Source organism: Ancylobacter polymorphus (assembly GCF_022836935.1).
In the GTDB taxonomy this organism is placed as follows: Bacteria; Pseudomonadota; Alphaproteobacteria; order Rhizobiales; family Xanthobacteraceae; genus Ancylobacter; species Ancylobacter polymorphus_A.
The window spans coordinates 953,836-1,175,175 of record NZ_CP083239.1 but is presented as its reverse complement, the minus strand read 5'-3'; the positions used below and the strand labels follow the sequence as shown (position 1 = coordinate 1,175,175).

At 69.4% G+C, this 221,340-nt stretch carries 212 protein-coding genes (1 of these 212 only partly in view); 107 read left to right on the top strand and 105 right to left on the bottom strand.

The window, feature by feature from the left end:
• Positions 1-180: 180 nt before the first annotated feature.
• Entirely contained in the window at positions 181-1,266 is a 1,086-nt protein-coding gene (hemH, locus tag K9D25_RS05510) for a ferrochelatase (protein WP_244380165.1), read from the bottom strand.
• Between the two features lie 159 nt (positions 1,267-1,425).
• Here hemH and K9D25_RS05505 point away from each other — a divergent pair, with 159 nt between their 5' ends.
• Genes K9D25_RS05505 through K9D25_RS05495 form a run of 3 tightly spaced genes read left to right on the top strand, consistent with a single transcriptional unit; the run spans position 1,426 to position 3,177 of the window.
• Positions 1,426-2,229: a pyrroline-5-carboxylate reductase family protein gene (locus tag K9D25_RS05505; RefSeq protein WP_244380164.1), complete on the top strand. Its 804-nt coding sequence runs from the start codon at positions 1,426-1,428 to the stop codon at positions 2,227-2,229.
• 47 nt (positions 2,230-2,276) lie between these two features.
• Positions 2,277-2,576 carry a hypothetical protein gene (locus K9D25_RS05500; RefSeq protein ID WP_244380162.1) on the top strand — a complete coding sequence of 100 codons (300 nt, stop codon included), beginning with the start codon at positions 2,277-2,279 and terminating at the stop codon, positions 2,574-2,576.
• Positions 2,577-2,586: 10 nt separating this feature from the next.
• On the top strand, positions 2,587-3,177 hold the full coding sequence (locus K9D25_RS05495) for a hypothetical protein (RefSeq protein ID WP_244380161.1): 591 nt from the start codon (positions 2,587-2,589) through the stop codon (positions 3,175-3,177).
• Positions 3,178-3,371: 194 nt separating this feature from the next.
• Here K9D25_RS05495 and K9D25_RS05490 read toward each other — a convergent pair whose 3' ends face one another.
• Together K9D25_RS05490 and truA are read right to left on the bottom strand one after the other, a co-directional pair.
• Positions 3,372-4,799, bottom strand: a complete 1,428-nt coding sequence (locus K9D25_RS05490) for a homospermidine synthase (RefSeq protein WP_244380159.1) — start codon at positions 4,797-4,799, stop codon at positions 3,372-3,374.
• Positions 4,800-4,984: 185 nt separating this feature from the next.
• Positions 4,985-5,737, bottom strand: a complete 753-nt coding sequence (truA, locus tag K9D25_RS05485) for a tRNA pseudouridine(38-40) synthase TruA (RefSeq protein ID WP_244380157.1) — start codon at positions 5,735-5,737, stop codon at positions 4,985-4,987.
• Positions 5,738-5,879: 142 nt separating this feature from the next.
• On the opposite strand from truA, the gene K9D25_RS05480 reads away from it, so the two are divergent.
• From K9D25_RS05480 to polA, 3 genes are all read left to right on the top strand, one after another.
• Positions 5,880-6,212 (top strand): ArsR/SmtB family transcription factor, encoded by a 333-nt coding sequence (locus K9D25_RS05480; RefSeq protein ID WP_244380155.1) that lies wholly within the window; start codon positions 5,880-5,882, stop codon positions 6,210-6,212.
• Positions 6,213-6,217: 5 nt separating this feature from the next.
• Positions 6,218-6,727, top strand: coding sequence for an SRPBCC family protein (locus K9D25_RS05475; protein WP_244380153.1), 510 nt, complete (start codon positions 6,218-6,220; stop codon positions 6,725-6,727).
• Positions 6,728-7,057: 330 nt separating this feature from the next.
• Positions 7,058-10,018, top strand: a complete 2,961-nt coding sequence (gene polA, locus K9D25_RS05470; RefSeq protein WP_244380147.1) for a DNA polymerase I — start codon at positions 7,058-7,060, stop codon at positions 10,016-10,018.
• Positions 10,019-10,154: 136 nt separating this feature from the next.
• On the opposite strand, the gene K9D25_RS05465 is transcribed toward polA, so the two are convergent.
• Positions 10,155-10,934, bottom strand: coding sequence for a glutathione S-transferase (locus K9D25_RS05465; RefSeq protein WP_244380125.1), 780 nt, complete (start codon positions 10,932-10,934; stop codon positions 10,155-10,157).
• Positions 10,935-11,272: 338 nt separating this feature from the next.
• Between K9D25_RS05465 and K9D25_RS05460 the strand changes: the two genes are divergently transcribed.
• Complete coding sequence (locus K9D25_RS05460; RefSeq protein ID WP_244380123.1) at positions 11,273-12,502, top strand: polyhydroxyalkanoate depolymerase; 1,230 nt, start codon at positions 11,273-11,275, stop codon at positions 12,500-12,502.
• Positions 12,503-12,538: 36 nt separating this feature from the next.
• On the opposite strand, the gene mutS is transcribed toward K9D25_RS05460, so the two are convergent.
• Genes mutS through K9D25_RS05445 form a run of 3 tightly spaced genes read right to left on the bottom strand, consistent with a single transcriptional unit; the run spans position 12,539 to position 17,307 of the window.
• Complete coding sequence (mutS, locus tag K9D25_RS05455; RefSeq protein ID WP_244380121.1) at positions 12,539-15,277, bottom strand: DNA mismatch repair protein MutS; 2,739 nt, start codon at positions 15,275-15,277, stop codon at positions 12,539-12,541.
• 59 nt (positions 15,278-15,336) lie between these two features.
• A complete protein-coding gene (locus tag K9D25_RS05450) occupies positions 15,337-15,825 on the bottom strand; it encodes an MmcB family DNA repair protein (protein WP_244380119.1) in 489 nt (162 codons plus the stop codon).
• A 9-nt stretch (positions 15,826-15,834) separates the two neighbouring features.
• Positions 15,835-17,307, bottom strand: a complete 1,473-nt coding sequence (locus K9D25_RS05445; RefSeq protein WP_244380117.1) for an MATE family efflux transporter — start codon at positions 17,305-17,307, stop codon at positions 15,835-15,837.
• 254 nt (positions 17,308-17,561) lie between these two features.
• On the opposite strand from K9D25_RS05445, the gene argB reads away from it, so the two are divergent.
• Positions 17,562-18,476, top strand: a complete 915-nt coding sequence (gene argB, locus K9D25_RS05440) for an acetylglutamate kinase (protein ID WP_244380115.1) — start codon at positions 17,562-17,564, stop codon at positions 18,474-18,476.
• Between the two features lie 48 nt (positions 18,477-18,524).
• Here argB and K9D25_RS05435 read toward each other — a convergent pair whose 3' ends face one another.
• From K9D25_RS05435 to K9D25_RS05425, 3 genes are all read right to left on the bottom strand, one after another.
• Entirely contained in the window at positions 18,525-18,935 is a 411-nt protein-coding gene (locus K9D25_RS05435; RefSeq protein ID WP_244380113.1) for a RidA family protein, read from the bottom strand.
• Between the two features lie 165 nt (positions 18,936-19,100).
• Positions 19,101-20,435 carry a dihydroorotase gene (locus K9D25_RS05430; RefSeq protein WP_244380111.1) on the bottom strand — a complete coding sequence of 445 codons (1,335 nt, stop codon included), beginning with the start codon at positions 20,433-20,435 and terminating at the stop codon, positions 19,101-19,103.
• 107 nt (positions 20,436-20,542) lie between these two features.
• On the bottom strand, positions 20,543-21,637 hold the full coding sequence (locus K9D25_RS05425) for a sensor histidine kinase (protein WP_244380099.1): 1,095 nt from the start codon (positions 21,635-21,637) through the stop codon (positions 20,543-20,545).
• A gap of 204 nt (positions 21,638-21,841) precedes the next feature.
• Between K9D25_RS05425 and K9D25_RS05420 the strand changes: the two genes are divergently transcribed.
• The 3 genes from K9D25_RS05420 (at position 21,842) to K9D25_RS05410 (ending at position 24,663) form a co-directional block, all read left to right on the top strand.
• A complete protein-coding gene (locus K9D25_RS05420) occupies positions 21,842-22,657 on the top strand; it encodes a Crp/Fnr family transcriptional regulator (protein WP_244380086.1) in 816 nt (271 codons plus the stop codon).
• Between the two features lie 71 nt (positions 22,658-22,728).
• Positions 22,729-23,619 (top strand): TIGR01459 family HAD-type hydrolase, encoded by an 891-nt coding sequence (locus K9D25_RS05415; RefSeq protein ID WP_244380084.1) that lies wholly within the window; start codon positions 22,729-22,731, stop codon positions 23,617-23,619.
• Positions 23,620-23,712: 93 nt separating this feature from the next.
• Positions 23,713-24,663 (top strand): bifunctional riboflavin kinase/FAD synthetase, encoded by a 951-nt coding sequence (locus tag K9D25_RS05410; protein WP_244380082.1) that lies wholly within the window; start codon positions 23,713-23,715, stop codon positions 24,661-24,663.
• Positions 24,664-24,666: 3 nt separating this feature from the next.
• Here K9D25_RS05410 and K9D25_RS05405 read toward each other — a convergent pair whose 3' ends face one another.
• Positions 24,667-25,572 carry a LysR family transcriptional regulator gene (locus K9D25_RS05405; protein ID WP_244380080.1) on the bottom strand — a complete coding sequence of 302 codons (906 nt, stop codon included), beginning with the start codon at positions 25,570-25,572 and terminating at the stop codon, positions 24,667-24,669.
• Between the two features lie 128 nt (positions 25,573-25,700).
• On the opposite strand from K9D25_RS05405, the gene K9D25_RS05400 reads away from it, so the two are divergent.
• The 7 genes from K9D25_RS05400 (at position 25,701) to K9D25_RS05370 (ending at position 35,448) form a co-directional block, all read left to right on the top strand.
• Positions 25,701-26,741 (top strand): zinc-dependent alcohol dehydrogenase family protein, encoded by a 1,041-nt coding sequence (locus K9D25_RS05400; RefSeq protein ID WP_244380078.1) that lies wholly within the window; start codon positions 25,701-25,703, stop codon positions 26,739-26,741.
• A gap of 78 nt (positions 26,742-26,819) precedes the next feature.
• A complete protein-coding gene (ileS, locus tag K9D25_RS05395; RefSeq protein ID WP_244380076.1) occupies positions 26,820-29,891 on the top strand; it encodes an isoleucine--tRNA ligase in 3,072 nt (1,023 codons plus the stop codon).
• A gap of 8 nt (positions 29,892-29,899) precedes the next feature.
• A complete protein-coding gene (lspA, locus tag K9D25_RS05390) occupies positions 29,900-30,397 on the top strand; it encodes a signal peptidase II (protein ID WP_244380074.1) in 498 nt (165 codons plus the stop codon).
• Between the two features lie 83 nt (positions 30,398-30,480).
• Positions 30,481-31,164, top strand: coding sequence for a hypothetical protein (locus K9D25_RS05385; RefSeq protein WP_244380050.1), 684 nt, complete (start codon positions 30,481-30,483; stop codon positions 31,162-31,164).
• A 233-nt stretch (positions 31,165-31,397) separates the two neighbouring features.
• Positions 31,398-32,789: a M16 family metallopeptidase gene (locus K9D25_RS05380; protein ID WP_244380037.1), complete on the top strand. Its 1,392-nt coding sequence runs from the start codon at positions 31,398-31,400 to the stop codon at positions 32,787-32,789.
• On the top strand, positions 32,786-34,174 hold the full coding sequence (locus K9D25_RS05375) for a M16 family metallopeptidase (RefSeq protein WP_432207913.1): 1,389 nt from the start codon (positions 32,786-32,788) through the stop codon (positions 34,172-34,174). Before K9D25_RS05380 ends, K9D25_RS05375 begins: the two co-directional genes overlap by 4 nt.
• Before the next feature lie 188 nt (positions 34,175-34,362).
• Positions 34,363-35,448 (top strand): hypothetical protein, encoded by a 1,086-nt coding sequence (locus tag K9D25_RS05370; RefSeq protein ID WP_244380033.1) that lies wholly within the window; start codon positions 34,363-34,365, stop codon positions 35,446-35,448.
• A 197-nt stretch (positions 35,449-35,645) separates the two neighbouring features.
• Here K9D25_RS05370 and K9D25_RS05365 read toward each other — a convergent pair whose 3' ends face one another.
• Positions 35,646-36,968, bottom strand: a complete 1,323-nt coding sequence (locus tag K9D25_RS05365) for a DUF3422 family protein (protein ID WP_244380031.1) — start codon at positions 36,966-36,968, stop codon at positions 35,646-35,648.
• 258 nt (positions 36,969-37,226) lie between these two features.
• Between K9D25_RS05365 and K9D25_RS05360 the strand changes: the two genes are divergently transcribed.
• Positions 37,227-38,081 (top strand): hypothetical protein, encoded by an 855-nt coding sequence (locus K9D25_RS05360; RefSeq protein ID WP_244380029.1) that lies wholly within the window; start codon positions 37,227-37,229, stop codon positions 38,079-38,081.
• Positions 38,082-38,151: 70 nt separating this feature from the next.
• Here K9D25_RS05360 and K9D25_RS05355 read toward each other — a convergent pair whose 3' ends face one another.
• Positions 38,152-38,571 carry a hypothetical protein gene (locus K9D25_RS05355; protein WP_244380027.1) on the bottom strand — a complete coding sequence of 140 codons (420 nt, stop codon included), beginning with the start codon at positions 38,569-38,571 and terminating at the stop codon, positions 38,152-38,154.
• A 267-nt stretch (positions 38,572-38,838) separates the two neighbouring features.
• Between K9D25_RS05355 and K9D25_RS05350 the strand changes: the two genes are divergently transcribed.
• From K9D25_RS05350 to glcF, 4 genes are read left to right on the top strand one after another with little or no spacing between them, the layout of a single operon-like run.
• Positions 38,839-40,335 carry an FAD-linked oxidase C-terminal domain-containing protein gene (locus K9D25_RS05350; RefSeq protein ID WP_244380025.1) on the top strand — a complete coding sequence of 499 codons (1,497 nt, stop codon included), beginning with the start codon at positions 38,839-38,841 and terminating at the stop codon, positions 40,333-40,335.
• Positions 40,335-41,756: an 8-oxoguanine deaminase gene (locus K9D25_RS05345; protein ID WP_244380024.1), complete on the top strand. Its 1,422-nt coding sequence runs from the start codon at positions 40,335-40,337 to the stop codon at positions 41,754-41,756. Before K9D25_RS05350 ends, K9D25_RS05345 begins: the two co-directional genes overlap by 1 nt.
• A 1-nt stretch (position 41,757) precedes the next feature.
• Complete coding sequence (locus K9D25_RS05340; protein WP_244380023.1) at positions 41,758-43,077, top strand: FAD-binding protein; 1,320 nt, start codon at positions 41,758-41,760, stop codon at positions 43,075-43,077.
• Positions 43,078-43,080: 3 nt separating this feature from the next.
• Entirely contained in the window at positions 43,081-44,400 is a 1,320-nt protein-coding gene (glcF, locus tag K9D25_RS05335; protein ID WP_244380022.1) for a glycolate oxidase subunit GlcF, read from the top strand.
• A gap of 52 nt (positions 44,401-44,452) precedes the next feature.
• On the opposite strand, the gene K9D25_RS24900 is transcribed toward glcF, so the two are convergent.
• A complete protein-coding gene (locus K9D25_RS24900) occupies positions 44,453-44,584 on the bottom strand; it encodes a hypothetical protein (RefSeq protein ID WP_279613793.1) in 132 nt (43 codons plus the stop codon).
• Here K9D25_RS24900 and K9D25_RS05330 point away from each other — a divergent pair.
• Both K9D25_RS05330 and K9D25_RS05325 read left to right on the top strand, forming a co-directional pair.
• Complete coding sequence (locus K9D25_RS05330; protein WP_244380010.1) at positions 44,583-45,581, top strand: asparaginase; 999 nt, start codon at positions 44,583-44,585, stop codon at positions 45,579-45,581. The genes K9D25_RS24900 and K9D25_RS05330 overlap by 2 nt on opposite strands.
• 117 nt (positions 45,582-45,698) lie before the next feature.
• Positions 45,699-47,714 (top strand): methyl-accepting chemotaxis protein, encoded by a 2,016-nt coding sequence (locus K9D25_RS05325; protein ID WP_244450802.1) that lies wholly within the window; start codon positions 45,699-45,701, stop codon positions 47,712-47,714.
• Between the two features lie 71 nt (positions 47,715-47,785).
• Here K9D25_RS05325 and mbfA read toward each other — a convergent pair whose 3' ends face one another.
• From mbfA to K9D25_RS05305, 4 genes are all read right to left on the bottom strand, one after another.
• Entirely contained in the window at positions 47,786-48,742 is a 957-nt protein-coding gene (gene mbfA, locus K9D25_RS05320; RefSeq protein WP_244379998.1) for an iron exporter MbfA, read from the bottom strand.
• 447 nt (positions 48,743-49,189) lie between these two features.
• Complete coding sequence (gene pnp, locus K9D25_RS05315; RefSeq protein ID WP_244379990.1) at positions 49,190-51,346, bottom strand: polyribonucleotide nucleotidyltransferase; 2,157 nt, start codon at positions 51,344-51,346, stop codon at positions 49,190-49,192.
• A 247-nt stretch (positions 51,347-51,593) separates the two neighbouring features.
• A complete protein-coding gene (gene rpsO / locus K9D25_RS05310) occupies positions 51,594-51,863 on the bottom strand; it encodes a 30S ribosomal protein S15 (protein WP_244379988.1) in 270 nt (89 codons plus the stop codon).
• Between the two features lie 215 nt (positions 51,864-52,078).
• Positions 52,079-52,405 carry a nuclear transport factor 2 family protein gene (locus K9D25_RS05305; protein ID WP_244379986.1) on the bottom strand — a complete coding sequence of 109 codons (327 nt, stop codon included), beginning with the start codon at positions 52,403-52,405 and terminating at the stop codon, positions 52,079-52,081.
• A 77-nt stretch (positions 52,406-52,482) separates the two neighbouring features.
• Here K9D25_RS05305 and K9D25_RS05300 point away from each other — a divergent pair, with 77 nt between their 5' ends.
• On the top strand, positions 52,483-52,854 hold the full coding sequence (locus tag K9D25_RS05300) for a winged helix-turn-helix transcriptional regulator (RefSeq protein ID WP_244379984.1): 372 nt from the start codon (positions 52,483-52,485) through the stop codon (positions 52,852-52,854).
• 36 nt (positions 52,855-52,890) lie between these two features.
• Here the strand turns inward: K9D25_RS05300 and truB are convergent, their stop codons facing one another.
• From truB to rimP, 6 genes are all read right to left on the bottom strand, one after another.
• The gene (gene truB, locus K9D25_RS05295) at positions 52,891-53,898 is read right to left on the bottom strand and encodes a tRNA pseudouridine(55) synthase TruB (protein ID WP_244379982.1); all 1,008 of its coding nucleotides are present in this window, start codon (positions 53,896-53,898) and stop codon (positions 52,891-52,893) included.
• The gene (gene rbfA / locus K9D25_RS05290; protein WP_244379980.1) at positions 53,895-54,326 is read right to left on the bottom strand and encodes a 30S ribosome-binding factor RbfA; all 432 of its coding nucleotides are present in this window, start codon (positions 54,324-54,326) and stop codon (positions 53,895-53,897) included. The genes truB and rbfA overlap by 4 nt, the downstream gene beginning before the upstream one ends.
• A gap of 170 nt (positions 54,327-54,496) precedes the next feature.
• Positions 54,497-57,463 (bottom strand): translation initiation factor IF-2, encoded by a 2,967-nt coding sequence (gene infB, locus K9D25_RS05285; RefSeq protein WP_244379973.1) that lies wholly within the window; start codon positions 57,461-57,463, stop codon positions 54,497-54,499.
• A gap of 65 nt (positions 57,464-57,528) precedes the next feature.
• Entirely contained in the window at positions 57,529-58,251 is a 723-nt protein-coding gene (locus K9D25_RS05280) for an RNA-binding protein (RefSeq protein WP_244379971.1), read from the bottom strand.
• A 41-nt stretch (positions 58,252-58,292) separates the two neighbouring features.
• Complete coding sequence (nusA, locus tag K9D25_RS05275) at positions 58,293-59,912, bottom strand: transcription termination factor NusA (protein ID WP_244379969.1); 1,620 nt, start codon at positions 59,910-59,912, stop codon at positions 58,293-58,295.
• The gene (gene rimP, locus K9D25_RS05270) at positions 59,912-60,754 is read right to left on the bottom strand and encodes a ribosome maturation factor RimP (RefSeq protein ID WP_244379968.1); all 843 of its coding nucleotides are present in this window, start codon (positions 60,752-60,754) and stop codon (positions 59,912-59,914) included. Before rimP ends, nusA begins: the two co-directional genes overlap by 1 nt.
• A 242-nt stretch (positions 60,755-60,996) precedes the next feature.
• Here rimP and K9D25_RS05265 point away from each other — a divergent pair, with 242 nt between their 5' ends.
• Together K9D25_RS05265 and K9D25_RS05260 are read left to right on the top strand one after the other, a co-directional pair.
• Positions 60,997-61,884 carry a 4-(cytidine 5'-diphospho)-2-C-methyl-D-erythritol kinase gene (locus tag K9D25_RS05265; protein WP_244379966.1) on the top strand — a complete coding sequence of 296 codons (888 nt, stop codon included), beginning with the start codon at positions 60,997-60,999 and terminating at the stop codon, positions 61,882-61,884.
• A 19-nt stretch (positions 61,885-61,903) separates the two neighbouring features.
• Positions 61,904-62,227: a YnfA family protein gene (locus tag K9D25_RS05260; RefSeq protein ID WP_244379964.1), complete on the top strand. Its 324-nt coding sequence runs from the start codon at positions 61,904-61,906 to the stop codon at positions 62,225-62,227.
• Positions 62,228-62,293: 66 nt separating this feature from the next.
• Here K9D25_RS05260 and K9D25_RS05255 read toward each other — a convergent pair whose 3' ends face one another.
• The gene (locus K9D25_RS05255; protein ID WP_244379962.1) at positions 62,294-63,313 is read right to left on the bottom strand and encodes a polyprenyl synthetase family protein; all 1,020 of its coding nucleotides are present in this window, start codon (positions 63,311-63,313) and stop codon (positions 62,294-62,296) included.
• Positions 63,314-63,553: 240 nt separating this feature from the next.
• Between K9D25_RS05255 and K9D25_RS05250 the strand changes: the two genes are divergently transcribed.
• The 9 genes from K9D25_RS05250 to K9D25_RS05210 all read left to right on the top strand — a co-directional run bounded on the left by K9D25_RS05250 (position 63,554) and on the right by K9D25_RS05210 (position 72,825).
• Complete coding sequence (locus tag K9D25_RS05250; protein ID WP_244379960.1) at positions 63,554-64,603, top strand: rhamnan synthesis F family protein; 1,050 nt, start codon at positions 63,554-63,556, stop codon at positions 64,601-64,603.
• A gap of 54 nt (positions 64,604-64,657) precedes the next feature.
• The gene (locus K9D25_RS05245) at positions 64,658-64,882 is read left to right on the top strand and encodes a DUF2007 domain-containing protein (RefSeq protein ID WP_244379958.1); all 225 of its coding nucleotides are present in this window, start codon (positions 64,658-64,660) and stop codon (positions 64,880-64,882) included.
• Entirely contained in the window at positions 64,879-65,664 is a 786-nt protein-coding gene (locus K9D25_RS05240; protein ID WP_244379954.1) for a tRNA1(Val) (adenine(37)-N6)-methyltransferase, read from the top strand. Before K9D25_RS05245 ends, K9D25_RS05240 begins: the two co-directional genes overlap by 4 nt.
• A gap of 63 nt (positions 65,665-65,727) precedes the next feature.
• Entirely contained in the window at positions 65,728-66,645 is a 918-nt protein-coding gene (locus K9D25_RS05235) for a S49 family peptidase (protein ID WP_244379950.1), read from the top strand.
• Positions 66,646-66,683: 38 nt separating this feature from the next.
• Complete coding sequence (locus tag K9D25_RS05230) at positions 66,684-66,878, top strand: hypothetical protein (RefSeq protein WP_244379948.1); 195 nt, start codon at positions 66,684-66,686, stop codon at positions 66,876-66,878.
• Positions 66,879-66,974: 96 nt separating this feature from the next.
• The gene (locus K9D25_RS05225; protein WP_244379946.1) at positions 66,975-68,177 is read left to right on the top strand and encodes an efflux RND transporter periplasmic adaptor subunit; all 1,203 of its coding nucleotides are present in this window, start codon (positions 66,975-66,977) and stop codon (positions 68,175-68,177) included.
• A gap of 4 nt (positions 68,178-68,181) precedes the next feature.
• Entirely contained in the window at positions 68,182-70,179 is a 1,998-nt protein-coding gene (locus K9D25_RS05220; protein WP_244379944.1) for a MacB family efflux pump subunit, read from the top strand.
• A 219-nt stretch (positions 70,180-70,398) separates the two neighbouring features.
• Complete coding sequence (gene purD, locus K9D25_RS05215) at positions 70,399-71,664, top strand: phosphoribosylamine--glycine ligase (protein WP_244379942.1); 1,266 nt, start codon at positions 70,399-70,401, stop codon at positions 71,662-71,664.
• A 138-nt stretch (positions 71,665-71,802) separates the two neighbouring features.
• Positions 71,803-72,825 carry a patatin-like phospholipase family protein gene (locus tag K9D25_RS05210; RefSeq protein WP_244379940.1) on the top strand — a complete coding sequence of 341 codons (1,023 nt, stop codon included), beginning with the start codon at positions 71,803-71,805 and terminating at the stop codon, positions 72,823-72,825.
• A 3-nt stretch (positions 72,826-72,828) separates the two neighbouring features.
• Here the strand turns inward: K9D25_RS05210 and K9D25_RS05205 are convergent, their stop codons facing one another.
• Complete coding sequence (locus K9D25_RS05205) at positions 72,829-73,260, bottom strand: nucleoside deaminase (RefSeq protein WP_244450801.1); 432 nt, start codon at positions 73,258-73,260, stop codon at positions 72,829-72,831.
• Positions 73,261-73,396: 136 nt separating this feature from the next.
• Here K9D25_RS05205 and K9D25_RS05200 point away from each other — a divergent pair, with 136 nt between their 5' ends.
• Positions 73,397-75,367 (top strand): pseudouridine synthase, encoded by a 1,971-nt coding sequence (locus K9D25_RS05200; protein ID WP_244379938.1) that lies wholly within the window; start codon positions 73,397-73,399, stop codon positions 75,365-75,367.
• A gap of 12 nt (positions 75,368-75,379) precedes the next feature.
• On the top strand, positions 75,380-75,937 hold the full coding sequence (gene rsmD / locus K9D25_RS05195; RefSeq protein WP_244379936.1) for a 16S rRNA (guanine(966)-N(2))-methyltransferase RsmD: 558 nt from the start codon (positions 75,380-75,382) through the stop codon (positions 75,935-75,937).
• 18 nt (positions 75,938-75,955) lie between these two features.
• Here rsmD and K9D25_RS05190 read toward each other — a convergent pair whose 3' ends face one another.
• Entirely contained in the window at positions 75,956-76,759 is an 804-nt protein-coding gene (locus K9D25_RS05190; RefSeq protein ID WP_244379934.1) for an alpha/beta hydrolase, read from the bottom strand.
• A 325-nt stretch (positions 76,760-77,084) separates the two neighbouring features.
• Between K9D25_RS05190 and infC the strand changes: the two genes are divergently transcribed.
• Entirely contained in the window at positions 77,085-77,609 is a 525-nt protein-coding gene (gene infC, locus K9D25_RS05185; RefSeq protein ID WP_244379932.1) for a translation initiation factor IF-3, read from the top strand.
• Between the two features lie 111 nt (positions 77,610-77,720).
• Here the strand turns inward: infC and K9D25_RS05180 are convergent, their stop codons facing one another.
• The 5 genes from K9D25_RS05180 to K9D25_RS05160 form a co-directional block, all read right to left on the bottom strand.
• Positions 77,721-79,070 carry a bifunctional folylpolyglutamate synthase/dihydrofolate synthase gene (locus K9D25_RS05180; protein WP_244379928.1) on the bottom strand — a complete coding sequence of 450 codons (1,350 nt, stop codon included), beginning with the start codon at positions 79,068-79,070 and terminating at the stop codon, positions 77,721-77,723.
• Positions 79,071-79,077: 7 nt separating this feature from the next.
• Positions 79,078-80,031: an acetyl-CoA carboxylase, carboxyltransferase subunit beta gene (gene accD, locus K9D25_RS05175; protein ID WP_244379910.1), complete on the bottom strand. Its 954-nt coding sequence runs from the start codon at positions 80,029-80,031 to the stop codon at positions 79,078-79,080.
• 145 nt (positions 80,032-80,176) lie between these two features.
• A complete protein-coding gene (trpA, locus tag K9D25_RS05170; RefSeq protein ID WP_244379908.1) occupies positions 80,177-81,016 on the bottom strand; it encodes a tryptophan synthase subunit alpha in 840 nt (279 codons plus the stop codon).
• A complete protein-coding gene (gene trpB / locus K9D25_RS05165; protein WP_244379907.1) occupies positions 81,013-82,245 on the bottom strand; it encodes a tryptophan synthase subunit beta in 1,233 nt (410 codons plus the stop codon). Before trpB ends, trpA begins: the two co-directional genes overlap by 4 nt.
• Complete coding sequence (locus K9D25_RS05160; RefSeq protein WP_244379906.1) at positions 82,242-82,973, bottom strand: phosphoribosylanthranilate isomerase; 732 nt, start codon at positions 82,971-82,973, stop codon at positions 82,242-82,244. The genes trpB and K9D25_RS05160 overlap by 4 nt, the downstream gene beginning before the upstream one ends.
• A 272-nt stretch (positions 82,974-83,245) precedes the next feature.
• Here K9D25_RS05160 and K9D25_RS05155 point away from each other — a divergent pair, with 272 nt between their 5' ends.
• The 4 genes from K9D25_RS05155 (at position 83,246) to cysW (ending at position 87,423) form a co-directional block, all read left to right on the top strand.
• A complete protein-coding gene (locus tag K9D25_RS05155; protein ID WP_244379905.1) occupies positions 83,246-84,361 on the top strand; it encodes a glycosyltransferase in 1,116 nt (371 codons plus the stop codon).
• Positions 84,362-84,522: 161 nt separating this feature from the next.
• On the top strand, positions 84,523-85,548 hold the full coding sequence (gene cysP / locus K9D25_RS05150) for a thiosulfate ABC transporter substrate-binding protein CysP (protein ID WP_244379904.1): 1,026 nt from the start codon (positions 84,523-84,525) through the stop codon (positions 85,546-85,548).
• 148 nt (positions 85,549-85,696) lie between these two features.
• Positions 85,697-86,518 carry a sulfate ABC transporter permease subunit CysT gene (gene cysT, locus K9D25_RS05145; protein WP_244379903.1) on the top strand — a complete coding sequence of 274 codons (822 nt, stop codon included), beginning with the start codon at positions 85,697-85,699 and terminating at the stop codon, positions 86,516-86,518.
• A gap of 2 nt (positions 86,519-86,520) precedes the next feature.
• On the top strand, positions 86,521-87,423 hold the full coding sequence (gene cysW / locus K9D25_RS05140) for a sulfate ABC transporter permease subunit CysW (protein ID WP_244379902.1): 903 nt from the start codon (positions 86,521-86,523) through the stop codon (positions 87,421-87,423).
• Between the two features lie 75 nt (positions 87,424-87,498).
• Here cysW and K9D25_RS05135 read toward each other — a convergent pair whose 3' ends face one another.
• The 8 genes from K9D25_RS05135 to K9D25_RS05100 all read right to left on the bottom strand — a co-directional run bounded on the left by K9D25_RS05135 (position 87,499) and on the right by K9D25_RS05100 (position 94,445).
• Positions 87,499-88,458, bottom strand: coding sequence for an ornithine cyclodeaminase family protein (locus K9D25_RS05135; protein WP_244379901.1), 960 nt, complete (start codon positions 88,456-88,458; stop codon positions 87,499-87,501).
• A gap of 12 nt (positions 88,459-88,470) precedes the next feature.
• Positions 88,471-88,818: a LapA family protein gene (locus K9D25_RS05130; protein ID WP_244379900.1), complete on the bottom strand. Its 348-nt coding sequence runs from the start codon at positions 88,816-88,818 to the stop codon at positions 88,471-88,473.
• A gap of 22 nt (positions 88,819-88,840) precedes the next feature.
• Entirely contained in the window at positions 88,841-89,134 is a 294-nt protein-coding gene (locus K9D25_RS05125; RefSeq protein WP_244379899.1) for an integration host factor subunit beta, read from the bottom strand.
• Positions 89,135-89,209: 75 nt separating this feature from the next.
• Complete coding sequence (sppA, locus tag K9D25_RS05120) at positions 89,210-90,190, bottom strand: signal peptide peptidase SppA (RefSeq protein WP_244379898.1); 981 nt, start codon at positions 90,188-90,190, stop codon at positions 89,210-89,212.
• Positions 90,191-90,261: 71 nt separating this feature from the next.
• Positions 90,262-90,879, bottom strand: coding sequence for a DapH/DapD/GlmU-related protein (locus tag K9D25_RS05115; RefSeq protein ID WP_244379897.1), 618 nt, complete (start codon positions 90,877-90,879; stop codon positions 90,262-90,264).
• 15 nt (positions 90,880-90,894) lie between these two features.
• The gene (locus K9D25_RS05110) at positions 90,895-91,638 is read right to left on the bottom strand and encodes a DUF1045 domain-containing protein (RefSeq protein ID WP_244379896.1); all 744 of its coding nucleotides are present in this window, start codon (positions 91,636-91,638) and stop codon (positions 90,895-90,897) included.
• Between the two features lie 14 nt (positions 91,639-91,652).
• Positions 91,653-92,792, bottom strand: a complete 1,140-nt coding sequence (locus K9D25_RS05105; protein WP_244379895.1) for an alpha-D-ribose 1-methylphosphonate 5-triphosphate diphosphatase — start codon at positions 92,790-92,792, stop codon at positions 91,653-91,655.
• Positions 92,793-92,855: 63 nt separating this feature from the next.
• The gene (locus K9D25_RS05100) at positions 92,856-94,445 is read right to left on the bottom strand and encodes a gamma-glutamyltransferase (RefSeq protein WP_244379894.1); all 1,590 of its coding nucleotides are present in this window, start codon (positions 94,443-94,445) and stop codon (positions 92,856-92,858) included.
• Positions 94,446-94,544: 99 nt separating this feature from the next.
• Here K9D25_RS05100 and K9D25_RS05095 point away from each other — a divergent pair, with 99 nt between their 5' ends.
• From K9D25_RS05095 to K9D25_RS05085, 3 genes are all read left to right on the top strand, one after another.
• Positions 94,545-94,784, top strand: coding sequence for a hypothetical protein (locus tag K9D25_RS05095; RefSeq protein WP_244379893.1), 240 nt, complete (start codon positions 94,545-94,547; stop codon positions 94,782-94,784).
• A gap of 601 nt (positions 94,785-95,385) precedes the next feature.
• Entirely contained in the window at positions 95,386-96,516 is a 1,131-nt protein-coding gene (locus K9D25_RS05090; protein ID WP_244379892.1) for a type III PLP-dependent enzyme, read from the top strand.
• Positions 96,517-96,695: 179 nt separating this feature from the next.
• Entirely contained in the window at positions 96,696-97,292 is a 597-nt protein-coding gene (locus tag K9D25_RS05085) for a GNAT family N-acetyltransferase (RefSeq protein WP_244379891.1), read from the top strand.
• 157 nt (positions 97,293-97,449) lie between these two features.
• Here the strand turns inward: K9D25_RS05085 and K9D25_RS05080 are convergent, their stop codons facing one another.
• Complete coding sequence (locus tag K9D25_RS05080; protein ID WP_244379890.1) at positions 97,450-97,866, bottom strand: Ohr family peroxiredoxin; 417 nt, start codon at positions 97,864-97,866, stop codon at positions 97,450-97,452.
• A 228-nt stretch (positions 97,867-98,094) separates the two neighbouring features.
• Here K9D25_RS05080 and K9D25_RS05075 point away from each other — a divergent pair, with 228 nt between their 5' ends.
• The 4 genes from K9D25_RS05075 to K9D25_RS05060 are packed head-to-tail and all read left to right on the top strand — an operon-like array spanning position 98,095 to position 100,709.
• Complete coding sequence (locus K9D25_RS05075; RefSeq protein ID WP_244379889.1) at positions 98,095-98,943, top strand: YgfZ/GcvT domain-containing protein; 849 nt, start codon at positions 98,095-98,097, stop codon at positions 98,941-98,943.
• An 8-nt stretch (positions 98,944-98,951) separates the two neighbouring features.
• Positions 98,952-99,539, top strand: a complete 588-nt coding sequence (locus tag K9D25_RS05070) for a DNA-3-methyladenine glycosylase I (RefSeq protein ID WP_244450800.1) — start codon at positions 98,952-98,954, stop codon at positions 99,537-99,539.
• Positions 99,540-99,567: 28 nt separating this feature from the next.
• Positions 99,568-100,206, top strand: coding sequence for a YfbR-like 5'-deoxynucleotidase (locus K9D25_RS05065; protein WP_244450799.1), 639 nt, complete (start codon positions 99,568-99,570; stop codon positions 100,204-100,206).
• Positions 100,203-100,709 carry a tyrosine phosphatase family protein gene (locus tag K9D25_RS05060; RefSeq protein ID WP_244379888.1) on the top strand — a complete coding sequence of 169 codons (507 nt, stop codon included), beginning with the start codon at positions 100,203-100,205 and terminating at the stop codon, positions 100,707-100,709. The genes K9D25_RS05065 and K9D25_RS05060 overlap by 4 nt, the downstream gene beginning before the upstream one ends.
• 9 nt (positions 100,710-100,718) lie before the next feature.
• Here K9D25_RS05060 and K9D25_RS05055 read toward each other — a convergent pair whose 3' ends face one another.
• Positions 100,719-101,396: a L,D-transpeptidase gene (locus tag K9D25_RS05055; protein ID WP_244379887.1), complete on the bottom strand. Its 678-nt coding sequence runs from the start codon at positions 101,394-101,396 to the stop codon at positions 100,719-100,721.
• Positions 101,397-101,703: 307 nt separating this feature from the next.
• Here K9D25_RS05055 and K9D25_RS05050 point away from each other — a divergent pair, with 307 nt between their 5' ends.
• From K9D25_RS05050 to K9D25_RS05040, 3 genes are all read left to right on the top strand, one after another.
• The gene (locus tag K9D25_RS05050; protein ID WP_244379886.1) at positions 101,704-102,939 is read left to right on the top strand and encodes an MFS transporter; all 1,236 of its coding nucleotides are present in this window, start codon (positions 101,704-101,706) and stop codon (positions 102,937-102,939) included.
• 191 nt (positions 102,940-103,130) lie between these two features.
• A complete protein-coding gene (locus K9D25_RS05045) occupies positions 103,131-103,646 on the top strand; it encodes a hypothetical protein (RefSeq protein WP_244379885.1) in 516 nt (171 codons plus the stop codon).
• A gap of 255 nt (positions 103,647-103,901) precedes the next feature.
• The gene (locus tag K9D25_RS05040; protein ID WP_244379884.1) at positions 103,902-104,327 is read left to right on the top strand and encodes a DoxX family protein; all 426 of its coding nucleotides are present in this window, start codon (positions 103,902-103,904) and stop codon (positions 104,325-104,327) included.
• Between the two features lie 83 nt (positions 104,328-104,410).
• Here the strand turns inward: K9D25_RS05040 and K9D25_RS05035 are convergent, their stop codons facing one another.
• The 19 genes from K9D25_RS05035 to K9D25_RS04945 all read right to left on the bottom strand — a co-directional run bounded on the left by K9D25_RS05035 (position 104,411) and on the right by K9D25_RS04945 (position 122,625).
• Complete coding sequence (locus tag K9D25_RS05035; protein WP_432207935.1) at positions 104,411-106,168, bottom strand: tetratricopeptide repeat protein; 1,758 nt, start codon at positions 106,166-106,168, stop codon at positions 104,411-104,413.
• A gap of 211 nt (positions 106,169-106,379) precedes the next feature.
• Positions 106,380-106,814 carry a phage holin family protein gene (locus K9D25_RS05030; protein WP_244379882.1) on the bottom strand — a complete coding sequence of 145 codons (435 nt, stop codon included), beginning with the start codon at positions 106,812-106,814 and terminating at the stop codon, positions 106,380-106,382.
• The gene (locus K9D25_RS05025) at positions 106,814-107,161 is read right to left on the bottom strand and encodes a hypothetical protein (protein WP_244379881.1); all 348 of its coding nucleotides are present in this window, start codon (positions 107,159-107,161) and stop codon (positions 106,814-106,816) included. Before K9D25_RS05025 ends, K9D25_RS05030 begins: the two co-directional genes overlap by 1 nt.
• Before the next feature lie 84 nt (positions 107,162-107,245).
• The gene (gene trmB / locus K9D25_RS05020) at positions 107,246-107,962 is read right to left on the bottom strand and encodes a tRNA (guanosine(46)-N7)-methyltransferase TrmB (RefSeq protein WP_244379880.1); all 717 of its coding nucleotides are present in this window, start codon (positions 107,960-107,962) and stop codon (positions 107,246-107,248) included.
• Between the two features lie 92 nt (positions 107,963-108,054).
• Positions 108,055-109,248, bottom strand: a complete 1,194-nt coding sequence (gene metK / locus K9D25_RS05015) for a methionine adenosyltransferase (RefSeq protein WP_244379879.1) — start codon at positions 109,246-109,248, stop codon at positions 108,055-108,057.
• A 130-nt stretch (positions 109,249-109,378) separates the two neighbouring features.
• On the bottom strand, positions 109,379-109,789 hold the full coding sequence (locus K9D25_RS05010) for a helix-turn-helix domain-containing protein (protein WP_244379878.1): 411 nt from the start codon (positions 109,787-109,789) through the stop codon (positions 109,379-109,381).
• A gap of 110 nt (positions 109,790-109,899) precedes the next feature.
• Positions 109,900-111,501 carry an apolipoprotein N-acyltransferase gene (gene lnt, locus K9D25_RS05005; protein ID WP_244379877.1) on the bottom strand — a complete coding sequence of 534 codons (1,602 nt, stop codon included), beginning with the start codon at positions 111,499-111,501 and terminating at the stop codon, positions 109,900-109,902.
• Positions 111,502-111,543: 42 nt separating this feature from the next.
• Positions 111,544-112,785, bottom strand: coding sequence for a hemolysin family protein (locus K9D25_RS05000; RefSeq protein ID WP_244379876.1), 1,242 nt, complete (start codon positions 112,783-112,785; stop codon positions 111,544-111,546).
• Between the two features lie 24 nt (positions 112,786-112,809).
• Entirely contained in the window at positions 112,810-113,337 is a 528-nt protein-coding gene (ybeY, locus tag K9D25_RS04995; RefSeq protein ID WP_244379875.1) for an rRNA maturation RNase YbeY, read from the bottom strand.
• A complete protein-coding gene (locus tag K9D25_RS04990) occupies positions 113,334-114,377 on the bottom strand; it encodes a PhoH family protein (protein ID WP_244450798.1) in 1,044 nt (347 codons plus the stop codon). The genes ybeY and K9D25_RS04990 overlap by 4 nt, the downstream gene beginning before the upstream one ends.
• A 77-nt stretch (positions 114,378-114,454) precedes the next feature.
• On the bottom strand, positions 114,455-115,879 hold the full coding sequence (gene miaB / locus K9D25_RS04985) for a tRNA (N6-isopentenyl adenosine(37)-C2)-methylthiotransferase MiaB (protein WP_244379874.1): 1,425 nt from the start codon (positions 115,877-115,879) through the stop codon (positions 114,455-114,457).
• 261 nt (positions 115,880-116,140) lie between these two features.
• The gene (locus K9D25_RS04980) at positions 116,141-116,914 is read right to left on the bottom strand and encodes a lysophospholipid acyltransferase family protein (RefSeq protein WP_244379873.1); all 774 of its coding nucleotides are present in this window, start codon (positions 116,912-116,914) and stop codon (positions 116,141-116,143) included.
• Positions 116,915-116,918: 4 nt separating this feature from the next.
• Positions 116,919-117,347 carry a Fur family transcriptional regulator gene (locus tag K9D25_RS04975; protein WP_244379872.1) on the bottom strand — a complete coding sequence of 143 codons (429 nt, stop codon included), beginning with the start codon at positions 117,345-117,347 and terminating at the stop codon, positions 116,919-116,921.
• A gap of 93 nt (positions 117,348-117,440) precedes the next feature.
• Entirely contained in the window at positions 117,441-117,947 is a 507-nt protein-coding gene (locus K9D25_RS04970) for a GNAT family N-acetyltransferase (protein ID WP_244379871.1), read from the bottom strand.
• On the bottom strand, positions 117,944-118,627 hold the full coding sequence (tsaB, locus tag K9D25_RS04965; RefSeq protein WP_244379870.1) for a tRNA (adenosine(37)-N6)-threonylcarbamoyltransferase complex dimerization subunit type 1 TsaB: 684 nt from the start codon (positions 118,625-118,627) through the stop codon (positions 117,944-117,946). The genes K9D25_RS04970 and tsaB overlap by 4 nt, the downstream gene beginning before the upstream one ends.
• Positions 118,628-118,715: 88 nt before the next feature.
• On the bottom strand, positions 118,716-119,270 hold the full coding sequence (locus K9D25_RS04960) for a NifU family protein (RefSeq protein WP_244379869.1): 555 nt from the start codon (positions 119,268-119,270) through the stop codon (positions 118,716-118,718).
• A 119-nt stretch (positions 119,271-119,389) separates the two neighbouring features.
• Positions 119,390-119,887 (bottom strand): universal stress protein, encoded by a 498-nt coding sequence (locus K9D25_RS04955; RefSeq protein WP_244379868.1) that lies wholly within the window; start codon positions 119,885-119,887, stop codon positions 119,390-119,392.
• A gap of 33 nt (positions 119,888-119,920) precedes the next feature.
• Positions 119,921-120,952 (bottom strand): tryptophan--tRNA ligase, encoded by a 1,032-nt coding sequence (gene trpS, locus K9D25_RS04950; protein WP_244379867.1) that lies wholly within the window; start codon positions 120,950-120,952, stop codon positions 119,921-119,923.
• 122 nt (positions 120,953-121,074) lie between these two features.
• A complete protein-coding gene (locus tag K9D25_RS04945) occupies positions 121,075-122,625 on the bottom strand; it encodes a lipid II flippase MurJ (RefSeq protein WP_244379866.1) in 1,551 nt (516 codons plus the stop codon).
• Between the two features lie 151 nt (positions 122,626-122,776).
• Between K9D25_RS04945 and K9D25_RS04940 the strand changes: the two genes are divergently transcribed.
• Entirely contained in the window at positions 122,777-123,775 is a 999-nt protein-coding gene (locus K9D25_RS04940) for an adenosine kinase (RefSeq protein ID WP_244379865.1), read from the top strand.
• Between the two features lie 158 nt (positions 123,776-123,933).
• Here K9D25_RS04940 and K9D25_RS04935 read toward each other — a convergent pair whose 3' ends face one another.
• Genes K9D25_RS04935 through K9D25_RS04920 form a run of 4 tightly spaced genes read right to left on the bottom strand, consistent with a single transcriptional unit; the run spans position 123,934 to position 126,811 of the window.
• Positions 123,934-124,659, bottom strand: a complete 726-nt coding sequence (locus tag K9D25_RS04935; RefSeq protein WP_244379864.1) for a DUF2076 domain-containing protein — start codon at positions 124,657-124,659, stop codon at positions 123,934-123,936.
• A gap of 28 nt (positions 124,660-124,687) precedes the next feature.
• The gene (locus K9D25_RS04930; protein WP_244379863.1) at positions 124,688-125,407 is read right to left on the bottom strand and encodes a Bax inhibitor-1/YccA family protein; all 720 of its coding nucleotides are present in this window, start codon (positions 125,405-125,407) and stop codon (positions 124,688-124,690) included.
• A 29-nt stretch (positions 125,408-125,436) separates the two neighbouring features.
• Complete coding sequence (locus K9D25_RS04925; RefSeq protein WP_244379862.1) at positions 125,437-126,237, bottom strand: anti-sigma factor family protein; 801 nt, start codon at positions 126,235-126,237, stop codon at positions 125,437-125,439.
• Complete coding sequence (locus tag K9D25_RS04920) at positions 126,221-126,811, bottom strand: sigma-70 family RNA polymerase sigma factor (protein WP_244379861.1); 591 nt, start codon at positions 126,809-126,811, stop codon at positions 126,221-126,223. Before K9D25_RS04920 ends, K9D25_RS04925 begins: the two co-directional genes overlap by 17 nt.
• A 251-nt stretch (positions 126,812-127,062) precedes the next feature.
• Here K9D25_RS04920 and K9D25_RS04915 point away from each other — a divergent pair, with 251 nt between their 5' ends.
• Both K9D25_RS04915 and K9D25_RS04910 read left to right on the top strand, forming a co-directional pair.
• Complete coding sequence (locus K9D25_RS04915; RefSeq protein ID WP_244379860.1) at positions 127,063-128,286, top strand: M20 aminoacylase family protein; 1,224 nt, start codon at positions 127,063-127,065, stop codon at positions 128,284-128,286.
• An 18-nt stretch (positions 128,287-128,304) separates the two neighbouring features.
• A complete protein-coding gene (locus K9D25_RS04910; protein WP_244379859.1) occupies positions 128,305-129,531 on the top strand; it encodes an MFS transporter in 1,227 nt (408 codons plus the stop codon).
• Here the strand turns inward: K9D25_RS04910 and K9D25_RS04905 are convergent.
• Both K9D25_RS04905 and tal read right to left on the bottom strand, forming a co-directional pair.
• Positions 129,528-130,286: a sulfite exporter TauE/SafE family protein gene (locus tag K9D25_RS04905; RefSeq protein WP_244379858.1), complete on the bottom strand. Its 759-nt coding sequence runs from the start codon at positions 130,284-130,286 to the stop codon at positions 129,528-129,530. The two genes, K9D25_RS04910 and K9D25_RS04905, sit on opposite strands and share 4 nt — an antisense overlap.
• 92 nt (positions 130,287-130,378) lie before the next feature.
• Positions 130,379-131,350 (bottom strand): transaldolase, encoded by a 972-nt coding sequence (tal, locus tag K9D25_RS04900; protein WP_244379857.1) that lies wholly within the window; start codon positions 131,348-131,350, stop codon positions 130,379-130,381.
• A gap of 215 nt (positions 131,351-131,565) precedes the next feature.
• Here tal and K9D25_RS04895 point away from each other — a divergent pair, with 215 nt between their 5' ends.
• From K9D25_RS04895 to K9D25_RS04885, 3 genes are read left to right on the top strand one after another with little or no spacing between them, the layout of a single operon-like run.
• Positions 131,566-132,408 (top strand): hypothetical protein, encoded by an 843-nt coding sequence (locus tag K9D25_RS04895; protein ID WP_244379856.1) that lies wholly within the window; start codon positions 131,566-131,568, stop codon positions 132,406-132,408.
• A 35-nt stretch (positions 132,409-132,443) separates the two neighbouring features.
• Positions 132,444-133,094, top strand: coding sequence for a chromate transporter (locus K9D25_RS04890; RefSeq protein WP_244379855.1), 651 nt, complete (start codon positions 132,444-132,446; stop codon positions 133,092-133,094).
• Positions 133,091-133,642, top strand: coding sequence for a chromate transporter (locus K9D25_RS04885; protein WP_244379854.1), 552 nt, complete (start codon positions 133,091-133,093; stop codon positions 133,640-133,642). Before K9D25_RS04890 ends, K9D25_RS04885 begins: the two co-directional genes overlap by 4 nt.
• A gap of 12 nt (positions 133,643-133,654) precedes the next feature.
• Here K9D25_RS04885 and K9D25_RS04880 read toward each other — a convergent pair whose 3' ends face one another.
• The gene (locus K9D25_RS04880) at positions 133,655-134,350 is read right to left on the bottom strand and encodes a TIGR00266 family protein (protein WP_244379853.1); all 696 of its coding nucleotides are present in this window, start codon (positions 134,348-134,350) and stop codon (positions 133,655-133,657) included.
• A gap of 196 nt (positions 134,351-134,546) precedes the next feature.
• On the opposite strand from K9D25_RS04880, the gene K9D25_RS04875 reads away from it, so the two are divergent.
• Both K9D25_RS04875 and K9D25_RS04870 read left to right on the top strand, forming a co-directional pair.
• Complete coding sequence (locus tag K9D25_RS04875; protein WP_244379852.1) at positions 134,547-134,897, top strand: hypothetical protein; 351 nt, start codon at positions 134,547-134,549, stop codon at positions 134,895-134,897.
• Positions 134,898-135,013: 116 nt separating this feature from the next.
• On the top strand, positions 135,014-135,688 hold the full coding sequence (locus K9D25_RS04870) for a YoaK family protein (RefSeq protein WP_244379851.1): 675 nt from the start codon (positions 135,014-135,016) through the stop codon (positions 135,686-135,688).
• A gap of 21 nt (positions 135,689-135,709) precedes the next feature.
• Here the strand turns inward: K9D25_RS04870 and K9D25_RS04865 are convergent, their stop codons facing one another.
• On the bottom strand, positions 135,710-136,306 hold the full coding sequence (locus K9D25_RS04865) for a DUF6101 family protein (protein ID WP_244379850.1): 597 nt from the start codon (positions 136,304-136,306) through the stop codon (positions 135,710-135,712).
• A gap of 217 nt (positions 136,307-136,523) precedes the next feature.
• Between K9D25_RS04865 and K9D25_RS04860 the strand changes: the two genes are divergently transcribed.
• From K9D25_RS04860 to lpxK, 5 genes are read left to right on the top strand one after another with little or no spacing between them, the layout of a single operon-like run.
• The gene (locus K9D25_RS04860) at positions 136,524-137,345 is read left to right on the top strand and encodes a 3'(2'),5'-bisphosphate nucleotidase CysQ (protein ID WP_244379848.1); all 822 of its coding nucleotides are present in this window, start codon (positions 136,524-136,526) and stop codon (positions 137,343-137,345) included.
• A gap of 28 nt (positions 137,346-137,373) precedes the next feature.
• A complete protein-coding gene (locus K9D25_RS04855) occupies positions 137,374-137,619 on the top strand; it encodes a DUF4170 domain-containing protein (RefSeq protein ID WP_244379846.1) in 246 nt (81 codons plus the stop codon).
• Between the two features lie 16 nt (positions 137,620-137,635).
• On the top strand, positions 137,636-138,415 hold the full coding sequence (locus K9D25_RS04850) for a lysophospholipid acyltransferase family protein (protein WP_432207912.1): 780 nt from the start codon (positions 137,636-137,638) through the stop codon (positions 138,413-138,415).
• Between the two features lie 6 nt (positions 138,416-138,421).
• Entirely contained in the window at positions 138,422-139,717 is a 1,296-nt protein-coding gene (locus tag K9D25_RS04845) for a 3-deoxy-D-manno-octulosonic acid transferase (protein WP_244379843.1), read from the top strand.
• Between the two features lie 4 nt (positions 139,718-139,721).
• Positions 139,722-140,741, top strand: coding sequence for a tetraacyldisaccharide 4'-kinase (gene lpxK, locus K9D25_RS04840; protein WP_244379841.1), 1,020 nt, complete (start codon positions 139,722-139,724; stop codon positions 140,739-140,741).
• A gap of 108 nt (positions 140,742-140,849) precedes the next feature.
• Here lpxK and K9D25_RS04835 read toward each other — a convergent pair whose 3' ends face one another.
• Both K9D25_RS04835 and xseA read right to left on the bottom strand, forming a co-directional pair.
• On the bottom strand, positions 140,850-141,074 hold the full coding sequence (locus K9D25_RS04835) for a DUF2093 domain-containing protein (protein WP_244379839.1): 225 nt from the start codon (positions 141,072-141,074) through the stop codon (positions 140,850-140,852).
• 97 nt (positions 141,075-141,171) lie between these two features.
• A complete protein-coding gene (gene xseA, locus K9D25_RS04830) occupies positions 141,172-142,785 on the bottom strand; it encodes an exodeoxyribonuclease VII large subunit (protein WP_244379837.1) in 1,614 nt (537 codons plus the stop codon).
• A gap of 228 nt (positions 142,786-143,013) precedes the next feature.
• Between xseA and K9D25_RS04825 the strand changes: the two genes are divergently transcribed.
• The 4 genes from K9D25_RS04825 (at position 143,014) to K9D25_RS04810 (ending at position 147,949) form a co-directional block, all read left to right on the top strand.
• Entirely contained in the window at positions 143,014-143,958 is a 945-nt protein-coding gene (locus tag K9D25_RS04825) for a glycine--tRNA ligase subunit alpha (RefSeq protein WP_244379831.1), read from the top strand.
• 33 nt (positions 143,959-143,991) lie between these two features.
• A complete protein-coding gene (locus tag K9D25_RS04820; RefSeq protein ID WP_244379827.1) occupies positions 143,992-145,296 on the top strand; it encodes an MFS transporter in 1,305 nt (434 codons plus the stop codon).
• 107 nt (positions 145,297-145,403) lie between these two features.
• The gene (glyS, locus tag K9D25_RS04815) at positions 145,404-147,509 is read left to right on the top strand and encodes a glycine--tRNA ligase subunit beta (protein WP_244379826.1); all 2,106 of its coding nucleotides are present in this window, start codon (positions 145,404-145,406) and stop codon (positions 147,507-147,509) included.
• Between the two features lie 263 nt (positions 147,510-147,772).
• Positions 147,773-147,949 (top strand): DUF3096 domain-containing protein, encoded by a 177-nt coding sequence (locus K9D25_RS04810; protein WP_244379825.1) that lies wholly within the window; start codon positions 147,773-147,775, stop codon positions 147,947-147,949.
• A gap of 73 nt (positions 147,950-148,022) precedes the next feature.
• Here K9D25_RS04810 and K9D25_RS04805 read toward each other — a convergent pair whose 3' ends face one another.
• Entirely contained in the window at positions 148,023-148,421 is a 399-nt protein-coding gene (locus K9D25_RS04805) for a DoxX family protein (protein WP_244379823.1), read from the bottom strand.
• A gap of 293 nt (positions 148,422-148,714) precedes the next feature.
• Here K9D25_RS04805 and ppdK point away from each other — a divergent pair, with 293 nt between their 5' ends.
• The 4 genes from ppdK (at position 148,715) to dapE (ending at position 154,499) form a co-directional block, all read left to right on the top strand.
• The gene (gene ppdK, locus K9D25_RS04800) at positions 148,715-151,393 is read left to right on the top strand and encodes a pyruvate, phosphate dikinase (RefSeq protein WP_244379822.1); all 2,679 of its coding nucleotides are present in this window, start codon (positions 148,715-148,717) and stop codon (positions 151,391-151,393) included.
• A gap of 108 nt (positions 151,394-151,501) precedes the next feature.
• The gene (locus K9D25_RS04795) at positions 151,502-152,233 is read left to right on the top strand and encodes a pyrimidine 5'-nucleotidase (RefSeq protein WP_244379820.1); all 732 of its coding nucleotides are present in this window, start codon (positions 151,502-151,504) and stop codon (positions 152,231-152,233) included.
• 65 nt (positions 152,234-152,298) lie between these two features.
• Positions 152,299-153,141, top strand: a complete 843-nt coding sequence (gene dapD / locus K9D25_RS04790) for a 2,3,4,5-tetrahydropyridine-2,6-dicarboxylate N-succinyltransferase (protein ID WP_244379819.1) — start codon at positions 152,299-152,301, stop codon at positions 153,139-153,141.
• Positions 153,142-153,290: 149 nt separating this feature from the next.
• Positions 153,291-154,499: a succinyl-diaminopimelate desuccinylase gene (dapE, locus tag K9D25_RS04785; RefSeq protein WP_244379817.1), complete on the top strand. Its 1,209-nt coding sequence runs from the start codon at positions 153,291-153,293 to the stop codon at positions 154,497-154,499.
• Positions 154,500-154,524: 25 nt separating this feature from the next.
• Here the strand turns inward: dapE and K9D25_RS04780 are convergent, their stop codons facing one another.
• Positions 154,525-154,833: a hypothetical protein gene (locus tag K9D25_RS04780; RefSeq protein ID WP_244379816.1), complete on the bottom strand. Its 309-nt coding sequence runs from the start codon at positions 154,831-154,833 to the stop codon at positions 154,525-154,527.
• Between the two features lie 137 nt (positions 154,834-154,970).
• Here K9D25_RS04780 and K9D25_RS04775 point away from each other — a divergent pair, with 137 nt between their 5' ends.
• The 3 genes from K9D25_RS04775 to K9D25_RS04765 all read left to right on the top strand — a co-directional run bounded on the left by K9D25_RS04775 (position 154,971) and on the right by K9D25_RS04765 (position 156,302).
• Positions 154,971-155,414 carry an NUDIX hydrolase gene (locus K9D25_RS04775; protein ID WP_432207911.1) on the top strand — a complete coding sequence of 148 codons (444 nt, stop codon included), beginning with the start codon at positions 154,971-154,973 and terminating at the stop codon, positions 155,412-155,414.
• A 49-nt stretch (positions 155,415-155,463) separates the two neighbouring features.
• Positions 155,464-155,865 (top strand): TIGR02301 family protein, encoded by a 402-nt coding sequence (locus K9D25_RS04770; protein WP_244379815.1) that lies wholly within the window; start codon positions 155,464-155,466, stop codon positions 155,863-155,865.
• A 164-nt stretch (positions 155,866-156,029) separates the two neighbouring features.
• On the top strand, positions 156,030-156,302 hold the full coding sequence (locus K9D25_RS04765) for a hypothetical protein (protein WP_244379814.1): 273 nt from the start codon (positions 156,030-156,032) through the stop codon (positions 156,300-156,302).
• A gap of 12 nt (positions 156,303-156,314) precedes the next feature.
• Here K9D25_RS04765 and K9D25_RS04760 read toward each other — a convergent pair whose 3' ends face one another.
• The 10 genes from K9D25_RS04760 to K9D25_RS04710 all read right to left on the bottom strand — a co-directional run bounded on the left by K9D25_RS04760 (position 156,315) and on the right by K9D25_RS04710 (position 165,095).
• A complete protein-coding gene (locus K9D25_RS04760) occupies positions 156,315-156,785 on the bottom strand; it encodes a GNAT family N-acetyltransferase (protein ID WP_244379813.1) in 471 nt (156 codons plus the stop codon).
• Positions 156,786-156,883: 98 nt separating this feature from the next.
• Entirely contained in the window at positions 156,884-157,126 is a 243-nt protein-coding gene (gene rpsU, locus K9D25_RS04755; RefSeq protein ID WP_018388665.1) for a 30S ribosomal protein S21, read from the bottom strand.
• A gap of 188 nt (positions 157,127-157,314) precedes the next feature.
• On the bottom strand, positions 157,315-157,935 hold the full coding sequence (locus K9D25_RS25045; protein ID WP_432207910.1) for a DUF1330 domain-containing protein: 621 nt from the start codon (positions 157,933-157,935) through the stop codon (positions 157,315-157,317).
• Between the two features lie 23 nt (positions 157,936-157,958).
• Positions 157,959-158,669, bottom strand: coding sequence for an orotidine-5'-phosphate decarboxylase (gene pyrF, locus K9D25_RS04740; protein ID WP_244379812.1), 711 nt, complete (start codon positions 158,667-158,669; stop codon positions 157,959-157,961).
• Between the two features lie 48 nt (positions 158,670-158,717).
• Complete coding sequence (locus K9D25_RS04735; protein ID WP_244379811.1) at positions 158,718-159,302, bottom strand: NADPH-dependent FMN reductase; 585 nt, start codon at positions 159,300-159,302, stop codon at positions 158,718-158,720.
• 33 nt (positions 159,303-159,335) lie between these two features.
• Positions 159,336-159,971, bottom strand: coding sequence for a class I SAM-dependent methyltransferase (locus tag K9D25_RS04730; RefSeq protein WP_244379810.1), 636 nt, complete (start codon positions 159,969-159,971; stop codon positions 159,336-159,338).
• A 141-nt stretch (positions 159,972-160,112) separates the two neighbouring features.
• Positions 160,113-161,258 carry a molecular chaperone DnaJ gene (dnaJ, locus tag K9D25_RS04725; protein WP_244379809.1) on the bottom strand — a complete coding sequence of 382 codons (1,146 nt, stop codon included), beginning with the start codon at positions 161,256-161,258 and terminating at the stop codon, positions 160,113-160,115.
• A 211-nt stretch (positions 161,259-161,469) separates the two neighbouring features.
• Positions 161,470-163,365 (bottom strand): molecular chaperone DnaK, encoded by a 1,896-nt coding sequence (dnaK, locus tag K9D25_RS04720; protein WP_244379808.1) that lies wholly within the window; start codon positions 163,363-163,365, stop codon positions 161,470-161,472.
• 231 nt (positions 163,366-163,596) lie between these two features.
• Positions 163,597-164,538, bottom strand: a complete 942-nt coding sequence (locus tag K9D25_RS04715) for a sugar phosphate isomerase/epimerase family protein (protein WP_244379807.1) — start codon at positions 164,536-164,538, stop codon at positions 163,597-163,599.
• A 158-nt stretch (positions 164,539-164,696) separates the two neighbouring features.
• Positions 164,697-165,095: a VOC family protein gene (locus K9D25_RS04710; protein ID WP_244379806.1), complete on the bottom strand. Its 399-nt coding sequence runs from the start codon at positions 165,093-165,095 to the stop codon at positions 164,697-164,699.
• A 182-nt stretch (positions 165,096-165,277) separates the two neighbouring features.
• On the opposite strand from K9D25_RS04710, the gene K9D25_RS04705 reads away from it, so the two are divergent.
• From K9D25_RS04705 to K9D25_RS04695, 3 genes are read left to right on the top strand one after another with little or no spacing between them, the layout of a single operon-like run.
• On the top strand, positions 165,278-165,967 hold the full coding sequence (locus K9D25_RS04705) for a glutathione S-transferase family protein (protein ID WP_244379805.1): 690 nt from the start codon (positions 165,278-165,280) through the stop codon (positions 165,965-165,967).
• Positions 165,943-167,118, top strand: coding sequence for a tRNA epoxyqueuosine(34) reductase QueG (queG, locus tag K9D25_RS04700; RefSeq protein ID WP_244379804.1), 1,176 nt, complete (start codon positions 165,943-165,945; stop codon positions 167,116-167,118). Before K9D25_RS04705 ends, queG begins: the two co-directional genes overlap by 25 nt.
• Complete coding sequence (locus tag K9D25_RS04695) at positions 167,115-167,975, top strand: NAD-dependent epimerase/dehydratase family protein (protein WP_244379803.1); 861 nt, start codon at positions 167,115-167,117, stop codon at positions 167,973-167,975. Before queG ends, K9D25_RS04695 begins: the two co-directional genes overlap by 4 nt.
• On the opposite strand, the gene K9D25_RS04690 is transcribed toward K9D25_RS04695, so the two are convergent.
• Positions 167,924-168,673, bottom strand: a complete 750-nt coding sequence (locus tag K9D25_RS04690) for a TetR/AcrR family transcriptional regulator (protein ID WP_244379802.1) — start codon at positions 168,671-168,673, stop codon at positions 167,924-167,926. The two genes, K9D25_RS04695 and K9D25_RS04690, sit on opposite strands and share 52 nt — an antisense overlap.
• A 573-nt stretch (positions 168,674-169,246) precedes the next feature.
• Here K9D25_RS04690 and K9D25_RS04685 point away from each other — a divergent pair.
• The gene (locus tag K9D25_RS04685) at positions 169,247-171,130 is read left to right on the top strand and encodes a potassium transporter Kup (protein WP_244379794.1); all 1,884 of its coding nucleotides are present in this window, start codon (positions 169,247-169,249) and stop codon (positions 171,128-171,130) included.
• A 177-nt stretch (positions 171,131-171,307) separates the two neighbouring features.
• The gene (locus tag K9D25_RS04680; protein WP_244379784.1) at positions 171,308-172,390 is read left to right on the top strand and encodes a UPF0104 family protein; all 1,083 of its coding nucleotides are present in this window, start codon (positions 171,308-171,310) and stop codon (positions 172,388-172,390) included.
• A 13-nt stretch (positions 172,391-172,403) separates the two neighbouring features.
• Here the strand turns inward: K9D25_RS04680 and K9D25_RS04675 are convergent, their stop codons facing one another.
• Positions 172,404-173,009 carry a hypothetical protein gene (locus tag K9D25_RS04675; protein WP_244379782.1) on the bottom strand — a complete coding sequence of 202 codons (606 nt, stop codon included), beginning with the start codon at positions 173,007-173,009 and terminating at the stop codon, positions 172,404-172,406.
• 28 nt (positions 173,010-173,037) lie between these two features.
• Positions 173,038-173,946 (bottom strand): polyphosphate kinase 2, encoded by a 909-nt coding sequence (gene ppk2 / locus K9D25_RS04670; protein WP_244379780.1) that lies wholly within the window; start codon positions 173,944-173,946, stop codon positions 173,038-173,040.
• Positions 173,947-174,136: 190 nt separating this feature from the next.
• Between ppk2 and K9D25_RS04665 the strand changes: the two genes are divergently transcribed.
• From K9D25_RS04665 to phoB, 7 genes are all read left to right on the top strand, one after another.
• Complete coding sequence (locus K9D25_RS04665; protein ID WP_244379778.1) at positions 174,137-175,429, top strand: ATP-binding protein; 1,293 nt, start codon at positions 174,137-174,139, stop codon at positions 175,427-175,429.
• A 173-nt stretch (positions 175,430-175,602) separates the two neighbouring features.
• Positions 175,603-176,643, top strand: coding sequence for a phosphate ABC transporter substrate-binding protein PstS (gene pstS, locus K9D25_RS04660; protein WP_244379776.1), 1,041 nt, complete (start codon positions 175,603-175,605; stop codon positions 176,641-176,643).
• Positions 176,644-176,803: 160 nt separating this feature from the next.
• Positions 176,804-177,781, top strand: a complete 978-nt coding sequence (pstC, locus tag K9D25_RS04655) for a phosphate ABC transporter permease subunit PstC (protein WP_244379774.1) — start codon at positions 176,804-176,806, stop codon at positions 177,779-177,781.
• A 13-nt stretch (positions 177,782-177,794) separates the two neighbouring features.
• The gene (gene pstA, locus K9D25_RS04650; RefSeq protein ID WP_244379772.1) at positions 177,795-178,628 is read left to right on the top strand and encodes a phosphate ABC transporter permease PstA; all 834 of its coding nucleotides are present in this window, start codon (positions 177,795-177,797) and stop codon (positions 178,626-178,628) included.
• 8 nt (positions 178,629-178,636) lie between these two features.
• Positions 178,637-179,458: a phosphate ABC transporter ATP-binding protein PstB gene (gene pstB / locus K9D25_RS04645; RefSeq protein WP_244379770.1), complete on the top strand. Its 822-nt coding sequence runs from the start codon at positions 178,637-178,639 to the stop codon at positions 179,456-179,458.
• 25 nt (positions 179,459-179,483) lie between these two features.
• Positions 179,484-180,197 (top strand): phosphate signaling complex protein PhoU, encoded by a 714-nt coding sequence (phoU, locus tag K9D25_RS04640; protein WP_244379768.1) that lies wholly within the window; start codon positions 179,484-179,486, stop codon positions 180,195-180,197.
• Between the two features lie 34 nt (positions 180,198-180,231).
• Positions 180,232-180,933 carry a phosphate regulon transcriptional regulator PhoB gene (gene phoB, locus K9D25_RS04635; RefSeq protein WP_018388729.1) on the top strand — a complete coding sequence of 234 codons (702 nt, stop codon included), beginning with the start codon at positions 180,232-180,234 and terminating at the stop codon, positions 180,931-180,933.
• 54 nt (positions 180,934-180,987) lie between these two features.
• Here phoB and K9D25_RS04630 read toward each other — a convergent pair whose 3' ends face one another.
• Positions 180,988-182,085 carry a bifunctional transcriptional activator/DNA repair enzyme AdaA gene (locus tag K9D25_RS04630; RefSeq protein ID WP_244379767.1) on the bottom strand — a complete coding sequence of 366 codons (1,098 nt, stop codon included), beginning with the start codon at positions 182,083-182,085 and terminating at the stop codon, positions 180,988-180,990.
• A 50-nt stretch (positions 182,086-182,135) separates the two neighbouring features.
• Complete coding sequence (locus K9D25_RS04625; protein ID WP_279613790.1) at positions 182,136-183,512, bottom strand: polyhydroxyalkanoate depolymerase; 1,377 nt, start codon at positions 183,510-183,512, stop codon at positions 182,136-182,138.
• A gap of 191 nt (positions 183,513-183,703) precedes the next feature.
• Here K9D25_RS04625 and K9D25_RS04620 point away from each other — a divergent pair, with 191 nt between their 5' ends.
• The 4 genes from K9D25_RS04620 (at position 183,704) to K9D25_RS04605 (ending at position 189,367) form a co-directional block, all read left to right on the top strand.
• Positions 183,704-185,080 carry an ActS/PrrB/RegB family redox-sensitive histidine kinase gene (locus K9D25_RS04620; protein WP_244379766.1) on the top strand — a complete coding sequence of 459 codons (1,377 nt, stop codon included), beginning with the start codon at positions 183,704-183,706 and terminating at the stop codon, positions 185,078-185,080.
• A gap of 117 nt (positions 185,081-185,197) precedes the next feature.
• A complete protein-coding gene (locus K9D25_RS04615; protein WP_371348508.1) occupies positions 185,198-185,761 on the top strand; it encodes an ActR/PrrA/RegA family redox response regulator transcription factor in 564 nt (187 codons plus the stop codon).
• A 34-nt stretch (positions 185,762-185,795) separates the two neighbouring features.
• Positions 185,796-186,569: an LEM-3-like GIY-YIG domain-containing protein gene (locus K9D25_RS04610; protein ID WP_244379764.1), complete on the top strand. Its 774-nt coding sequence runs from the start codon at positions 185,796-185,798 to the stop codon at positions 186,567-186,569.
• A gap of 86 nt (positions 186,570-186,655) precedes the next feature.
• Entirely contained in the window at positions 186,656-189,367 is a 2,712-nt protein-coding gene (locus tag K9D25_RS04605; RefSeq protein ID WP_244379763.1) for an HAD-IC family P-type ATPase, read from the top strand.
• 8 nt (positions 189,368-189,375) lie between these two features.
• On the opposite strand, the gene K9D25_RS04600 is transcribed toward K9D25_RS04605, so the two are convergent.
• On the bottom strand, positions 189,376-190,131 hold the full coding sequence (locus tag K9D25_RS04600; RefSeq protein WP_244379762.1) for an aspartate/glutamate racemase family protein: 756 nt from the start codon (positions 190,129-190,131) through the stop codon (positions 189,376-189,378).
• A gap of 11 nt (positions 190,132-190,142) precedes the next feature.
• A complete protein-coding gene (locus tag K9D25_RS04595; protein ID WP_279613789.1) occupies positions 190,143-190,871 on the bottom strand; it encodes a GntR family transcriptional regulator in 729 nt (242 codons plus the stop codon).
• A gap of 548 nt (positions 190,872-191,419) precedes the next feature.
• Between K9D25_RS04595 and K9D25_RS04590 the strand changes: the two genes are divergently transcribed.
• The 5 genes from K9D25_RS04590 (at position 191,420) to K9D25_RS04570 (ending at position 196,760) form a co-directional block, all read left to right on the top strand.
• Complete coding sequence (locus tag K9D25_RS04590; RefSeq protein WP_244379761.1) at positions 191,420-192,478, top strand: ABC transporter substrate-binding protein; 1,059 nt, start codon at positions 191,420-191,422, stop codon at positions 192,476-192,478.
• A 178-nt stretch (positions 192,479-192,656) separates the two neighbouring features.
• Positions 192,657-193,577 (top strand): ABC transporter permease, encoded by a 921-nt coding sequence (locus K9D25_RS04585; protein ID WP_244379753.1) that lies wholly within the window; start codon positions 192,657-192,659, stop codon positions 193,575-193,577.
• Entirely contained in the window at positions 193,574-194,362 is a 789-nt protein-coding gene (locus K9D25_RS04580) for an ABC transporter ATP-binding protein (RefSeq protein WP_244379745.1), read from the top strand. Before K9D25_RS04585 ends, K9D25_RS04580 begins: the two co-directional genes overlap by 4 nt.
• A 5-nt stretch (positions 194,363-194,367) precedes the next feature.
• Complete coding sequence (locus K9D25_RS04575; protein WP_244379743.1) at positions 194,368-195,231, top strand: carbon-nitrogen hydrolase family protein; 864 nt, start codon at positions 194,368-194,370, stop codon at positions 195,229-195,231.
• Positions 195,219-196,760: an amidohydrolase family protein gene (locus K9D25_RS04570; protein WP_244379741.1), complete on the top strand. Its 1,542-nt coding sequence runs from the start codon at positions 195,219-195,221 to the stop codon at positions 196,758-196,760. The genes K9D25_RS04575 and K9D25_RS04570 overlap by 13 nt, the downstream gene beginning before the upstream one ends.
• 118 nt (positions 196,761-196,878) lie before the next feature.
• On the opposite strand, the gene K9D25_RS04565 is transcribed toward K9D25_RS04570, so the two are convergent.
• The 5 genes from K9D25_RS04565 to K9D25_RS04545 form a co-directional block, all read right to left on the bottom strand.
• Positions 196,879-197,760, bottom strand: a complete 882-nt coding sequence (locus K9D25_RS04565) for a carbohydrate ABC transporter permease (protein WP_244379739.1) — start codon at positions 197,758-197,760, stop codon at positions 196,879-196,881.
• Positions 197,761-197,886: 126 nt separating this feature from the next.
• Entirely contained in the window at positions 197,887-199,164 is a 1,278-nt protein-coding gene (locus K9D25_RS04560) for an extracellular solute-binding protein (RefSeq protein WP_244379737.1), read from the bottom strand.
• Between the two features lie 78 nt (positions 199,165-199,242).
• Positions 199,243-200,040 (bottom strand): carbohydrate ABC transporter permease, encoded by a 798-nt coding sequence (locus K9D25_RS04555; protein ID WP_244379735.1) that lies wholly within the window; start codon positions 200,038-200,040, stop codon positions 199,243-199,245.
• 13 nt (positions 200,041-200,053) lie between these two features.
• The gene (locus K9D25_RS04550) at positions 200,054-201,205 is read right to left on the bottom strand and encodes an ABC transporter ATP-binding protein (RefSeq protein ID WP_244379733.1); all 1,152 of its coding nucleotides are present in this window, start codon (positions 201,203-201,205) and stop codon (positions 200,054-200,056) included.
• Between the two features lie 173 nt (positions 201,206-201,378).
• Positions 201,379-202,185 (bottom strand): SDR family NAD(P)-dependent oxidoreductase, encoded by an 807-nt coding sequence (locus K9D25_RS04545; RefSeq protein ID WP_244379731.1) that lies wholly within the window; start codon positions 202,183-202,185, stop codon positions 201,379-201,381.
• A 161-nt stretch (positions 202,186-202,346) separates the two neighbouring features.
• On the opposite strand from K9D25_RS04545, the gene K9D25_RS04540 reads away from it, so the two are divergent.
• The 4 genes from K9D25_RS04540 to K9D25_RS04525 all read left to right on the top strand — a co-directional run bounded on the left by K9D25_RS04540 (position 202,347) and on the right by K9D25_RS04525 (position 206,281).
• On the top strand, positions 202,347-203,210 hold the full coding sequence (locus K9D25_RS04540; protein ID WP_244379729.1) for a DeoR/GlpR family DNA-binding transcription regulator: 864 nt from the start codon (positions 202,347-202,349) through the stop codon (positions 203,208-203,210).
• A gap of 36 nt (positions 203,211-203,246) precedes the next feature.
• Positions 203,247-204,047, top strand: coding sequence for a BtpA/SgcQ family protein (locus tag K9D25_RS04535; RefSeq protein WP_244379727.1), 801 nt, complete (start codon positions 203,247-203,249; stop codon positions 204,045-204,047).
• A gap of 102 nt (positions 204,048-204,149) precedes the next feature.
• Positions 204,150-205,646 (top strand): FGGY-family carbohydrate kinase, encoded by a 1,497-nt coding sequence (locus tag K9D25_RS04530; RefSeq protein WP_244379720.1) that lies wholly within the window; start codon positions 204,150-204,152, stop codon positions 205,644-205,646.
• The gene (locus K9D25_RS04525) at positions 205,643-206,281 is read left to right on the top strand and encodes an HAD family hydrolase (RefSeq protein ID WP_244379708.1); all 639 of its coding nucleotides are present in this window, start codon (positions 205,643-205,645) and stop codon (positions 206,279-206,281) included. Before K9D25_RS04530 ends, K9D25_RS04525 begins: the two co-directional genes overlap by 4 nt.
• Positions 206,282-206,291: 10 nt before the next feature.
• On the opposite strand, the gene K9D25_RS04520 is transcribed toward K9D25_RS04525, so the two are convergent.
• The 7 genes from K9D25_RS04520 to K9D25_RS04490 all read right to left on the bottom strand — a co-directional run bounded on the left by K9D25_RS04520 (position 206,292) and on the right by K9D25_RS04490 (position 213,656).
• Positions 206,292-207,617, bottom strand: a complete 1,326-nt coding sequence (locus tag K9D25_RS04520; RefSeq protein WP_244379706.1) for an aspartate aminotransferase family protein — start codon at positions 207,615-207,617, stop codon at positions 206,292-206,294.
• Entirely contained in the window at positions 207,614-208,651 is a 1,038-nt protein-coding gene (locus tag K9D25_RS04515; protein WP_244379704.1) for a phosphotransferase enzyme family protein, read from the bottom strand. Before K9D25_RS04515 ends, K9D25_RS04520 begins: the two co-directional genes overlap by 4 nt.
• 4 nt (positions 208,652-208,655) lie before the next feature.
• The gene (locus K9D25_RS04510) at positions 208,656-209,483 is read right to left on the bottom strand and encodes a DeoR/GlpR family DNA-binding transcription regulator (RefSeq protein ID WP_244379702.1); all 828 of its coding nucleotides are present in this window, start codon (positions 209,481-209,483) and stop codon (positions 208,656-208,658) included.
• Entirely contained in the window at positions 209,480-210,274 is a 795-nt protein-coding gene (locus K9D25_RS04505) for an ABC transporter permease (protein ID WP_244379700.1), read from the bottom strand. The genes K9D25_RS04510 and K9D25_RS04505 overlap by 4 nt, the downstream gene beginning before the upstream one ends.
• A 3-nt stretch (positions 210,275-210,277) precedes the next feature.
• The gene (locus tag K9D25_RS04500; protein ID WP_244379698.1) at positions 210,278-211,195 is read right to left on the bottom strand and encodes an ABC transporter permease; all 918 of its coding nucleotides are present in this window, start codon (positions 211,193-211,195) and stop codon (positions 210,278-210,280) included.
• 2 nt (positions 211,196-211,197) lie between these two features.
• On the bottom strand, positions 211,198-212,304 hold the full coding sequence (locus tag K9D25_RS04495; protein ID WP_244379696.1) for an ABC transporter ATP-binding protein: 1,107 nt from the start codon (positions 212,302-212,304) through the stop codon (positions 211,198-211,200).
• A 197-nt stretch (positions 212,305-212,501) separates the two neighbouring features.
• The gene (locus tag K9D25_RS04490) at positions 212,502-213,656 is read right to left on the bottom strand and encodes an ABC transporter substrate-binding protein (RefSeq protein ID WP_244379695.1); all 1,155 of its coding nucleotides are present in this window, start codon (positions 213,654-213,656) and stop codon (positions 212,502-212,504) included.
• A gap of 264 nt (positions 213,657-213,920) precedes the next feature.
• Between K9D25_RS04490 and fabG the strand changes: the two genes are divergently transcribed.
• Positions 213,921-214,700: a 3-oxoacyl-ACP reductase FabG gene (gene fabG / locus K9D25_RS04485; RefSeq protein WP_244379693.1), complete on the top strand. Its 780-nt coding sequence runs from the start codon at positions 213,921-213,923 to the stop codon at positions 214,698-214,700.
• 11 nt (positions 214,701-214,711) lie between these two features.
• On the opposite strand, the gene K9D25_RS04480 is transcribed toward fabG, so the two are convergent.
• Entirely contained in the window at positions 214,712-215,944 is a 1,233-nt protein-coding gene (locus K9D25_RS04480) for a porin (RefSeq protein ID WP_244379691.1), read from the bottom strand.
• Positions 215,945-216,101: 157 nt separating this feature from the next.
• Between K9D25_RS04480 and K9D25_RS04475 the strand changes: the two genes are divergently transcribed.
• The gene (locus K9D25_RS04475; protein ID WP_244379689.1) at positions 216,102-218,141 is read left to right on the top strand and encodes an NAD(+) synthase; all 2,040 of its coding nucleotides are present in this window, start codon (positions 216,102-216,104) and stop codon (positions 218,139-218,141) included.
• A gap of 57 nt (positions 218,142-218,198) precedes the next feature.
• The gene (locus K9D25_RS04470) at positions 218,199-218,945 is read left to right on the top strand and encodes an LOG family protein (protein WP_244379686.1); all 747 of its coding nucleotides are present in this window, start codon (positions 218,199-218,201) and stop codon (positions 218,943-218,945) included.
• Between the two features lie 7 nt (positions 218,946-218,952).
• Here the strand turns inward: K9D25_RS04470 and K9D25_RS04465 are convergent, their stop codons facing one another.
• Complete coding sequence (locus K9D25_RS04465; RefSeq protein WP_244379682.1) at positions 218,953-220,026, bottom strand: alpha/beta fold hydrolase; 1,074 nt, start codon at positions 220,024-220,026, stop codon at positions 218,953-218,955.
• Positions 220,027-220,108: 82 nt separating this feature from the next.
• The gene (locus K9D25_RS04460; RefSeq protein WP_244379680.1) at positions 220,109-220,966 is read right to left on the bottom strand and encodes a carbohydrate kinase family protein; all 858 of its coding nucleotides are present in this window, start codon (positions 220,964-220,966) and stop codon (positions 220,109-220,111) included.
• Positions 220,967-221,145: 179 nt separating this feature from the next.
• On the opposite strand from K9D25_RS04460, the gene K9D25_RS04455 reads away from it, so the two are divergent.
• Positions 221,146-221,340: the start of a fumarylacetoacetate hydrolase family protein gene (locus K9D25_RS04455; RefSeq protein ID WP_244379678.1), read on the top strand. 651 nt of this gene lie beyond the right edge of the window; only the first 195 of its 846 coding nucleotides appear in the window; its start codon is at positions 221,146-221,148; its stop codon lies beyond the right edge, outside the window.

Here is a 221,340-nt window from a genome sequence, read left to right as displayed (position 1 = left end):
GATGACGAGGGGCACTGTTAAGAAGAGCCGTCAGGCTGAGGTGCCGGCCCGCCCTACACTCCCCTCATGGCCGGGCTTGACCCGGCCACCCAGAGACGGAAACCCCGAGTCGGGGCACACGAAGGCTGGGTCCCCGGGTCGAGCCCGGGGATGAGGGCGTTCTTGATGGGGACGCGCCCCCTAAATCTCCACCCAGCCCTTCAGCTCGCGCGCGACCACGGCTTCCAGAACCTTGATGCCGTCGGGGGAGTCGTTGAGGCACGGGATGAAGTGGAACTTCTCGCCGCCATTATGGTGGAAGATCTCGGCGTTCTCGCCGGCGATTTCCTCCAGCGTTTCCAGGCAGTCGGCGACGAAGCCGGGGGTGAGCACGGCGAGCCGCTTCACGCCGGATTTCGCCAGCGCCTCGATGGTCTTGTCGGTATAGGGCTGCAGCCATTCGGCGCTGCCGAAGCGCGACTGGAAGGTGAGGCGCAGCTTGCCCTCGGGCCAGCCGAGCTTCTCGCGCACCAGCCGCGTGGTCTTGTAGCAATAGCAGTGATAGGGGTCGCCCTTGTCGAAATACTCCTTCGGAATGCCGTGGAAGGAGGCGATGACCAGCTCCGGCTCCCAGTCGAGCGTCGCGAGTTCCGAGGTGATGGAGTTGGCCAGCGCCTCGATATAGGCCGGCTCGTCCGGCCAGTGCGGGGCGACGCGCAGCACCGGCTGCCAGCGCATCTTCTTCAGCGCGTCGAAGGCGGCGTCGCACACGGTGGCGGAGGTGGCGGCGGCGTATTGCGGATAGAGCGGCACGAGGAGCAGCCGCTCGCAGCCCTGTGCCTGCAGCGCCTCGATGCGCGAGGCGATGGAGGGGTTGCCGTAGCGCATCGCCCAGTCGAAGACGAGCCGGTCGCTGCGCACGCCGAGCGCGGCGGCGAGCTTTTCCGACTGCGACCGGGTGATGGTGCGCAGCGGGCCTTCATCGCGCTCCTTGTTCCAGATCGTCGCGTAGTCCTTGCCCTTGGCCTGCGGGCGGACGGACAGGATGATGACGTTGAGGATGAACCACCACAGCACGCGGTTGACCTCGATCACCCGGCGGTCGGAGAGGAACTCCTTGAGATAGCGGCGCATCGACCAGTAATCGGTGCCGTCGGGCGTGCCGAGATTGACGATGAGCACGCCGATCTTGCCGAAGGCCACCGGCGGGTGGCCGGCCGGCAGCCCGCCGCCGGGGGCGGGGGTGAGGGCCACGGAGGCGTCCTTGGCCGCAACAGGCTTGTTCATCGCTACTTCCTCGACGGATCGCTGCCGGCAGAATGTGCCGTGCTTATAGGGTGAGGGGCGCCGCATTCCAACCGGACGAATGTCGCGGGCGCGGTGGGCGAAGGCGCGCCGCGCTTTGGTGTACGCTTCCCGGCGGCGGGAGGATCAGGAGGCGGCAGGATGGTTCGCGGGCAGAATGTGGGGCTCATCGGCGCCGGCCAGCTCGGCGGGGCGATCGGCGCGGGGCTGCTGCGGGCGGGGGCGGTGGCGCCGGGGCATCTATGGGTCGCCACCCGCTCCGGCCCGGCGGGTGACCTCGCCGCCGTGCCGGGGGTGAACTGGACGACGGATGTGGCGAGGCTGGCGGCGCGCTGCGAATTGATCCTGCTCGCGCTGCCGCCCGCCGCCGGGCGCGCGCTGCGCTTTGCCGGCGCGGGGCGGCTGGTGGTCTCGGTCATGGCCGGGGTGAGGATCGACGAGCTCATCGCGATCAGCGGCGGGGCGCGGGTGGTGCGGGCGATGTCGAGCCCGGCCGCCGCGCTCGGCATGGCCTATTCGCCCTGGTGCGCCGGGGCGGGGGTGACGCAGGCCGACCGGGACGTGGTGCGGGCGCTGTTTGCCGCCTGCGGGACGACCGACGAGGTGCCGGCGGAGGACCAGATCGACGTGTTCACGGCGATCACCGGCCCGGTGCCGGGCTTCGTCGCCGCCTTTGCCGACGCGGTGCAAACCTATGCGCAGGCGCAGGGCGTGGCGCCTGACGTGGCGCGCCGGGCGGTGGGGCAGCTGTTCCACGCCGCCGGGGCGATGCTGGCGGGGAGCGAGCGGCCGGCGGCGGAGTTCGTGCAGGAGATGGTGGATTATGCCGGCACCACCGCGGCGGGGCTGGAGGCGCTGCGTGCGGCCGGCCTCACCGAGGTGGTGGCCGAAGGGCTGGAGGCGGCGCGCCGGCGCTGCCTCAGCATCGGCCGGCCGGAGGGGTGAGGGGCGGGGGCGGTGTGAATCAACGCCCTTCAATCGAGAGCTGCATCATGTTACTCTCGCGCGAGGCCACGTCAGAGAGTAACGGCAGGGGGCGCGGTATGCGCAAATTGTTGCTTGTCTGGGTTTTTCTCATCAGCCTTGCCCCGGCCGGCCTGGCAGAGGGCGCGGGCGGCATGACCACCAATTGTGACTGCGAGTCGCAGAAGCCGCCATCGGAAGTTGCGCTGTGCAAGATTCGTTGCCGCACGCCGGCGTCGCCGGTTTCCGATGCACTCAAGGGTGTAAGCCCCTCGATCCTGGTGCCGAACGCGATCGAACGGCCGGATTTGCGAGGCCAGATACAGTAGGGCGCCGGCCATGCAGCTTCTGACTTTCGCGCAGCTCAATGTCTTCGCCACGGCACTCGTGGTTTCCGCCGTTCTGGCTCTGCTCTGTTTCGCCATCGCCCGGGCGCTCGGCTATACGCGCAATGCGCTGGCCCTGCTCGTCTGCGCCGCGGCCTTCGCCCTGCTGGGATTCGTGACCGGCTCCATCATGGGCCACAGCCGGACGCCCGCGGTGAACGCCGTCCTGCCGGCGGCGCTCACCTTTCTCGGTGGTACGCTGGTCTATCTGATCGGGACCAAGGGGCTGCGCGAACAGGTCGGGACAGCCGGCTTCGTGCTGTGTTTCGCGTTGAGCCTATTCATAGGCACGCATTTCGGCGCCCGCATGCGCTTCGATTTCGACAGCGCCCTCGCCTCGCCAACGGTCTCGCGCGACCGCCAGCTTGAGATCGAGGCAGCGCAGCACATCGTCGACCTTCAGCGCATGCTCAATGCCGCCGAGCTGCTGGTGCTCCTGAACGGGATTGCCAGGGAAAAGGGCATCGATCCCGTCCAGCTCCGCGACCTGTCGCTGCGGGACAGGCTGGCGGCGAAGGGCGCGGCCGCGTCGCCCGCGCCCTGAAGTCTGTTCCGATCAGGTTGAATCGACCTGATCGGTAAATCAGTCTGTAAATGATGGATGGAGAACGTTTGCCGATCTGATTGCGATGCCATCAGATCGGAACGTGCTCTCGTGCCTTTCAGCCTGGTGGATACCGGAAAGCCGTTCCGGTGAAGGCGAATTCGCCGGAACCGTTCTCGCCGGGCCTGCCGCCTTCACCGCACCAGAATGTTGCGGAACAGCCAGGGGTCGGAGGGGTCGATATCCTCCGGGAACAGGCCGGGGCGGCCGTCCAGCGGGGTCCAGTCGGTGTAATAGCCCTTCACCGTGCCGAGATAGGGCTTCTGGATTTCCAGGCAGCGGCGGTAATCCATCTCGTCGGTCTCGACGATGCCGGCTTCCGGGTTTTCCAGCGCCCACACCATGCCGGCGAGCACGGCGGAGGTCACCTGCAGCCCGGTGGCGGTCTGGTAGGGGGCGAGGTTGCGCGCCTCCTCGATGGTGAGCTGCGACCCGTACCAATAGGCGTTCTTGGCGTGGCCATAGAGCAGCACGCCGAGCTCGTCGCGCCCGTCGACGATCTCGCCTTCGGTCAGGATGGTCCACTCGCCCGAGAAATGGCCTTCATTGCCGAACATCTCGTGCCAGGACAGCACCGCGTCGTTGCAGGGGTGATAGGCGTAATGGCAGGTCGGGCGGTAGGCGACCTGCGCGCCGTTGCGCAGGGTGAAATAGTCGGCGATCGAGATCGACTCGTTATGCGTCACCAGGAAGCCGTGCTGCGCGCCGAGGCTCGGGCACCAGGTGCGCACTTTGGTGGCGGCGCCCGGCTGCATCAGATAGATCGCCGCGCCGGAACCGAAATTATGCGTGTGGGCGTTGGCCGGCATCCAGGTTTCGTGCGTGCCCCAGCCGAGCTCGGCCGGCTGCAGCCCTTCGGAGACGAAGCCTTCCACCGACCAGGTGTTGACGAAGGTGCCGAAGGGGCGGGGATCGCGGGCGCGCTGGGTGTCGCGCTCGGCGATGTGGATGCCCTTGACGCCGACGCGGGCCATCAGCTCCGCCCAGCCCTCGCGGGTCGTCGGCTCCTCGAAGTCCAGCCCGGTATCGGTGGCGACATCAATGAGCGCCTGCTTGACGAACCACGACACCATGCCGGGATTGGCGCCGCAGCAGGACACCGCCGTCGGCCCGCCGGGATTGGCGCGCTTGGCCTTGAGCATGGATTCGCGCAGCGCGTAGTTGGAGCGGCTGGCGGGGGTGGCGTCCTTGTCGAAATAGAAGCCGAGCCACGGCTCGACCACGGTGTCGATGTAGAGCGCGCCGCAGTCGCGGGCGAGCGTCATGATATCGACCGAGCCGGTGTCGACCGAGAGGTTGATGAGGAAGCCGCGCCCGCCGGTGGTCAGCAGGGGCTTCAGCACCTCGATGTAGTTTTCCTTGGTGATGGCGAGCTGCAGGAAGCGGATGCCGCGCTCGTCGAGCAGCACGCGGTTGTCGTCCACCGGGTCGATGACGGTCAGCCGTTCCTTGTCGAAATCGAAATGCCGCTCCAGGAGGGGCAGGGTGCCGCGACCGATCGAGCCGAAGCCGATCATCACGATGGGACCGTCGATTTTTCCGTAGACCGGCCAGACTGACATTCTCGGGGACACTCCTTTGGTTCCGAAGGGAAGAGACGGGCGGCACCATGGGACGCCGCAGCCTGCCGCGTCAATGGTGACGCGCGCGTGACAAGGCCATGGCCGCACCGGGGCGGCCGGCGCGGGCCCGATTCGGGGGGGGCGTTGCGAAATTCAGCGGCGGTGGCGATGCCGGCCTTGGCGGCTCAATAGGTGACTTCCGCGAGATAGAGCCCGGCCGAGGGTGCCATCGGGCCGCAGCGCGTGCGGTCCTTCGCGTCCAGCGCGGCGGTCACGTCGTCCGGGGTCCACGCGCCCTCGCCCAGCTTCACCAGCGTGCCGACCATGGAGCGCACCTGATGGTGCAGGAAGGAACGCGCCTGCGCGTGCACGCGGATTTCCATGCCCGGCCCGGTGAGCGGCACGGTTTCCACCTCCAGCCGGTCGAGCGTCTTCACCGGCGAGGCCGCTTGGCAGCCAATGGCGCGGAAGGTGGTGAAGTCGTGCCGGCCGATCAGCCGGGCCGCGCCCAGCGCCATCGCGTCGGCATCGAGCGGGCGCAGCACCCGCCACGCGCGGTCGCGCTCCAGCACCAGGTCCGGCCGGCGGGCGATGATGCGGTAGAGATAGCGCCGCCCGGTGGCCGAGAACCGGGCGTGAAAATCCTCCGCCACCTCTTCCGCCGCCAGAACGGCGACGGGGTGCGGGCGCAGATGCGCGTTCATGGCGTCGCGCACTGTGTCCGCTTTCCACGCGCGGGTGAGTTCGACATGCGCGACCTGCCCGGTGGCGTGCACCCCGGCATCGGTGCGCCCGGCGCCGTGGACCGCCACCGCCTCGCCGGAAAAGCGCCGCACCGCTTCCGCCAGCACGCCCTGCACGCTCGTCCCCGCCGCCTGGACCTGCCAGCCGACGAAGGGGGTGCCGTCATATTCGATGGTGAGCTTGTAGCGGGGCATGGTGTTTTCCTGCGCGCTCTGTAGCGCCCCGCACGCGGCGCGTCACCTGTGGCGTGTCACCTGCCGGGCCGGCGGAGCCGGAATAGTTAGGCATTTGCCTTTTTATCGTTGACGCGCTCCTCGCGCCACATTACTAAGGCGTATGCCTCACTATTCCACGCCGCTCGATCTCGCCTTCCACGCCCTCAGCGACCCCACGCGGCGCGCGGTGGTCTCGCGCCTCGCCGAGGGCGAGGCCTCGGTCAGCACGCTCGCGGCCCCGTTCGCGATGGCGCTGCCCTCCTTCGCCCAGCATCTCAAGGTGCTGGAAGACTGCGGGCTGATCGCCAGCGAGAAGCGCGGGCGCAGCCGCTGGTGCCGGCTGGTGCCGGCGCGTTTCAACGAGGCGGCGGACTGGATGGAGGCGGAACGCCGGCGTGCCGCGGCGCGGCTGGATCGGCTGGAATCCTATCTGGCGCGAACGGAAGAAGGGTGAAGGACATGACCGACCCGTTGCAGAGCCGCCCGCTGCAGGCGAGCCCGCTGGAGATCTGGGCACTGGACCGCGAAATCGTCCTGACCCGGCTGCTGGATCACCCGCGCGAAAAGGTCTTCGCGGCCTGGATGGACCCCGCCGCGCTCGCCGCGTGGTACGGCCCGGCCGGTCTGCGCATCGAGACCCATGAGGCCGATATCCGCGAAGGCGGCGTCTGGCACTTCGACATGGTCGGCGTGTTCGAGGGCCGGGAGCAGCGCTTCCCCAACCTCATGCGTTTCCTTGAAATCGTGCCGAATGAACGCATCGTCGCCGACTATGGCACGCCCGACCCCGACGATCCCGACCGCTTCCGCATGACGGTGACCTTCGACGCGCAGGACGACGGCAAGACCGTGCTCACCCTGCGCCAGCTGCACCCGAGCCGCGCGCGGCGGCAGGCGGTCATCGGCTTCGGAGCCGTTGGCTACGGGATCGAGACGCTGGACGGCCTCGCCGCCTGGCTGGCGCGCTGAGGCGCCCGGCGACGCGCGCGTCACCTGTGCCAGACACGTCATCCCGGCCGAGCGAAGCGAGAGCCGGGATCGTCACCCCTCTCTGGCGCGCGATCCCGGATCGGTCCTGCGGACCGTCCGGGATGACGGGAGCTGACCGGCCGTCACGCCCTCATGCCCGGGCTTGACCCGGGCACCCAGTCTTTCCCGCGCCCGATAACAGCTGGGTCCCCGGGTCAAGCCCGGGGAGGAGGGAAGCAGGAGGCAGCCCCCGCCTCTCCCCGCCCCTCTCGCCGCCCCTTGCCCCGACGCGACGCCGGGGGCATCGTGCGGCGCGAAACGGAGCCCGCAATGCCCGCCAACGATGCCCATCACGAGACTGTCGACGCCAGTGACCATGTCGTCCTGATCGACGGCTCGGCCTATATTTTCCGCGCCTACCACGCCTTGCCCCCGCTCACCCGCTCCTCCGACAAGCTGCCCGTGGGCGCGGTGGCGGGGTTCTGCAACATGCTGTGGAAGCTGGTGCGCGCCGGGCAGAATGGCGGCGGATTCGCGCCGAAGCCGACCCATCTCGCCGTGGTGTTCGACAAGTCCGAGCAGACCTTCCGCAAGGACATTTACCCGCTCTACAAGGCCCAGCGCCCGGAGCTGCCGGAGGATCTGCGCCCGCAATTCCCGCTGATCCGCGAGGCGACGCGGGCTTTCGACCTCGCCTGTGTCGAGCAGTCCGGCTTCGAGGCCGACGACCTCATCGCCACCTATGCCGAGCAGGCCAAGGCGCGCGGCGCGCAGGTCACCGTCATTTCCTCCGACAAGGACCTGATGCAGCTCGTCGACGGGCTGGTGCGCATGTACGACCCGATGAAGGACAAGGCGATCGGCGTCGAGGAAGTGTTCGAGAAGTTCGGCGTCGCCCCGGACAAGGTGGTGGACGTGCAGTCGCTGGCCGGCGATTCCGTCGACAACGTGCCCGGCGTGCCCGGCATCGGCATCAAGACCGCCGCGCAGCTCTTGGCGGAATATGGCGACCTCGACACGCTGCTGGCCCGCGCGCCCGAGATCAAGCAGACCAAGCGGCGCGAGAACCTGATCGAATTCGCCGACCAGGCCCGCCTCTCGCGCCAGCTGGTGACGCTGAAGCGCGACGTGCCGCTCGACGTGCCGCTCGACGACATCGCCGTGGTGGAACCGTCGGCCACCCGCCTCGTCGCCTTCCTCAAGGCGATGGAGTTTACCACGCTGACCCGCCGGGTGGCCGAGGCCTATGAGGTCGATGTCGCCGCCATCGAGCCCGATCCCGGCCTCAAGGCGGGGGGCGGGGAGAGCGCGCTGCTGGCCGCCGGGCTGGACCCGGACACGCACGAGACCGCAGTGCCGGTGGAGGACGCGCCGAGCGCGGCGGAGGGCTTCACCCCGCAGGCGCTCGCCGCCGCCCGGCAGGCGGAGGCCACCGCCACCCCGGTCGACCGGTCCCGCTATGAGACGGTGACGACGCTCGCCCGGCTGGAAGAATGGATCGCCCGCGCCCGCGAGGTGGGCGTCGTCGCTGTCGATACCGAGACCACCGGGCTCGACCCGATGCAGGCGGAGCTGGTCGGCTTCTCGCTCGCCACCGGGCCGAACGAGGCCTGCTATGTCCCGCTCACCCATAAGGGCGGGGATGAGGGCCTGTTCAGCGAAGGGCTGCTGCCGGACCAGATCCCCGTCCGCGACGCGCTCGCCGCGCTGACGCCGCTGATGCAGGACCCTTCCGTCCTCAAGGTGGGGCAGAACCTGAAATATGACTGGCTGGTGCTGCGGCGCCTCGGCATCGAGGTCGCCCCTTACGACGACACGATGCTGATTTCCTATGTGCTCGATGCGGGCGCCTCGCCGCACGGCATGGACCCGCTCTCCATGCGCTGGCTCGGCCACACGCCGATCAAGTTCGAGGAGGTGTGCGGCAAGGGCAAGGGGCAGATCACCTTCGACCGCGCCCCGCTCGACAAGGCCAGCGAATATGCCGCCGAGGACGCCGATGTGACGCTGCGGCTGTGGCGGGTGCTCAAACCCCGCCTCGCCAGCGAGGGCAAGGCGACGGTCTATGAGACGCTGGAGCGCCCGCTGGTCGCCGTGCTCGCCCGCATGGAGGCGCGCGGCATCATGATCGACCGGCAGATGCTCTCGCGGCTCTCGGGCGAGTTCGCGCAGGGCATGGGCCGGCTGGAGGCGGATATTTCCGAGATGGCGGGGGAGAGCTTCAACCCCGGCTCGCCCAAGCAGCTTGGCGACATATTGTTCGGCAAGATGCAGATTCCCGGCGGGCGCAAGACGCCGACCGGGGCGTGGTCCACCGGGGCCGACGTGCTGGAGGAACTGGCGGAGCAGGGGCACGAGCTGCCCCGCCGCATTCTCGACTGGCGCCAGCTGCAGAAGTTGAAATCGACCTATGCCGACGCCCTGCCCTCCTATGTCCACCCCGAGACGGGGCGGGTGCATTCCTCCTTCGCGCTTGCCGCCACCACGACGGGCCGGCTCTCCTCCTCCGAGCCGAATCTGCAGAACATCCCGGTGCGCTCGGAGGAAGGGCGCAAGATCCGCAAGGCCTTCATCGCCGCGCCGGGCCACAAGCTGATCTCGGCGGATTATTCGCAGATCGAGCTGCGGCTCTTGGCCGAGATCGCCGACACGCCCTCGCTGCGCCAGGCGTTCCAGGACGGGCTCGACATTCACGCCATGACGGCGTCGGAAATGTTCGGCGTGCCGATCGAGGGCATGCCGGGCGAGGTGCGCCGGCGGGCCAAGGCGATCAATTTCGGCATCATCTACGGCATTTCGGCGTTCGGCCTCGCCAACCAGCTCTCCATCCCGCGCGAGGAGGCGGGGGCCTATATCAAGCGCTATTTCGAGCGCTTCCCCGGCATCCGCGCCTATATGGACGAGACCCGCGCCTTCGCCCGCGAGCATGGCTATGTCGAAACGCTGTTCGGCCGGCGCTGCCACTACCCCGACATCAATGCCAAGAACCCCTCGATCCGCGCCTTCAACGAGCGCGCGGCGATCAATGCGCGGCTGCAGGGCTCGGCCGCCGACATCATCCGCCGCGCCATGGTGCGGATGGACGGGGCGCTGGAGAAGGCGCGGCTATCCGCCCGCATGCTGCTGCAGGTGCATGACGAACTGATCTTCGAGGTGCCGGACGACGAGGTCGAGGCCACCATCCCCGTCGTGCGCGAGGTGATGGAGATCGCCCCCTTCCCGGCAGTGGCGCTGAAAGTGCCGCTGAAGGTCGACGCCCGCGCGGCGGAGAACTGGGACGAGGCGCATTGAGGGGGCGCACGCGCCCTCATCCCCGGGCTTGACCCCGGGGACCCAGCCTATCCTCACCGCGCCCGGTGCGAAGGCTGGGTGGCCGGGTCAAGCCCGGCCATGAGAGGTGGGGTGCGGGCGGGATGACGGCGGATCCTCAGAACTCCACGTCCAGCTCTTCCATCTCCTCCGGCTCTTCCCGCGCCGCTGCCATCCAGTCCTGCATCGCGGGGAGCGCCAGCATGGTGGCGCAATAGGCCCGGCTCTGCGGATCCAGCGGCACGTCATAGGTGGTAAAGCGCAAGCAGACGGGGGCGTACATCGCATCCGCCATGGTTGGGGCGGAGCCGAACAGATACGGCCCGCCATAGGTGCTCAGGCACTCGGTCCAGATGGCGACGATGCGGAGTATGTCGCCCTGCGCCCCCGCCCACACCTTGAAGCCGGGATGATGCGCCTTGATGTTCATCGGCAGCGCCGAGCGCAGATTGGCGAAGCCCGAATGCATCTCGCCGCTGATGGAACGGCAATGCGCCCGCGCTGCGCGATCCCTAGGCAGTAATCCGGCTTCTGGCTTCCATTCGTGCAGATATTCGGCGATCGCCAGCGTGTCCCAGATGCGCAGCCCCTCATGGTCGAGCCGTGGCACCAGGAAGGAGGAGGATTGCAGCAGCAGCTCGGCGCGGATGGCGGGATCGTCGGCGGAGACGCGGGCCTCGGTGAAGGCGAGCCCGGCGAGACGGCAGAGCAGATAGCCGCGCAGCGACCAGGACGAATAGTTCTTGCTGCTGAGGGTCAGCACCGCTTCGGGCGCCGGCGCGGCCGGCTCCGGCGAGGCCAAGCCTTTCGTTCCCGCCTTGATTGCCGCCTTTGCCGGCGCCTTCTTGCGGCCCGGAGCAGCGGTGGCGGTCTTTGGCGTCGCGGGCGCGGAGGGCATGGCAGGCGTCCTGTTTCGGCGGGGCGTTCAGTGTGCAGAACGGAACAGGCAATCACACTTCGTGCCATTCCTGACAGGGCTGTGACAGCGCGCCGGCCGCGGACCGCGACGCTTTCCGAGGTGGACCGGCGCGTTCCACCTGGTTGGCGACCTACTTGGAAGCCTACTCGGAAGCCTACTTGGCAACCTCCTTGGCAGCGTCATTGCATCCGCTCTAGGATGGCTCCGGCAGGGCTTCCGCTCCTTCAGCGCAGCGGGTCGCCTGCGCCGAGCGGCGGCCGCCCGCCTGTCGCCGATCGAGCCGTTGCCGCCCCTGCCGCCGGAAGATTGCCCCGCCCATGCTTTATGCCGCCTATCAGGCCCAGTCCGACCTGTTCGATCCGCTCCGCCTCGCGGCCAGGCTGTCGCGGCAGATGCTCGGCACGATGGGCGAGGCGATGGGCGGCCTCCACGACACGCCGCTGCTGCGCAACCTCTCGGCCGGCTTCGAGATGATCGAGCGCGCGGGGCTGAGCCATGAGCGCCCGCCCTTCGCCATCGGCACGGTGACGGTGGGCAACCGCGAGGTGGAGGTGCGCGAGGAGGTGGCGCTGGCGCTGCCCTTCGGCTCGCTGCTGCATTTCGCCAAGGATGTCGACCAGAAGCAGCCGCGCCTGCTCGTCGTCGCGCCGCTGTCCGGCCATTTCGCCACGCTGCTGCTGGACACGGTGAAGACGCTGCTGCCGGAAAACGATGTCTACATCACCGACTGGCACAATGCGCGCGACGTGCCGCTCACCGACGGCGGGTTCGGCTTCGACGATTACGTCGCCCATGTCATCCGCTTTCTGGAAGAGATCGGGCCGGGCGGGCATGTGCTCGCCGTGTGCCAGCCCTGCGTGCAGGTGCTCGCCGCCGGGGCGGTCATGGCGCAGGAAAACAACCCCGCCCAGCCGCTCTCCATGACGCTGATGGCCGGGCCGGTGGATACCCGCATCAACCCGACCAAGGTGAACGAGCTCGCCACCTCCAAGCCGATCGACTGGTTCGCGCAGAACCTCATCGCCACCGTGCCGCCGGGCTTCAAGGGGGCGGGGCGGCGGGTCTATCCCGGCTTCATCCAGGTCGGCGCCTTCATGGCGATGAACATGGAGCGCCATGTGAAGGCGCATGTCGGGCTGTATGAGAACCTCGCCATGGGCGAGCACGAGAAGGCGGCGACCACCAAGACCTTCTATGACGAATATTTCGCCGTGCTCGACCTCGCCGCCGAGTTCTATCTGGAGACCATCGCCAAGGTGTTCCAGCAGCACGAATTGCCGCGCGGCGTGCTGACCTATCGCGGCGAGCGCATCGATTTCCGCGCCATCCGCCGCACCGCCCTGCTCACCGTGGAGGGCGAGCGCGACGACATCTGCGCCGTCGGCCAGACGGTGGCGGCGCAGGACATCTGCGCCTCGCTGCGCCCGCATCTGCGCCGCCACCACATGCAGGCCGGCGTCGGCCATTACGGCGTGTTCTCCGGCCGCCGCTGGAAGGGCCAGGTCTATCCGCTGGTGCGCAACCACATCCTCGCCGCCGATGCGTGAGGGGTGCCGCCTCGGCGGCGTCGCCCCCTGTCGCCCTCACCCGCCCTTGGCCGCTGCCTTCAGCCGGTAGAGCGCTTCCAGCGCCTCGCGCGGGGTCATCTCGTCAGGGTCGATCCCGGCCAGCGCGTCCTTCACCGCCGCCGCCACCGGGTCGGCCTTCACCGCCGCTGCGGGGGGCGGGGCGCGGTTGAGCGCGGCGAAGAGCGGGAGATCGTCGAGAATGCGCTGCGTCGGCGCGGCGCGGTCGGCGGATTCCAGCTCCGTCAGCACGGCGCGGGCGCGCTCCACCACCGCATGCGGCAGGCCGGCGAGCTTGGCGACCTGGATGCCATAGGAACGGTCCGCCGCGCCGGGCACCACCTCGTGCAGGAAGATCACCTCGCCCTCCCATTCCTTCACCTTCACCGTCGCGTTGACGAGGCGGTTGAGGCGCTGGGACAGGGCGGTGAGCTCGTGGAAATGGGTGGCGAACAGGCCACGGCAGCGATTGGCCTCGTGCAGATGCTCCAGGCTCGCCCAGGCGATGGACAGGCCGTCGAAGGTGGCGGTGCCGCGCCCGATCTCGTCGAGGATCACCAGCGAGCGCTCGGTGGCCTGGTTGAGGATGGCGGCGGTTTCCACCATCTCGACCATGAAGGTGGAGCGCCCGCGCGCCAGATCGTCCGCCGCGCCGACGCGAGAGAACAGCCGGTCGACCACCCCGATGCGCGCCAGCCGCGCCGGCACGAAGGCGCCGGCCTGGGCGAGGATGGCGATGAGCGCGTTCTGGCGCAGGAAGGTCGACTTGCCCGCCATGTTGGGGCCGGTGACCAGCCAGATGCGCCCGGCGCGGGCGCCCTCGGGCGGGGAAAGCTCGCACTCATTGGCGACGAACGGCCCGCCATCGCGGCGCAGCGCCTGCTCCACGACCGGGTGGCGCCCGGCCTCGATGCGGAAATCGAGCCCGTTATCCACCTCCGGGCGCACATGGTTCTCGTCCACCGCCAGCTTGGCGAGGCCGGCGGTGACGTCGATCACCGCCAGCGCCTCGGCGCAGGCGCGGATCGCCTCGGTCTCGGCCGTCACCGCCGCGACCAGCTCGTCGAACAGCAGCTGTTCCAGCGCCAGTGCGCGGTCGCCGGCGCTGGCGATCCTGGCTTCCAGCTCGGCGAGTTCGGTGGAGGTGAAGCGCATCGCTCCCGCCATGGTCTGGCGGTGCATGAAGATGGCGTCGAAAGGCGGCTCGCGCAGCCGGTCGGCGTTCTGCTGGCTCACCTCGACGAAATAGCCGAGCACCGCATTGTGCCGGATCTTGAGCGCGCGGACCCCGGTTTCCTCGACATAGCGCCGCTCCAGCGCCGCCACCACGCGCCGGCTCTCGTCGCGCAGGGCGCGGGTGGCGTCGAGCTCGGCATGATAGCCGGGGCGGATGAAGCCGCCGTCGCGGCGGTTGAGCGGCAATTCATCGTCGAGCGCGGCGGTGAGCCTCGCCGCCAAGGCGGGATCGACCCCGCCCAGCGCCCGGGCGGCGGCCTGCAGTTCCGCCGGGGCCGGGGCGTCGGCGATCAGCCCGGCGATGGCGGCGCCCTCCTTCAGCCCGCGCCCGATGGCGGCGAGGTCGCGCGGCCCGGCGCGGCCGAGCGCGACGCGGGACAGCGCGCGGGCGAGGTCCGGCACACCGGCGAGCTGGTCGCGCAATTGCGCGCGCAGGCTGGTTTCCTCGACGAGGCATTCCACCGCGTCGAGCCGTTCAGCGATGCGGGCGGGGTCAGTCAGCGGCTCGGCGAGGCGGCGGGCGAGCAGCCGCGCCCCGGCGGAGGTAACGGTGCGGTCCACGGCGGCGCACAGGCTCCCCGTGCGCTCGCCGGTGGTGGTGCGCAGGATTTCGAGATTGGCCCGCGTCGCCGGGTCGATGATCATCGCCTCGGTGGAGGCCTCGCGCTGCGGCCGGCCGAGCGGCGGGCGGGCGCCGAGCTGGGTGCGCTCGATATAGGCGACGATGGCGGCGGCGGCGGCAAGTTCGGCGCGGGAGAAGCTGCCGAAGGAATCCAGCGTCGCCACCTGGAAGAAGCCGGCGATGCGCCGCCCGGCGGTGGCGCCGTCGAAGCTCTCCTTCGGCAGCGGCGTCACGGCGGGCAGGCTGCGCCAGAGCGGGCGCAGCTCGGCATCCTCATAGACCGCGTCGGCGACGAGGAGTTCGGCCGGCTCGATGCGGGCGAGGTCGGCGGAAAGCCGGGTGCTGTCGGTTTCGGCGACGCGGAAGGAGCCGGTGGAGATATCGGCGAAGGCGAGCGCATAGACATAGCCGTCGCCCTCCTCGCCGCTGCCCTTCACCCGGGCGAGGCTGGCCAGCACGTTCTCGCGCCGCGCGTCGAGCAGCGCGTCCTCGGTGAGCGTGCCGGGGGTGACGAGGCGGATCACGTCGCGCTTCACGACGCTTTTCGGACCGCGCTTCTTCGCCTCGGCGGGCGGCTCCATCTGCTCGCACACGGCGACGCGGTGGCCGGCGGCGATGAGCTTGTGGAGATATTCCTCCGCCCGGTCCACCGGCACCCCGCACATCGGGATGTCCTCGCCCTGGTGCTTGCCGCGCTTGGTGAGCACGATGCCGAGCGCGCGGGCGGCGATTTCGGCGTCGTCGAGGAAGAGCTCGTAGAAATCGCCCATGCGGTAGAACAGCAGGCTGCCGGGGTTGGCGGCCTTGATCTCGATGTACTGCGCCATCATCGGAGTGACGCGCTCGGTGTCGGCCGCCTTGGGCGATACGGGCGCGGGGCTGTTCTCGAGCTGATCCATGGCGGGGACGCTGGCAGAGGGGAGGGGCGGCTTTCAAGCGCCGGGTGCGGTTATCCCCTCTAAAGCACCACGCCGCGCAGCGCCTCGGGGTCCATCAGCCCCATCAGCCGTCCGGCGGCGGCGCGGGCGAAGCGCAGGGTCAGCGCCTTGCGCGTCGCCCCGGCCAGCGCGTGCAGCGGCGCCTCGCGCACCAGCCCGGCGCCGAAGGCGTCAGCGACGAGAATGCCGGTGTCCTCGGGCAGGATCTCCAGCGGGAAATCCGGCCCGACGGCGAAGAACAGCCGGTCGCAATGGGCGCGGTACTCCGTCCATTTGCGGTCGGTGCGGAAATCGGTGACCGAGGATTTGATCTCCACCACCCACACCTCGCCGCGCAGGTCCAGCGCGGCGATGTCCGCCCGCCGGCCGGAGGCGAGGCTGAATTCCGGCACGCCCACCAGCCCGCGCGCGGCGAGATAGCGCAGCGCCCCGCGCTGGATGGCGCGGGCGGTTTCGGACTGGCGCCCGTCCGGGGGCAGGACGAGGTCGGCAAAGGCGGTGTCGCTCATCCCCGTACTCTATCCGTTCTCCTCGGCGCGAGGAAAGACCCCGGCGGCGGTCTCGATCGCCGGGGCGTCCTCGCCGCGCGAGAAGGGCGGCAGTTCCGGCCCGGCGAGCGCGGTCGTCGGCGCCGGCGGCGGGGTGCCGGCCTGCAGCCGGCGCACCACGGCAAAGGCGCAGATCAGCGCCGCCACGCCGAAGAACACCGAGCCCAGCGCCTGGCCGGCGATGACGCCTTCGACGCCATACCAGCGGCTGCCGAGCCAGACGAAGGGAATGGTGCCGAGCGTCGCCCGCCCCCAGTTGAACAGGGTGGAGAGCAGCGGCGCGCCGAGATTGTTGAAGGCGGCATTGGCGACGAACAGCGCGCCGAAGAACACATAGGCCCCGGCGGCATAGAGGCAGAAGAATTCCACCAGCGCCACGCCTTCCGCCGACAGGCCGAACAGCCCGGCGAGCGGCTGGCGGGCCAGCGCCAGGATCAACCAGACGCCGAGCACATAGGCGATGATGAGCTTCAGGCTGTCGCGCACCGTCTGCCGCACCCGGTCATAACGCCGGGCGCCGACATTCTGGCCGATCACCGGGCCGATGGCGCCGGTGAGGGCGAAGAGCGGGCCGAAGGCGACCGGGATCAGCCGGCCGATCACGGCCCAGGCCGCCACCGCCGCATCGCCATGCGGGGCGAGGGCGAAGGTGATGTAGGCATTGCCCACCGGCGTCGCGACATTGGTGAGGATGGCCGGCACGGCGATGGCCGAGAGCGGGGCGACATCGGCGAGAAAATCCGGCAGGCGCGGGCGCGCGGCGAGCTTGTGCACCTTTATCACCGCGTTCAGCCCATAGGCGACCATGACGACGCGGGCGAGCACGGTGGCGATCGCCGCGCCCTCGACGCCGAGGCCGAGAGCGAGGATGAGCAGCGGGTCGAGCACGGCGGTGGTGAGCCCGCCCGACAGCGTGACCCACATGGAGCGCCGCGCATCGCCAATGCCGCGCAGCGTGCCCGACGCCGCCATGCCGAGGCCGAGCAGCGGGGTGGAGGGCAGCACGATGAGCAGGAAGTCGCGCGCCAGTTCCAGCGTGCGCCCGGTGGCGCCGAGCAGCGCCAGCAGGGGGCCCAGAAACGGCAGCAGGGCCAGCGTCATCGCCCCGGTGGCGAGCGCCATATAGACGAGGGAGGAGGTGGAGAGCCGCCGCCCGTCCTCGATCCGCCCGCTGCCGATCGCCCGCGACACCAGCGCCGAGCCGGCGATCATCACGCCGATGCCGACCGAGGTGGTGAAGAACATCACCGTGCCGGCATAGCCGATGGCCGCCGCCAGCTCCTCCTCGCCGAGCAGCGAGATGTAGAACAGGTTGAGCAGATCGACGACGAACACCGCCATCAGCCCGACCGAGCCGGCGGCGGTCATGGTGGCGACATGGCGCATCGTCGAGCCTTCGACGAAGCGGGCCTTCAGCGGCTTGCGGGGGGCGGTCGTGTCCATGGCGGGGCATATGGCATGCGCGCCGCCCGCCGCACAGGCCCGCGCGCGCAACCCGTTGCTTGCGCGCACGCCAGCCTTCGCCTGAGGCCCGGCCGCCACCGCCCTGCCACAAGGCGATGCCACGAGGGACACGCGCCCCGCCACCCTGATTGAGAAGCGTCATTGAAATCGGCTAGAAGGGCGTTCCCTGCCGCCGCGCCCTGCCGGGCCTGCGCCCGCCTCACCCGAAGCTCCCCCGTGCGAACGGACCCGTCATGACCGCCGAAACCCCCGCGCCTGCCGCCGAACCGATCGACGACCACACCAAGGCCCGCGTGCTGGTGCAGGCGCTGCCGCACATGCAGCGCTATGACGACGCCATCATCGTGGTGAAATATGGCGGCCACGCCATGGGCGACGAGCAGGTGGCGCGGGATTTCGCGCAGGACATCGTGCTGCTCGAACAGTCCGGCGTGAACCCTGTGGTGGTGCATGGCGGCGGGCCGCAGATCGGCGCCATGCTGGCCAAGCTCGGCATCAAGTCGGAATTCGCCGCCGGGCTGCGCATCACCGACAAGGCCACCGTCGAGATCGTCGAGATGGTGCTGGCCGGCTCGATCAATAAATCCCTCGTCGGCTTCATCAATGAGGCCGGCGGCAAGGCGCTGGGCCTGTCCGGCAAGGACGGCAACATGGTCGTCGCCTCCAAGGTGACGCGCTCGGTGCGCGACCCGGATTCCAATCTCGAACAGGTGGTCGATCTTGGCTTCGTCGGCGAGCCCGAGACGGTGGACACCACCGTGCTCGACCAGATTCTCGGCCGCGAGCTGATCCCGGTGCTGGCGCCCGTCGCCACCGGCAAGGATGGCGGCACGTTCAACGTCAATGCCGACACCTTCGCCGGCGCCATTGCCGGCGCGCTCGGCGCCAAGCGGCTGCTGCTGCTGACCGACGTGCCCGGCGTGCTCGACGCCGACAAGCAGCTGATCAAGGAACTGACCATCGCCCAGGCGCGGGCGCTGATCGCCGACGGCACCATTTCCGGCGGCATGATCCCCAAGGTCGAAACCTGCATCTATGCGCTGGAGCAGGGCGTCGAAGGGGTGGTGATCCTCGACGGCAAGGTGCCGCATGCGGTGCTGCTGGAACTGCTGACCGACCACGGTGCCGGCACGCTCATCACCCGCTGAGCGCCGGCAGGGCGCCCCCCGGCGCGGGGGCGCCTCAAGGCGAACGCTTTACGGCGTGGGGATCACCGCCACCGCGTCGACCTCGACGAGGTATTCCGGCTGGGCGAGGGCGTCGACGCCGATCCAGGTGGAGCTCGGCGGGTTTTCCGTGCCGAAGGTTTCCGCCAGCACCCGGCCGACGAGCTCCGCCTCCGGGCCGGACTGGAAGCCGGGCATATAGAGGCGCAGCATCTGGATGTCGTCGGCGCTGCCGCCGGCGGCTTCCACCGCCAGGATGACCTGGCGCAGCACCTGCCGCAGCTGCGCCTCGCGCCCCACCGCGCTGACTTTTCCTTCCGCATCCCACGCCACCTGCCCGGCCACATGCACCAGCGTGCCGGGCGGGGAGATGCTGACCTGCGAGAAGCCCCAGGGGCGGCTGTCGAAGAGCTGCGGCGGCTGCAGGGTGCGGCGGGGCATGGGGCGCCTGTGTGGGTGGGGAATCGGAGGGGAGGCTGGTGTTCGCGCGCCGCCGGCACCGTCATCCCGGCCGAAGCGCAGCGGAGAGCCGGGATCGCGATCCGGCCTGCGATCCCGGATCGGCCTTCGGCCGTCCGGGATGAGGGAGGAGCCTTACGCGCTCCGTCACCCCCGCGCCAGCGTTTCCAGGAAGCGGATGGCCTCGCCCTGCGCCGGGGTGACGAGTTCGCCCTCCCACATCACCCGCTTGCCGCGGATGAGCGTGCCGACCGGCCAGCCGGTGACTTCCACCCCGTCATAGGGCGTCCAGCCGGCCTTGGAGGCGATCCATTCATTGCGGATGGTCTGGCGCCGCTTGAGGTCGACAATGGTGAAGTCGGCGTCATAGCCCACCGCGATGCGGCCCTTGGTGGCGATGTTGAAGATGCGCGCCGGGCCGGCGCTGGAGAGATCGACGAGGCGCTCCAGCGTCAGGCGGCCGGCATTCACATGGTCGAGCATGGTGGGCACGAGGGTCTGCACCCCGGTCATACCCGAGGGGCTCGCCGGGTAGGGCTTGGCCTTTTCTTCCCGCGTGTGCGGGGCATGGTCGGAGCCGAGCACGTCGACCACGCCCTCGGACAGGCCGCGCCACAGCGCCGTCCTGTGGCGGGCTTCGCGCACCGGCGGGTTCATCTGCACCATTGTGCCATGGGTGGCGTACCAGGACGCGTCCATGGTGAGGTGATGCGGCGTCACCTCGACGGTGGCGACATCCTTCTGGCCGCGCAGATATTCGATCTCTTCCTGGGAAGTGATGTGCAGCACATGCACGCGCTTGCCCTCGGAGCGGGCGAGGTTGACCAGCCGCGTGGTGGCGGTCAGCGCCGCGATCTCGTCGCGCCACACCGGATGCGAGGCGGCGTCGCCCGGCACGCGCAGGCCCTTGCGCTCTTCAAGGCGCGGCTCGTCCTCGCAATGGAAGGCGGCGCGGCGGCGGATGACCTTTAGGATCGCCCGCACGCCGGGATCGTCGGCCACCAGCAGCGAGCCGGTGGAGGAGCCGATGAACACCTTCACGCCGGGCACGCCCGGCAGCATTTCCAGCTCCGGCAGGTCGTTTACATTGTCATGCGTGCCGCCGACGAAGAAGGCGAAGTCGCAATGCATGCGGTGATGGGCGCGCGACAGCTTGTCTTCCAGCGCCCCGGCCGAGGTGGTCAGCGGGTTGGTGTTGGGCATTTCGAACACGCCGGTGACCCCGCCCATGACGGCGGCGCGCGAGCCGGATTCGAGGTCTTCCTTGTGGTCGAGGCCGGGCTCGCGGAAATGCACCTGGGTGTCGATGACGCCGGGCAGCAGATGCAGGCCGGTGCAGTCGACCGTCTCGCCCGCCTGGGAAGCATCGAACGACCCGATGCCGGCGATGCGCCCGCCACGTAGGCCGACATCGCGGGCGGCGATGCCGTCCTGATTCACCACCGTGCCGCCCTTGAGGAGAAGATCGAAGGTTTCGGTCATGCTGTTCCCGCCTGTCATGAGAGAGAGGGTGCCGCCGCAACGCCGCGCCGGTCCGCTCTTACGCCAAAGCGCGGCGCAGGTGAACGCCTCCTATCCCTGTCGGTGGCTTACACCAGCGTGAACTGCACCCGCACCGCCGTGCCGCGGCTGGGCTCGACCCGCGTGGCGAGTTCCACCTTGCCGCCGAGCTGGGAGGCCAGGCTCTGGATGATGCGCCAGCCGAGCCCGTCGCTGCGCGAGAGGTCGGCGCCGGGCGGCAGGCCGCGCCCGTCATCGGCGATGGTCATCTCATAGCCTTTGCCGCCATTGGCCAGCACGGTGATGCTGATCATGCCGGACTCGGCGCCGACAAAGGCGTGCTTGAGCGAATTGGTGACGATCTCCGCCACCAGCATGGACAGGGTGGTGAGCTGGGCCACGTTGAGCGGCAGGTTCGGCGCGTCCACCGTGCAGCCGATGCCCGGCGTGCCGGAGGCGGTGACGAGATCGCAGCAGAGCTGGCTCAGATACTGGTCGGTGGGCAGGTCCAGCCGCTCGGGCGCGTAGAGCTGGCGGTGGATGCGGGCGATGGTGTCGAGCCGCGAGCGCGCCTCGTCCAGCGCGGTGATCGCCTGGCGCGCATCCTGCCCCACCTTGCGCTTCTGCAGCGACAGCAGCGCGGCGACGAACTGCATGTTGTTGGCGACGCGGTGCTGCAGCTCCTGAAACATGGTGCGCTGCGTCTCGTAGAGCCGGGCGGTGGTTTCCTTCTCGCGCCGCAGCCGGTCGGCGGCGTTGAAGGTGAAGTGGATCAGCGTGATGTCGATGGCGGCGATGACGACGAAGAAGCCGAGCGCCAGCAGGCTCTGGCCGTCGATCCGCATGCCGTTGGCCGGACCGATGAAGAAGAACCAGGCGGCGAAGGTGGAGAGGACCGCGCAGGTGATGCCCGGCCGCAGCCCGCAGAAGAAGGTGGTGAGAATCACCGCCGGGAAGAAGGTGAGGAAGGGAAAGCCCGGCGGCAGCACGCTGTCCACCGCGAAGCGCAGCGCCAGGGCGAAGCCGAACATCGCCACCCCCACCGCGTCCGGCAGCCAGGGGTGGCGGCGCAGGGGCTGGGCGGCACGCACCAGCGACCAGAAGAACGAACGGTCCACGCCCTCGCGCGCGACCGGGTCGCCCGAGGTTTCGGACACCCGCTGACGGGCCGCACCGTCGCTCATGGGTGGAATGTCGCCGACGGGCCGGAGAAGGTCGCCCGCCGGGGCGCCGTGGAAGTCACTTGCATCGATTAGAGACTCCCCTGTCGCGCTGCCTGTCGCTGGTGCGCGAGTGTGCCCGTTTGTACCCAACTCGTCACCCGGCTTCTGTCCGTTTGTGAACATTTCCCCGCGTGGTGCGTTGATAGGGAAACGAGGGTCGGAACCATGCGCCTCAACGAGGATGACGAGAGTGGCGGGAATGGCGGGGCGGTGGCCTCGTCGGGGGGCAACAACCTGCTCGGCGCGCTGCGCCCGGCCGATTTCGCGCTGCTGCGCGCCCATCTCAAGCGCATCGACCGGCCGGCCGGCGGTGTGCTCTACGAGCCGGGCGACGATGTGCGCCATGTCTATTTTCCCTGCGGGCAGACGCTCGTCTCCTTCATGGTGCTGCTGGAGGATGGCCGGCAGGTGGAGATCACCAGCATCGGCCGCGAGGGCGCGGTGGGCGGCATTGTCAGCCAGGGACGGCTGCCGGCCTTCGCCCGCGCCGTGGTGCAGATGGAGGGGCCGCTGCTGCGGCTCGACAGCGGCGAGCTGGAGCGGGCGAAGGAGATTTCCCCGCCGCTGCGCAACCTGTTCGCCCGCTATGCCGACTGCCTGCTGGCGCAGGTTTTTCAGTCGGTCGCCTGCAACGCCACCCACTCCATCGACCAGCGCACGGCGAAATGGCTGCTCGCCGCCTATGACCGCACCGGCGACGACACGCTGCGCCTCACCCAGGAACAGCTCGCCGCCATGCTGGCGGTGGGGCGGCCCTATATCAGCCGGGTGCTGGGGGAGATGAAGGCGGCCGGCGCCATCGAGCCGCGCCGCGGGCGCATCCGCATCACCGATGCGGAGCGGCTGCGCGGCCTGTGCTGCGGCTGCCATGCGGCGGTGAAGCGGCATTTCGACGACGTGCTGAGCGGCGTCTATCCCCGCGCCAATGAGGTGGCCGGCCACGGCATGGTCATCACCAACGGCCCGTCCTTCCGCCCGTGAGCAAGGAGCGGCAAGGTTCCCGCAGCCCTGCCCTGCCGGCGCGGGCCTTGTGCGCGGCGCGCGGAAATGGCATGCGCCCCGCCATGGAACACGACAACGCCCCGCTCCTCGTCCCCTCCTTCGCCACGCTGGCGCCCCGCTACGACCTCGTCCTGTGCGACGTGTGGGGCGTGCTGCACAATGGTGTCGCCGGTTCCCCGGCGGCGGCGGACGCGCTGCAACGGGCGCGCGCTGGCGGGACGACGGTGATCCTCGTCTCCAACGCCCCGCGCGAGCCGGAGGGCGTCGCCCGCATTCTCGACGGCTTCGGCATTCCGCGCGACGCCTATGACGCCATCGTCACCTCGGGCATGGTCACCAGCGCGCTGCTGGCCGGACGGCCGGGGGTGAAGATGTGGCATCTCGGCCCGGAGCGCGATCTCGGCATCTATAAGGGGCTCGACCTCACCCTCGTCCCCTTCGAGGAGGCGGAGCTGATCGTCTGCACCGGCCTGTTCGACGACACGGTGGAGACGCCGGACGACTATGCCGACACGCTGGCGGCGGCGAAGGCGCGGGGCCTGCCCTTCATCTGCGCCAATCCCGATATCGTGGTCGAGCGCGGCGGCGACCTGATCTGGTGCGCCGGCGCCATCGCCGAGGCCTATGCGGAACTGGGCGGCGAGGTGGTGTTCTGCGGCAAGCCGCACCGCCCGATTTACGAGACCGCCTTCGCCACGGCGGCGAGGCTGCGCGGGGCGCCGGTGGAGAAGACGCGCGCCATCGCCATTGGCGACGCGCTGCGCACCGATCTCGCCGGGGCGCTGGGCCATGGCATTGACTGCCTGTTCGTGGCGGCCGGCATCCATGCCGGCGAACTCGGGCTCGAACAGGGCGCCGAGGTGGATGAGCGGGCGCTGGCCCGCCTGCTCGCCGACGGGCCGGGCCGCCCGGCGGCGGTCACCACGCGCCTCGCCTGGTAGCGTCCGGATTGACGGCGGCGCGGGACGGGGCCACTTAAGCAGCCGCCTCTCCCGACGCCTTAAGGGGCGCCCCTCCCGTTGCGTTGCGCTGACATGACCCACGCCGCCGCTTCCCCGCACCCTTTCCTCGTCCTGCGCGAGGGTGACGCGCTGCCCCCCGCCCTCGCCCGGCCGGTGGTCGCCATCGGCAATTTCGACGGCGTGCATCGCGGCCACCGCGCGGTGATCGGCACCGCCATCGACCAGGCGCGCTCGCTCGGGCGGCCGGCGCTGGCGCTGACCTTCGAGCCGCATCCGCGCGCCTATTTCCGCCCGGCCGAGCCGATCTTCCGCCTGACGCCGGAGCCGATGAAGCTCAAGCGCCTGAGCGAGACCGGGCTTGATGGCGCGGTCGTGCTCGCCTTCGACGCTGCCATGGCCGGGCGCGACGCCGAGGATTTCGTCGCCGCCATTCTTGTCGGGCGTCTCGGCGTCGCCATGGTGGTGGCGGGCTATGATTTCCATTTCGGCAAGGGCCGGGGCGGCTCGCCGCTGTTCCTGCGCGAGGCCGGCAAGCGCCATGGCTTCGGGGTGGAGATCGTGCCGCCGCTGCTCGATGAGGGCGCGCAGATTTCCTCCAGCGTCATCCGCGCCGCGCTGGCGCAGGGCCGCGTCGAACAGGCCGCCCATATGCTGGGCGCGCCCTTCGCCATCGAGGCCGAGGTGGTGCATGGCGACAAGCGCGGGCGCGAACTCGGCTACCCCACCGCCAATATGCGGCTTGATCCGGCGGTGACGCTGGCGCACGGCATCTATGCGGTGACGGTGGAGATCGACGGAACGCGGCACAAGGGCGTGGCGAGCTTCGGCCGCCGCCCGACCTTCGACGACGGCGCGCCGCGGCTGGAGACCTTCATCTTCGACTTCGCCGGCGACCTCTATGGCCGCGTGCTCACCGTCGCCTTCCACGCCTGGCTGCGGCCGGAGCTGAAATTCGACGGCATCGACGCGCTGATCGCGCAGATGGACATCGACAGCGCCCGGGCCCGCGCGGCGCTGGGGTAGGGGTTACAGCTCGGCGCTGCCGGGCAGCTCGGCGGCGAGCGCGTCGAGGGCGAGGCGCAGCTTCATCGGCATATGTGGCGCCGCCGGCCACAGCGCATGGGTGGCGAAGACCTGGCGCGGCACCTCCGCCAGCAAGGGCACCAGCGCGCCGCTGTGAACCCGCGCGCGGATGAGCCAGCAGGGCAGCCAGGCAAGGCCGTGCCCCGCCTCGGCGGCATCGGCGATCGCTTCCAGATCATCGAAGCGCAGCCGGCTCGGTGGCGTCACCGCCACCGGCGCTCCCTTGCCCAGCGGAAATTCCCAGGCCTTCACCCGGCCGTCGCGGGCATAGGTCACCGCGTGGTGGCGGTGAAGATCGTCGAGCCCCTGCGGCGTGCCCTCCACTGCCAGATAGGCGGGGGACGCGCAGACGGTCATCCGCTGCAGCCCGACGGTGCGGGTCATCAATCCATGGCCTGACCCGATCTCGCCATTGCGGATGGCGAGATCGAACCCGTCCTCGACCAGATCGACCAGCCGGTCGGAGAGGGCGAGATCGAGTTCGAGCCGGGGATGGCGGGCGGCCAGCCGCGCCAGCAGGGGAGCGACGCAGCGCCGCCCGAACAGCAGCGGCGCGCTTACCCGCAGCCGCCCCGTGGCCTCGCGCCGGCCCGATTCCAGCGCGGAGCGGCCGGCCTGCAGTTCGGCCAGCGCCCGCACGCAATGCTCGTAATAGCGCTGCCCGTCCTCGGTGAGGCTCAAAGCGCGGGTGGTGCGGTGGAACAGGCGAACGGAAAGCCGGCCTTCCAGCCGCGCCACCGTCTTCGCCACCGCCGAGCGCGTCAGGCCGAGCCGGACGCCGGCCGCCGAAAAGCTGCCGGTGTCCACCGCGGCGACGAAGGCGTCCACGCCTGCCAGAACCTCGCTCATGCCGCCTTCCGCTCGCCCGCCGGCATTGGCGCCATAAGTTCGCCAATGTTGGGAACAACTAGCGCAACCGGCGAAACAAATTCAACCTTAGAACGCTCCGAGACGTTTCCGCGCACGGAGCAAGGACGATGAACGCAGATACGATTCCCGCCACGATGCGGCGCTGGGAGATGGACGGTTTCGGCCGCGCGGCTCTGAAGCTGCGGCAGGTGGCGGTGCCCCGGCCCGGCCCGGGCGAGGTGCTGGTGAAGGCGGCGGCGGTGGCGCTGAACTACCGTGACCTGCTCAACATCGCCGACGGCATGGGCGCGCCGCTGCCCTTTCCCTTCACGCCCGCGTCCGATCTCGCCGGCACCGTCGTCGCCACGGGCGCGAATGCCGCTCGCTTCGCGACGGGGGCGCGGGTGATCTCCACCTTCTTTCCCGGCTGGATCGACGGCCTGCCCGCCGGCGATTCCGCCCTTCTGCCCTATCAGGCGCTCGGCGGCGCCTATCCCGGCGTGCTCGCCGACTATGTCGCGCTGCCCGAGGCCTGGTTGGTGGCGGCGCCGGCAACGCTGCCGCTTGAGGACGCCAGCACCCTGCCCTGCGCCGGGCTCACCGCCTGGTTCGGGCTGGTCGAGCGCGGCGGGCTCCGGGCCGGCGACACCGTGCTGGTGGAGGGCACCGGCGGCGTCGCGCTGTTCGGGGCGCAGATCGCCAAGGCCATGGGCGCGCAGGTCATCGTGGTCTCCGGCAGCGCCGCCAAGCGGGAGCGCGCCCGGGCGCTCGGTGCCGACATCTTCATTGACCGCAGGCAAGGCGACTGGGTGGACGCGGTGCGGGCGGCGACCGGCGGACGCGGCGCCGATCATGTCCTCGCGCTGGCCGGCGGCGCGGCGCTCGGCCGGGCGGTGGAAGTGGCGGCGATCGGCGGGCGCATCGCCCAGATCGGCGTCATCGAGGGCTTCGACGCGGCGCTGCCGCTCGGCCCGCTGATGCTGAAGCAGCTCACCCTCAACGGCATCGGCGTCGGTCACCGCCGGGCGCTGGAGGATCTTGTGCGGGCGGTCGACGCGACGGGGCTGAGGCCGGTCATCGATGGGCGCTACCGGCTGGCGGAGCTGCCGGCGGCGCTCGATCATCTGGAGCGCGGCGCCTTCGGCAAGATTGTGGTGACGCCCGGCTGAGCGGGCGCATTCCCCGCCCTCCCTTGCACGCGCCCGGCGCTGCGCTTAAACCGGGCGCGAAGGCTTAAGGAGCGCGTCATGACGAGCCGCAACAGCGATGGTCGCAACGGGAACGAAACGTCGGTTGAGCCGGCCGGCGAGGGCACGGCGCACGACTATTCCGCGACCCTGTTCCTGCCGCAGACCGATTTCCCCATGCGCGCCGGCCTGCCGCAGCGCGAGCCGGAGCTGCTGGCGCGCTGGGAGCGGATCGACCTTTATGGCCAGCAGCGCAAGGCCGGCGCCGGCCGCCCGCGCTTCGTGCTGCATGACGGCCCGCCCTATGCCAATGGCAACATCCATATCGGCCACGCGCTCAACAAGATCCTGAAGGACGTGGTGGTGCGTTCCCAAGGCGCGCTCGGCCATGATTCCAACTATGTGCCGGGCTGGGACTGCCACGGCCTGCCGATCGAATGGAAGATCGAGGAACAGTACCGCGCCAAGGGCAAGAACAAGGACGAGGTGCCGGTCGTCGAGTTCCGCCAGGAATGCCGCGCCTTCGCCGAGGGCTGGATCGACGTGCAGCGCGCCGAGTTCAAGCGGCTCGGCGTCGAGGGCGACTGGTCGCACCCCTATGTGACGATGAGCTATGACGCGGAAGCGCAGATCGCCCGCGAGATCATGAAATTCGCCGGCAACGGCCTGCTTTATCGCGGCTCCAAGCCGGTCATGTGGTCGGTGGTGGAGCGGACTGCGCTCGCCGAGGCCGAGGTCGAGTATCACGACCACCAGTCGACCACGATCTTCGTCAAATTCCCGGTCACCGGCTATCGCAAGAGCGCCGCCACCGCCGGCGGCCTGCCCAAGGGGCTGGAGCCGCCGGAGGATGCCGCCGACATCCACCTGTTCCCCTCCTATGAGGGCGCCAGCGTGGTGATCTGGACCACCACGCCCTGGACCATCCCCGGCAACCGCGCCATCGCCTTCTCGCCGAACGTGACCTATGCGGTCTATGAGGTGACGGAGGCGCCGCACGACAATTGGGCCAAGGTGGGCGAGCATTTCATCCTCGCCGACAAGCTGGCGGAAGAGGTGTTCAAGGCCGCCCGCGTCACGGCTTACGAACGCCATAAGGAGGTCGACCCGACGCATCTCGTCTGCGCCCATCCGTTGAACGGCGTCGAGGGCGCGCAGGGCTATTTCGATTTCCGCGTGCCCGTGGTGCCCGGTGATTTCGTCACCGACGACACCGGCACCGGCTTCGTCCACATCGCCCCCGGCCACGGCGCCGACGACTTCAACCTCTATATGTCCGCCCATCTGGGCGAGGTGCCGCACACGGTCGGCCCGGACGGGCGCTATTACGACCATGTGCCCCTCTTCGCCGGCGCCCGCGTCATGGACGACAAGGGCAAGGATGGCGACGCCAATGATGCGGTGATTAAGGCGCTGATGGGCGCCGAGAAGCTGCTGGCGCGCGGAAGGTTGAAGCACCAGTACCCGCATAGCTGGCGCTCCAAGGCGCCGATCATCTTCCGCAACACGCCGCAATGGTTCATCGCGATGGACAAGGACATCGCGGCGGCGGACGGTTCCAGCGCCAGTGGCGACACGCTGCGCGCCCGCGCGCTCGGCGGCATCGCCGGGGTGCAATGGGTGCCGGCCTCCGGCCAGAACCGCATCACCGGCATGATCGAGAACCGGCCGGACTGGGTGGTCTCGCGCCAGCGCGCCTGGGGCGTGCCGATCGCCGTCTTCGTCAAGGACAGGGGCGACGGCACGGTCGAGATCCTGCGCGACGAGAAGGTGAATGCCCGCATCGCCGAGGCCTTCGCCACCGAGGGGGCGGACGCCTGGTACAAGGAAGGCGCCGCCCAGCGCTTCCTCGGCACCGATTACAGTTCCAATGAATGGACCAAGGTCGACGACATTCTCGACGTGTGGTTCGATTCAGGCTCCACCCACGCCTTCACGCTGGAAGTGCGCGAAGACCTCAAGGCTGACCGCGCCTTCAATGGCGGGCCGGACCGGGTGATGTATCTCGAAGGCTCGGACCAGCATCGCGGCTGGTTCCATTCCTCGCTGCTGGAGAGCTGCGGCACGCGCGGGCGCCCGCCTTACGACGTGGTGCTGACGCATGGCTTCGTGCTCGACGAGCAGGGCCGCAAAATGTCGAAATCGGTCGGCAATGTCGTCGCCCCGCAGGAGGTGATCAAGAACTCCGGCGCCGACATTCTGCGCCTGTGGGTGTGCGCCTCCGACTATTCCGACGATCTGCGCATCGGGCCGGAAATCCTCAAGACCACGGTCGAGACCTATCGCAAGCTGCGCAACACGCTGCGCTGGCTGCTCGGCTCGCTGCATCATTACCGCGAGGCCGAGCGCGTCGCCTTCGCCGACATGCCGGCGCTGGAAAAGATGGTGCTGCACCGCCTCGCCGAGCTCGACGGCGTGGTGCGCGAGGCCTATGCCGGCTTCGACTTCAAGCGGGTGAACGCGGCACTGACCGCCTTCATGACCAGCGAACTCTCGGCCTTCTATTTCGACGTGCGCAAGGACGCGCTCTATTGCGACCCGCTCTCCTCGGTGACGCGGCGGGCCTGCCTCACCGTGCTCGACGAGGTGTTCAACCGGCTCGTCGTCTGGCTGGCGCCGATTCTGCCCTTCACGGCGGAGGAGACCTGGCTGGCGCGCTTCCCCTCCGAGACCGGTTCGGTGCATCTTCAGACCTTCCCCGACACGCCGGCGAAATGGCGCGACCCGGTGCTGGCCGATGAGTGGCGCAAGATCCGCCTGGTGCGGCGCGTCGTGCTCGGCGCGCTGGAAGTGGAGCGCGCGGCCAAGCGCATCGGCTCCTCGCTGGAAGCGGCGCCGGTGATCCACGTCTCCGACCCGAACCTGTTCGCCGCGGTGAGCGCGGTCGATCTGGCGGAAGTGTGCATCACCTCCGACGCGCATCTGATGCCGGATGAGGGCCCGGCCGACGCCTTCCGCCTGCCGGACGTGCCGGGCGTCGCGGTCGTGCCGAACCGGGCGGTGGGGCATAAATGCGCCCGCTCCTGGAAGATCTCGCCGCTGGTGGGCACGGAGGCGGACTATCCCGACGTGACCCCGCGCGACGCGCAGGCGCTGCGCGAACTGGCCCATGCCCGCCGGGCGGCGGAGTGAGCGCGCGCGTGTCGCTCCGCCTCGCCGGCCCACATACGCTGACCGGCGCGCTGTTCGCGCTCGCCGCGCTGGCGATCGACCAGGGCTCCAAGCTCGCCGTGCTGCACGGGGTGGATTTCGGCCCGGACGGCATCGTGAAGGTGGCGCCTTTCCTCGACATCGTCTGGGCGTGGAACACCGGCATCAGCTACGGGCTGTTCTCGCTGGGCGCCGAGGGCTGGTGGGTGCTCGGCGGGGTGAAGCTGGCGGCGGCGGTGCTGTTCTGGTTCTGGCTGGCGCGCACCGACAACCGGCTGGAAGCGGCCGCGCTGGGGCTGCTGATCGGCGGCGCGCTCGGCAACGCCATCGACCGGGCGGCCTATGGCGCCGTGTTCGACTTCGTCTCGCTGCACGCTTTCGGCTTCTACTGGTATGTGTTCAACCTCTCTGACGTGGCCATTGTTGCCGGGGTCGGGCTGCTTTTGTATGCTTCCTTTTTCGGGAGCGCCGCAAAATCGCCGCCCTGAAGTGAGATCGGACCTTCCGCACGCTTGAGCGGTCGCGTGGGCGAGGCGTTCTCGCCCCCTACGGACCGGCAGGAGACGACCGGATGACGACACGAGTTCATGCCGCCCGCGCCGGGCTGTTCGCCGGCGTCCTGGCCTGCGCCGCCGCCGGGGCTTTCAGCACCGCGCCGGCTCTGGCCCAGGCGCAGGATGCGCCGGAGACCAACCTCACCGGGCAGATTCTCACCGGCCTCGGCCTGGTGGCGCCGCCCCCGCCCGATATCGACTACCGCGAGCGCCCGCCGCTGGTGGTGCCGCCGACCGGCGACATCCTGCCCCCGCCGCGCGACGCCTCGGCGATTTCGCAGAATCCGGCATGGCCAAAGGACCATGACCAGGTCGTCCGCGAGGCGGAAGCGAAGGCGAACTGGGTGGACACGCGGGCGACCTCAAGCCGCGTCGGCGAGGCCCGCTCGCTCACCCCGGCCGAACTGAACAAGGGCTATCGTTCCGGCAAGGCCACCGGCAGCGGCTTCGCCAATAATGGCCGCGCCAACCAGGACAACCGTCTCTCGGTGAACGAGATGGGCTTCCTCGGCTGGGACAGCAAGAAGGACGACACGATCCGCTTCGAGGGCGAGCCGGAGCGTGCATCCCTCACCGAGCCGCCGCCCGGCTACCAGACCCCCGCGCCCGGCGCCAAATATGGTGTCGTCGCTGACCGTCCGGAAGACAAGGCGTGGAAGCTGCCGAACTTGTTCGACCGTACCCAGAAGAACAGCGACTGACCGGGCACGCCGGCCGGCGTGGCGTTGCCCTTCCCGCGCCTGCCGGCGCGTTCGGGGCGTGCCGTGCGCCCCGCTTCCTCACTTCGCGGTGAAGCCCGCCGGCGGCGCATCGCGCCGCGCCTGCTTCATCGCTACATTGCCTGCGCCTCCGCCCTGCGCCGCCCGAGCCCGGGTGGCGCGCCCGTCTCTCCGGGCGGTCCGCCGAAACGGATGAAGCTGTGACTGGAAGACTCATGCCCGCTCTGATGCTGCTCGCCGGCGCCGCCGCCGGCCTTGCCACCGCTCCCGCGCGCGCGGACGCCGCCGAGGTGGCGGAGTTCACCCTCGGCAACGGCATGCAGGTGGTGGTGGTGCCTGACCATCGCGCCCCGGTCGTCACCCATATGGTGTGGTACCGGGTCGGCTCGGCCGACGAGCAGCCGGGCAAGTCGGGCATCGCCCATTTCCTCGAGCATCTGATGTTCAAGGGTACGGACAAACACCCGGCGGGCGAGTTCTCGCAGGTGGTCGCCAAGCTCGGCGGGCAGGAAAACGCCTTCACCTCGCAGGACTACACCGCCTATTTCCAGCGCGTCGCCAAGCAGAACCTCGCCACCGTGATGGGCTTCGAGGCCGACCGCATGACCGGCCTCGTCCTGACCGACGAGGTGGTGCTGCCCGAGCGCGACGTGGTGCTGGAAGAGCGCCGCATGCGCACCGACAACGACCCTGCCTCGCAGCTTTCCGAGGCCGCGCAGGCCGCCATGTTCGTCAACCACCCCTATGGCCACCCGATCATCGGCTGGGAAGACGAGATCAAGCAGCTGAACCGGCAGGACGCGCTGGATTTCTACCGCCGCTTCTACACGCCCAACAACGCCATCCTCGTGGTGGCGGGCGATGTCGAGCCGGAGGAGGTGAAGAAGCTGGCCGAGGAGACCTATGGCAAGGTCGCCCCGCGCGCCGAGACGGCGGAACGCATTCGCCCGCAGGAGCCCCCGCCGCGCGCCGAACGCCGGCTGGTGCTGGCCGATGGCCGCGTCGGCCAGCCGAGCCTCTCGCGCAGCTATCTCGTGCCCTCCTATCGCGGCGACCGCGACGAGAGTGTCACGCTCGACGTGCTCGCCCAGGTGCTGGGCGGCGGTTCCACCGGGCGGCTCTACCGCTCGCTCGTGGTCGACAAGGGCGTCGCCGCCAGTGCCGGCGCCTGGTACCAGTCGACCGCCCTCGACGATACGCGCTTCGGCCTCTCGGTGACGCCGCGCCCCGAGGTGACGATGGAGGCGGTGGAAACCGCGCTTGACGAGACCATCGCGGCGCTGGCCACGAACGGGCCGGACGCGGCCGAGCTGGAGCGGGCCAAGACCCGGTTGGTGGCCGAGGCGATCTATGCCCAGGACAACCAGGCGACGCTGGCGCGCATCTATGGCGCCGCGCTCGCCACCGGCTCCACCGCGCAGGATGTGAAGATCTGGCCAGAACTGGTGAAGTCCGTCACCGCCGAGCAGGTGCGCGACGCCGCGCGGCGCTGGCTGGTGCCCGCCCGCGCCGTGACCAGCCAGCTGCTGCAGGCCAAGCCCGCCCCCGCCGCCGCCCTGCCCGAGCCGGGCGCCGAACGGGCGAGCCCCGGGGAGGACCGTTCGTGACCGGCCGCGCCGCAGGCCGGCGCTCCCGCCCTCTCCGTTCCTTTTTCTCGCTCGCCGCGGCCACGCTCATGACCATCGCCCTCGTCCCCGCCTCGCCCGCCCAGTCCGAAACGACGCGCATCCAGCGGGTGATCAGCCCGGGCGGCATCGAGGCGTGGCTGGTTCACGACACCACCCTGCCGCTGGTGGCGATGGAAATCGCCTTTCTCGGCGGCGCGGCGCAGGACCCGGCTTCAACGCCCGGCGTCGCCAGCCTCACCTCCTCGCTGCTCGATGAGGGCGCGGGCGATCTCGATTCCCGCGCTTTCCAGGACCGGCTGGCGGAAAAGGCGATCGAACTGCGCTTCGATGCTTCGCGCGACAGCCTCGGCGGCTCGCTGCGCACGCTGTCGGAGAATGTCGACGACGCCTTCGCGCTGATGGCGCTGGCGGTCAACGCCCCGCGCTTCGACGACGAGGCGGTGGAGCGCATCCGCCAGGGCCAGCTGGCGCAGCTGCGCCGGCGGCTGAACGATCCCTCCTCGCTGGCGAGTCTCGGCTGGTCGGCGGCAGCTTTCCCGAACCATCCCTATGGCCGCCCGGTGGCCGGCACGCTGGCGAGCGTGCCCACCATCAGCCGTGACGACCTCAAGAGCTTCGTCGTCCGCAACCTCGCCCGCGACAATCTCAAGATCGCGGTGGTCGGTGACATCACGGCGGAAAAGCTCGGCCCGGCGCTCGATGCCATGTTCGGCGCGCTGCCGGCCAAGGCCCAGCTGACCCCGGTGCCGGATGTGGAACCGAAGGGCCTCGGCACCGATGTGGTGAAGACGCTGGCCGTGCCGCAGACCTCCATCGTCTTCGGCGGCATCGGTCTCAAGCGCGACGACCCGGATTTCATCCCCGCCTTCGTGCTCAACCACATTTTCGGCGGCTCGGCCTTTTCCTCCCGCCTGTTTAGGGAAGTGCGGGAAAAGCGCGGCCTCGCCTATTCCGTCTACAGCCACCTCGCCCCGCTCGATCATGCGGCGCTGATCCTCGGCGGCACCGCGACCAAGAACGACCGGGCGGCCGAGAGCGCGGCGCTGATCCGGGCGGAATATGAGCGCCTGCTCACCGTCGGGCCGAGCGAGGAGGAACTGGCGGATGCCAAGAGCTACCTCATCGGCTCCTTCGCGCTGCGCTTCGACAGCTCCGCCAAGGTCGCCTCGCAGCTGCTGCAGATCCAGATCGACAATCTCGGCATCGACTATATCGACATCCGCAACGAGCTGGTGGCGAAGGTGACGCTGGACGACGTGAAGCGCGTGGCCGCGCGGCTGAACGCCCATCCCGCGCTGCTGTTCAGCCTGGTGGGGGAGCCGACGGGGCTCACCGCCACGCCCGCCGCCGGCAATGGCGGCTGAACCCGCCACGCCCCACGGGCGAAGAGGCGGACGCGAAGGCTTGACGCCACCGCCACAGGACAGGTTTCCTGCGCGCGGTGGCCTGCTATAAGAGCGTCCAGTAAAGCGGATCCAGGATCACCGGCCGTCCGGCGCTTCGGGGGAAGGCGCCACGGCTCATCCAGCCCGGGACGGCGGGGAGTATGCGTATGGGTATCGGGGACGTGCGAAACCGGCCGTTCGGCCAGGCGGGACGCAGAGGGGTGCTGAGAGGGCGCGCGCCGGCATGGCTGGCCATTCCCGCGCTCGCCCTGCTGCTGGCCGGCTGTGCCGGCGCCGGCATTGGCGGCGGCAATGGCAATGAAGGGCCGATGGGCGCCGGAGATGCCGGCGACCAGGGTTTCCTCGGCTCCAGCATGCAGACCACCACCGTCTCGCCCACCGCCGCCGGCGGCGGCACCAGCGGCGCGGGCACGGCCGCGGTGACCCCCGGTGCGCCCGACGCGTCCGAGTTCACCTGCCCGCCGATCCAGGTGCGGACCGGCGCGGCGGCCTGGCAGGTGACGGAGCCTTCCGATGGCGGTGTGCGCTATCAGGCGACGCTCGGCCAGTTTTCCCGCGAATGCCGTTTCTCCGCCCCCGACATGACCATGCGCATCGGCATTCAGGGCCGCGTGCTGCTCGGGCCCAAGGGCGGGCCCGGCAAGCTCACCGTGCCGATCCGCCTCGCCGTGGTGCAGGAAGGTCCGGCGCCGAAATCGATATGGACCAAGTTCTATTCGGTGCCGGTGGAAGTGGGCCCGGGCGTGATGCAGGTCGATTTCGGCCTCGTCGCCGACGACGTGACCTTCCCCCGTCCGTCGCCCGGCGCGTCCGAGAGCTATGTCGTCTATGTCGGCTTCGACCCGCAGGGCAAGGAAGAGAAGCCGACGCGCACCCGCCCGGCAGCGCCGCGCACCCAGCCGCAGGCGCAGCAGGCGCCGCGCCAGACCCCGGCGGCGGCCCGGCCCGCCCCGGTGGCGACGCCCGCCCCCACCGCGACGCCGCGCCAGACCTCCCCGGCCGTGGTGCCGGCAGCCAGCGCCGCGCCGCGCACCGCCCCGGCGGCGCCGAGCACCACGGTGCAGAGCGCGCCCGCCACGCCGGCACCGGCCGCGACCGCACCGGCGGCGACCGCCCCCACCCGCACGATCACGCCGGCCCCGGCGGCCAGCGCCCCCGCGCCCGCCCCGGACAACAGCCAGACCCAGTGGATCGGCGCCCCCGCGCCCTCAACCGGCGGCTTCTCGCAATAGACGCCCGCGCCGGCCGACAGCAAAAAGCCCCGGGAGACCGGGGCTTTTCCGTGAGAAACGGCGGCTGAGCCGAGGGCAGGGCGCGTGCCGCAGCCCTAGATCATTTCACTGTTTCATGGAAACGGTGAAATGATCTGATTCTTTGTTTTGTCGCGTTTTCTTCACGCGAACCGGAATCCACTTCGCTCGAAAACGCTCTATTCGGCATGGCCGCGACGGATGCGGCGGACCACCGACCAGATCACCAGCACCACGATGGGCACGGCGATGGCGGTGGCGGTGCCGACATCGTAATGCAGCCCGGCTTCCTCGGCGCGGGCGTGCAGCCCTTCCAGCGCGTAATGCAGCAGGCTGATGACGTAATAGGAGATGGCGGCGACGGAGAGCCCTTCGACCGTCTGCTGCAGGCGCAGCTGCATGCGCGCGCGCTTGTTCATGCTCTGCAGCAGGTTGCGGTTCTGCTGTTCCAGCTCGACATCGACGCGGGTGCGCAGCAGGTTGGCAGCGCTGGTGAGCTTGACCGACATATTGGCCTGGCGCTGCTCGATCGCCTGGCAGGTGCGCATGGCCGGCTGCAGCCGGCGCAGCAGGAATTGCTGCCAGGTGGGATAGCCGGAAATCGGCCGCTCGCCGATGGTGCGCAGGCGCGAATTGACGATTTCCTCATAGGCGCGGGTGGCACCGAAGCGGAACAGCGAGGCGGCGGCGTCCGCTTCCAATTGGGCGGCGAGGCCGGTCAGCGCGTCGAGCAGCTTGTGATTGGCGGCGAGGCCCTCGCTCTGGCGCATCTGCTCGGTGAGGCTGGAAAGCTCCTGCTCGCTATGCGCCACGGTGGGGGCGAGGCGCTGCGCCTCCGGCAGGCCGAGCAGCGCCAGCGTGCGGTAGGTCTCGATTTCCAGCACGCGCTGCACCAGCGCGCCGGCGGCGTCGTCGGTCATGCCGCGATCGCGCACCAGAATGCGCACGAAGCCGGACGGGTCGGGCTGGAAATCGGTGGCGATCTCGGCGAAGCCGTCCTCGACATCGGAGCGGGCGAGGCTGGTGCGGTCGAACAGCCGGTCGAGGGGGAGCGCGTCCGCCGTATCGGTGACGAGTTGCAGGTCCACCGCCACCAGCAACGGACCCGGCTGCGGCAGCTGGGTGAGCACATCGGTGAGGCTGGCGGCGGAGGGCTGGAAGGGCAGGCCGCCCTCGACCACATCCTCGGCCGGCAACTCCCAGGTATAGGTGGTGAATTCGGCGTGGCGCTCCCAGCGCACGACGAAGCGGCCGAAGGCGACGCGGTGCTGCTTGGCCTCGCGGTCCGGCGCCGGCTGGCCGCGCGCCATGCACAGGCTGGCGAAGGCGGCGCGGTCCGCTACCGCCTGGGCGCGGTCGACGAGAAAGGCGACGTGCAGGATGCGCGCGGGCGTCGATACCGCGACGAAGGGACGGGCGTGCAGTTCCGCCATCACGGGGGCGCGCAGCGGATGGTCGTAAAAGGTCTTGCCGGCCGACCGGGCCGTCGCGTTCGTCGTCACCGAAGCTCGCTCCTTCACCTCCCCAGCGTCGTACCGTCGCGCCGGGGAACTCCGCGCGCCTCAGTGGGTTGCATGCTGGCGGCGCGCTGGCAAGGGGGCGGGGGCGGCCACGGCGCCGCGTTGCGCCCTTTGCCTTAACGGGAGGTACTGTTGCGCCCCTGCATCAGGCTTCCGGCAAAGCGGAGCGGTTCTAGAATCCATTTGCAAGGGTCAGGGCCCCAGAGCATGAAGACAGACGGTGTTTTCGGGATGTGTGACATGAAGTTCTCGCGGGTCTGGGCCGGCTGGCTCGCCATCGTCGCCGTGCTCGTCGTCGCCCTGGCCGTTCCGGCCCCGGCGCAGGCGCAGTCCAAGCCCAATCCGAACCAGCCCCGCGTCTATCTGCTGCGCGGGCTCGCCAACATCTTCTCGCTCGGCATGGACGACCTCGCCGCCAAGATGCGCGCGCGCGGCATCGACGCCAGCGTGCATTCCTATGTCGATCTCGACACGCTGACCCGCTCCGCCATCGAGCAGGCCACGGTGGGCAAGCGTCGGCCGACGCCGGTCATAATCATCGGCCATTCGCTCGGCGCCGATGCCGCCGTCACCATGGGCAACCGGGTGAGCGACGCCGGCGTGCCGGTGCCGCTGGTGGTGACCTTCGATCCGGTGACGCCGATGACCGCCTCGCCCAAAATCGGCAAGGTGGTGAATTATTACCAGGCCGGCGGCTCGGGCAAGCCGGTCGCCGGGCGGCAGGTCGAGAATATCGACCTCACCGGCGCGGGCGCGCTGAGCCATTTCAACATCGAAAAGGCGCCGGAGCTGCACAACAAGGTCATGGGCATGATCCAGCGCCCGGCCCGCCCGCGTGCCGTGGCCGCTACGCCGAAGCCGAAGCCGGTGGAAGCCCCGGCCGATGCCGCCGCCGCCCCGGCGACGCCGGCCGCTACTCCGGCCGCGAGCCCGTCCGCCACCCCGGCGGCCACCCCCGCCGTGGCGCCGGGCGCCACGCCGGCCGCCACGCCCGCGACCCAGAGCGGCGCGGCTGCCCCGCTGGCGGGCGCCGAGACCGCTTCCGCTCCCAGCGCCGTGCCGACCGCGCCGGCCGGGACCGGCACGTCGAACTGACAGCCTTCGAAAAGTCGACAACGGCGCGGGCCCGCGAGGGTGCCGCGCCGCTTTCATTTACGAGGCCATGTCAGGCCGGCTGAACGGAGAACACGACGAAGGTGTGCAGCTCGCCCTCCTCGTCGCGCAGCGAGACATATTCGCCCGGCACGAAGGCATGGTCGCCGAAGCGATAGCCGGTCTCGTCGTCGTCGCTGGCCTCCGCTTCATAGTCGAACACCCAGCTCGCTCCCCCCGCACCGCCGGCGCGGTGGACCAGCCGGCCATGCTCCGGCGCCTCGTTGGCCCAGAAGCGGGTGACGGTGCAGGCGGCGCGCTGGCCCTTCCAGGCCTCGGCGTTGATGCGGCCCGTGCCGTCCAGCGGCGCGACGAATTCATAGCCATGGCGGGCGCTGCCCTCGGGAAAGTCCTTCGAGCGGGCGAGATGCAGGCGGATGCGGCTGAGCGCTCCGGTGTCGGCGTCCTCCGTGCGGGCGGTGAGTTCGTTCATGCGCGTCTCCCTCTGTGCGGCGGCCGGCATGGGGCGCGGCCTTTGGTCATTGGCCTACCCAGTGGAGGTGCGCACCGCCTTGATCGCGCGCAAGGGGGCGTGCGCCGCCACCGAAGCCGAGGGTCGGACACGACATATTCATCCTTGGTCTAGTTTTTTTACCATAGGAACCGGCTGCGCTTTTCCCTAGAATGGCTCGAAAGCGAACAGGCTTTGCGCGGCCCTGCGGCCGCCCGGGCCGCACAAGACGCATCAGGGAGGAGTGCCATGTCCGGTCTCGTCATGCCGGCGCCGAAGGCGGATGTGCTGGCCCGCCGCGCCCGCATCGTCGCCGATCTGCGCGCCATCGTCCCCGGCGAGGGGGTGATCGACACCGAGGCGGAGATGCGCCCGTTCGAGAGCGACGGGGTGACGGCCTATCGCCAGCTCCCGCTCGTCGTGGTGCTGCCCTCCACCACCGAGCAGGTGTCGAAGGTGCTGGCCTATGCCCATGCCAACGGCATTCCCGTGGTGCCGCGCGGGGCGGGCACCTCGCTCTCCGGCGGGGCGCTGCCGCTGGAAGACGGCATCCTGCTCGGCATGGGCAAGTTCAACCGCATTCTCGACATCGACTTCGACAACCGCACTGTGGTCGCCCAGCCGGGCGTGACCAATCTCGGCATCACGACGGCGGTGGCGCATGAGGGCTTCTATTACGCACCCGACCCCTCCTCGCAGATCGCCTGCACCATTGGCGGCAATGTCGGCGAGAATTCCGGCGGGGTGCACTGCCTGAAATACGGGCTGACGACGAACAATGTGCTCGGCGTCGAGATGGTGCTGATCACGGGCGAGGTCATTCGCCTCGGCGGCAAGCATCTCGATTCCGGCGGGCTCGACCTGCTCGGCCTCATCGTCGGCTCGGAGGGGCTGCTCGGCGTGGTGACGGAAGTCACGGTGCGCATCCTCAAGAAGCCGGAGACGGCGCGTGCCGTGCTGGTCGGCTTCCCCTCGTCGGAAGCGGCGGGCGCCTGCGTCGCCGCCATCATCGCCGCCGGCATCATTCCCGGCGGGATGGAGATGATGGATAAGATGATGGTCCATGCCGCCGAGGCGTTTCTCGGCGCCGGCTACCCGCTCGATGTCGAGGCGCTGCTGATCGTCGAGCTGGACGGGCCGGAGGCGGAGGTGAACCACCTCATCGAGCGCGTGGCGGAGATTGCCGGCACGCTCGGCTGCCTGACGCTGCGCGCCTCCACCAGCGAGGAGGAGCGCGTCGCCTTCTGGGCCGGGCGCAAGGCCGCGTTCCCCGCCGTGGGGCGGATTTCGCCGGATTATCTCTGCATGGACGGCACCATTCCGCGCAAGGCGCTGCCGCTGGTGCTGAAGCGCATGGAGGAGATGTCGGAGAAATACGGGCTGCGCTGCGGCAATGTCTTCCATGCCGGCGACGGCAATCTCCACCCGCTGATCTGCTACGACGCCAACCAGCCCGGCCAGCTTGAGAAGGCCGAGGCCTTCGGCGCCGACATTCTGCTGCTCTGCGTCGAGGTGGGCGGCGTGCTCACCGGCGAGCACGGCGTGGGGGTGGAAAAGCGCGACCTCATGCCGTCCATGTTCGACGAGACCGACCTTGCCCATCAGCAGCGGCTGAAATGCGCCTTCGATCCCGAGGGGCTGCTCAACCCCGGCAAGGTGTTCCCGGTGCTGCACCGCTGCGCCGAACTGGGCCGCATGCATGTCTCGGGCGGCAAGCTGCCCTTCCCCGACCTGCCGCGCTTCTGATGGCAACCCTCCTCGTCCGCAACGCCACGGTGCTCGTCACCATGGACGGCGCCCGCCGCGAGATTTCCGGCGGCGGGCTGTTTGCGCGCGATGGCGTGATCGTTGAGGTGGGGCCGAGCGCGAGCCTGCCGGAAAGCGCCGACGAGGTGCTCGACCTCTCCGGCCATGTGCTGCTGCCCGGCCTGGTCAATTGCCACCACCATCTCGACCAGACGCTGACCCGCGCTCTGCCGGCGGCGCAGAACGTCAACCTGTTCCGCTGGCTTGGCGCGCATTATCGGCTGTGGGCGGCGCGCACGCCGGAGGCCTCGCGCACGGCGACGCTGGTGGGGCTGGCGGAACTCGCGCTGTCGGGCTGCACCACCTGCTTCGACCATGCCTATGTCTTCCGCAATGGCTGCGCGGTGGACGACCAGATCGCCGCGGCGCGCGAGATCGGGCTGCGCTTCATGGTCTCGCGCGGCTCCATGTCGCTCGGCCAGTCCCAGGGCGGGCTGCCGCCGGATGAGTGCGTGGAGGATGAGGACGCCATCCTCGCCGATTGCGAGCGCGTCATCGCCCGCTATCACGACGCCGCGCCCGGCGCGCGGCTGCAGATCGCCCTCGCCCCCTGTTCGCCCTTCTCGGTGACGCCGGAACTGATGCGGGCGAGCGCGGCGCTGGCGCGGGAAAAGGGCGTGCGGCTGCACACCCATCTCGCCGAGACCGTGGATGAGGAGCGCTACACGCTGGCGCGCTTCGGCAAGCGGCCGGTCGCCTATATGGAGGAACTGGGCTGGCTCGGCGATGACGTGTGGTTCGCCCATGCGGTGCATGTGAACGCGCATGAGATCGGCTGCTTCAGAGGCGCCGGGGTCGGTGTGTGCCATTGCCCCTCCTCGAACATGCGCCTCGCCTCCGGCATCGCCCCGGTGCGGGCCTATCGGGCGGCAGGGGTCAAGGTCGGGCTCGGGGTGGACGGTTCGGCCTCCAATGACGGCAACAACCTGCTCACCGAAGCCCGGCAGGCCATGCTTCTGGCGCGGCTGCAGATGAGCCTGCGCCCGCCCGAGGGGCCGGACACCACGCTCTCGACTTCGGACCCCTCGCGCGACCATGAGTGGATGAGCGCGCGCGAGGCGCTGGAACTCGCCACGCTGGGCGGGGCTTCGGTGCTCGGGCGCACGGATATCGGCGCGCTGGCGCCGGGCTATTGCGCGGATTTCTTCGCCCTGCGGCTCGACGATGTCTCCTTCGCCGGCGGCCTCGCCGACCCGGTCGCCGCCGCCCTGTTCTGCACGCCGGGGCGCGCCGCCTTCACTTATGTCCACGGTCGGCCGGTGGTGGCCCATGGCGAGGTGGTGACCATCGAGCTGCCCGCCGTGGTGGCGGAACACAACACGCATGCCGCGCGGCTCGCCGCGCTTTCGGGAGTGGCTTGAGATGAGCGAGAGGCTGTGTCCGCGCGACGAGGCGGAGGTGGTGGAGGCGGTGCGCTGGGCGGTGTCGAACGGGCGCACGCTCGATGTCGCCGGCTCCGGCTCCAAGGCCGGGCTTGGCCGCCACATCCAGACCGACGCCACGCTGGAGCTGAAGGGCCTCTCGGGCGTCACCCTCTATGAGCCGGAAGAGCTGGTGCTGAGCGCGAAGGCCGGCACCACGGTGGCCGAGATCGAGGCGCTGGTCGCCGCGTCCAAGCAGATGCTGGCCTTCGAGCCGATGGATTTCGGCCCCCTGCTCGGCGTGGCGCCGGGCGGCGGCACGCTGGGCGGGCTGATGGCCTGCAACCTCGCCGGCCCGCGCCGGCCGAGCGCCGGGGCGGCGCGCGACCATGCGCTCGGCATCCGCGCTGTCTCCGGCCGGGCGGAAGCGTTCAAGGCCGGCGGGCGGGTGGTGAAGAACGTCACCGGCTATGATCTGCCGCGCGGGCTGGCAGGCTCCCATGGCACGCTCGCCGCCTTCACCGAACTCACCATCAAGGTGCTGCCGCGCCCGGAGACGGTGGAGACGCTGCTGCTGCTCGGCCTCGACCCGGCCGCCGCCGCCGGCGCGATGAGTGCGGCGGTCGGCTCCTATTACGACGTGTCCGGCGCCGCGCATGTGCCGGAAGCGGTGGCGGCCGCGATTCCCGCCGTCGCCGGCGCGGGCGCCTCGGTGACCGCGCTGCGGCTGGAAGGGGTGGCGCCGTCCATCCGCCACCGGCGCGGCAAGCTGGAAGAGATGCTGCGCGAGCGCGGCACGCTGTCCTTTCTCGACGCGGAGGCCTCGCTCACCTTCTGGCAGGCGGTGCGTGACGTGACGCCCTTTGCGGCTTTTGTCACCTCTCCCCCACGGGGAGAGGTCGGCGCGGCTGCCGCGCCGGGTGAGGGGGCTGGGCGCGCGCCTTCCCCCTCACCCCGCCCTCTCCCCGTGGGGGAGAGGGAGACGCATGCCCTCTGGCGGGTCTCGGTGGCGCCGATGGCCGGGCCGTCCGTCGGCGCGGCGCTGGCAGGGCTCGGCGCGCGCTGCCTTTACGACTGGGCCGGCGGCCTCATCTGGGTGGAGATGCCCGGCGCGGAGCCGCAGACGGCGGCGGTGCGCGCGGCGGTGGCGGCGGCGGGCGGCGGCCATGCGACGCTGATCCGCGCCAGCGCGGCGGCGCGGGCGGGCGAAGAGGTGTTCCAGCCGCTCGACCCGATCACCGGCGCGCTGATCGCCCGGATGAAGAACGGCTTCGACCCCGGGCGCGTGCTGAGCCCCGGGCGGATGTATGCGGGAGTGTGAGTGATGCAGACGAACTTCTCCCTCGCCCAGCTGGCCGATCCGCAGACGGCACGGTCGGAGCAGGTGCTGCGCGCCTGCGTGCATTGCGGCTTCTGCACCGCCACCTGCCCGACCTATGTGCTGCTGGGGGATGAGCTGGATTCCCCGCGCGGGCGCATCTACCTGATCAAGGACATGCTGGAGAACGACCGGCCGGCGACGCAGGAGGTCGCCAAGCATGTCGACCGCTGCCTGTCCTGCCTGTCCTGCATGACCACCTGCCCCTCGGGCGTGCACTACATGCACCTCATCGACCATGCGCGCGACCATGTGGAGGCGACCTATGACCGGCCGCTGATGGACCGGCTGACGCGGGCGCTGCTGGCGCGGGTGCTGCCGAGCCGCACGCTGTTCCGCCTCGCCATTGGCGGGGCGATGGTGGCGAAGCCCTTCGCCGGCCTTTTCGCCTCCATCCCCGGCCTCGCGCCGGTGGCCGCCATGCTGCGGCTCGCCCCCGCCCGGCCGGCCACGCGCTCGGCGGATGAAGGCGTGCGCCGCTTTCCCGCGCAAGGCACCCGCCGCGCCCGCGTCGCCCTGCTCGATGGCTGCGCCCAGCCGGTGCTGCGGCCGGAGATCGACGCGGCGGCGATCCGCCTGCTCACCCGGTTGGGCGTGGAGATCGTCCGCCCCGTCGGCGGCGGCTGCTGCGGCTCGCTCACCCACCATATGGGCAAGGAGGAGCTGGCGCTTGCCAATGCCCGCGCCAATGTCGACGCCTGGATGCGCGAGATCGAGGGTGAGGGGCTCGACGCGATCCTCGTGACCACCTCGGGCTGTGGCACGACGATCAAGGATTACGGCCACATGCTGCGCACCGACCCGGCCTATGCCGAGCGCGCGGCGAAGGTGTCGGCGCTGGCGAAGGATGTGAGCGAGTTTCTCGCCGCGCAGGAGCTTCCCGCGCCGGTGATCGCGCCCGGCATCCGCGTCGCCTATCACTCCGCCTGTTCGCTGCAGCACGGCCAGCGCGTGCGCACCGCGCCGAAGGCGCTGCTGGCCGGCGCCGGTTTCACCGTGCTGGAGCCGGCCGAAGGGCATTTGTGCTGCGGTTCGGCTGGCACGTACAACATCCTCCAGCCCGAGATCGCCGGCCGGCTGCGGGCGCGCAAGGTCGCCAATATCGAGCGCACCGACCCGCAGGTGATCGCCGCCGGCAATATTGGCTGCATGACGCAGATCGGCGGCGGCACGCGCGTGCCGGTGGTCCACACGGTGGAACTGCTGGACTGGGCGACGGGCGGGCCGATGCCGGCCGAACTGGCGGGGCTGCGCGCGGCGGCGTAACGGGCTGACGGGGTGACGGGCTGACGACTTGGCGGCGGGCGGCTAGATCATTTCACTGTTTCACGGAAACAGTGAAATGATCTAATTCTTTGTTTTGTCGCGTTTTCTTCACGCGAACCGGTATCCACTTCGCTCGAAAACGCTCTAGGGTGGAGCGTCCCCGCTGCGTCGTCAGGTCTTCCATGTCCGCTCTCCTTCCGCGTCCCCGTCTTCTCGTCCTCTCCCTCGGCGGCACCATCACCATGACCACGGCGCCCGATGGCGGCATCGCGCCGACGCTGGGCGCGGCCGAGCTGGTGGCCGCGGTGCCCGGTCTCGCCGAGGTGGCGGACATCGAGGCACGCTCGCCGATGAAGGTCGGCAGCGCCTCGCTGACGCTGGAGAACATCGCCGCCGTGGCGGGCGAAATCCGCGCCGGCTTCGCCGCCGGCATGGATGGCGCGGTGGTCATCCAGGGCACCGACACCATCGAGGAGACCGCCTTCGCGCTCGACCTGCTGGTGCCGGGCGAGCGGCCGGTGGTGGTGGTCGGCGCCATGCGCGGCCCGCAGCAGCCGGGCGCCGACGGGCCGGCCAACCTTCTGGCCGCCGCCCTCGTCGCCGCCAGCGACGCGGCGCGCGGGCTCGGCACGCTGGTGGTGCTGAACGACGAGATCCACGCCGCCCGCTTCGTGCGCAAGGCGCACACGGCGCTCACCTCCGCCTTCGTCTCCGACATGGCCGGCCCGCTCGGGCTGGTGGCGGAGGGGCGGGTGCGGCTGCTGACCCGCGTGGCGCGCCCGGCGCTGGCCTTCGACCCCGGCACAGTGCCGCTGCCGCCGGTGGCGCTGCTCAAGATCGCCATGGGCGACGATGGACGGCTGCTGCGCGCCGTGCCCGATCTCGGCTATGCCGGCCTCGTCATCGAGGGGGCGGGGGCGGGCCATGTGCCGGGTGCGCTGGCGCCGCTGGTCGGCGAGGTGGCGGCGCGCCTGCCGGTGGTGCTGGCCAGCCGGACGCTGGCGGGCCCGGTGTTCGCCCGCACCTATGGCTATCCCGGCTCGGAAATCGACCTGCTGGCGCGCGGCGTGCTCTCCGCCGGGCTGCTCACCGGGGTGAAGGTGCGGCTGCTGCTCACCCTGGCGCTGGCCGCCGGCGCCGACCGGGCAGCGCTGGCGCAGGCCTTCGCCGCTTATGAGTAGACCCGCCGGCCCGCGCCGCTGAGCCCGCTGCCCACAACCACCGGCAAGACTGGCGCAAGCCACATGTCCTTTTGTGCCGCAAGGTAAAAGGACACGTGGAGGTATCTCGTGGGCACGATGCGTCTCGGCATCGCGATGAAGCTCGGCATTGCGTCCGTGCTGCTCGTTCTTCTCTCCTGCGGTGTGCTGGTGAGCCGGCATTTCGCCATGACGAGCATCGAGGAGGCGAATGACGCCGCCGAACGGCAGGCGACGATCCTGAACGAGAGCGAGGAAGTGGCCGATCTGCTGACACGCATCCAGCTCAACGCCACGGAGATGCGGCTGTCCTTCGCCAATCCCAATAATGAGGCGCTGCTCGGCGCGGTGAACGCCGACATCACGGCGGCTCAGGGCCGGCTCGACCGGCTGATGGCGCTGGAAACCCATGACGACGACCGCGCGGACTTCGTGAAGCTCAAGCAACTGCTCGGCGAGTTCGGCGCCGTCACGACGCAGGTGCACGATTCGGAGAAGACGCAGCAGCAACTCGTCGAGGCCCGCCCGGCCCTCGCCATGCGGGCGCGCACGCATTTCTCCACCCTCGCCGGCCAGATGCTCGAACTCGGCAACACCGACATGGCGAGCAATCTGCAGCCGCTGGAGCAGCTGGTGGACAGCATCAATCTCGCCGCCTCCACCTATATGCTGGAAGGCGACGCCAAGCAGCTCAAGCGCCTCACCTCGATGCAGAACCGCGTCGTCACCATCCTCACCGATGTGCGCACGCAGATGGGCGACAACGCTCAGGTGGCCCAGACGGTGGAGACGGCGCTAAAGGATTTCGACGCCTATAAGCGGGTGATAGACGAGACTATCGCCGAACTCGCCAGCCGCACCGCGCTGGTGAACGAGAGCAGCACGCCGCTGATGCGCGAGGCGGCCAGCGTGCTGGCCGGGGTCACCAAGGAATCCTCCCTCCAGGCCGACGAGGCGCGGGCGCTGGCCGATCAGGCGCTCACCGACGGCATGACCCGTATTCTCATCTTCTCCGCCATCGCCATTCTGGCGGCGGTGCTGGCCAGCGCCTATTCCTTCTTCGGCATCGCCCGGCCGGTGCGCGAGGTCAGCGCGGCCATGGAGCAGGTGTCCGCCGGCGATCTGGAAGCCGCCATCCCCCATGCCGGGCGGACCGACGAGATCGGCGAGCAGGCGCGTGCGCTCACCGTGTTCCGCGACGGCCTGCGCGAGGCGGAGGCGGCGCGCGAGGAGGCGCGCGGTGCGGCCCAGCGCGCCGCCGAAAACCGCCACGCCGAGATGCGCCAGCTCGCCGACCAGTTCGAGGCGGCGGTGGGCGCGGTGGTCGACATGGTCGCGACCGCGGCCAACGACCTGCAGGCGGCGTCCGAAGCGCTCAACGCCACGGCGGAGGAAGCCACCAACCAGGCCGGGGCGGTGGCAGCCGCCGCGCAGCTCGCCACCGCCAATGTGCAGACCGTGGCGGCGGCGATGGAGGAGCTTTCCGCCGCCGCGCAGGAGATCGGCGACCGGCTGCAGCATTCCACCGTGATGACCGAGCGGGCGGTGGGCGAGGTCGCCGCCACCAGCGGCCAGATGAACGAGCTGAAGGCCTCGGCCGAGCAGATCGGCACCATCACCGGCCTCATCGACTCCATTGCCGGCCAGACCAACCTTCTGGCGCTGAATGCCACCATCGAATCCGCCCGTGCGGGCGAGGCCGGGCGCGGCTTCGCCGTGGTGGCGCAGGAGGTGAAGGCGCTGGCCAGCCAGACCGCGCAGGCGACCGCCGGCATTTCCGAGCGCATTTCCGGCATTCAGGAATCGACCGGGGGCGTGCAGGGGGCCATTGCCGGCTTCAGCGCCACCATCACCGAGCTGCGCAACGCCGCGGCGGCGATTTCCGCCGCCATGACCGAGCAGCACGCCACCACCTCGGAGGTCGCGCGCTCGATCCAGCAGGCGGCGAGCGGGACGCAGGAAGTGACCACCAACATCTCCGCCGTCCAGCGCACGGCGCAGGCCTCCGCCGCCGCCGCGCACCGGGTGCTGACCTCGGCGCGCGACCTGTCGCTGCAGGCGGTGACGCTGCGCCGCGAGGTGCACAGCTTCGTCGACATGGTGCGGGCGGGCTAGAGCACGCGCCGATCAGCTTGCATCGCAAGCTGATCGGATCGCGCTCTAAAGGCCCGCCCGCGACCGCCCCTTCACGAACTGCCGATGAGGATGCCGGCGGCCAGCACCAGCAGGCCGCCGAGCACCACCTGCACCAGCGCCGAGCCGAAGGGCGTTTCCATATAGTGGGTGCGCACATAGGCGATGGCGGCGAGCTCGACGGCGACGACGACGCCGGCGACCGCCGTGGCGGTCCAGAAATCGGGGATGAGATAGGGCAGGGTGTGGCCGAGCCCGCCCAGCATCGTCATCACCCCGCAGGCGAGGCCGCGCGGCCACGGACTGCCGCGCCCGGTGATGGCGCCATCATCCGACAGGCCCTCGGTGAGGCCCATGGAGATGCCGGCGCCGATGGAGGCGGCGAGCCCGACGAGGAAGGCGGCCCAGGAATCCTGCGTGGCGAAGGCGGCGGCGAAGATCGGCGCCAGGGTGGAGATCGAGCCGTCGATCAGCCCGGCAAGGCCCGGCTGGACGATCTGCAGCACGAAGACCCGGTGGGCGGCTTCGTCCTCATGCACGCGGGCGCCGCTGGTCTCGATCTGCCCGCCGAGTTCCTGCGCCAGCGTCTCATGCGCGCTTTCCGCCTCGGCGAGGTCGGCGAGAAGCTGGCGCGTGGCCGCGTCATGGGCGCGGGCGGCGGCCTTGATGTAGAATTGCTGCGCCTCGTATTCCATCACCTCGGCCTGCCGGCGCACCGCGTCGATGCGCAGCGTGTCCATTAGCCAGAGCGGGTTACGCTTGAGAAAGCCCTTCACGTCCTGCCGGGTAATGTAGGGCAGCGCCTCGCCGAAGCGGGCGACATAGAGCTGGTGCAGCGCGTGGCGGTGGCCATGCTCCTCCTGCGCCATGCGCTCGAACATCGCCGCCGTGGCGGGATAGTCCGCCTTCAGCCGGCCGGCGAATTGGAGGTAGATGCGGGCATCCTCCTCCTCATTGGAGATGGCGAGGGCGAGGATTTCCGCCTCGCTGAGGTCGGAGAAGCGTTTCATGGCCGGGCCCCGGAATAAGATTAGAAAGGTTCTAATCCTAGGGCGGGGAGGTGTCGATTGCCTGACAGGCAGGGCAGGCTTGTGTGAAACGCGGGGGCGGGGGGCACGAGACAGAAGGGGCGCGGCGAGCGCCTTCGTCATCGAACATCCTTCGAGGCCGGCCTGCGGCCGGCGCCTCAGGATGAAGGTGTTCCAAGCCCGCGAAACCGGAAAGCCGTATGTGGAAGAGGGAAACAGGCCTGAAGCGCCGAGCGTTGGCAGGGCGATGACTCGCGAGCCACGTCATCCTGAGGTGCGCGCGCAGCGCGCCTCGAAGGATGTCGCCCGGCGCGTCCTTGCGGGCCGTTGCGCCCAAATGAAAACGGGGCGCCAAGGGCGCCCCGTTATTGTTCGGAGCTGGCGCCAAGGGCGCCCCGCTCAAAATCCTCAACCGCGTGAAGCGGCGGATCACTCGGCCGTGGCGGCCTCGCCATCCTCGGCCTTGGCCTTGGCTTCGAGGTCCTCGCCGGTCGCCTGGTCGACGACCTTCATCGACAGGCGGGTCTTGCCGCGCTCGTCGAAGCCGAGCAGCTTCACCTTCACCTTGTCGCCTTCCTTGACGACATCGGAGGGCTTGGCCACGCGCTCCTTGGCGAGCTGCGAGACGTGCACGAGGCCGTCCTTGGCGCCGAAGAAGTTCACGAAGGCGCCGAAATCGACGACCTTGACCACCGTGCCCTCATAGATGTGGCCGATCTCCGGCTCGGAGGCGATGGACTTGATCCAGTTCAGCGCCGCCTTGATCGACTCGCCCGAGGCGGAGGCGACCTTCACCGTGCCGTCGTCCTCGATGTTGATCTTGGCGCCGGTCTTCTCGACGATCTCGCGGATCACCTTGCCGCCCGAACCGATCACTTCGCGGATCTTGTCGACCGGGATCTGGATCACCTCGATGCGCGGGGCATGCTCGCCGAGCTCGGAGCGGGCGCCGGTCAGCGCCTTGCTCATCTCGCCGAGAATGTGGTGACGGCCATCCTTCGCCTGGGCGAGGGCGACCTTCATGATCTCCTCGGTGATGCCGGCGATCTTGATGTCCATCTGCAGGGCGGTGACGCCCTTGTCGGTGCCGGCCACCTTGAAGTCCATGTCGCCGAGATGATCCTCGTCGCCGAGGATGTCGGAGAGCACGGCGAACTTCTCGCCCTCAAGGATGAGGCCCATGGCGATGCCGGCCACCGGGCGGCGCATCGGCACGCCGGCGTCCATCAGCGCGAGTGAGGTGCCGCAGACGGTCGCCATGGAGGAGGAGCCGTTCGACTCCAGGATCTCCGAGACGGCGCGCAGCGTGTAGGGGAACTCGTGCGCGGGCGGCAGCAGCGGGCGGATGGCGCGCCAGGCGAGCTTGCCATGGCCGATTTCGCGGCGGCCGGGCGAGCCCATGCGGCCGGTTTCACCCACCGAGAAGGGGGGGAAGTTGTAGTGCAGCAGGAAGCGCTCCTTATAGGTGCCTTCCAGGCTGTCGATGAACTGCTCGTCCTCGCCGGTACCGAGGGTGGCGACCACGAGGGCCTGCGTCTCGCCGCGGGTGAACAGGGCCGAACCGTGGGCGCGCGGCAGAACGCTCGCCTCGGCGACGATCTGGCGGACGGTCTTGGTGTCGCGGCCGTCGATGCGGATCCCCTCGTCGAGGATGTTCCAGCGCACGATCTTGGCCTCGAGCTCCTTCAGCACCTCGGAGAGGGTCTGGGAGTCCGGCACGTCCTTGCCTTCGGCGGCGAGGGCGGCGTAATGCGCCTTGGCCTTCGCCTTGGCATTGCCGACCGCCTCGTAGCGGTCCTGCTTGCGGACGATCTTGTAGGCGGCGCGCAGATCGGCGTCGATCAGGGTGCGCAGCTCGGCTTCCAGCGCCGAATGGTCGGGAGCGGCGAAGTCGCGCGGCTCCTTGGCGGCCTTCTCCGCGAGGCGGATGATGGCGTCGATGACCGGCTGGAAGTGGCGGTGGCCGAACATGACCGCGCCGAGCATCACCTCTTCGGAGAGCTCCTTGGCTTCGGATTCGACCATCAGCACGGCGTCGGCGGTGCCGGCGACCACGAGGTCGAGCGCCGATTCCTTCAGCTCGTCGAGCGTCGGGTTCAGCACATATTCATTGTCGATGAAGCCGACGCGGGCGCCGCCGATCGGGCCCATGAACGGCACGCCGGAGAGGGTGAGGGCGGCCGAGGCGGCGACCATCGCCACGATGTCGGGGTCGTTCTCAAGGTCGTGCGAGAGCACGGTGACGACGACCTGGGTGTCGTTCTTGTAGCCTTCGGCGAAGAGCGGGCGGATCGGACGGTCGATCAGGCGGGAGACGAGGGTCTCCTTCTCGCTCGGGCGGCCTTCGCGCTTGAAATAGCCACCGGGAATGCGGCCGGCCGCGTAGGTCTTTTCCTGGTAGTTGACGGTAAGCGGGAAGAAGTCCTGGCCGGGCTTGGGCGCCTTGGCGGAAACGGCGGTGGCGAGCACGGTGGTGTCGCCATAGGTCGCGAGCACGGCGCCATCAGCCTGGCGCGCCATGCGGCCGGTCTCGAGGGTCAGCGTGCGCCCGCCCCAGTCGAGTTCCTCGCGGTGAATATCGAACATGTCTGTCTCTGGCTTTCCGAAGCGGGGCCATGGGCAAGACGGCGAGAGACTCGGGGGGCTTCACGGTGGCGAGGCCACGGACCCGTGAGTCTCCGGCGATCCTGCCATGGCGCGCCGCTTCACTATCGGTCGCGGCGAGCCCCATGCCCGCCGCATCATGCGTCTTCAGCGCGACGGGTCCTCCGCCCGCGCCGTCGTCAATGCGCACGAGGCCCGCGCCTTTCGGGCGCGAGCCTCGCGTCGTGCCTCAGCGGCGGATGCCCAGACGCTGGATCAGCGCCTTGTAGCGGGCTTCCTCGGTCTTCTTGAGGTAGTCGAGAAGACCACGGCGCGCCGACACCATCTTGAGCAGGCCGCGACGGGAGTGGTTGTCCTTCGCGTGGCCCTTGAAGTGGCCGGTGAGGTTGGTGATCCGCTCGGTGAGGATCGCCACCTGCACTTCCGCCGAACCGGTATCGCCCGGCTTGGTGGCGTATTCCTTGATGAGCTCCTGCTTGCGCTCGGGAGTGATCGACATCGGGCAAGTCCTTTCGTGACTTCAGGTGAAAGGCGGCGCCGGGCCGGGAAGGCCGGAAGGGCGCGCCGGGGTCCGCAGATTGGCCGGGCCGGGATGTCGTCCAGCGCGGTCAAAGAACTACGGTCGCGCGGACAGGGGGTCCGCGACGCGCCGGCACCATACACGAAAACGGCGCAGGTGCTAGTGGAAGCTGCGCCGGCGCCGCCCCGCGCTCCTCAGGGCGCGATCTCCAGAAGGGCGATATGCGCGCCCTCCAGCGTGAAGGCATAGCGCAGATCCACCGGGCTGCCGGGAAAAGTGCCGACGACATGCGCCGTCACGATGAGGCGCTCGCCATCCGGCTCCACGCCTATCGGCTCGCTGGTGTACTCATAGGAGGCGGAGGCCTGCCGCTTCCAGGCCGCGATGGCTTCCGGGCCGCGGTGAAGCCGGCCTTCGTCCTTCACCACGCCCTCCGGGGTGAAGCAGCGGGCGACGGCGGCGGGATCGTCGTGGTCGGCGCGGAAATAGGCGGCGATGGCGGGGGGAAGTTCGACACTCATCCGGGCGGGCTCCGATGGTGGCGGCGAGCGGGCGCCGCGCGGTTGCGGGGCCTCCGAGATGAGCTTACGCTAACCAAATGACAAGTACGCACGAAAAAGTAAGCCCATTACCCCAGAGTAAGTCTGCCGCCTATACGCGCGAATCGGCGGCCTCCGGCGTCGAACAGGCGCTGAAGCTGCTGGAAGGGCGCTGGAAGCTGGTGATCCTGTTCCACCTGTTCGGCGGACGGGTGCTGCGTTTTTCCGATCTGGAACGCGCCATCCCGGCGATTTCGCAGAAGATGCTGGCGCAGCAGCTGCGGCAGATGGAGGGCGACGGCATCGTCCGGCGCATCGTCTATCCGCAGGTGCCGCCCAAGGTGGAATATGCGCTCACCGAGTGGGGGCAGGCGCTGTGCCCGGCGCTTGACGCGCTGCTGTCCTGGGCGGCGGCGCGGCCGGCGGAATGAACCGCCCGCGCCTGCTTTTTCGATGAGGCGGTCCGCCTATTTCGCGGAATGGAAGATCCGCTTGGGGTGGATCTCGCCGGCCTCGGCCTCGCCGAGGGCGATGAGGCGGCCGCCGGCGGTGATGGCGACCGGGCCTTCCAGCACCGGCGCGTCGCGCCCGCGCAGGATGATCGGCTGGCCATGGGCGAGGCGGGCGGCATCGGACGAGGACACACGCAGCGCCGGCAGGCTGTCGAGGCCGATCTCCACCGGGCGCAGCGCGAACAGCGGCGGGGCGTCGTCCATGGATTCAGAGACTTCGCGTAGCTTCGCCAGCGGCACCAGATCCTCTTCGGCGAAGGTGCCGACGCGGGTGCGGCGCAGGGCGGAGATGTGGCCGCGCACGCCGAGCGCCCGGCCGAAATCGCGGGCCAGCGAGCGCACATAGGTGCCCTTGCCGCATTCCGCCTCGAACACGGCGTGGTCGGCGTCGGGCTGCTCGACCAGCTCCAGCGAATGAATGACCACGGTGCGGGCGGCGAGCTGCACCTCGATGCCGTCGCGGGCGAGATCATAGGCGCGCTCGCCATTGATCTTCAGCGCCGAATAGGCCGGCGGTACCTGCTCGATCTCGCCACGGAAGCGCGGCAGCAGGTCGAGGATCGCCTCGCGCGTCGGGCGCGCCTCGGAGGTCTCGACCGGCTGGCCCTCGCTGTCGTCGGTGTCGGTCTCGATACCCCAGCGCACGGTGAAGCGATAGACTTTGCGCCCGTCCATGACGAAGGGAACGGTCTTGGTCGCTTCGCCGAGCGCAATCGGCAGGCAGCCGGAGGCGAGCGGGTCGAGCGTGCCGGCATGGCCGGCCTTCTTGGCCTGGAACAGCCATTTCACCGCGCCGACCGCCTGGGTCGAGGTCATGCCGACCGGCTTGTCGAGCAGCACCCAGCCATCGACATCGCGCTTGGGCCGGCGCTTGCGCGGGGCCTCGCGGCCGGTCTCCACCGGCGCGGCCGGCGGCAGCTCGGCGTCCTCGGTCGGGTGGGCGGAATCGAGCGGGGCGCTCATGCCTCGTCCTCTCGGCTGTCAGGAGTGTCGGTGTCGGGGCCGTCGAGGTCGCGCTGCACCTGGGGCAGGCGCAGCAGCGCGTCGATGCGCGCGCCCTCCTCGAAGGAGGTGTCGATGCGGAAGCGCAGCTCGGGGACGAATTTCAGCTCGACGCGGCGGGCGATCTCGCCGCGCAGCGGCTTGGCATTGGTCGCCAAAGCCTCGATCGCCGCCTTCGGGTCCTTGCCGCCGAGCGGCATGACGTAGCAGGTGGCGATCTTCAGGTCGGGGCTCATCCGCACTTCCGGCACGGTGATCAGCACCTTGGCCAGCGCCGGATCGGGCAGGTCGCCGCGGGCGAGAATGTCGGAGAGGGCGTGGCGCACCAATTCGCCCACGCGCAGCTGGCGCTGGCTCGGGCCGGCGCCCGAACTCGCTTTGTTCTTCATGTCATCAAACCTTCAGGGCCCCGCCCGCATAAGGCAGCAAGGGGCCGACCGCGACCGGAGCGAACGGGCTTGGACCGCGCGCTCCCGTGGAAAGGCCGCGCCCGCGTGCGGGAGCGGCCTGAATGTGCCGTGAGCGGCGGCGTCGGCCGCCTGGCTCAGAGGGGCCCCGCTCAGAGGGTGCGCTGCACCACCTCGACGCGGTAGCACTCGATGACGTCGCCGGCGCGCATGTCCTGGTAGTTCTCGAAGGACATGCCGCATTCCTGGCCGGAATGCACCGTGTTGACCGCATCCTTGAAGCGGTTGAGCGTCGCCAGCTTGCCTTCGTGGATGACCACGTTGTCGCGGATGAGGCGGACATGCTGGCCGCGCTCGACGATGCCGTCGGTGACCAGGCAACCGGCAACCTTGCCCACCTTGGAGACCGCGAAGATCTCCTTAATGAGGGCGTTGCCGAGCATGGTCTCGCGGTTGACCGGGGCGAGCAGGCCACCCATCGCCGCCTTCACGTCATCCACGAGGTCGTAGATGATGTTGTAGTAGCGGATCTCGATGCCGGCACGCTCGGCCGCGTCACGCGCTTCCTTGTTGGCGCGCACGTTGAACGCGATGATCGCCGCGCCGGCCGTCTCGGCCAGCGTCACGTCGCTCTCGTTCACGCCGCCGGCGCCGGAGTGGATGATGCGGGCCTGCACCTCGTCGGTGCCGAGCTTCTCCAGCGAGGAGATGATCGCTTCGACCGAGCCGGACACGTCGCCCTTGATGATGAGCGGGAATTCCTTCCGGCCGGTGGTCTTGGCCTGGCTCATCATCTGCTCCAGCGAGCCGCGGACGGTGGCGGAACGGGCCGCCGCCTTCTCGCGCTTCTGGCGCTGGCGATAGTCGGTGATCTCGCGGGCGCGGGCTTCGTTCTCGACCACGGCGAGGCGGTCGCCCGCCTCCGGCGTGCCGTTGAAGCCGAGCACTTCCACCGGGAAAGATGGCCCGGCATCGCTGACATTGTTGCCCTTGTCGTCGATGAGCGCGCGCACGCGGCCCATCTCGGCGCCGGCGACGACGATGTCGCCGACATGCAGCGTGCCACGCTGCACCAGCACGGTGGCGACAGGACCGCGACCACGGTCGAGCTTGGCCTCGATGACGGTGCCTTCCGCGTCGCGGTTGGGGTTCGCCTTGAGGTCGAGCACTTCCGCCTGCAGGCTGATGAGCTCCAGCAGCTTGTCGAGATTGGTCTGCGCCTTGGCGGAGACCTCGACTTCCAGCGTGTCGCCGCCGAGGCTTTCGACCTGAACCTCGTACTGCAGCAATTCGCTGCGCACGCGCTCGGGCTTGGCGTCCGGCTTGTCGATCTTGTTGATCGCCACGATCAGCGGCACCTTGGCGGCGCGCGCGTGATTGATGGCCTCGACCGTCTGCGGCATGACGCCGTCATCGGCCGCCACCACCAGCACCACGATGTCCGTCACCTTGGCGCCGCGCGCACGCATCGCCGTGAAGGCGGCGTGGCCGGGCGTGTCGATGAAGGTGATCTTGCCGCCGAGCGGCGAGGTCACCTGATAGGCGCCGATGTGCTGGGTGATGCCGCCGGCCTCGCCGGAGACGACATTGGCCTTGCGGATGGCGTCGAGCAGCGAGGTCTTGCCGTGGTCGACATGGCCCATGATGGTGACGACCGGCGGACGGGTCTCGAGGTTCTCCTCGGTGTCCGCCGTGTCAAACAGGCCTTCTTCCACGTCCGATTCGGCGACGCGGCGCACGCTGTGGCCGAGTTCCTCGGCGATGAGCTGGGCGGTGTCGGCGTCGATCACGTCGGTGATCTTCACCATCTGGCCCTGCTTCATCAGCAGGCGGATCACGTCGACCGCGCGCTCGGCCATGCGGTTGGCCAGCTCCTGAATGGAGATGGTCTCCGGGATGGTCACTTCGCGGGCGATCTTTTCCTTCGCCTCGACATGGCGATGGCCGCTCATGCGCTGGGTGCGGCGGCGGAACGAGGCGACGGAGCGCTGACGCTCGTCATCCGCCGACTGGGCGTTGACGACGGTCAGGCGGCCGCGGCTCTTTTCCGGGCCGGCGGTGCGGGTCGGCTTGGCCGGAACGGCGGGACGCGCGGGGGCGCCACCGGGGCCACGACGGGCCGGACGGCGATCGTCCTCCTCGGCATCCATGGCGCCGCGCGGCGTGGCGACACGCGGCGCGCCGGGAGCGGCGGCCGGCGTCTGCGACGGGCTGGCGGGCGTGGCAGCGCGCGAGGCCGGGCTCGCCGAGGCGGCGGCCGGCTGGTCCTCGCCGAAGCGCTTGCGCGCCTCCTGCTCGGATTTCCGCTTGGCTTCCTCTTCGAAGGCGCGGCGCGCGTCTTCCTCGCGCTTGCGGGCCTCGGCGGCCTCGCGCTCGACCTTTTCGCGCGCCTCGCGCTCGGCGCGGCGGGCGGCTTCGATCTCGGCGCGCTTGCGATCCTCGACCTCGCGGATGCGGGCATCCTGCAGGGCGGCGGCGCGGGCGCGGGCCTCCTCTTCCGTCAGCGTGCGCAGCACGACGCCACCCGGGCGGCTGCCCTGCGGCGCCGGACGGGGGCTGGAGAGATTCGCGCCCGGGGAGGGCTGGGTGCGCAGCGCCGGCCGGCCGGACGAGCCTGCCGACGTGCTCGACGCCGGGGCGCTGCCCGCCGGGCGGGCGGGAGCGCTCGCGGCCGGGCGTGCAGGGGCGCTCGTCACGGGGCGTGCCGGTGCGCTCGCGGCCGGACGGGCCGGCGCGGGGGCCGCCGTCGCCGGTGCCGGTGCGGGTGCCGCTGCCGGTGCGCTCACCACCGGACGAGCCGGCGCGGCGGCAGCCGCCGGGGCGCTGGGAGCCGGACGTGCGGGCGCGGCCGGAGCGGCCGGAGCCGGACGGGCCGCCTGCGCGGCGGGCGGTGCGGATGCCGGCGGCGAAGCGGGTGCGGCCGGGGTCGGCGCCTCGGGCTTGTCGCCCGGGCCGAGCACACGGCGCTTCACCTTCTCCACCACGACGGACTTGGACCGCCCATGGCTGAAGCTCTGGCGGACGACGCCCTGCTCGACAGGTCGCTTGAGCGTGAGGGTGGTCTTGCCACCCTGTCCGACGCCCATCGTCTTCTCGCCCGGGTTCTTCGTATCGGTCATTCGGTATCCGTTCCTGTACCTTCCCGCCTCATGCGGGAAGGCCCCACTATCGTCGGCCAGCCTGCTTATTCCGCGCGCCAGCCTTCGAGCCGTTTCATTCGCGCGAGGAACCCCGCGCTCGTCGGATGCGCGAGCAGCGCAGCATGTACCACATTTGCCCGCCCAAGCGCCAAGTCCAATTGTGTTCCCGGAAGGCTGCCGATGCGGGCAATTTCCCGTCCGTCAGCCTCGCCGATCCGCCGTGCCAGCGCGTCGAGCTTTCCCACCCCGTCCGGGGCGGCTTCGCTCGCATGCACAAGCACCGCGACCTTCCCGCTCTGCAGCGCCTCGATCACCTTGGCGTTGCCCGTCACCACCTGCCCCGCCTTCTTGGCGATGCCGAGGGAGGCGAGCGCATCCTTTTCCAGGAGCTGGCCGACGAGATCGGACAGTTCCGGGCCGGCACGTCCCTTGCCCTTGAAGGCGCGGGAAAATGCCTTCCGCTTCAGCGCCTCGGCCAGCACGGCACGCCGTGCGGTGAGCCAGGCGCCACGCCCGGGCAGCCGGGCGTGAATGTCCGGCACCACTGTGCCGTCCGGCGCCACGACGAAGCGCAGCAAGTCTTCCACCGGCCGCACCGTCCGGCTGGCGATGCACAGCCGTGTCAGCGCGCGGCCCGCATCCGGCAGGCCGGCATCGGTGAGCCCCACATCCGCCTGATCGGCGTCGGTGAAGCCCGTTTCGGGGCCGGTGTCCGCCGGTGCCGCCCCGTGGGGGGCCGTCTCCTGCGGGGCCGTCTCGTCCGTCACCGTCGTCTTCCCTTCGGTCGCGCCGCCCTCGGCCCGGCCGCTCAGGCCTCGGCCTCGCCGGCCTCGTCCGCCTCGGCGTCGATCTCATCCTCGGCCGGGCCGGCGAGTTCCTCGGCGGTGATCCAGCCGGCCTTGACGCGGGCCTGCATGATCAGCTGCTCGGCGTCCTCGCGGGACAGCTCGAAGCCTTCCAGCGCGCCGGCGACGCGGACGGTTTCGCCGTCCTTGCGCTCGGTCCAGCCGGTGAGGTCGTCGGTGGCGCAGCCGGCGAGATCCTCGACCGTCTTGATGTCGTTCTCGCCGAACGCCACCAGCATGGGCGAGGTGACGCCCGGCACGTCGCGCAGCGCGTCCTCGACCCCGAGTTCGCGGCGGCGCGCGTCGAAGGCGGCTTCCACCTGCGCCAGATGGGCGAGGGCGCGGTTCTGCAGTTCCTGCGCCGTGTCCTCGTCGAAGCCCTCGATGCTCGCCAGTTCGTTCAGCGGCACATAGGCGATTTCCTCGACCGAGGCGAAGCCTTCCGAGGCCAGCAGCTGGCCCATCATCTCGTCGAGGTCGAGCGCCTCGGCGAACATGGTGGTGCGCTCGGCGAAGTCCTTCTGCCGCCGCTCGCTCTCTTCCGCCTCGGTCATGATGTCGATGTCCCAGCCGGTGAGCTGGGAGGCGAGGCGCACATTCTGGCCGCGGCGGCCGATGGCGAGGCTTAGTTGGGCATCCGGGACCACAACTTCAATACGTTCGCGGTCCTCGTCGAGCACCACCTTGACCACTTCGGCCGGGGCGAGGGCGTTGACGATGAAGGTCGCGACATCCGGCGACCACGGAATGATGTCGATCTTCTCGCCCTGCAGCTCGTTCACCACGGCCTGCACGCGCGAGCCGCGCATGCCGACGCAGGCGCCGACCGGGTCGACCGAGGAATCGCGCGAGGTGACGGCGATCTTGGCGCGCGAGCCGGGATCGCGGGCCACCGACTTGATCTCGACGATGCCGTCATAGATCTCCGGCACTTCCTGCGCGAACAGCTTGGCCATGAACTGGGGATGGGTGCGCGAGAGGAAGATCTGCGGCCCGCGCTGCTCGCGGCGCACGTCATAGACATAGGCGCGGATGCGGTCGCCGGTCTTGAACACTTCGCGCGGCAGCAGCTCGTCGCGGCGCAGCGAGGCTTCGCCGCGGCCGAGATCGACGACGACATTGCCGTATTCGACGCGCTTGACCGCGCCGTTGACGATTTCGCCGATGCGGTCCTTGAACTCGTCATACTGACGGTCGCGCTCGGCCTCGCGCACCTTCTGCACGATGACCTGCTTGGCGGACTGCGCGGCGATGCGGCCGAAATCGAAGGGCGGCAGGGTGTCGGCGATGGAATCGCCGATCTGTGCCGCCGGGTTCAGCCGGCGCGCGCCGATGAGGTCGATCTCCACCGCCGGGTTGTCGACCTGCTCGACAACCAGCAGGTGGCGGGCGAGGCGCAGCTCGCCGGTGCGCGGGTTGATCTCGGCATGGATGTCGGTCTCGGCGCCGTAGCGCGAGCGCGCGGCCTTGGCGATCGCATCTTCCATCGCGGCGATCACGATACCCCGGTCGATCGTCTTTTCCCGCGCGACCGCGTCGGCGATCTGCAGGAGTTCAAGCCGGTTGGCGCTGACGACGGCCATCAGTGCGTCTCCTTCGCATAGGATTTGCGTTTGGCGTTGGATTTCTTGCCGGGCTTGGCCGCGCCCTTGGGCTTCAGCATCGGCTTGGATTTCTGCTTCACCGGCATCTTCTTCGGCGGAATGACGCGCGGGGCGATGCCCTCGCCGCCGACGAACATGTCGTCGTCGCCGTTCGCGTCGTCATCCCCGTCGAACGGCACGTCGCCGAGATCGGCGGTGTCGATGTCGTCTTCCTCGATGCCCGCGCCCTCGCGCAGCGCCTTGTCGCGGCGCAGCGCGTCGCGGATCAGCGCCTCGGTCATAACGAGCCGGGCGTCGCCGATGTCGGCGATGGGCAGAGCGACGGTGCCGGGCGCATCGGCCGGGGCGTCCGGCAGGCGCACCAGCGCGTTCGGGCCTTCGGCGCCGGCGAGGATGCCACGGAAGCGCTTGCGCCCTTCATGCGGCACGGCCATCTCGATCTTCACATCATGGCCGGCCCAGCGCTGGAAATCGGAGAGCCGCACCAGCGGCCGGTCGATGCCGGGCGAGGACATTTCGAGATTATAGGCGCCGGAAATCGGGTCCTCGACATCGAGCACCGGCGAGATGGCGCGGCTCGCCGCCTCGCACTCATCAATGCCGAAGGAACCGTCCGGGCGTTCGGCCATGATCTGCAGGGTCGGCGGGCTACCGCCGGAAATCTTGGCGCGCACCAGGCGGAAGCCGAGCCCTTCCAACACCGGGCCGACAATGGCGGCGACACGGGCGGCGGGGCCAGCCTCGATGACGAGACGCGGCTCGTCGAGCCGGCCCTCGGGCGGGGTGGTCGCGTCTATGGCGTGGGCTTCGGTGTCGCTCATCGTCCTCGTCGGATCGCCTGACGATCCGCAATGCAAAAAGAGCGGGCTCCGCCGGCGGAACCCACTCTCAACCGACCAGATGATCGTTTGTGAGATCGTTGAATGCGCTGCTTATACAGCCAAAAGGCGGTGTTGCGCAAGTCGGACCCTGCGGCGGCCTCCGGCGGCGGCGGTGCGCCGGCCTTCCTTGCCGCCACGGCCCTCGCTTGCCGCCGGCCGGCGCGCGTCGCATAAGCGGGGCCATGCGAGCCGATCCGCCGCCCTCCGTCCTGCTGCACGAACGCGCGCCCGCCAAGGTGAACCTCACCTTGCGGGTGCTGGGCCGGCGCGCGGATGGCTATCACGATTTGTCGAGCGTGGTCGCTTTTGCCGGTGCCGGCGACCGGCTGGCGCTGAGGCCAGGCGCCGAGCTGAGCCTCGGGCTGGAAGGGCCCGGCGCGCCGGTGCTGGCGGGGGAGGCGGACAATCTGGTGCTGAAGGCGGCGCGGGCGCTGGCGGCGCGTGTGCCGGGGCTGCGTCTCGGCCGCTTCACCCTCGCCAAGAGGCTGCCGGTGGCGGCGGGGCTGGGCGGCGGCTCGGCCGATGCGGCGGCGGCGCTGCGGCTGCTGGCGCGGGCCAATGGTCTCGCCGTCGACGATGAAAGGCTGTTCGCGGCGGCGCTCGCCACGGGTTCGGACGTGCCGGCCTGCCTCTATGGCCGCTCCTGCCTGATGGCCGGGCGCGGCGAGGTCCTTACCCCGCTCGCCTTGCCGCGCTTCGGCGCCGTGCTGGTCAATCCGCGCGTCGCGGTCGCCACCGCCGCGGTGTTCCGCGCCCTGGCGCTGGCGCCCGGCACATCGCGGGACGCAGGTGGAGCCGCCTTTCCGTCCGCGCCGTCGCGGGCGGCGCTGCTGGACTGGCTCGCCACGGAGCCGAACGACCTCGAGCCGCCGGCCCGCATGCTGGCCCCCGTGCTGGGGGATGTCGAGCGGGCGCTGGGCGCCACGGCGGGCGCGCGGCTGGTGCGCATGTCCGGTTCCGGCGCGACGATGTTCGCGCTCTATGACGATTGCCGCGCCGCCGCCGCCGCCGCGCGGCAGGTGACGGGCGCGCATCCGGGCTGGTGGGTGAAATCCACCGTGCTGGGCTGAGCGGGGCCAAGGAGCAACGATGCACACCGCCCTGTTCTTCGCCCTCGCGGCCCTGCTGGAAATCGCCGGCTGCTTCGCTTTCTGGGCGGTGATTCGCAACGGGGCGAGCGCGCTGTGGCTGGTGCCGGGCGGGCTCAGCCTCCTCGCCTTCGGCGCGGCGCTGACGCAAGTGGACGCCGCCGCTGCCGGGCGGGCCTTCGCCGCCTATGGCGGGGTCTATGTCGCGGCGTCGCTGGTCTGGCTATGGGCGGTGGAAGGCTTCCGCCCCGACCGCTGGGACCTGATGGGCGGGGCGATCTGCCTCGTCGGCGCGGCGCTCATCCTCTACGCGCCGCGCGGCTGATCATTTCACTGTTTGTCGCGTTTTCTTCACGCGAACCGGTGTCCACTTCGCTCGAAAACGCTCTGTTCAGCGCACGCGGGCGACGCAGAAATCCACCACGTCGAGCAGCGCCGCGCGGGCCGGGCTGGCGGGGAAGACATCGAGCGCCTGCTTGGCGGCGGCACCATAGGCGCGGGCGCGCTCCACGGTCTGGGCGATGGCGCCATGGCGCACCAGCAGGCCCATGGCCTGTTCGAGGTCGCCCTCGCCGATCTCGCCGCGCTCCAGGCAGCGGCGCCAGAAGTCGCGCTCGCCCTCGTCGCCCTGGCGCACCGCCAGCACGATGGGCAGCGTGATCTTGCCCTCACGGAAATCGTCGCCGACATTCTTGCCGAGATCGGCCTGCGAGCCGCCATAGTCGAGCGCGTCGTCGACGAGCTGGAAGGCGATGCCGAGATTCATGCCGTAGGCGCGGCAGGCGGCCTGCTCTTCCGGCGTGCGGCCGGCCAGTACCGGGCCGACCTCGCAGGCGGCGGCGAAGAGTTCGGCCGTCTTGCCGCGAATCACCGCGAGATAGGCTTCCTCATCCGTGCCGATGTTCTTGGCGGCGGCGAGCTGGGCGACCTCGCCCTCGGCGATGACGACGGCGGCGGTGGAGAGAATGTCGAGCGCCCGCATATTGCCGACCTCGATCATCATGCGGAAGGCCTGGCCGAGCAGGAAGTCGCCCACCAGCACGCTCGCCTCATTGCCCCACAGCATGCGGGCGGCGAGCTTGCCCCGGCGCATCTCGCTGTCGTCCACCACGTCGTCGTGCAGCAGCGTTGCCGTGTGCATGAACTCCACCGAGGCGGCGAGCTTCACCGTGCCGTCGCCCTCATAGCCGGAGAGCGCGCCCGTCGCGAGGGTGAGCATGGGGCGCAGGCGCTTGCCGCCGGACGAGATCAGGTGCTGCGCCACCTCCGGGATCATCGTCACCTCGGAGCCGGTGCGCGAGAGGATCAGCGCGTTGACGCGGTCCATGTCGGCGCGCACGAGGCTGACGATGCCCTCCAGCGAGGCGTCGGTCGGGGTCGCGGCGGTAGCGAAGGAGTAGGCGACGGACAAAGGGGGCTCCCTCAGCAATGGCGACGGCGAGCGCCGGTGCGCGTGCAACCCGACGGGTTCTCATAGCTTACCCGGCCGGAAGGTGAAAGTTTTCGTCGAGCGACCTTTTCCGGTCCGCGCGGCCGGGGTTGCGCGGCGGTGTGTCGTGCCGTTGCGGCATCGAAACGCGCTGTTGCGGAGATAACGCCGATTTGCCAGTAATCGCCATCCGTCGTTTTGCGTGGGGTCCCGGGCTTGGCCTTGGTTTCAAAAGTCCGCAAGGAGCTTGGACGCTGGCGCGCCAAGCTGCGCAGCACCCCGTATCTGTTTCTCGGCGCCGTGCGGCGGCGCGAATATGATGCGAGCCGCCACGAACGCGTGAGGGTGACGCAGGGGCGGCAGCCGATTGCCGATGAGGTCGCCATTCTGGTGATCTTTCCCCGCGACGGCATCCCCGCCTCCACCCTTGCCACGCTGGCGCATTTCGCCCGCAACGGGCTCGCCTGCGTCGTCGTGTCCAACGCCCCGCTGCGCGACGAGGACCGCGCGCGGCTGGCGCTTGATACGCATCTGGTGATCGAACGGCCCAATATCGGCTATGATTTCGGCGGATTCCGCGAAGGCATTCTCACCCTGTTCGAGCGCGGCGTGCGCCCGCGCCTTTTGGTGGTGATGAATGACAGCCTGTGGTTTCCGCTGCGCACAGACTGCGATGCGCTGGCGCGCTGCCGGCAGGCACCGGAAGACGTGTTCGGCTTCCTGCTCAATGGCGTGCCGCGCTTCGGCGTGAGCCGGGACTATGTGCAGTCCTATTTCCTGCGCTTCTCGCCGCGCCTGCTGGCGAGCGCGGAGTTTCTCGCCTTCTGGCGCGACATGCCGCTGATCGACAACAAGCATCTGGTGGTGCGGCGGCTGGAGCGCGGCCTGTCGCGCCACTTCGCCCGCCGGGGCTATACGCTGGGCGCGCTCGTCCACTGGCGCACGGTGATCGACCGGCTGATGGCGCTGGACGACCCGGACAAGCTCGCCCGGATCTTCGCCTATCAGTGCCAGCTGAACCCGAAGGACGCGGCCAAGCTCAAGCCGCTGATCGCCAAGGGCTGGTCGCCGCTGCGCATCCGCGACGCGCTGGCGCGCCCGATCCGCCGCAAGCGGCTCTTCGCCTCCTTCCCGATGATGCACCCGGAATTCGTGCTGGAGCTCGGCTTCCCCGCGCTGAAGCGCAAATTGACCATCCAGTACCGCGAACTCGTCCGCCTCGGCCTCGATGAAGGTTTCGACCCCGCCGTGCGCGCCGAGATGCGCCAGTGACGCCGCCCGCACGGGTCGCTTGCCAGCCGGCCGGCTTGCTGCCTCATATGGGCGATGCGTGAAATCCTGCGGACCAATGACATCGTCCTCCTCTCCGCCATCGCCGCCCTGCTCGACAGCGCCGGCATCGGTCATCTCGTGCTCGACCAGCATATGAGCGTGATGGAGGGCTCGATCGGCCTGCTGCCGCGCCGGCTGCTGGTGGAGGACGAGCGCGAAGGCGAGGCGCGCGCGCTGCTGGACGGCGCCGGCTTCGGCGCCGCGCTCGTCGCGCCATGAGCGTCGGCACCGAGGCGGCGCCGGCCGGCGACGCCCTGACCGACGACGCCTTTCTCGGCGGGCGGCTGCAGCTGCTGCAACCGCCGCGCGGCCATCGCGCCGGGCATGACGCCATGCTGCTGGCGGCGAGCGCGCCGGAGGCGGCGCGCGTGGTCGATCTCGGCGCCGGGGTTGGCGCGGCGGGCCTTGCCTATGCCGTGCGGGTGCCGGCGGCGCAGGTGACGCTGGTCGAGATCGTGCCGGAACTTGCCGGCCTCGCCCTCCGCAACGCCGCCCGGCAGTCGCCCGACCTGTCGGGGCGGGTGCGGGTGGTCGATGCCGATGTCGCCACGCTCGGCCGTCCCTCCGGGCCGCCGGAGCCGCCCGCCCGCGCCGCCGATCTCGTGCTGATGAACCCGCCCTTCAACGATCCCGCCCGCCACCGCCTCTCGCCGCATGCGGGCCGCGCGCTCGCCCATGCCATCGCCGATGCCGATGTCACGATCTGGCTGCGCGCGGCGGAGCGGCTGCTCGCCCCCGGCGGGCGGCTGGCGCTGATCCACCGGCCGGAGGCGATCGAGGCGCTGCTGGAGGGGCTGAAGGGCCGTTTCGGTGCCGTGACGATCCGCCCGGTGCATCCCGGCCCCGGCGCACCGGCGCACCGGCTGCTGATCGGTGCGGTGAAGGGCCGGCGCACGCCCCCCGCCTTCCTGCCCGGCTTTGTGCTGGCGGACGAGGCCGGCCGGCCAAGCGCGGCGGCGGAACAGGTGCTGCGCGAGGGGCGTGCGATCGGCCCCGGCTGACGCTGCGTCACAAGCCTGCGCGCGGTCATTGAGCAAATGCGGAACCCACCCTATCTGTAGCGTATGGCCACTTCATCCTTCCTCTCCGACCTTCGCCGCCGCCTCGATCCCTTCCTGCCCGCCAAGCTGCGCGGCGGCACGCCCGTGGTGCCGGTGGTGCGGCTCACCGGGGCGATCGGCATGGCGAGCCCGTTCCGCCCCGGCATCACCTTCGCCAACACGGCGCGGGCGCTGGAGCGCGCCTTCGCGGTGAAGGGGGCGAAGGCGGTGGCGCTGGTGATCAATTCGCCCGGCGGCGCGCCGACACAGTCGCACCTCGTCTACAAGCGCATCCGCGCGCTGGCGGCGGAGAAGCAGCTGCCGGTGATCGCCTTCGTCGAGGATGTCGCGGCCTCGGGCGGCTATATGCTGGCCTGCGCGGCCGACGAGATTGTCGCCGACGATTTCGCCATTGTCGGTTCCATCGGCGTGGTCAGCGCCGGCTTCGGCTTTCCCGCCGCGCTGGAAAAGCTCGGCATCGAGCGCCGCGTCTATACCGCCGGCACCCGCAAGGTGATGCTCGACCCGTTCCAGCCGGAAAAGCCGGAGGATGTCGAGCGGCTCAAAGCCCTGCAGCAGGAAATCCATGCCGCCTTCGTGGCGCTGGTGAAGGCGCGGCGCGGTGATGTGCTCTCGGGCGATGACGACACGCTGTTCTCCGGCGAATTCTGGGCGGCGCCGCAGGCGCAGGAGCTGGGCCTGGTCGACGCGCTCGGCGATCTCAGGGGCTTTCTGCGCGCCCGCTATGGCGAGAATGTCCGCACGCCCCTGATCGAGGTGAAGGCGGGCCTGTTCGGCCGCCGCTCGCCCGGCGTGGGTGTGGGCTTGGGCGTCGCGGCCGCGCTGGGCGAAGGGCCGGCAGCGGAGATCGGCGCCGGGGCGGCGCAGGCCCTCATTTCCGCCGCAGAGGAACGGGCATTATGGGCCCGCTTCGGGCTCTGACGCCCGGCAGACGCTCGGAAATCACCCGGAAAACGTCGATGCCGCCTTTGTTCATTCTTGCCCTCGGTGCGCTCGGCACCGCTGCCCTCGCGAAGGTGCTGGCGCGTGAATCGCGCCGGGTGAATGCCGAGCTCGACGCCCAGCGCCGGGCGGAGAAGGCTGGCACGCTCGACCCGCGTGCGACGCTGCGCCGCGACCCCGCCACGGGCGAGTACCGGCCGAACGATTCCTGAGCGCGCCGGGCGGCTTGTCGCCTCATCATTACCGCGAATTCACTTTGTTCGCCGGGACTTGGGTCTTACGCCTGAGGCCGAGGAGGACCGGGCGACATGCTGCAGAAGGCGGAAACAGGCTGGACGGGAGAGAGGACGACGCGTCGACGGCGCCGTCGCCGCTGGCCGTGGCTGCTCGCCGCCCTGCTGCTGGCCGGCGCCGGCTATACCGCCTACACCCGCGTCGAGACGCCGGCGGCGGCGCCAGCCTTCCAGACGGCGGTGGTCGCGCTCGGCGACATCGAAACCAGCGTCAACGCCATCGCGAAGATGCAGCCCAAGACCTATGTCGATGTCGGCACGCAGGTTTCCGGCCAGCTGCGCACCATCCACCCCGATGTCGGCGACATGGTGAAGAAGGGCGACCTTCTCGCCGAGATCGACCCCACCGTCTACCAGACCCGCGTCGCCGGCGACCGCGCCAGCCTCGAAAATCTGCGCGCCCAGCTGGCGCAGGCGCAGGCGCAGCTCACCCTCGACCGGCTGCGCAACGAGCGCGCCCAGCAATTGCTGAAGAACCAGTCCGGCAGCAAGGACGCGGCCGACGCCGCCGAGGCGACCGAGCGGATCAGCGAGGCCAAGATCGACGCGCTGAAGGCGCAGATCGCGCAGACGCAGGCGACGCTCGACGGTGACCTCGCCAATCTCGGCTACACCAAGATCTACGCGCCGATGGACGGCACGGTCGTTTCCATCACCGCCCGCGAGGGCGCCACGCTGAACGCCAACCAGTCCGCGCCCATCGTGCTGCGCATCGCCGATTTGCAGACCATGACGGTGACGGCGCAGGTGGCGGAAGGCGACATTCCGCGCATCACCGTCGGCACGCCGGCCTCGTTTTCCACGCTCGGCCTGCCGGAGCGGCGCTGGCGCGGCACGGTGCGGCAGATCGAGCCGACGCCGACCATCGTCAACGACGTGGTGCTCTACAATGTGCTGATCGACGTGCCGAACGACGACCTGATGCTGATGACCGACATGACGGCGCAGGTGTTCTTCCGTCTCGGCGAGGCCAAGGGCGTGAAGCTGGTGCCGACCCCGGCGATCCGCACCGCCCGCGATGGCAGCCAGAGCGTGCGGGTGCTCACCCCTGAGGGGCCGCAGGAGCGCGCGGTGAAGACCGGCCTGTCCAACCGCAGCCAGACCGAGATCACCGAGGGGCTCCAGCCCGGCGAGACGGTGATCACAGGCACCAACGCGCCGCCGGCGGCAGCGCGGCCCGGCGGTGGGCGTCCCCCCATGCCGCCGCGCCTGGGCTGAGCCGATGAGCACCAGCGCCACCCGCAGCGCGCCCGGCGCCGTGCCCGCGCGGCCCGCGCCGCCGGAGACGCCGATCATCGAGCTGGTCGAGGTGAGCCGCATCTACCCCAATGGCGAGAGCGTGGTGCGGGCGCTCGACAAGGTGTCGCTGGCGATCCAGCCCGGCGAGTTCGTCGCCATCATGGGCCAGTCGGGCTCCGGCAAATCGACGCTGATGAACATTGTCGGCTGCCTCGACCGGCCCTCTGGCGGCCTCTACCGGGTCAATGGCGTCGATGTGGAGGATCTGGGACCGGACGAACTGGCGGAGCTGCGCTGTTCCACCTTCGGCTTCGTGTTCCAGCGCTACAATCTGCTGCCCAGCCTGACGGCAGCGGAGAATGTCGCCATTCCCGCCATCTATGCCGGGATGGGGCGCGAGGCGCGGGAGGAGCGGGCGCATGCGCTGCTCGCCCGGCTCGGCCTCGGCACGCGCAGCGAGCACCGGCCGAACCAGCTTTCCGGCGGCCAGCAGCAGCGGGTCTCCATCGCCCGCGCGCTGATGAACGCCGCGCCGGTGATTCTCGCCGACGAACCGACCGGCGCGCTCGATACGCGCTCCGGCGAGGAGGTGCTGGCGCTGCTCGGCGAGCTGAACGCCGAGGGCCATACGGTCATTCTCATTACCCATGATCCCGATGTCGCCGCCCATGCCCGGCGCGTGGTGCGCTTTCAGGATGGGCGCATCGTCTCCGACGAGCGGCGGGAGGACGAGCCTTCCCGCACGCCGCTGCCCGGCACCGGCCCGGCGCGGCGCGGCGGGCTGGCGCGCTTCCTGCCGGACCTCGCGGAAGCGGTGCGCATGGCGATTGCCTCGATGACGGCGAACCTGTTCCGCACCGCGCTGACGCTGCTGGGCATCGTCATCGGCGTCGCCTCGGTCATCACCATGCTGGCGGTGGGCGATGGCGGCAAGCAGAGCGTGCTGGAGCGCATCTCGCAGATCGGCACCAATCTGCTCATCGTCCGCCCCGGCGCGCCGGGCATCCGCACCGCCGGCGACAATGCCACGCTGCTGCCGGAGGATGCCGAGGCGCTGCGCAGCATTCCCGGCATCGACGCCATCGCCCCCGACCGTTCCGGCCGCTACACGCTGCGCTACGGCTCGCTCGACTATTTCACCACCGTGACCGGGACCTCGCCCGACTATCTCGCCGCCCGCGACTGGACGCTCAGCCGCGGGGTGATGTTCACGCAAGCCGATATGCGCGCCTATGCGCCGGTCGTGGTGCTGGGTCAAACCGTGGCACAGAACCTGTTCGGCGCCGACGATCCGCTCGGGCGCTACATATTGGTCAAGAACGTGCCCTATGAGGTGATCGGCGTGCTCGCCCCGCGCGGCGCCAATGCTTTCGGCCAGGACCAGGACGATGTGGCGCTGGTGCCGCTCTCCACCGGCTTCGTGCGGGTGTTCGGCCGGCAGTTCCTCAACTCGGTCACGGTGAAGGTGGGCAATGCCGACGAGATTCCCCGTGTCGAGGCGGCGATCACCCGCATCCTGACCGAGCGCCACCAGGCCGAGGACTTCCAGGTCCGCAACACCGCGCAATTCCTGGAAACGGCGATGGAGACGCAGAACACGCTCACCCTCGTGCTCGGCTGCGTCGCCGCCATCTCGCTGCTGGTGGCCGGCATCGGGGTGATGAACATCATGCTGGTCAGCGTGACCGAGCGCACCCGCGAGATCGGCATCCGCATGGCCACGGGCGCGCGTATGAGCAACATCATGCTGCAGTTCAACACCGAGGCGCTGGTGGTGTGCTCGGTCGGCGGGGCGGTGGGCGTCGGGCTCGGCCTCGCCGCCGCGCTGGGGGTGGAGTGGATGGGCGCCACCATCGTGCTGTCGCTCATGCCGCCGCTGCTCGCCTTCGGCTGCGCCTTCCTCACCGGCCTCGTCTTCGGCTATCTCCCCGCGCGCAAGGCCGCCGGGCTCGATCCAGTGGTGGCGCTGGCCTATGAGTGAACGGGCTGCGTGCTTCGAAGCTCGCTTTGCTCGCACCTCAGCATGACGGGCGTGGCGAACCGCCTTGGTGGGACGTCATCCTGAGGTGCGCGGGCAACGCCCGCGCCTCGAAGGATGGTCGATCGTGTCGCGACCTCGCTCCCTTTCGCCCTCCCCCTTGCCCCTCGCCGCCCGAACGTTTAGGCGAAACGCCATGTCGGGGCGCTGGAGGTTTGCCGCATGAACGTTCTTCTGCTCGGCTCGGGGGGCCGCGAGCATGCCCTCGCCTGGAAGCTGGCGCAGAGCCCGCTCATGGGGGCCTTCTTCGCGCTGCCCGGCAATCCCGGCATCGCCGAATTCGCCACCTGCTTTGACGGCGTGCCGCTGGACGACCATGACGCCATCGTCACCCTGTGCCTTGCCGAGAAGATCGACCTCGTCGTCGTCGGGCCGGAGGCGCCGCTGGTGGACGGCATCGCCGACCGGCTGATCAGTGAGGGCATCGCCGTGTTCGGCCCGCGCCGTGTGGCGGCGCAGCTGGAAGGCTCCAAGCTGTTCACCAAGGAATTGTGCAAGGCGCACGCCATTCCCACCGCCGCCTTCGGCCGCTTCACCGATGTGGAAGGCGCCCGCGCCTTCGTCCAGCACCATGGCGCGCCGATCGTGCTCAAGGCCGACGGGCTGATGGCCGGCAAGGGCGTGATCGTGGCGATGACGCTGGACGAGGCGCTCGCGGGCATTGACGAGGTGTTCGCCATGGGCGGCGCCGGTACGGAAATCCTGATCGAGGAGTTTCTGGAGGGCGAGGAAGTCTCGTTCTTCTGCCTGGTCGATGGCGAGACCGTGCTGCCCTTTGGCTCGGCGCAGGACCACAAGCGCGCCTTCGACAATGACGAGGGGCCGAACACCGGCGGCATGGGCGCCTATTCGCCCGCGCCGGTCTTCACCGCCGAGATGGAGCGGCGCACCCTGCATGAGATCGTCAAGCCCACCGCCCGCGCGCTGGCCGATGCGGCGAGCCCGTTTCGCGGCGTGCTGTTCGCCGGGCTGATGATCACCAGCGAGGGGCCGAAGCTGATCGAATACAATGTCCGCTTCGGCGACCCGGAATGCCAGGTGCTGATGATGCGGATGGAGGGCGACCTGCTGCCGCTGCTCGCCGCCGTGGCGACCGGGCGGCTGGAGGACCAGCCGGTGCCGCTGAAGCCCGACGCGGCGATTTCCGTGGTCATGGCGACGAAGGGCTATCCCGGCGCTTATGGCAAGGGCTCGCGCATTGGCGGGCTGGAGGCGGCCGAGACCATTCCCGGCGTGAAGGTGTTCCATGCCGGCACGCGCCGTTCGGGCGAGGATATCGTCGCCAATGGCGGCCGGGTGCTGAACGTCACCGCCGTCGGCGCCAATGTCGCCGAGGCGCGCGAGCGGGCCTATGACGCCGTCGCCCGCATCGACTGGCCGGAAGGCTTCTGCCGCCACGACATCGCCTGGCGCGCGCTGGCCGGCTGAGCGTAGCCCGCGCGGGCATTTTGCCCGCCGCGCGCTCTGGCGGCCCCGCACCGGCGTGCCCATGTTCAAAGAATTGCCGCGCCTGCGTGGCAGAACCGGCGCGCCTTGCGGAGGAGCCGCCTCCCCGGAACGCGGCAGATGGGCAGAACGATGGACGATTTCCCTCACAGCCGGCGTCGGCGGGTGCCGGCCGATCCCGCCCCGGAGGCGGAAGCGCCGCCTCCCGCCGCGCGCAAGGCGGGGAAGGAAGAGGCGGGCGGCGCGGTGATGTCCTCGCCGGGCAGTCCGGTCTCCGGTGCCCCTGTCTCCCCGCCCGTGCCCGGCGTGGCCGGGCCCGGCGGGCCGACGCTGGGCGTGGCGCTGGGGTCGGGCGGGGCGCGCGGCCTCTCGCATATTCTGGTTCTGGAAGCGCTGGACGATCTCGGCCTTCGGCCGACCGCCATGGCGGGGGCGTCGATCGGGGCGTTGTTCGCCAGCGTCTATGCCGCCGGCATGCCGGCGCGCGACATCCGCCATCTCGTCACTCACACGCTGAAGAATCGCGGCGAGGTGATGAAGCGCCTGCTCGCCGCCCGTGTCGGGCGCATCGCCGACCTGTTCGGCGCCGGGCTGGGCAATCCGGTGCTGATCGACGCCGAGCGCTTCATCGGCGGCTTCCTGCCCAAGATGGTGCCCGACACGTTCGAGGAACTGTCCATTCCGCTGCGGGTGGTGGCCACCGATTATTGGGAGCGCTGCGAGCGCACCTTCACAGCGGGGCCGATCCGCCCGGCGCTGGCGGCCTCTCTCGCCATTCCCGGTCTCATCCGCCCGGTGCAGCATGACGGCCACACGCTGGTGGATGGCGGGGCAGTGAACCCGCTGCCCTTCGACCTTTTGCGCAGCCGCGCCGATGTGGTGATCGCGGTCGACATCACCGGCGGCCACGGCACCGAGACGCGCGGCGTGCCCGCACCCTTCGAGGCGATGTTCGCCACGCTGCAGATCATGGCGTCCTCCATTGTCGGCGAGAAGCTGAAGGCGGGCGCGCCGGACATTCTCATCCGCCCCAACGTGCATGATTTCCGCGTGCTGGATTTCTTCCGCGCCGCCGCCATCCTGAAAGCCGCCGAGCCGGTCAAGGACGAGGTGAAGCGCCGGCTGGAGGCGGTGCTGGGCTAGGTCTTATCCCCGCCGCCCGGCGAAGAAATCCCGCAGAATCTGCGCCGATTCGCGCTCGCGGAAGCCGCCATAGACCTCCGGCCGGTGGTGGCAGGTGGGCTGGGCGAAGAAGCGCACGCCGCTCTCCACCGCCCCGCCCTTGGGATCGGCGGCGCCATAATAGACCCGCCGCAGCCGGGCGAAGGAAATCGCCGCCGCGCACATGGTGCAGGGCTCCAGCGTGACGTAGAGATCGCACTCGCCGAGCCGGTCATTGCCGAGGCGCGCGGCCCCGGCGCGCAGCACCAGTATTTCCGCGTGGGCGGTGGGGTCGGAGAGTTCGCGCGTGCGGTTGCCGTCGGCGGCCAGCACCTCGCCGGCGCGCACCAGCACCGCGCCCACCGGCACCTCGCCGCGGGCAGCGGCACGCGCCGCCTCATCGAGGGCCAGCTGCATGAAGTCGCGGCGTGCCCGGCCGCTGGCGTCGCAATCGTCGCTCGTCAAGGCTCTGCTCGCCCGAAATCTCGCCAAAAGCTCGCATCCCCCCGCAGGACATGCTAGCACCCGCCGCCCGGAGACCGGATCAATCCCCATGCCCAAAAACACGCCGCCCCGCAAGGAACACAACCGCGTCCCCCGCCCCGCCCGCCCGGCGGCGCCGGAGGAGGCCGGCCCGCGCGAGGCCGAGCGCGTCGCCAAGGTGGTGGCCCGCGCCGGGCTCGGCTCGCGCCGCGAGATCGAGGAATGGATCCTCGCCGGGCGCGTGGCGGTGAATGGCGAGGTGCTGGAAAGCCCCGCCCGCACCGTCACCGCCGAGGACGAGATCACCGTCGACGGGGCGAAGCTGCCCGACCGCGAGCGCACGCGGCTTTTTCTCTACCACAAGCCCAAGGGCGTGGTGACGACCAATTACGACCCGGAAGGGCGCCCGACCCTGTTCGAGATCCTGCCCCCCGGCCTGCCGCGCCTCGTCTCCGTCGGCCGGCTCGACCTCAACACCGAGGGGCTGATCCTGCTCACCAATGATGGCGGGCTCTCGCGGGTGCTGGAGCTGCCGGAAACCGGCTGGCTCCGCCGCTACCGCGTGCGCGCCAAGGGCGACATCACCCAGGACAAGCTCGACGCGCTGATCGCCGGCGTCACCGTCGACGGGGTGCAGTATGGCCCGATCGAGGCGGTGCTCGACCGCGTGCAGGGCGCCAATGTGTGGCTGACCCTGGCGCTGCGCGAGGGCAAGAACCGCGAAGTGCGCAATGTGCTCGGCTCGCTCGGGCTCGACGTGAACCGGCTGATCCGCCTGTCCTATGGCCCGTTCCAGCTCGGCGAGCTGGCGCAGGGCGAGGCGGAGGAGGTGCGCACCCGCATTCTCGCCGACCAGCTCGGCGAGGCGCTGGCCAAGCAGGCGGGCGCGGATTTCGAGGGGCCGCTGTTCAACCATGCCGAGGACGAGGCGCCCAAGCGCCCGGCAAAGCCCGGCAAGGCGCGCTACGCCAAGCCGGAAGGGGCGGAGGACCGCCACCGTCGCCTGCCCATCGACACCGAGCCGGGCGAGGGCAAGAGCGTGACCGCCGGTGTCGTCGCCGACCGCAAGGGCCGCAAGGTGCTGGTGCAGCGCGTGCGCTCCACCGAACCCGTGCCCGAGCCCGCCCCGGCCCGCGTCCGCCGTGACGAGGAGCGCGCCAGCGTGCGCACCGGAGCGCGTCCCGGTGCTCCTGCTGGCGAGCGCGGCGGCGAGCGCACCTTCCGCAAGCGGCCCGAGCGGGCCGGTGAGATGGAGAGTGGTGCCGAGCGCGAGGAGCGTCCCTTCCGCGAGCGTCCCGCCCGCGCCGGCGCCAAGAGCCGCGACCGCAAGGTCGGCGGGCCGCGCCCCTCCCGCCCGCGTGTCGAGCGCGAGGGCGAGGCGGGCGAACGTTCCGAGCGTCCTTTCCGTAGCCGCGACGAAGGCGGCGACCGCGCGCCGCGTGGCGAGCGCCCCGCGCGCCCGTTCCGCGAACGCGGCGAGCGTCCCCAGCGGACGGAGGGAGAGCGCCCCTTCCGCGGCGCCGGCAGCGACCGGCCCTATAGCGGCCGGGTGAAGTCCGAGCAGTCGCGCAGCTTCCGCCCGCGCGCGGAGGGTGACGAACGCCCGCCCCGCCGCGAGCGTCCCGAGGGCGACCGCCCCTTCCGCGAGCGCGCCCCGCGCCCCGAGGGCGCGCGCCCGTTCCGCAGCCGCGACGACCGGCCCGCGCGGGACGACCGTCCGCCGCGCGAGGACCGTGGTGACCGCGCGTCGCGCGGCGATCGCCCGGCCCGCTCCTTCGGTGACCGGCCGGCGGGCGGCAAGAGCTATGGTGCCAAGAATTTCGCCGACCGGCCGGAAGGGCGTTCGGGGGGCGGCAAGCCGGGTGGCCGATCCTTCGGTGACAAGCCCGCGGGCGGCAAATCCTTCGGCGGCAAGTCCTTCGGCGGAAAACCCGCAGGTGGCCGCCCCGCCGGTGGCAAGCCTTCCGGTGGTCGCCCCACCGGGGGCAAGCCGTCTGGTGGTAAACCGGGCGGGCGTCCGCCGCGGTCGCCGCGCGGCTGACGGGGCGGTTCGATGCGCATCGTCGGCGGGCGCTTCAAGGGTCGCGCGCTGCGCGGCCCCTCCTCCAACGCCACGCGGCCGACCTCCGACCGGCTGCGCGAGGCGCTGTTCAATGTGCTCGCCCATGCCTATGGCGATGCCGCCGACGGCGCCCGCGTGCTCGACCTGTTCGCCGGCACCGGCGCGCTGGGGCTGGAAGCGCTCTCGCGCGGGGGGAAGCTCGCGGTGTTCGTCGACGAGGCGCCGGAGCCGCGCGGGCTGATCCGCGCCAATGTCGAGACGCTCGGCGTCGGCGGCATCACCCGCATCTTCCGCCGCGACGCGACGAAGCTGGGCGAGGCCTTCGCCAATGACGCCTTCGATCTCGTCTTCTGCGATCCGCCCTATGGGCGCGGGCTGGCGGAAAAGGCGCTGGCGAGCGCCCTTTCCGGCAAATGGCTGGCGCCGGACGCACTCGTCGTGGTGGAGGAATCGGTCGAGGCCGCCTTCGCCGCCCCGGAAGGTTTCGAGGAACTGGAGCGCCGCCGCTACGACAGCAGCGAGATCGTCTTCCTGCGCGCGCCGGGCTGAGCGCGCGCAGGCGCGCCCTCACCCCACTTCCTGCACCGCCGCCAGAATCCGCTCGATATCCTCGGGCCGCGAGAGGCGGTGGTCGCCATCCTTGATCAGGCTCAGCACCACATCGTCCTCGGCGAGGCAGGTGACGAGCCGCAGCGCATGCTGCCACGGCACATCCGGGTCGGCCACGCCCTGGAGGATGCGCACCGGGCAGCCGACCGCGAAGGGCGCGCCGAGCACGAGGTTCTGCCGCCCGTCCTCGATCAGCGCCCGGGTGATGACCTGGCCGGGGCCATACTGCGAAGGGCGCACCCAGCGCCCGTCATGCAGCAGCGCGGCACGGACATCCTCCGGCATCGCCTTCCACATCAGCTCTTCCGTGAAGTCCGGTGCCGGGGCGATCAGCACCAGCGCGGCGAGGCGGGCGCTCTCGCCCCGCGCCGCCAGCGCCCGGGCGAGCAGCAGGGCGATCCAGCCGCCCATGGAGGAGCCGACGACGATCTGCGGGCCCTCGGTCATCCGGTCGAACACGGCGAAGGCGTCCTCGGCCCAGCGCGAGATGGTGCCCTCCTCGAAGGCGCCGCCGGATTCGCCATGGCCGGAATAGTCGAAGCGCACCACGCGCCGGTCGTGCGCCGCGCCCCAGTCCGCCAGAGCTTCCGCCTTGGTGCCGCGCATGTCGGAGAGAAAGCCGCCGCACCACAGGATGCCGGGATGTTCCGGGCTCGCGCGGCCGGGAGTGACGCGCACCGCGATGGCGCGGGCATCCGCGCCCACAGTGAGGAAGGAAGGGGCGGCGCCCGCATCGGGACGGGTGGGGGTGGCCTCGCTCATCATTGTCCTCCGGTCGGTAGGCGAACGGTGCGCGGCAACCTCTTGATCAGCGAAAGCCTTGCGATTCGAGGCGCGCGCGCCATCTTGGCTTACAGGCACACCTCGCGTGGGAACAGGGCCGGCGGGCCAGGTGACGACGAAAGCCGGCCGAGCCTGCGTTATTACATGCGATCCGTGCTTTACCGCCGTTGACTTCTGACGGGTTTGTCACGATCTTCTGCGACCGTTTTACGCGCGCGGAAATCAGCCGGCCGGCGACCCTTCGAAGCGCGGTGGAAACGCCACATTCTGAAATGGCAGAGGAGAAGACGCCATTCGCCGCCCCATGAGACCCGTCGCGCCGGAAAAGGACGGTCCGCGCGTCAACGAAGATATCCGCATCCGCGAAGTTCAGCTCATCGATCAGGACGGGCAGAATCGCGGCGTCGTGCTGACGCGCGATGCGATTGCGATGGCGCAGGACGCCGGCCTCGATCTCGTCGAGATCGCGCCGAACTCGGCCCCGCCCGTCTGCAAGATTCTCGACTATGGCCGGTTCAAATACCAGAACCAGAAGAAGGCCAACGAGGCGCGCAAGAAGCAGCACGTCGTCGAGATCAAGGAAATCAAGCTGCGGCCCGGCATCGACACCCATGACTATGAGGTGAAGATGAAGGCCATCCACCGCTTCTTCGACGAAGGCGACAAGGTGAAGATCACCCTGCGCTTCCGCGGCCGCGAGATGGCGCATCAGGAGCTCGGCTACAAGCTGCTCAACAAGGTGAAGGAAGAGCTGGCGACCATTGCCAAGGTCGAGGCCGAGCCCTCGCTGGAAGGCCGCCAGATGATCATGGTGCTGGCCCCGCGCTGAGGCGCGGCGGCCGCCCTTCGACCGGCATCATCCCGGAACGGCCGCGAGGCCGTGTCCGGGATTGTCGTTTGCGCGCCAAGGTTCGCGCCGGCCTGCGCGGAAACCTGCGCCTCAGTCCGGCAGTGAGCCGTTCTCGCCCAGCACGGCGCCGGCGAGATAGAGCGAGCCGGCGATCAGCACGCGCGGCGCGGCCCCGACGGGAAATTCCGCCAGCCCTTCCAGCGCGGCGGCGACGCTCGGCGCGGTGGAGGCGTCGAGCCCGTGCCCCCGCGCCGCTTCCGCCAGCGCCTCCGGCGCCGCGCCCTTGTGCTCGCCCGGCACCGGCACCGCGATCAGCTCGCGGGCGAGGCCGGCGAAGGGCGCGAGGAAGGCGTCCGCATCCTTGTTGCCCAGCATGCCGACGATCAGCACCAGCGGCCGCGACACCCGGTCTTCGAGATCGGCCAGTGCGGCGGCGAGCGCCTGACCGCCGGCGGCGTTGTGCCCGCCATCGAGCCAGATGTCGACGCCTTCCGGCGCGCGGGCGGTGAGCGGGCCGGGGCCCAGCCGCTGCAGCCGCGCCGGCCATTGCGCGGCGCGCATGCCTTCCTCGAAGGCGGCGGGCGGCAGGCCGAGATTGGCGACGCGCAACGCTTCCACCGCGAGGCCGGCATTGACGATCTGGTGCGGGCCGACGAGGCGCGGGCGCGGCAGGTCGAGCAGTCCCGCCTCGTCGGCGACGACCAGCCTGCCGCCTTCCTCATGCGCCTGATAGTGCTCGCCCATGACCGAGAGCGGCACGCCGAGCCGCGCCGCCTGCCGTTCGATCGTGCGCAGCGCCTCGCGCGGCTGGTGGCCGAGCACGGCGGGCACGCCGCGCTTGAGGATGCCGGCCTTTTCGCCGGCGATCTCCGCCACGGTCTCGCCGAGGAAATCGACATGGTCGATGGAGACCGGGGTGATGACACTCACCAGCGGCCGCTCGATCACATTGGTGGCGTCGAGCCGGCCGCCGAGGCCGACTTCCAGCAGCAAGATGTCGGCGGGGGTTTCCGCGAACAGCAGCAGCGCCGCCGCCGTGGTGATCTCGAAAAAGGTGATCGGTTCGCCGCCATTGGCCTCTTCCGCCCGCGCCAGTGCGCCGGTGAGGCGGGCATCGTCCACCAGCGTGCCGGCGAGGCGGATGCGCTCGTTGAAGCGCACCAGATGCGGCGAGGTGTAGACATGCACGCGCTGGCCGGCGGCTTCCAGGATCGCCCGCATGAAGGCGACGGTGGAGCCCTTGCCATTGGTGCCGGCGACATGGATCACCGGCGGCAGCCGCCGCTCGGGATGGCCGAGCCGCTCCAGCAGCCGCCACATCCGGTCGAGCGAGAGGTCGATCAGCTTCGGGTGCAGCGCCAGCAGCCGGTCGAAAATGTCGTCGACCGGCGCCCGCGGCCCCTCGGTGGGCGCGGGGCCGGCGGCTGGAAGCGCGCTCATGGGGGCCTCAGGCGCTGGCGGGCGCGGGGTTGGCGGCGGGGACCGGCAGGGCCGGGGCTTCGGCCGCCTTGTCCTCGGCGGGCTTTGCTGCGGCCTTGGTCTCGCCCGCCACGGCCGGGGCGCGCATCAGCAGGCGGCAGAGCCGCGCCAGCGTCGGGCGCATCTGGTGGCGGTGGACGACGAGGTCGATCATGCCGTGGTCGCGCAGATATTCGGCGCGCTGGAAGCCCTCCGGCAGCTTCTCGCGGATGGTCTGCTCAATGACGCGCGGGCCGGCGAAGCCGATGAGCGCGCCCGGCTCGGCGATCTGGATGTCGCCCAGCATGGCATAGGAGGCGGTGACGCCACCCGTGGTCGGGTTGGTCAGAACCACGATATAGGGGAGCTTCGCTTCGCGCAGTTCCTGGATGGCGCAGGTGGTGCGCGGCATCTGCATCAGCGAGAGGATGCCTTCTTGCATGCGCGCGCCGCCGGAGGAGGCGAACATGATGAAGGGCGTGCCGCGCGAGGCGGCGGTCTCAAGCCCGGTGACGATGGCCTCGCCCGCCGCCATGCCGAGCGAACCGCCCATGAAGCCGAAATCCTGCACCGCCACGGTGACGGGCAGGCCTTCCAGCTTGCCATAACCGACCTTCACCGCGTCCTGCGCGCCGGTCTTGGTCCGGGCGTCCTTGAGGCGGTCGACATAGCGCTTCTCGTCGCGGAACTTCAGCGGGTCGATGGCCACCGCCGGCAGGCCGATATCGTACCATTTGCCGCCGTCGAACACCGAGCGCAGACGCGCCGTCGGGTCCATGCGCATATGATAGCCGGAGCCGGGGACGACGTGGAGATTCGCCTCCAGATCCTTATGGAACACCATCTGCCCCGTCTCCGGGCACTTCACCCAGAGATTTTCCGGCACTTCCCGACGGTTCAGGAAGGAGCTCAGCTTGGGGACGACGTTCGAGATCCAGTTCAACGGTCGGGCTCCGGACGGTGACGCAGCGGCCGCGACGGGGGTCTCCCCGCCGCCGGCCGCCCCTCATCTAATGCCGCAGAAGGGCGATGAAAAGGCGCACGCGCGATTCGGCCGCGGCCGCGCGGGCGTGCGCCGGCTTTGATCGCTATTCCGCCGCCTGGCGGCGTACCCCGCGCACGGCCTGGGCGAGCCGGCCGACCAGATCGGTGACGGCGGTAATGGTCGCGGGCGTGGCGCGGTTCTCGGCATCGAGCGTGGCGCGCAGCGCGTCGATCAGCGCCGAGCCGACCACCACGCCATCGGCATTGGCGGCGATGGCGGCGGCGCTCTCCGGCGTCTTCACGCCGAAGCCGACCGCGACGGGCAGCGTGGTGTGGCGCTTGATCCGCGCCACCGCCCGGCCGACCGCGTCCGGGTCGGCCTGCGCCGCGCCGGTGATGCCGGTGATGGAGACGTAATAGACGAAGCCCGCCGTGTGCTTCAGCACGGCCGGCAGCCGCTGGTCGTCGGTGGTCGGGGTGGCGAGGCGGATGAAGTCGAGCCCCGCCGCCAGCGCCGGCAGGCAGAGTTCGCCGTCTTCCTCCGGCGGAAGGTCGACCACCACGAGGCCGTCGACGCCCGCCGCCTTGGCGTCGGCCAGGAAGCGTTCGACGCCATAGACATAGACCGGGTTGTAATAGCCCATCAGCACCAGCGGCGTGGTGGCGTCGCTCTCGCGGAAGGTCTTCACCATGGCAAGCGTCTTGGCCAGCGTCTGGCCGGCCGCTAGCGCGCGCAGGCCCGCGGCCTGGATCGCCGGGCCGTCGGCCATCGGGTCGGTGAAGGGCACGCCGAGTTCGATGATGTCGGCGCCCGCCGCCGGCAGCGCCTTGAGCAAGGCGAGCGAGGTATCATGGTCGGGATCGCCGGCGGTGATGAAGGTGACGAGCGCGGCGCGCCCCTCGGCCGCGCAGGCGCGGAAACGGGTTTCGATGCGGGTGCTCATAGGCTCGTTCCCAGAATGTCCGCCACCTGCGGGATGTCCTTGTCGCCACGGCCGGAGAGGTTGACCACCATCAGGTGATCTTCCGGGAAGGTGGGGGCGAGCTGCGCGACCTTGGCCAGCGCATGCGCCGGCTCCAGCGCCGGGATGATGCCTTCGAGCTTCGCCACCAGCTGGAACGCTTCCAGCGCCTCGTCATCGGTGGCGGAGATATAGGTGGCGCGGCCGGTGTCGTGCAGCCAGGAATGCTCCGGCCCGATGCCGGGATAGTCGAGGCCGGCGGAGATGGAATGCGCCTCGGCGATCTGGCCGTCCCCGTCCATCAGCAGATAGGTGCGGTTGCCGTGCAGCACGCCCGGGCGCCCGCCGGTGAGCGAGGCGGCGTGCTGGCCGGAGGGGATGCCGTGGCCGGCGGCCTCGACACCGAAGATCTTCACGCTCGGGTCATCGAGGAAGGGGTGGAACAGGCCCATGGCGTTGGAGCCGCCGCCGATGCAGGCGATCAGGCTGTCCGGCAGCCGGCCTTCCATCTCCAGCATCTGCTCGCGGGTCTCGGTGCCGATGATGCTCTGGAAGTCGCGCACCATGGCGGGGTAGGGGTGCGGGCCCGCCACCGTGCCGATGCAGTAGAAGGTGTCGGCGACGTTGGTCACCCAGTCGCGCAGCGCCTCGTTCATCGCGTCCTTCAGCGTCTTCGAGCCGGACTGGACGGGGACGACGCTGGCGCCGAGCATCTTCATGCGGAACACGTTGGGCGCCTGCCGGGCAACGTCGACGGCGCCCATATAGACGACGCATTCGAGGCCGTAGCGCGCGCAGAGCGTGGCGGTGGCGACGCCGTGCTGGCCGGCGCCGGTCTCGGCGATGATCCGCTTCTTGCCCATGCGGCGGGCGAGCAGGATCTGGCCGAGGACGTTGTTCACCTTGTGCGAGCCGGTGTGATTCAGCTCTTCGCGCTTGAAGTAAATCTTCGCGCCCATCCCTGCCGGCGCGCCGGCGCGCAGATGCTCGGTCAGCCGCTCGGCGTAATAGAGCGGGCTCGGCCGGCCGACATAGTGCTTCAGCCCGGCATCCATCTCCGCCTTGTAGGCGGGATCGGCCTTGGCTTCGTTATAGGCCGTCTCCAGATCGAGGATGAGCGGCATGAGCGTTTCGGCAACGAAACGGCCGCCGAAGAGGCCGAAATGCCCGTTCTCGTCGGGGCCGGTGCGGAAGGAATTGGGAGCGTTCACGACGGGCTCGTCTCTCTGGCAGGTGAAGGCGGCGTCGGCGCGGAGCCGTGGGCGGTGTCGCCGGTCGGGGCGGAAGATCCTTGCGCCTCGGCCGTCCGCGCGGCGCGCAAGAAGGCCTCGATGCGGGACGGGTCCTTGATGCCGGGTCCACGTTCGACACCGGAGGATACGTCGAGGCCGGGCGGATGGATGAGCCGCACCGCGTCCGCGACGTTTTCCGGGTCGAGCCCGCCTGACAGCATGAAGGGCCGGGCGAGGTCAAGGCCGGCGATGAGGTTCCAGTCGAAGGCGACGCCATTGCCGCCGGGCAGGGTGGCGCCCTCGGGCGGCTTGGCGTCGAGCAGCAGCCGGTTGGCCACGCCTTCATAGGCGGCCAGCGCGGCAAGGTCTTCGGCTGAGGCAATGCCGAGCGCCTTCATGACCGGCAGGCCGAAGCGGGCACGGATGGCGGCGACGCGCTCCACGCTCTCGCGACCGTGCAGCTGCAGCATGTCGGGGCGCAGCGCGTCGATGATGGCGGCCAGCGTCGCGTCGTCGGCATCGACGGTGAGCGCGACGATCTGCGCCCGCCCGCGCGCCTGAGCGCCGAGGGTGGCGGCGGTGGCGAGGTCGACATGGCGCGGCGAGGGGGCGAAGAACACCATGCCCACCATGTCCGCACCGGCACTGACGGACGCCTCCAGCGTCTCGGCGGTGCTCAGCCCGCAGATTTTGATCTCAAGCGACAAGGCCGCCTCCTCGGAACAGAGCCACCTAGCATGAACGGCTCTTTGACGCGAGGGCATCGCCGAGGACGGGGCTGACTCCGGCGCAGAAGCCCGGCGACACGCACGCGGCCAGAGGCGGCAGGCGCCTGTGGACGGATTCTGAGAATAATCCTCATCATAAATCGGTTTTTCTCGGTGCGGGCTGTTCCCCTCTTGGATACGGCGTCCTAGCGTGCCGCGGCGTGGCCGGCCGATCTCCCGCGCGCAACCGGCCTTCACCAGAAGCCCTCGCGATGACGACCGCCATGACCGATCCGCACCCGATCAAGGTCTTCGTGCAGCTTTCGCACGGCCAGGACGCGGCCGAATGGGAGCGGAACCAGCGGAGCGGTGCGCTCATCGGCATCAACGACCCCTCGCCCTATGGCTACCGGCGCGCCGAGCGCGAGGGCTGCGAAGTCCGCTTCTCGCGCGCGGGTCGTGAAGGGCTGCTCGGGAAGGGTCTGCGCGGCGCGCTGCGGCTGGCGCTGGGCTTCGACCTCGTCCATGCGCTCCGCAACCGGGCGGAGATCTTCCGGGCCGACATTGTGTGGACGCACACCGAGGCCCAGTTTCTCGCGGTGGCGATGCTGCTGTCGCTGGCACGGCGTTCGTCCCGGCCCAAGCTCCTCGGCCAGTCGGTGTGGCTGATGGATGAGTGGCGGCGGCTGTCGCCGCTCCACCGTCCGCTCTACCGGTGGCTGCTCCGGCGGGTCGATGTGCTGACCTTCCATTCCCCGGAGAACCGGCGCCGCGCCCAGGCGGTGTTCGGCCGCCCCGACGCCGAGCTGGTGCCGTTCGGCATTCCCAATGAGACCGTGTTGCCCCCGCTGCGCGCCCCGGTGCGGCCGGTGAAGGTGCTCAGTGTCGGCAATGACCGCCACCGCGACTGGGCGACGCTGCTGGCGGCGCTGGGAAGCCAGAACGACATCGAACTCACCATCGTCTCGCGCGCCATCGACCCGCGCCTGACCCGGCCGCACGCCAATGTCCGGGTGGTCGCGCCGGCCCATAATGACGAATTGCTGCGGCTCTACGCGACCAACGCACTCATGGTGGTGCCGCTGAAGGAGAACCTGCACGCCAGCGGCATTACCGTGCTGCAGGAAGCGGCCCTGTGCGGGCTGGCGCTGGTCGCCACCCGCACCGGCGGGCTCGACGCCAATTTCGACGAGGCGGAGGCGACCTATGTGCCGGTGGGCGATGCCGCCGCGCTGCGGACGGCGGTGCGCGAACTCGCCGCCGATCCGGCCCGGCGGGACGCCCGTGCCGCCGCTGCCCAGCGCCGGATGACCTCCGGCGCGCTGGGCTGCGAGGCCTATATCAGCCGCCACGTCGCGCTCTCGCGCCGGGCCCTTGCGCGCCGCTGAGCCCCGCCTGGCGTCGCTGCGCCGCACCACGCGACATTCCCCTCTTTCGCTGCGGCAGATCGCGTGCTACACAAACTTCAGTGTGAAATCTTTTAATTCACGTAGAATTTACGTGTTTACGGCAGCGACGCCCCCGTCGCGCCCGTTCGTGGAGACTGCCCATGCGCCTCTCGCGCCGCCTGATTCTGACCGCGACCCTCGCCGCCACGCTGGCGCCGTTCGCCCTCGCCGTGCCGCAGGCCCGCGCGCAGGAGCCGAACCAGATCCTCAACGCCTCCTACGATGTCGCGCGCGAACTGTTCGACGCCGAGAACAAGCAGTTCGAGCCGGCCTACAAGGCGAAGACCGGCAAGGAGATCAAGGTCAACCAGAGCCATGCCGGCACCTCCAAGCAGGCGCGCTCCATCGTCGAGGGCCTTGAGGCCGACGTGGTGACCTTCAACCAGATCACCGACATCACCTTCCTCGTCGACAAGGGCTTCGTCGCCAAGGACTGGCAGAGCCGCCTGCCCAACGGCTCCTCGCCCTGGTACTCGTTCCCGGCCTTCCTCGTGCGCGAGGGCAACCCGAAGAACGTGAAGAACTGGGACGACCTCGTCCGCGACGACGTGAAGCTGGTGTTCCCCAACCCGAAGACCTCGGGCAATGCGCGCTACACCTATCTCGCCGCCTATGCCTTCGCGCTGGAGAAGTTTAACGGCGACGTGGCCAAGGCCGACGCCTTCGCCAAGAAGCTGCTCTCCAACGTCGTGGTGTTCGACACCGGCGGGCGCGGCGCCACCACCTCCTTTGTCGAGCGCGAGCAGGGCGACGTGCTCATCACCTTCGAGGCCGAGGTGATCGGCGTGAAGGACGCCTACAAGGACAAGAAGTTCCAGGTCGTGGTGCCGGAGGTGAGCCTGCTCGCCGAATTCCCGGTCGCGGTGGTGGACAAGGTGGTCGACAAGCGCGGCTCGCGCCAGATCGCCACCGATTACCTGACCTATCTCTATTCGCCCGAGGGCCAGAAGGTCGCCGCCGAGTTCAACAACCGCGTCGTCGACCCCAAGGTCGCCGAGGAGTTCAAGGCCAAGTTTGCCCCCGTCCGCCTCGTCAAGGTCGAGGATGTGTTCGGCGGCTGGGCCAATGCGCAGAAGACCCACTTCGCCTCCGGCGGCAAGCTCGACGAGCTGTTCGTCGCCCCGTGAGGTGTGCGGTTTCGCACGGCATTCGTGTGAATAGCCGTTTCGCGCTGGACTTCTCCGTTGAACTGCGGCATGGCCGGGCTCGTCCCGGCCATTGCCTTTTCACCGCTGCCCGACCCCGGTCGGTGCGACCGACGCAAGGAGCCGACCGTTGAACCGCGTCATACCGGGCTTCTCGCTCTCGCTCGGCATCACCGTGCTCTATCTCAGCCTGATCGTGCTGCTGCCGCTCGGCGCGCTGGTCTGGCAGGCGCTGGATGTCGGCTGGGAGCGCTATCTCGCCATTATGAGCGGGGCGCGCACGCTGGCCGCCTTCCGCATCACCCTTTCCACCGCCGCGCTGGCGACCTTGTTCAACTGCATCTACGGCCTCGCCCTCGCCTGGGTGCTGGTGCGCTACGAGTTTCCCGGCAAGCGCTATCTCGACGCGCTGGTCGATGTGCCCTTCGCGCTGCCCACCGCCGTCGCCGGCCTCGCCCTCTCCGCGCTGTTCGTGAAGAATGGCTGGTTCGGCGGGCCGCTGGCGGCGCTCGGCATCGATGTCGCCTACACCCCGCTCGGCATCGCCATCGCCATGGCCTTCACCTCCATCCCCTTCGTGGTGCGCACGGTGCAGCCGGTGCTGGAGGATCTCGCGGCCGATGTGGAAGAAGCGGCGGCGACGCTCGGCGCCTCGGATCTGCGCATCTTCGCGCGCATCATCTTTCCCGCCATCCTGCCGGCCTTCCTCACCGGCGCCTCACTGGGCTTCGCCCGCTCGCTGGGCGAGTTCGGCGCCATCATCTTCATTGCCGGCAACCTGCCGCTGAAGACCGAGGTGGTGTCGCTGCTGACCTTCATCCGCATCGAGGAATATGATTACCCCGCGGCCGCCGCCATCGCCGCGACGCTGCTGGGCTTTGCTTTCGTCCTGCTGTTCCTGGTCAACATGCTTCAGCTCTGGCAGCAGCGCCGCATCGGCACGGGGGATTGAGCATGGAAGTCGAACCGTCTCCCGGCCCCTCCCTTCCCCCCGCCGCCGCGCCCGCGTCGGGCCGCATCCGCGTCGGCGACGGGCCGGCGACGCGCCGCGTGCTGGTGGGCGGGGTGCTGCTCGTCACCGCGCTGGTGCTGGTGGCGCCGCTGCTGGCGATCTTTGTCGAGGCGTTCAAGCACGGCATGGCCGCCTATGCCGCCTCCTTCGCCGCGCCGGACACGCAATACGCCATCGGCCTGACCCTGTTCACCGCGCTGATCGTTGTGCCGGTGAATGTGGCCTTTGGCATCGCGGCGGCCTGGTGCATCGCCAAGTTCCGCTTTCCCGGCCGCAATCTGCTGGTGGCGCTGGTGGAACTGCCCTTCTCCATTTCGCCGATCATCGCCGGCGTCGCCTATCTCTTCGTCTATGGCGCGCAGGGGCTGCTGGGGCCCTGGCTGGCCGAGCACGACATCAAGATCATGTTCGCCGTGCCGGCGATCATCCTCGCCAGCCTGTTCGTCACCGCCCCCTTCGTCGCCCGCGAGCTGATCCCGCTGATGATCGCGCAAGGGTCGGAGGAGGAAGAGGCGGCGGTAACGCTGGGGGCGGGGGGCTGGCGCATCCTGCGCCTCGTCACCCTGCCCAATGTCCGCTTCGCCCTGCTCTATGGCGCGGCCTTGTGCAATGCGCGCGTGATGGGTGAATTCGGTGCGGTGTCGGTGGTGGCGGGCAATATTCGCGGCCAGACCAACACGCTGCCGCTGCAGATCGAACTGCTCTACCAGGACAATAACGCGGTCGCCGCCTTCGCGGTGGCGACGCTGCTGACCCTGGTGGCGCTGGTGACGCTGGTGGCGAAGGCGATCATTGAGCGGCTCGACGCGGCGCGGGTGAAGGCGCAGGGCAAGCCGGGGCATTGAGCGGCCCGTCATCCTGAGGTGCCCGGCCCCGGCCGTGCCTCGAAGGACGCAGGCGGCCGATGCGGCGCCGGCTCCTCAGCCCTTCAGCGCCTTCCACACCAGCTCGGCGGCGGCGAGGTCCTCGATGGCAGTGCCGACCGATTTGAACAGGGTGATCTCGTCGGCGCTGCCGCGCCCCTTGGCGGTGCCGGCGGTCAGCTCGAACAGATCGCCCTGGATGTCCTCCGGCGCCAGCACGCCGCTCGCCAGCGGGATGACGATGTCGCCCGCCTCCTTGCCGGCCCCGGCGCGGGTATCGACATAAACGCGCGCCCGGCGGATCGCCTCGTCGTCGGCCTCGCGCATGATCGGGGTGAAGCCGCCGACGAGGTCGACATGCTGGCCGGGGCCGAGATAGCGCCCTTCCACCAGCGGCTGCGGCGAGAGCGTGGCTGACGTGACGATGTCCGCTCCCGCAATGGCCGCGCCGCGATCGGCCTCGGCCGTGGCATTGAAGCCCTCGGCACGCAGGGTTTCCGCCAGCGCTTCCGCCTTGGCGAGCGTGCGGTTCCAGATGGTGATGGTGCGGATCGGGCGCACGCTGGCATGAGCGCGGGCGAGATAGGGCGCGAGCGCACCGGCCCCGATCACCGCCAGGCTTGAGGCATCTTCACGCGCGAGGTAGCGGGCGGCGAGCGCGGAGGCGGCGGCGGTGCGCCACACGGTGAGGGTGCGCGCGTCCATCACCGCCAGCGGTTGGCCGGTGGCGCCGGAATTGAGCAGATAGAGCCCGGTGATGCTTTCGAGGCCCCGGGCGCTGTTGCCGGGAAAAACGGTCACCAGCTTGGTGCCGTACACGTCGTCCTCGGTGCCCTCGCTGGTCCAGGCCGGCATCAGCAGCGCGGTTGCGTCGCCATCCGGGCGCGGCATGGTGTGGTGATGGCGCACCGGCACGGTGATGCGGCGGCGAAAGGCGGCCTCAAGCGCATCGATCAGCGCGGGAAAGGTCAGCAGCCCGGCGATCTCGCCGGACGACACGAAGCGCACATCGCTCATGGGAAGGTTCCGTCAGGCCGCGTCGCGACGATGGGCGAGCACCGGCCGCGTCACCGGGTCGCGATGGGCGGCGCGCAGCTCTTCCACCTCGGCATGGGCCGAGCGCGCCTCACGGGCGGAGCGGCGGGCGGCCTTGCGGTAGCGGCCCTGACTGAACCACGCCGCGACGCCGCCCAGCACCACGCCGACGATCATCGCGGCGAAGATGACGAGGAACAGCGGCGCTTCCACCGACCAGCCGCCGGCCCCGGTGAGCGGGTCGATCACCAGCGACACCGGATGGCGGTTGGCCACGGCGAGCATGACGAGCCCCACCGAGACCGGCAGGACGATGAGGATCAGCAGTAGACGACGCAGCACGACTTCTCCCTTCGGGTCAGCCTTATTCGAGGTCGACGCCATCGTTCAGGCGTTCGCGCATTTCCTTGCCCGTCTTGAAATAGGGCACGGCCTTGCCGTCGACATCCACATGCTCGCCCGTGCGCGGGTTGCGCCCGGTGCGGGCCGGGCGCGCCTTCACGGAGAAGGCGCCGAAACCGCGCAGCTCGACCCGGTCGCCGCGGCCGAGCGCCGCGACGATCTCGTCGAGTATGGCATTCACGATGTTCTCGACATCGCGTTGATAAAGATGCGGATTCGCCTCGGCGATCCGCTGCACCAATTCGGACTTGATCATCGACGCCCCGGCCCCTTTTCCGTTCGGCTCGTCGGTACTCCAAAAAATTTATATTTTGGAAGCTCTTGGCCCCGTCTAGCCACCGCGAGGGTGCCAGAGGGCCAGAAGACCGTCAAGGCGGGCCTGTTCCGCAGCCCCGCCCGCCGCATCTGCCACGAGACGGGCGATATCTTCAAGCCCGATCAACGACATCAGACGCACCGAGAGGGCGTGCAGCCAGCCGAATTCGTCGCCGGCGCGGTCCGTGTGCCAGTCACGTATGGGAAGATCCTTGGCGATCCCCTTCTCGCGCGCCAGCCAGTCGCGGCCGGTGCGCTCGTCGCCGATCTCGTCGATGAGGCGCATGGGAAGCGCTTGATGGCCGGTGAACACCCGTCCGTCGGCGGCGAGGGCGAGCTTGTCTGGGTCGAGCAGCCGGCGCTCCGCGACCAGGCCCTTGAACCAGTCATAGCTGTCCGCCACCAGCGCGCGCACGGCGGCCCTCGCCTCCTCGGTCGGCGGATCGAACATGTTCGGCGCGGCCTTGAGCGGGCTCGACTTGATCTCCTCATAGGAGATGCCGACATTCTTCATCAGCTCGGCGAAGTTCGGGAACTGGAAGATCACCCCGATCGAGCCGACCAGCGCGTTGCGCGGCGCGACGATGTGATCGGCGCCGAGCGCGGCGATATAGGCGCCGGAAGCGGCCATGCCGCCCACCACCGCGACGATCGGCTTCTTCTCCGCCAGCCGGCGCAGCGCGTCATAGAGCGCCGCCGAGCCGACCACCGTGCCGCCGGGGCTGTCGATCGACAGGATCACCGCCTTGGCGCCGGACTTGCCAATCGCCTCAAGCATCTCGATCCGCTCGCGCTCATTGCGGATGACGCCGCCAATGGTGACGCGGGCGACATGGGCGGAGGCGCGCGGCAGCACCGCGCCGTCGCTCCACCAGGCAAAGGCGCCGAGCCCGCCGAAGAGAACCACCAGCAGCGCGAACACCCGCCAGAAGGCGAGCTTGCGCCGCAGCCGGCGGCGGGCGAGCACCTCGTCGACATCAAGCGCGCTGGCGGCCATGGCGTTCTCCTGCGTTGCCGCCAAGGCGTAGCGGCGCGGCGCAGCCGGCGCAAGGGTGGCCGGGTCGGTGCCTACCCTCCGTGCTTTTCCAGAAACGCCTCGATGGCGAGCGTGCGGAAATCCTCCAGCGCGGCGCGCAGGCGCGCGTGGTCCCAGTCCCACCAGGCCAGCGCCTGTAGCCGGGCGGCGATGGCGGCGGGGAAACGCTCGCGCACCGGCTTGGCCGGCACGCCGGCGACGATGGTGTAGGGCGCGACATCCTTGGTCACCACCGCGCCGGCCGCCACCACCGCGCCGTCGCCGATGCGGCGGCCGGGCAGCACGATGGCGCCATGGCCGATCCAGACATCATGGCCGATGCTCACCGGCTGGGCGCGGCGCCAGGCGAAGAAATCCGGCTCGTCCTGCGCATCGTCGAAATAGGCGGAGGCGCGGTAGGTGAAATGCGACTGGCTGGCCCGCTGCATCGGGTGGTTGCCGGGGTTGATCCGGGTCATCGCGGCGATGGAGGTGAAGCGGCCAATGCGCGCATAGGCGATGTCGGAATCATTGACCACGTAGGAATAGTCGCCGAGCTCGACTTCCAGCAGTTGGGTGCGCGGGCCCACCTCGGTATAGCGCCCCAGCGTCGAGCGGGTGACCTCGGCGGTGGGATCGACGGTCGGCGCCGGGCCGAGCTTCTGTGCCATGGGTCGGACCTGCCTTCAGCTGCCGAAGGGAAAGCGGGCGATCAGCCGGAACGCGCCGGTCTCCTGCCGGTAAAGCGCGATTTCGCGGACGATGAGCGGGCCGTCGCCGCCGCTGGCGGCGAAATGCTCGGCCAGTTCCGCTTCGGCCAATGCCCGCTCCTCGTCTTCCAGCGGGCCGGTGAGCGTCATGTGGAAGCGGAAATCGTCCAGCACATAGGGATAGCCCCAGCGGTCGAGATACTCCCGCTGGCGCGGGGTGAGCGGCGCGCGCAGGCGCTTTTCGCGCTCGGCCTCGGTCATCGGCGCGCGGAATTCGTCGAGCGCGGCCACGGCGCCGGCGGCGAGCCGGTCCAGCGCGGCGCTGGGCGCGGCGAGGCGCAAAGCGAGGAAGCGGCCGATGCTGGCCAGCGTCACGCCGGGGCAGGCAAAGCCGGCGCGGTTGCCGGCAAAGCGGGCGCAGGCGGCGGTGAGTTCCGCTTCGCGGCGGCCGGGGGCGAGGCGGAACGGGGCTTTCAGCGTGGCGTGGAAGCCATAGCGGCGGGGCTCGGCGGTGATCTCGCTCCAGCGCGCGGCATCGAAGCGGCGCAGCGCCAGCGGCACGGGCGGCGTGCCGGCTTCCGCGTCATAGCCGAGTACGGCGGAGCCGAAGCGCCAGAGCGGGCTCTGCGCCGGCGGGGCGAAGTAGAGCGCGTAGCGCGGCGTCGCCGGGCGGGCGGCGGCCTCGGCCGGCGGGGCGGCGGGGTTGGGTTGCGCGGTCATGGACGACCCCTTTTTCAGAACACGCGCCGGCCGGCGACGAACACCTCGTCGATGCGCGGCGTGTCCTCCGCGAGGCGGAAGCGCACGAGATCGGCGCGCAGGCCCTCGTGCAGCCGCCCGCGATCCTCCAGCCGGGCGAGTCGGGCCGGGGCGGCGGTGACGAGGGCGAGGGCGTCGGGCAGGGAGAGATCGGCGGTGCGGGTCAGCGCCAGCGCCCCCTGCAGCAGACTTGCCGGCACATAGTCGGAGGCGAGCGCGTCGAGCAGGCCCTCGCGGGCGAGTTCGCGCATCGACACGCCGCCGGAATGCGAGCCGCCGCGCACCACATTCGGCGAGCCGCCAATGGTGGCGAGCCCGCCCGCGCGGGCGGCACGCGCCGCCTCCAGCGTGGTGGGGAATTCGGAAATGGTGCAGCCGGCCGCCAGCGCCTCGTCGACATGGGCCGGCGTGGTGTCGTCATGGCTCGACAGCACGAGGCCGGAGGAGGCGAACAGCGCCACCATGCGCTGGTAGTTTTCCGCCACCGCGCCGCGCGCGCGTTCGATCCGGTCGGCGACCTCGGCGTCGATATCGCCGCCGCTCTTGCCGATGCCGGTGAGATAGACCTTGAGATGCTCGACATTGCGCCATTGGCGGGTGCCGGGCGTGTGGTCCATCAGCGAGGCGAGCGCCAGGGTCGGCCGACCGAGCGCGGCGTCGACGAGATCGGGCAGGGTGCGGTCGGTCAGCTCGCAGCGCAGATGGATGCGGTGGTCGACGCGGAACAGGTTGCGCTCGACGCCGGAATCGACCGCGTCCAGCATCACCTCATACAGCGCCCGGCGGTCGGCCTTGGCCTGGTCGAAGCCGCCAGCGCAGATGGCGTCATAGACGGTGGTGACGCCGGAGGCGGCCATCTGCGCGTCATGCGCCAGCGCGGCGGCGCGGGAATCCGGCCAGATCACTTTCGGGCGCGGCACGAAATGGCCTTCCAGCGCGTCCGTGTGCAGGTCGATCAGCCCGGGCGCGAGAAAGGCGCCTTCGCAGTCGATGGCGGCGGGAAGATGCGAGCGGCCTTCGTCGATCGCGCGGATGCGCCCTTCCCCATGGACCAGCGTGCCGTCGATCACGCGGTCTTCCAGAACAAGGCGGGCATTGGTGAGAATCACGTCCATGGCGGCGCGTCTCGCATGTTGTTGTGACCGTTCGATGAAGTCGGGGGAGGCTCCCCCGCCGTCTCACACCCCGTCCGCGCCGCCCTCGCCGCGCGGATCATGCGCGCCTTCCAGCCCCGTCGCGCCGGGATGCCGCACCACCACGCCGGCGCATCCCATGGCATCGGAAAATGGCACGCCGATGATCTCGACATCGTGACCGGCGGCGGCCAGCCGGTCGGCCAGCTGCTCGTCAAACCCCGCCTCCAGAAGCAGCCGGTCGGTCTGCCGCCAGCGCGGCGCGGCGAGCGCGGCCCCGAGCGGGGCGCCGGCGAGGTAGCGGCTGAGAATGCGCGCCTCGGCCAGGGCCGGGCTGTCGCCGCCGCTGCCAAGACCGATGACGCGACCGTCCGCCAGCACCGCGAGGCCGGCGCTCAGCGTCACCGGCGGGCGGCGACCGGGCTGCAGCGGGGCGACGGCGCGCGGATCGAGCGTGAAGGCGGCGCCGCTATTGTTCATCAGCACGCCGGTCGCCGGCAGCACCAGCCCGCAGCCGAAGGGCGCGTGCAGCGACTGCACGCAGGAAACCACCAGGCCGTTTCGATCCGCCGCACCGATCCACGCGCCGCCAATGTCTGGGGCCGGCCGGCGCGGGGCCGGCGCGGCGCGCCGGAGGTCGATCCCCGCCGCTGCGCGCGCCAGCGCCTCCGGGGCGAGCAGCTCGGCCGGGTCGGCGCTGAGCACGATGGAATCGGTGAGCGCCGGCGCGGCGATCGCCTGCGCTCGCCGGGCGGCCTCGATCAGGCCATGGACGGGCGCGAAGCCTTCGGCCTCGGTGATGCCGAGCCGGCTGAACAGCGCGAGGGTCAGCAGCGTCAACAGCCCCTGCATCGGCGGAGGCGGCGCCCACAATGTCAGGCCCGGCAGCTTCACGCTGAGCGCCGGCCGGGTGCGGGCGGCATAGGCGGTGAAGTCGGCACGGGCGAGCGGGCTGCCGGCCCGTTCTAGATCCGCCGCCATCTCGCGCGCGACATCGCCCCGGTAGAAATCGCTGAGTCCGGCGAGGGCGAGATGTTCCAGCGTATCGGCCAATCGCGCGCAGGGCTGATGCGTGCCGGCCTCCGGAACCGTGCCGTCCGACGCGAGAAAGGCGGTGCGGAAGCCGAGCACGGCGTCGAGTTCCACCCGTGCCCGGGCGGCGGCACGGACCTGGCCGGACGAGACGGTGTGCCCAGTGCGGGCCTGTTCCAGCGCCGATTCGAGCAGCCGCCGCATCGGCATCCGCCCGCCATGGGCGCGCGCGGCTTCCTGCGCCCGCATCCAGCCGCCAACCGTTCCGGGCACGGTGAGGGCGGCAAGCGCGCCGCACCGGGGAAGCTCGTCAAAGTCACGTGTCCGGTAGAAAGCGGCGTCGGCTCCCGCTCCCGCCGGGCCGGCGGCGTCGATCACGGTGACGCGCCCGGCGGGATCGCGAATCAGCCACAAGCCGTCACCGCCGAGCCCGCCCAGATGCGGGCAGGCGATCCCCAGCGCGGCGGCGGCGGCGAGCGCGGCCTCTATGGCGTTGCCGCCCTCTTCCAGCACGGCGCGGCCGGCCTCGGTCGCCTGCGGATGCGGCGTGGCGACCATGCCGGCGCCGGCGCGCGCGCTCTCGTGAACCTGATCGTGAGCCATTCCGCACTCCACCTGCGCCCCTGCCGCCGCGCGGCGGCTTGACCCGCGCCGCCGGGCATAGCAGGTTGCGGCCCGCCGAAGTAGACGGATTGGGACGCGATGAGCACGGGCCGACGCATTCGCTGGGACAATGTCAGCACGGTGGTGAGCGCCGCCATCCTGCTGGGCGCCGAGCTGATCGGCGCCGGCCTTGCCGCCGGCTGGGCCCTTGCCGCCCTGTTCCAGGCGAGCCTGATGTGGGAACTCATCTTCGAGGGCGCCTTCGCCCTGCTCGCCGTGTATGGCATCTACCGCTTCGTGGTGAAGGCCAAGTCGGTCGAGCCCTTCGTCGAAGGCTGACGCAAGCGGCATGCAAGCCTTGGGCAAGCCCCACGCCCCCTTCCGATACCGCTTGCGGCGTGGGCATGCCGATATATCGGGCGCATGCGATAAAAATCGCAAAAGCCGCTTGCATATGACAGCGTAGAACCCTAAATCCCGCCCTGCCCAACATTCGCACGTGCCTGTGGTCGCGTGCCGATCGGCGGAAGTCCGGACAAGAGGCCGGAAAGTCGCCAGTCAGATCGGTAGCCGGAGGCGAAACCGGCGCACCTCGCTCTCAGCGGGGAACGTGACTTGAAGCAACGACGTACGGGCTTTTTTGGTCTCTGTCGGCCCTCCAAAGGTCGGGAAACTGAAGAGGCACTACTTCTTGCCGGGCGTGCGGTCGGGTCTCCCGTACCAAGCGAAGGCATTGAACGACGCTGGCGCTCTCCACATGCGCACAGCGGCGCTTTGATGCCACGGCTCCATTCCGAACGGCCGAACGGCTCCTGCCGCGCGGCCGGCGGACGGATGCGCATTCCTGCCATCAACGCGGCCCATTGGCGCCGCTTGAGGGTGGTCGCATCCACATGTCCGCTTCATCTGGATCGAGGCTTCGGGTCTGTGGGAGAGCGCCATGACCGACCGTATTCGCGAATTCCTGCGCAACCGACGTGAGGACGGTCCTTGCGTCGTCGTCGATCTCGACGTGGTGCGCGCCAATTATGCCGCCTTCGCCCGCGCGCTGCCGGACACCCGCGTGTTCTACGCGGTGAAGGCGAACCCCGACGCGGCCATCCTCTCGGCGCTGGCCGAGATGGGCTCCTGCTTCGACTGCGCCTCGGTCGCCGAGATCATGATGGCGCTCGCCGCCGGTGCCTCGCCCGACCGCATCTCCTTCGGCAACACCATCAAGAAGGAGCGCGATGTGGCGCGCGCCTTCGAGCTGGGCGTGCGGCTGTTCGCGGTCGATTCCACCGAGGAAGTCGAGAAGATCGCCCGCGTCGCCGCCGGCTCCAAGGTGTTCTGCCGCATCCTGTGCGACGGCGCCGGTGCCGAATGGCCGCTGTCGCGCAAGTTCGGCTGCGAGCCGGACATGGCCGTCGACGTGCTGGAGCATGCACACCGGCACGGGCTGGAGGCGCATGGCGTCTCCTTCCATGTCGGTTCGCAGCAGAAGAATGTCGAAGCCTGGGATTCCGCGCTGGCCTCGGCGAGCGCGATCTTCCGCGAGTGCGCCCTGCGCGGCTTCTCGCTCAGCCTGGTCAATCTCGGCGGTGGTTTCCCGGCGAAGTACCTGCAGGACGTGCCGGCCGCCGAGGCCTATGGCGAGGCGATCTTCCGCGCCCTCTCCCGGCATTTCGGCAATGCCATCCCGCAGACCATCATCGAGCCGGGCCGCGGCATGGTCGGCGCGGCCGGCCTGATCGAGGCCGAAGTGGTGCTGATCTCGAAGAAGTCGGACAGCGATTCGGTGCGCTGGGTCTATCTCGACATCGGCAAGTTCGGCGGTCTCGCCGAGACGATGGACGAGGCGATCCGCTACCCGATCGTGACCCCGCGCGACGGTGATGCGGTGGAGCCCTGCGTGCTCGCCGGCCCGACCTGCGATTCGGCCGACGTGCTGTACGAGAAGACCCCGGTGATGCTGCCGGTGTCGCTCGCCATCGGCGACAAGGTGCTGATCGAGGCCACCGGCGCCTACACCACCACCTATTCGGCGGTGGCGTTCAATGGCTTCGACCCGCTGCGATCCTATGTGATCTGAGGCGGGCGGCGCCCGCCTGCTGTCATCCCGGACGCCGCAAAGCGGCGCTCCGGGATCGCCAACCGCTCTGCGCGGGACGCGATCCCGGTCTTCGCCTCCGGCTCCGGCCGGGATGACGACACTTTCACAATTCCCTGTCACCTCTTTTGCCCGGTCCATCCCGGGTGTTGGAGGCCGTCATGTCCACCACTTCGCTCGCCAGCACCACCCCGGCCATCTCGCTGGAAACCGCCGCCGATGTCGCCCAGCGCGAGGCGCTGCTCGACCTTGCCTTCGGCCGCGCCGCCCGCCTCGCCAAGACCAGCGAGCGCCTGCGCGAAGGGCGCAAGCCGGCGGAAGGGCTCGCCTTCGCCTCGCACGGCCCGGACGGGCGCGTGGTGGCGACGCTGCGCCTGTGGCACGTCACGGCCGGCCCCGGCCGCCCGGCGCTGCTGCTCGGCCCGCTGGCGGTGCATCCGTGGTTCCGCGACCGCGGCCTCGGCGGCGCGCTGATGAACACCGCCATCTGCGAGGCGACCCGGCTCGGCCATGGCGCCATCCTCCTGGTGGGTGACGCGCCCTATTATGCGCGCTTCGGCTTCGCCCCGGCGCTGACCGAGGGCCTGTGGCTGCCTGGCGCCTTCGACCGCAGCCGCTTCCTCGGGCTGGAGCTTGCGCCCGGCGCGCTTGCCGGCGCGCGCGGCCTTGTCAGCCCCACCGGCGCGCCGGTGGAGCTGCCGAGCCTCGGCGAACTGGTGGCCCAGGGCGGCACGGGCGAGCTGCGCCGCACGGCGTGAGTGGCGGGCAGGGACGCCTGCCCCTTTTGCCGTCATCCCGGCCGGCGGCGAGCCGACGAGCCGGGATCGGTTTCAGAACCGCGAGCCGCCCGCGATCCCGGATCGGCCTGCGGCCGTCCGGGATGACGTTCTGTGGAGCTGCGGTTCCGCGAGGGGCTCAGCCGACGCTGAGCTCGACCGGGATGTTGCCGCGCGTCGCCTTGGAATAAGGGCACATCTGGTGCGCGGCCTCCAGCACCTCCTGGGTCTGCTCCGGCGACAGCGCCGGCGCCTTCAGCGACAGCTTGGCGGCGAGGCTGTAGCCGTCATCGCCCTTCACCAGCGATACCGCGACGGTGACGGCCGCCCCGGACACGTCGAGCTTCTTCTGATGGCCCACCGCCTCGACGGCGGAGCCGAAGCAGGCGGCATAGCCGGTGGCGAACAAATGCTCGGGCGTGGTCTTGCCGGAATCGAGCACGCCGTTCTTCGGCATGCCGAGATCGACCGAGACCGAGCCGTCGCTGGTCTGGGAATGGCCGTTGCGGCCGCCGATGGCGGTGGCGGTGCCGGTGAAGAGAACGGTGCCGGACATGCAAATCTCCCTGTGAAATGATGGGGGCCGCAACCGGCCCGCAGGCCTCAAGATGGGGCGCCCCGTGAACCGGGCAACCGGGCCGCGCCGGATTGACTGTCGCGGCCGCACGGCGGCGACGAGTTGTTCCCGTTTCGTTTCTTCAGGCTTGCCCACCGGCGCCGCGCGTCGTACCTCTCTGGCAACCTGCCCGCCTGCCGGGCCTTCCTGAGTTCGGAGCGCGCCTCCATGCCGATCGCGATCCTGAAGGAGCGCGCCGTCGCCCGCATCGCCGGGGCCGACGCCGCGCATTTCCTCGACAATCTGCTCACCGCCCGCACCCCCGCGCCCGGCGCGGCGCGCTATGCCGCGCTGCTCGCCCCGCAGGGCAAGATCGTCGCCGACATGATCGTGCTGGCGACGGAGGGCGGGTTCCGCCTCGATATTCCGCGCGCGGTCGCGCCCGATCTGCTCAAGCGGCTGCAGCTCTACCGGCTGCGGGCCAAGGTGGAGATCGGCCTGCTCGACGACCTGAACGTCGCCGTGGCCTGGGGCGGGGCGAGCCCGCTCGTCGATACGCTTGCCTATGACGATCCGCGCCTGCCCGCGCTTGGCCGGCGCTTCCTGCTCCCCGCCGCCGAGGCGGCGCAGATTTCCATGGTGCCGGAGGCGGAATGGCACGCCCACCGCATCGCCCTCGGCGTGCCCGAGGGCGGGCAGGATTTCCTCTATGGCGACGCCTTCCCGCATGAGGCCGACATGGACCAGCTCGGCGGCATCGATTTCGACAAGGGCTGCTATGTCGGGCAAGAAATCGTCAGCCGCATGCAGCATCGTGGCACCGCCCGCACCCGGATCATTCCCATGGCGCTGTGCGGCCCGCCGCCAGCCGAGGGCACGCCGATCACCGCGGGCGGCAAGAGCCTCGGCCGCCTCGGTTCGGGCATTGAAGGGCGCGCGCTGGCGCTGATCCGGCTCGACCGGCTGGAAGAGGCGCGCGCCGCCGGACAGATCGTGGAAGCCGACGGCGCGGCGCTGGTGCCTGAACGCCCGGCCTGGGCGCGCTTCGCCATTCCCGGCACGGAGGAGGGGGCGTGAAGGTCCATATGCATGAAGATGGCGTCACGCGCTGCGCCTGGTGCGGCACCGATCCGCTCTATGTCGCCTATCACGACACGGAGTGGGGCGTGCCGGAATATGACGACCGGGCGCTGTTCGAGAAGCTGATCCTCGACGGCTTCCAGGCCGGCCTCGCCTGGATCACCATCCTGCGCAAACGCGAGGGCTTTCGCGCGGCGTTTGACGGCTTCCAGCCGGAGATCATCGCCCGCTACACGCCGGACAAGGTGGAGGCGCTGATGCAGGATGCGGGCATCGTGCGCAACCGTTCCAAGATCGAATCGACCATCCGCTCGGCGCAGGTCTGGCTCGACATTCAGGAGCGCGGGCCGGGTTTCTCCAAGCTGCTCTGGGACATCAACGGTCCGGTGCTCGACAATCGCCGCGCAGCGGGCGATCCGGCGCTGGTGACCTCGCCCGTGGCCGTCGCCATGTCGAAGGAACTGAAGAAGCGCGGCTTCAATTTCGTCGGGCCGACCATCGTCTATGCCTTCATGCAGGCGGTGGGCATGGTGGACGACCACGCCATTACCTGCCACCGGCACGGGCTGGCGGCCCAAGATGCGCGGACGTGAGGGCGGCGCGATGGGCCTTGCCGACGCGATGACGCCCGCAAAGAAGGTGGCGGCAACCAAGCCCGTCCGCGCCTGGCAGCGCATGCTCTCGGGCCGGCGGCTCGACCTCATCAACCCCTCGCCGCTCGATATCGAGATCGAGGACATCGCCCATGGCCTCGCCCGCGTCGCCCGCTGGAACGGCCAGACGGCCGGCGAGCACATTTTCTCGGTGGCGCAGCACTCGGTGCTGGTGGAACTCATCGCCCGCCGTCAGGCGGCGGCACGAGGCGCGGACATTGATCGGCGCTGGCGGCTCGCCATGCTGCTGCACGACGCGCCGGAATATGTGGTCGGCGACATGATCAGCCCGTTCAAGGCGGTGATCGGCGGCGACTACAAGGCGGTGGAGGCGCGCCTGCTGGCGGCGGTGAGCCTGCGCTTCGGCCTGCCGGCGCAGTGGCCGGCGACGCTGGCGGCGCGGGTGAAAGCGGCCGACCGCGCCAGCGCCTTTCTGGAGGCGACGCGGCTGGCTGGCTTCGAGATCGCCGAGGCTCGACGCTTTTTCGGCACGCCCTGCCCGCTCGACAGCGCGCTGGAACGGGATTACCTCACCCCGTGGAGCGCGGGCGAGGCCAAGGCCCGCTTCCTCGCGCGCTTCGAGGAACTGGTCGCGGAGGCCCCATGATCCATGTCTGCCCGCTCTCGCGGCTGGAGGAAACCGTCGTCCGCACCCGCGCCGAGCATGTGCTCTCGGTGATCAATGCTGCGACGCCGGTGACGCTGCCGGCCACAGTGCGGCCGGAAAACCATCTCTTTGTCGGCTTCAACGATATTCTCAGCCCGCAGGAGGGGCTGATCCACCCCTCGCTCGACCATGTCGAGGCGATTCTCGGATTTGCCCGCCGCTGGCCGCGCGAGGCGCCGCTGGTGGTGCATTGCTATCTCGGGGTGAGCCGCTCCACCGCCTCGGCCTATATCGCCGCCTGCGCGCTGGCGCCGGAGCGCGACGAGGGCGAGATCGCGCAGGCGCTGCGCGCCGCCTCGCCCATCGCCACGCCGAACGCGCTGCTGGTGGAGATCGCCGATGGCGTGCTCGGCCGGCAGGGCCGCATGCGCGCCGCCATCGCCGCCATCGGCCGGGGCCGCGAGGCGATGGAGAACGAGCCGTTCGAGATCCGGCTGGGGTGATGCCCCCGCTCAGCCCACCGGCGTGCCGGTGGCGGGCAGCACGACCACGCGGGTGCCGGTGGGCACGCGGCGGTAAAGGTCGATGATGTCTTGGTTGATGAAGCGGATGCAGCCGGACGAGACCTGCGTGCCGATGGTCCACGGCTCGGTGGTGCCGTGCAGGCGGTAATAGGTGTCGCGCCCATCCTTGTAGAGATAGAGCGCACGCGGCCCCAGCGGGTTGGTCGGGCCGCCGGGCAGGCCGCCGGCATAGGGGCCGTAGCGCTCCGGCTCGCGGGCGATCATCGCCTGGGTGGGCGTCCAGCGCGGCCATTCCGCCTTGCGGGCGACCACGCCCTCGCCGCGGAAATTGAAGCCTTCCTCGCGCCCGACACCGACGCCGTAGCGCAGCGCCCGGCCATTGGCCATGACGAGATAGGCGAAGCGCTCATTGGGATCGACCACGATCGTGCCCGGCTGATAGCGGGTGGGATAGGCCACTTCCTGGCGCAGGAAGCGCGGGTCGATCTGCGTCAGATCCACCGCCGGCACCGGGAACGGCTCGTCATTGATCGCCGCATACATGCGCAGATATTGCGGGTCCATGGCGGGGGGCAGGACACGGCTCGCCACCGGTTCGCGCGTGGTGGCGCAGCCGGCGAGGGCGAGGGGCGAGGCGATCAGGAACAGGCGACGGTCGAGAAGCATGGGGGCGCACGCAGAGAGAAGGAGTGGGGGAACGGCGAATGGGGCAATGACCCTCACCTACAGGCGAAGCGTGGCAAAGTTCGTGAACCGCGCGATCACGGCACCGTCACCCGCGTGAATTGCGGGCAGGTGTGGCGCAGCGGCCTCATATTGCTGTAGTCCGGCACCGTCCGCGGGGGCACCTGGCGCTTTCGATCGGTTTTGCTGATGCGTGTCCTGAAAACTATTTGTTTTCCAGCACAGCCCTCCCGGCGCTAGTTTTCGCCACAAAGGCGGCCGTGCCGCGCTGTGCCGAATCGAGGCCCCGATGTCCGCCACATCCGCCCCCCGCCCCGGCCTTGCGGCCCGCGCGCCGCTGCTCATCGTGCTGTGCGGCTGCCTCATCGCCATGCTCAGCTTCGGGCCGCGCGCCTCCTCCGGCATCTTCCTGCTGCCGATGACGGGCGAATATGGCTGGGGGCGCGACACGTTCGGCCTCGCCATCGCCATCCAGAACCTGCTCTGGGGCGTCGGCACGCCCTTCGCCGGCGCGGTGGCCGACCGTTTCGGCGTGACGCGGGTGCTGTGCCTCGGTGCCGCGCTCTATGCTGCCGGGCTGGTGCTGATGGCCTATTCGGCGACGCCGGGCCTGCTGCATCTCTCCGCCGGCGTGCTGGTCGGCTTCGGCCTGTCCGGCTGTTCGTTCAACATCGTGCTCGCCGCTTTCGGCAAGATGCTGCCGGAAAAGTGGCGCCCGCTCTCCTTCGGTGCCGGCACGGCGGCCGGTTCCTTCGGCCAGTTCCTGTTTCCGCCGCTGGCGGCGGGGCTCAACACCACCATCGGCTGGCACCAGACATTGCTGGTGTTCGGCCTCGCCATGCTGCTGATCATGCCGCTGGCGCTGGCTCTCTCCAGGGCGCCGGCCGCGCCCAAGGCCGGAGAGCGCCCGCAGTCGATCGGCGCCGCGCTGGGCGAGGCCTTCCGTCATCCCAGCTATGTGCTGCTCGTGCTCGGTTTCTTCACCTGCGGCTTCCAGCTCGCTTTCGTCACCACCCATCTGCCGGCCTATCTCATCGATCGCGGCCTCTCGATCACGGTGGGCGGTTGGACCCTGGCGGTGATCGGCCTCGCCAATATGGTCGGCTCGCTCGGCTCGGGCTGGCTGTCGAGCCGGATGCCGCGCCGTTATCTGCTGGCGGCGATCTATTTCGCCCGTGGCCTGGCCATCATCGCCTTCGTGCTGCTGCCGGCGAGCCCGGTGACGGCCATCGGCTTCGGCATCGTGCTCGGGCTGCTCTGGCTGTCCACCGTGCCACCGACCTCCGGGCTGGTGATGCTAATGTTCGGCACGCGCTATCTCGCCATGCTCTACGGCTTCGCCTTTTTCAGCCACCAGGTCGGCGGCTTCCTCGGCGTCTGGCTCGGCGGGCTGCTGTATGAGAGCCTCGGCTCCTACGATTTCGTCTGGTGGCTGTCGGTGGCGCTGAGCTTCGCCTCCGCCGCCATCAACCTGCCGATCGTCGAGAAGCCGGTGGCGCGCGGCGCGGTGCCGGCGACGAGTTGAGGGATGGCGCGCATTTGCCAGCTGTTAACCGCGATCGTTCACCCTAGGGATCGTGGTACCGACAGCGTTGCGAGGGAGCCACACAAGGCCCGTTGCGTGCCCCGGCGAGAGGGGGTGATTCGCCGTGCGGCCTTGACAAGATGGGTCCATCGCAGCGCATCGTGAAAAATCCCGGAGCGATGGAAACCCTCATGCGTCTGTGTTCTGCCCTGCCGGCCGCCGCCCTTCTCGCTGCCACCGCCGCGCTGCCGATGTCCGCCTCGGCCGAGACGCTGACGGCGCAGGAGGCGCAGCGCTTCGTCATCGGGCAGACCTTTTCCTACACCTGCTATGAGGGCACGGTGGGGGCGGGGCGCATCCTTCCCGACGGTTCCGTCGCTGGCACCATCCAGATCCGTGGCAAGGGCAATACGCGCTATGTCACTCTGCCCGCCGGCACCATCATGGTGCGCGGGGAATCGGTCTGCGCCAAGCTCAAGGGCGTCGCCTTCCAGCCCTGCTTCGAGCTGGAAAAGACCGACAAGGTCAGCTTCCGCGGCAATCTCGCCGGGGCGGACAGGCTGTGGTGCGAGTTCAAGCGCGGCGGCAGCGGCCGCACCCGCCTTGCCGAGCGCGCCGTGGCGCCCAAGCCGGCGCCGACCCCGGCCAAGCTGGCCGAGGACAGCGCCGCCGCGCAGATGACCGCCGAGGTCGCCTCCGAGAAGTGAGGGTGCGGGGCATTGCTCCCCGGCCTGACGAGTTGACCGCGCCGCAAGGGCAGGGCGGTGCCTACGCGCGGCATGCATGAGCCCGATTGGCGTGCGGGTCGTGAGCGCGCCCGGCTGTCAATCGCCACGCCATTGCAGAACTGCAAGATCGCTCCGGTATTGGCGGCTATCGTCTTGCGCCGAGCGTTGAGTTACCTCCGGGACATGACAGGCGCTGCCTGCTGCTCTTTCCTCAACGCTCCCGCGAGACCCGCCATGATCGATTCCCGTTCCGCGCCCTATGGCGCCTTCGTGCTCCGCGTCGCCCTCGGCCTGATGTGGGTGACCCACGCGCTGCTGAAATATGTCGTCTTTACCATTCCCGGCTTTGCCGGCTTCCTCGGCAGCCTCGGCCTGCCGGAAGCCCTGGCCTGGCCGGTGTTCCTCGCCGAACTCATCGGCGGCGTGCTGATCATCACCGGTGTATACGCCCGCCATGTCGCGCTGCTGCTCATCCCGGTCATGGCCGGGGCGATGAGCGTGCACATTCCCAATGGCTGGCTGTTCTCCGCCGCCGGCGGCGGCTGGGAATATCCCGGCTTCCTGATCGTCACCTCCTTCGCGCTCTGGCTGATCGGCGACGGCGCCTTTGCCCTGCGCTCGCGCCCGCTGTTCTTCGTCGGCCGCCCCGCCACCGCTTGAGCCGCGCCGGCCGTTATTAATGAAAAGGGGCGGGTCCCACCGGACCCGCCCCTCTTTTTGTCCCGGCCGTGCGGAAGGCGGCGTCAGCCGCCATTGCCCGGCTTGGCGGCGTCCTGCGTCTTGTCCACCGCCGCCTTCTGCGGCTCGGGGGCGGGCGCCGCCTCGGTCTTCTGCGTCGCGTCCTTGCCGGCCTTGATGCGCTCGGCCTCGTCAAGGCCCACCGCGATCTTGCGCTCGATATCGACTAGCTCGTCCGGCTCGGGCTTCAGGTCGCGGGCATGGTTCCACTTGAAGCGGGCTTCCAGCTTGCGGTCGACCTTCCAATAGGCGTCGCCGAGATGGTCGTTGATCACCGCCTCATTCGGCTTCAGCTCGACCGCGCGCTCCAGCTCGCGCACCGCGTCGTCATAATGGCCGGTGCGGTAATAGGCCCAGCCGAGGCTGTCGATGAAGAAGCCGTCATCCGGGCGCAGCTGCACCGCCTTGCGGATCATGTCGGTGCCGGCCTGGAGATTGATGCCCTGATCGATCCAGCTATAGCCGAGATAGTTCAGCACATGCGGCTGGTCGGGGCTGAGCTGCAGCGCCTTCTTCAGGTCCGCCTCGGACTTGTCCCACTGCTTGGTCCGCTCATAGCAGGTGCCGCGGAAATAATAGAGCACCCAGTCCTTGGCCTGCGGCGTGCCGAGCTGGTCGATGGCGGTGGTGTAGACGGCGGCGGCTTCGGCAAACTTCTCATTGGCGCGCAGCACGTCGCCCAGCGCCATGATCGAACGCTGGTCCTTCACATCCGCCGCCACCACCTTGTTCAGCACGGCGAGCGCCTCGTCATGCTTGCCGACGGCGTCGAGATTCAGCGCGCGCTGCACCTCGGCATTCATCTTGAACGGCGAGGAATCCGGCACCGAAGCGAAGAGGGCGATGGCGTCCTCATGCCGCTTCATCGTCTCGAACAGGTCGGCGAGGGTGATCGCCATCAAGGGCTGCGAGGGGTCGAGCCAGCGGCCGAGCTGGAGATAGACGAGGGCGAGATCCTCGCCGCCCTGGCGGCCGAGCGCGGCGCCGAGGCCATAGAGCACTTCGGCCGCGCCGGCGGTGGGGGTGCTGACCAGCGGCGGCAGCGTCTTGCCCGCCTTTAGCTCCGCCAGCGAGCGCGCCACCAGCGGGTCGCCGGGCACCAGCTTGTCGAACGCCTCATAGGTGGCGATCGCTTCCGCCTTGCCGGCATTGCGCGAGGCCCAGCGCGCATAGGCGTCGACCACGCGCAGCGTGCGCGGGTCGCGCTTGAGGGCGGCTTCCAGGCGCTGGCCGGCTTCCTTCTTGACGCCGGCAGCGTCGAGCATCAGCCCGGCGTGAAAATCCTTGAAGCCGTCATACCATTCCGGCCCCTGCAGCGCGTCGATGGCCTTGACGCCGGCGCGCGCATCGCCCGAGCCGAACTGGCTCCAGGCGCTGAGCAGAGTGGCGTTCAGCTCGGCGATGGCGCCTTGGCCGGAACGGCGCAGATTGCTGCGGGCGGTGACATATTGCTTGGCCTTGATGGCCTTCACGCCGAGAACCAGCCGCGCGAGCGTGTGTTCCGGGTCGATCCGGACCAGACGCTGTGCGAGATCCACCGCTTCGTCGATCGAGCCTTCCGCCAGCAGGGTCAGGAAGGCCCGCTCTTGCAGGTCGCGCTGGCGCGGGAACAGGCGGGCGAGTTCGCGGTAATAAGCCGCCGCCGCCGCCGTGTCGCGCTCGTTGATGGCGAGGCGCGCGGCGAGGTAATTGCCGGCCGGCGAGGAGCGGGCGATGAAGTCTGCCGGAGGGGCGTCGGCCCAGGCGGGCAGGGCGACGCTCAGTGCCGTGAGCGTGGCGAGAATGGCCGCTCCCGGCCGCAGCGACAAACGTCGAAACGTCAAGTTAGAACCTCCTGCGGCAAACGGCGCAGCCGGGTCCCCGTCAGCGGGACGCCAGCCTCCGGCCTTCATGGCAGATTGGTCCTTTTTAGCTGCCCCTGCAATAACGGGAGCCTAATGCGGACCGGGCCCTTGCGAGCCCGGCGCCACATTTTCAGACGCGTCGGCCAAGAATAAGGCCGATAAGCGCCGCGCCCGCCGCAATTCCAAGCACGGTCTTCACACCGGCGGGAGGTACAGCCGGGCCCCCCGCGAGCGGCGCCGCCGGAGGGACGATGGGCGCGGCCGGCGGGGCGGCATAGGCACCATAGGCGCCGTAACCACCGAAGCCGAGCGGACGGCGCTGCCGGCGCATCAGCGCCACCAGCAGGAACATCACGCCGAGCGCCAGCAGGCCGCCGCCGATGATCAGCGCGGCGGTGAGCGCGTCATAGCGGTCCGCCAGCGCGATGAAGGAGGCGATAAGGAAAAAGACCGCCGACATGGCGACCAGCAGCCCGCCAATGGCGCAGAGCAGGGCCGTGCGGGCGGCCCTGCGCATGGTGAGGCGGATTTCCGCGCCGAAGATCGCCAAGAGGAGGCGGAGCATCACTTGCCCCGCGATAGCAGGCCGAACAGAAAGCCGACGCCGAGCGCCGCGAGCACGGAGCCATAGGGGTTGCGTTCGATGGTAGCGCCGAGATCGCCGGAGAGCGCCTGCGCCCGCGTCCGCGCCTCCTGCAGCGCCGCATAGCCTTCCTCGGCGAGGCCGGAGGCGGCGGCTTCCGCACGCGCGGCGCCGGAGCGGATACGGCCGGTGATGGCGTCCGCCGCCGCGCTGCCTTCCGAGCGGGCGAGGGCAGCCAGCGTCTCGGTAAGCTTGGCCACATCGCCCCGCAGGGTGGCGAGGTCGGCGGACAGCTTGGCGAAATCGTCCTGCGGGTTGGGCTGAGCCATCGAAAGTCTCCGGGTGAGGAACGTGACGGGGGACGTGCCGGTCAACGCGCGCGCCGGCCTCAGGGTTCCCACACTAGGCGGTAATTAGCGGCGCCGGAACTCGTAGTATCCCGGCCGGCGTCCCTCGCGGAGCGCCTTGGCCTCGTAGCGCGTGCCAGGCCAGCCGTCCCAGGCCAGGCGCCAGTCGTCGGCGCGCTCCGCCGTCCAGTCGAAGCGCGGATCGGCCAGAAGCTGGCGCAGCGTCCACGCTGCATAATGCTCGATATCGGTGGCGAAGCGGAAATGCCCGCCGGGGGCGAGAAGCCGGGCGAAGCGGTCGATATTGTCCGCCTGCACGAAGCGTCGCTTCCAGTGCCGGCGTTTGGGCCAGGGGTCGGGATAGAGCAGGTCGATCCGCTCCAGCGCGCCGGGCGGCAGGCGATCGAGCAGCGGGATCACGTCGTCGCCATAGAGCCGCACATTGCTGAGGCCCAGTTCGGCCACACGCGCCGTCGCCTTGGCGATGCCGTTGAGGAAAGCCTCGGCGCCGATATAGCCGATCTCGGGGTGGCGGGCCGCCTCGGACACCAGATGCTCGCCGCCGCCGAAGCCGATTTCCAGCCGCACCGCGCGCACGGGCTGCGGGAACAGGGCGGCGAGCGGCTCGGTGCCCACCTCGTCGAGCGCGATGGACAGGCGCGGCAGGTCGGCGGCGAGATGGGCGGCCTGCGCCGTGCGCAGCTTCTTGCCCTTGCGCCGGCCATAGAAGGCGTGCTCGCGCGGGGGCTCGCCGGGGTGGCAGGAATCATCGTCGGCGGTCATGCGGACACTCGAAACGAAGGCGGGGCGGACCCGTTATGGTCCGCCCCGCATAAGCACACTGGGTTCCGCGCGCAATCGCGCGGGCGGAAACTTTAGCCGACGGCGGACTTCAGCGCCTCGACGAGATCGGTCCGCTCCCAGGAGAAGCCGCCATCGGCGTCCGGCGCGCGGCCGAAATGGCCATAGGCGGAGGTGCGGGCATAGATCGGCTTGTTGAGGCCGAGATGCTCGCGAATGCCGCGCGGGCGCAGATTCATCACCTCGCGCAGGGCGGTCTCCAGCTTGGCTTCCTCGACCCGGCCGGTGCCGTAGAGGTCGACATAGACCGCCAGCGGGTCGGACACGCCGATCGCATAGGCGAGCTGGATGGTGCAGCGGTCGGCGAGATCGGCGGCGACCACGTTCTTGGCGAGGTAGCGCGCGGCATAGGCGGCCGAGCGGTCGACCTTGGTCGGGTCCTTGCCGGAGAAGGCGCCGCCGCCATGCGGGGCCGCGCCGCCATAGGTGTCGACGATGATCTTGCGACCGGTGAGCCCGCAATCGCCGTCCGGCCCGCCAATGACGAACTTGCCGGTCGGGTTGACGTGCCACACCGTCGCCGGGGTGATCCAGCCATCGGGCAGCGCCTGGCGGATATAGGGTTCGACGATGCTCTGCACGTCGTGCGAGGACAGGTCGGCGTCGAGATGCTGGGTCGAGAGCACGATCTGCGTCACCTCGACCGGCTTGCCGCCCTCATAGCGCACGGTCACCTGGCTCTTGGCGTCGGGGCCGAGCACGGTGCTCTCGCCGGAATGGCGGGCCTCGGCGAGCAGCTTGAGGATCTTGTGCGCGTAGTAGATCGGCGCAGGCATCAGTTCGGGCGTCTCGCGGCAGGCATAGCCGAACATGATGCCCTGGTCGCCGGCACCCTCATCCTTGTTGCCGGCGGAATCGACGCCCTGGGCGATGTCGACGGACTGCGCGTGCAGATGCACGTCGATCGCCGCCTTCTCCCAGTGGAAGCCGTCCTGCTCGTAGCCGATATCCTTGATCGCGAGACGCGCGATGTGGCTGAGGAAATCCTTGGTCAGCTGCGCCGGGCCGCGCGTCTCGCCGGCAATCACCACGCGGTTGGTGGTGGCGAGCGTTTCGGCGGCGACGCGCAGATGGCTCGGGTCCCAGCCGAATTCCGGACCATGCTTGAAGAAGGCATCGACGATCTCGTCGGAGATGCGGTCGCACACCTTGTCCGGGTGGCCTTCGGAAACGGATTCGCTGGTGAACAGATAGGCTTGGCGGGACACGAGTCGGCTCCTCGATTGTCGACCGGCGCCTAAACCCGCGCCCGGCCGCGCATCTTTTGCAAGCGCGGTCGGGACGGTCAAGGTTTTAACGTCGGAATCGTTCGGAAAACAGAACGGGCGACAGCACCGTTCAGGTCGCCGGCGTGGGCTCCGCCAATGCCTCGACAAGGTCGACAATGCGGCGCCGGACCTTGGCATCCGCGATTTTGAGGAAGGCGCGGGTCAGCGCCAGACCTTCCGAGGAGGCCAGGAAATCCGAGACATAGGCCGGCGAGGCGTCCTCGGCGAAGCCGCCGGCCTCAGTGTTCATCGAGGGCGCGCCCTCGAAGAAGAACGCCACCGGCACGGACAGCACCTGCGAGATATTCTGCAGGCGGCTGGCGCCGATGCGGTTGGTGCCTTTTTCGTATTTCTGGATCTGCTGGAAGGTGATGCCGAGGCTCTCGCCGAGTTTTTCCTGGCTCATCCCGACCATCATGCGTCGCATGCGGACCCGGCTGCCGACATGCTTGTCGACGGGATTGGGTGATTTCTTCGTCATCGGCTTCCCCGACTGCAAACAAAAAAATACCTCCCCCCCGCTGAGAGGGAGAGAAGCAGTACCCGAGCCCGCGAGCAGTCTAAGCGCAGTGCGTTCCGCCGTCGATCAATCTAAGCGTGTATCGCTCGCAGGCGCAGCATGAGCGCCCCGCAGAAGCAGCCCAGAAGCAGCAACCACGATATCACCCTGCCGTGTGTGGCATAAGTCGTAGCTGGCAAAGCTTGCGGGAGGCTGTCGTCGAGGACGCCCCGCACACCCAGGGGTAGAATCGCGCTGATTCGTCCCAAAGGGTCTACCACGGCGGAGATACCGTTATTGGTGACCCGCACCAGCGGTAATCCCTGCTCGATCGCCCGCAGCCGCGACTGCTCGAAATGCTGGTACGGTCCGGGGGTGAGGCCGAACCAGGCGTCATTGGACAAATTGAGCAGGAAGCCGGGGCGCGGTCCTGTCTCCGCTGCGTCCACGGCGGGGGCGGGCATCACCTCCGTGGGAAAAATCGCCTCATAGCAGATCAGCGGCACCGCGTCGGGCAGGCCCGGAATGGCGAGCAGGCTCCGCGCGGGGGCGGCGGCGAAGCCACCGCGCACCCGGGTCAGCGCTTCCAGCCCTACCGCTTCCAGCGTTTCCTGAAACGGCAGATATTCGCCAAACGGAACGAGGTGCACCTTGTCGGCATTGCCGCGAATCGTCCCGCTCGAATCGATCACCCGCACACTGTTGAAAACATCCGGCCGGTCGCGGCCCGGCACGGGCTGATAGCGCGCCGCGCCGGTGACGAGCACCGTGCCGGGCGGCAGCATGGCGACGATCCGCGCCAGCGCCTCCGGCTCGCGTTCGAGGAAGAAGGGGAAGGCCGATTCGGGCCAGAACAGATGGGTGACGCCTTTCAGCCCACCCTGGCTCTCGCTGGTGGCGAGATAGAGGTCCATCACCGTGCGGCGGGCATCGTAGCGGAATTTCTGATCCTGCGGCAGGTCCGGCTGCATCAGCCGCAGCCGCACATCCGGCACGGTGCCGACCTCTGTGGTCGCAAGACGCCACTGCCCGCCGGCCCACAGCGCCGCGAGCAGGGCCACGGCGAGGGTGAGCGGCAGCGGGCGGGTGCGGGGCGAGCCCTCGGGCGAGAAAAGCGCCGCCGGGCTGGCGAGGCAGGCCAGCGCCGCGAGGCACAGACCGCTGAGCCCGACGACGGACGCCGCCTGCGCAAAACGCAGATCGGTCGCCAGCGCATAGCCGAAATCGTTCCAGGGAAAACCGGTGAGCCACGCGCCGCGTGCGGTCTCCGCCAGGGTGAGGGCGGCGGCGAAGGCGAGAATCCGCCCCGGCCCGCCCGTCCACAACAGCCGCGCCAGCACGCAGCCGAAGCCGGTGTAGAGGGCGAGATAGGCCGGCAGGCCGAGCACCGCGAAGGGCATCAGCCACAGGAAGGCGTCGGCCTGCACCAGAAAGGCCTCGCCGATCCACCACAGGCCGGCAACGAAATAGCCGAGGCCGAACAGCCAGCCGGCGAGGAAGCTCGCCGCCAGCGCCCGGCGCAGGGGCAGGCCGGCGGTGGCGTCGATGAGGAACACCAGCACCGGCAGCGTCAGCGCCAGCACCGGCCACAGCCCGAAGGGCGGCATGGCCAGCGCGGAGAGGCCGCCGGCCACCAGCGCGGCCAGGGCGCGCCAGCGGGCGGGGGCCGCCCGCAGGCGGTCCGGGGTCAGCATCGGCTGGAAAAGGGCCGGGCGCCACCGGCCCCGGCCGTCGCATCAGGCCGCATCGGTGTCGCGCGGCCGCTCGTTGCGGGAGGTGTCCCCGGTCTGCTGCGCCGGCGGCGGCAGGGCCCGCGCCCGGGAGGCCGACCCGTCAGCGATGGCCGGGGAGGTGCCGGCCCCCGCCTCGCCGCGGCTCGCCGCGATGCGCAGCCGCTTGACCCGGCGCGGATCGGCGTCGAGCACCTCGATCTCGAAATCTCCCGGCCCCGAGACGATCTCGCCGCGCACCGGCACACGGCCGGCGAGGGTGACGAGCAGGCCGCCGAGCGTGTCGACTTCCTCCGCCTCCTCGCCGAGCGCGAAGGCCGGATCGATCATCTCGGCCACGTCCTCAAGGCTGGCGCGGGCATCGGCGATGAAGCTGCCATCGGCCTGGCGAGCGATGGTGGGCGTTTCGTCCTCGTCATGCTCGTCCTCGATGTCGCCGACGATCTCCTCGACGAGGTCTTCCATCGAGACGATGCCGTCCGTCCCGCCATACTCGTCGATGACGAGGGCGAGATGGATGCGGCTCGCCTGCATGCTGGCCAGCAGTTCGATGGACGGCATGGAGGGCGGCACGAACAGCAGGCGGCGGATCAGCTTGGCGCCGCTCAGCGAGTTGGAGAGGTCGATGGCCTTCAGATTGAACGCCGGCCGCGCGGCCTTGCCGCCGGCGGCGGGGGCCTCCGCCACGCTGGGGCGCGGGCCGTTGCGCAGCGCCTCGGCCCGCGAGGCCGTGGTGCGGGGCGTCATGGCGCGCTGGGTGAGATAGGTCACGAGATCGCGGATATGGACCATGCCGACGGGGTCGTCGAGCGTGTCGTCATAGACGACGAGCCGGGAATGGCCGGCCTCGGCGAAGACGGCGAGCAGTTCGCCAAGCGAAATGTCCTTCTGCACGGCGACGATGTCCGCGCGCGGCACCATGAGGTCGCCGATGCGCAGCTCGCGCAGGTCCAGGATGCTCTTGAGCATCGTCCGCTCGGTGGCGGTAAGGTCCGCTCCCGGCTCGGTGCTGGGCGCCGCGAGGGTGGCGGCGAGATCGGAGCGCAGCGAGCCGGTGGAGCGCCGCCCGCCAATGAGGTGGCGGAGCCGGCCGAAAATGCCGGCGCGAGGCTCGCTGGAGCCCCCGCCGGCCCTGCTTCGCTGCCCGACGCTTGTCGCGGTGCCGCTGGTGGCGCCATTGCTGGCGCCGCTACTTGGGCCCTCGCTGCCCCGGGAGGCGGAGGACGGACTGGGAAGAGGATCGGACATTGGCCTTTTGGTCAGTTGGTTCGGTCAGGGGTGAACGGGTTCGGTCTCGGCATAGGGGTCGGCGATGGCGAGGCCGGCGAGCACGTGCCGCTCCATCGCCTCCATCTCCTCCGCCTCTTCCGCGACCTCGTGATCATAGCCGAGCAGATGCAGCGTACCATGGACGGCGAGATGCGCGAGATGGTCGGCGATAGGTTTGCCTTCCGCCTCCGCCTCGCTCGCCAGCGTTTCATAGGCGATGGCGATGTCGCCCAGATGGGGATCGCCGCCCTCGCGCGCCACCTCCGGGGTGGGAAAGGACAGCACATTGGTGGCGTAGTCCTTGCCGCGCCAGTCGCGGTTGAGCGCCTGCAGCGCCGCATCATCCGTCAGCTTCACCGCGATCTCGGCGCCGTCGATGTCGATCTCGTACTCGGTGAGTGCGCCGGCGCAGGCGGCGTTGACCGCCCGCACCACCAGCGCTTCGGCGTCCGCGATCGAGGCCCAGGGCCCGGCCTCGACCAGCACGTCGACCTCGACCTGCGGCGCGGGACTGTCGCCTTCCCCATTCATGGCCGCGCGATCCCCGCCGGGGCTGCCGCCCGCGCCGCCGAATCCTTGCGGTCATAGGCGGCGACGATGCGCCCCACCAGCTCGTGCCGCACCACGTCGGCGGCGTTGAAGTGACACACCTCGACGCCTTCCACATCCTTCAGCAGCCCCACCGCCTCGGCGAGACCGGAGGTCTGGCCCGGCGGCAGGTCGATCTGGCTGGGGTCGCCGGTGATGATCATGTGCGAGTTCTCGCCCAGGCGGGTGAGGAACATCTTCATCTGCATCGAGGTGGTGTTCTGCGCCTCGTCGAGGATGACGCAGGCATTGGCCAGCGTGCGCCCGCGCATGAAGGCCAGCGGGGCGATCTCGATCTCGCCGGACATCATCGCCCGCTCGACAAAGGCGCGGTCCATCAGATCGTGCAGCGCGTCGTAGATCGGGCGCAGATAGGGGTCGACCTTCTCCTTCATGTCGCCGGGCAGGAAGCCGAGCCGCTCGCCCGCTTCCACCGCCGGGCGGGAGAGGATCAGCCGGTCGACCACGCGCCGCTCCAAGAGGTGCACGGCATAGGCGACCGCGAGCCAGGTTTTGCCGGTGCCGGCGGGGCCAACGCCGAACACCAGCGTCTGCCGCTTGAGCGCGCGGATATAGGCGTCCTGCGCGGCGGTGCGGGCACGCACCGGCCGGCGGCGCAGCTGGATCTCGTCGAAGCTCTGCTTCTTGGTCGCGGGGTCGAACTCGAACAATTGCCCCTGCGCGGCGGCCTCGCGCAGCACGCCCTCGACATCGCCGGGCTGGAGTTCCCCGCCCTTCTTCAGCCGGGCATAGAGCGTCTCCAGCACATGGCGCGCCTGCTCGCAGGCCTCGCGCGGTCCTTCCAGCGTGACATGGTTGCCGCGCTGCTCGGCGACGATTTCCAGCCGCCGCTCGATGAGGGCGAGATTCTGCCCGTAATGGCCGAAAAGCTGGCTGGCGACGCGGTTGTCGTCGAAGGCCAGCACGATCTGCCCGGCGGAATCGTCGTCCGGCGTGTCGATCCAGCGCGGGGCCGCCGGCACGGCACGCGGCGCCGCGCGCGGGGAGGTGAGGGTCCGTTCCGTCTCGCTACCAGATCCGCTACCAGGTCGACGCACGCTCACGCCTCCAGTTTTTCGCCCTGCCCGATGAAACGCGATTCGCGCGCCGGTCGTTCACCAAAAAACTCGCCGCCGCAGATGTCGCCTGAAAGACTCTTGGTGCTGACCTCGCGCACTTCCACCTCCGCCAGCGTGCCGATGGCCTCAAGCGGGGCCTCGACGACGACGGATTGCAGATAGGGCGAGCGGCCGATCAGCTGGCCGGGGAAGCGGCCGGGCTTTTCCAGCAGAATGTCGAAGCGACGACCACGACAGGCGGCGTCGAACGCCGCCTTCTGCCGGTCGAGCAGCGCCTGCAGCGCGTGGATGCGCTCGGACTTCGCCGCTTCCGGCACCTGCTCGCCCATGCCCGCCGCCGGCGTGCCGGGGCGCGAGGAATATTTGAACGAGAAGGCGGAGGCGAAGCCCACGCGCTCCACAAGGTCCATCGTGTCCGCGAAATCGGCCTCGGTCTCGCCGGGGAAGCCGACGATGAAATCCGAGGAGAAGGCGATATCCGGCCGGGCCGCGCGCACGCGGGCCACGATGTCGAAGAACAGTTCGCGGTCGTGCTTGCGGTTCATCGCCGCCAGCACCCGGTTGGAGCCGGACTGCACCGGCAGGTGCAGATAGGGCATCAGCGCCGGCAGCTCGCGATGGGCGGCGATCAGCTCGTCATCCATGTCGCGCGGGTGGCTGGTGGTGTAGCGCACGCGGGCGATGCCCGGCACCTCGGCGATGCGACGCACCAGCTCGGGCAGGTTCGCGGTGCGGCCGGCGGCGTCGGCGCCGTGATAGGCGTTGACGTTCTGGCCGATCAGCGTCACCTCCCGCACCCCGGCCTCGGCGAGGCGGATCACCTCGTCGAGAATTTTTGGGAGCGGGCGCGAGACTTCCGCCCCGCGCGTATAGGGCACGACGCAGAAGGTGCAGAATTTGTCGCAGCCTTCCTGCACGGTGACAAAAGCCGTAGGGCCGCGCTTGGCGATCGCCGCCGGGGTCGGCGGGGGCAGGAAGTCGAACTTGTCCTCGACCGGAAACTCGGTCTCGACGATGCCGGCGCGCCGGTTATGGCCGCGCCGCGCGGCATCGGCCAGCAGTTCGGGCAGCTTGTGGTAGCTCTGCGGGCCGACGACGAGGTCGACGCCGCGCGCGCGCTTGAGGATTTCCCCACCTTCCGCCTGCGCGACGCAGCCGGCAACCGCCACCATCTGCCGGCGGCCGGCTTCTTCCTGCGCCTTCTTCAGCCGGCCGAGCTCGGAATAGACCTTCTCGGCGGCCTTCTCGCGGATATGGCAGGTGTTGAGGATGACCAGATCGGCGTCGTCCGGGCTGTCGGTTTCGACATAGCCCTCTTTCGCCAGCGTGTCCGTCATGCGCTGGGCGTCATAGACGTTCATCTGGCAGCCGAAGGAGCGGACGTAGAGCTTGCGCGTATCACTCATTGCGTGTCGATCGACCCGTGCCGGGCGCCCACAGGGAGCCGCGCGGCGTCTTGCGTTGGAAACCCGAGGGCGCGGTGGGCGCGTTCCCGCAAGGCGCCCACGTTGCTCGCCGCTCGTTCCCACCTCGGTCGACTGCAGGTCGAGATCGTCCACGTCTCCGCGATTGACGCCTATGGCTCTGTGTAGCGGGATTTGCGCGAAAAGGAAATGCGCGGCAGGGGCGGCCGTAGGGGCAGGCGGCGTGAATTTCCGCCGTTTTCCTCAGCAAGGACGCCCGTTCAGGGCCTGCGCCAGCAGGTGGCGCACCGCGCGCTCGGCCTCCTGCGCCGCCGCCTTGCGCCCGTCCGCCGCCAGCGGGGCGCCGAAGCGCAGCTCCACCTCGACGCCGCCGCGCCGCAGCACCTCCATCAGATGCGGCGCGAGGTCCATGTCGCCATACCAGGCGAGATGCGGGCGCCCGGCGCGGCCGACCGGCAGGCCGGAGAGGCCGATATAGGCGATGGCGAGCGGCTGGATGGCGGCCGCCGCGCCTTCCTCCTCGCCCATGCCCTGGCGGGCGGCGCCGATCAGCGCCGAGCGGAAGGGCAGCACCCGGTTGCCGTCGCTCGACGTGCCCTCGGCGAACAGCACCACCGGATCGCCGTCATTCATCCGCGCCGCCATTTCCCCCGCCACCCGCCCCGTCGCCGTGCGGGAGGTGCGGTCGACGAAGATGGTGCGCTGGAGCTTCGCCAGCAGGCCGATGCCCGGCCAGCGCGCCACCTCGCTCTTGGCGACGAAGCACAGCGGCAGGCGCGAGCCCAGCACCAGAATGTCGAGCCAGGACACATGGTTGGCGACGATGAGCAGCGGCCGCGCGGGCGCCGGAGCGCCGACCACCCGTACCCGCACGCCGATGAGCGCCAGCACGAGGCGGTGATAGAGCACGGGAATCGTCCGCCGCGTCGGCAGCCTCAGCGCCACCGAGAGCCATTGCAGGGGAATGCCCAGCAGCGTGACGAGCACGACCGGCACGATCACCAGCCACGCCCGCACGGCTTCAGTCCTTCTTGGGGTCGAGCGGCACGCCGTAAAGCTCCAGCCGGTGGCCGACGAGGCGGTAGCCGAGCTTGCGGGCGATCTCTTCCTGCAACTGCTCGATCTCCTCGGAGCGGAACTCCACCACCGTGCCGTTGCGCAGATCGATGAGATGGTCGTGATGCTCGTCCGGCACCGGCTCGTAGCGCGAGCGGCCGTCGCGGAAATCGTGACGGGCGATGATGCCGGCATCCTCGAACAGCTTCACCGTGCGGTAGACGGTGGAGATGGAGATGCGGTCGTCCACGGCGACGGCGCGGCGGTGCAGTTCCTCGACATCGGGATGGTCCTGCGCCTCCGCGATGATTCGGGCGATCACCCGGCGCTGGTCGGTCATCCGCAACCCCAGCGTCACGCAGGCTTCCTCGATCGCGGTCGGCTTGTCGTTCATTCCTCGGCCTGTTTCCTTCAGCCCGCAAGTCTCGGTGCATTCCCGCCCGCTCCGCCTTATGGCGCAGCGATGCGGGCGAGGGCAATGGTTTCCTCAGGCGATGTCCCGTCGCATGGTGAGCGCGGCCACCGGCGCGCCGGCGTCATTGCGATAATAGCCCGGGCGGCGGCCGATCTCGTGGAAGCCGGTGCGGGCATAGAGCTTCAGCGCGGCGGCATTGCCGTCCTCGACTTCGAGGAACACGGTACGGTAGCCCTCCGCCGCCAGCGTGCCGAAGGCGGCTTCCACCAGCCGGCGGCCGAGCCCGGCGCCGCGCCGGCGGCTGTCGACCGCGACCGAGAGGATTTCCATCTCCGGGTTGACCCCGCTCAGGAGGATGAAGCCGACGGGCGGGCCGCCGGGGCCGTCGGTGGCCACCAGCCCGCGCGTCAGCCGGTTGGCGATCAGCCGCTCGAATTCGGCCGCGTCCCAGCCGATGCGGAAGGATTGCGCGTGCAGCCGGGCCAGCGCCTCGGCATCGCCGGCCCGCATAGCGCGCAGCGTCGCCTCGCCGGGGCGGGCGCGGGTCATCCAGTCGAGCCAGGTCGGCAGCCGGCTCATCGCCGGGCGATCCGCCCGCCGGTCTGCGGCTTGGCGTCGGCGTCGCGCAGATAAAGCGGCTTGGGTTCGGAACGGGCGGGATCGGCGACGCTGGCGATCCGCGCCAGCCATACCGGATCGGGCGTCGCGGTGGCGCGCACCTCCAGCGGCGGCTGCGCGCCCATCGGCCAGGCATCGACCAGGAGGCCGGCGCCGGAACCGACCAGCCGCACCGGCCCGTTGGCGACCGAGCGCGCCGCATCCTTCGCCGCCATGGCGCGCGGGCTCACCAGCACCCGGCCGGCGGGGCCGATCATCTGCAGATAGACATTGCCGTGGCGGGCATCGATGGCGGCGGCCACGGGGACCGCATCGTCGCGCGCCAGCAGCGGGGCGGCGAGCACGGTCAGCGTCGGCAGGCCGAGCACCGGCTTGCCGGTGGCGAGACCGAAGCCGCGCGCCGCCGACAGGCCGACGCGCAGGCCGGTGAAGCTTCCCGGTCCGACGGTGACGGCGAAAAGATCGATATCGGTGAAAGCTGCGCCAGCGGCGCTCATGACCCGCTCCACCATCGGGATCAGCGATTCGGCATGGCCGCGCGCCATGACGACATGCTCCATCGCCCGCGTCGCGTCGGTGTCCATGTCGTGCAGGGCCGCCGAACAGGCGTCGAGCGCGGTGTCGATGGCGAGAATCAGCATGGGCCAGAATCAGCAGGGTGGAACGCGGTCATCGTTCCACCATGCACCTGCGCGCGCCCCTATGGAAAGGGCGCGCCCGCAGCGGCGGTCAGACCGGGCGTACTTCCACCACGTCGGGAACGAAGTGGCGGAGCAGGTTCTCGATGCCGTTCTTCAGCGTCGCGGTGGAGGAGGGGCAGCCGGCGCAGGAGCCCTTCATGGCGAGGAACACCACGCCATCCTTGTAGCCGCGGAAGGTGATGTCGCCGCCATCATTGGCCACCGCCGGGCGCACGCGGGTGTCGATCAGCTCGCGAATGGTGTCGACCAGCCCGGCATCCTTGGCCTCGAAGAAAGCGTCGTCGGCGGTGTGCGCGTGGTCCTCGGGCAGGATCGGCTGGCCGGAGACGAAATGCTCCATGATCGCGCCGAGAATGGCCGGCTTGAGATGCGCCCACTCGCCCTGCGCCTTGGTGACGGTGACGAAATCCGACCCGAAGAACACGCCGGTGACGCCGGGCACCTCGAACAGGCGCACCGCCAGCGGCGAGCGCGCAGCCTCCTCGGCGTCGCGCGCCTCGAAGGTGCCGTCGCCGAGCACGGAACGGCCGGGCAGGAACTTGAGCGTGGCGGGATTGGGGGTGGCTTCGGTCTGGATGAACATGTCGGTCTCCTTGCCAACCGGGGTTCAAGGCCGCGGCGACGGGGGAATGTGCACTTTAGATAAGCTCTCACCGGCGCCAGGGGAAGGGCGTCGCGGCGCCGCGCCTCAGGTCTGCCCGCTCACGCCAGCGCGTCGATCTCGCTGTCGGAGAGCGCGCCCGGCACCAGGGTAACGGGCACCGGCAGGCTCGCCCATAGGCCTTTGGCCAGCGAGGCGATGAGCGGCCCCGGCCCTTCCTTGCCGGTGCCGGCGGCGAGCACGAGGATGGCGATGTCCTCGTCTTCCTCGATGACGGCGAGAATCTGGTCGGCCACCACTCCCTCGCGCACCACCCGCTCGGTGTCGACGCCGGCAATGCCTTCCGCCCGGGCGGAGAGCAGATCGAGCCGCGCTTCAGCCTTATCGGTCGCTTCCGCCCGCATCAGATCGGCGACGCCGAGCCACTGGCTCGGCGCCTCTTCCAGCTGCAGCACGGCGAGCAGCACAACGGCGCCGCCGGTGCGCGCCGCGCGCCGCGCCGCGTAATAGAGCGCGCGGTCGCATTCCGGCGTGTCGTCCGCCAGCACGAGGAACTTCCGGCGGTGGCCGGGCTCATGGCTTTGGCGCCGGCGCGGCATGGGCTCCCTCCGGGCGAATGGAACCGCTGAAGGCTAGCGCACGAAGCCGACGATGTCGCGCACGCTCGCCATGGTGGCATCCGCCAGCGCGCGGGCACGGGCGGCGCCGTCGCGCAGAATGGCGTCGATATGGTCCGGCTCGGCCACCAGACGCTGCATCTCCGCCCCGATCGGCCCGAGCTTGGTCACCGCAAGATCGACCAGCGCCGCCTTGAAGGTGGAGAACTGCCCGCCGCCGAACTGGGTGAGCACTTCTTCCTTCGCGACATTGGCGAGGGCGGCATAGATGCCGACCAGATTCTCCGCCTCCGGCCGGCCCTTCAGCCCTTCCGCCTCGGAGGGCAGCGGCTCGGGATCGGTCTTGGCCTTGCGGATCTTCGAGGCGATGAGATCGGCATCGTCGGTGAGGTTGATGCGCGAGAGGTCGGACGGATCCGACTTCGACATCTTCTTCGCCCCGTCGCGCAGGCTCATCACCCGCGCCGCCGGCCCGCCGATCAGCGGCTCGGGCAGCGGGAAGAACGCTTCGCCCAGCCCGTTGGCGGCGATGGAGGGACCGAAATCATTGTTGAACTTCTGCGCGATGTCGCGGGTCAGCTCCAGATGCTGCTTCTGGTCCTCGCCGACCGGCACATGGGTGGCGCGGTAGAGCAGAATGTCGGCGGCCATCAGGTTCGGGTAGGCGTAAAGGCCCACCGAGGCGTTCTCGCGGTCCTTGCCGGCCTTTTCCTTGAACTGGGTCATGCGGTTGAGCCAGCCGAGGCGCGCCACGCAGTTGAACACCCAGGCAAGCTCGGCATGGCCGGAGACCTGGCTCTGGTTGAACACGATGTGCTTGGTCGGGTCGATGCCGGAGGCGATGAAGGCGGCGGTGACCTCGCGGATCTGCCGCTTCAGGTCGGCCGGGTCCTGCCACACCGTGATGGCGTGCATGTCGACCACGCAATAAAGGCAGTCATGGCTGTCCTGCAGCGCGACGAAGCGCTGGATGGCGCCAAGATAATTGCCGAGATGCAGGTTTCCGGTCGGCTGGACGCCGGAAAACACGAGCGGCTTGAATTCCATGTCGGAGCGTCCTGTGGTCTGCGCCCTGCCGTGCTGCGGGAATGCCCCCCGGCGCGGGGGCGCTATGGCACGCATGACCTTCAGGGGCAAGCATCTTCAACGCCCGCGCATCTGTTGAACGGCTAGCGGCGCAGGCCCGCCCGCAGCGCGGTCAGGGTGACACCGCCGAGCGCCAGTGCCAGCCCGGCATAGACCGCGCCGCCGAGCGCCACCAGCCCGGTCAGTGCCCCGGCGGCGGCGAGCCCGCCCTGCGCCAGCAGGCTCTCGCAGGCGGTGCGCGCCAGCAGCACCGCCGCCGCCATGGCGAGCGCCGCCAGGCTGAGCCGGAGCAGCTGCCGGCGGACGGGTTTCGCCAGCACCACCAGCCGCCGGCGGGCGAGGCCGAGGCCGAGACCGGCGAGCGCGACGAGGCTGGACACCAGCACACCCAGCGCCGGCCCCGCCATGCCGAGCACCCCCACGCTGAGAAAGCCCGCCAGCGCCCCGAGCGGCAGCGCGGCCAGGCTGGCGAGGGTGACGAGCCGCGGCAGGCCGGACGCGAAGGCAATGGCGATCAACACCTTCTCCAGCGCCTGCGCCGGCAGGGTCAGCGCCAGCAGAGCGAGGGCGGTGGCGGTGAGTTCGCTCGCCTGAGGATCGAAGGCGCCGCGCTGGAACAGCACCACCACGATGGGGTGGGCCAGCACAGCGAGGCCGAGCGCGGCCGGCAGCGACAGCGCGAGCGCGGCGATGAGGCCGCCGGCCCCGAGCGCGGTCGGGCCGAAGCCGGGTTCCTCCGCCGCGCCGCGCCCGCCCGCCAGCGCCGGCAGCAGCACCGCCCCGGCGCTGGCGCCGACCAGCCCGAGCGGCAATTCGACCAGCCTCGTGGCGTAGAACAGGGCGGCGACGCCACCGCCAAGGCCGGAGGCCGCCGCCGTGGCGATGAGAAAGCGCAGCTGCGGCAGGGCGGCGGCCAGCAGCGGCGTCGCCGAACCGGCGAGCAGCGGCAGAGCCGCCTTGAGGTCCGCCGGTGCGAAGGTGAGGCGGACAAAGCCGCGCGGCAGGGCGGCGGCGTTCAGCGCAACTTGCGTCAGCGCTCCCGCCACCACGCCGGCCGCCAGCCAGATGAGCGCGGCGGACGCGCTGATCGTGTGGGCGCCGGAGAGCCAGAGCAGCACGAGCAGGGCGATCACCGCGACATTGGCCGCCGCCGGCGCCATGGCCGGCCGGGCGAAGCGGCCGGCCGCATTGGCGAAGGCGGCGAACACCCCGGCGAGCAAGGCGAGCGGCAGGCAGATCACGGTGAGCCGTCCGGCCAGCACGGCGCCCGCCGCGCGCGGGCCGTCGCCGGCAAAGCCCGGCGCCAGAACGCTCACCACGGCCGGCATGAACAGGAACAGAAGCCCCGCGACCAGCAGTCCGGCGAGGGCAAACACCACCACCACCGCCCCGGCCAGCGTCCGGCGTGCCGGGGCGTCCTCCGCCCGCGCCAGCGCCGGCAGCAGCGCTGCGTTGAGCGCCCCCTCGCCGAGCAGCCGGCGGGCGATCTGGGGCACAGCGAGGCCGGCGACGGAGGCGTCCGCCACCAGCCCGGTGCCGAACAGCGCCGCCACTCCGGCGTCACGGGCGAAGCCGAGCACGCGCGAGGTCAGGGTGAACAAGGCGACGGTGGAGGCGTGGCGGAGCAGGGCCATCGGCTAGCCATAGTCGGCCCGCGCCCGGAGGGGAAGCGGGCCGGGCTGTCGCGCGCCCTCGCCCGGCGGCAAGCGTTGCGGGACGGGCGCCCGTCTGCTACCGCGTGACCCGCCCTCGTTCCCGGCGAAACCTTGCGGAGAAACGCCGTCCATGACCGTCCCCCAGCTCGATGTGATCGGCTTCGGCAACGCCATCGTCGACGTGATTTCCCGCACCGAAGACGGCTTCCTCGACCGTCACGGCATGCGCAAGGGCGGCATGACACTGATCGACGAAGAGCGCGCCGAGGCGGTCTATGGCGCCATGGGGCCGGGGGTGGAGATTTCGGGCGGCTCGGCCGCCAATTCCATGGTCGGCATCGCCGCGCTCGGCGGCAAGGCCGGCTTCATCGGCAAGGTGCGCGACGATGAGCTGGGCGGCATCTTCGCTCATGACATCCGCGCCGCCGGCGTCGCCTATGCCACGCCGGCCGCGACCACCGGCCCCACCACGGCCCGCTGCCTCATTCTGGTGACGCCGGATGGCGAGCGCACCATGAACACCTATCTCGGCGCGGCGCAGGACCTCTCCCCCGCCGATGTCGACGCCGCCATGGTGGCGGGGGCGAAGGTGACCTATCTCGAAGGCTATCTCTGGGACCCGCCGCCGGCGAAGGAGGCTTTCCTCAAGGCCGCCGCCATCGCCCATGAGGCCGGGCGCACCGTGTCGCTCACCTTGTCCGACGCTTTCTGTGTCGGGCGCTACCGCGCGGAATTCCTGAATCTCCTGCGCGCCGGCACGGTCGATCTCGTCTTCGCCAATGAGGCGGAGCTGATGTCGCTCTACGAGACCGATTTCGACGCCGCCCTCGCCCAGCTGCGGCAGGAGGCGCGCCACGCCGTCGTCACCCGCAGCGAAAAGGGCGCGCTGGCGGTCACGGGTGGGGAGATGGTGTCGGTGCCGGCGTTTCCGGTGGCGAAGGTGGTGGACACGACCGGCGCGGGCGACCTGTTCGCCGCCGGCTATCTCCACGGCTTCGCCAAGGGCATGGCGGCGGGCGAGTGCCTCGCCCTCGGCGCGCTCTGCGCGAGCGAGATCATCAGCCATATCGGCGCCCGGCCGGAGCGTTCGCTGAAGGACTATGCCGGCGAAAACGGCGTCCGGGTGTAGACGGCAAAAAAGAACAGGCCGGTGAGGGGCCGGCCTGCTGGAAGTTGGGAAGTGTCCCCTGCCCCGGAGGGCAGGAGTCCGCTGGAACCCCGCCCGAAGGCGGGGGAACCCGTCAGCTGAGAAGACGGGCGGCGGGTGAAACGCGCCGCCCGGCGCGCTCAGAATTCATCGCCGCCGCCGCCGAACCAGTCGCCGCCGCCGAAGAAGCCGCCATCATCCACGGCCCCGGCATCCTCGGCGCCGGTGTCCACCGGCTCGTCGGCCGCCGTCGGCTCCTCCGCAGGAGCCTCGGCCGCCTTGGCCTCGCTGCCGCCGAACATGCCGGCAATGGCGCTGCCGAGCAGCACGCCGCCGGCGACGCCCATCGCCGTCTGCGCCGCGCCGGCAAGGAAGCCGCCGCCACCGCCGCCGAAGCCCGGCCGGCCGAAACCGCCTGGCTGCGCGCCCGGGCCGCCGGGAGCGCCGGGCGCGCCCATGGGCTGGCCCGCCGCCGCGCCGGACTGCCAGGCCGGGGAAGCGCTGGCCGGAATGGCGCTGCCGCCCTCATAGCCGGCCGCGCTGCGCGGCATGGAGGGCACGCCGCTGCGCCGCGCCGGGGGCTGGCTGGAGCCGAACAGCCCGCCGAAGAGGCCGCCGCCGCTGGCGGGCTGCGCCGCCGTCTCCTGCGCCTGCCGCTCCAGCTCCTCGATCCGCGCCTGCGCCTGCTGCAGGGCGTAGTCCTGCATCACGATGGTCTGCGCCATCAGATAGGGCGCGGCCGGCTGCTGGGCGATGCGCTGGGCGATGAAGCCTTCGGCCTGCGGGTCGCGCGGGCCGGACTGGCGCTCGGCCTCGGCAAGCTTGGCGAAGAGGCCGTCAATGGCCTGGCGATCCTGGTCGTTCATGGGTGCGTTCCCTTGGCGAAATGCCGCCTCACTCCCGCTCGCCGGTGAAATTCAGCAGAAGCTGGAAGATGTTGACGAAGTTGAGGTAGAGCGAGAAGGCGCCGAACACGGCGAGCTTCTGCTGCGATTCCGCGTCGAAATTGTCGGCGTACTGTTCCTTGATCGACTGGGTGTCCCAGGCGGTCAGGCCGACGAAGACGAGGATGCCGACCACGGAGACGATGAACTGCAGCATCGTCGAGCCGAGGAAGATGTTGACGAGGCTCGCGATCACCACGCCGATCAGGCCCATGATCAGGAACGAGCCGAACTGCGAGAGATCGCGCTTGGTGGTGTAACCATAGAGGCTGGTGGCGCCGAACATCGTCGCGGCGATGAAGAAGGTGCGCGCGATCGAGGTGCCGGTGAACACAAGGAAGATCGAGGCCATGGACAGGCCCATTACCGCGCAGAACGCCCAGAACATGGTCTGCGCCGCGCTGCCCGACATGGACTGCATGCGGAACGAGAAGAACAGCACGAAGGCGAGCGGGGCCAGCATCACCACCCATTTCAGCGGGGTGGAGAAGATCGGCACATAGAGCGCCGGCGTGGTGCCGACGATGAAGGCCACGGCGCCGGTGAGCACGAGGCCGAGCGCCATGTAGTTGTAGACCCGCAGCATGTGGCGGCGCAGGCCCTCGTCATAGACGGCCTGGTCGACGCTCGCGGTGCGGGACCACTGGAAGCCGGAATTCGGCATGTTCATGTCAGTCTCCTGATGCGGATCATCTGGGTTCAGTAGAGCGTCCGGGCAAGGCGCGCGGCTGCCCGGTCGAGATCACGCGTGTCGGCGGAGGGGGCCGCCTGCGCGACCAGCGCATAGGCGACCTCGCCCACCTGCCAATAGGCGGCGGTCAGGCCGTCGCGCGGCACGGTGGTCGCCGGCACCACGTCGAAGCCGCCCGGCCGCACCGCGAACAGCGAGGCGGTACCGATCTCCCCGGCCTCGACGGTCATTTCCACGCTGGGGCCGAAGGTGGAGGGGAACACCTGCACATCCGCCACTTTCCACCCCTCCGGCAAGACCGGCATGACGATGGCGGTGGCGGCGCGGATCTCCGCGGGGTCGTAATGGCTGGCGCCGGGCTGCGAGGGCATGTCGGCGCGCACCATCGCGGTGCGGTGGGCGCGCAGCGCATCCTCCAGATAGGCCGGCGGCAGGCCGGAGGCGACGACACGGCTGACGCCGAGATGGCCGAACTGGGCGTTCGCCATCCAGCCGGCGCCGACCAGCAGCGCCACCATGGCGGCGATGCGCAGCCGCCGGGTCCAGCGGGCGCGGGCGAGCGCGCCCTGCAGCCGCCGCGCCGCTTCCGCCGTCGCCAGCCGCGCCGTGGCCGTGGAAGCAGCGCGCGGCGTCTCAGCCAGCGCGAGGCGCAGCTCGTCGCGGATGCGCAGGTCGCCCATCACCCGCGAGGCGGCGGCGGGGTTGGCGCTCAGATAGGCCTCGACATCGATGCGCCGCGCCACGCTGAGCTGGTCGTCGACATAGGCCTGCAGATCGTCGCCGGAGACGGGATCAACGGGTTGGATCATCCGTACCTCCTACGATGCGCAGGCGCGCCGGGCCTTCTCCCGCGCCGCCCTCTTCTATCGCCCGCAGTGTCGCGCGGGCACGCGACAGGCGGGACATCAGCGTGCCCTGCGGAATGCCGAGCGTGGCGGCGGCTTCGGCATAGCCAAGCCCCTCAATGGCGACGAGATGCAGCGCCGCGCGCTGTTCTTCCGGCAGGGCCATGAAGGCGTCGCGCACCTGGGCGAGGCGCAGCCGGTGCTCCTGCGCCGGCGCGGCGCTGGTCTCCGCGAGGTCGAGGTTGTCGGCCTCGCGGCGCGCCTCGGCGGCGCGCGAGCGGCGGCGGTCGATGAACACATTGTGCAGCACCGAGAGCAGCCAGCCGCGCAGCGCCGCCCCGCGCGGTGCCGGCCCGCGCTCCGTCTTGCCGGGCGTGGCGCGCTCGGCGTCGAAGCTGCCGCGGCGCTCATAGGCGCGCACCAGCGCGTCATGCACCAGGTCCTCGGCCTCGACATCGTCGCGCGTCAGCGAACGCGCATAACGCCGCATGACGCCGAGCTGGGCCGGCACGTCGAAGGAGGTCTCGTCGCGCTTCATGTCCCGTATACGGAGCCGTTCCCGGCTTTCATCCCGCCCCGTGCGGAAATTTTTGCGGCCGCCACCGGCATAGCCCGTCATCGGGCGCGGGGTCGTTCACATCCACGCAAGCGCGGACCGCCGCGTGCTGCGGTGCACCCATGCGCAGGAAGGGGAGGCCCCCTTCCGTCCACGCGCTTGCGGTGGCGGGCGGGGCGGGCCTAACTGGCCGCCGCGCCGGAGGGCCGGCGCTGCTTCGGCAGGGGATGGCGATGGTGCAGCAGGCGACAGGCGACGGCTCCGGCATCCTGCCTGACCTCGCCGCCCAGGCGGACGAACTGAGCCAGTGGCGGCGCAGCCTGCACGCGATGCCGGAAACCGCCTTCGCGGAACACCGCACTTCGGCCTTCGTCGCCGACAAGCTGGAAAGTTTCGGCCTGCCGGTACACCGGGGCTTTGCCGGCACCGGGCTGGTGGCGACGCTCAAAGGCCGCCTCGGCGACGGCCCCGCTATCGGCCTGCGCGCGGATATGGATGCGCTCGACATTCACGAGGCGACCAACCTGCCCTGGCGTTCCGACACGCCCGGCAAGATGCACGCCTGCGGCCATGACGGGCACATGACCATGCTGCTCGCCGCCGCGCGGCATCTCAGCCAGAACCCGGATTTCGCCGGCACGGTGCATTTCATCTTCCAGCCGGCGGAGGAGAATGAGGGCGGCGGAAAGGTGATGGTCGATGAGGGGCTGTTCGACCGCTTTCCGATGCAGGCGGTGTACGGCCTGCACAATTGGCCAAATGCGCCGTTCGGCACGTTTCTCGGCCGGCCCGGCGCCATGTTCGCCGCCTTCGACATTTTCGAGGTGAAGGTGATCGGGCGCGGCGCCCATGCGGCGATGCCCCAGCGCGGCATCGACCCCGTGCTCACTGCCGCCCATATCGTCACCCAGCTGCAAGCCATCGTCGCCCGCGCGGTGAACCCGCAGGAGGCGGCGGTCGTCAGCGTCACCCAGATCCATGGCGGCGACACCTGGAACGTCATTCCCGATGAGGTGGTGCTGCGCGGCACGGTGCGCAGCTTTTCTCCTGAGGTGCGCGATCTCGTGGAGGCGCGGCTGCGCGCCATTGTCGACGGCGTATGCGCCGCGCAGGGCGCGCGGGCGGACATCCGCTATGAGCGCCGCTATCCCCCGCTGGTGAACCATGCCGGGCCGTTCGAGGACGCGCTGGCAGCGGCGCGGGCGACGGTGGGCGAGCAGGTGGACCCCGCCTTCGAGCCGATCATGGCGGCGGAGGATTTCGCCTACATGCTCGAAGCCGTGCCGGGCGCCTATCTCTGCCTCGCCAGCGGGCCGGGTCCGAATCTGCACAATGCCGCCTATGATTTCAACGACGCGCTGCTGCCGGTGGGCGCCAGCTACTGGGTGCATCTGGTGCGGCTGCGGCTCGCGCCGGCGGCGCGTGACGGGCGCGCGGGCGAGAACGTGGGTGAGTGAGTTGAGAGTGCGCCTGTCGTGACCGCCGCTTCCCCCTCCGCGCCGCCCGATGGGCGCACGCCCTTCATCATCGGGCTCGGCATGGCCCAGCTCTGTTCCTGGGGCAGCCTCTATTACAGTTTCCCGCAGATCGCGCAGGCGATGGGGGCCGATCTCGGCTGGTCCAAGGCCGAGCTTTACGGGGCGGCGACGCTCGGCCTCGCCTTTTCCGGTCTCGCCGCCTATCCCGCCGGGGCCGCCATCGACCGTGGCCATGGCCGGGCGGTGATGGCCGGCGCGTCGCTGGCGGCCGGGCTGCTGCTGGCGCTGTGGTCGCAGGTGTCGAGCCTCGTCCTGTTCTATGTCGCGGTGGCCGGCATCGGCGCGGTGCAGGCGGCGACGCTCTATGAGCCGGCCTTCGCCGTGGTGGCGCGGCGGGCGGGGCCGCTGCAGGCGCGCCCGGGCATCACCGCGCTCACTCTGTGGGGCGGCTTTGCCTCCACCGTCTTCATTCCGCTGATCCAGCTGCTGCTCGATAGTCTTGGCTGGCGCGGCACGCTGCTGGTGCTGGCGGCGATCAATATCGGGCTGTGCGCGACGGCGAATTTCCTCTCCGCCGGCGTTGGGCGCGACGCGCCGCCGGCGCGTCCGCATGCGGCGGGCGCGCCGCGCTCGGTCATCGGCGAGGTGCTGCGCCAGAAGGTGTTCTGGGCGCTGGCGGTGGCTTTCACCGCCTATGCCGCCATGTTCTCCGGCTTCACCTTCCACATGTACCCGCTGCTGGTGGAACGCGGCTTCGACACCGCCACCGTGGTCAGCGCCATCGCCTTCATCGGCCCGGCACAGGTTGGCGGGCGCATTCTCGTCACCCTGCTGGCGCCGCGCGCGCCGGTGCGGGTGGTGGGTTCCGTCATCGTCGCGGTGTTCCCGCTGGCCTTTCTGGCGCTGGAGCTGATCCCGCCGGATTTCGTCTATGTCGCGCTGTTCGCCCTCGCCTATGGCTCGGTCAACGGCATCCTCACCATCGTGCGCGGGCTAGTGGTACCGGAACTGCTGACCCGTCGTGCCTATGGGGCGGTGAACGGCGTGCTCTCCGTGCCCGCCACCTTCTCCCGCGCGCTGGCGCCGGCGGGGATGGCGATGCTGTGGACCGCCACCGGCTCCTATGACGCGGTGCTGATGGGGGTGATCGCCCTCGCCGTGCTGCTGGCGCTGGGCTTCTGGAGCGCGGCGGCGCTGGCCCGCCCGCTGGAGGAGACGGATTAGCCCGCGAGCATCCCTGTCGCGCCGTCCCAGACGAGCTTCAGCGAGATCAGGAACAGCGCGGCCATCACCAGCCGGTAGAACAGCTTTTCCGGCAGGCGCCGCGTGAGCCAGACGCCGACGAAGGTCGCCGCCACCGCCACCGGCATCAGGAGCGCGGTGGCGGTGAGATTGGCCGGGTTGAGCTGGCCGAGCGCCGCATAGGGGATGAGCTTGAGGGCATTGATGGCGGCGAAGGTCAGCGTCGTCGTGCCGGCGTAGACCATTTTCGGCAGGCGCTGCGGCACCACATACATCTGGTAGGGCGGGGCGCCGCCATGGCTGACGAAGCTGGTGAAGCCCGATACCGCGCCCCAGAACAGCCCGCGCGGCACATCCGCCGGCCGCGCCGCCGCCCCCGCGCCGCCGAGCCAGCGGATGAGGCAGAAAGCGAGGCCGATCAGCCCGACGATCAGCATCACCTCGGCATCGGTGACGAGGGAGGCGGTGGCCCAGCCAATGCCAATGCCGAGCGTGGCGGCGGGAATGAGGATGGCGAGGTTGCGGCCGGAGAATTCCCGCCGGTACGCCCACACGCCGAACATGTCGCTGATGACATAGACCGGCAGAAGCAGGCCGGCGGCGGTGATCGGAGACATGAACAGCGCCAAGGTGGGCACGGCGAGGGAGCCGACCATCGGCACCCCGCCCTTGCCCATGCCGACGAAGAAGGCCGCGAGGCCGGCGGCGAGGGCGAAACCGAGATCGGGCACGAACATGAAGGGAGAGACCGGCGCGGGGACGGGAGGAGGGGCCTCCTCCCGTGGGAAGAAGGGGAGAAGGGGCGCGCCCTCCTCCCGGCATGACGCGATCAGGCCGCCTTGGCGCCGTCGATCCGCTTGGCGACCAGGGCGCGCAGCGAATTGAGATCGCGCACGAACTGGCGGATGCCCTCGGAGAGCTTTTCCGTCGCCATCTGGTCCTCGTTGAGCCTGAAGCGGAAGCCGCGCTCGTCGAGATGCAGCCGCTCCGGCGCGCCCTCGGTATTGGCGGGGTCGAGCTTGCGCTCCAGCGTGCCCTCGTCGGCGGCGAGCTGGTCGAGCAGCGACGGGCCGATGGTCAGCCGGTCGCAACCCGCCAGCGCCTCGATCTCGCCGGTGTTGCGGAAGGAGGCGCCCATCACCACGGTCGGAATGCCGTGCTTCTTGTAATAGGCGTAGATCTGGCGCACCGAGACGACGCCGGGATCGGTCTCGGAGGTGAACGGGCCCTCGCCCGCCTTCACGTGCCAGTCGAGGATGCGACCGACGAAGGGCGAGATCAGGAAGGCGCCGGCATCCGCCGCCGCCGCCGCCTGGGCCAGCGAGAACAGCAAAGTGAGATTGCAGTCGATGCCTTCCTTCTGGAGGATCTCCGCCGCGCGGATTCCTTCCCAGGTGGAGGCGATCTTGATGAGGATGCGCTCGCGGCCGACGCCGCGCGCCTCATAGGCCTTGATGAAGGAGCGGGCCTTGGCCAGCGTCGCTTCGGTGTCGAAGGAGAGGTCGGCATCCACTTCGGTGGAGACGCGGCCGGGGACGATCTTCGACAGTTCGGCGCCGAAATTCAGCGCCAGCCGGTCGCAGGTCGCGGAGACCACGGCGTCCGAGGTGCCGCCCTGCTTGGAGCCCCAGTCGAGCGCCTCGTCGACGAGGGAAGAATAGGCCGGCATTTCCGCCGCCTTCAGCAGCAGGGTCGGGTTGGTGGTGCAGTCCTGCGGCTTCAGGCGGCGCACCGTCTCGATATCGCCGGTGTCGGAAACGACAACGGTCATGGCACGCAGTTGGTCGAGCTTGGAGGGCATGGCGCTATCTCTCTTCTCGCGGGAAAGGACCCCATGGTCCTGTCCGCAGGCACGGAGCGACGGATCGGCTTCGTTGGACCACATTTGGGGCGCTGTCTTCAAGCGGCGCAAGCGATGACGCGCATGTGACATGGCCATGCGAACGGTCTTGTCGCCGGGGCGCGAGAGGCGTAACTCTTCAGCCCTGCGAGAGGCTTGGGCCGGCGGGACCTTCCATGGACGATATCCACTACCGCGAATACAAAATCCTGCTGCGCCCTGAGCGCTTTTTCGATCCGCACCAGTTCGAGGTCTACTGGCACAAGCTGGGCCAGATCGCCCCCGAGTTCAAGGTCGGGGTGACGACGAACAAGGACGGGTTCAAGCGCCATGTGCGCGAGGTGCTGTTCTACGACACGCCGGATTACGACCTCTACCGAAACGCCTTCATCCTGCGCAAACGCACCTTCTACACCGATGGCTGGCCCGAGCCGGAACATGAGCTGACGCTGAAGTTCCGCCATCCCGAACTCGCCGCCGCGGCGGCGGTGGATGTGGTGCCGCATCTCAGCGGCAAGGCCGACATCAAGTTCAAGGAAGAGCTGCTCCCGCTGAAGGACAGCCTCGGCGGCATGCGCTCGCTCTATTCGCATAATTGCGTTCTGCTCAGCCCCGGCATCGTGCTCGACGCCGGGCTGGAGCGCATCACCTCGGTGTTTCCGGAACTGGCAGAGCATTGCCCGGCCGACAAGGCGGCGACCATCTCGCTGGTGAACAATCTCCCGGTCGAGGAGGTGCAGGTGAATGTCGGCTCCTTCGATTTCGGCCATGGGCTGGAAGCCAAGGCCACCATCGCGGTCTGGCGCGACCGCGCCACCGAGAGCTCCATCATCGGCGAGTTCGCCTTCCAGGCGAAGTTCGACCGTTACGACGCGCTCCATGCCAAGGCGTTGACGCGCTCGGAGGCATTCTTCCGCGCGGCGCAGACGCAGGCGCCGGAATGGGTCAAGCTCGGCGCCACCAAGACCGCGCTGGTGTATAATTTCGGCAAGCAGCTCGTCGCTAGCCACGAAGGCTGAGCCCGCCGCCGCGCGCCTCCCGGGAACCACCCCGCATGACCTCCCCCACCCCGCCTGTGCCGGGCGCCGCCACCGAAGGCGAACCGCCCGCCCCCTATGCGGTGCCGCGCAACGTGCCGCTGTGGGAGATTTTCGTCACCTTCCTGTTCATCGGGGCCATCAGCTTCGGTGGCGGCGTGGTGGCCTATCTGCGCGCCAGCCTGGTGATCAAGAAAGGCTGGCTGGACGAGGACCATTTCCTCTCCGCGCTGGGAATCTCGCAGGCGCTGCCGGGCCTCAACGCCACCAATATGAGCATCATCGTCGGCGACCGGCTGCGCGGCCTGCCGGGCGCCCTCGTCGCCTTCACCGGCATGACGCTGCCCGGCGGCAGCATGGTGCTGGCGCTCGGCGTCGCCTATGCCGCCAATGCCCATAACCCGTATGTCAACGCCACGCTGGTCGGGGTCGGCGCGGCGGCGGTGGGCATGCTCTCGGCGGTGACGCTGCAGATCGGCCACAAGCAACTCGGGCAGATACTGAACGTCGCCATCATCGCCGCGACCGTGCTGATGGTCAGCGTGCTGCACATCTCGCTGATCTGGGTGCTGCTCACCGTCGGCCCGGTGGCGGTGTTCCTGTTCCGCCCGCGCAAGGGCGCCGAGGGGGCAGACGAGGCGGATGCGCGCGAAGGAAAGGCGCCATGAACGAGAATCTCTCAGTCCTCGGCGTCTTCTCCCTGCTCTCGATTCTCGCGGTGGGCGGCGGCGCCGCCGTGCTGCCGGAAACCAAGGAACTCGTCGTCGGCACCTATCACTGGCTGAATGACGACCAGTTCCGCGACATTTACGGCCTCGGCCAGGTGGTGCCGGGCCCCAACATGCTGATGGTCATCGTCATCGGCTATCACGTCACCGGCTTCATGGGCGCGCTGATGGCGTTCGTCGGCTTCTTCCTGCCGGCGGGGGCGCTGTCCTGGGCGGCCTCGCGGGTGTGGGACCATTTCGAGGGCTCGCCCTGGCGCCGCTCGCTGCAGCAGGGGCTGGCGCCGCTGGTGGTGGGGCTCATGGCCTCGGGCACCATTTCCATCGCCCGCACGGCGATCGACGGCACGCTCACCGTCATCATCGCCTTCGCCGTTTTCGCCGGGGTCTATTGCGTGAAGAAGGTGAACCCGGCGCTGCTGGTGCTGGGCGGCGGGCTGGTCGGCCTCGCCTTGCTCAGCGGCACCGGGGCCGGCATGCCGCCGTCCTGAACGGGCCGGCATCTATCCCCGGCGTTCCGGCAGATAGGGGCTGACCGCATGGGCGAGGCCGGGTGCGGTCAGGCTTTGCAGCCACACCTTGCCCGGGCCCGACAGCCGCACGAGGAACAGCCCGTCGCCGCCGAACAGCGCGTTGCGCACGCCGCGCATCGTCGTCAGCTCGAAAGAGACGCTCTCCTCGAACAGCCCGACATGGCCGGGATGGACGAGCAGCTGCTGGCCGGGCTGAAGCTCATAAGTGACGAGTTCGCCGCTCAGTTCGACATAGGCGCTGGCCTGCCCGGCCAGCCGCTGCAGCACGAAGCCCTCACCGCCGAACACCGCCCCGCCCAGCGTCTGCTGGAAGGCGGTGGTCACCTCGATGCCCGGCGTGCCGCAGACGAAGCCGTGGCGATGGGCGAGATAGGCGCGGCCGGGGCTGATCTCGATCTCCACGAAATTGCCGGGCAGCTTGGCGGCGAAGGCGACGTTGCCGGGCCCGCGCTCGGCGTGGAACTCGGTCATGAACAGGCCGCCGCCGGACACCGCGCGGCTCACCAGCCCGAGCAGGCCGCTCGCCCCGCCGCCAGCGGTGGAGGTGGTGAGCACGATGTCGCCCGACATCCAGGACAGCTGGTCCGGCACGCCGACGATGCGGTCGCCGGCGTCAAGCTGGAGTTCGAGCACGGGTAGCGTGGTGCCGATGATCTTCGAGCGCATGGATGGCCTCCGAATGGCGCCGCCGCACGCGGCGCGGGATGCGGGCGCCGAGCTTAGGCGAAGCCGCGCCCGCTGTCGCCCGCAGGCGCGCCGGGCAGAGAAAATTTCCATGGACACATGGGGTTACGGCTGGTGCGGAGATAGTGGCGTGCTATCCTTGCGCGCTATCATCACCCTATCCCCTCGGGAGTGCTTCATGCGTTATCCCCTCTTCGCCTCCGCCGTCGCGCGGCTGCGCCGGGCGGCCTTTGCCGTTGCCCTTGCCGCCGCCGCCTTCACCGCCGCCGGCCTCGCCAGCGGCACCGCCGAAGCCGGGGTGGCCACGCCCGGCCTCGCCACCCCGTCGGCCGTCGCCGCCGACACGCTGGCCCCGTCCGCCGCACTCACCGAGAATGTTGCCTGGGTCTGCGGCCCGTTCCGCTGCTTCTGGCGGCCGAACTATAACTGGTATGTGCCTCCCTATGCCCGTGGCTGGGGTGCGCCGGTGCGCCCGAACTGCTACTGGCGCCGCGCCTGGGGTGGCGGCTGGGTGCACGTCTGCCCCTGAGGCCGTGCGGCCTGACACAGGCCGTGTCGCTTCCTGCCTATGCTCTTTGGAAAGGGCGCGTCTCCCGCGCCCTTTTTCATGCCTGCCCGCGCCGTCGCGAACGTTCTGAGACGCCCATGCCAGAGGGTTATCGCCCGCTTCTCTTCGCCACCTTCGCCACCCTGGTCGCCGGCTTCGTCGATGCGGTCGGCTATGCCCATCTCGGCGGGCTGTTCCTCTCCTTCATGAGCGGCAACAGTACCCGCCTTGGCATCCAGCTGGCCGAAGGCCATGGGGCGATGGCGCTGTTCACCGCCTCGGTCATTGGCGGCTTCGTCGCCGGCGCCTTTGTCGGCACGTTGATCACCGACGCGGTGGGCGAGTGGAAACTGGTCGCGGTGCTGGGCAGCGAGGTCGTTCTGTTCGCGCTGGCGGCGGTGCTGGCCGGCCTCGATGCCGGGCGGCTGGCGCTGCTGCCGGTGGCGCTCGCCATGGCCATGCAGAACAGCGTGCATCAGATCATCGCGGGGGCGGATATCGGCAAGAGCTTCGTCACCGGGGCGCTGTTCGGCCTCGGCCAGGCGCTGGCGCGCTGGATGAAGGGGCGCGGCGGGCCGGTGGAGGCGCTGGCCTATGCCGGTTCCTGGGCGTCTTTCGTCACGGGCGCCGGCATCGGCGCCCTGCTGCTGGCGGCGAGCGGGCTGGTGCCGTCGCTGGTCGCCGCCTGCCTGCTGCTGGCCGGCCTCACCGCCACCGCCTTCGCCTTTCACGGCCATCTGGTGCGGCCGATTGGCAAGGAAGGCGGCGACTGAAAGGAGCGGCGGGTCCCGGAATCAGTCCCGCGCGCTCAGTTCCCGCTCGCCGCGATGGACGGCGAGTTCGCCCGTCCGACCGGCCCCGCGCCGGCGATAGACGCTCGGCCGGCGGTGCTTGAGCGCCCCGCGGCGGGCGCGGCGCGCGCGCATCTCCCCGATCACCAGCCGGCCGATCATTGCGTAAGCGGGCTGGTGGCTGCCATCGGCCAGCGTCACCAGCATCGGCCGACCGAGCGCCGCGGTCCAGCCGCGCCATTCCGCCACCACATCGTCGATATGCGGTGCGCTGTAGAGCGTCACCGACAGCGCCGGGTCCTCATGCACCAGCACGAGGACGACCCCGTCATCGTCGCCCTCCGGGTCGAGCAGCGCCACCGCCAGCCCGCGATAGGCGTCGAGCGGGCGCGTTGCCTTCATCGCTACCCCGGCGACGCGGCGGTAGATCACAACCCGGTCGAGATCGATCTCGATCTGCCGCACCCCGTCATCGGCCCCGTCATCGGCCGCCTCGAACCGCAGCGGCCAGCCCTCCGGCGTGGCCGGCCGGGCCAGCGTCACATAGGGGGCCAGCGCCGCCGGCGGCCTCATCGTTGCTTCCATCATCCGTTGACGCATCACGCATCTCCCCGCCGATTTTCTGGCTCAGTGGCCTCGGTCGTGGGGACACCGTAGTCGCGGCCCTGTACCGGCCCGCTTAAGGGACATGGTTGAGAGTTTCTTCCTGGCCGCGAATGGCACCTATGCTTGACGAATGCTTGTCGGATTGGCTCGCAATGCCGATATCGCGTTTGCAATCCTCACCGCACCCGCGTACGTCCCGAAAATGGAATCCATGCCGCACCTTTCCCCCGACCTGCCTTCTGGCGATGCCGTTACCGATCCTCTCGCCGATCCCGCCGTCGCGGCGCGGCATCTGGCGGAGGCGGTGGTGGCGGCCGGGGCGGTGGCGGTGGAAATGTTCCGCGCCGGGGTGAAGAGCTGGGCGAAGCACAATGATTCCCCCGTCACGGAAGCCGACCTCGCCGTCGACGTGATGCTGCGCGAGCGCCTGAGCCTCGTCGGCCCGGCCTATGGCTGGCTGTCGGAGGAAACGGTGGACGAGCCGTCCCGCCTGTCGCGGCGCCGTGTATGGATCGTCGATCCCATTGACGGCACCCGCGCCTATATGGCCGGGCGCGCCGACTGGTGCGTGGAGGCGGCGCTGGTGGAGGATGGAAGGCCGATCGCCGGCGCCCTGTTCGCCCCAGTCACCGAGGAACTGTTCATCGCGGTTCGTGGTGGCGGGGCGACGCGCAACGGCCAGCCGATCCAGGTCTCCACCACCCAAGCGCTTGCCGGCGCGGTGATTGACGGGCCGGCGCCCTGGCTCGCCCATCTCGACCGGGCGGGCAGCTGGCGCCGGGTCGACCGCATCCGCTCGCTGGCGCTGCGCCTCGCCCGTGTCGCCACCGGCGAGCTCGATGCCGCGCTCGCCTCGCCCAATGGAAATGATTGGGACCTTGCCGCCGCGGACCTTTTGGTGCACGAAGCAGGCGGACGGCTGACCACGCTCGACGGCCGTCCGCTCGCCTATAACGCGCCGGTGCCGCGGCATGGGGCGCTGGTTTCGGCCGGCAGCCAGCTCCATCCGGCGCTGATGGCTGTGGCGCGCTGATCGTTCCCGAGCACAGGACGCGACCGGAATGCCCGAGACCACCAGTCCCCAGCTTCTGCACCTCGTCTTCGGCGGCGAGCTCGAAAAGATCGACGGCGTCACCTTCAAGGACCTGGATGCGCTCGACATCGTCGGCGTGTTCCCGAACTACGCCACCGCCCATGCGGCGTGGAAGGCCAAGGCGCAGCAGACCGTCGACCAGGCGCAGACGCGCTATTTCATCGTGCACCTTCATCGCCTGCTGGACCCGGACGCCAGCGCGAAGACCAGCTGAGCGCCGGCCCCTTCGCATGTGGCGTCGACTGCGCACCTCACCGACGGTCCGCACCGTTCTCGGGCGGAGCATGGCGTCCTATCTGCGCTTCGTCTGGCGCACCCAGCGCGTGGTGATGGAGCCGGCCAATCTCTATGAGCTGGCCGACGCCCAGCTGCCGATGATCCTCACCTTCTGGCACGGCCAGCATTTCCTCACCCCCTTTCTGGTGCGGCCCTATCACCGCGCCAAGGTGATGATCTCGCGCAGCGCCGATGCGGATGTGAACGCCATCGCCGCCGAGGCGCTGGGCATCGGCGCGGTGCGCGGCTCGGGGGCGCAGGGACGCGATTTCCGCACCAAGGGCGGCTTCAACGCCACGCTGGAGATGATCCGCCATCTCAGTGAGGGCACCAATGTCGCGATGACGGCGGATGTGCCGAAGATCTCGCGCGTCGCCGGTCTCGGCGTCGTCACCATCGCCAAACATTCGGGCCGGCCCATCTATCCCGTCGCCATCGCCACCTCGCGGCGCATCATCGCCCGCTCCTGGGACAAGTCGGCGATCCATCTCCCCTTCGGCCGTGCCGCCGTGGTCGCCGGCGACGGCGTGCGTGTGCCGACCGATGCCGGGCCGGAGGAGCTGGAAGCGGCGCGGCGCGAATTGCAGCGCCAGCTGGAGGTCGCCACCGCCCGCGCCGAGGAACTGGTCGGCCGCCCTGCCGAAGCGCGGGCGCTCGCCCGCAAGGCCGCCGCGGCAAAAGCTGCCGAGTCCGCCCCGTTGGAGCCCGCCCCCGCGCCGGCGCGCAACGGCTGACGCGCCATGGCCAGCCCCCGCTCCCCCTTTCTCGTCCGCTGCTACCGGGCGGCGACCTGGCTGGCGACGCCTTTCGTCCGCCTGCTGCTGGCGCGCCGGCTGAAGCGCGGCAAGGAGGACGGCGCCCGGCTGACCGAGCGCTATGGTCGCGCCAGCGCCGCCCGCCCGCGCGGGCCGCTGGTGTGGGTGCATGGCGCCAGTGTCGGCGAAATGATTGCCGTGCTGCCGCTGATCGAACGGCTGCGCGCGCGCGGCTTCCGCGTGCTGTTCACCTCGGGCACGGTCACCTCGGCGCGCCTCGCCCAGGCGCGGCTGCCGCCCGATGTGCCGCACCAGTTCGTGCCGCTGGATTCGCCGCTGTTCCTGCGCCGCTTCCTCAAGCACTGGCGGCCGGACCTGGTGCTGCTGGTCGAGTCCGAGCTCTGGCCGAACCTCATTGTGGAAGTGAATGCCCGCGCGACGCCGCTGGTGCTGGTCAATGCGCGCATGTCGCCCTCTTCCTTCGCCAGCTGGGGCCGGGTTCCGGGCAGCGTCGCGGCGCTGCTGTCGCGGGTCGATTTGTGCCTGGCGCAGGGCCCGGACGATGGCGAGCGGCTGAAGCAGCTCGGCGCGCCGCGCGTCACCGTGACCGGCAATCTCAAATTCGACGCGCCGCCGCCCCCCGTGGACATCGCCGCCTTTGACACGCTGCGGCTGGCGACCGCCGGCCGCATCGTCTTCGTCGCCGCTTCCACCCATCCCGGCGAGGAGGAGATCGTCATCGAGGCGCATCAGCGGCTCGCCAAGGAACTGCCGAACCTGCTCACCATTCTCGCCCCGCGCCATCCTGAGCGCGGCACGGCGGTGGTTCAACTCGCTACAGCCGCCGGCTGCCCGGCGGTGCTGCGCAGCGACGGCTACCAGCCGGACAGGGGCACCGCGATCTATGTCGCCGACACGATCGGCGAGCTCGGCCTGTTCTACCGACTCGGCCCGGTGGCGCTGCTCGGCGGCTCGCTGGTGCGCCGGGGCGGGCAGAACCCGATCGAGCCGATCAAGCTCGACACGGCGATCCTGCACGGCCCGCATGTGACCAATTTCAATGCGCTCTACGACCGGCTCGACGAGGCCGGCGGCGCGCTCGCCGTCACCGATGGCCGAACGCTGGCCGCTGCGGCCTATCGGCTGCTGGCCGATCCCGCGTTTCGTGCGACGATGATCGCGGCCGGGCAGGCCACGGTGGAGAGTTTCGGCGGCGCGCTGGAGCGCACGCTCGCCGCCATCGACCCCTATCTGGTGCAGATCCAGCTGGAGAGGCACTAAGGCCATGCAGGCACCGCATTTCTGGTGGCGACGGGAACAGAGCTGGCTGGCCAAGCTGCTGGCGCCGCTCGGCGCGCTGGTGGGCGGGGTGACGCTGGCGCGGCTGCGCCGGCCGGGAACCGGGGTCGGCCTGCCGGTCGTCTGCGTCGGCAACCCCACGGTCGGCGGCGCCGGCAAGACGCCCACCGTGATCGAGATCGCCCGCCGCCTCGCTCTGCACGGCCACAAGCCGGCGGTGCTCACCCGCGGCTATGGCGGCCGGCTGAAAGGCCCGGTGCGGGTCGATCCGCTGCTGCACAGCGCGGAGGATGTGGGCGACGAGCCGCTGCTGCTGGCCCGCGCCGCGCCCACCTTCGTCGCCCGCGACCGCCTGGCCGGCGCGCAGGCGGCGGCGCAGGCCGGGGCGGACGTGCTCATCATGGACGACGGTTTCCAGAGCCCGGCGCTGGCGAAGTCGCTTTCCATCCTCGTCATCGATGCCGGGGTGGGCATCGGCAACGGGCTGTGCCTGCCGGCCGGCCCGCTGCGCGCCCCGCTCGCTCCGCAGCTGGAACAGGCGCAGGCGCTGCTGGTCATCGGCGAGGGTGCGCCCGGTGAACGCGCCGCCCGAGACGGCTATGCGGCAGGTGCCGTGGTGCTGCGCGGCCGGCTGGCGCCGGAGGCGCAGGCGGTGGCGCGGCTGTTCGGCAAGCGGGTGCTCGCCTATGCCGGCATCGGTCGGCCCGCCAAATTCTTCGAGACGCTGCGCACGCTCGGCGTGCTGCCGGTCGTGACGCGGGCCTTCCCCGACCACCATGTCTACACGGCGGCGGAGGTGGAAGAGCTGCGCGCCGAGGCGGAGAAGCTCGACCTTCTGCTCGTCACCACGGAAAAGGACGCGATGCGCCTCGCCGGCAGCGAGGTCGGCCAACCCCTCATCGAGGTGTCGGACGTGCTGCCGGTGCGCATGGCGCTGGAGCCGCAGAGCGCGCGGGCGCTGGAGCGCATGCTGGGCGGGCTGGAGGCTGGCCCGCGCGAGCCGTGAGCCGGCCTAGATCATTTCACCGTTTAACGGAAACAGTGAAATGATCTAATTCGTTGTTTTGTCGCGCTTTCTTTACGCGAACCGGTATCCACGTCGCTCGAAAACGCTCTAGCGGGATTTGACCCGGTCCGGATGCAGCCGCGCCAGCACCGCTTCCGGCGTGGCATAGGCTTCCTGCAGGTCCACGCTCCAATAGCGCAGCTCGTCGAGCGGAATGGCTTCGCCAGTGACGGCGCAGCGCACGAATGTGCCGGGACGCACGACACGGAAGTCGCCGTCGAGATAACGCACTTCGGCTTCACCCGAGGTGGGGAATCGTTCGAAGCGGTTCATGGTCCCGCTCCTCCTGTCGGTTCGGTTTCGCGCGACAATAAAGACCCGGCACGGTATCGGGCAAGCCCGCTGGGATCACCTCTGCGCGCGGCGGGGATCAACTGTCGAACAAGGTGGGTTGGCGCGGGGGCTCCGGCAAGGGCGCGGGCCGCGTCTTCGCCGGTTTGCGCCCCGGGCGGGCGGGGGAGGGCGGCGCTTCCGGCCCGGCGCCGGTGGCGGTCACCGCCACGCGGCCGTCGCGGAACTCGATTTCCAGCGCGTCGCCCGCGCCGATGCCGGCCGCCGCGTGCACCGGGGCGCCGGAGGCGTCGCGCACCAGGGCATAACCGCGTGCGAGCACGCCCTTATAGGAGAGGGCGGTGAGCAGCTTGGCGACGGCGTCGAGCCGCCCCGCGCGTTCCGCCGCCTGCTGGCGCCGGCAGCGTTGCAGCCGCACATGCAGCGCATCCAGCCGGTCGCGACCCCGCTCGCGGCGGTCGCGCAGCGCCTGGGCGATGAGGCGCAGGCGCGATTCGTCGCGGGTGAGGCGCAGCCGGTGGCGGGCGGTGTTCGCCGTCAGCCCGCGCGGCAGCCGGGCCGCGAGGTCGCCGGCCCGCTCGCGTCGGCGGGCAAGGGCGCCGGCGAGCAGCTGCGGCGTCAGCCGGCCTTCGACGCGGGTGAGGCCGAGCCGGTGCGCGCCGGCATTGGCCTTCAGCGCGCGCGGCAGGCGCTGGCCGGCGAGGTCGAGCCGCTGGCGCGGCACGGCGAGCACGGCATCCGCGCTCGGCAGCAGGCGGGCGAGGGCGCGCAGATCGGTGCGACGTCGGTCTAGCCCGCGGGCGAAGCAGGCGCGCAGCCGCGCATGCAGCCCGGCGACTTCGGCGAGGAGATCGGCGCGCACCGGCACCGCCATCTCGGCGGCGGCGGTCGGGGTGGGCGCGCGCACATCGGCGGCGAAGTCGATCAGCGTCACATCGGTTTCATGCCCGACGGCGGAAATCAGCGGAATGGCGCTCTCCGCCGCCGCGCGCACCACGCTCTCCTCGGAAAAGCCGAGCAGATCTTCCAGAGAGCCGCCGCCGCGCGCGACGATGAGCACGTCCGGGCGGGGAATCGGCCCGCCGGGGGCGAGCGCATTGAAGCCGCGAATGGCCATGCTCACCTCGGCGCCGCAGGTGTCGCCCTGCACCCGCACCGGCCACACCAGCACGTGGCGCGGAAAGCGGTCGTTCAGCCGGTGGAGAATGTCGCGGATCACCGCCCCGGTGGGCGAGGTGACGACGCCGATGACGCGGGGCAGGAAAGGCGGGCGGCGTTTGCGCTCGGGCGCGAACAGGCCCTCGGCGGCGAGGCGGTTCTTGCGCTCCTCCAGCATCGCCATGATGGCGCCGGCGCCGGCGAATTCCAGCTGCTCGATGACGATCTGGTAGGAGGACTTGCCGGGAAAGGTGGTGATGCGGCCGATGGCGACCACTTCCAGCCCTTCCTCGGGCTTCAGGCGAAGCCGGCCGAAATTGCCCTTCCACACCACGGCGTCGAGCCGGGCATTCTGATCCTTCAGGCTGAAATAGGCGTGGCCGGAGGAATGCGGCCCGCGATAGCCGGAGATTTCCCCGCGCACCCGCACATGGCCGAAGGAATCCTCCACCGTGCGCTTGAGCGCGCCGGAGAGTTCCGAGACGGTCCAGTCGGCGGCGTTGGAGACAGGCGATTCGGAGAGGCTGTCGGGCATGGGGGAGTGATAATGGGTTTTGAGCGGGGCGGAAACGGGGCGGGCCTCTCCACGTCATCCCGGCTGGAGGCGGAGCCGGAGAGCCGGGATCGCACTCCGCTGCTCCCGATCCCGGATCGGCCTGCGGCCGTCCGGGATGACGTGCCTCCCGAACGGAATCGCCACCTTGATCCCCGCCCTTCCCCGGCCTAGGTTGCGCCGCCTTTTCAGCCAACCGCCGGCTTATCCATGATCGATCCCGCTCTGCCGCCGCATATGCGCCCCGACAAGTCGTTCCAGGGGCTCATCCTCGCGCTCCATGCCTTCTGGGCGGATAAGGGCTGCGTCGTGCTGCAGCCCTATGACATGGAAGTCGGCGCCGGCACCTTCCACCCTGCCACCACGCTGCGCGCGCTGGGCCCGCTGCCGTGGAAGGCGGCCTATGTGCAGCCCTCGCGCCGGCCCAAGGATGGGCGCTACGGCAAGAACCCCAACCGGCTGCAGCATTACTACCAGTACCAGGTGATCCTGAAGCCCTCGCCCACCGACCTGCAGGACCTCTATCTCGCCTCGCTCTCGGCCATCGGCATCGACCTCAATCTGCACGATGTGCGTTTTGTCGAGGACGATTGGGAAAGCCCGACGCTCGGCGCCTGGGGGCTGGGCTGGGAGTGCTGGTGCGACGGCATGGAAGTCTCGCAGTTCACCTATTTCCAGCAGGTGGCCGGCTTTGAATGCGCCCCCGTGGCGGGCGAGCTGACCTATGGGCTGGAACGCCTCGCCATGTATGTGCAGGGGGTCGAGAACGTCTACGACCTCAATTTCAACGGCCGCGAAGGCGACGAGAAAGTCACCTATGGCGACGTGTTCCTGCAGGCGGAAGAGGAATATTCCCGGCACAATTTCGAGCATGCCGATACCGACATGCTGTTCGAGCAGTTCCGCATGGCCGAGAGCGCGGCGGCGAAATATCTCGAAGCGGGCTGGGAAGACGGCAGCAAGACCCGCCATCTGATGGCGCAGCCGGCCTATGACCAGTGCATCAAGGCCAGCCACGTGTTCAACCTGCTGGATGCGCGCGGGGTGATCTCCGTCACCGAGCGCCAGAGCTACATTCTGCGCGTGCGCGAACTGGCGAAAGCCTGCGGGGCGGCCTGGCTGGCGACGGCGGCGGGCGGCACACCGGCGGGCTGACCGCCTCTCCCAACACCGGCGCGGAGCGCGACCATGTCCAGCCTCGATGTCGCGTTGCCCGGAGGCCGCCTTCCGGCTGACGTACCGGCCGGGCGGCGCGCGCTGCTGGCCGGCGCGCTCGGCAATGCGCTGGAATGGTATGATTTCGCCGCCTATGGCTTTCTCGCCGCCATCTTCGCCAAGAATTTCTTCCCCGACAGCGACGCCTTTGTCGGGCTGATCGCCGCCTTTGGCGTGTTTGCCGCCTCCTTCGTCATGCGGCCCGTGGGCGGGGTGGTGTTTGGCCATATTGGCGACCGCTATGGACGGCGCCACGCGCTGCTCATTTCCGCCGCGATGATGACGGTCTCCACCGTCGCCATCGGCCTGTTGCCGACCTATGCCGCCATCGGTGCGGCGGCGCCGCTGCTGCTCCTGGCGCTGCGGCTGCTGCAGGGGCTCTCCATCGGCGGCGAATACACCACTTCCGCCATCTTCCTCGCCGAGAACGCGGCCCTGCGCCGGCGCGGCCTCATCGCCTCCTTCGCCGGCTGCGGCGCCTCCGGCGGCACGCTGCTCGGCTCCATGGTGGGCGCGGCCACCGCGACATTGATGAGCACGGACGACCTCGTCGCCTGGGGCTGGCGCATCCCCTTCCTGCTCGGCATCCTGCTCGGCGGTTTCACGCTCTATCTGCGCGGCTCGTCCGCGCATGGGAACGAGCCGCCGGCGCGGGCGCACCGGCCCGGCCGGCTGCCGCTGATCGAGGCCATGCGCTCGGACGGGCGGGAGATGATCCGCGCGGCGGTGCTCAACCTCACCTTGGGCGTCGGCTTCTACATGCTGTTCGTCTACCTCACGACCTATATGCAGCAGGTGGACGGGCTCACGGAGCGCGTCTCGCTGCAGATCAACACCATCAGCATGATCGCCGTGCTGGGGCTGGCGCCGGTTTTCGCCGCTCTGTCCGACCGCATCGGGCGCAAGCCGGTGGTGTGCGGCGGGTTGATCGGGCTCATCCTGTTGTCCTGGCCGCTGTTCCGCCTGCTCGATTCCGGCGATGCCGGCGCGGCGCTGGCGGGACAGCTCGGCTTCGCCGTGCTCGTCGCCGCCTATGCCGGGCCGATGCCCTGCGTGCTGGTGGAGATGTTCCGCCCGGCGACGCGGTGCAGCGCGCTGTCGCTGAGCTACAACCTCGCCCTCGGCCTCGCCGGCGGCACCGCGCCGATGGTGGCGGTGTATCTGGTGAACCGCGAGCAGTTCGACATGGGCCCGGCCGTCTATCTCATCGCGGTGGCGGCGGTGTCGCTCGTCGCCGCGCTGACGATGCGGGAAACCCGCGGCCGGGCGCTTTCCTGAACGAGACGCCTCCCCTCGCCGGGCGCGACGTGCTAGGGCGTCGGCCGACCTTCCCGCAACGGCGCGCGCCGCACGGCGCCGCCCGCCAGCCGACGTGACGCAGCGCCATGCCCGATCTCCTGCTCGAACTGTTCTGCGAAGAAATCCCCGCCCGCATGCAGGCCGGCGCGGCGGAGAACCTGCGCAAGCTCGTCACCGATGCGCTGGTCGAGCGCGGCCTCGTCTATGAGGGCGCCAAGGCCTTCGTCACCCCGCGCCGGCTGGCGCTGGCCGTGCACGGCCTGCCCGCGCAGCAGCCCGATACGCATGAGGAGCGCAAGGGCCCGCGCGTCGGCGCGCCGCAGGGCGCCATTGACGGCTTCCTGAAAGCCGCCGGGCTCGCCTCCATCGAGCAGGCCAGCATCGAGAGCGACCCGAAGAAGGGCGAGTTCTACGTCGCCCGCCTTCACAAACATGGCCGGCCGACGCCGGACGTGGTGGCCGAGATTGTGCCCGCCGTCATCCGCGCCTTCCCCTGGCCGAAGTCGATGCGCTGGGGCAAGGGCTCGACCAGCCCGAACGCGCTGCGCTGGGTGCGGCCGCTGCAATCCATCCTGTGCACCTTCGGCCCCGAGACCGAGGAGCCGGAGATCGTCGCCTTCGAGATCGACGGCCTTCGCTCGGGCGACACCACGCGCGGCCACCGCTTCCTCTCCGAGGGCACGATCCGCGTGCGCCGGCTGGAAGACTGGATGGCCAAGCTGGAGGCCGCCTTCGTGGTTGTGGACCGCGAGCGGCGCAAGGACATCATCCTCAACGACGCCAAGGACCTCGCCCTCGCGCAGGGGCTGGAACTGGTGGAGGATGCCGGCCTGCTGGACGAGATTTCCGGCCTGGTGGAATGGCCCGTCGTGCTGATGGGGTCGTTCGACCCGGCCTTTCTCGACGTGCCGGACGAGGTGGTGCGCGCCACCATCCGCGCCAACCAGAAGTGCTTCGTGTTGAAGGACCCCGCCACCGGGCGCCTCGCCAACAAGTTCGTGCTGGTGTCGAACCTTGCCGCCAACGATGGCGGCGCAGCGATCATCGCCGGCAATGAGCGCGTCATCCGCGCCCGGCTGTCGGACGCCAAGTTCTTCTGGGAGACCGACAAGAAGACCAACGCGACGGTGCCGCTGGAAGACCGGCTGGCGAAATTCGGCAACGTCACCTTCCACGAGAAGCTCGGCTCGCAGCTGGAGCGCATCCGCCGCATCGCTCGTCTTGCGCGGAAGCTCGCCCCTGTGGTCGGCGCCGACCCGGAGCTGGCGGAACAGGCCGCGCTCTACGCCAAGAGCGACCTGCGCACCGAAGTGGTCGGCGAATTCCCCGAAGTGCAGGGGTTGATGGGCCGCTATTACGCCCGGCTGGAAGGCCTGCCCGAAGACATCGCGGCGGCCGCGGAAGAGCACTACAAGCCGCAGGGCCCGACCGATCGGGTGCCGACCGCGCCGGTGTCCGTTGCCGTGGCGTTGGCCGACAAGCTCGACACGCTCACCGGCTTCTGGGCCATCGACGAGAAGCCGACGGGCTCCAAGGATCCCTACGCGCTGCGCCGGGCGGCGCTGGGCGTGGTGCGGATCGTGCTGGAGAACGGGCTTACGCTGAAGCTTGGCGACTTCGCTGAGCCCGACCTCCTTTCCTTCTTCGCTGACCGCCTGAAGGTCCATCTGCGCGAGGCCGGCGCACGCCACGATCTCGTCGATGCCGTTTTTGCGCTTGGCCAAGAGGCGGGGAGCGCCGAAGGCGCGACAGGGAAGCAGGGACTCCAGGACGAGCTCCTGCTCGTGGTGAAGCGGGTCGAGGCGCTGGGGCGGTTCCTCGCCACCGAGGACGGCAAGAACCTGCTCGCCGGCACCAAGCGCGCGGCGAATATCCTGCGCATCGAGGAAAAGAAGGACGGCGTCGCTTACGAGGGCGGCGTCGATGTGGTGCTGCTGCACGAGCCGGAGGAGCGGGCGCTGGCCGATTCCATCGCCGCGCTCGGCCCACAGATCGAACAGGCGCTGGCGCGGGAGGATTTCGAGGCCGCCATGGCGCTGATCGCGCAGTTGCGGGCGCCGGTGGACGCCTTCTTCGAGAAGGTGACGGTGAATGCGGAAGACCCGGCGCTGCGGGTCAACCGCCTGCGCCTGCTCGCCGACATCCGCGCCGCCACCCGCTCCATCGCCGATTTCGAGCGCATCGAGGGGTAGCGGGGCGGCCTCTCGCTTCGAGGCCGCCCGTCATGCTGAGGTGCCGCCCGGCACGGGCGGCCTCGAAGCACGCAGGCGCGAAGACATCTCTGTGGGGCCGCCGCGCACCATCCCTCAAAGCGCGCTGCGCGCGCACCTCAGGATGACGGTGTGATGCGCGGCAGCGCAGGGGCCTCTGGGTTCTTCCCCGCTTGCGCACACCCAACGGCGGAACCATCCTGCCGGGGCGCGGCTTATGTCGCTACCACCCAGCGGAGCGTTCCATGGACATCAATATCGTCGCCATCCAGCCGATCGTCGCGCTCATCGCCGGCATCCTCATCCTCGTGATGCCGCGCCTGCTTAACTTCATCGTCGCGATCTATCTCATCTTCATCGGCATTGTCGGCCTGCTCGGCCCCGGCGGGGTCGACAATATCGGCCAGCGCCTCGGCCTGTGAGCCTCAGCTGTTGAACCTCAGCCCGTGAACGCGTGAGGCCCTGCCCGGACCGCCGGGCAGGGCTGACGGGCTTTCAGCCCCGCTCGCCGCCGCGCAGCGCGTCGACGCTCCACGGGCCAGGGCCGGCGAAGGTGAGGTAGAAGAACACGAAGCAGTACAGCGCCGCCAGTTCGCCGCCATTGAGGATGGGATAGAAGTCCTTCGGCGCGTGGACGAGGAAATAGGCCACCGCCGTCATGCCCGAGAGGATGAAGGCGACCGGGCGCGAGAACAGCCCGATCAGCAGCAGCGCGCCGCCGACCAGCTCGATGATGCCGGCAATGCCGGGCATGGAGGTGAGGCTGATGCCGCTCATCTGCGTGGCGGGAAAGCCGAGCACCTTGGTGGTGCCGTGCTGGAGCAGCAGTAGCGCCGCCATGATGCGCAGCAGGCTGAGAATGTGCGGGGCCAGTCGCGTCAATGTCGTATTCATGGAAGTCGCCCTCGGGGCTTGGGGGTTGCCGGCGCGCGGAGCGTGCCTGAACCGCAGCCGCCCCGCAATCGCCCGCGCGCCCCACCTTTGGCGCATGGCACAAAGTTCATGACGCAACTGCGAATGATGGATTGAAGGGAAGACCTCAAGACGCTAGACCATTTGTGGGAAAAGGCGCGGGACCTTTTGCGGGGCCAGTCTCAACCCGTTGGCGTTGCGTATATTTCAGCCAGGGCTGAATTTCCATCACGGCGTCGGGCGCCTTTGTGGCCCCACCCAACAGGGCATCCGAAATGACGAAATGGGTCTACACCTTCGGCGACGGGACGGCAGAGGGTGCGGCGGAGATGCGCAACCTGCTCGGCGGCAAGGGCGCGAACCTCGCGGAAATGTCGAATCTCGGCCTGCCGGTGCCTCCCGGCTTCACCATCTCGACCGAGGTGTGCACCTATTATTACGCCCATGGCAACGTCTATCCGGACAGCCTGAAGGGGGATGTCGACGCAGCGCTGGCCCATGTCGGGCAGCTTGCCGGCCGCACCTTCGGCGATCCCGCCAACCCGCTGCTCGTCTCCGTGCGCTCGGGCGCGCGTGCCTCCATGCCCGGCATGATGGACACGGTGCTCAATCTCGGGCTGAACGACGTGACCGTCGAGGCGCTGGCCGCCTCCTCCGGCGATGCGCGCTTCGCCTATGACAGCTATCGCCGCTTCATCCAGATGTATTCGAACGTGGTGCTGGACTTCCCGCACCATCATTTCGAGGAGGTGCTGGACGGCTTCAAGGGCGACCATGGCTACAGCCTCGACACCGATCTGTCGGCTGAGGACTGGAAGGAAATCGTCGCCCGCTACAAGGCGCTGGTGGCGCATGAGCTGGGCAAGCCCTTCCCGCAGGACCCGCACGACCAGCTCTGGGGCGCCATCGGCGCCGTGTTCGGCTCCTGGATGAACCAGCGCGCCATCGTCTATCGCCGCCTGCACCAGATCCCCGAGAGCTGGGGCACGGCGGTGAACGTGCAGGCCATGGTGTTCGGCAATATGGGCGAGACCTCCGCCACCGGCGTCGCCTTCACCCGCAACCCCTCCACCGGCGAGAACGCGCTCTATGGCGAGTTCCTCATCAACGCCCAGGGCGAGGATGTGGTGGCCGGCATCCGCACGCCGCAGAACATCACCGAGGCCGCGCGCATCGGCGCGGGTTCCGACAAGCCCTCCATGGAGAAGGCGCTGCCGGAGGTCTATACCGAGTTCGTCCGCATCGCCGGCGTGCTCGAAGGCCATTACCGCGACATGCAGGACCTCGAATTCACCGTCGAGCGCGGCAAGCTGTGGATGCTGCAGACCCGCTCCGGCAAGCGCACCGCCAAGGCCTCGCTGCGCATCGCGGTGGAACTCGCCCATGACGGCGTCATCACCCGCGAGGAAGCGATCGGCCGCGTCGATCCCGCCGCCCTCGACCAGCTGCTGCACCCGATGCTCGATCCCAAGGCCGACAAGAAGGTGATCGGCGCGGGCCTGCCGGCCTCGCCCGGCGCCGCCTCGGGCGAGATCGTGTTCTCGGCCGACGAGGCGGAACTGCTGAAGACCCAGGGCCGCAAGGTCATCCTGGTCCGCATCGAAACCTCGCCGGAAGACATTCACGGCATGCACGCGGCCCAGGGCATTCTCACCACGCGCGGCGGCATGACCTCGCACGCCGCCGTGGTGGCGCGCGGCATGGGCAAGCCCTGCGTCTGCGGCGCCGGCACCATCCGTGTCGATTATGCCGCCGGCACGCTCACCTCGGGCGGGGTGACGCTGAAGAAGGGCGACATCCTCACCATTGACGGCGGCACAGGCCAGGTCATCGCCGGCGCGGTGCCGACGTTGCAGCCGGAACTCTCCGGCGAGTTCGCCACGCTGATGGGCTGGGCCGACGGCGTGCGCCGGCTGAAGGTGCGCGCCAATGCCGAGACCCCGCTTGACGCCCGCACCGCGAAGAATTTCGGCGCCGAGGGCATCGGCCTCTCGCGCACCGAGCACATGTTCTTCGAGGGCGACCGCATCCGCTCCGTGCGCGAGATGATCCTCGCCGATGACGAAAAGGGCCGCCGCGCCGCGCTGGCCAAGCTGCTCGCCGCCCAGCGCTCGGACTTCAAGGAACTGTTCGAGATCATGGACGGGCTGCCGGTCACCATCCGTCTGCTCGACCCGCCGCTGCACGAATTCCTGCCCCACACCGAGGCGGATATCGCCGAGGTGGCGCAGGGGCTCGGGGTCAGCGCGGCCAAGCTCGCCGCCCGCAAGCGGGAGTTCGACGAGTTCAACCCGATGCTCGGCTTCCGCGGCTGCCGTCTTGCCATCGCCTTCCCGGAAATCGCCGAGATGCAGGCGCGCGCCATCTTCGAGGCGGCGGTGGCGGCGCAGAAGACGACGGGCAAGCCGGTGGTGCCGGAAATCATGGTGCCGCTCATAACAGGCAAGCGCGAATTCGACCTCGTCAAGCACGACATGGACACGGTGGCCAAGCGCGTGGAGGCCGAGACCGGCACCACGCTGGAATATCAGGTGGGCACCATGATCGAGCTGCCGCGCGCGGCGCTGAAGGCGGGCGAGATCGCGGAGACGGCGGAGTTCTTCTCCTACGGCACCAACGACCTCACCCAGACCACCTATGGCATTTCCCGCGACGATGCCGGCACGTTCCTCGGCACCTACATCGCCAAGGGTATTTTCGAGGTCGACCCCTTCGTGTCCATCGACACCGAGGGCGTGGGCGAGCTGGTGAAGATCGCCACCGAGCGCGGCCGCGCCGTGCGCCCGAAGCTCAAGCTCGGCATCTGCGGCGAGCATGGCGGCGACCCCGCCTCGGTCGCCTTCTGCGAGGAAGTGGGGCTCGACTATGTGTCCTGCTCGCCCTTCCGCGTGCCGATCGCCCGTCTCGCCGCCGCCCAGGCGGCGCTGAAGACCAAGGCCGCCAGCCAGGCGTGAATGGATCGGGGCGGCGCGCTGCCGCCCCGCTTCTCCCCGGGGGCGTCCATCATCCCACGCTGCCGGCACGGGCATGACGGCCGGAACCGTTTCGGCTAGAACAGCCGCATGTCCGCTTCCCTGTCGCCCCCCTCCGCGCTCACCGCCGCCCCTGTCGACTTCTCCCATGTCGACACCTGGGTGTTCGATCTCGACAACACGCTCTATCCGCCCGGGCTCGACCTGTGGCGGCAGATCGACATGAAGATGCGCGCCTATATCGCCAATTTCCTCGGCCTGACGCTGGACGAGGCCTTCGCGCTGCAGAAGGGCTATTACCGGAAATACGGCACCTCGCTGCGTGGCTTGATGATCGAGCACGCGATGGACCCGGATGCCTTCCTCGCCCATGTCCACGCCATTGATCTGACCAGCCTGGAGGCCGCCCCCGCGCTCGGGGAGGCGCTCGGCGCATTGCCGGGGCGCAAGCTGGTCTACACCAACGGTTCGCGCGGCCATGCCGAGCAGATTCTGGCCAAGCTCGGCATTTCCGAGCATTTCGCCGATGTGCACGACATCGTCTCCTCGGAATTCCACCCCAAGCCGCACGAGATCGCCTATCGCGGCTTCCTCGCCCGCTTCGACGTGGACCCCGCCCGCGCCGCCATGTTCGAGGACCTCGCGCGGAACCTGGAAGTGCCGGCGCAGCTCGGCATGCGCACCGTGCTGGTGGTGCCGCCGGGCCTTGCCGTGAACCCCGCCGACCGCGAGGCGTGGGAACATGAGGGCCGCGATGGCGACCATATCGACGTGGTGACCGACGACCTGACCGCGTTCCTGAACGGCCTGCGAAGCGCCTGAGGCGACTCGGCCGTTGACAGAAGCGCCGCGCGACCGGACAAGACCCGCGAACAGCGGAGAATGACATGTCGAGCCAGCTTCAGAGCATCATCGAAACCGCCTTTGACAACCGGGCGGAGGTCAATTTCGAGACCGGCGGCGAGATCCGCCACGCGGTGAACGAGGCGCTGGCGCTGCTCGATGCCGGTAAGGCGCGCGTCGCCGAGCCGGGCGCGGACGGCAACTGGACGGTCAATCAGTGGCTCAAGAAGGCGGTGCTGCTCTCCTTCCGCCTCAATGACATGACCGCCATTCCCGGCGCCCCCGGCGGCGCGCATTGGTGGGACAAGGTGCCCTCCAAGTTCGAGGGTTGGGGCGAGGGCGAGTTCCGCGCCGCGGGCTTCCGCGCCGTGCCGGGCGCCATCGTCCGCCGCTCCGCCTTCATCGCGCCGAATGTGGTGCTGATGCCGTCCTTCGTGAATCTCGGCGCCCGCGTCGATTCCGGCTCGATGGTCGATACCTGGGCCACCGTCGGCTCCTGCGCGCAGATCGGCAAGAATGTGCATCTCTCCGGCGGCGTCGGCATTGGCGGCGTGCTGGAGCCGCTGCAGGCCGGCCCGGTCATCATCGAGGATGACTGCTTCATCGGTGCCCGTTCGGAAGTGGTGGAAGGTGTGATCGTCCGCCGCGGTTCGGTGCTGTCCATGGGCGTGTTCATCTCCGCCACCACCAAGATCGTCGACCGGGCCACCGGCGAAATCTTCGTCGGCGAGGTGCCGGCCTATTCCGTCGTGGTGCCCGGCGCGCTGCCCGGCAAGCCGCTCCCCAATGGCCAGCCGGGCCCTTCGCTCTATTGCGCAGTCATCGTCAAGCGCGTGGACGAACAGACCCGCTCCAAGACCTCGATCAACGACCTGCTGCGCGACTGAGCGGGGGTTCCTCGCGCTTCCGCTTGACCGTCATCCCGGCCGAAGCGTAGCGAAGAGGTGGGATCGCGCGCGGCAGCCGGGGCATGCCGTCGGTATGGCGATCCCGGATCGGCCTGTGGCCGTCCGGGATGACGATGAGAGGAACATGCATGACGACCACCGCACCCTCCCAGCCGCCCGCCGATCCGATCGACATCCTGCGCACGCTGATCCGCTGCCCTTCGGTGACCCCGGCGGAAGGCGGGGCGCTCGCCTATCTCGACGCGCTGCTCTCCAATGCCGGCTTTGCCACCCACCGGGTGACGCTGACCAGCCCGGACACGCCGGATGTGGAGAATCTCTACGCCCGCTTCGGCACGCGCGGTCCCAATCTCTGCTTTGCCGGCCATACCGATGTGGTGCCCCCCGGCGATGCGGCGCAGTGGCGCTTTCCGCCCTTCGAGGGCGCGATCCATGAGGGCGTCATCTTTGGGCGCGGCGCCGTCGACATGAAGGGGGGCGTGGCCGCCTTCATCGCCGCCGGGCTCGATTTCGCCGGTGCCCATGGCCATGACCCCAACCACGCGGAGCTGCCGGGCTCGCTCTCCTTCCTCCTCACCGGCGACGAGGAAGGCCCGGCGATCAACGGCACGGAGAAGCTGCTGCGCTGGCTGGCCGACCGCGACGAGCGCATCGACCATTGCGTGCTCGGTGAGCCGACCTCGCGGGTGGAACTCGGCGACATGGTGAAGATCGGCCGGCGCGGCTCGCTTTCCGCCACGCTCACCGTGCTGGGCAAGCAGGGCCATGTCGGCTACCCCCATCTCGCGGAGAATCCGATCCCCGGCATGGTGACGCTGCTCGCCGCGCTGAAGGCCGAGCCGCTCGACGGCGGCAACGCGCATTTTCAGGCCTCGAACCTGGAAATCGTCTCGGTCGATGTAGGCAATCCCGCCTTCAACGTCATTCCCGCCGAGGCGCGGGCCCGCTTCAACATCCGCTTCAACGATTTGTGGACGCCGGAAACCCTGGCCGCCGAGATCGGCCGCCGGCTGAGCGCCGCTGCCGGCAATGAGCTGCGCTACGCCCTCGCCTTCGAGCCGCGCTCGTCCGACAGTTTCCTCACCGCGCCGGGCGAATTCGTCGATCTCGTGGTGGCGGCGATCGCGCAGACGACGGGACGGCGGCCGGAACTCTCGACGACAGGCGGCACCTCGGACGCGCGCTTCATCAAGGATTTCTGCCCGGTGATCGAATTCGGTCTGGTCGGCACCTCGATGCACGCGGTGGATGAGGCGACGCCGGTCGAGGAGGTGGCGGCGCTCACCCGTGTCTTCGCGGAGGTGATCGCCCGGTACTTCGCCGCACGCGGGCGCTGAGCGGCGTAGGCTTCGGCCGTGCCGCCTATTTGCTCTTCAGCCCCGGCGTCAGCGCGTCGACCCGGCCAGCACTGTTCACATCGGTGGCGTAGAAATCGCCCTGCACGCTGCCGCTGATCTTCACGCAGGTGGAGGAGCCGGCCAGCCGGACGAAGCCGGCGCCATAGGAAGCGCAGAGCGGGTCGCTCTTCGGGTCCGGCGTCGCCGGCTTGGTGCCGGGCGCGGCTGTTTGCGCGGCCGCCGGCAGACTGGCGAGGAGCATCGCCCCCGCGAGAAGCAGGGCGGTCTTGCCGAAATGTCCCGCATGCGCGCCGCGTTGGCCCGTCCCGCTCATGATGTCCCCCCTGTTCCCCTCTGCTTCCAAGCCTCCCAGCTTCGGCCGCGATTGCGGCTCCTTTCGGGCGCGTGCCCTCGGGAAGGCGGGCAAAACCGGCTAGGATGAGCCGCGATTCCCTGGCCGGAGACCCGTTCATGACCATGCCCGTTCGTCCCGTGCTCGCCGCCAGCGCCGCCGTCTTCCGCGAGGGGCGGGTGCTGCTGGCGCGGCGCGGCAACGCGCCGGCCAAGGGGCTGTGGACGCTGCCCGGCGGACGGGTGGAGCCCGGCGAGACGCTGGCGCAGGCGGCCGCGCGCGAGGTGATGGAGGAGGTGGGCGTTGCCTGCGAGGTGCTCGGCGTCGCAGGCGCGCTCGACATCCTGCCGCGCGATAAGGACGGCATGCTGACCGCCCATTTCGTCGTGGTGAGCCATGCCGCGCGCTGGGTGGCGGGCGAACCTTCGACCGGGCCGGAGGCGGCGGAAGTCGGCTGGTTCCTGCCCGCCGCACTGCCGGCGGAAACCACCGAAGGGCTGGCCGGAATCGTAGAGGCGGCTTTTCTGCTGGCGCAGGCGGATGATGTGCCGGAGGCGCAATAGCGGCGCCGGGCCTCTTGACGCCCGCGCGGCGGCGGCGCATCCCAGCTTCATGCGACGCCCCGCGCCCGGTTCCCTCCTGCTCGCCCTGCTGGCGTGCTTCACCTTCGCCCCGCTGCCGGCGGCGGCGCAGGCGACGCAGGGCGGCGCGCCGCCCTATGAGGCGGACCTCATGCATCTCGCGGAAATCCTCGGCGCGCTGCATTATCTGCGTCCGCTCTGCGGCGCGGCGGAAACCGCGCGCTGGCGTGACGAGATGCAGGGCCTGCTGGATGTGGAGGCGCCGTCCGGCGACCGGCGCGGCCAGCTCACCGCCGCCTTCAACAATGGCTATGAAAGCTATCGCCAAGTCTATCGAACCTGCACGCCCTCGGCGGAACTCGCCAGCCAGCGCTATCTCGAAACCGGCGCCAAGCTCGCCCGCGACGTGGCGACGCGCTACGGCAGCAACTGAGCAACTTCGCCGCCACGGGCGTACGATTATGTCACAGCTGTCGCTTTTATGCCGCGGCAAATTAACCGTCCTTCAATTCTTGGGCGGACGTGCCGGCACGGCATGCTAAGGTTCGGGCGTTGCGTGCCCCGCGGGGCGGAAGACCGGCACGCGGAGGATTTGGTTTGTCTCAGCATCCTGAAACGCTCGACATCGACGACAAGGCCGACCAGGCCCATGAGGATGAGCGCCATGCCGCGCTCGCCTATCTCGATGAGGCGTGGAACGAAGCCGTCTATGACGGGCTGGACGAGGATTGTCTGGCGCAGGCGGCGCTGTTCACCGCCATTCGCTCCATGGTCGCCACCTATGGCGAGGAGGCCGCCGCCGGCTTTGCCGAGCGTCTGGCCGAGCGCATCCGCGCCGGGGAATACACGATCCCCTATAACCGCCAATAGGCGGCGGCGCTTTCAGGTGCGCTGCCGGGCGAAAATCTCCAGCCCGTCGACATTGGATTCGACCAGCGTCCAGCCCCGCGCCGCGTAATAGGGCGCCAGCGCCGGCTCCGCCGCGAGATAGACGCGCGGATGGCCGGCGGCGAAGGCCGCTTCCGCTGCCCGCGCCATCAGCGCCGCCGCGATGCCCTGCCGGCGGGCTTCCGGCTCCACCCACAGCGCCGCCACCCAGGGCGTCAGCGCGGGACGCTCCTCGACATCGCAGGCGATCAGCGCGACGCAGCCGAGAAAGCGGTCGCCCTCATGGGCGACAAAGGTGGAGGGCACTGGGTCCGTGCCGAAGCTCTCGTCCAGCCGGGCGCGCAGGTCGCCGAGCGGCACGCCTTTTCCCTCCCACCACGCGCGCCAGACCCGATCGGCGACGACGGGCGCGAAGGCCGGGACGGCGCGCAGGTCCGAGAGGGTGGTCGGCACAGGGGTACTCAAAACGCGGACTCTCCAACGCAAAAAGCGCGGCGACAGGCGTCACCGCGCTTGGGATGCGCTCAAAACGTGCGTCCCGCGAGGGGACGCGCCGCGTCGTCTCAGCGCGGGCCGCCGGGAACGACCTTGGGCTTGGAGGGCAGCAGGCCTTCGCGCTGGGCGCGCTTGCGGGCCAGCTTGCGCGCGCGGCGGACGGCCTCAGCCTCCTCGCGGGCGCGCTTCTCGGACGGCTTCTCGTAGTGTCCGCGCAGCTTCATCTCGCGGAAAATGCCCTCGCGCTGCATCTTCTTCTTCAGCGCCTTCAGGGCCTGGTCGACGTTGTTGTCCCGAACGAGAACCTGCACGTGTCTTCCTCTTTCGTGCTTCGCGTGTCGCGCATCGTTGAATTCTGGCGATTGACGCGGGTGTTCCGGAGCTCCGGGACGACGGGCAGCCAATCAGGGTGAGGGCACATAGCAGGACTCACCCGCCTTGTCCACCGGTGCGCGGCGCGGGGCGCGACAAAGCCGCGTGAGGTCTTGAGGCGCCGCTCTCAGACCCCGGCGATGGCGATCACTTCCGCTACCGCCGCCTTGCTGCGGAAGGCGAGGGCGGCCTGATATTCCGGCGAGTGATAGCAGGCGAGGGCGGTGGCCAGGTCCTTGAACGCGACCAGCACATTGCGCGAGCGCGCCGTGCCGTGCACCCCCTCATGCCGGCCGCCGCGCACGACGAACCAGCCCTCATATTTGGCGATGGCGACCGCGTCGGCGGCGACATAGGATTTGTAGGTCTCCATGTCGTGCACGTCGATCCGCATCACCCAATAGCCCGTGCCGGGCCCGTCCGCTGGGCCTTTGATCGTCCCGGAAGCCGGCTGGTCGCCCGCATAGCCCTCAATGATGAGGTGATCGCCGTCCGAAGAGGCGACGCGGTGAGTATAGGCGGCCTGGTATTCCGGCGAGTGGAAGCAGGCGAGCGCGGTGTCGTAATCCTTGAACTCCACCACGACATTGCGCGACAGGGCGGTGCCTTCCAGCGCCTCCGGCGTGCCGCCGCGCACCAGGAAGCGCCCGCCAAAGGCGGCGATGGCCGGCTCCGCGCCCTGCAGATATGGCTTGTAGCCCTCGGTGTCATGCACATCGAGGCGGCTGATCCAGTAGCCCTTGGCCATGGGGTCGGTCCTTCTGCGTCGGTTCAGGAAAGCGCACGGGCGATCTCGGCCTGCACCGCGCGGGCGGCGGCGGCGGGATCGGGCGAGGCGACGATGGGGCGCCCGACCACAAGATGATCGGCCCCGGCGCGGATGGCGGCAAAGGGCGTAGCGATGCGCTTCTGATCACCGACATCGCTGCCGTCCGGGCGCACGCCGGGGGTGACGATGGCGCCCTTGGCCCCCAGCGCGGCGCGCACGGACGCGGCGTCGGTCGGCGCGCAGACGATGCCGTCAATGCCGATCTCGCGCGCCTGCGTCACCCGGCGGGCGACCGTCTCCGCGACGCCGGCGCCATAGCCGGCCTCGCCGAGATCGGCCTCGTCATAGGAGGTGAGCACGGTGACGGCGAGAATGCGCAGCGGGCTGGCGCCCTTGCCTTCCATCGCCGCGCGCATGGTCTGGGGGTAGGCGTGCACGGTGGCGAAGCTGGCGCCGAGCGCGGCGAGGCTGGCCACCCCGCGCGCCACCGTGTTGCCGATATCGTGCAGCTTGAAGTCGATGAACACTTTGCGCCCGTCGGCGATCAGCTCGCGCGCGAGGCCGAGCCCGCCAGCGAAGCCGAGCTCATAGCCGATCTTGTAGAAATTCACGCTGTCCCCGAGCCGGGAAATCACGCTTTCCGCCGCCCCGACCGAGGGCAGGTCGAGCGCTACGATGAGCCGGTCGCGCGGATCGGGAACAGGGGCGTGCATGCAGACGGTCTCCGCGCTCGCGCCTTCCAGGGGAAGACGCCGTCTCGTTCAGGCGCGCAGACCCGCCCGCAGCGCCGCCTGCTCGATAAGCGCTGTCATCACCGCGCGCAACCTTTCGCGCGCCTTCTCGTCGGTGAAGTCGCCGCGTGCGTCGAAGGCGTGGGAGGCGCCGGCCACCATCACCTGCTCGGCGAGCACAAGGCAGCCGAGGCCCAGCGCCAGCGTCTGGCGCAGCATCATCGAGGCGCGGTAGCCACCGAGCCCGCCGGGGGAGGAGGAGCCGATGGCATAGACCGGGCCCTTGAACGCGTCGCCCTCACCCCCGCGCACGCGGCTCGCCCAATCGAGCGCGTTCTTCAGCAGCGGCGGCAGGCCGGCATTGTATTCCGGCGTGGCGATGAACACGCCATCGGCGCGGGCAAGCTGGTCGCGCAGCTGCTTGGCCGCCGGCGGCACGCCCTCCGTGGCTTCGAGATCGCCGTCATAGATTGGCATCGGGTAGTCGGCGAGCGAGAGCAGCACCGGCTCGCAGTCCATCTGCGCCAGTTCCTTGGCCGCCAGCGCGGCGAGGCTGGCGGAGAAGGAACCGGTGCGAATGGAGCCGGCGAAAGTGAGGATACGCGGCGGGCGCATGAAGAACCTCCTGGGGTGGCGGCGCTTCCGGCCTCACGCGCTGATGGCGGCAAGCTCCGGCGCGGCGGCCTCGCGCTTGGTGGAACGATACACCCAGACGCGCGCCGGCGGCAGGTTGGCCCAGATGCGCTGGCTGACATGGGCGTCGAACCGCTCCGGCGCCAGCGGCACCGGCGAGACGACGGCATAGGTGAACTGGATGAAGGGTGCGCGGGGCGCGCAAAGGCCGAAGGCCTGGTTGAGCAGCCCGTGGCGCTCGGGCGCCGGGCGGGTGAACAGCGGCAGGCTGGAGACCACAGCCGCCGCCGGACGATCGAGCTGGCCGTCGAGCGTGTGGGCCATGTTGTAGGCGTCGCCCTGAATGACGGTGGCGGCGGGGAAGCGCAGCCGCAGCAGCTTGCAGAATTCCGGATTGTACTCGATCAGCACCAGCCGCTCCGGCGCGACGCCGCGGGCGATGAGCGCGGCGGTCACCGGGCCGGTGCCGGGGCCGAGTTCGATCACCGGGCCGTCCTGCGCGGGGTCGACATAGCTCGCCATGGTGCGGGCCAGCGCCCGGCCCGAGGGCGACACCGCCCCGGTGCGGAGCGGATTCTGCAGCCAGGACTGGAGGAAGCGAACTTCGTCGGGGCGCTCTTTCGGCGAGGGGACGGCAGAACGATGGAGCATGCGACTTCGATTCCGGTAAGCCGTGGCGGGAAGGCGCGGCACGCAGGAGCGCGCGGGGCGGCAGGAGACCGAGAGCGACACTAAAGGCCGCAAGCCCTCCTGTTAAGGCCCCGCGATGACGCGCCGATTACGTTTTGCGGCTTAATCGGCGTCGCCGGCAAAGAAATCCTTCACCTTGGCAAAGAAGCCGCTGGATTCGGGATGCGTGTCCTTTGAACATTCCGCATCGAATTCCGCCAGAAGTTCACGCTGACGTCGCGTCAGGTTCTGTGGCGTTTCGACGACGACCTGCACATACATGTCGCCGCGCGTGCGGCTACGCAGTACCGGCATGCCCTTGCCGGACAGGCGGAAGCGCTTGCCGGACTGGGTGCCCTCAGGGATTTTCACCTTGGTTGTTTCGCCGTCGATGGTCGGCACCTCGCAGGTGCCCCCCAGCGCGGCGGTGACCATGGAGATCGGCGCGCGGCAGAACAGGTCCGCCCCATCGCGCTGGAAGAAGTCATGCGGCGCGAGGGAGAGGAAAATGTAGAGGTCGCCCGGCGGGCCGCCGCGCACCCCGGCCTCGCCCTCATTGCCGAGGCGGATGCGGGTGCCGTCTTCCACGCCGGCGGGGATCGCCACTTCCAGCGTGCGCTCCTTGGTGGTGCGGCCGGCGCCGGCGCAGGCCGGGCACGGGTCCTCGATCACCTGACCGCGGCCCTGGCAGGTCGGGCAGGTCCGCTCAAGGGTGAAGAAGCCCTGCGCCTGGCGGATGCGGCCGGAGCCGGAGCAGGTGCGGCAGGTGGTGGGCTGGGTGCCGGGCTTGGCGCCGCTGCCCGAGCAGCTCTCGCAGGTGATGGAGGTCGGCAGGCGGATGGTCGCATCCTTGCCGGCAAACGCCTCCTCCAGCGTGATTTCCATGTTGTAGCGCAGGTCCGCGCCGCGCTCGCGCCCGCCGCGTCCCCCGCCGCCACCACCGCGCCGGCCGCCCGACATGCCGAACAGATCGTCGAAAATATCGGAGAAGGTCGAGGCGAAGTCGGAGCCGAAGCCGGGCCCGCCGGCGCCGCCCATGCCGCCGTCGAAAGCGGCGTGGCCGAAGCGGTCATAGGCGGCGCGCTTCTGCGGGTCCTTCAGAACGTCATAGGCCTCGCTGATCTCCTTGAAGCGCAGCTCGGCGTCGCTGTTGCCGGGGTTCTTGTCCGGGTGCCACTTCATGGCGAGCTTGCGGTAGGAGCTTTTCAGCTCACCGTCGCTGCAGGTCCGGGTGACTTCGAGGAGTTCGTAATAGTCGCGTTTGGACATGGGTCGCTGTGCCGTCGCATCCTTGGCCGCCGCCGGCGCGTCCTGCGGCGGGCGGTTCGGGCCGCCATGCAGGAAGCTTGCCGGGAAGGGCCCGGGCGCTGCGCCTGCGTGAAGGGCTTAACGCCACCCGTGGCGGCGCGCCACCGGCGGCGCGGCCACGGAAAGAAATCCGCCCCCGGAACGAGATCCGGGGGCGGCGCTCAGAGAGGAATCAGGCCGACTTCTTCTTGTCGTCGTCGACCTCGGTGAACTCGGCGTCCACCACATCGTCCTTCGGCGCTTCGGCGCTGCCGGCATCGCCCTGCTGCGAGGCGTACATGGCTTCGCCCAGCTTGAGGGAGGCCTGCGCCAGCGTGTTGGTCTTGGCGGCGATCGCCTCGCCGTCATTGCCTTCCATCGCCGATTTGAGATCGGCCAGCGCCGTCTCGATCGCGGCCTTCTCGGCCGCGCCGACCTTGTCGCCATATTCGGCCAGCGACTTCTCGGTCGAGTGGATCAGCGCCTCGGCGTGGTTCTTCGCCTCGACCGCCGCACGCCGCTTCTTGTCTTCCTCGGCATGCGCCTCGGCGTCCTTCACCATCTTGTCGATGTCGGCGTCCGAGAGGCCGCCCGAGGCCTGGATGCGGATCTGCTGTTCCTTGCCGGTGCCCTTGTCCTTGGCCGAGACATTGACCAGGCCGTTGGCGTCGATGTCGAAGGCGACCTCCACCTGCGGCACGCCGCGCGGCGCCGGGGGAATGCCGACGAGGTCGAACTGGCCGAGCAGCTTGTTGTCCGCCGCCATTTCGCGCTCGCCCTGGAACACGCGGATGGTCACCGCGGTCTGGCCATCCTCGGCGGTGGAGAACACCTGGCTCTTCTTCGTCGGGATGGTGGTGTTGCGGTCGATCAGGCGGGTGAACACGCCGCCCAGCGTCTCGATGCCGAGCGAGAGCGGGGTCACGTCGAGCAGCAGCACGTCCTTCACGTCGCCCTGCAGCACGCCCGCCTGGATCGCGGCGCCGATGGCGACCACTTCATCCGGGTTGACGCCCTTGTGGGGCTCCTTGCCGAAGAACTGCTTCACCATCTCCTGCACCTTGGGCATGCGGGTCATGCCGCCGACGAGCACGACCTCGTCGATCTGCCCGGCGGTGAGGCCGGCATCCTTGAGCGCCTTCTTGCAGGGCTCCATGGTGCGCTGGATCAGGTCGTCCACCAGCGCCTCGAACTTGGCGCGGGTGAGCTTCATGGTCAGATGCTTCGGGCCCGAGGCGTCCGCCGTGATGAAGGGCAGGTTGATTTCGGTCTGCGAGGCGCTCGACAGCTCGATCTTGGCCTTTTCGGCGGCTTCCTTCAGCCGCTGCAGGGCGAGCTTGTCGTTGCGCAGGTCGATGCCCTGCTCCTTCTTGAACTCGTCGGCGAGATAGGTGACGAGCCGCATGTCGAAGTCTTCGCCGCCCAGGAACGTGTCGCCGTTCGTGGACTTCACCTCGAACACGCCGTCGCCGATCTCCAGAACCGACACGTCGAACGTGCCGCCGCCGAGGTCGTAGACCGCGATCGTGCCGGCCGACTTCTTGTCGAGGCCGTAGGCGAGCGCGGCGGCGGTGGGCTCGTTGATGATGCGCAGCACTTCAAGGCCGGCGATGCGGCCGGCGTCCTTGGTGGCCTGGCGCTGGGCGTCGTTGAAATAGGCCGGGACGGTGATGACCGCCTTGTCGACCTTGGCGCCGAGATAGGCCTCGGCCGTCTCCTTCATCTTCTGCAGGGTGAAGGCGGAGATCTGCGAGGGCGAATACTTCTTGCCGTCCGCTTCCAGCCACGCATCGCCATTGTCGGCGCGCACGATCTGGTAGGGGACGAGCTTCTTGTCCTTCTCGACCATCGGGTCTTCGTAGCGGCGGCCGATGAGGCGCTTGACAGCGAAGAAGGTGCGCTCGGGGTTCGTCACCGCCTGGCGCTTGGCCGGCTGGCCGACGAGGCGCTCGCCATCCTCGGTAAAGGCGACGATGGACGGCGTGGTGCGCGCGCCTTCCGCGTTCTCGATCACCTTCGGGGTCGAGCCTTCCATGACCGCGACGCAGCTATTGGTCGTGCCGAGATCGATGCCGATGACTTTAGACATGTGTTTCTCCTTCCGGCAGGCCGGCCGGACCTTCTTGAAGCACCCGGGGAGGTACGGTCAGATGTGCCGCGCCCCCGGACCGGCCCCCAAACAATCGGGTACGACGCTATCCGCGCCGTTCGGGGCCGATATAGGGGGCGGCCGTTTCCGCCGCAAGAAGCAGCGTGCGCGGAAAAGATGCGCGCGGCGAAAGCCTCGCCCGGCAAGGGGATGGCGCGTGCGCGGGAGCGCTCACGTCGCCGGCGTTACCGCCGCCTGAAAGCGCCCGGCCAGCGCCCGCAGCACCGGCACCTGGTCGCTCAGTTCGCGCCAGTGGCGGGGGTTGAGTTCGAGAATGGCGACGGCGCCGGCGGGCGGGCGCACCATCTGCACCACCGCGTCCCAGTCGATGCCACCCCAGCCGATCGGCAGGTGCAGATCGCCCTCGCCGAAGGCCACCGCCTCGGCCGGGTCGTAGTACCACACATCGCCCGGCCGGCGCTCATTGGGGCGGCCGAAGGAATCGTGCAGGTGGAAATGCGCGATATGCGGCGCCAGCGCCGCCATCTCGGCGATCGGGTCGAGCCGCGCATCGGTGCAGCGAATATAGGCGTGGCTCACATCCAGCGTCGCCTTGACCGCGGGATGGTCGATCGCCGCCAGTTCGCCGGCAAGCTTGGCCGGGGTCGCGGTCTCGCGCGCATGGATGAAGCGGAAGATGTTTTCCACGCACAGCGTCACCCCCTTCGCCGCCGCGAGGTCGCCGGCGCGGGCAAGGGCGTCGCGCTGGCGGGAATAGGCGACTTCGATATCGTCGTCGGCATCGCGCACGAAGCCGGAATGCATGACGAGGTTCTGCGCGCCGATGGCGGCGGCGATCTCGATATGGGCGGCCAGCACCTCTTCATGGCGCCGCAGGCGCTCGGGCAGGTCCATCAGATTGACCGCGAGCGCGCCATGCACGCTGTAGCCGAGCCGCCGGCGCTCCAGCGCCCGGACGAGGTCTTTCAGCCGGTTGTCGAGGATGCGCCCGTTCACCACCAGGTGCCAGGCGTAGACGGGAAGTTCCACGAGATCGACGCCCAGCGCTTCCGCCTCGTCGAGCCCGGCTCCCACATCGTCGAATTCGGGGCTCCCTTCACGAAGGGAGAAGCCGCAGGCGCGAATGGCGGGAACCGGGATGTGAAACTGCATCGTGGCGATCTTCCCCTTGGGGCAGGCGTGAACGAAAAGGGGCGGCGGCGAGGCGCCGGCCCGTCCATATTACGGCACATATATGGCACGTCCGTAACGGATCGACCGAATCATTCGAAGTTACGGTAGGTTAGTCAGCGCAGGCGTCTGCCTGCCGGTCACATTTTGGGGGTCATCCACCCCGCCACCGCCCCTTGCGAATCGCAAACGATGGCGATGCGGCCGACCCCCGGCACATCGAAAGGCGCGCGCAGCACGGTTCCGCCTGCGGCAAGGGCGCGCTCGCAGCGCGCATCGACATCGTCGACCGCGATATAGGGCAGCCAGTGCTCGGGAATGCCGTCGAATTCGGCTCCCTGCAGAGGGAATATGCCGCCGATCTGGGCCTCACCCTGGCGGATGATCCAGTAATCCGGCCCGCCCTCGATCGGCATGGGCTCGAACGTCCACCCCATGGTCGCCGCATAGAACGCCTTGGCGGCGGGAACGTCGCGGCTGTTGAGTTCGTTCCAGATGAAGATGCCGTGCGGACGCCCGGACCCGGCCGTCGTTTCCATGGTGTTTCTCCCTGCCCCGTTAACGCTTCGCACACCATAACCCGAAAAGCCCGGCCGGGTTCGTCGCCCGGCAGAGCCGCACCCGCCTTGTTCACGCCGCGATGGCTTGCGATGAGCCGCGATCCCTTCTAGACCGATTTCAGGCGCCGCCCGCCCACGGTCCGCGACAACCCTCCCGGAACATGCAGCTTTATCACCACCCCTTCTGCGCCCATTCGCGACTCGTGCGTCTCGCCCTCAGCGAGATGGGCATCGAGCCCGAACTGATCGAAGAGAGGGTGTGGGAGCGCCGTCCGGAGTTTCTCATGCTCGATCCCGCCGGCGCGACGCCGGTGCTGGTGGAGGATGACGGCTTCGTGGTGCCGGGTATCGACCCCATCACCGAATATCTCGACGAGACGCGCGGCAGCGCACTGGGCAACCGGCGCCTGCTGCCGGTTCATATTGGCGAGCGGGTCGAGGTGCGCCGGCTCTCCGCCTGGTTCAACCACAAATTCTTCGCCGAAGTCTCCGAGCCGCTGGTGCGCGAGAAGGTGTACAAGCGCTACACCCCGCGCGAACTCGGCGGTGGTCCGCCTGACATGGCCACCATCCGCGCGGCGCGCTCCAATATCCGTTATCATCTGCAATATATCGGCTGGCTGCTGAAGGCGCGGAACTGGCTCGCCGGCGACCGCATGACCTATGCCGATCTCGCCGCCGCCGCGCATATTTCCAGCGTCGACTATCTCGGCGACGTGCCCTGGGACGAAGATGAGGGAGCGAAGATCTGGTACGCCCGCATCAAGTCGCGTCCGTCGTTCCGGCCGCTGCTCGCGCTGACCATGGCGGGCATGCCGCCGGCGCCGTGCTACGCGGATCTGGATTTCTGACGCCGCAGGCGGCCAGGGACCACCTGTTCGCGCTCGCCCGCGCGGAAGGCTTCGACGCCATGGGCATCGCCGCTGCCGACGCCATCCCCCATGCCGGGCCGCGCCTCTATGAGTGGATCATGGATGGCGCGCATGGCGAGATGGCGTGGATGCCGGAGACGGCCGAACGTCGCGCCGCGCCGGCCAATATGTGGCCGGAGGTCGCCTCGCTGCTGATGCTCGGGCTGAATTACGGGCCGGACGAGGACCCGCGCGCCATCCTTTCCGCCCGCACGCGCGGGGCGATCTCGGTCTATGCCCGCGGCGACGATTATCATGAGCTGATCAAGGGCAAGCTCAAGCGCATCGCCTCGCGCTTCGTGCCCCGCGCCGGCGCGCCGGGCACGGTCGCCGTCAAGGTGTTCGTCGATACCGCGCCGCTGATGGAAAAGCCGCTGGCGCAGGCGGCCGGGCTCGGCTGGCAGGGCAAGCACACCAATCTCGTCTCGCGCGACAAGGGCTCCTGGCTGTTCCTCGGCGCCATCGCCACCAATCTCGCGCTTCCCACTGACGCGCCGGAGGTCGACCATTGCGGCTCCTGCCGCGCCTGCCTCGACGCCTGCCCGACCGACGCCTTCCCCGCGCCCTACCGCATCGATGCGCGCCGCTGCATCTCCTATCTCACCATCGAGCTGAAGGGCGCCATCCCGCGCGAATTGCGGCCGCTGATCGGCAACCGCATCTATGGCTGCGACGATTGCCTCGCCGCCTGCCCGTGGAACAAATTCGCCGCGCTCGGCCGCGAAACGCGGCTCGCGGCGCGGGAGGAGAACCGCGCCCCGGCGCTGGCCGAACTGGCGCGGCTTGACGATGCCGCGTTCCGCGCGCGCTTTTCCAAGAGCCCGGTCAAGCGCATCGGCCGCGCCCGCTTCCTGCGTAATGTGCTGGTGGCGATCGGCAATTCCGGCGATGGGACCCTCGCGCCCGAGGCCGAGCGGCATCTTGGCGATACCGATCCGCTGGTGCGCGGCGCGGCGGTGTGGGCGCTCGCCCGGCTGCTGCCGGCCGCCGCCTTCGCCGCCCACAGCGCTGCCCATGCGGGCGAAACCGACGCCGAGGTGCGGGCGGAATGGCAACTGGCCCTGAGTGATTCAGCGGGAGAGCACGCATGACCCACACCCTGCTCTGTCTCGGGCATGGTTATTGCGCCCGGCGCTTCGTCGCCCTGCATGGCGCCTCCTTCGCCCGCCGCATCGGCACCAGCCGCACGGGCGCGCCGTCGGCCGGCATGGAGATGCTGCGCTTCGACGGTGACGCCCCGCCGGCCTTGCTCGCCGCCGCCCGCGCCGCGGATGCGGTGCTGATCTCCGCCGCGCCGGGGGAGGCGGGCGACCCGTTCCTCGGCCCGCTCGGCGAGGCCCTGGCGCAAGGGCAGGGGCCGCTGGTCTACCTCTCCACCATCGGCGTCTATGGCGATTCCGGCGGGGCGTGGATCGACGAGGGCGCCCCCACCGCCGCCGCCGCGCCGCGCGCCCGCCGCCGCATCGAGGCGGAGGCCGGCTGGCAGGCGCTCGGTCGCCGTGCCGGGCGTCCGGTGGCGGTGCTGCGGCTCGGAGGCATCTATGGTCCCGGCCGCAACGCGCTGATCGACGTGGCGGACGGCACCGCGCGCTGCATCGAGCGCGCGGGCCAGGTGTTCAACCGCATCCATGTCGACGACATCGCCGGCGCCATCGCCGCCGCCGTGGCGCAGCGCTTCGACGGGGTGGTGAATGTGGTGGACGACGAACCCTCGCCCTCCTGCGCCCCGGTGCGCGAGGCTGCGCAATTGCTCGGCGTCGAACCTCCGGCGCCCGAGCGCTTCGAGGAGGCGTCCGCGCGCATGTCGCCGATGGCGCTGTCCTTCTGGGCGGATAACCGGCGGGTGCGCAATGAACGGCTCCATGCGCTCATCGGCGGCGGCCTGCGCTACCCGACCTATCGCGAGGGGCTGTCGGCGCTGGCGGCGTCGGTGCCCGCCGGAGCGTAGGGCGCGAGCCGCGGGCCGGCGAAGGCGGCGAGGAACGACCCCACCATGTGGTTGACCACCTGAGCCGTGGCCGCCTCGTCCGGGCGGGAAGGGTCGCCGAACACCATGGGCATGATCAGCTTGCCCTGGCAGCCAAGCACAAACTGCCACGCCGCCATCTCCACATCGGCGATCGCGAGCTCGCCCTGCGCGATCTTCGCCCGCAGCCAACCGGACAGCCGCAGCACGCCGGCCTCCTGGCTCGCTTCGAGATAGGCACGGCCGATGATCGGCAGCTTTTCCGCGACGCCGATCACCATCCGCACCGTGCGGATATGGGCGGGCTCGAGCATGGCCTCGATATAGCGGGAGGCGAGGGCGCGCAGCGTCGCTTCCGTGGGCGCATCGGGGTCGAGCTCAAAGCAGGCTTCTGCCGTGCGGCTGCATTCCTCCGTCACCAGCGCGGCGAACAGGTCTTCCTTGGAGGTGAAATAGACATAGAGCGTGCCCTTGGAGACGCCGGCGACGCGGGCGATCTCGCCCATGCTGGCTCCGTCATAACCGGAGGCGAGGAACACCTCGCGCGCGCCGCGCAGAATCTGCTCCCGTTTCGGTGCAGGCTGGGCGGATGCCGCTCCACCACCACCGGGCCCGACCGGCGTTCGGCCGGCGGCAGGCTGGGCACTCGACTGGTGGGCGAAGTCCGGTAAAGCAGCCATGAACAATCAGATCGGAGGAGCAATGAGGCGCGATGTCTGCCGCACTGTGCGCGGCATCCACCCAGGCAGGCAAGCAATCCTAACACCGCCGACCGTTCGAAATCCACAATTGACCGAACGGTTCGGTTCGATGTTGATCTGACCGGTCGAACCGCTTAAGGATCGACGCGCCAGCCGCGCTGGTCCGAAGGAACCCGCAAGCCTTTGGACATGTCAGTTCCGCTGGTAGAGGGAGGAGGGATCAACCGCCCCCAGAAACCTCCTCCCTCGCCTTGCACCTCCACCGGCCGCGCCGGGTCACATTCGTGTGTGAACATGCAATGCGCGCTCGGATAGGGGGCCTGACGCCGCCCCGGCGGTGCTCACACAGCGCTTGGCGGCGATGGCGCGGCGGGGTATTGCTGCGGTGCCCCCGATGCCTCGGCATTGTTCTGCGTGAATCGGCCTTGATGCCCCGTCCCTTCGCCTCGCTTTCTGCGCCCATGCTCTCTGCCTGCCTCCCCTTTGGCGGATGGTGGGACCCTGCCGCCTGTGCCGGCCGTCGGCGCGCCGTTCGCGGCGAGGGGGCGTTGCATGGCTGAGCGCCGCTCCGCCGGGCGCCGGGCGATCCCCTTCACCGCCGAGCTGGCGGCGCTTGGCGTCGTGTTCGGCGATATCGGCACCAGCCCGCTCTATGCGTTCAAGCAGGGGCTGAACGCCGTGGGCGGCCCGGGCGTGTCCGATGCCGACGTGCTGGGCCTGCTCTCGCTCATCAGCTGGGCGATCATTCTCTCCGTCACCCTGAAATACGTCATGCTGGTGCTGCGGGCCGACAATGACGGCGAAGGCGGCATCCTCGCCCTCGTCACCCTGCTGGACCTGCACCGCTCCGCCACCGGCAAGCGCCTGTTCCTACTGATCGCCGGCCTCGTCGGCGCCGCCATGCTCATTGGCGATGGCGTGCTCACGCCTGCCATTTCGGTGCTGTCGGCGATGGAGGGGCTGGAGGTGATCGCCCCCGAGCTCGACCATTGGATCGTCGCCGCCACGGTGCTGGTCATTCTGCTGGTCTTCATCTCCCAGCGGGCGGGCACGGAGCGCATCGGCGCCTTTTACGGGCCGGTGATGCTGATTTGGTTCCTGTCGCTGGCGGCGCTGGGCATCCATGGCATCGTGCAGGCGCCGCAGGTGCTGGCGGCGCTGGATCCGCGCCACGGCATCCTGCTGCTCGCCGACAACCCGCTTCTTTCCGGGCTCATTCTCGGCGCCACCTTCCTGGCGGTCACCGGCGGTGAGGCACTCTATGCCGATCTCGGCCATTTCGGCCGGCCGGTCATCACCCGCGCCTGGCTGTTCGTCGCCATGCCGTCCCTGCTGCTCAACTATTACGGCCAGGGCGCGAATGTGCTGGTGCACCGCGAATCCGTGCGCAACCCGTTTTACGACCTGACGCCGGAAATGTTCGAGGTGCCGCTGCTGATACTGGCGACACTGGCGACGATCATCGCCTCGCAGGCCATCATCACCGGCGTGTTCTCCCTCGCCAAGCAGGCCATCGAACTCGGCTACCTGCCGCCGATGCGCATCCGCTACACCAGCGAGCACAATGACCAGCACATCTATGTCGGCCGGCTGAACTGGATCATGATGGCGGCCTGCGCGGCCATCGTCGTTTCCTTCGGCTCCTCCGACCGGCTCGCCTCCGCCTATGGCATCGCCGTGGCGATGGCGATGGTCTCCACCACCTTCCTGTTCGTCGCCTATGTCCGCCGCCGCTGGCACTGGCCCTGGCCGGCGCTGGTGGGGCTGGCGGGCGGGCTGGGGGTGATCGACCTCTCTTTCGCCACCGCCAACCTCACCAAGCTGCACGATGGCGGCTGGCTTCCGGTCACCATCGCCGCGCTGGTGCTGGTGGTCATGGTGTCGTGGCGGCGCGGCATGGAAGGGGTGGGGCTGCAGCAGCGCCGCTTCACCGAGCCGCTGGACGATTTCGTCGCCAAGGGTCGCCCGGCGGGCTGCGCGGTGAGCCCGCGCACCGCCATTTTCCTTTCCCGTGGCGGAGCCATGACGCCGGTGGCGCTGGGTCGCCTGTCGGAACTGCTCAATGTGCAGTTCACCCGCGCCGTCATCGTCTCGGTGTGGGTCGCCTCGCGCCCGCGCGTGCCGGTGGATGAGCGGGTGCGCGTGCTGCCGCTCGACTCCGCCCATCTGCGCATCGATGTGCGCTTCGGCTATATGCAGCAGATCGATGTGCCGGCCGTGCTGGGTCCGGCGCTGTACGCCCAGGGCATCGATCCCGACGATGCGGTCTATGTCATCGGTCACGAGCGTGTGATGCCGCCCGACGATATTCTGGGCGTGCGCGACGTGCTCGCCCATATCTTCGCCTTCCTCGCCCGCAATGCCGAGCGCTCGGTCGACCGCTTCGGCCTGCCGCGCCCGCGTACCATCGAGATCGGCTATCCGGTCCGGCTGTGAACGGGTGGGGACGGGGCGTCACGGCCCGCGCGTCACCGCCGCGTCACATGTCCGGCGTCCTGTGGCGCCTGCCGGCGGGATGCGCTAATGCGACGCTTGGTCGACCGTGTTTCACAAGGCCGCCGGGTCTGCTAGGGCTGGCCGGCACACTGGCATAACAGCAGGGACGGAGACGCGATGAAGGGACTGAAGGCGATCGCCGGCTGGCTGCGCGCGCGGCTTGGCTGGCACACGCTCGGTCTGGTCGCGAGCCTCGTCATCATCGGCATCGCCGTCTTCGTGCTCTACAAGATGCTGCGCAACATCCGGCCCGCCGAGGTGCTGGAGGCGATCTCGGGCACGGATCCCTGGCGCATCGGGGTGGCGGCGCTGCTCGTGGCGGGGGCCTATTTCACCCTCACCTTCTATGACTGGTTCGCCCTGCGCACCATCGGCAAGCCGCATGTGCCCTATCGGGTCGCGGCGCTCGCCTCCTTCACCTCCTATTCCATCGGCCACAATATCGGCTTCTCCGCCTTTACCGGCGGCACGGTGCGCTACCGCATCTATTCCGCGCACGGGCTGGGCGCGGTGGATGTGGCCAAGCTCTGCTTCATCACCGGCCTCACCTTCTGGCTCGGCAACATCGCCATTCTCGGCCTCGGCGTCTCGGTCGAGCCCTGGGCGGCCAGCGCCGTGGACCACCTGCCCCCCTGGGTCAACCGGCTGATCGGCCTCGCTCTGCTCGCCGGCCTCGCCGCCTATGTCACCTGGGTGGGGCTGAAGCCGCGCCGCATCGGTGTCGGCAAGGGGCACTGGACCGTGACCCTGCCGGGGTGGAAGCTCACCCTGCTGCAGATCGTCATTGGCATCATCGATCTCTCCTTCTGCGCCGCGGCCATGTATGTGCTGATGCCGCAGCAGCCCTATATCGATCCGATCGCGCTCGGCGTGGTGTTCATCTCCGCCACGCTGCTCGGCTTCGCCAGCCATGCGCCGGGCGGGCTCGGCGTGTTCGACGCGGCGATGCTGGTGGCGCTGCCGCAATTCGAGACCGAGCCGCTGCTCGGCGCGCTGCTGCTGCTGCGCCTGCTCTATTACGTCACGCCCTTCGCCATCGCGCTGATCCTGATGGGCGCGCGCGAACTGATGATGAGCCGACGCCGGCTCGACGCCAAAAAGGGCATCTCGCCCGATCCGCTCGCCGCCCTGCCGGTGATCGAGCCGGACGCTGCCCCGGGCGAGGCTTCCAAGCCGCAGCGCCGTCGCGCCGCCGGCTGAGGCGGCGCGCGCTCTAGCGGACGAGGCCGGGCAGCAGGGCGCGCATGCTGGGCGGAATCTTGCTCGGCTTCATACCCTTGGGCAGGGCGAACGTGGCGGGGTCCTGGGGCGTACGGGAGAGTTCGGTCACCTCGAACAGCACCACCGGCTTGCCGTTCATCTGCGTGGTGGTGCGCAGCACGATGCCGTCGGCGGTGATGCAGCTTTCCACCGGCTGGTTCAGCGCCGGCACGGCGAACCGCCACAGGTCGCACGCCTCGCCCAGCACCTCGCCCTTCCCCGCGCGGGTGCCCTGACGCTTGGCGTCGGAAAAGGCGAAGCCGGGCGGCATGTCCGTCTCGACGGCGATGCGGTCCATGCCGGGCACGTCCACCATCACGATCACGCTGCTGGTGGGGAGATCGATCAGGCTGACCATGCCATTGGGCAGGTTGCCGCGCTCGACTTCGACCCGCACCTTGCCCTGATGATGCGCCACGCTGAGCTCCACACCTGGCAGCGCGCGGGCACGGGCGTGGTAATCCGCCGCGGGGGCGGGCATGGGGTCGGCGCTCGCGCCGCTGAGGTCGATGGACAGGCCGATGCCCAGCACGAGGCTGGCGATCCCATAATGGCGCATCAGGCGTCCTTCACATGCGGCAGGCGATTCAAGGGGCGGAACGCGCCAGAAAGGCGCGGCCGTCGAGCACGATGGCGGGATCGGGAATCCCGACGACGCCATCCTCCCTGCCCTCATACGGAATTTGGGCGAGGATTTGACGAATAACGCCGAGCCGTGCCCGCATTTTGTCGTTGCCTAGTACCACCGACCACGGCACCGGGGTGTGGCTCGCCGCGATCATGGCGTCGCGGGCCGCCGAGATCGCGTCCCAGCGCGCTGGCGCGGCGAGATCGACGGGGGAGAGCTTCCAGCGCTTGAGCGGGTCCTGATGGCGCTCATGCAGGCGCAGCAGCTGCATTTCCCGCCCGATATCGAGCCAGATCTTGAACAGGCGGATGCCGTCATCGACCAGCATCTTCTCGAAGGTGGGCACCTGTTCAAGGAAATGCGCGGTTTCCTGCGGCGTGCAGAAACCCATGACAGGCTCGACCACGGCGCGGTTGTACCAGGAGCGATCGAAGATCGCGATGTCGCCCCGGCGCGGCAGATGGGCGATGTAGCGCTGGAAGTACCATTGCCCGGCTTCCGCCTCGGTCGGCTTGTCGAGCGCCACCACATGCACGAAGCGCGGGTTGAGGTGCTGGGTCAGGCGGTGGATGGTGCCGCCCTTGCCGGCCGCGTCCCGCCCCTCGAAGACGATGACGATGCGTTCGCGCTGCGCCTTCACCCATTCCTGCAGCTTCAAGAGCTCGATCTGCAGCGCGTGCAGCTCGGCCTCATAGGTCTTTCGCTTGGGCCGGTCTGTGTAGGGATAATCGCCGCTGCCATAGGCGCGCTCGGCGATCAGCGGCGGCAGTTCCGCCGCCTCCACCGAAAACCCCGCCACGGCGGCCGCGAGTTCCGCCTCTTCGCTCCCTTGTGTCAGCGCCTTGGGGGCGGCGGGCCGCTTCGTCATATGGAAGCCTTTCAACACGATCATAAGGGCAACGTGCCGGACTGCGGAAGGTTCGGGCCGTGCGTCGCGATCAGCGCCCGCCACGAGCGATTCGCCTTCCGATGCCGGCTCAGAAAGCATATCAGGAAAGCGCGGCGCGCCTTAAAGCGGGCGAACGCCGCGCCATAAACATCGGGCAGGAAACGCGGGCATGGCCGTCAACGAGACGCGGCAACTGGCGGAGGAAACGCTGCGGGAACGCCTCGTCAGCGCCCGCTGGGTGCTGGCCGCCGCCGCGCTCGGCCTCGCCGGGGCGATCTGGGCCGGGGCGATGACGGCAGGCGCGGGTCTTACCATCGGCCTGCTGGTGGCCTTCGCGGCCCTGCTGCCGACCCGCAAGCGCCCGGTGGCGGCAGCGCTCGCCCGCTTCAGCGGCGAGCCGAAATCCTCGCCGCGTGCCGAGGAGCGGCTGCCGGCGCTGGTGCGTGCCCTTCCCGAGGCCGCTCTGCTGCTCGATGCGCGCGGCACGGTTCTGGCCGCCAACACCGCGGCAGTCGGCCTGCTCGCCAGCGTGCGCGTCGGCGATCCCGTCTCCTTCGCCGTGCGGGTGCCGGAGGTGCTGGAAGCGCTGCGGGCCTCGGTGGCCGACGGCACCGCCCGCCGCATCGAATTTGCCGAGCGCGTGCCGCTCGACCGCTGGCTGCGCGCCGACATCGTGCCGATCCGGCCCGGCCTGCTGCGCGAGGGCGCGCCGATCGAGGCGGTGCTGGTCAGCTTCGTCGATCTCACGCCGCAGCGGCGGGTGGAGCAGATGCGGGTGGATTTCGTCGCCAATGCCAGCCATGAGCTGCGCACGCCGCTGGCCTCTCTGTCGGGGTTCATCGAGACCCTGCAAGGGCCGGCGCGCAACGACGCCAATGCCCGCGAGCGCTTCCTCAAAATCATGAACGAGCAGGCCCGGCGCATGTCGCGGCTGATCGACGACCTGCTCTCGCTCTCGCGCATCGAACTGAACGCGCATCTGCGCCCGGAGGCGGCGGTGGATCTCGGCGCCGTGGTCGGCCATGTGCGCGAGGCGCTCGCCCCGCTCGGCCGCGAGCGCGGCGTCGATATCCTGTTCACCCCGCCGGCGGAGCCGGTGGAGGTGCGCGGCGACCGCGACGAGCTGATCCGGGTGTTCGAGAACCTGGTCGAGAACGCGCTGAAATATGGCGGCACCGGCGGGCGGGTGGAGATCACCGTCGCGCGCGAGGGCACGGACGCGGTGGCGACGGTGCGCGATTTCGGCCCCGGCATCGCGCCCGAACATGTGCCGCGCCTCACCGAGCGCTTCTACCGCGTCGACACCGCCCATTCGCGCGAGCAGGGTGGCACCGGGCTCGGCCTTGCCATCGTCAAGCACATCGTCGCCCGCCATCGCGGCAAGATGGGCATCGAGAGCACGCCGGGCGTTGGCTCGACATTCTCCGTGCGTTTGTCGACGGCATCGGCGCCGAAGCGATAAGTTCAATATTTTCAGTAATTTGAACTGTCATCAAGGCTTCATCGAAGGGTCATAGAACCTTGGTGCCCGGGCGGTAAGACTCCCGAGTGAACTGTCCACCGCCCTTCGGCCAATCGGGCAGGCCGGCGTCGTTTCGGCCAGGCTGCCCATCTCCCGACCTAAGGAGAAGACCCTTGAAATTCACCCATCTGCTCGGCGCTGCTGCGCTGTCGTTCGGCGCCCTGGTTTCCGGCGCCGCCTTCGCCGCTGACATCAACGGCGCTGGCGCCTCCTTCCCGGCTCCGGTCTATCAGGCCTGGGCTGCGGCCTATAAGGAGAAGACGGGCACCGGCCTCAACTATCAGTCGATCGGTTCCGGCGGTGGTCAGAACCAGATCGTCAACCGCACCGTCGACTTCGGCGCCTCCGACGCGCCGATGAAGGACGACAAGCTCGAATCCGCCACCCTGCTGCAGTTCCCGACCGTGATCGGCTCGGTGGTCGCCATCGTCAATCTCGGCGAAGACCACGCCCTGACCCTCGACGGCGCCACCATCGCCGACATCTACCAGGGCAAGATCACCAAGTGGAACGACCCGAAGATCGCCGCCCTGAACAAGGGTGCGAAGCTTCCCGACATCGCCATCGTGCCGGTCTACCGCTCCGACTCCTCGGGCACCTCCTTCGTGTTCACCTCCTACCTCGCCGCCACCAATGCCGACTGGAAGTCCAACGTCGGCGCGGCGACCTCGGTCCAGTGGCCGGTCGGCGCGGGCGCCAAGGGCAATGAAGGCGTTGCCGGCACCGTGAAGAACACCAAGGGCGCCATCGGCTACGTCGAGTTCATCTACGCCGCCGCCAACAAGCTCGCCACCACCGACCTCGTCAACAAGGCCGGCAAGGTCGTGAAGCCCGAGACCAAGGCGTTCATGGAAGCCGCCGCCGCCGCCGACTGGAAGGGCGCGAAGAACTTCGCCGCCTCGATGATCGACACCGCTGGCGAAGGCGCCTGGCCGATCACCTCCGCCACCTACATCCTGCTGCCGAAGAACCCGACCAATGCCGCGCAGTCGGCGGAAGTCATCAAGTTCTTCGACTGGGCCTATGGTGCGGAAGGCGACGCCATCGCCGAGAAGCTCCACTACATCCCGCTCCCGGACGCCGTTGTCACCGACATCAAGAAGGCCTGGGCGAGCGACGTGAAGGCCGACGGCAAGGCCGTCTGGACCAACTGATCCTGAACCGCACCTCGAAGAGGCGGCCCCTGGCCGCCTCTTCTCGTCTGCTCCGGCGAGCAGTACTCTGCCGCGTCGATACCTGTTCCGTCCCAGTAGTACGCCGCCCCTCCGGCCGATCGCGGCTCAGGGTGACAAGGCGCTCCAAGGATCATACGACATGGATGCCACTCTCAGCGGAAGGCAGGCGGAGGCCGGCCTGATCGCGGCGCACAAGCCGACGGGACGCGTAAGCGACCCGATTTTCGTCGGCATTCTCTGGGCCAGCGGCATTCTCGTGCTGCTGCTGCTCGGCCTCATCATCGCCATGCTGTTCAAGGGCGGCCTGCCGGCCCTGCAGGAATTCGGCATCTCCTTCCTGTGGTCCACCAAGTGGAACCCGGTGACCGAGGTGTTCGGCGCCGGCGTGATGGTGTTCGGCACCGTCTTCAGCGCCGTCATCGCGGTGATCATCGCCCTGCCGCTGTCCTTCGGCATCGCCTTCTTCCTGACCGAGATCGCCCCCGGCCCGCTGCGCCGGCCGATCGGCGTCGCGATCCAGCTGCTCGCCGCGATCCCGTCGATCATCTACGGCATGTGGGGCTTCTTCGTCATCGTGCCGCTGATGGCCGCCTATGTTCAGCCGCCGCTGATCGAATGGCTGGGCCCGCTGCCGGTGATCGGCGCGCTGTTCCAGGGCCCGCCGCTCGGCGCGGGCATGCTCACCGCCGGCCTGATCATGGCGATCATGATCCTGCCCTTCATCACCGCCATGTTCGTCGAGGTGCTGGAATCGGTGCCGCCGATGATCAAGGAATCCGCCTATGGCGTCGGCGCCACCACCTATGAGGTCTACCGCAACGTCTCGGTGCCCTATGGCCGCACCGCCATGGTCGGCGCCGTCATGCTCGGCCTTGGCCGCGCGCTGGGCGAGACCATGGCCGTGACCTTCGTCATCGGCAACGCCACGCGCATGTCGGCCTCGCTCTTCGCCCCCGGCGCCACCATCGCCTCCACCATCGCCAACGAGTTTCCGGAAGCCTCCACCGGCTCGCTGAAACTCCAGTCGCTGCTGGAACTGGGCTTCATCCTGTTCGTGATTTCGTTCATCGTGCTCGCGCTTTCGCGCCTGCTCGTCCGTTCCCGGCTCAAGGGCTGAGGGAGAGACACACATGGCATCCCTCGCCCGCCGCCGCGCCACCGACTACACGGTCAAGGTCATCAGCACCGGCTTCGCCGTGCTCTCGCTCATCCTGCTCGCCTGGATCCTGTGGACCCTGGTGATCCGCGGCCTGCCCGCGCTCGGCCCGCACGTCTTCACCAAGATCACCGCGCCTCCCGGCGCCGGCGGCGGCCTGCTCAACGCCATTGTCGGCTCGCTGATCCAGATCGGCGTCGCGCTCCTCATCGGCACGCCCATCGGCCTGATGTGCGGCACCTTCCTCGCCGAGAACGGCCGTGGAACCCAGATCGCCAACGCCGTGCGCTTCGTCAATGACGTGCTGCTCTCGGCGCCGTCGATCCTGATCGGCCTGTTCGTGTACCAGTTGCTGGTGGTGCCGTTCGGCGGCTTCTCCGGTTGGGCGGGGGCTATCGCGTTGGCGATCATCATCATTCCGGTCGTGGTCCGCACCACGGAGGACATGCTGAACCTGGTGCCGATCGGCCTGCGCGAAGCCGCCTTCGCGCTCGGCGCGCCGCAGTGGAAGGTGGTCACCTTCGTCACCTGGCGCGCCGCGCGCGCCGGCATCGTCACCGGCATCCTGCTCGCCGTTGCCCGCGCCGCCGGCGAGACCGCGCCGCTGCTGTTCACCTCGCTCGGCAATAATGGCTGGTCGATCAGCCTGAACGCGCCGATGGCCAGCCTGCCGATCGCCATCTATCAATACGCCGCCAGCCCGTTCGAGGACTGGGTCGCGCTGGCCTGGGCGGGCGCCCTGCTCATCACCGTCGGGGTTCTGACCCTGAACATCCTTTCCCGCCTCGTCCTGGCGAAGATGAAGTGAGACGGACCATGAATTTCGCACCCGAAACGTCGATCGACATCGCCTCCGCCGTCAACCGCGCCACCGCGCCGTCGGCCGAAGCCAAGATCAAGGTCGAGAAGCTGAACTTCTTCTACGGCGACAACCATGCGCTGAAGAACATCAATTTCGAAATCCCGGAAAAGCGCGTCACCGCGATGATCGGGCCTTCCGGCTGCGGCAAGTCCACGCTGCTGCGCATCTTCAACCGCATGTATCAGCTCTATCCCGGCCAGCGCGCGGAAGGGAAGATCCTGTTCGACGGCGCCGACCTGCTGAGCAAGGACCTCGATTCCACCGTCGTGCGCTCGCGCATCGGCATGGTGTTCCAGAAGCCGACGCCGTTCCCGATGTCGATCTATGACAACATCGCCTTCGGCGTGAAGCTGCATGAGCGCCTGTCGAAGGCGCAGATGGACGAGCGCGTCGAATGGTGCCTGCGCAAGGCGGCGATCTGGGAAGAGACCAAGGACCGCCTGCACACCTCGGCGCTCGGCATGTCGGGCGGCCAGCAGCAGCGCCTGTGCATCGCCCGCACCATCGCCGTGCGGCCGGAAGTGATCCTGCTCGACGAGCCCACCTCGGCGCTCGACCCGATCTCGACCTCGAAGATCGAGGACCTGATCGACGAGCTGAAGCAGGAATTCACCATCGTCATCGTGACGCACAACATGCAGCAGGCGGCGCGCTGCGCCGACATCACCTCCTTCTTCTATCTCGGCGAGCTCATCGAGGTCGCCGCTTCGAACGAGATCTTCACCAACCCGCGCGAAGCCCGCACCCGCGACTACATCACCGGCCGCTTCGGCTGAGCCCGCGACGAGAGAGGCCTGCCCCATGACCGAACATATCGTCTCGTCATTCGACACCGACCTGAAGGAACTCGGCCGCCGCGTGGTCGAAATGGGCGGACAGTCGGAGCGTCTGGTCGCCGATTCCGTGCAGGCGCTGGTCAAGCGCGACACCGAGCTGGCGCAGAAGGTGATCGTGCTCGACGGGCCGGTCGACCTCTTGCAGCGGGAGATCGAGGAAAAGGCGGTGCTCATCATCGCCCGTCGCCAGCCGCTCGCCGGCGATCTGCGCGAAATCGTCGCCGCCATGCGCATCGCCAACGACCTGGAGCGCATCGGCGACCTCGCCAAGAACACCGCCAAGCGCGTGCTCGCCCTCACCGGCGAATTCCACCCGCAGAAGCTGGTGCGCGGCGTGGAGCACATGTCCACCATCGTGCTCGAACAGCTGAAAGTGGTGCTCGACGCCTATGCCACGCGCGACGAGACGCGGGCGCTGGAAGTCTGGCAGCGCGATGGCGAGGTCGATGTGCTCTACACCTCGCTGTTCCGCGAGCTCCTCACCTATATGATGGAGGACCCGCGCAACATCTCGCTGTGCACGCATCTGCTGTTCTGCGCCAAGAACATCGAGCGTATCGGCGACCACGCGACGAACATCGCGGAAACCATCCATTATCTTGTCACCGGCCAGCTGCTCACCGAGGAGCGGCCGAAGCAGGATACCAGCAGCCTGACCAGCGTCGCGTTCCCGGCCTGACGCCGGCGACCCGCGAACGCTCGGGGACGACATCATGCCCACCAACATACTGATCGTGGAGGATGAGGAGCCCCTCACCCTCCTGCTCCGCTACAATCTCGAATCCGAAGGCTATTCGGTCGATAATGTCGGGCGGGGCGACGAGGCGGAGACAAGGCTGCGCGAAAGCGTGCCGGATCTCCTGATCCTCGACTGGATGCTGCCCGGTCTCTCCGGCATTGAGCTGTGCCGGCGCCTGCGCGCCCGGCCGGAAACCGAGCGCATGCCGATCCTCATGCTCACCGCCCGAGGCGAAGAGACCGAGCGCGTGCGCGGCCTCGCCACCGGCGCGGACGACTATGTGGTGAAGCCGTTTTCGGTGCCGGAGCTGGTGGCGCGGGTGCGCGCGCTGCTGCGCCGGGCCAAGCCCGAGCACATCTCCACCCTGTTGCGCGCCGGCGACATCGAGCTCGACCGCGAGACCAAGCGCGTTCACCGCGCCGGGCGCGAGCTGCATCTCGGCCCCACCGAGTTCCGGCTGCTGGAATTCCTCATGCAGTCGCCGGGCCGCGTCTATTCGCGCGAGCAGCTGCTCGACGGCGTGTGGGGGCAGGATGTCTATATCGACGAGCGCACGGTCGATGTGCATGTCGGCCGCCTGCGCAAGGCGCTGAACCGCCCGCGCCAGCCCGACCCGATCCGCACCGTCCGCGGCTCCGGCTATTCCTTCAACGAGATGTTCGCCCGCGCGCACTGAGCGCGCGCGCGAACGGCCCCGTTGACGCCGCCCCTCCTTGGCGCGGGCAGCGCGTCAACCCGCCGCTGGGGCGGGCGTCCGGTAGCGACTCTCGATCTCCAGCAGCCGCTGCTTGCGCCACAGCCCACCGCCATAGCCGGTGAGGGCGCCGTCGGTGCCGATGACGCGGTGGCAGGGAATGATCAGCGCCAGCTGGTTGGCGCCATTGGCCCGCGCCACGGCGCGGATCGCCGTCGGCGCGCCGATGCGGCGGGCGATGTCGGCATAGCTCGCCGTCGCCCCGGCCGGTATGCGCCGCAGCTCCGCCCAGACGGCGCGGGTGAAGGCGCTGCCGTCGAGCGCGACAGGCGTGGTGAATTCCGCCGAGCGGCCGGCGAAATAGGCGGTGAGTTCGCGGCGGATGCTCTCCGTCGGCGCATAGCTGCCGATCCCCAGCTCCCCCTTCACCCCCTTGCGCAGCCGGGCGATCTCCGCCGGCAGGCCGCGCCGCTCGACGAATTCGAGCAGATGCAGATGGGTGGTGCTGGAAATCGCGATCATGTCGCCGAGGGGCGTGCCGATCCAGTCGGCGAGCAGCCGCCCCTCGCCAGCGATCTCGCCCGGCGCGCAGCCGATTAGCCGGGCGAAGGCAGCACGGAAGGCGCTGGCTGACTGGAAGCCGGCCTCCTGCTGCGCGGCGATCACCGACCCGCCAAGCGCCAGCGTCTCGAAGCCCTCGCGCAGCCGCCGGTGGCGCGCCATGTCGAGGAACGTCATGCCGAAATGCCGCTTGAAGGCGCGGCGGACGGTGGAGAGGTCATAGCCGAGGCGCGTAATGTCCTCCTCGCCGAAGCGATAGGCCGGGCGCGCGTCCAGCGCGGCGAGCAGAGCGGCGATCATCGGATCGGCTTGCGCGGCCGGCTGCAGCGGATGGCAGCGCTTGCAGGGACGGAAGCCGGCTTCGATGCAGGCGCCGATGGTCGGGCGAAAGCTGCAATTTTCGATCAGCGGCTTGCGCGCCGGACAGGTGAGCCGGCAAAATATGCCCGTAGTGGCGACGCAGACATAGGCGCGCCCTTCATAGCGCGCGTCACGCGCGAGCAGCGCCTCATACAGCGTCGCCGCATCCGGCAAGGTGAGGTCGAACAGATCGTGGGTCGCATCGGTCAGCATGGGCCGACGCTAGCATCGCGCCGCCTCCCGCGCCGCCGGAAATCGGGCGTTTATTCGTCGCCCGTCCCGCTGCCGCCCTCCGGCCGGTTATGGCCCTTTTTCGGCCAGTTGTGCGAGAGCACGAAGTCGGAAATGCGCGGGGCGATTTCGGCGCGGAAGCGCGAGCCGTTGAACACGCCGTAATGGCCGACGGTCGGCTGGAGGTAATGCGCCTTCATATCGTCCGGCAGGCCGGAACATAGCGTCTGCGCCGCGCGGGTCTGGCCGATGCCGGAAATGTCGTCATTCTCTCCCTCGACGGTGAGCAGGGCGACATTGCGGATCTTCGACGGGTCGACCCGGGCGCCGCGATGGGTCATCCGCCCGCGCGGCAGCGCGTGGTCGATGAACACGGTCTGCAGCGTCTGCAGGTAATATTCCGCCGGCAGGTCCATGACCGAGAGATACTCGTCATAGAATTCGCGGTGCTTGGCGGCGGAATCGCCGTCGCCCTTGACGAGATGGCCGAACATGTCGGCATGCGCCTTCAGATGGCGCTCCAGATTCATCGCCATGAAGCCGTGCAATTGCAGGAAGCCGGGATAGACCTGCCGCATCACCCCGGCATTGGGCCAGGGCACGGTGGTGATGACATTGCGCTGGAACCAGTCAATGCCGCGCTCCTCGGCGAAATGGTTCACCGCCGTCGGGCTCTCGCGCGTGTCGATCGGCCCGCCCATCAGCACCATGGAGGCGGGCACATCAGGGTCGCCCAGCTCTTCCATCCGCGCGACGGCGGCGAGCACCGGCACCGCCGGCTGGCAGACGGCGAGCGCATGCACCCCGCCGCCGAGATGGTGGAAGATGTCGATGACATAGTCGATATAGTCGTCGAGGCTGAACGGCCCCTCCGACACCGGCACGTTGCGCGCATCGACCCAGTCGGTGATGTAGACATCGTGATTGGTCAGCAGCGTCTGCACCGTGCCGCGCAGCAGCGTCGCGTAATGGCCGGACAGCGGCGCGACGATCACCATGCGCGGCTGCGGCCGGCGCGGCTTGTGCGCGAAGTCGCGGCGGAAATGCAGCAGCTTGCAGAAGGGCCGCTCCCACACCGTCTCGATGGTGACGGGAACGCTGACGCCGCCAACATTGACCTCGTCAATGCCCCATTCCGGTTTGCCATAGCGCCGCGTCGTGCGCTCGAACATTTCCAGCGAGGCCGACATGGTCTTGCCGAAGCCGGTATGGCTGAGCGGGTTGGCCGGGTTGCGGTAGAACAGCCGCCCCGCGTCCGCCATGATGCGCAGCGGGTCGAGCGCGGCGTGGCCGAGTTCGAACATCCAGTACATAGGCCGCGTCAGCGCCGAAGCGGCTTCCAGCGTCACCTCGGGCGAGGCCACCGCTTCCGTCGCATCAGGCACATCGCCGAAAACGCCGATTGCCATGCTGTCCTCCGTCGTCCGCGCCTGTTTGGTACCGTCCCCGTGATCGGTCCCGGCCGGCCTTTCTTGTGCATTGCAGCATAAATAGGCTCTTTCACGCCCGCGTCAACGCGGCTCCACTCTCGCATGACAGCTTCACGAAAGGTTATAGAAAGCCGCGTCCCTCCGCGAAGGGGGCGCGAAGGGGCCTTTTCATGTCGCTTTCCCTCGACCATCCCATCGGCGAACGGTTTTTCGGCCTGCGGCTGGATACGCTGATCCGCCTGCGCTGGCTGGCGATTTCCGGCCAGACGGTCGCCATCGTCGTGGTGCAGTGGCTGCTCGGCTTCTCGCTGCCGATCGGCGCCAGCCTCGCCGTGGTGGCGCTGTCCGCCTGGCTCAACCTGGCGCTGAGGCTGCGCAATCCCGGCGCCCGGCGCCTGTCGGATGTGGAGGCGGCCTGGCTGCTCGCCTATGACATTCTGCAACTCGCCGCCCTGCTGTTCCTCACGGGCGGGCTGTCCAATCCCTTCGCGCTGCTGTTTCTCGCCCCGGTGCTGATTTCGGCGACGGCGCTTTCGCCGCGCACCACCATCCTGCTCGGCGTGCTGGCGGCGGTCTGCGCCGGGCTGGTCGGTTTCTGGCACATGCCGCTGCCCTGGGCGCCGAACGGCGCGCTCGGCGAGGTGCCGGAATTGCCGACGCTCTATCTCGTCGGCATCTGGCTGGGGCTCGCCATCGCCATCGCCTTCATGGGCGTGCATGCCTGGCGGGTGGCGGAGGAAACGCGCGAACTCTCCGAGGCGCTGGCGGCGACCGAGCTGGTGCTGGCCCGCGAGCAGCATCTCTCCGCGCTCGACGGGCTGGCGGCGGCGGCGGCGCATGAGCTCGGCACGCCGCTCGCCACCATCACCGTGGTGGCGAAGGAACTGGCACGTTCGCTGCCGCCCGACAGTCCGCTGAGCGAGGACATCAAGCTGGTGAGCGAGCAGGCCGAACGCTGCCGCGCCATTCTGCGCCGGCTGACCACGCTCGATTCCGGCGAGGCGCCGTTCGACCGCATGCCGATCTCGCACCTGCTGGAAGACGTGGTGGCGCCGCACCGCAATTTCGGCATCACCATCGCCGTCACCCTGCCCAATGGCGCGCCGGGCGAGCCGATCATCGCCCGCAATCCCGGCCTGCTCTACGGCCTCGGCAACATTGTCGAGAACGCCGTCGATTTCGCCGAAAGCCGCGTCAACATCGTCGCCAGCTGGAGCGAGGACGAGGTGACGATCTCCGTCACCGATGACGGGCCGGGCTTTCCCATCGAATTGCTGGACAGCATCGGCGCGCCCTATGTCACCAGCCGCGGCCGCAACCGCTGGAGGCGCGGCACGGAAAGCGAGGGCGAGGACCAGAACGGCCTCGGCCTCGGCGTGTTCATCGCCAAGACGCTGCTGGAGCGCACCGGCGCCGCGCTCACCTTCGTCAACCGGCCGCCGCCGGCGCATGGCGCCTCCGTCGGCGTGCGCTGGCCGCGCGGGTTGATCGACATATCAGGCGATCGTGAAGTCGAGGGCGAGACCGGGGTACCCGCCCGCCCGTAGAAGGGGTTGCGACATTTTGATCTCGCTGCCCATGGGGTATAAGCTCGATCAAAAGTCGAATTGGCGACGCAGCGCCGCGTGGGTTCGCCCGTGCGTGACGGGGCCGCAGCCGGCACAATGGAAAGCGTTGAGATGCTCGATACCGCCATGGAACCGCAGGACCGCACGCTGCTCATCGTCGATGACGACCGGCCGTTTCTGCAGCGCCTCGCGCGGGCGATGGAAACCCGCGGCTTCATGGTGACCACGGCGGAGACCGTGGCCGACGGCCTCGCCAGCGTCGAAGGCAGCGCGCCCGCCTATGCGGTGGTCGACATGCGCCTCGGCGACGGCAACGGGCTGGATGTGATTTCCGCTTTGAAGCGCCGGCGGCCGGAAGCGCGCGGCATCATTCTCACCGGCTATGGCAACATCGCCACCGCCGTGAACGCGGTGAAGATCGGCGCCGTTGACTATCTCGCCAAGCCGGCCGACGCCGACGATATCTGCGCCGCCCTCAACGCCCAGGGCGACTACAAGCCCCAGCTGCCGGAAAACCCCATGTCGGCGGATCGGGTGCGCTGGGAACACATTCAGCGCGTCTATGAGCTGTGCGGCCGCAATGTCTCGGAAACCGCCCGGCGCCTGTCCATGCACCGCCGCACCCTCCAGCGCATCCTCGCCAAACGCGCGCCGCGCTGATAGGTATCTCTCAACGGCACGTTGAGGGGCGGCAATGGCGGACGAGTGGTTCTCGGAGGAAGTCTGCGAGAAGCTGGGTAACTATGTCTACCGGCTGATCGATCCGCGCAACGGCGAGACCTTTTATGTCGGCAAGGGGCGTGGCAATCGCGTCTTTCAGCATGCGCGGGACCTCGATGGTGTTGCGGAAGATGAATCCCAACTCCTCGGGAACAAGCTCGAAAGAATTCGGGCGATCCGCAATGCGGGCCTGAGCGTGATCCATGTCATCCATCGGCATGAAATACCGAAAGAGGCGGTGTTCGAGGTTGAAGCGGCGCTGATCGACGCCTTTCCCGGATTGACCAACGTCCAGGGCGGGCATGCCAGCAGCGACCGGGGGCCGATGAGCCATATCGAGCTTATCGACAAATATAATCTACCGGTATTGGCGGAAGACCCTCCGCACCGTCTCGTTGTTATCAACATCAACAAGCTCGAAGACAGGAGCGACCGGCGCGCCATCTATGATCTGGTTCGTTACTGCTGGCGCCTGTCGAAGAGCCGCGCCGAGAGCGCCGAGTATGTGCTGGCTGTCGTGCGGGGCGTCGTGGTTGGCGTGTTCCGTCCGTTGGAGTGGCGGGCGGCGACGCGGGAGAACTTCCCCGATATCGCTTATGCCGACGGCAGCGAAGCCCATCGTTTCGGCTTCATCGGCGAGGAAGCACCGGCTGAGATCTGGGACTTTTATGTCGGTCAGCGGGGGAAGCGTATCGTGCAGAAGGACCTGCGGCACAGCCAGAACCCCATCCGCTATTGGCGCTGCTGACCTCTTGTAAGCAAAACCACGCTAGGCCGGGGGAGGGGGGGCTTCTAGGTTCGGGCTAACGCAACGTCAGCGAGCGCCCCCGACCGATGAACGATGCCACGTCCCGCCCGTCCGCCCCGCCCGCCGCCGAGTGGCATGCGCTTTCCCATGAGGAGGTGGCCGGCCGGCTCGGCGTCACCCGCGCCGGGCTGACGCCGGAAGAGGCGCAGGCCCGGCTCAAGGCGCATGGGCCGAACGCGCTGCCCGAACCGCCCGGCCGCCCGCCTCTGCTGCGCTTTCTCGCCCAGTTCAACAATGCGCTGATCTATTTCCTGCTCGCCGGTGCGGCGGCGGCGCTGGCGCTCGGCCATTATGTCGATGCCGGCGTCATCGTCGCGGTGGTGCTGGTCAATGCGCTGGTCGGCTTCATCCAGGAAGGCAAGGCGGAACAGGCGCTGCGGGCCATCCGCAACATGATCTCGCCCCACGCCCATGTGGTGCGCGCCAGCCGCCGCCAGAGCGTGCAGGCGCGCGACCTCGTTCCCGGCGATCTCGTGCTGCTGGAAGCCGGCGACCGGGTGCCGGCGGACACACGGCTCATCCGCGCCCGCGGCATGCGGGTGGATGAAGCGATCCTCACCGGCGAATCCGTCGCCGCGCTGAAGAACGAGGCGGCCGCGCCGGTGGAAGCGGCGCTGGGAGACCGGCACTCCATGGCGTTTTCCGGCACCACCGTGGCTGCCGGGCAGGGGGCCGGCATCGTCGTCTCCACCGGCCCGCACACGGAAATCGGCCGCATCGGCCGCCTCATCGCCGAGGTGGAGCCACTGGCGACCCCGCTGCTGCGGCAGGTGGACGCCTTCGCCCGCCGCTTCACCACGGTGGCGGTGGTCAGCGCGGCGGCGCTGTTCCTGTTCGCCGTGGCGGTGCGGGACTATGGCTGGAGCGAGGCGCTGATCGCCGTGGTGGCGCTGGCGGTGGGTGTGGTGCCGGAAGGTCTGCCGGCGGTCATCACCATAACGCTGGCCATCGGGGTGCGGCGCATGGCGCGCCAGCACGCGGTGATCCGCCAATTGCCGGCGGTGGAAACGCTGGGGGCGACCTCGGTGATCTGCTCCGACAAGACCGGCACGCTCACCCGCAACGAGATGACCGCCTGCCGGCTGGTGATCGCCGATGACGACCTCGCCGAAATCGCCGTCTCCGGCATCGGCTATGACCCCGCCGGCGCGCTCGGCTGGATGCCGCCCGGCGGGCAGGGCGACCCGGCCGGGGCGGCGGCGGGGCTGTTGCGTGCGGGGCTGTTGTGCAACGACGCGCATTTGCACGCTGAGAACGGCGCCTGGCGGGCGGAGGGCGACCCGATGGAGGGAGCGCTCGTCACGCTTGCCGTCAAGGCGGGGCGCGACGCCGCCGCCGAACGGGCCGCCTGGGCGCGGCTCGACGAGATCCCGTTCGACGCCGCCTATCGCTTCATGGCGAGCCTCCACCGCAGCCCGGAGGGCGAGGCCGTGCTCTTCGTCAAGGGCGCGCCGGAGGAGGTGCTGCGCCTTGCCGGCGCTTCGGGCGGCGGCGCCTGGGAAGCGGCGATCGCCCGTGCGGCGGCGGCGGGTGAGCGGGTGCTGGGCTTCGCCATGAAGCGACTAACGGTGGCGCCGGCGCGCCTCTCCTTCGAGGATGTGCGCGAGGGGTTCAGCTTTCTCGGCCTCGTCGGTTTCATCGACCCGCCGCGTCCGGAGGCGGTGACGGCCATCGCCGAATGCCGCAGCGCCGGCATCGGGGTGAAGATGATCACCGGCGACCATGCCGCGACCGCCGGGGCCATCGCCCGCCAGCTCGGCCTCGCCGCGACGCCGGTGGTCGCCACCGGGGCGGAGGTGGACGCGGTGAGCGACGACGACCTCGTCGCCCTTGCCGCCCGCACCGATGTGTTCGCCCGCACCAGCCCGGAGAACAAGCTGCGCATCGTGCGGGCGCTGCAATCCACCGGCGCGGTGGTGGCGATGACCGGCGACGGGGTGAATGACGCGCCTTCGCTCAAGCAGGCCGATGTCGGCATCGCCATGGGCCACAAGGGCACGGAGGCGGCGAAGCAGGCGGCGGATGTGGTGCTGCTCGACGACAATTTCGCCACCATCGTCGCGGCGGTGAAGGAGGGGCGCACCGTCTACGACAATATCCGCAAGATGATCGCCTGGACGCTGCCGACCAATGGCGGCGAGGTGCTGGCGGTGATCGCCGCCATCCTGCTCGGCCTCACCATGCCGATGTCGCCGGCGCAGATCCTGTGGATCAACCTCATCCTCTCCGCCACGCTCGGCCTCGCCCTCGCCTTCGAGCCGACCGAGCCCGGCATCATGGCGCGCCCGCCGCGCCCGGCCAAGGCGGGGCTGATGAGCCGCTTCATGCTGTGGCGGGTGGTGCTGGTTTCTGTGCTGTTCACCCTCATCGCCTTCGCCGTGTTCTTCCACTCCCTGTGGCGCGGGCAGGAGGTGGAAATGGCCCGCACGCTGGTGGTCAACACGCTGGTCGTGATGGAGATTTTCTATCTGTTCAATGTCCGCTTCCTGCATATGCGCTCGCTCAGCTGGCGCGGCGCGCTGGGCACGCCGGCGGTGCTGCTGGCGCTCGCGGCGGTCGTGGCCGGCCAGTTCGCCTTCACCTATCTGCCGGTCATGCAGGCGATCTTCGACACGCGGCCGGTGGCATTGCTGGACGGGGTGATGATCATCGCCATCGGCGTCGCGTTGATGGTCGTGCTGGAGGGCGAGAAGTTGCTGCTGCGGCGCCTCGGCCTGTTCGCGGCGGGCGAGATGTAGCGGACCCGCTATTGCGCCGCGTCGCGGTGCTCGATGCGGGCGGCGAGGGCCGGCGAAAGCCCGGTGGTCGGCTTGGCCGGCGGGCGGCTGAAGCGGCCGCGCACCGGCTTGCGCGGGGCAAGGGTGACGAGCCCTTCCGCCATCTTCACCGCCGCGACGATGGGATCGACCACCGGCACGGGCACCTGCGCCCGCAGGCGCGGCGCCATGCCGGCGAGCGGCGCCCCGCCGAGGATCACCACATCAGCCCCGTCCTCGTCCACCGCCTCGCAGGCGAGCGCGACGATGGCCTGTTCCATTTCCGCCTGCACATTCTCGATCGCCGAGAACGGCAGGCTGCGGGCGCGGATGCCGGCGCAGCGGCCGGAGAGGCGGTAGGCATCCACCGTGTCCTGATACCAGTTGGCCATGGTGGTGGTGAAGGTGACGATGCTGAAGCGCTGGCCCAGCGTGCAGGCGGTCAGCATCGCCGCCTCTGCCATGCCGAGCACGGGCAGATCGAACAATTCGCGCGCCGGCAGCAGGCCGGGATCGCCGAAGGCGGCGATGATGGCGGCGTCATGCTCGCCCTGGTGCTCGGCCAGCATTTCCAGCGTCAGCGCCCCGGCGAGCTGCGCCTCGCTGCGCGAGGCGATGTAGGGCACGCCGCGCGGAGCGGTGAGGCCGGTGAGCACCGTGCCCGGGGCAACAGCGGGACGGGCGGCGGCGAGCAGCATCTGCGTCACCGTGTCGGTGGTGTTGGGGTTGAGCACGAGAAGGCGCACGGAAAGGTTCCTCAGGCAGCGGCCCCGGCGGTGGCGGCAAGCCGCGCCAGCACGCCGGTGCTCGTGTGCATGACATGGGCGGCGAGCAGCCGGCCGGCGGTGTCGGACTGGCGCGCCTCAAGCGCGGCGAGAATGGCCCGGTGTTCCTCGATGGATTCGGCCCAGCGCGCATGGGTGCCGAGGGCGAAATAGCGGGCCCGTTCGGCACGGGCGAACAGCCAGCCATGCATTTCCACCAGCGTGGCGTTGTGGGCGCCGGCGAGAATGGCGCTGTGAATCGCCTGATTGACCGCAAAATAGGCGGCGAGGTCGCCGGCGCGGTAATGCGCCTCCATCGTCTCCTGCAGTTCGCGCAAATGGCCGAGCTCGCGCGCGCTCAGGCGCTCGGCGGCATATTCGGCGGCGATACGTTCGACATTGCTCAGAGCTTCGAACAGCTCGGTGATGTGGGTGGCGTCGAACGGGGCGATGCGGGCGCTGCGGTTGGGGCGCAGCTCCACCAGCCCCTGCGCCGCCAGCATCTTCACCGCCTCGCGCAGCGGCGTGCGGGAAATGCCGAGGCGTTCGCACAGATCGGCCTCGACGATCGGCGCGCCCGGCGCCAGCGTCCCGGTGACGATCATCTCCCGCAACTGGCTTCCGGCCTGCGCGTGCAGCCCGGCGCGGCTGAGCCGTTCCGTCGTCGAAGCTTCGACCGGGCGCAGCTTGCGCGGGCGCCCTCGCTTGCGTGGTGTGTCCATCCGTTCCGTCCCCCTGACGATCCTAGCACGCAGGCGCGCCACGATAAGCCACCCCGGCGCTGCAATTATAGTCACATTCTGACGTTGGAATAGGCGCTTGGAGTAAATTGTATTCAGCATACAAAAAATCATTGCGCGGAGGCTCCGCCCGTCTTTTACTCCCCGGCAGGCGCGGTTCGGCTGCCGCTTCGCAGGAAGAGACAGCCCGGTGCCGCAGGCCGCCCGGAGCGGTGATCCGCTCCGGCGGGAATGGGCAGGCGTAAAGGGGAGTGAGCGTGTTCAGCTCATTTCTTGGTCAGAGACGAAGGTTTTCTGGCGCTTATTTGCGCTTGGCCGCCTGTATTGGCCTCGTATAGTGCGGATGTTTTCGCCGCACCTGTGGTGTAGCGCAGGGCGAAAATGCTCTTTCGGGTTGGCGTGCCCATCATCGTGATCCCGTCTGCGGGTTCCGTTGCTGCGGCATGCAACCGTGGCGGCGTAATCTACAGTTCGACAACGAGCGGGCTGTAAGGCGGGGTCGTATCGGTTCTCAAGATCCGGAGGGGATCATGTGTGATCGTGACGGCACCTTCTATCGTAACTTCTCGCGCCGCAGCTTCCTGAAGACCTCGGTCGCCGGCGCGGCGGCCACCATCGCGCTGCCGGCCGGGCTGGCGAGCCTGCTGGCGCCAAACGCGGCGCGCGCCGCCGGCACTACCATCAAGGCGACGCACGGCTCCGGCTTCTGCAATATGGGCATCTTCCTCGCCAAGGAGCGGGAGTTGACCAAGGCCGACGGCGTCGATCTCGAATTCGTGGTGACCCCGTCCAATACCGAGATCACCACCATGTTCGGCGCGGGTCTCGTCGACATGTCGATGATCCCCTATTCCAACTTCATGACGCTCTACGATGCCGGCGCGCCGGTGAAGATCGTCGCCGGTGGCGGTGTCGAAGGCTGCATCATCGTCGCCAAGGAGGGCATCACCTCCGCCGCCGACCTCAAGGGCAAGACCTTCGGCACCTTCCAGGCCGACACGCTGGAAGTGCTGCCCTATGATTACTTGAAGAAGGCCGGGCTTTCCTTCAACGACGTGCAGATCAAGTATCTCGACACCTCGCCGGAACTGGCCCAGGCCTTCATGGCCGGCGCCATCGACGCCATCTGCCATATCGAACCCTATGCCTCGCAATGCGTGCTCGGCCGCAAGGGCGCGACCGTGCTGTCGAACGGCACCGACGTGTATGGCAAGGGCTATTCCGACTGCGTGCTCGCCGTGCGCACCCCGCTGCTGGAGAGCAACCCGGCGGCGGTGAAGGCGGTGATCAAGGCGCTGATGGTCGCCCAGTCGCAGGCCGAGGCCGACAAGCAGGCCGCGCTCAAGGACACGGTCGGCAAATACTACAAGACCAGCATGGAAGCGGCCGAGGACGCCTCGACCAAGCAGCCCATCGTCGTCGACCAGCGCAACCAGACCCAGTTCATCATCGATCGCGGCCAGTCGATGATGGAACTCGGCTACGTCAAGAAACTGCCCGACCAGGGCGCGTTCGACTGGAGCCTCTTGGAAGCGGTGATCGCCGCCAACAAGCCACTCTATGACGGCCTCAAGCTGAAATCGGCCTGAGCCCGGCGGCCCTCTGCCCACGGGGAGAGGGCCGAGGCGGGGCGAGCTGAGACGGGGTTCTGCCGCCGTCCTGCGGCGACCCCGCCTCCTGCTGAGCCTTCCACGGGCGCCATGCGGCCCGTGGGCGTGCCATCCGGGGTCCGGTCTCCGCCCGGCCCCGCTTCACTGGAAGGACGCCATGACGATGACCGCAGATGCCGGGCAGACGCGCCTCGGCGAGGCCGGGGCCGGGCGCCCGGCGCCGAAGATCAAGCCGCCGCTCCTCTCGCCCGCCCTGCGCCGGCGGCTTGCCGCCATCGGCTGGGGGCTGGTCTCGCTCAGCCTGTTCGCCGGGCTGTGGGAGGCGCTGTGGTTCTTCGGCATGCTGAACCCGCTGCTGCTGCCGCCGCCGCACCTGTTTCTCTCCGACATTCCCGGCACGCTGAAATTCTTCGACCGTTCCAACCGCATCGGCTCGGTGGCGAGCGGGGTGGGCGTGTGGCCGCTGCTGTTCACCATGGGCTCGACCACGCTGCGCGTGCTCGTCGGACTCACGCTCGGCTTCACTTGCGGCGTCGCGGTGGGCGCGGCGATCCATTATGTGAAGCTCCTGCGCAACCTCCTGCTGCCGACCATCCTCCTGCTGGCGCCGATCTCGCCGGTGGCGTGGCTGCCGGTCGCCATCTTCGTCTTCGGCATTGGCGATGTGCCGGCGATCTTCCTTGTCTTCATCACCGTGTTCTTCGCCATCGTGCTCTCGACGGGAGCGCAGATCGAAAGCGTGCCGAAGAACTACATCCATGTCGCCCGCATCATGGGCGCCAGCCAGCGCCAGACCTTCTGGAAGGTCATTCTGCCCGCCATCTTGCCCAGCCTGTTCATGACGCTGCGGCTGAATCTGTTCGCCGCCTGGATGGTGGTGCTGATCGCCGAGACGGTCGGGGTGGGCACCGGGCTCGGCCAGATCACCTCCATGGCGCGCTCCACCTTCAACGCCAAGCTGGTCTTCTTCACCATGGCGATCATCGGCCTGCTCGGCTTCCTCTCGGATTTCGCCCTGCGGCAGGTGCAGACCAAGATGCTGTGGTGGATCGCCCCCAATCAGGGAGCCGCCCGATGAGCCGCCCCGCCGTTTCCATCCAGGCCGTCTCCAAGCGCTGGACCCCCGAGGGCCGCGCCCCGGTGCTGGCGCTCGACAACCTCACCTTCGATGTCGCGCCGGGCGAATTCATCGTCCTGCTCGGCCCTTCCGGCTGCGGCAAGTCCACGCTGCTCTACATGATCGCGGGTCTGGAGGAGGTCTCCGGCGGCACCATCGCCTGCGATGGCGAGCCGGTCACCGAGCCTTCCGCCGAGCGCGGGCTGATCTTCCAGGAAGCCTCGCTGTTTCCCTGGCTCACCATCGCCGACAATGTCGCCTTCGGCCTCGCCGTGCAGCATGTGCAGCCGGTGAAGCGGCGGGAGATCGCGGTGGAGACGCTGAAGCGCGTCGGCCTCGGCGACATGCTGGACAAGAAACCGGACGAGCTTTCCGGCGGCATGCGCCAGCGCGCCGCCTGTGCAAGGGCGCTCGCCATGCGCCCCAAAGTGCTGATGATGGACGAGCCCTTCGCCGCGCTCGACGTGCAGACCCGCGCCCGCATGCAGGACTTCCTGCTGCAGATCTGGCGCGACAGCGGCGCCTCGATCCTGCTTGTCACCCATTCCATCGACGAGGCGATCTCGCTCGCCGACCGGGTGGTGGTCTTCACCTCGCGGCCGGGCAAGGTGAAGACCATCGTGCCGCTCGATCTGCCGCGCCCGCGTGAATCGCGCGATCCGCGCTACCACGCCTATCGCGACCTGTTCACCGAATTGCTGGCGGACGAGGTGGACCGCGCCTTCGCCGAGCAGGAGGCGGTGTAGGCGCCATGGCTGCCCATTTCCTCGCCGCCGCCCTGCCGATCGGCCCGGCGGGCCGCGATCCCGCGCCGCTCTGGCGCGAGGCCGAGTCCGTCATTGCCGCCGCCGCGGCCGCGGGCGCCGGTCTCGTCGTGCTGCCCGAACTCTTCGCCCTTCCCTATGTCGCGGCGCAAGCGCCCGGCGACTGGGCGGGGCTGGCGGAGGCCCTCGATGGGCCGACGGTCGCGGCCGTGCGGGCAGCGGCGATGGCGAGCGGCACCGCCGTGCTGTTTGGCATGGCGCTGGCGAATGAAAGCGGGCGGCCCTTCAACGCCGCTCTGCTCGCCCGGCCGGACGGGCGGGTGGAGGTGCTGGCGCACAAGATCCATCTGCCGCCCGCCGGTCCCGGCGAGCCGTATGGCGAGGCCGATCATTTCACCCCCGGCGAACCGTCCGTCCGCACCTATGAGGTCGGCCCGGTCCGGGTGGCGGCCCTCATCTGCTACGACCGCCGCTTCCCCGAGTGCTGGCGCGCCGCCGCGCAGGCGGGGGCGGAGCTGGTGGCGGTGCTTGTCGGCGGGCCCGCCCCCTCCGATCCCGAAGGGCTCTACGCCGCTGAATTGCAGGCGAGCGCCCGCGCCAATGCCGTCTATGCACTCGCAGCCGCGCGCTACGGCACGGAAACCGTCACCGGCCGGCCGGTGCGCCATGATGGCGAGACGCTGGCCTTCGGTCCCGACGGCGCGCTGCTCGCCCGCGCCGCGCGTGCCGACCGCCGGCCGCTGCTCGTCGCCATCGATCCCGAACGGCTCGCCAAGGCGCGAGAAACCAACGCCACGGCGGCGCGCCTGCGCCTGCCCCGTCAGTTTGAGGTAGCATCATGTCTGAATTGATCGTCCAGGCCCGCTGGGTCGTTACCGGCATCCGCGACCGCTTCACCCCCGAGGTGATCGAGGAGGGCGCGGTGCTCTCGCGCAACGGCGTCATCGTCGCCGCCGGCACGCTGGACGAGATGCAGAAGCTGGCGCCGACGGCCGAGCTGCGGAAGTATCCCGACCACGCCATGCTGCCCGGCTTCGTCAACAGCCACCACCATGTCGGCATGACGCCGCTGCAGCTCGGCTCGCCCGATCACGCCCTGGAACTGTGGTTCGCCAGCCGCATGCCCGCCCGCCGGCTCGACCTGACGCTCGACACGCTCTATTCGGCCTTCGAGATGATCGCCTCCGGCGTCACCACGGTGCAGCACATTCATGGCTGGATGCCGGGAGGCTATGACGCCATCCACGGCGCCGCCACCAAGGTGCTGAACGCCTACCGTTCGCTCGGCATGCGCGCTTCCTATTGCTACGCCGTGCGCGAGCAGAACCGGCTGGTCTATGAGGCGGACGAAGCCTTCTGCGCCCGCCTGCCGGCCGATCTCGGCGAGGCGCTGGCCAAGCACCTGAAGTCGCAGGCCATGCCCTTTGACGATTTCCTCAAGCTGTTCGACCAGCTCACGGGGGAGAATGCGGGCAAGGACCTGACCCGCATCCAGCTCGCGCCGGCGAACCTGCACTGGTGCACAGATGAGGGGCTGCAGGCGCTCGACGCCAAGGCCAAGGCGGCCGGCGTGCCGATGCACATGCATCTCCTGGAGACCATCTACCAGAAGGAATATGCCCGCCGCCGCACCGGCAAGACGGCGCTGCGCCATCTCCACGATCTCGGCGTGCTCGGACCGCACATGACGCTCGGCCATGGCGTGTGGCTGAACGAGGAAGACATCGACATCGTCGCCGAGACCGGCACCTGCATCTGCCACAATTGCTCGTCGAATTTCCGCCTGCGCTCCGGCCTCGCCCCGCTCAACCGCTGGGAGGCCAAGGGCATCAATGTCGGCATGGGCCTCGACGAGGCCGGCATCAATGACGACCGTGACATGCTCTCCGAATTGCGCCTCGCTCTGCGCGTCCATCGCGAGCCGGGCATGGACGACGAAGACGTGCCGACCTGCCCGCAGGTGGTGAAGATGGCGACCGAAGCCGGCGCCATGACCACGGCGTTCGGTGCCAGCATCGGCCGGCTGGATGCGGGCCGGTTCTTCGACGCGGTGCTGATCAACTGGACCAAGGCGACCTATCCCTATCAGGACCCCGATATCCCGATGCTCGACGCGCTGGTGCAGCGCGCCAAGATGGGCGCGGTGGACGCGGTCTTCATCAATGGCGAGCGTGTCTATGAGGACGGGCGCTTCACCAAGATCGACCGCGAGGCGGTGCTGGCGGAGATCGCCGAGACGCTGGGCAAGCCGCGCAGCGAGGAGGAGGTCGCCCGGCGCGCGCTCGGCCGCGCCGTGTTCCCCTATGTGAAGAAGTTCTACGAAGGCTATCTGCCGGAGGCCGAGCCGACGCCGTTCTACGCCGCTTCGGCGCGCATCTAACCCCCCGACCCTGCGCACCGAGGAGAGGGCGCCCCGCGTGGGCGCCCTTTTTCGTGTGTGGAGCGTTTTCGAGCGAATTGGATACCGGTTCGCGTGAAGGGCGCGCGCTCGCGCCGTCTCAGCGCCGGCGCTCCAGCGTGGCGAAGAACAGCACGGTCAGGCCGAGCACGATCAACAGCAGCACGAAGGCCGCGGCGGCGCCCTCATTGAGGTGCAGGCCCAGGAAGGCGCGGCGATAGGCGAAGAAGCTCAGCACCTCGGTAGAGTTGCCCGGCCCGCCCTTGGTCAGAATGTAGGGCAGGTCATAGGTGCGGAATTCGTTGATCAGCTGGATGATCACCGCAATCGCCGCCACCGGCCGCAGCATCGGCAGGGTGATGTACCAGAACTGCTGCAGCGGCGTCGCCCCGTCCACCTCTGCCGCCTCATAGGGATCACGCGGCAGCGAGGCCAGGCCGGCGGCCAGAATCAGGATGACGAACGAGGTCTGCTGCCAGATGTCGATCGCCGCCATGGTCCACAGCGCGAAATCGGCATTGCCGAGCCAGTCGAGCCGGGGCAGGCCGAGGCTTTCCATCACCTGGTTGGCGATGCCGAGATTGGGTTGCAGCAGCATGCGCCAGATCAGCGCCACGCTCACCGGCGACATCGCCATGGGAATGGTGAGGATGGCGAAGTAAACCGGCTTCATCGTCACCGCGCGGTTCAGCATCAGGGCGACACCGAGCCCGAGCACGAATTCGCCTGCCACCGTGACCACGGAATATTTGATGGTCAGCCACAGAGCGTCCCAGAACAGCGGGTCGCTCATCACGATGGTGAAGTTCTTGAAGCCCGTGAAGGGCTGCAGCATCGGCTTCAGCAAGGTGAGCGAGGAAACCGAGATCAGCGCCGCATAGACCAGCGGCAGACCCATGACGATGGCCAGCGTGAGAAGGCCCGGTGCCGCGAAGGCCCAGCCGGTGCGCCAGTCCCGATCCGCCAGTGCCGCAAAGCGCATGCGCGTCGTCCGTTGCTTCAGAAGCGTCGAAAAGAGAGACCGGCGCGCCAGCCGACGAGGGGGAAGGCTGGCGCGCCGTATCGCCGGGAGCCTGCGGGGCTCACGCAGGGTTCCCGGCCGATGGGATTACTTGCTGAGCAGCTGGGTCAGGCCGTCAGCGGCGGCCTTCAGCGCGTCCTCGGGCTTGGCCTGCCCGCCGGCGGCGAGCGAGAGCTGGGCGCCGAGCACGTCCTCATACTGGGCGGAATAGGCGAAGATGGGGAACGACTTGCCGGAGGCGACGATCTCCAGGCCGGTCTTGTAGAACGGGTACTTCTTCAGCACCGCCGCATCCTCGAACACGTCCGAGCGCACCGGCGCGTGGCCTTCCAGGGCGCGGGCGACGGAGATCTTCTTGCCCTGCACCCATTCGATGAACTTCCAGGCCGCGGCCTTCGATTCATCCGAGGTGTTCTTCGGGATGCCCCAGCCCCAGCCGCCGCTCTCGCCATGGCCGCCGGGCATGACGGAGAGCGCCAGCTTGCCGGCGACCTTCGGGCACTTCTCGGCATTGTCGAGCTGCGGCAGCATCCACCAATAGGTGACCATGCTGAAGGCTTCGCCGGCGCACATCAGCCGCATCGTGTCGTCGAGCGTGGCGGAGAGGGCGCCCTGCTGCGCGCCCTTCTGCACGTTCTCGGCATAGAGCTTCAGCGCGGTCAGGCCCGCGGGGCTGTTGAGCACCACCTTGCGGTCGGCATCGAGATAGGCGCCGCCGGCGGAGAACAGGTAGTTGGAGAACTCCATCGAATTCGGGTCGCCGCGCTGGCCCTGCATGGCGGCGCCGACGACCGGCGTGTTGGCCTTGAAGAAGGCGGAGAGCGCAACATAATCGGCGAGCGTGGCCGGCAGAGCCAGCTCCTTGCCGGTCTTGGCCTTGTAGTCCGCCTTGATCTTGGCGTCGTTGAGCAGATCGGTGCGGTAGATCAGGCCCATGGAGTAATTGTACATGGGCAGGATCGGCGTCGCGTCCTTTGTCTGGCCGAGCAGGTCCAGCATGGACGGGATGAACGGTTTCAGGTCGAAGCCGGACTTGGCGATGTAGGGGTTGAGGTCTTCCAGCCAGCCGGCGGCGGGGAATTCGCCCGCCCAGAGGAAGTCGACTTCGAGCAGGTTGTAATAGCTCTCCGGCGAGACGAGCTGGGCGACCAGCTTGTCGTGCATGTCGCCATAGCCGATCTTCTCGAATTCGACCTTGATGCCGGTCTCCTTCTCGAATTCCGGCAGCAGCTTCTCGATGATCTGCGTCTCCGGCACGTCTTCCATCAGCGCGCGCAGGGTCACGTTCTGCGCCTGCGCCGCACCGGCCGTCGCGAGCAGGGTGGCGCCGAGCAGCGCCGCCTTGAGGCTACACCTAAACTGCATCTCGTTCTCCTGTTCCTCTGGAGCGGGCTTTGCCCGCCTCGTTGGCGCGCGCCCGAATGGGCGCGGCGGAAGGCACGCTTACTTCACGCTGCCGAAGGTCAGCCCCTGGACGATGAAGCGCTGGATGAAGCGCGAGGCGATCACCAGCGGCAGCACGGCGAGCACGACGCCGGCCGACACCTTGGCAATCTGCACGCCGTTGGAGGTCTGGAGCGCGGCCAGCGCCACCGGCACGGTCGCGGTCTGTGGACCGCTCAGCACCAGCGCGAACAGGAACTCGTTCCAGGTGAGGATGAAGCCGAGCACGCCGGCGGCGGCGATGCCGGGCAGCGAGACCGGCAGCACGATGCGCCAGAACGCCCCCCAGGCGGTGGCGCCGTCGGTCTGCGCCGCCCATTCGAGATCGACCGGAATGCCCTCGAAGAACCCCATGAGGATCCAGATCAGGAAGGGCAGATTCACCGCCGCATAGACGATGATGAGGCCGGTGAGCGAATTGGTGAGTCCCACCGTGCGCAGCAGCGCGAAGGCCGGCAGCACGATGGCGACGGGGGGCAGCATCTGCGTCGCCAGCACGGCGAAGCGCCCGGCCCGGCCGCTGGTCTTGAACCGGGCGAAGGCATAGCCGGTCATCGCCGCGAAGGGCAGCGCCACCACCACCGAGCCGAAGGCGACGATCAGGCTGTTGAGATAGGACTGGCCGTAGCGGGTGGAGGTGAACAGGGCGACGTAATTGTCGAGCGTCACCGCCGGCATCAGTTCCGGCGAATAGGACAGGTGCTCGGGCAGCAGGCTGGTGCGGATGACCCAGAGCAGTGGCACGAGGATGACGGCGCAGGCGAAGAGAAGTCCAAGATGAAGTCCGATGCGCCGCATGCCGCCCCCTCCCTCAGTTCTGACCGAGGCGGAGGCTGGGGCGGGGGAAGGCCCGCGTCGTCTCCTTGTCGAACAGGTGCATGGGGCGCGGATCGAGATAGAGCGGCACGCGCGCGCCCACCGGCGCCGTGAAATGACGCGACAGCCGGGCGGAAATTTCCTGCGGCTTGCCCGCGAACCCGCCACCGGCCTCGCCCGTCCCGATCTGCCCGACCAGAATATTCTCGACGCCGAGCGCTTCCATCGCCACGACGCTGACCTCGATCGGCGCGTAGCCGGGCTGCGGCGCCTCGTGCAGGTCTTCCGGGCGCAGGCCGAAAATCACCTCGCGCCCGGCGACGGGCGCATAGGCGGCACGGTGGCGCTCCGGCACCTCGACCTCAAAGCCGTCGCCGACCACCACGAGGGTGTCGCCGCGCGCCTCCAGCCGGGCGGGCAGCAGGTTCATCGGCGGGGTGGCGAGGAAGCGGGCGACGAACGTGTCCACCGGGTCGGCATAGACATCGAGCGGCCGGCCGACCTGGATCATCCGGCCGTCACGCATGATGCAGATGCGGTCGCCCATGGTCATCGCCTCGACCTGATCATGGGTAACGTGAACGATAGTGCGGCCCAGCCGGCGGTGCAGCTTGACGAGTTCGAGCCGCATCTCCGCCCGCAGCTGGGCGTCGAGATTGGACAGCGGCTCGTCGAGCAGGAAGGCGACGGGATCGCGGACGATGGCGCGGCCGAGCGCCACGCGCTGGCGCTGGCCGCCGGAGAGCGCGGCGGGCTTGCGGTCGAGATAGGGGGTGAGGCCGAGCAGCCCCGCCGCCTCGCGGATCTTCTCGTCGATCACGGGGCGGGCGACGCCGCGCATCTTGAGGCCGAAGCCCATATTCTCGCGCACGCTCATATGCGGGTAGAGCGCGTAGGACTGGAACACGACGGCGATGTTGCGGTCGCGCGGGGGCACGTTGTTGACGCTGCGCCCGGCGATGCGCAGATCGCCCGAGGTGATGCTTTCCAGCCCGGCGATCATGCGCAGTGTCGTCGATTTTCCGCAGCCCGAAGGGCCGAGGAAGATCACGAACTCGCCTTCTCCAACGGAAAGGTCCACGTCGCGGACGCCATAGGCGCCGTTGGCGTAGAGCTTGGAGACATGATCGAGTTCGATCGACGACATCAGCGATCCTTTGCCCATCGGGGCCGGGCCCCGGCCTCGGGTGCGGGGGGAGGAGGAAAACTCCGCCCGGTGCGCCGTCGGCGGGCGGAGTGTAATCGGACAAAAACGAACACCGCAAGTGCTAATTCAAACGCGGGCGCATGAAAATCGATCACGCCGCGCGGCGGGCGCGCTCAGGTCGTGTAGACGCCGCCGGTGACGTTGACGCCCTGTCCGGTCATGAACCGGGCCTGTTCCGAGGCGAGGAACACCACGACATCGGCCACGTCTTCCGGCACTTCCAGCCGGCCAAGCGGGGTCTGGGCGATGTAGTCGTCGATCACGCGCTGCGGGTTCACGCCGCGCAGGCTGGCCTCCCACTCCACCTCACGCGACTGCATGCCCGTGGCGACGAAGCCGGGGCACACGGCGTTGACGCGGATGCCCTTGGGGGCGAGTTCGCGCGCCAGCGCCTGCGTCCAGCCGAGCACGGCGAATTTCGAGGCGGAGTAGTGCGCGAGGAAGGGGGCGCCGACCTTGGCGGCGAGCGAGGCGGTGTTGACGATGCAGCCCTTGCCCTGCGCCACGAAGTGGCGGGCGGCGATCTGGTTGGTGAGGAAGACGCCGCGGGTGTTGACGTCGAAATTGAAGTCCCATTCCTCGTCGGTCAGGTCCAGCGCGCCGCGCATGGTGGAGACGCCCGCATTGGCGACCAGCAGGTCGCAGCCCCCCAGCCCGTCCAGCACCTGCGCGAAGGCGGCCTCGACCGAGGCGCGCTTGCGCACATCCACCTCGACCGCGAGGGCCCCTTCGCCGAGCGTGGCTGCCGTCTCCTGCGCCGCCGCGAGGTTGATGTCGCCGACGGCGACCCGCACGCCCTGCCGGGCCAGCGCGACGGCAATCGCCCGCCCGATGCCGGTGGCGCCGCCGGTCACGAAGGCGAGGCGGCCCTTGAGCTCGTAATAGGCCGGGGCGGGGGCGGAAGGCGCGGGCGGGTTCATGCGGGGCTCCTCATGTTCGCGGGGTAGCTTATATGAACATAAGCGCACATCAAGTGTGTTGTTGTGTTTGATCTTGTGCGAGTCCTGGGTTAAACAGGATTGGCCGACCGGCCGCGAATCCGCTCCTCTGCGAGGGAACCGCGATCAGGCAGGGGTAAGCGATGGCCGACGATGTGTCCTACCGAGAGAGTGTCCTGGCCGAGCCGCCGGCCGGCGAGGACCGTCCGCGCCCGCTCTCGCATGTACGCCACGCCCGGATTCTGGATCATCTCGCCGCCGCCGGTTCCGTCGGCGTCGCGGCTCTCGCGACCGAACTCGGCGTGTCCGACATGACCATCCGTCGCGACCTGCTGGAGCTGGAGCGCGACGGGCGGCTGCTTCGTGTGCATGGCGGGGCGGTGCTGGCGGAGACGCCGGCCAGCAGCGTCGCCATGGACAGCGAGGAGCCGCGTTTTGAGGCCCGACTGCGCCGCGGCAGCGAGGCCAAATCCGCCATCGCCGCCTGCGCCGCCAGCATTGTGAGCGGCTACCGCACCTGCGCCATCGATGTCGGCACCACCACCTATCTGATGGCCGGGCATCTGCGCGAGGCGGACCATCTCAAGGTCTTCACCAACAGCCTGCGCGTCTCTGCCCATCTCGATGGCGGCGCGCCGGAAGTCTATGTCGCCGGCGGCCGGGTGCGCCCGGAAGAGATGTCGGTGTGGGGCCCCACCGCCGTCGCCCAGTTCGAGAAGCTGTGGTTCGATGTCGCCGTGCTCGGCACGTCGGGCATGACGGCGGAAGGCTTCTTCGACTATTCCTTCGAGGACACCGACATGAAGCGCGTCTATCTGCGCCGGTCGGGGTTCAAGATCCTTTTGTGCGACAGCGCCAAGTTCCAGCGCATGTCGCTGGTCCAGGTCGGCACGCTCGCCGACATCAACCTGCTTATCACCGACGCCGAGCCGCCCCCGCGCATCGCCGCCGCCCTCGCCGCGGCGCGTGTCGAGGTGCGGCTCGCGCCGCCCGCCGCCGGACAGTGAGGCGCCGCGCGCGCCGTCCCCTCAAGGAGAGTTGCAATGGTTTTCGAGTGTTTCGGCGCCAAGAAGAAGGTCGTCATCGCCATGGCCCATATCGGTGCCCTGCCCGGTGCGCCGCTCTATGACGCCGATGGCGGCCTCGACAAGCTGATCGAGGGCGTGCTCGCCGATGTCGAGAAGCTGCAGGCCGGCGGCGTCGACGCCATCATGTTCGGCAATGAAAACGACCGTCCCTACGTCTTCAAGGGCTCGCCCGCCTCCATCGCCGCCATGTCCGCCATCGTGCAGGCTGTGAAGCCCAGCCTGAAAGTGCCGTTCGGCGTCAATTATCTCTGGGACCCCGTCGCCACCGTCGCCATCGGCGCCGTCACCGGCGCGAGCTTCGTGCGCGAGATCTTCACCGGCCTGTTCGCCTCCGACATGGGCCTGTGGGAGCCGAACTGCGCCGAGGCGGCGCGGCTGCGCCACGACCTCAAGCGCGACGACATGAAGATGCTGTTCAACATCAATGCCGAGTTCGCCCATTCGCTCGACCAGCGGCCGATCGAGCTGCGGGCCAAGAGCGCGGTGTTCTCCTCGCTCGCCGACGCCATCCTGGTTTCCGGCCCCATCACCGGCCAGCCGGCCGACCAGTCGCACCTGAAGAAGGTGGCCGAGACGGTGAAGGACGTGCCGATCTTCGCCAATACCGGCGTCAATATCGACAATATCCGCGACATCTTCTCGGTCGCCTCGGGCGTCGTCATTGGCACGCATTTCAAGGTCGACGGCAACACCTGGAATGCGGTGGAGCAGGCGCGCGTGTCGCGCTTCATGGATGTGGTGAATTCCATCCGCTGATCTGAACCTTCAGCCTGGCCTCATCCCGGCACGGCGCGCTCCGTGCCGGGATGAGGCTTGCCTCACCCCCACGCGGCCGCGCGCCACGATGAGGTCTTCACGATGAGCTGCGTCCTCGGCCTCGATATCGGCACCACCTCCACCATCGGCCTGCTGCTGCGGCTGCCGGGGGAGATCCTGGCTGTCGCCTCGCGGCCGGTGACGCTGACCTCCCGGCACGCCGGCTGGGCGGAGGAAGACCCCGCCGAATGGTGGGCCAATGTCTGCGCGCTCAGCCATGAACTCATCGCGCGCGCCGGCATCGACGCGGCGGAGATTGCCGCCGTCGGCGTCACCGGCATGCTGCCGGCCGTGGTGCTGCTGGACGAGGCGGGCACCCTCCTGCGCCCCTCCATCCAGCAGAGCGACGGGCGCTGCGGGGCGGAAGTGGCGGAACTGCGGGCCGAGCGCGACGAGGCCGCCTTCATCGCCAAGGCCGGCAACGGCATCAACCAGCAGCTCGTCACCGCCAAGCTGCGCTGGATCGCCCGGCATGAGCCTGACGTGTTCGCGCGCATCGCCACCGTGTTCGGCTCCTATGATTACGTGAACTGGCGCCTCACCGGCGAACGGGCGGTGGAACAGAACTGGGCGCTGGAGGCCGGCTTCGTCGATGTTTCCCGCCACGCCATCGACGACGATCTCGTGGCCTGGGCGGGCATTCCCCGCAGCGCCATCCCGCGCAAGACCGCCTCGCATGAGGTGATGGGCCATGTCTCGCCGCAGGGCGCGGCGGCCACCGGGCTTGCGGTCGGCACGCCGGTCATCGGCGGCGCGGCGGACATGATCGCCTCGGCGCTCGGCGCCGGCGTCACCCAGCGAGGCGACATCCTTTTGAAGTTCGGCGGCGCCATCGACGTTCTCGTCGCTACCGACCAGGTGAAGCCGGACCCGCGCCTCTATCTCGACTATCACCTCATTCCCGGCCTCTATATGCCCAATGGCTGCATGGCGACCGGCGGCTCGGGGCTGAACTGGTTCGTGCGCAATTTCGCTGGCGGCGAGGCGGCGGCCGCCGAGAAAGCCGGGCTCAGCCTGCACCAGCATCTCGACACGCTCGCCGAGGCGCGCCCGGCCGGCGCGGACGGGCTGACTGTGCTGCCCTATTTCCTCGGCGAGAAGACGCCGATCCACGACCCCGCCGCGCGCGGGGTCATCGACGGGCTCACCCTCTCGCATGATATCGGCCATGTCTGGCGGGCGCTGCTGGAAGGCTATGCCTATGCCTGCGCCCACCATGTCGAGGTGCTGCGCGATATGGGCCACAGCGCCGGCCGCGTGCTGGTGTCCGATGGCGGCTCGAATTCGCGGGTGTGGATGCAGATCGTCGCGGATGTGCTGCAGCAGCCTGTGCACCGGCTGAAGGGGCACCCGGGCTCCTCGCTCGGCGCGGCCTGGACAGCGGCGGTGGGCATCGGCGCGGCGGAGTGGGGCGGCATTTCCCGCTTTGTCGCGCAGGACGAGATCTTGCAGCCCAACCCCGCTTCCGCCGCGATCTATGCCGCCGGCTATGCCCGCTACCGCGATCTCTATCGCCGCCTCGAAGGGCGCCCTTCATGAGCGCGCCCCGCTTCAGGGCGGTCGCCTGGGACATTGACGGCACGCTGATCGACAGCGAGCCGCTGCACCACCGCGCGCTGCTCGCCGCCTGCCGGGCGCTCGGCAGCGATCTCTCGGACCTGCCGGACCAGGCGTTTCGCGGCATCCATATGGGCGATGTGTGGAAGCTCGTCTCTCCGCGCCTCGCCGCCGAAGTGACCGAGGCCGAATGGGCGGCGCTGATCGACACGCACTATACCGACAACCGCGCCAGCCTCATCGCCCTGCCGGGCGCCGTCGCCACCATCCGCGCTCTGGCAAAGCGCGGCGTGGCGCAGGCCTGCGTCTCCAATTCCAGCCGCTCGGTGGTGGACGCCAACATCGCCGCGCTCGGCATTGCTGACGCCATCGCCTTCTCGCTCAGCCTCAACGATGTGACGTCGGGCAAGCCCGATCCCGAGCCCTATCGCCGCGCCTGCGCCCGGCTCGGCCTGCCGCCGGAGAGCGTGGTGGCGGTGGAAGACAGCCGCTCCGGTGCGCTTTCCGCCCGCGCGGCCGGGCTGTTCGTGGTGGGCTACACCCCGAGCGGCGGCGGCTTCGAGGCGGTCGACCTTGAGATCGATCGGCTGGAAAACCTGCTGGCGCTGTTCGGCTGATCCCGGCTTCTCAGGCCAGCAACTCCTCCAGCGCGTCGACCAGCGCATCCGCATGCGCCGTGGTCACGCACAGCGGCGGGCGGATCTTCAGCACATTGCCGTAGCGGCCGGCGGCGCCGATGAGGATGCCGTGGTCGCGCAGCCCGTTGATCAGCGCCTTGGCGAGGTCGGGCGCCGGCCCCTTTTCGGTGCCGAACTCGATGCCGAGATAAAGCCCCGCCCCGCGCACGGCGGTGATGGGTGCGCGCGCCTGCAGCCGGGTCAGCCGCGCGGTGAGGTGCCGCCCGACCCGCGCCGCATTGGCGATGAGGTCGTCCTCCTCGATCGCCTCCAGCACGGCGAGCCCGGCCGCGCAGGCCGCCGGGCTGCCGGCGAAGGTGTTGAAATAGCCGAAATCGGCGCAGAAGGCGTCGAGGATCTCCGGGCGGGTGACGAGGCCGGCGATGGGATAGCCATTGCCCATCGGCTTGCCCATAGTGACGATATCCGGCACCAGCCGGTGGCGGGAAAAGCCCCACATGCCGGCGCCGGTGCGCCCGAAGCCCGGCTGCACCTCATCGGCGATGAACAGCCCGCCGGCGGCGCGCGCCACCTCCACCGCCGCCTTCAGGAAGCCCGGCGGGTCGGCATAGACGCCGTCCGAGGAGAAGATGGTGTCGACCAGCAGCCCGGCGAAGCCGATGCCGTCCGCCTTCAGCGCCGCGATCTCCGCCTTCACCGCGTCGGCGAAACCCTGCGCCACATCATTGCCGAACAGCGCCGGGTCGGGCGGGGGCACGGTACGGACATGGCGCGGCGGCGCGCCGGTCTTGTAGGAGGAGGGCGAGACCTCGGTGACGGTGGCGGTGTTGCCGTGATAGGCGGCGCGGGTGACGATGATGCCCTCGGCGCCGCTCGCCTTGCGGGCCAGCCGCAGCGCCAGATCGTTGCTCTCGCTCCCCGTGCAGGTCAGCACCACATTGCTGAGCGCGGCCGGGAAGGTGGCGAGCAGCTTTTCCGCATAGTCATGCGCCACGTCGAACAGATAGCGCGAATGGGTGTTGAAGCTGCCGATCTGCGCCCGCACCGCCTCCACCACCTTGGGGTGGCAGTGCCCGACGCTGGGGACGTTATTGTAGAAATCGAGATAGGCCCGCCCGTCGGACGCATGAATAGTGGCGCCTTCCGCCCGCAGAATGCGCAGCGGCTCGTCATAGAACAGCACCGAGCCGGAACCGAAGGCACGGCGGCGCCGCTCCACCAGCGCGGCGACATCGGGCGCCATGGCGCCGGTGGCGCCGGAGAAGGCGTTGAGGTCGAGAATCTGCCGTTCCGGCTGCGCGTTCGCCCGCGTCATGATGCGGCCCTCCCGGCCACGGCGCGTGGCTGCCGCGCGTCATAAGTGGCGAGAAAGCCGCGGGCGAGGTCCACCGTGCCATGGGTATAGCCGTCGCCCAGCGCCTGCGCGGTCGGGGTTTCCGCATGCGAGGCGATCCAGGCGGTGAGCAGCAGCCGGCGCAGCATGATGAACACCGGCAGCAGCGCGCATTCCTCCTCGGCCAGCGGCGCGACGGTGCGATAGCCCTCGATCCACGCCGCCTGCAGCGTCGGAATATAGGGCTCGTGCTCGCTGAAGCTCACGGCAGAGGCGAAGTCGTAGAGATACCAGCTGAAGCCGCAATCATCGAAGTCGATCACCGAGAGCGTGTCGCCCTCCACCAGCAGATTGGCGAGCCGCATATCGGCATGGACGAGGCCGAAACGCGCGTCGCCCGTGCCGTAATCGTCCAGCAGGTCGCGCAGCACCGCGTCGGTGCGTTCCAGCACGGCGCGGCCCTCGGCCGTCAGGCCCGGCGCGGCGCGCCAGTCGCCCCACAGCTTCACCTTGCCCAGCATGGCGTCATAGTCCCAGCGCTTGCGGGTGAAGCCTTCGGGGCGCTGCCAGGCGCGGGCGTGAAGGTGCAGCCGGGCATTGATGGCGCCGAGCTCGCGGTACCAGCGGGCGAGGTCGTCGCCCTCCGCCGGCTCGCGCCCCGGCAGCAGCTCGAACGCCACGGCATGGCGGCACGTGCCGTCCTCATCGAGATCGGCGATCAGCCCGCCGTCGACCTGCGGCACCGGCGTCAGCGTCGCCACCACGCCCGCGCGCCCCAAAGCGGTGAGCCAGGCGAGTTCGGATTCGATCTCCGCGCGGCTGTGATAACCCGGCCGGTGGACGCGGAACACCAGCGCGCGCCCGGTCGCCGGGTCCTCGGCGCGGAAGGTGGCGTTCTCGGAAATGGTGAGCAGCCGCACCTCGCTCGCGTCGGAGAGGCCCCAGCGCGGCAGGGCGGCGCGCAGGGCGTTCTCGATGCGGCTGAGGAAGGCGGCGTCATAGATCGGCTGGGTCATGGCTTTACGTCTCGGCAACAGTGATCTCGACCCGCGCCCGCCCCAGCGCCCGCGCCACCGCGCCTTCGGGCGCGCGGTCGGTGACGAGATGCTGGATGTCGGGAATGCGGGCCCAGATGGCGAGCGAGGGCACGTCGAATTTCTGGTGGTCGGAAACGATGATGGTCTGCGCCGCCCGGTTCATCATGGCGCGGTAGACATAGGCGGCATCCGGCTCGGCATCGGCGAGGCCGTCGGTGGTGATGCCGGATATGCCGAGAATGGCGCGGTTCACATTGTAGTTCTGCAGGAACTCGCCGGTCTCGACCCCCACCATCATGCCCTCGCGCGCATTGTAGCGGCCGGGGCACATGATGACCTCGATGGTCGGGTTGGCGGAGACCACCGTCGCCACCGAGAAGGAATGGGTGATGACGGTGAGGTCGCGGCAGGCGGCGGCCATGCGGCGGGCGACATGGGTCGTGGTGGCGCCGGCGCCGATGGCGATCACCTCCTTCGGGGCGATCAGCTTCACCGTGGCGGCGGCGATGGCCTCGCGCTGCGCCACCATCAGCCCGTGCCGCTCGGTGACGGAAGGTTCGGACGCCAGGGGCCGCACCGCGCCGCCATAGGTGCGGTTGATCAGCCCTTTCTCGCCGAGCTCGAACAGGTCGCGGCGGATCGTTTCCGTCGAGACGTTGAGCTCGGTGGCGAGGTCGCCGACGCGCGCCGAGGCCGAGGCGCGCATTTCGGCAAGGATGCGCGCCTGCCGCGCCGCCTTGTCGAGGCGCGGCGGCCGGCGCTCCGCCCGTGCGAGAGGGGCGTCGCTGTCCTTCGGTGCGGCGCCGTTCATGCCGCCGCCCGCCGCCGCAGCAGGATGCCGATCAGCCCCCCGGCCAGCAGCAGGCAGGCCGCGCCCAGCGTCGCCATGGTGCCGAGCGCCGGCACCATCGGCGTGTAGCCGGCCACCATCTTGGCGTAGAGCCATTCGGGAATCGTCGAGTCGGCACCCGTTGTGTAGAGCGAGAGCGGGAAATTGCTCCAGGACAGCAGGAAGGCGAACAGCATGCCGGACCAGATGCCCGGCCACAGCAGCGGCAGCGTCACCTCGCGGAACACCTGGGTGCGCGAGCAGCCGAGATCATAGGCCGCTTCTTCCAGCGACGGGTCGAAGCCATAGACCTGAATGGCGATGACCAGCGTCACCACGGGCACGATCCAGATCATGTGGGCGAACACCGCCGTCATCCAACTGGTCTGGATGCCCACCGCGTTGAAGCCGAGCAGCATGGCCAGCCCCAGCACCGGCTGGGGGAAGAAGATCGGCAGCAGGATTAGCTTCTGGTAGAGCTTGCGCCCCTTCCACTCATAGCGCGCGAAGGCGAGCGCGCCGAAAGTGGCGATGACGACGGAGAACACCGTCACCAGCAGCGCGATCGCGATCGAGGTCTTCACGATCATGCCGATCTCGATCGAATCCAGCGTCTTCTGCCACCATTCGGTCGAGTAGGTTTTGATGGGAAAGCCGAAATACCGGCTCTTGTTGAAGCTCGCCAGCGCCCCGCAAATGATGGGCAGGTAGATCGCGACGAGGACGAACAAGGTCCACGCCCAGATCGCGGCATTGGTGCGCCTGTGGCCCATGGCTCAGCGCCTCCCCAGCATGCGGTCGAGATCGAGCTTCGACAAGGCGAACAGGGTCAGCGCACCGATGAAGAAGGTGACGACCACCGCGAGCGCCGAGCCGAGCGGCCAGTTCTGCGAATAGGTGAAGGCGATTTCGATATCGTGCGAGATGACGATGATCGACTGGCCGCCGAGGATCTTCGCTTCCGCCGTGGCGCCGATGGCGAGCACGAAGGTGAGCAGCATGCCGATGAGAATGCCCGGCATCGCCAGCGGCAGTTCGATCTCGCGCCAGATGAACAGTCGCCCGGCGCCGAGGTCGCGCGCCGCGTCCACGAGGTCGCGCGGCACCAGGGCGAGGCCGAGCGTCATCGGAAACAGCATGAAGGGCAGATAGGTGTAGACCATGCCGAACAGGGTGACGCCCGGCGTGTACAGCACTTCCGGCCCGCCGGAGAGGCCGAGCCATTTCAGCGTGCCGTCGAGCACGCCGTTCTTGATGAAGAACAGCACCCAGCCATAGAGCCGCACATTCTCCGAGACGAAGAGCGGGAACACGAACAGCACGCTGATCAGCGCCGACCAGCGGCCGAACACCATGTTGAGCCCATAGGCGATGGGGTAGGCGATGACGGCGAGGATCGCCACGGTGAGCAGGGCCAGCCCGCAGGACCACAGGAAGGACAGCCACACCGTGTTGGAGGGGTCGAACAGCGTGGCGAAATTCGCCAGGGTGAAGCTGGTGAACACATCGAAGCTGCGCGGCGTGGCGAAGGCATAGCCGAAGATCGCCACCAGCGGCGCGAGAAAGCCGATGCCGAGCAGGATCGCCACCGGGAGCGCGCAGCGCGCGCCGACGGAGAGCATCCGCGCATGGCGCAACTGGCGGGCGCTTTCGGCGGCGGCCCCCGGCGCGGGGGCGAGGGCGAGGTCGGCCATGCTCAGCCCTCCAGCGTGAAGGCGTCGGCGGCGTCCCAGCCGAGCGTCACCTGGCGGTCGAGGCTGGCGGGCAAAGCGCGCCCGCGGGAGAGCTCGACCAGCATCACCTTGGCCCCGACGCGCACCTGATACTGGATGCGCGAGCCGAGCGAATATTCGTTATAGACCACGCCGCCCAGCCGGTTGTCGGCGCTCTCGCCCGGGCCGAGAATGCGCATGAATTCCGGGCGCACCACCACGAAGGCTTCGTCCAGCACCGCCCCGCTGCGCGGGGGCGCGAGCGTGAAGGTGCCCGGCACATCGACGCCCTGCCAGCTGCCATCCGCCGCGCGCTTCACCTTCAGCGTGTTCACCTCGCCGACGAATTCACAGACGAAGCGGTCGACCGGCGCGCCATAGATTTCTTCCGGCGTGCCCACCTGCACCAGCCGGCCGGCGCGCATCACGCCGATGCGGTCACTCATCACCATCGCCTCTTCCAGCGAATGGGTGATGTAGATGAAGGTCTTGCCGGTCTCCCGGTGCAGGTCCTTCAGTTCCTTCTCCAGCGTCTTCTTCAGCTTGTAGTCGATGGCCGAGAGCGGCTCGTCGAAGAACAGCACTTCCGGGTCATAGGCCAGGGCCCGGGCGAGGGCGACACGCTGGCGCTCGCCGCCCGAGCACTTCATCACGTTCTTGTCGAAATAGCTCTCCGGCAGGCGGACGATGCGCATCAGCTCCAGCGCCCGCGCCTTGCGGGCGGCCGCATCCACGCCCTTCACCTTGAGCGGGAAGGCGATGTTCTCGCCCACGCTCTTGTGCGGGAACAGCGCCAGCGACTGGAAGACGAGGCAGGTCGGCCGCTTGTTCGGCGGCACATCGTTGATGAGCTTACCGTGCAGGGTGATGTTGCCCTCGCTCGGCGTGTCCATGCCGGCGAGCATGCGCAACAGCGTGGTCTTGCCCGAGCCGGAGGGGCCGACAATGGTGAGGAACTCGCCCTCGCGCACATCGAGATCGATGTTCTCGACGGCGGTGAAGGCACCGAAGGTCTTGCGGATGCCGACCAATTGGAGGATCGGTTTCGGCAGTTCGGCGCTCAGGGCGTCGGCCGGCAGGGTCTGGAGCATCAGGTCTTCCGTCATGGGCCGGAGGCGGGCGATCGCCGCAGATGGTCGAGGATGTCGATCGTTCCTACCCGTCCCTCATCCCCGGGCTTGACCCGGGGACCCAGATGTTCCGCCGTCGCACGGCGTCGCCGCTGGGTGGCCGGGTCAAGCCCGGCCATGAGGGCAGGATGAGGCGAAGGACGCAGGTTGGCGCGGCCTCAGCCCCGCAGGCGCTTGGCGGCGTTCATCAGGTCGAGCGCCTTGTCGTAATCCGGCACGATGTCGTATTCGACCGAGCGCGCCATTTCCTCGTCCAGGCTGTCCCACTGAATGGCGTCGAGCTCGTCCTTGGTGAACAGCTCGAAGCACGCCTTGTTGCCCATCTGCGCCACCGGGTTGAACGTGCCTTCGGCGAAGGCGACGGTGTGGGCGACATCCGGCGCCTGCACATATTTCAGGAATTCGAGCGCCAGCGGCGACAGGTTCGGGTTATTCACCGTGGAGGTGATCTCGATCCAGGCGATGCCACCCTTGCCGCCGGGCAGCGGGCCCTTCAGCGGGGTGATGCCGCGCAGGTTCGGGTGGCCGTCGGCGCGGGCCGGCGAGACGGAATAGGTGCCGCCGGTCATGTGCAGGTCGATCTCGCCCGAGATCAGCGCCTGGTTCATCGAAGCGATGTCGCCGATCAGCTTGGCGCCCTTGAAGACGCGCTTGGCGGTTTCCTCGAACTTGGCGAACTCGTCCGGCGTGTGGGTCTTGAACGGGTCGATGCCGGCGATGATGAAGATGTTGAAGACGTTCCAGTCGTCGGATTCGAGAATGCCGTATTTGCCGGCGAGTGCGGGGTCGTTGAACAGGTCCCAGCCGGTGTCTTCCGCCGTCTTGCGGGAGATCTTGTCGGTGTTGACCACATAGCTATAGGGCCCGAAGCGCTGGGCCATGCCGATCAGCTCGGTGCCGCTGTCGCTCATCGCCCATTTATAGGGCGGCTTGAACATCGGCAGCATCTTGTCGAAATAGGGCTCGAACTCGGCCTTGGGCAGCGGCTTGATCAGCTTTTCGGGCAGCATCACCTTGCGTGCCCAGGGATTGTTGACGTTGATCAGGTCCCAGGTGTTGATTTCGCCGGCGCGCAGCCGGTTGATCATGGTGGGGTCGTTGGTCAGGCTTTCCGCCTTCACCGTCGCCCCGGTCTTGGAGCGGAACGGGTCCAGCACCTGGGCGGAATTGTAGCCCTCCCAGCACAGGATGTTCAGCTCCTTCTCCCGCGCCGCGAACGCCTTGTTGGCGTTGAACAGCGGCCCGGCGGCGGCGAGCGCACCGAAGCCCGCCCCCATGCCTTTCAGTACCGACCTTCTCGAAACAGGCGCCATCTCGAATTCCCCTGGATTGTTGGCGCGGAACGTCGGGCGGCCGCGCATGCGTTCGGCATTCGTCCTGCGGCATCCGTGTTGGGCGGATGTGGTAGATATGTTGGACTGTGTGCGATCCTAAACATCTGGATTTGGGCTTTACAACACCAAATTTGCGGCCCAACCTGATGAAAAGGAGGGCAGCCTGTTTTGCAGGCATGCCAGCCGACGGCATTTTCATTTGCCGGATAATAAACTCCAGAGAACATCGGGACCCGCCGCATCATGTTTACCTCGCTTGAAGGCAAGACCGTCATCGTCACAGGCGCCAGCAAGGGGATCGGGCGCGGCCTCGCGCTGCGTTTCGGCCAGGCCGGGCTGAACGTGCTGGTGGTCAGCCGTTCGCTCGCCGAGGCCGAGAAGGTCGCGGCCGAGATCGGCCCTCGCGCCTCCGGCTTCGCCGCCGACGTGACCAAGGCCGAGGACATGGCGGCGATGGCCGCCGCCGCCCTGGAGCGCTACGGCGCCATCGACGTGCTGTGCGCCAATGCCGGCATCTTCCCCGCCGCCAAGCTCGGCGACATGACGGGCGAGGATTTCGACCATGTCATGGGCACCAATCTCAAGGGCACCTTCCTCTCCGTCTCCGCCGTGCTGCCGGCGATGAAGGCGGCGAAGAAGGGCCGCATCATCATCACCTCCTCCATCACCGGGCCGATCACCGGCTTTCCCGGCTGGACCCATTACGGGGCTTCCAAGGCCGGGCAGATGGGCTTCATGCGCACGGCGGCGATCGAGCTGGCGCCGTGGAACATCACGGTCAACGCCGTCATGCCCGGCAACATCCTCACCGAGGGCATGGAAGGCATGGGCGAGGCCTATATCGCCTCCACCGCCGCCTGCGTGCCCATGAAGAAGCTCGGCAGCGTGTTCGACATCGCCAATGCGGCGCTGTTCTTCGCCAGCGAGGAAGCCGGCTACATCACCGGGCAGGGCATGGTGATCGATGGCGGCCAGGTGCTGCCGGAATCGCCGATGGCGCTGGACGAGATGGGCGCCGCCTGAGGCAACCCCGGTCAGAAGGTGGCGGCGAACATCAGCATCAGCTGGCTGGCGGCCTGCTCCGCCACCGGCAGACCCTGCGCCGTCGGCCGGAAATTCTCCGCGCGGTAGAGATTGTAGTCGTATTGCAGCGTGACGGTGAACGGCCCGGCCGGGGTCCAGCTGAGATTGGCGCCGACATTCACATTGTCGATGCCGGACGCGCCATAGGTCATCTGCGCCAGCGGGTCATCGACGGCGAAACGTCCATAGCCGCCGAAGAAGGCCGAGTTCCACCGGTCGTTCCAGTTGTGCAGATACTGGCCCACAGCGCTCCAGCCGCGCACCTTGACCAATGAGCCGTCCAGCCGCTGAAACGCGTCGGGCGCGGTGAGGCGCCCGCTGGGGTCGATGAGGCCGAGATAGGAGGTCGCCCCGTCGGCATAGGCGGCCTGAAGATAAAGGGTGTCGCCGGTGCCGAGTGTGGGCAGGTTGAACATCACGCCCGCCTGCAGCGCATAGCCCCACACAGGGGTGGAGGCGCCGATGCGCTCGCTCACCGGCGCCTGCGCGATCTGGTGCAGCGCGCCGGAGAGCTGGAAGTCGCCCCAGTCGCCGTTCTGGCCAAAGGTGGCGACGATTTCCGGCAGGCGCGTGGCACTGCTCACCGACGCGTCCTCCGCCCGGGAGGCCGGATCCTGCGCGACGACGGGCAGGATGCCATTGTCGCGCTCGGCCGAACTTTCCAGCGCCAGCCGCGCGGTGAAGCCGGCCGGCAGGTCCCAGCTATAGCCCAGTACGGAGATCTGCGTCTGGTCGCCAATGGTCACCGGGTCGGTGCCCATCACATTGGCATTGGCGTAGAAATCGAAGAAGGACTGGTGATAGCCCATCGTGAAGCCGGCGAATTCGATGCGCATGTCATAGGGCTGGAAATCCGCCCGGTCGGTAAGCGCCTCTCCCCAGGGGTCCGCCCCGCGCCAGATGAGGCGCACATCGGTATAGGAGCGCAGCGTTCCATAGTCCGTCTGCGTTCGCGCATCGGTGACGAAGCCGAAGGTGGAGACCCAATAGGCGCGGGCATTGGTGGCGGGATAATCCGTGTAGCTGTTGGCGTAGGTTTCCGCCCAGAGATAAGCGCCGATCCGCAGGCAGGTGCCGGTTTCCGGGATGAGGATGAAGCCCGGCCCTTCCGCCGTGCAGGCGCGCAGAAGGCGGGCGGCGTAGGCGGGGGCGGGCGGCTCGGCAGCACCGGCCGAGGTCGCCAAGGCGCAAAAGAGGGCGGCCAGCGCTGCCGTGCGTGCCCCTATGCTGCCCCCGTCCCGGGGGCGAGCCGGGCTCGGCAGGCGTCGCCGTGCGGCTTTTGCTGGTTCAAAGCGCATGAGGCGTTAAATATCAGCCCGCTTCGCTATTGATGAGGGCGTGATGGCCGATTCGCACTGTCTCTATCGCCACGGCTTCCTGCGCCTCGGCACTGCCGTGCCGCGCGGCCGGGTGGCGGATGTCGGCTTCGCCGCCGCCGAGCACCTCGCTCTGGCGCGCGACGCGCAGGCGCGCGGCATCGGCGTGCTGCTCTATCCCGAGCTCGGCCTGTCCTCCTACGCCATTGACGACCTGCTGTTTCAGGACGCGCTGCTCGACCGGGTGGAAGCGGCGATCGCCGAGCTGGTGGCCGCCTCGCGCGCGCTTTTCCCGGTGCTGGTGGTCGGCGCGCCGCTGCGCCGGCAGGGTCAGTTGTTCAACACGGCGGTGGTGATCCATCGCGGCGCGATCCTCGGCGTTGTGCCGAAGTGCTACCCGCCGAACTACCGCGAATTCTACGAGCGCCGGCACTTCGCCCCCGGCCTCGGCACGACGGGCAGCATCGCGGTGGCGGGCATGGAGGTGCCCTTCGGCACCGACCTGCTGTTCCGCTCCGGCGGCGCGGTGCCCTTCACCTTCCATGTCGAGATCTGCGAGGATCTGTGGGTGCCGCTGCCGCCCTCCACGGGCGGCGCGCTGGCGGGCGCGGAAGTGCTGCTCAACCTGTCCGCCAGCAACATCACCATTGGCAAGGCGCGCCACCGCCGGCTGCTCTGCGCCGGCCATTCCGCCCGCTGCCTCGCGGCTTATGCCTATTCCGCCGCCGGGCCGGGCGAATCCACCACCGATCTCGCCTGGGACGGGCAGGCGGCGATTTTCGAGAATGGCGACTGCCTCGGCGAGAGCGAGCGCTTCCCCGACGGGCCGACGCTGCTCGCCGCCGATGTCGATCTGGAGCGCCTGCGCCAGGAGCGCATGCGTATGAACACGTTCGGCGAGAACATGCGCGAGGAGGGGACGGGCGATTTCCGCCGCATCGGCTTCGCGCTCGACACCCCGCCCGCGCCTGCCCCGCTGGAGCGGATCTTCGAGCGCTTCCCCTATGTGCCTGATGACCCGGAACGCCTCGCCGAGGATTGCTACGAGGCCTACAACATCCAGGTGCAGGGCCTCGCCCAGCGGCTCGCCTCATCCGGCGTCCGCCGCGCGGTGATCGGCGTCTCCGGCGGCCTCGATTCGACGCAGGCGCTCCTGGTCGCGGTGCGGGCGATGGACCGGCTCGGCCGGCCGCGCAGCGACATCCTCGCCTATACGCTGCCCGGCTTCGCCACGTCGGATGCCACCCGCGCCAATGCGCAGGCGCTGATCGAAACGCTCGGCGTCACCGGCGGCGAGATCGACATCCGCCCGGCGGCGCGGCAGATGCTGGCCGATCTCGGCCACCCCTTCGCCGGCGGCGAGCCGGTCTATGACGTGACCTTTGAGAATGTGCAGGCGGGGCTGCGCACGGACTATCTGTTCCGCCTCGCCAACCAGCAGGGCGGGCTGGTGGTCGGCACCGGTGACCTCTCGGAACTGGGCCTTGGCTGGTGCACCTATGGCGTCGGCGACCACATGTCCCATTACAACGTCAACGCCTCGGTGCCGAAGACGCTGATCCAGCACCTCATCCGCTTCGTCGCCGCCTCGGGCGACGTGTCGGCGGCGACCGCACGGGCGCTGGAAGCGGTGCTCGCCACCGAAATCTCGCCGGAGCTGGTGCCGGCGGAAGCGGGCGCCACCATCCAGTCGACCCAGCAGGTGGTGGGCCCCTACGCGCTGCAGGACTTCAACCTCTATTACCTCACACGCTACGGCTTCCGCCCCTCGCGCATCGCCTATCTCGCCTTGCATGCCTGGGGCGATGCCGCACGCGGCGCCTGGCCGGCAAATGTGCCGGCGGAGGACCGGCGCGCCTATTCCCGCGCCGAGATCCGCCACTGGCTGCGCCTGTTCCTCAAGCGCTTCTTCGCCAACCAGTTCAAGCGCTCGGCCCTGCCGAACGGGCCGAAGATCACCTCGGGCGGCTCGCTCTCGCCGCGCGGCGACTGGCGCGCGCCGTCCGATGCGAGCGCGCAGCTCTGGCTCGATGAGCTCGACGCCAACTTCCCCGAGGACGCCTGAGAAACGCCAGCCCGCAGGAATGAGGAGCCGCGCGGCCGGCCGCGCGGGCATGACCCGATGACCGACGACACCACCCCGCACAGCTACCGCCTCGCCGCGCTCGACCAGGATTTCATCCTCGGCGATTCCATGCGCGGCGTGCGCTTCCTGCTGGAATACGCCAAGCCGGAGGAAGAGCTGCGGCGCTGGCGCATCCGCTCCACCCTCGTCGTTTTCGGCTCCGCCCGCGTGCGCGCGGATGGGCCGGGCCGCCAGCCCTTCCTCTATGAGCAGGCGCGCGCCTTTGGCCGCCTCGCCTCCCAGCGCGGCGGCGCGCTCGATGTGGCGGAAGGCGGCTACCGCGACAATGTCATCGCCACTGGCGGCGGGCCGGGAATCATGGAAGCCGCCAATCGCGGTGCCTATGAGGTGGCGGCGCCGAGCATCGGCTTCAACATCACCCTGCCGCATGAGCAGGTGCCGAACCCCTACACCACGCCGCAGCTGACCTTCCGCTTCCACTATTTCGCCATGCGCAAGATGCACCTCGCCATGCGCGCCAATGCGCTGGTGGTGTTTCCCGGCGGCTTCGGCACGCTGGACGAGCTGTTCGAAATCCTCAACCTGCAGATAACAGGCAAGGCCCCGGCCGTGACGGTGGTGCTGTTCGACGAGGCCTATTGGCGCTCCGTGGTCAATTTCCAGGCGCTGGTCGACGAGGGCATGGTGAGCGCGGCGGAAGTGGCGAGCCTGCGCTTTGCCGACACGGCGGAAGACATCTGGACCCAGCTTGTCGAGGGCGGGCTGAAGCTGCCCGCCCGCTGACGGCCGCTCAGGCGCGGGCGGCGATCCAGGCCGCGATGCGCGGCCACACCTGCCGGTGCGCCTGCCGCCCGGCGAGAATGGCGAGGTGCTGCAACCCGACGCCGATCTCGGCCGGGTGCTCGATGATCTCCGTGCTGCCCGCCGCCATATGGGCGAAGAACGGCGCCACCGCCGCGCGCGGGCCGATTTCGTCGGCGGTGCTCACCGCCGCCAGCGCCGGCAGGCGCAGCGTCTGCGGGCCGATGACCCGGCCGCCCATTTCCAGCCGCCCGGCGGTGAAGCGGTCCTCGCGGTAGAGCCATTCCACCATCTCGTGCACGAGCTTGCCGGCCAGCGGCACCTCGTCCAGCGCCCAGCGGGTGAGGCGCAGATGCAGGGCGAGCGCCGCCGGATCGCCGAGGCTCAGCGCGCCGTCCAGCCAGCGGTGCCAGATAAAGGTGCCGGGCGCGAGCAGAGCGCAGGCCTGTCCCAGCTGCGCGCCGGGCACGAGGCCGTCTTCCGGCGTGTGGTCTTCGCGCAGGGCCACCGCGTCACGAAAAGCGCTGGAGCCCGGCGCGAAGCTCAGCGGCGCGGCGAGCAGCACCAGCGCGCGGAAAGGCGCCGGTTCCAGCGCCGCCGCCAGCGCCGCCAGCGTGCCGCCGAGCGAATGGCCGAGCACCACCGGCACACCCGCGCCGCGCGCCGCCACCGCTTCCGCCGCCGTCCGCACGGCGCGGGCATAGTCTTCCAGCCCGTGCGGCGCCCCGCCGGCCACGGGCGGTCGCCATTCCACCAGATGCACGTCGAGCCCATGGGCGAGCCCGGTACCAACGACGCTCACCCCAGGCGCGAGGTCCCAGACATAGGCGCGCTTGATCGGCGCGGGCACCATCAGCGCCGGCGGGCCCTGGGGTGCGGTGTCTCCCCGGTAGTGCCGCAATCGCCAGAGCGGGGTCTCCGCCACGATCTCATAGGGGTGCTCGGCGAGGCCGTAGCCGAACAGGTCGAGCGTGCGGGCCTGCGCCGCGCGCCAGCTCTCCTGCGCCGCGTGCTGCGTCGCCCGGGCGAAGGCGAGCGGGTCGGGGAACGGCGCATCGGGCATGGCGTCCTCCATCACCGGTGCAGGGCACTGGCAACCGGAGACGCCAGCCTAGCATGGCAGCGACCGTTCGCCTTGATGCGGGTCAGTCGGCGGCGGCGAGCACCGTGGCGAGCGGCAGCGCCGGCGGGCGTTCGAAACCCGGGGCGCCGGCCAGCACCCGCCCGGCGATCTCGATGCCCCGCCGCGCCGCGGCCGCCGCCGGCGAGCCGGCGAGCCAGCCATCGATGAAGCCGGCGGCGAAGGCGTCGCCCGCTCCGGTCGTTTCCGTGGGCGCGGCCAGCGCAGGCACCGGGAGCGTCGTGTGCCGCTCCGCCTCGCACAGCAGCACCGGCCCCGCGCCCTGCGTCACCACCAGCGCGCGCAGGTCGTCGCCGCCGATCGCCCGCGCCTGTTGAAAGGCATTCGCCCCGGTGAACAGCGCATGGTCGGCGCTGGAGGCGATGAGCACCTGTGCCGGCCGGCATTCCGTGCGCTCAAGCGGCACCTGCGCCACCACCGGCAGGCGCGCGGCCAGCGCTTCCAGCAGGCCCGGCGCGGCGCGGCGGAGATTGACATAGGCGATGTCGGCCTCCAGCGCGGGCAGGCTGGTGAGCCGCCGCGCTTCCGTCGTGGTGGCGGCGATGATGGTCCGTTCCCCCTCCGGCCCGATGAGAATGTCGAGCGGGACGGTGGGCGCATCCGTGTCGCGCAAGGCGCGCAGGTCGAACCCCATCGCCTCAAGCTGGCTCCGGCAGGCGCGGCCGGCGTCGTCGGTGGAGAGCGTCGCCACCAGCGTCACGCGGTGGCCGAGCGCGCGCAGCGCCGCCCCGGTGTTGAAGCCGCCACCGCCGAGGCGCAGCGTGATCTCGCCCCGCGTCAGCCGTTCGCCGGCGCGCAGCGGCGCGGTCAGCCGCCAGAGGCGATCGACATTGATGCTTCCGATCACCAGCACATGCGCCATGGGTTTCCTCCGGGGCAGCCCGCGCCCGCCGCCTCGGCGCGAGCGATAGGGGCGGGCGCGGGGTTTGACAAGCGGTCGCGGGCCGCCGCGCCGCCTCGACGCCGCCGCGCTTTGCCGCTACCTCTAGGCGGCGCCGGGCTTTGCCGGACCGGCGGTGACGGGCACAGGGAGACGGGCCGATGAAGCTGGTGCGCTATGGCGAGAGCGGGCGCGAGCGCCCCGGCCTGATCGACGCGGACGGCGTGCTGCGCGATCTCTCGACTCTGGTGGCCGATATCGAGGGCAAGGTGCTGGTGCCGGAAAGCCTCGCCCGGCTGCGCGACCTCGACACGTCCGAACTTCCCGCCGTCGAAGGCGCCCCGCGCCTCGGGCCC

Excerpts from the sequence above, each read along its gene's own strand:
- hemH (WP_244380165.1), bottom strand. The coding sequence starts at position 1,266 with ATGAACAAGCCTGTTGCGGCCAAGGACGCCTCCGTGGCCCTCACCCCC.
- K9D25_RS05505 (WP_244380164.1), top strand. The coding sequence starts at position 1,426 with ATGGTTCGCGGGCAGAATGTGGGGCTCATCGGCGCCGGCCAGCTCGGC.
- K9D25_RS05500 (WP_244380162.1), top strand. The coding sequence starts at position 2,277 with ATGTTACTCTCGCGCGAGGCCACGTCAGAGAGTAACGGCAGGGGGCGC.
- K9D25_RS05495 (WP_244380161.1), top strand. The coding sequence starts at position 2,587 with ATGCAGCTTCTGACTTTCGCGCAGCTCAATGTCTTCGCCACGGCACTC.
- K9D25_RS05490 (WP_244380159.1), bottom strand. The coding sequence starts at position 4,799 with ATGTCAGTCTGGCCGGTCTACGGAAAAATCGACGGTCCCATCGTGATG.
- truA (WP_244380157.1), bottom strand. The coding sequence starts at position 5,737 with ATGCCCCGCTACAAGCTCACCATCGAATATGACGGCACCCCCTTCGTC.
- K9D25_RS05480 (WP_244380155.1), top strand. The coding sequence starts at position 5,880 with ATGCCTCACTATTCCACGCCGCTCGATCTCGCCTTCCACGCCCTCAGC.
- K9D25_RS05475 (WP_244380153.1), top strand. The coding sequence starts at position 6,218 with ATGACCGACCCGTTGCAGAGCCGCCCGCTGCAGGCGAGCCCGCTGGAG.
- polA (WP_244380147.1), top strand. The coding sequence starts at position 7,058 with ATGCCCGCCAACGATGCCCATCACGAGACTGTCGACGCCAGTGACCAT.
- K9D25_RS05465 (WP_244380125.1), bottom strand. The coding sequence starts at position 10,934 with ATGCCCTCCGCGCCCGCGACGCCAAAGACCGCCACCGCTGCTCCGGGC.
- K9D25_RS05460 (WP_244380123.1), top strand. The coding sequence starts at position 11,273 with ATGCTTTATGCCGCCTATCAGGCCCAGTCCGACCTGTTCGATCCGCTC.
- mutS (WP_244380121.1), bottom strand. The coding sequence starts at position 15,277 with ATGGATCAGCTCGAGAACAGCCCCGCGCCCGTATCGCCCAAGGCGGCC.
- K9D25_RS05450 (WP_244380119.1), bottom strand. The coding sequence starts at position 15,825 with ATGAGCGACACCGCCTTTGCCGACCTCGTCCTGCCCCCGGACGGGCGC.
- K9D25_RS05445 (WP_244380117.1), bottom strand. The coding sequence starts at position 17,307 with ATGGACACGACCGCCCCCCGCAAGCCGCTGAAGGCCCGCTTCGTCGAA.
- argB (WP_244380115.1), top strand. The coding sequence starts at position 17,562 with ATGACCGCCGAAACCCCCGCGCCTGCCGCCGAACCGATCGACGACCAC.
- K9D25_RS05435 (WP_244380113.1), bottom strand. The coding sequence starts at position 18,935 with ATGCCCCGCCGCACCCTGCAGCCGCCGCAGCTCTTCGACAGCCGCCCC.
- K9D25_RS05430 (WP_244380111.1), bottom strand. The coding sequence starts at position 20,435 with ATGACCGAAACCTTCGATCTTCTCCTCAAGGGCGGCACGGTGGTGAAT.
- K9D25_RS05425 (WP_244380099.1), bottom strand. The coding sequence starts at position 21,637 with ATGAGCGACGGTGCGGCCCGTCAGCGGGTGTCCGAAACCTCGGGCGAC.
- K9D25_RS05420 (WP_244380086.1), top strand. The coding sequence starts at position 21,842 with ATGCGCCTCAACGAGGATGACGAGAGTGGCGGGAATGGCGGGGCGGTG.
- K9D25_RS05415 (WP_244380084.1), top strand. The coding sequence starts at position 22,729 with ATGCGCCCCGCCATGGAACACGACAACGCCCCGCTCCTCGTCCCCTCC.
- K9D25_RS05410 (WP_244380082.1), top strand. The coding sequence starts at position 23,713 with ATGACCCACGCCGCCGCTTCCCCGCACCCTTTCCTCGTCCTGCGCGAG.
- K9D25_RS05405 (WP_244380080.1), bottom strand. The coding sequence starts at position 25,572 with ATGAGCGAGGTTCTGGCAGGCGTGGACGCCTTCGTCGCCGCGGTGGAC.
- K9D25_RS05400 (WP_244380078.1), top strand. The coding sequence starts at position 25,701 with ATGAACGCAGATACGATTCCCGCCACGATGCGGCGCTGGGAGATGGAC.
- ileS (WP_244380076.1), top strand. The coding sequence starts at position 26,820 with ATGACGAGCCGCAACAGCGATGGTCGCAACGGGAACGAAACGTCGGTT.
- K9D25_RS05385 (WP_244380050.1), top strand. The coding sequence starts at position 30,481 with ATGACGACACGAGTTCATGCCGCCCGCGCCGGGCTGTTCGCCGGCGTC.
- K9D25_RS05380 (WP_244380037.1), top strand. The coding sequence starts at position 31,398 with ATGCCCGCTCTGATGCTGCTCGCCGGCGCCGCCGCCGGCCTTGCCACC.
- K9D25_RS05370 (WP_244380033.1), top strand. The coding sequence starts at position 34,363 with ATGGGTATCGGGGACGTGCGAAACCGGCCGTTCGGCCAGGCGGGACGC.
- K9D25_RS05360 (WP_244380029.1), top strand. The coding sequence starts at position 37,227 with ATGAAGTTCTCGCGGGTCTGGGCCGGCTGGCTCGCCATCGTCGCCGTG.
- K9D25_RS05355 (WP_244380027.1), bottom strand. The coding sequence starts at position 38,571 with ATGAACGAACTCACCGCCCGCACGGAGGACGCCGACACCGGAGCGCTC.
- K9D25_RS05350 (WP_244380025.1), top strand. The coding sequence starts at position 38,839 with ATGTCCGGTCTCGTCATGCCGGCGCCGAAGGCGGATGTGCTGGCCCGC.
- K9D25_RS05345 (WP_244380024.1), top strand. The coding sequence starts at position 40,335 with ATGGCAACCCTCCTCGTCCGCAACGCCACGGTGCTCGTCACCATGGAC.
- K9D25_RS05340 (WP_244380023.1), top strand. The coding sequence starts at position 41,758 with ATGAGCGAGAGGCTGTGTCCGCGCGACGAGGCGGAGGTGGTGGAGGCG.
- glcF (WP_244380022.1), top strand. The coding sequence starts at position 43,081 with ATGCAGACGAACTTCTCCCTCGCCCAGCTGGCCGATCCGCAGACGGCA.
- K9D25_RS05330 (WP_244380010.1), top strand. The coding sequence starts at position 44,583 with ATGTCCGCTCTCCTTCCGCGTCCCCGTCTTCTCGTCCTCTCCCTCGGC.
- K9D25_RS24900 (WP_279613793.1), bottom strand. The coding sequence starts at position 44,584 with ATGGAAGACCTGACGACGCAGCGGGGACGCTCCACCCTAGAGCGTTTT.
- K9D25_RS05325 (WP_244450802.1), top strand. The coding sequence starts at position 45,699 with ATGCGTCTCGGCATCGCGATGAAGCTCGGCATTGCGTCCGTGCTGCTC.
- mbfA (WP_244379998.1), bottom strand. The coding sequence starts at position 48,742 with ATGAAACGCTTCTCCGACCTCAGCGAGGCGGAAATCCTCGCCCTCGCC.
- pnp (WP_244379990.1), bottom strand. The coding sequence starts at position 51,346 with ATGTTCGATATTCACCGCGAGGAACTCGACTGGGGCGGGCGCACGCTG.
- rpsO (WP_244379988.1), bottom strand. The coding sequence starts at position 51,863 with ATGTCGATCACTCCCGAGCGCAAGCAGGAGCTCATCAAGGAATACGCC.
- K9D25_RS05305 (WP_244379986.1), bottom strand. The coding sequence starts at position 52,405 with ATGAGTGTCGAACTTCCCCCCGCCATCGCCGCCTATTTCCGCGCCGAC.
- K9D25_RS05300 (WP_244379984.1), top strand. The coding sequence starts at position 52,483 with ATGACAAGTACGCACGAAAAAGTAAGCCCATTACCCCAGAGTAAGTCT.
- truB (WP_244379982.1), bottom strand. The coding sequence starts at position 53,898 with ATGAGCGCCCCGCTCGATTCCGCCCACCCGACCGAGGACGCCGAGCTG.
- rbfA (WP_244379980.1), bottom strand. The coding sequence starts at position 54,326 with ATGAAGAACAAAGCGAGTTCGGGCGCCGGCCCGAGCCAGCGCCAGCTG.
- infB (WP_244379973.1), bottom strand. The coding sequence starts at position 57,463 with ATGACCGATACGAAGAACCCGGGCGAGAAGACGATGGGCGTCGGACAG.
- nusA (WP_244379969.1), bottom strand. The coding sequence starts at position 59,912 with ATGGCCGTCGTCAGCGCCAACCGGCTTGAACTCCTGCAGATCGCCGAC.
- rimP (WP_244379968.1), bottom strand. The coding sequence starts at position 60,754 with ATGAGCGACACCGAAGCCCACGCCATAGACGCGACCACCCCGCCCGAG.
- K9D25_RS05265 (WP_244379966.1), top strand. The coding sequence starts at position 60,997 with ATGCGAGCCGATCCGCCGCCCTCCGTCCTGCTGCACGAACGCGCGCCC.
- K9D25_RS05260 (WP_244379964.1), top strand. The coding sequence starts at position 61,904 with ATGCACACCGCCCTGTTCTTCGCCCTCGCGGCCCTGCTGGAAATCGCC.
- K9D25_RS05245 (WP_244379958.1), top strand. The coding sequence starts at position 64,658 with ATGCGTGAAATCCTGCGGACCAATGACATCGTCCTCCTCTCCGCCATC.
- K9D25_RS05240 (WP_244379954.1), top strand. The coding sequence starts at position 64,879 with ATGAGCGTCGGCACCGAGGCGGCGCCGGCCGGCGACGCCCTGACCGAC.
- K9D25_RS05235 (WP_244379950.1), top strand. The coding sequence starts at position 65,728 with ATGGCCACTTCATCCTTCCTCTCCGACCTTCGCCGCCGCCTCGATCCC.
- K9D25_RS05230 (WP_244379948.1), top strand. The coding sequence starts at position 66,684 with ATGCCGCCTTTGTTCATTCTTGCCCTCGGTGCGCTCGGCACCGCTGCC.
- K9D25_RS05225 (WP_244379946.1), top strand. The coding sequence starts at position 66,975 with ATGCTGCAGAAGGCGGAAACAGGCTGGACGGGAGAGAGGACGACGCGT.
- K9D25_RS05220 (WP_244379944.1), top strand. The coding sequence starts at position 68,182 with ATGAGCACCAGCGCCACCCGCAGCGCGCCCGGCGCCGTGCCCGCGCGG.
- purD (WP_244379942.1), top strand. The coding sequence starts at position 70,399 with ATGAACGTTCTTCTGCTCGGCTCGGGGGGCCGCGAGCATGCCCTCGCC.
- K9D25_RS05210 (WP_244379940.1), top strand. The coding sequence starts at position 71,803 with ATGGGCAGAACGATGGACGATTTCCCTCACAGCCGGCGTCGGCGGGTG.
- K9D25_RS05205 (WP_244450801.1), bottom strand. The coding sequence starts at position 73,260 with ATGCAGCTGGCCCTCGATGAGGCGGCGCGTGCCGCTGCCCGCGGCGAG.
- K9D25_RS05200 (WP_244379938.1), top strand. The coding sequence starts at position 73,397 with ATGCCCAAAAACACGCCGCCCCGCAAGGAACACAACCGCGTCCCCCGC.
- rsmD (WP_244379936.1), top strand. The coding sequence starts at position 75,380 with ATGCGCATCGTCGGCGGGCGCTTCAAGGGTCGCGCGCTGCGCGGCCCC.
- K9D25_RS05190 (WP_244379934.1), bottom strand. The coding sequence starts at position 76,759 with ATGAGCGAGGCCACCCCCACCCGTCCCGATGCGGGCGCCGCCCCTTCC.
- infC (WP_244379932.1), top strand. The coding sequence starts at position 77,085 with ATGAGACCCGTCGCGCCGGAAAAGGACGGTCCGCGCGTCAACGAAGAT.
- K9D25_RS05180 (WP_244379928.1), bottom strand. The coding sequence starts at position 79,070 with ATGAGCGCGCTTCCAGCCGCCGGCCCCGCGCCCACCGAGGGGCCGCGG.
- trpA (WP_244379908.1), bottom strand. The coding sequence starts at position 81,016 with ATGAGCACCCGCATCGAAACCCGTTTCCGCGCCTGCGCGGCCGAGGGG.
- K9D25_RS05155 (WP_244379905.1), top strand. The coding sequence starts at position 83,246 with ATGACGACCGCCATGACCGATCCGCACCCGATCAAGGTCTTCGTGCAG.
- cysP (WP_244379904.1), top strand. The coding sequence starts at position 84,523 with ATGCGCCTCTCGCGCCGCCTGATTCTGACCGCGACCCTCGCCGCCACG.
- cysW (WP_244379902.1), top strand. The coding sequence starts at position 86,521 with ATGGAAGTCGAACCGTCTCCCGGCCCCTCCCTTCCCCCCGCCGCCGCG.
- K9D25_RS05135 (WP_244379901.1), bottom strand. The coding sequence starts at position 88,458 with ATGAGCGATGTGCGCTTCGTGTCGTCCGGCGAGATCGCCGGGCTGCTG.
- K9D25_RS05125 (WP_244379899.1), bottom strand. The coding sequence starts at position 89,134 with ATGATCAAGTCCGAATTGGTGCAGCGGATCGCCGAGGCGAATCCGCAT.
- sppA (WP_244379898.1), bottom strand. The coding sequence starts at position 90,190 with ATGGCCGCCAGCGCGCTTGATGTCGACGAGGTGCTCGCCCGCCGCCGG.
- K9D25_RS05115 (WP_244379897.1), bottom strand. The coding sequence starts at position 90,879 with ATGGCACAGAAGCTCGGCCCGGCGCCGACCGTCGATCCCACCGCCGAG.
- K9D25_RS05110 (WP_244379896.1), bottom strand. The coding sequence starts at position 91,638 with ATGACCGCGCAACCCAACCCCGCCGCCCCGCCGGCCGAGGCCGCCGCC.
- K9D25_RS05105 (WP_244379895.1), bottom strand. The coding sequence starts at position 92,792 with ATGGACGTGATTCTCACCAATGCCCGCCTTGTTCTGGAAGACCGCGTG.
- K9D25_RS05100 (WP_244379894.1), bottom strand. The coding sequence starts at position 94,445 with ATGGCTCACGATCAGGTTCACGAGAGCGCGCGCGCCGGCGCCGGCATG.
- K9D25_RS05095 (WP_244379893.1), top strand. The coding sequence starts at position 94,545 with ATGAGCACGGGCCGACGCATTCGCTGGGACAATGTCAGCACGGTGGTG.
- K9D25_RS05090 (WP_244379892.1), top strand. The coding sequence starts at position 95,386 with ATGACCGACCGTATTCGCGAATTCCTGCGCAACCGACGTGAGGACGGT.
- K9D25_RS05085 (WP_244379891.1), top strand. The coding sequence starts at position 96,696 with ATGTCCACCACTTCGCTCGCCAGCACCACCCCGGCCATCTCGCTGGAA.
- K9D25_RS05080 (WP_244379890.1), bottom strand. The coding sequence starts at position 97,866 with ATGTCCGGCACCGTTCTCTTCACCGGCACCGCCACCGCCATCGGCGGC.
- K9D25_RS05075 (WP_244379889.1), top strand. The coding sequence starts at position 98,095 with ATGCCGATCGCGATCCTGAAGGAGCGCGCCGTCGCCCGCATCGCCGGG.
- K9D25_RS05070 (WP_244450800.1), top strand. The coding sequence starts at position 98,952 with ATGCATGAAGATGGCGTCACGCGCTGCGCCTGGTGCGGCACCGATCCG.
- K9D25_RS05065 (WP_244450799.1), top strand. The coding sequence starts at position 99,568 with ATGACGCCCGCAAAGAAGGTGGCGGCAACCAAGCCCGTCCGCGCCTGG.
- K9D25_RS05060 (WP_244379888.1), top strand. The coding sequence starts at position 100,203 with ATGATCCATGTCTGCCCGCTCTCGCGGCTGGAGGAAACCGTCGTCCGC.
- K9D25_RS05055 (WP_244379887.1), bottom strand. The coding sequence starts at position 101,396 with ATGCTTCTCGACCGTCGCCTGTTCCTGATCGCCTCGCCCCTCGCCCTC.
- K9D25_RS05050 (WP_244379886.1), top strand. The coding sequence starts at position 101,704 with ATGTCCGCCACATCCGCCCCCCGCCCCGGCCTTGCGGCCCGCGCGCCG.
- K9D25_RS05045 (WP_244379885.1), top strand. The coding sequence starts at position 103,131 with ATGCGTCTGTGTTCTGCCCTGCCGGCCGCCGCCCTTCTCGCTGCCACC.
- K9D25_RS05040 (WP_244379884.1), top strand. The coding sequence starts at position 103,902 with ATGATCGATTCCCGTTCCGCGCCCTATGGCGCCTTCGTGCTCCGCGTC.
- K9D25_RS05030 (WP_244379882.1), bottom strand. The coding sequence starts at position 106,814 with ATGCTCCGCCTCCTCTTGGCGATCTTCGGCGCGGAAATCCGCCTCACC.
- K9D25_RS05025 (WP_244379881.1), bottom strand. The coding sequence starts at position 107,161 with ATGGCTCAGCCCAACCCGCAGGACGATTTCGCCAAGCTGTCCGCCGAC.
- trmB (WP_244379880.1), bottom strand. The coding sequence starts at position 107,962 with ATGACCGCCGACGATGATTCCTGCCACCCCGGCGAGCCCCCGCGCGAG.
- K9D25_RS05010 (WP_244379878.1), bottom strand. The coding sequence starts at position 109,789 with ATGACGAAGAAATCACCCAATCCCGTCGACAAGCATGTCGGCAGCCGG.
- lnt (WP_244379877.1), bottom strand. The coding sequence starts at position 111,501 with ATGCTGACCCCGGACCGCCTGCGGGCGGCCCCCGCCCGCTGGCGCGCC.
- K9D25_RS05000 (WP_244379876.1), bottom strand. The coding sequence starts at position 112,785 with ATGTCCGATCCTCTTCCCAGTCCGTCCTCCGCCTCCCGGGGCAGCGAG.
- ybeY (WP_244379875.1), bottom strand. The coding sequence starts at position 113,337 with ATGAATGGGGAAGGCGACAGTCCCGCGCCGCAGGTCGAGGTCGACGTG.
- miaB (WP_244379874.1), bottom strand. The coding sequence starts at position 115,879 with ATGAGTGATACGCGCAAGCTCTACGTCCGCTCCTTCGGCTGCCAGATG.
- K9D25_RS04975 (WP_244379872.1), bottom strand. The coding sequence starts at position 117,347 with ATGAACGACAAGCCGACCGCGATCGAGGAAGCCTGCGTGACGCTGGGG.
- K9D25_RS04970 (WP_244379871.1), bottom strand. The coding sequence starts at position 117,947 with ATGAGCCGGCTGCCGACCTGGCTCGACTGGATGACCCGCGCCCGCCCC.
- tsaB (WP_244379870.1), bottom strand. The coding sequence starts at position 118,627 with ATGCTGATTCTCGCCATCGACACCGCGCTCGACGCCTGTTCGGCGGCC.
- K9D25_RS04960 (WP_244379869.1), bottom strand. The coding sequence starts at position 119,270 with ATGTTCATCCAGACCGAAGCCACCCCCAATCCCGCCACGCTCAAGTTC.
- K9D25_RS04955 (WP_244379868.1), bottom strand. The coding sequence starts at position 119,887 with ATGCCGCGCCGGCGCCAAAGCCATGAGCCCGGCCACCGCCGGAAGTTC.
- trpS (WP_244379867.1), bottom strand. The coding sequence starts at position 120,952 with ATGGAATTCAAGCCGCTCGTGTTTTCCGGCGTCCAGCCGACCGGAAAC.
- K9D25_RS04945 (WP_244379866.1), bottom strand. The coding sequence starts at position 122,625 with ATGGCCCTGCTCCGCCACGCCTCCACCGTCGCCTTGTTCACCCTGACC.
- K9D25_RS04940 (WP_244379865.1), top strand. The coding sequence starts at position 122,777 with ATGACCGTCCCCCAGCTCGATGTGATCGGCTTCGGCAACGCCATCGTC.
- K9D25_RS04935 (WP_244379864.1), bottom strand. The coding sequence starts at position 124,659 with ATGAACGACCAGGATCGCCAGGCCATTGACGGCCTCTTCGCCAAGCTT.
- K9D25_RS04930 (WP_244379863.1), bottom strand. The coding sequence starts at position 125,407 with ATGAACATGCCGAATTCCGGCTTCCAGTGGTCCCGCACCGCGAGCGTC.
- K9D25_RS04925 (WP_244379862.1), bottom strand. The coding sequence starts at position 126,237 with ATGATCCAACCCGTTGATCCCGTCTCCGGCGACGATCTGCAGGCCTAT.
- K9D25_RS04920 (WP_244379861.1), bottom strand. The coding sequence starts at position 126,811 with ATGAAGCGCGACGAGACCTCCTTCGACGTGCCGGCCCAGCTCGGCGTC.
- K9D25_RS04915 (WP_244379860.1), top strand. The coding sequence starts at position 127,063 with ATGGTGCAGCAGGCGACAGGCGACGGCTCCGGCATCCTGCCTGACCTC.
- K9D25_RS04905 (WP_244379858.1), bottom strand. The coding sequence starts at position 130,286 with ATGTTCGTGCCCGATCTCGGTTTCGCCCTCGCCGCCGGCCTCGCGGCC.
- tal (WP_244379857.1), bottom strand. The coding sequence starts at position 131,350 with ATGCCCTCCAAGCTCGACCAACTGCGTGCCATGACCGTTGTCGTTTCC.
- K9D25_RS04895 (WP_244379856.1), top strand. The coding sequence starts at position 131,566 with ATGGACGATATCCACTACCGCGAATACAAAATCCTGCTGCGCCCTGAG.
- K9D25_RS04890 (WP_244379855.1), top strand. The coding sequence starts at position 132,444 with ATGACCTCCCCCACCCCGCCTGTGCCGGGCGCCGCCACCGAAGGCGAA.
- K9D25_RS04885 (WP_244379854.1), top strand. The coding sequence starts at position 133,091 with ATGAACGAGAATCTCTCAGTCCTCGGCGTCTTCTCCCTGCTCTCGATT.
- K9D25_RS04880 (WP_244379853.1), bottom strand. The coding sequence starts at position 134,350 with ATGCGCTCGAAGATCATCGGCACCACGCTACCCGTGCTCGAACTCCAG.
- K9D25_RS04875 (WP_244379852.1), top strand. The coding sequence starts at position 134,547 with ATGCGTTATCCCCTCTTCGCCTCCGCCGTCGCGCGGCTGCGCCGGGCG.
- K9D25_RS04870 (WP_244379851.1), top strand. The coding sequence starts at position 135,014 with ATGCCAGAGGGTTATCGCCCGCTTCTCTTCGCCACCTTCGCCACCCTG.
- K9D25_RS04865 (WP_244379850.1), bottom strand. The coding sequence starts at position 136,306 with ATGCGTCAACGGATGATGGAAGCAACGATGAGGCCGCCGGCGGCGCTG.
- K9D25_RS04860 (WP_244379848.1), top strand. The coding sequence starts at position 136,524 with ATGCCGCACCTTTCCCCCGACCTGCCTTCTGGCGATGCCGTTACCGAT.
- K9D25_RS04855 (WP_244379846.1), top strand. The coding sequence starts at position 137,374 with ATGCCCGAGACCACCAGTCCCCAGCTTCTGCACCTCGTCTTCGGCGGC.
- K9D25_RS04850 (WP_432207912.1), top strand. The coding sequence starts at position 137,636 with ATGTGGCGTCGACTGCGCACCTCACCGACGGTCCGCACCGTTCTCGGG.
- K9D25_RS04845 (WP_244379843.1), top strand. The coding sequence starts at position 138,422 with ATGGCCAGCCCCCGCTCCCCCTTTCTCGTCCGCTGCTACCGGGCGGCG.
- lpxK (WP_244379841.1), top strand. The coding sequence starts at position 139,722 with ATGCAGGCACCGCATTTCTGGTGGCGACGGGAACAGAGCTGGCTGGCC.
- K9D25_RS04835 (WP_244379839.1), bottom strand. The coding sequence starts at position 141,074 with ATGAACCGCTTCGAACGATTCCCCACCTCGGGTGAAGCCGAAGTGCGT.
- xseA (WP_244379837.1), bottom strand. The coding sequence starts at position 142,785 with ATGCCCGACAGCCTCTCCGAATCGCCTGTCTCCAACGCCGCCGACTGG.
- K9D25_RS04825 (WP_244379831.1), top strand. The coding sequence starts at position 143,014 with ATGATCGATCCCGCTCTGCCGCCGCATATGCGCCCCGACAAGTCGTTC.
- K9D25_RS04820 (WP_244379827.1), top strand. The coding sequence starts at position 143,992 with ATGTCCAGCCTCGATGTCGCGTTGCCCGGAGGCCGCCTTCCGGCTGAC.
- glyS (WP_244379826.1), top strand. The coding sequence starts at position 145,404 with ATGCCCGATCTCCTGCTCGAACTGTTCTGCGAAGAAATCCCCGCCCGC.
- K9D25_RS04810 (WP_244379825.1), top strand. The coding sequence starts at position 147,773 with ATGGACATCAATATCGTCGCCATCCAGCCGATCGTCGCGCTCATCGCC.
- K9D25_RS04805 (WP_244379823.1), bottom strand. The coding sequence starts at position 148,421 with ATGAATACGACATTGACGCGACTGGCCCCGCACATTCTCAGCCTGCTG.
- ppdK (WP_244379822.1), top strand. The coding sequence starts at position 148,715 with ATGACGAAATGGGTCTACACCTTCGGCGACGGGACGGCAGAGGGTGCG.
- K9D25_RS04795 (WP_244379820.1), top strand. The coding sequence starts at position 151,502 with ATGTCCGCTTCCCTGTCGCCCCCCTCCGCGCTCACCGCCGCCCCTGTC.
- dapD (WP_244379819.1), top strand. The coding sequence starts at position 152,299 with ATGTCGAGCCAGCTTCAGAGCATCATCGAAACCGCCTTTGACAACCGG.
- dapE (WP_244379817.1), top strand. The coding sequence starts at position 153,291 with ATGACGACCACCGCACCCTCCCAGCCGCCCGCCGATCCGATCGACATC.
- K9D25_RS04780 (WP_244379816.1), bottom strand. The coding sequence starts at position 154,833 with ATGAGCGGGACGGGCCAACGCGGCGCGCATGCGGGACATTTCGGCAAG.
- K9D25_RS04775 (WP_432207911.1), top strand. The coding sequence starts at position 154,971 with ATGACCATGCCCGTTCGTCCCGTGCTCGCCGCCAGCGCCGCCGTCTTC.
- K9D25_RS04770 (WP_244379815.1), top strand. The coding sequence starts at position 155,464 with ATGCGACGCCCCGCGCCCGGTTCCCTCCTGCTCGCCCTGCTGGCGTGC.
- K9D25_RS25045 (WP_432207910.1), bottom strand. The coding sequence starts at position 157,935 with ATGGCCAAGGGCTACTGGATCAGCCGCCTCGATGTGCATGACACCGAG.
- pyrF (WP_244379812.1), bottom strand. The coding sequence starts at position 158,669 with ATGCACGCCCCTGTTCCCGATCCGCGCGACCGGCTCATCGTAGCGCTC.
- K9D25_RS04735 (WP_244379811.1), bottom strand. The coding sequence starts at position 159,302 with ATGCGCCCGCCGCGTATCCTCACTTTCGCCGGCTCCATTCGCACCGGT.
- K9D25_RS04730 (WP_244379810.1), bottom strand. The coding sequence starts at position 159,971 with ATGCTCCATCGTTCTGCCGTCCCCTCGCCGAAAGAGCGCCCCGACGAA.
- dnaJ (WP_244379809.1), bottom strand. The coding sequence starts at position 161,258 with ATGTCCAAACGCGACTATTACGAACTCCTCGAAGTCACCCGGACCTGC.
- dnaK (WP_244379808.1), bottom strand. The coding sequence starts at position 163,365 with ATGTCTAAAGTCATCGGCATCGATCTCGGCACGACCAATAGCTGCGTC.
- K9D25_RS04715 (WP_244379807.1), bottom strand. The coding sequence starts at position 164,538 with ATGCAGTTTCACATCCCGGTTCCCGCCATTCGCGCCTGCGGCTTCTCC.
- K9D25_RS04710 (WP_244379806.1), bottom strand. The coding sequence starts at position 165,095 with ATGGAAACGACGGCCGGGTCCGGGCGTCCGCACGGCATCTTCATCTGG.
- K9D25_RS04705 (WP_244379805.1), top strand. The coding sequence starts at position 165,278 with ATGCAGCTTTATCACCACCCCTTCTGCGCCCATTCGCGACTCGTGCGT.
- K9D25_RS04695 (WP_244379803.1), top strand. The coding sequence starts at position 167,115 with ATGACCCACACCCTGCTCTGTCTCGGGCATGGTTATTGCGCCCGGCGC.
- K9D25_RS04690 (WP_244379802.1), bottom strand. The coding sequence starts at position 168,673 with ATGGCTGCTTTACCGGACTTCGCCCACCAGTCGAGTGCCCAGCCTGCC.
- K9D25_RS04685 (WP_244379794.1), top strand. The coding sequence starts at position 169,247 with ATGGCTGAGCGCCGCTCCGCCGGGCGCCGGGCGATCCCCTTCACCGCC.
- K9D25_RS04680 (WP_244379784.1), top strand. The coding sequence starts at position 171,308 with ATGAAGGGACTGAAGGCGATCGCCGGCTGGCTGCGCGCGCGGCTTGGC.
- K9D25_RS04675 (WP_244379782.1), bottom strand. The coding sequence starts at position 173,009 with ATGCGCCATTATGGGATCGCCAGCCTCGTGCTGGGCATCGGCCTGTCC.
- ppk2 (WP_244379780.1), bottom strand. The coding sequence starts at position 173,946 with ATGACGAAGCGGCCCGCCGCCCCCAAGGCGCTGACACAAGGGAGCGAA.
- K9D25_RS04665 (WP_244379778.1), top strand. The coding sequence starts at position 174,137 with ATGGCCGTCAACGAGACGCGGCAACTGGCGGAGGAAACGCTGCGGGAA.
- pstC (WP_244379774.1), top strand. The coding sequence starts at position 176,804 with ATGGATGCCACTCTCAGCGGAAGGCAGGCGGAGGCCGGCCTGATCGCG.
- pstA (WP_244379772.1), top strand. The coding sequence starts at position 177,795 with ATGGCATCCCTCGCCCGCCGCCGCGCCACCGACTACACGGTCAAGGTC.
- pstB (WP_244379770.1), top strand. The coding sequence starts at position 178,637 with ATGAATTTCGCACCCGAAACGTCGATCGACATCGCCTCCGCCGTCAAC.
- phoU (WP_244379768.1), top strand. The coding sequence starts at position 179,484 with ATGACCGAACATATCGTCTCGTCATTCGACACCGACCTGAAGGAACTC.
- phoB (WP_018388729.1), top strand. The coding sequence starts at position 180,232 with ATGCCCACCAACATACTGATCGTGGAGGATGAGGAGCCCCTCACCCTC.
- K9D25_RS04630 (WP_244379767.1), bottom strand. The coding sequence starts at position 182,085 with ATGCTGACCGATGCGACCCACGATCTGTTCGACCTCACCTTGCCGGAT.
- K9D25_RS04625 (WP_279613790.1), bottom strand. The coding sequence starts at position 183,512 with ATGGCAATCGGCGTTTTCGGCGATGTGCCTGATGCGACGGAAGCGGTG.
- K9D25_RS04620 (WP_244379766.1), top strand. The coding sequence starts at position 183,704 with ATGTCGCTTTCCCTCGACCATCCCATCGGCGAACGGTTTTTCGGCCTG.
- K9D25_RS04615 (WP_371348508.1), top strand. The coding sequence starts at position 185,198 with ATGGAAAGCGTTGAGATGCTCGATACCGCCATGGAACCGCAGGACCGC.
- K9D25_RS04610 (WP_244379764.1), top strand. The coding sequence starts at position 185,796 with ATGGCGGACGAGTGGTTCTCGGAGGAAGTCTGCGAGAAGCTGGGTAAC.
- K9D25_RS04605 (WP_244379763.1), top strand. The coding sequence starts at position 186,656 with ATGAACGATGCCACGTCCCGCCCGTCCGCCCCGCCCGCCGCCGAGTGG.
- K9D25_RS04595 (WP_279613789.1), bottom strand. The coding sequence starts at position 190,871 with ATGGACACACCACGCAAGCGAGGGCGCCCGCGCAAGCTGCGCCCGGTC.
- K9D25_RS04590 (WP_244379761.1), top strand. The coding sequence starts at position 191,420 with ATGTGTGATCGTGACGGCACCTTCTATCGTAACTTCTCGCGCCGCAGC.
- K9D25_RS04585 (WP_244379753.1), top strand. The coding sequence starts at position 192,657 with ATGACGATGACCGCAGATGCCGGGCAGACGCGCCTCGGCGAGGCCGGG.
- K9D25_RS04580 (WP_244379745.1), top strand. The coding sequence starts at position 193,574 with ATGAGCCGCCCCGCCGTTTCCATCCAGGCCGTCTCCAAGCGCTGGACC.
- K9D25_RS04575 (WP_244379743.1), top strand. The coding sequence starts at position 194,368 with ATGGCTGCCCATTTCCTCGCCGCCGCCCTGCCGATCGGCCCGGCGGGC.
- K9D25_RS04570 (WP_244379741.1), top strand. The coding sequence starts at position 195,219 with ATGTCTGAATTGATCGTCCAGGCCCGCTGGGTCGTTACCGGCATCCGC.
- K9D25_RS04565 (WP_244379739.1), bottom strand. The coding sequence starts at position 197,760 with ATGCGCTTTGCGGCACTGGCGGATCGGGACTGGCGCACCGGCTGGGCC.
- K9D25_RS04560 (WP_244379737.1), bottom strand. The coding sequence starts at position 199,164 with ATGCAGTTTAGGTGTAGCCTCAAGGCGGCGCTGCTCGGCGCCACCCTG.
- K9D25_RS04555 (WP_244379735.1), bottom strand. The coding sequence starts at position 200,040 with ATGCGGCGCATCGGACTTCATCTTGGACTTCTCTTCGCCTGCGCCGTC.
- K9D25_RS04550 (WP_244379733.1), bottom strand. The coding sequence starts at position 201,205 with ATGTCGTCGATCGAACTCGATCATGTCTCCAAGCTCTACGCCAACGGC.
- K9D25_RS04545 (WP_244379731.1), bottom strand. The coding sequence starts at position 202,185 with ATGAACCCGCCCGCGCCTTCCGCCCCCGCCCCGGCCTATTACGAGCTC.
- K9D25_RS04540 (WP_244379729.1), top strand. The coding sequence starts at position 202,347 with ATGGCCGACGATGTGTCCTACCGAGAGAGTGTCCTGGCCGAGCCGCCG.
- K9D25_RS04535 (WP_244379727.1), top strand. The coding sequence starts at position 203,247 with ATGGTTTTCGAGTGTTTCGGCGCCAAGAAGAAGGTCGTCATCGCCATG.
- K9D25_RS04530 (WP_244379720.1), top strand. The coding sequence starts at position 204,150 with ATGAGCTGCGTCCTCGGCCTCGATATCGGCACCACCTCCACCATCGGC.
- K9D25_RS04525 (WP_244379708.1), top strand. The coding sequence starts at position 205,643 with ATGAGCGCGCCCCGCTTCAGGGCGGTCGCCTGGGACATTGACGGCACG.
- K9D25_RS04520 (WP_244379706.1), bottom strand. The coding sequence starts at position 207,617 with ATGACGCGGGCGAACGCGCAGCCGGAACGGCAGATTCTCGACCTCAAC.
- K9D25_RS04515 (WP_244379704.1), bottom strand. The coding sequence starts at position 208,651 with ATGACCCAGCCGATCTATGACGCCGCCTTCCTCAGCCGCATCGAGAAC.
- K9D25_RS04510 (WP_244379702.1), bottom strand. The coding sequence starts at position 209,483 with ATGAACGGCGCCGCACCGAAGGACAGCGACGCCCCTCTCGCACGGGCG.
- K9D25_RS04505 (WP_244379700.1), bottom strand. The coding sequence starts at position 210,274 with ATGGGCCACAGGCGCACCAATGCCGCGATCTGGGCGTGGACCTTGTTC.
- K9D25_RS04500 (WP_244379698.1), bottom strand. The coding sequence starts at position 211,195 with ATGGCCGACCTCGCCCTCGCCCCCGCGCCGGGGGCCGCCGCCGAAAGC.
- K9D25_RS04495 (WP_244379696.1), bottom strand. The coding sequence starts at position 212,304 with ATGCTCCAGACCCTGCCGGCCGACGCCCTGAGCGCCGAACTGCCGAAA.
- K9D25_RS04490 (WP_244379695.1), bottom strand. The coding sequence starts at position 213,656 with ATGGCGCCTGTTTCGAGAAGGTCGGTACTGAAAGGCATGGGGGCGGGC.
- fabG (WP_244379693.1), top strand. The coding sequence starts at position 213,921 with ATGTTTACCTCGCTTGAAGGCAAGACCGTCATCGTCACAGGCGCCAGC.
- K9D25_RS04475 (WP_244379689.1), top strand. The coding sequence starts at position 216,102 with ATGGCCGATTCGCACTGTCTCTATCGCCACGGCTTCCTGCGCCTCGGC.
- K9D25_RS04470 (WP_244379686.1), top strand. The coding sequence starts at position 218,199 with ATGACCGACGACACCACCCCGCACAGCTACCGCCTCGCCGCGCTCGAC.
- K9D25_RS04465 (WP_244379682.1), bottom strand. The coding sequence starts at position 220,026 with ATGCCCGATGCGCCGTTCCCCGACCCGCTCGCCTTCGCCCGGGCGACG.
- K9D25_RS04460 (WP_244379680.1), bottom strand. The coding sequence starts at position 220,966 with ATGGCGCATGTGCTGGTGATCGGAAGCATCAATGTCGATCGCCTCTGG.